This window comes from Oscillatoria sp. FACHB-1406, from assembly GCF_014698145.1.
Taxonomy (GTDB): domain Bacteria; phylum Cyanobacteriota; class Cyanobacteriia; order Cyanobacteriales; family Spirulinaceae; genus FACHB-1406.
The window spans coordinates 1-230,686 of sequence record NZ_JACJSM010000006.1 but is presented as its reverse complement, the minus strand read 5'-3'; the positions used below and the strand labels follow the sequence as shown (position 1 = coordinate 230,686).

The 230,686-nt window shown below is 48.8% G+C and carries 221 protein-coding genes, 2 tRNA genes and 1 pseudogene (1 of these 224 cut by a window edge); 104 read left to right on the top strand and 120 right to left on the bottom strand.

Going from position 1 to position 230,686, the window contains the following annotated elements; genetic code table 11:
- On the top strand, window positions 1-1,178 hold the 3' portion of the coding sequence (locus H6G50_RS09240; RefSeq protein WP_190715430.1) for a CHAT domain-containing protein. 760 nt of this gene lie to the left of the window's left edge; the window shows 1,178 of its 1,938 coding nt (coding positions 761-1,938); the start codon falls outside the window, past its left edge; the stop codon is at window positions 1,176-1,178.
- 100 nt (window positions 1,179-1,278) lie between these two features.
- Window positions 1,279-2,451 carry a glycosyltransferase family 4 protein gene (locus tag H6G50_RS09235; RefSeq protein WP_190715428.1) on the top strand — a complete coding sequence of 391 codons (1,173 nt, stop codon included), beginning with the start codon at window positions 1,279-1,281 and terminating at the stop codon, window positions 2,449-2,451.
- Between the two features lie 207 nt (window positions 2,452-2,658).
- Here H6G50_RS09235 and H6G50_RS09230 read toward each other — a convergent pair whose 3' ends face one another.
- The 3 genes from H6G50_RS09230 to H6G50_RS09220 all read right to left on the bottom strand — a co-directional run bounded on the left by H6G50_RS09230 (window position 2,659) and on the right by H6G50_RS09220 (window position 4,931).
- Window positions 2,659-3,111, bottom strand: a complete 453-nt coding sequence (locus H6G50_RS09230; RefSeq protein ID WP_190715426.1) for an NUDIX domain-containing protein — start codon at window positions 3,109-3,111, stop codon at window positions 2,659-2,661.
- A 154-nt stretch (window positions 3,112-3,265) separates the two neighbouring features.
- The gene (gene argH / locus H6G50_RS09225; protein ID WP_190715425.1) at window positions 3,266-4,657 is read right to left on the bottom strand and encodes an argininosuccinate lyase; all 1,392 of its coding nucleotides are present in this window, start codon (window positions 4,655-4,657) and stop codon (window positions 3,266-3,268) included.
- Between the two features lie 40 nt (window positions 4,658-4,697).
- A complete protein-coding gene (locus H6G50_RS09220; protein ID WP_199302772.1) occupies window positions 4,698-4,931 on the bottom strand; it encodes a hypothetical protein in 234 nt (77 codons plus the stop codon).
- Window positions 4,932-5,138: 207 nt separating this feature from the next.
- On the opposite strand from H6G50_RS09220, the gene H6G50_RS09215 reads away from it, so the two are divergent.
- A complete protein-coding gene (locus tag H6G50_RS09215; protein ID WP_190715423.1) occupies window positions 5,139-5,609 on the top strand; it encodes a TspO/MBR family protein in 471 nt (156 codons plus the stop codon).
- 665 nt (window positions 5,610-6,274) lie between these two features.
- Here H6G50_RS09215 and H6G50_RS09210 read toward each other — a convergent pair.
- Complete coding sequence (locus H6G50_RS09210; RefSeq protein WP_190715510.1) at window positions 6,275-6,925, bottom strand: class I SAM-dependent methyltransferase; 651 nt, start codon at window positions 6,923-6,925, stop codon at window positions 6,275-6,277.
- A gap of 216 nt (window positions 6,926-7,141) precedes the next feature.
- Window positions 7,142-7,214, bottom strand: a tRNA-His gene (locus tag H6G50_RS09205).
- A 44-nt stretch (window positions 7,215-7,258) separates the two neighbouring features.
- Between H6G50_RS09205 and H6G50_RS09200 the strand changes: the two genes are divergently transcribed.
- Window positions 7,259-7,699, top strand: a complete 441-nt coding sequence (locus H6G50_RS09200) for a DUF4359 domain-containing protein (RefSeq protein WP_190715421.1) — start codon at window positions 7,259-7,261, stop codon at window positions 7,697-7,699.
- On the opposite strand, the gene H6G50_RS09195 is transcribed toward H6G50_RS09200, so the two are convergent.
- The 3 genes from H6G50_RS09195 to H6G50_RS09185 form a co-directional block, all read right to left on the bottom strand.
- Entirely contained in the window at window positions 7,678-9,399 is a 1,722-nt protein-coding gene (locus H6G50_RS09195) for an alpha/beta fold hydrolase (RefSeq protein WP_190715419.1), read from the bottom strand. The two genes, H6G50_RS09200 and H6G50_RS09195, sit on opposite strands and share 22 nt — an antisense overlap.
- A gap of 2 nt (window positions 9,400-9,401) precedes the next feature.
- The gene (locus tag H6G50_RS09190; protein WP_190715418.1) at window positions 9,402-10,460 is read right to left on the bottom strand and encodes a mannose-1-phosphate guanylyltransferase; all 1,059 of its coding nucleotides are present in this window, start codon (window positions 10,458-10,460) and stop codon (window positions 9,402-9,404) included.
- 145 nt (window positions 10,461-10,605) lie between these two features.
- Window positions 10,606-11,478, bottom strand: a complete 873-nt coding sequence (locus H6G50_RS09185) for a hypothetical protein (protein WP_190715415.1) — start codon at window positions 11,476-11,478, stop codon at window positions 10,606-10,608.
- A 69-nt stretch (window positions 11,479-11,547) separates the two neighbouring features.
- Between H6G50_RS09185 and rsmD the strand changes: the two genes are divergently transcribed.
- On the top strand, window positions 11,548-12,087 hold the full coding sequence (rsmD, locus tag H6G50_RS09180; RefSeq protein WP_190715413.1) for a 16S rRNA (guanine(966)-N(2))-methyltransferase RsmD: 540 nt from the start codon (window positions 11,548-11,550) through the stop codon (window positions 12,085-12,087).
- Between the two features lie 69 nt (window positions 12,088-12,156).
- Here rsmD and petG read toward each other — a convergent pair whose 3' ends face one another.
- Window positions 12,157-12,270: a cytochrome b6-f complex subunit V gene (gene petG, locus H6G50_RS09175; RefSeq protein WP_190715411.1), complete on the bottom strand. Its 114-nt coding sequence runs from the start codon at window positions 12,268-12,270 to the stop codon at window positions 12,157-12,159.
- A gap of 258 nt (window positions 12,271-12,528) precedes the next feature.
- On the opposite strand from petG, the gene H6G50_RS09170 reads away from it, so the two are divergent.
- Window positions 12,529-12,903, top strand: coding sequence for a c-type cytochrome (locus H6G50_RS09170; protein WP_190715409.1), 375 nt, complete (start codon window positions 12,529-12,531; stop codon window positions 12,901-12,903).
- A gap of 240 nt (window positions 12,904-13,143) precedes the next feature.
- Window positions 13,144-14,601, top strand: coding sequence for a serine/threonine-protein kinase (locus H6G50_RS09165; protein ID WP_190715407.1), 1,458 nt, complete (start codon window positions 13,144-13,146; stop codon window positions 14,599-14,601).
- A 7-nt stretch (window positions 14,602-14,608) separates the two neighbouring features.
- On the opposite strand, the gene H6G50_RS09160 is transcribed toward H6G50_RS09165, so the two are convergent.
- The gene (locus H6G50_RS09160; RefSeq protein WP_190715405.1) at window positions 14,609-15,034 is read right to left on the bottom strand and encodes a YggT family protein; all 426 of its coding nucleotides are present in this window, start codon (window positions 15,032-15,034) and stop codon (window positions 14,609-14,611) included.
- 337 nt (window positions 15,035-15,371) lie between these two features.
- Complete coding sequence (gene hisA, locus H6G50_RS09155) at window positions 15,372-16,148, bottom strand: 1-(5-phosphoribosyl)-5-[(5-phosphoribosylamino)methylideneamino]imidazole-4-carboxamide isomerase (protein WP_190715403.1); 777 nt, start codon at window positions 16,146-16,148, stop codon at window positions 15,372-15,374.
- 404 nt (window positions 16,149-16,552) lie between these two features.
- Here hisA and H6G50_RS09150 point away from each other — a divergent pair, with 404 nt between their 5' ends.
- Window positions 16,553-17,263 (top strand): PHP domain-containing protein, encoded by a 711-nt coding sequence (locus H6G50_RS09150; protein WP_190715401.1) that lies wholly within the window; start codon window positions 16,553-16,555, stop codon window positions 17,261-17,263.
- Between the two features lie 49 nt (window positions 17,264-17,312).
- Window positions 17,313-18,182 carry an ABC transporter permease gene (locus H6G50_RS09145; protein ID WP_199302771.1) on the top strand — a complete coding sequence of 290 codons (870 nt, stop codon included), beginning with the start codon at window positions 17,313-17,315 and terminating at the stop codon, window positions 18,180-18,182.
- Window positions 18,183-18,230: 48 nt separating this feature from the next.
- Here the strand turns inward: H6G50_RS09145 and H6G50_RS09140 are convergent, their stop codons facing one another.
- The 5 genes from H6G50_RS09140 to lpxB form a co-directional block, all read right to left on the bottom strand.
- Complete coding sequence (locus H6G50_RS09140) at window positions 18,231-18,644, bottom strand: hypothetical protein (protein ID WP_190715399.1); 414 nt, start codon at window positions 18,642-18,644, stop codon at window positions 18,231-18,233.
- A gap of 177 nt (window positions 18,645-18,821) precedes the next feature.
- Window positions 18,822-20,495, bottom strand: coding sequence for a CTP synthase (locus H6G50_RS09135; protein WP_190715397.1), 1,674 nt, complete (start codon window positions 20,493-20,495; stop codon window positions 18,822-18,824).
- A 222-nt stretch (window positions 20,496-20,717) separates the two neighbouring features.
- The gene (gene hpsP, locus H6G50_RS09130; protein WP_190715396.1) at window positions 20,718-21,896 is read right to left on the bottom strand and encodes a hormogonium polysaccharide biosynthesis glycosyltransferase HpsP; all 1,179 of its coding nucleotides are present in this window, start codon (window positions 21,894-21,896) and stop codon (window positions 20,718-20,720) included.
- 24 nt (window positions 21,897-21,920) lie between these two features.
- Window positions 21,921-22,451: a DUF2996 domain-containing protein gene (locus H6G50_RS09125; protein WP_190715394.1), complete on the bottom strand. Its 531-nt coding sequence runs from the start codon at window positions 22,449-22,451 to the stop codon at window positions 21,921-21,923.
- A 96-nt stretch (window positions 22,452-22,547) separates the two neighbouring features.
- Window positions 22,548-23,705, bottom strand: a complete 1,158-nt coding sequence (gene lpxB / locus H6G50_RS09120; protein WP_190715392.1) for a lipid-A-disaccharide synthase — start codon at window positions 23,703-23,705, stop codon at window positions 22,548-22,550.
- A gap of 349 nt (window positions 23,706-24,054) precedes the next feature.
- Here lpxB and H6G50_RS09115 point away from each other — a divergent pair, with 349 nt between their 5' ends.
- Window positions 24,055-26,217, top strand: coding sequence for a cation:proton antiporter (locus tag H6G50_RS09115; protein ID WP_190715390.1), 2,163 nt, complete (start codon window positions 24,055-24,057; stop codon window positions 26,215-26,217).
- A 792-nt stretch (window positions 26,218-27,009) separates the two neighbouring features.
- On the top strand, window positions 27,010-27,192 hold the full coding sequence (locus tag H6G50_RS09110) for a hypothetical protein (protein WP_190715388.1): 183 nt from the start codon (window positions 27,010-27,012) through the stop codon (window positions 27,190-27,192).
- On the opposite strand, the gene H6G50_RS09105 is transcribed toward H6G50_RS09110, so the two are convergent.
- Window positions 27,189-27,863 (bottom strand): helix-turn-helix domain-containing protein, encoded by a 675-nt coding sequence (locus H6G50_RS09105; protein ID WP_347239910.1) that lies wholly within the window; start codon window positions 27,861-27,863, stop codon window positions 27,189-27,191. The two genes, H6G50_RS09110 and H6G50_RS09105, sit on opposite strands and share 4 nt — an antisense overlap.
- 231 nt (window positions 27,864-28,094) lie before the next feature.
- Between H6G50_RS09105 and H6G50_RS09100 the strand changes: the two genes are divergently transcribed.
- From H6G50_RS09100 to rpsN, 3 genes are all read left to right on the top strand, one after another.
- Window positions 28,095-29,816, top strand: coding sequence for a response regulator (locus H6G50_RS09100; protein WP_190715387.1), 1,722 nt, complete (start codon window positions 28,095-28,097; stop codon window positions 29,814-29,816).
- 134 nt (window positions 29,817-29,950) lie between these two features.
- Window positions 29,951-30,445 carry a redoxin domain-containing protein gene (locus tag H6G50_RS09095; protein ID WP_190715385.1) on the top strand — a complete coding sequence of 165 codons (495 nt, stop codon included), beginning with the start codon at window positions 29,951-29,953 and terminating at the stop codon, window positions 30,443-30,445.
- Between the two features lie 238 nt (window positions 30,446-30,683).
- Window positions 30,684-30,986, top strand: a complete 303-nt coding sequence (gene rpsN, locus H6G50_RS09090; protein WP_190715383.1) for a 30S ribosomal protein S14 — start codon at window positions 30,684-30,686, stop codon at window positions 30,984-30,986.
- 144 nt (window positions 30,987-31,130) lie between these two features.
- Here the strand turns inward: rpsN and H6G50_RS09085 are convergent, their stop codons facing one another.
- Entirely contained in the window at window positions 31,131-31,469 is a 339-nt protein-coding gene (locus tag H6G50_RS09085) for a hypothetical protein (protein WP_190715381.1), read from the bottom strand.
- Between the two features lie 86 nt (window positions 31,470-31,555).
- On the opposite strand from H6G50_RS09085, the gene aat reads away from it, so the two are divergent.
- On the top strand, window positions 31,556-32,131 hold the full coding sequence (gene aat, locus H6G50_RS09080) for a leucyl/phenylalanyl-tRNA--protein transferase (protein WP_190715379.1): 576 nt from the start codon (window positions 31,556-31,558) through the stop codon (window positions 32,129-32,131).
- 61 nt (window positions 32,132-32,192) lie between these two features.
- On the opposite strand, the gene H6G50_RS09075 is transcribed toward aat, so the two are convergent.
- The 3 genes from H6G50_RS09075 to H6G50_RS09065 all read right to left on the bottom strand — a co-directional run bounded on the left by H6G50_RS09075 (window position 32,193) and on the right by H6G50_RS09065 (window position 35,983).
- Window positions 32,193-33,158: a polysaccharide deacetylase family protein gene (locus tag H6G50_RS09075; RefSeq protein ID WP_199302770.1), complete on the bottom strand. Its 966-nt coding sequence runs from the start codon at window positions 33,156-33,158 to the stop codon at window positions 32,193-32,195.
- Between the two features lie 314 nt (window positions 33,159-33,472).
- Entirely contained in the window at window positions 33,473-35,020 is a 1,548-nt protein-coding gene (locus H6G50_RS09070; RefSeq protein WP_190715377.1) for a bifunctional pantoate--beta-alanine ligase/(d)CMP kinase, read from the bottom strand.
- A gap of 114 nt (window positions 35,021-35,134) precedes the next feature.
- The gene (locus tag H6G50_RS09065; protein WP_190715375.1) at window positions 35,135-35,983 is read right to left on the bottom strand and encodes a septal ring lytic transglycosylase RlpA family protein; all 849 of its coding nucleotides are present in this window, start codon (window positions 35,981-35,983) and stop codon (window positions 35,135-35,137) included.
- Window positions 35,984-36,383: 400 nt separating this feature from the next.
- Here H6G50_RS09065 and purM point away from each other — a divergent pair, with 400 nt between their 5' ends.
- On the top strand, window positions 36,384-37,391 hold the full coding sequence (purM, locus tag H6G50_RS09060; RefSeq protein WP_190715373.1) for a phosphoribosylformylglycinamidine cyclo-ligase: 1,008 nt from the start codon (window positions 36,384-36,386) through the stop codon (window positions 37,389-37,391).
- A gap of 129 nt (window positions 37,392-37,520) precedes the next feature.
- Here purM and H6G50_RS09055 read toward each other — a convergent pair whose 3' ends face one another.
- From H6G50_RS09055 to rpmI, 5 genes are all read right to left on the bottom strand, one after another.
- Window positions 37,521-38,444: a YihY/virulence factor BrkB family protein gene (locus tag H6G50_RS09055; RefSeq protein ID WP_190715370.1), complete on the bottom strand. Its 924-nt coding sequence runs from the start codon at window positions 38,442-38,444 to the stop codon at window positions 37,521-37,523.
- 25 nt (window positions 38,445-38,469) lie between these two features.
- Entirely contained in the window at window positions 38,470-39,000 is a 531-nt protein-coding gene (locus H6G50_RS09050) for a tetratricopeptide repeat protein (RefSeq protein WP_190715369.1), read from the bottom strand.
- A gap of 26 nt (window positions 39,001-39,026) precedes the next feature.
- Entirely contained in the window at window positions 39,027-39,842 is an 816-nt protein-coding gene (locus H6G50_RS09045; RefSeq protein ID WP_242032763.1) for a transporter substrate-binding domain-containing protein, read from the bottom strand.
- An 81-nt stretch (window positions 39,843-39,923) separates the two neighbouring features.
- The gene (gene rplT / locus H6G50_RS09040) at window positions 39,924-40,277 is read right to left on the bottom strand and encodes a 50S ribosomal protein L20 (protein ID WP_190715367.1); all 354 of its coding nucleotides are present in this window, start codon (window positions 40,275-40,277) and stop codon (window positions 39,924-39,926) included.
- Between the two features lie 24 nt (window positions 40,278-40,301).
- Window positions 40,302-40,499: a 50S ribosomal protein L35 gene (gene rpmI, locus H6G50_RS09035; protein WP_190715365.1), complete on the bottom strand. Its 198-nt coding sequence runs from the start codon at window positions 40,497-40,499 to the stop codon at window positions 40,302-40,304.
- A 127-nt stretch (window positions 40,500-40,626) separates the two neighbouring features.
- On the opposite strand from rpmI, the gene H6G50_RS09030 reads away from it, so the two are divergent.
- The gene (locus H6G50_RS09030) at window positions 40,627-41,760 is read left to right on the top strand and encodes a heparan-alpha-glucosaminide N-acetyltransferase domain-containing protein (protein ID WP_190715363.1); all 1,134 of its coding nucleotides are present in this window, start codon (window positions 40,627-40,629) and stop codon (window positions 41,758-41,760) included.
- 105 nt (window positions 41,761-41,865) lie between these two features.
- Here the strand turns inward: H6G50_RS09030 and H6G50_RS09025 are convergent, their stop codons facing one another.
- Complete coding sequence (locus H6G50_RS09025; RefSeq protein ID WP_199302769.1) at window positions 41,866-42,048, bottom strand: hypothetical protein; 183 nt, start codon at window positions 42,046-42,048, stop codon at window positions 41,866-41,868.
- Window positions 42,049-42,448: 400 nt separating this feature from the next.
- Window positions 42,449-45,895 (bottom strand): response regulator, encoded by a 3,447-nt coding sequence (locus tag H6G50_RS09020; RefSeq protein ID WP_190715492.1) that lies wholly within the window; start codon window positions 45,893-45,895, stop codon window positions 42,449-42,451.
- A gap of 384 nt (window positions 45,896-46,279) precedes the next feature.
- Here H6G50_RS09020 and H6G50_RS09015 point away from each other — a divergent pair, with 384 nt between their 5' ends.
- Entirely contained in the window at window positions 46,280-46,936 is a 657-nt protein-coding gene (locus tag H6G50_RS09015; protein WP_190715361.1) for a GNAT family N-acetyltransferase, read from the top strand.
- A 286-nt stretch (window positions 46,937-47,222) separates the two neighbouring features.
- On the opposite strand, the gene H6G50_RS09010 is transcribed toward H6G50_RS09015, so the two are convergent.
- Window positions 47,223-47,978 carry a TIGR01548 family HAD-type hydrolase gene (locus H6G50_RS09010; protein ID WP_190715359.1) on the bottom strand — a complete coding sequence of 252 codons (756 nt, stop codon included), beginning with the start codon at window positions 47,976-47,978 and terminating at the stop codon, window positions 47,223-47,225.
- Window positions 47,979-48,046: 68 nt separating this feature from the next.
- Here H6G50_RS09010 and H6G50_RS09005 point away from each other — a divergent pair, with 68 nt between their 5' ends.
- Complete coding sequence (locus tag H6G50_RS09005) at window positions 48,047-48,346, top strand: 30S ribosomal protein PSRP-3 (RefSeq protein WP_190715357.1); 300 nt, start codon at window positions 48,047-48,049, stop codon at window positions 48,344-48,346.
- A 93-nt stretch (window positions 48,347-48,439) separates the two neighbouring features.
- Here the strand turns inward: H6G50_RS09005 and atpC are convergent, their stop codons facing one another.
- From atpC to modA, 6 genes are all read right to left on the bottom strand, one after another.
- Window positions 48,440-48,856, bottom strand: a complete 417-nt coding sequence (atpC, locus tag H6G50_RS09000; protein ID WP_190715355.1) for an ATP synthase F1 subunit epsilon — start codon at window positions 48,854-48,856, stop codon at window positions 48,440-48,442.
- An 88-nt stretch (window positions 48,857-48,944) separates the two neighbouring features.
- Window positions 48,945-50,396, bottom strand: a complete 1,452-nt coding sequence (gene atpD / locus H6G50_RS08995) for a F0F1 ATP synthase subunit beta (RefSeq protein ID WP_190715490.1) — start codon at window positions 50,394-50,396, stop codon at window positions 48,945-48,947.
- 327 nt (window positions 50,397-50,723) lie between these two features.
- On the bottom strand, window positions 50,724-51,023 hold the full coding sequence (gene fdxB / locus H6G50_RS08990) for a ferredoxin III, nif-specific (RefSeq protein WP_190715353.1): 300 nt from the start codon (window positions 51,021-51,023) through the stop codon (window positions 50,724-50,726).
- 253 nt (window positions 51,024-51,276) lie between these two features.
- Window positions 51,277-53,280, bottom strand: a complete 2,004-nt coding sequence (gene modB / locus H6G50_RS08985) for a molybdate ABC transporter permease subunit (protein ID WP_199302777.1) — start codon at window positions 53,278-53,280, stop codon at window positions 51,277-51,279.
- 32 nt (window positions 53,281-53,312) lie between these two features.
- Window positions 53,313-53,927 (bottom strand): class I SAM-dependent methyltransferase, encoded by a 615-nt coding sequence (locus tag H6G50_RS08980; RefSeq protein ID WP_190715351.1) that lies wholly within the window; start codon window positions 53,925-53,927, stop codon window positions 53,313-53,315.
- The gene (gene modA / locus H6G50_RS08975; RefSeq protein ID WP_242032762.1) at window positions 53,924-54,742 is read right to left on the bottom strand and encodes a molybdate ABC transporter substrate-binding protein; all 819 of its coding nucleotides are present in this window, start codon (window positions 54,740-54,742) and stop codon (window positions 53,924-53,926) included. Before modA ends, H6G50_RS08980 begins: the two co-directional genes overlap by 4 nt.
- Window positions 54,743-54,811: 69 nt before the next feature.
- Here modA and H6G50_RS08970 point away from each other — a divergent pair, with 69 nt between their 5' ends.
- Window positions 54,812-55,018 (top strand): TOBE domain-containing protein, encoded by a 207-nt coding sequence (locus H6G50_RS08970; RefSeq protein ID WP_190715349.1) that lies wholly within the window; start codon window positions 54,812-54,814, stop codon window positions 55,016-55,018.
- A 120-nt stretch (window positions 55,019-55,138) separates the two neighbouring features.
- On the opposite strand, the gene H6G50_RS24075 is transcribed toward H6G50_RS08970, so the two are convergent.
- From H6G50_RS24075 to nifB, 20 genes are all read right to left on the bottom strand, one after another.
- Entirely contained in the window at window positions 55,139-55,312 is a 174-nt protein-coding gene (locus H6G50_RS24075) for a hypothetical protein (protein WP_242032761.1), read from the bottom strand.
- 206 nt (window positions 55,313-55,518) lie between these two features.
- Window positions 55,519-55,848: a hypothetical protein gene (locus H6G50_RS08960; protein ID WP_190715518.1), complete on the bottom strand. Its 330-nt coding sequence runs from the start codon at window positions 55,846-55,848 to the stop codon at window positions 55,519-55,521.
- Window positions 55,849-55,939: 91 nt separating this feature from the next.
- On the bottom strand, window positions 55,940-56,254 hold the full coding sequence (locus tag H6G50_RS08955) for a 2Fe-2S iron-sulfur cluster-binding protein (protein WP_190715347.1): 315 nt from the start codon (window positions 56,252-56,254) through the stop codon (window positions 55,940-55,942).
- Between the two features lie 116 nt (window positions 56,255-56,370).
- Window positions 56,371-56,739: an iron-sulfur cluster assembly accessory protein gene (locus H6G50_RS08950; RefSeq protein ID WP_190715345.1), complete on the bottom strand. Its 369-nt coding sequence runs from the start codon at window positions 56,737-56,739 to the stop codon at window positions 56,371-56,373.
- Between the two features lie 38 nt (window positions 56,740-56,777).
- Window positions 56,778-57,572: a HesA/MoeB/ThiF family protein gene (locus H6G50_RS08945; protein ID WP_190715343.1), complete on the bottom strand. Its 795-nt coding sequence runs from the start codon at window positions 57,570-57,572 to the stop codon at window positions 56,778-56,780.
- Between the two features lie 6 nt (window positions 57,573-57,578).
- A complete protein-coding gene (gene nifW / locus H6G50_RS08940; RefSeq protein ID WP_190715341.1) occupies window positions 57,579-57,920 on the bottom strand; it encodes a nitrogenase-stabilizing/protective protein NifW in 342 nt (113 codons plus the stop codon).
- Window positions 57,917-58,150 (bottom strand): CCE_0567 family metalloprotein, encoded by a 234-nt coding sequence (locus H6G50_RS08935; RefSeq protein ID WP_190715339.1) that lies wholly within the window; start codon window positions 58,148-58,150, stop codon window positions 57,917-57,919. The genes nifW and H6G50_RS08935 overlap by 4 nt, the downstream gene beginning before the upstream one ends.
- Before the next feature lie 118 nt (window positions 58,151-58,268).
- Window positions 58,269-58,742: a NifX-associated nitrogen fixation protein gene (locus tag H6G50_RS08930; RefSeq protein ID WP_190715337.1), complete on the bottom strand. Its 474-nt coding sequence runs from the start codon at window positions 58,740-58,742 to the stop codon at window positions 58,269-58,271.
- Window positions 58,743-58,754: 12 nt separating this feature from the next.
- On the bottom strand, window positions 58,755-59,150 hold the full coding sequence (gene nifX, locus H6G50_RS08925; RefSeq protein WP_190715335.1) for a nitrogen fixation protein NifX: 396 nt from the start codon (window positions 59,148-59,150) through the stop codon (window positions 58,755-58,757).
- A 12-nt stretch (window positions 59,151-59,162) separates the two neighbouring features.
- A complete protein-coding gene (locus H6G50_RS08920) occupies window positions 59,163-59,648 on the bottom strand; it encodes a DUF269 domain-containing protein (RefSeq protein WP_190715332.1) in 486 nt (161 codons plus the stop codon).
- Between the two features lie 62 nt (window positions 59,649-59,710).
- On the bottom strand, window positions 59,711-61,033 hold the full coding sequence (gene nifN / locus H6G50_RS08915) for a nitrogenase iron-molybdenum cofactor biosynthesis protein NifN (protein ID WP_190715331.1): 1,323 nt from the start codon (window positions 61,031-61,033) through the stop codon (window positions 59,711-59,713).
- A 248-nt stretch (window positions 61,034-61,281) separates the two neighbouring features.
- Window positions 61,282-62,646 carry a nitrogenase iron-molybdenum cofactor biosynthesis protein NifE gene (gene nifE / locus H6G50_RS08910; protein WP_190715330.1) on the bottom strand — a complete coding sequence of 455 codons (1,365 nt, stop codon included), beginning with the start codon at window positions 62,644-62,646 and terminating at the stop codon, window positions 61,282-61,284.
- 101 nt (window positions 62,647-62,747) lie between these two features.
- Window positions 62,748-63,014 (bottom strand): nitrogen fixation protein NifZ, encoded by a 267-nt coding sequence (locus tag H6G50_RS08905; protein ID WP_347239909.1) that lies wholly within the window; start codon window positions 63,012-63,014, stop codon window positions 62,748-62,750.
- Window positions 63,015-63,174: 160 nt separating this feature from the next.
- Window positions 63,175-64,755, bottom strand: a complete 1,581-nt coding sequence (gene nifK, locus H6G50_RS08900; RefSeq protein ID WP_190715327.1) for a nitrogenase molybdenum-iron protein subunit beta — start codon at window positions 64,753-64,755, stop codon at window positions 63,175-63,177.
- Between the two features lie 163 nt (window positions 64,756-64,918).
- On the bottom strand, window positions 64,919-66,367 hold the full coding sequence (nifD, locus tag H6G50_RS08895) for a nitrogenase molybdenum-iron protein alpha chain (protein WP_190715325.1): 1,449 nt from the start codon (window positions 66,365-66,367) through the stop codon (window positions 64,919-64,921).
- 202 nt (window positions 66,368-66,569) lie between these two features.
- The gene (nifH, locus tag H6G50_RS08890; protein WP_190715324.1) at window positions 66,570-67,448 is read right to left on the bottom strand and encodes a nitrogenase iron protein; all 879 of its coding nucleotides are present in this window, start codon (window positions 67,446-67,448) and stop codon (window positions 66,570-66,572) included.
- Between the two features lie 345 nt (window positions 67,449-67,793).
- A complete protein-coding gene (gene nifU, locus H6G50_RS08885; RefSeq protein ID WP_190715322.1) occupies window positions 67,794-68,687 on the bottom strand; it encodes a Fe-S cluster assembly protein NifU in 894 nt (297 codons plus the stop codon).
- Window positions 68,688-68,782: 95 nt separating this feature from the next.
- Window positions 68,783-69,988: a cysteine desulfurase NifS gene (nifS, locus tag H6G50_RS08880; RefSeq protein WP_190715320.1), complete on the bottom strand. Its 1,206-nt coding sequence runs from the start codon at window positions 69,986-69,988 to the stop codon at window positions 68,783-68,785.
- Between the two features lie 155 nt (window positions 69,989-70,143).
- Entirely contained in the window at window positions 70,144-70,557 is a 414-nt protein-coding gene (locus tag H6G50_RS08875) for a 4Fe-4S binding protein (protein WP_190715319.1), read from the bottom strand.
- A 17-nt stretch (window positions 70,558-70,574) separates the two neighbouring features.
- Window positions 70,575-72,014 (bottom strand): nitrogenase cofactor biosynthesis protein NifB, encoded by a 1,440-nt coding sequence (gene nifB, locus H6G50_RS08870; protein ID WP_190715316.1) that lies wholly within the window; start codon window positions 72,012-72,014, stop codon window positions 70,575-70,577.
- A 975-nt stretch (window positions 72,015-72,989) separates the two neighbouring features.
- Here nifB and epsC point away from each other — a divergent pair.
- The 9 genes from epsC (at window position 72,990) to H6G50_RS08825 (ending at window position 81,587) form a co-directional block, all read left to right on the top strand.
- Entirely contained in the window at window positions 72,990-73,802 is an 813-nt protein-coding gene (epsC, locus tag H6G50_RS08865) for a serine O-acetyltransferase EpsC (protein ID WP_190715315.1), read from the top strand.
- The gene (gene nifV, locus H6G50_RS08860; protein WP_190715312.1) at window positions 73,799-74,935 is read left to right on the top strand and encodes a homocitrate synthase; all 1,137 of its coding nucleotides are present in this window, start codon (window positions 73,799-73,801) and stop codon (window positions 74,933-74,935) included. The genes epsC and nifV overlap by 4 nt, the downstream gene beginning before the upstream one ends.
- Before the next feature lie 99 nt (window positions 74,936-75,034).
- A complete protein-coding gene (gene nifT, locus H6G50_RS08855; protein ID WP_190715310.1) occupies window positions 75,035-75,241 on the top strand; it encodes a putative nitrogen fixation protein NifT in 207 nt (68 codons plus the stop codon).
- Window positions 75,242-75,290: 49 nt separating this feature from the next.
- A complete protein-coding gene (locus tag H6G50_RS08850; protein ID WP_190715308.1) occupies window positions 75,291-75,800 on the top strand; it encodes a hypothetical protein in 510 nt (169 codons plus the stop codon).
- Window positions 75,801-75,834: 34 nt separating this feature from the next.
- The gene (locus H6G50_RS08845; RefSeq protein WP_190715306.1) at window positions 75,835-76,284 is read left to right on the top strand and encodes an ArsC/Spx/MgsR family protein; all 450 of its coding nucleotides are present in this window, start codon (window positions 75,835-75,837) and stop codon (window positions 76,282-76,284) included.
- A complete protein-coding gene (locus H6G50_RS08840) occupies window positions 76,281-76,652 on the top strand; it encodes a hypothetical protein (RefSeq protein ID WP_190715304.1) in 372 nt (123 codons plus the stop codon). Before H6G50_RS08845 ends, H6G50_RS08840 begins: the two co-directional genes overlap by 4 nt.
- A 96-nt stretch (window positions 76,653-76,748) precedes the next feature.
- A complete protein-coding gene (locus H6G50_RS08835; RefSeq protein ID WP_190715302.1) occupies window positions 76,749-76,904 on the top strand; it encodes a CopG family transcriptional regulator in 156 nt (51 codons plus the stop codon).
- A gap of 233 nt (window positions 76,905-77,137) precedes the next feature.
- Window positions 77,138-78,820 (top strand): helix-turn-helix domain-containing protein, encoded by a 1,683-nt coding sequence (locus H6G50_RS08830; protein ID WP_347239908.1) that lies wholly within the window; start codon window positions 77,138-77,140, stop codon window positions 78,818-78,820.
- Window positions 78,821-78,962: 142 nt separating this feature from the next.
- A complete protein-coding gene (locus H6G50_RS08825) occupies window positions 78,963-81,587 on the top strand; it encodes a chloride channel protein (RefSeq protein WP_190715300.1) in 2,625 nt (874 codons plus the stop codon).
- 59 nt (window positions 81,588-81,646) lie between these two features.
- On the opposite strand, the gene H6G50_RS08820 is transcribed toward H6G50_RS08825, so the two are convergent.
- From H6G50_RS08820 to H6G50_RS08810, 3 genes are all read right to left on the bottom strand, one after another.
- A complete protein-coding gene (locus H6G50_RS08820; RefSeq protein WP_190715298.1) occupies window positions 81,647-83,017 on the bottom strand; it encodes a hypothetical protein in 1,371 nt (456 codons plus the stop codon).
- 414 nt (window positions 83,018-83,431) lie between these two features.
- On the bottom strand, window positions 83,432-84,067 hold the full coding sequence (locus tag H6G50_RS08815) for an adenylate/guanylate cyclase domain-containing protein (RefSeq protein WP_190715295.1): 636 nt from the start codon (window positions 84,065-84,067) through the stop codon (window positions 83,432-83,434).
- A 63-nt stretch (window positions 84,068-84,130) separates the two neighbouring features.
- Window positions 84,131-84,346: a hypothetical protein gene (locus H6G50_RS08810; protein ID WP_190715293.1), complete on the bottom strand. Its 216-nt coding sequence runs from the start codon at window positions 84,344-84,346 to the stop codon at window positions 84,131-84,133.
- Window positions 84,347-84,412: 66 nt separating this feature from the next.
- On the opposite strand from H6G50_RS08810, the gene gloB reads away from it, so the two are divergent.
- Together gloB and H6G50_RS08800 are read left to right on the top strand one after the other, a co-directional pair.
- On the top strand, window positions 84,413-85,186 hold the full coding sequence (gene gloB, locus H6G50_RS08805) for a hydroxyacylglutathione hydrolase (RefSeq protein ID WP_190715291.1): 774 nt from the start codon (window positions 84,413-84,415) through the stop codon (window positions 85,184-85,186).
- A gap of 249 nt (window positions 85,187-85,435) precedes the next feature.
- The gene (locus tag H6G50_RS08800) at window positions 85,436-87,139 is read left to right on the top strand and encodes an iron uptake porin (protein WP_190715289.1); all 1,704 of its coding nucleotides are present in this window, start codon (window positions 85,436-85,438) and stop codon (window positions 87,137-87,139) included.
- 274 nt (window positions 87,140-87,413) lie between these two features.
- Here the strand turns inward: H6G50_RS08800 and asnB are convergent, their stop codons facing one another.
- Window positions 87,414-89,306: an asparagine synthase (glutamine-hydrolyzing) gene (asnB, locus tag H6G50_RS08795; protein ID WP_190715287.1), complete on the bottom strand. Its 1,893-nt coding sequence runs from the start codon at window positions 89,304-89,306 to the stop codon at window positions 87,414-87,416.
- A 326-nt stretch (window positions 89,307-89,632) separates the two neighbouring features.
- On the opposite strand from asnB, the gene H6G50_RS08790 reads away from it, so the two are divergent.
- The 7 genes from H6G50_RS08790 to H6G50_RS08760 all read left to right on the top strand — a co-directional run bounded on the left by H6G50_RS08790 (window position 89,633) and on the right by H6G50_RS08760 (window position 94,915).
- Entirely contained in the window at window positions 89,633-90,601 is a 969-nt protein-coding gene (locus H6G50_RS08790; protein WP_190715284.1) for a site-specific DNA-methyltransferase, read from the top strand.
- 462 nt (window positions 90,602-91,063) lie between these two features.
- On the top strand, window positions 91,064-91,831 hold the full coding sequence (locus tag H6G50_RS08785; RefSeq protein WP_190715282.1) for a histidine kinase: 768 nt from the start codon (window positions 91,064-91,066) through the stop codon (window positions 91,829-91,831).
- 216 nt (window positions 91,832-92,047) lie between these two features.
- The gene (gene bchM, locus H6G50_RS08780) at window positions 92,048-92,731 is read left to right on the top strand and encodes a magnesium protoporphyrin IX methyltransferase (protein ID WP_190715280.1); all 684 of its coding nucleotides are present in this window, start codon (window positions 92,048-92,050) and stop codon (window positions 92,729-92,731) included.
- A gap of 115 nt (window positions 92,732-92,846) precedes the next feature.
- Window positions 92,847-93,467 (top strand): HD domain-containing protein, encoded by a 621-nt coding sequence (locus H6G50_RS08775; RefSeq protein ID WP_190715279.1) that lies wholly within the window; start codon window positions 92,847-92,849, stop codon window positions 93,465-93,467.
- A gap of 33 nt (window positions 93,468-93,500) precedes the next feature.
- Complete coding sequence (locus tag H6G50_RS08770; protein WP_190715278.1) at window positions 93,501-93,626, top strand: PetM family cytochrome b6-f complex subunit 7; 126 nt, start codon at window positions 93,501-93,503, stop codon at window positions 93,624-93,626.
- Between the two features lie 103 nt (window positions 93,627-93,729).
- Window positions 93,730-94,650: a TIGR01777 family oxidoreductase gene (locus H6G50_RS08765; RefSeq protein WP_190715277.1), complete on the top strand. Its 921-nt coding sequence runs from the start codon at window positions 93,730-93,732 to the stop codon at window positions 94,648-94,650.
- Between the two features lie 58 nt (window positions 94,651-94,708).
- Window positions 94,709-94,915 carry a glycogen debranching protein gene (locus H6G50_RS08760; protein WP_190715276.1) on the top strand — a complete coding sequence of 69 codons (207 nt, stop codon included), beginning with the start codon at window positions 94,709-94,711 and terminating at the stop codon, window positions 94,913-94,915.
- A gap of 95 nt (window positions 94,916-95,010) precedes the next feature.
- On the opposite strand, the gene H6G50_RS08755 is transcribed toward H6G50_RS08760, so the two are convergent.
- Window positions 95,011-95,343, bottom strand: a complete 333-nt coding sequence (locus H6G50_RS08755) for a nuclear transport factor 2 family protein (RefSeq protein ID WP_190715275.1) — start codon at window positions 95,341-95,343, stop codon at window positions 95,011-95,013.
- A 317-nt stretch (window positions 95,344-95,660) separates the two neighbouring features.
- Here H6G50_RS08755 and dnaK point away from each other — a divergent pair, with 317 nt between their 5' ends.
- Together dnaK and H6G50_RS08745 are read left to right on the top strand one after the other, a co-directional pair.
- Window positions 95,661-97,580, top strand: a complete 1,920-nt coding sequence (gene dnaK / locus H6G50_RS08750) for a molecular chaperone DnaK (RefSeq protein WP_190715274.1) — start codon at window positions 95,661-95,663, stop codon at window positions 97,578-97,580.
- Window positions 97,581-97,738: 158 nt separating this feature from the next.
- Window positions 97,739-97,978 carry a 2Fe-2S iron-sulfur cluster-binding protein gene (locus tag H6G50_RS08745; RefSeq protein ID WP_190715273.1) on the top strand — a complete coding sequence of 80 codons (240 nt, stop codon included), beginning with the start codon at window positions 97,739-97,741 and terminating at the stop codon, window positions 97,976-97,978.
- A 190-nt stretch (window positions 97,979-98,168) separates the two neighbouring features.
- On the opposite strand, the gene H6G50_RS08740 is transcribed toward H6G50_RS08745, so the two are convergent.
- From H6G50_RS08740 to H6G50_RS08725, 4 genes are all read right to left on the bottom strand, one after another.
- Complete coding sequence (locus H6G50_RS08740; RefSeq protein WP_190715271.1) at window positions 98,169-99,446, bottom strand: WGR domain-containing protein; 1,278 nt, start codon at window positions 99,444-99,446, stop codon at window positions 98,169-98,171.
- 41 nt (window positions 99,447-99,487) lie between these two features.
- On the bottom strand, window positions 99,488-99,637 hold the full coding sequence (locus H6G50_RS08735; RefSeq protein WP_190715269.1) for a hypothetical protein: 150 nt from the start codon (window positions 99,635-99,637) through the stop codon (window positions 99,488-99,490).
- Between the two features lie 74 nt (window positions 99,638-99,711).
- Window positions 99,712-100,602 carry an alpha/beta hydrolase gene (locus H6G50_RS08730; protein ID WP_190715267.1) on the bottom strand — a complete coding sequence of 297 codons (891 nt, stop codon included), beginning with the start codon at window positions 100,600-100,602 and terminating at the stop codon, window positions 99,712-99,714.
- A 131-nt stretch (window positions 100,603-100,733) separates the two neighbouring features.
- On the bottom strand, window positions 100,734-101,087 hold the full coding sequence (locus H6G50_RS08725) for a phage holin family protein (protein WP_190715265.1): 354 nt from the start codon (window positions 101,085-101,087) through the stop codon (window positions 100,734-100,736).
- Between the two features lie 496 nt (window positions 101,088-101,583).
- On the opposite strand from H6G50_RS08725, the gene H6G50_RS08720 reads away from it, so the two are divergent.
- Entirely contained in the window at window positions 101,584-104,739 is a 3,156-nt protein-coding gene (locus tag H6G50_RS08720) for a PAS domain S-box protein (RefSeq protein WP_190715263.1), read from the top strand.
- Between the two features lie 10 nt (window positions 104,740-104,749).
- Here H6G50_RS08720 and H6G50_RS08715 read toward each other — a convergent pair whose 3' ends face one another.
- Window positions 104,750-105,973, bottom strand: a complete 1,224-nt coding sequence (locus H6G50_RS08715) for a hypothetical protein (protein ID WP_190715261.1) — start codon at window positions 105,971-105,973, stop codon at window positions 104,750-104,752.
- 235 nt (window positions 105,974-106,208) lie between these two features.
- On the opposite strand from H6G50_RS08715, the gene H6G50_RS08710 reads away from it, so the two are divergent.
- A tRNA-Lys gene (locus tag H6G50_RS08710) sits at window positions 106,209-106,280 on the top strand.
- A 3-nt stretch (window positions 106,281-106,283) separates the two neighbouring features.
- Here H6G50_RS08710 and H6G50_RS08705 read toward each other — a convergent pair.
- Both H6G50_RS08705 and H6G50_RS08700 read right to left on the bottom strand, forming a co-directional pair.
- Entirely contained in the window at window positions 106,284-107,426 is a 1,143-nt protein-coding gene (locus H6G50_RS08705) for a class I SAM-dependent methyltransferase (protein WP_190715258.1), read from the bottom strand.
- 375 nt (window positions 107,427-107,801) lie between these two features.
- Entirely contained in the window at window positions 107,802-109,469 is a 1,668-nt protein-coding gene (locus H6G50_RS08700) for a DUF697 domain-containing protein (protein WP_347239907.1), read from the bottom strand.
- A 134-nt stretch (window positions 109,470-109,603) separates the two neighbouring features.
- On the opposite strand from H6G50_RS08700, the gene H6G50_RS08695 reads away from it, so the two are divergent.
- From H6G50_RS08695 to H6G50_RS08685, 3 genes are all read left to right on the top strand, one after another.
- Complete coding sequence (locus H6G50_RS08695; RefSeq protein WP_190715256.1) at window positions 109,604-110,461, top strand: TrmJ/YjtD family RNA methyltransferase; 858 nt, start codon at window positions 109,604-109,606, stop codon at window positions 110,459-110,461.
- Window positions 110,462-110,537: 76 nt separating this feature from the next.
- Complete coding sequence (locus tag H6G50_RS08690) at window positions 110,538-111,818, top strand: serine hydrolase (protein ID WP_190715254.1); 1,281 nt, start codon at window positions 110,538-110,540, stop codon at window positions 111,816-111,818.
- Between the two features lie 87 nt (window positions 111,819-111,905).
- The gene (locus H6G50_RS08685) at window positions 111,906-113,219 is read left to right on the top strand and encodes a dihydroorotase (protein WP_190715252.1); all 1,314 of its coding nucleotides are present in this window, start codon (window positions 111,906-111,908) and stop codon (window positions 113,217-113,219) included.
- 252 nt (window positions 113,220-113,471) lie between these two features.
- On the opposite strand, the gene H6G50_RS08680 is transcribed toward H6G50_RS08685, so the two are convergent.
- Both H6G50_RS08680 and H6G50_RS08675 read right to left on the bottom strand, forming a co-directional pair.
- Entirely contained in the window at window positions 113,472-114,521 is a 1,050-nt protein-coding gene (locus H6G50_RS08680; protein WP_190715250.1) for an SGNH/GDSL hydrolase family protein, read from the bottom strand.
- 276 nt (window positions 114,522-114,797) lie between these two features.
- A complete protein-coding gene (locus H6G50_RS08675) occupies window positions 114,798-117,158 on the bottom strand; it encodes a PhoD-like phosphatase (RefSeq protein WP_190715248.1) in 2,361 nt (786 codons plus the stop codon).
- A 170-nt stretch (window positions 117,159-117,328) separates the two neighbouring features.
- Here H6G50_RS08675 and H6G50_RS08670 point away from each other — a divergent pair, with 170 nt between their 5' ends.
- The 9 genes from H6G50_RS08670 (at window position 117,329) to H6G50_RS08630 (ending at window position 127,176) form a co-directional block, all read left to right on the top strand.
- Window positions 117,329-117,793 carry a ubiquinol-cytochrome c reductase iron-sulfur subunit gene (locus H6G50_RS08670; RefSeq protein ID WP_190715246.1) on the top strand — a complete coding sequence of 155 codons (465 nt, stop codon included), beginning with the start codon at window positions 117,329-117,331 and terminating at the stop codon, window positions 117,791-117,793.
- A gap of 216 nt (window positions 117,794-118,009) precedes the next feature.
- Window positions 118,010-118,597, top strand: coding sequence for a DUF99 family protein (locus tag H6G50_RS08665; RefSeq protein ID WP_190715245.1), 588 nt, complete (start codon window positions 118,010-118,012; stop codon window positions 118,595-118,597).
- Between the two features lie 272 nt (window positions 118,598-118,869).
- Window positions 118,870-119,097: a hypothetical protein gene (locus tag H6G50_RS08660; RefSeq protein ID WP_190715243.1), complete on the top strand. Its 228-nt coding sequence runs from the start codon at window positions 118,870-118,872 to the stop codon at window positions 119,095-119,097.
- A gap of 29 nt (window positions 119,098-119,126) precedes the next feature.
- On the top strand, window positions 119,127-120,566 hold the full coding sequence (locus H6G50_RS08655) for a glycoside hydrolase family 13 protein (RefSeq protein ID WP_190715241.1): 1,440 nt from the start codon (window positions 119,127-119,129) through the stop codon (window positions 120,564-120,566).
- Window positions 120,567-120,657: 91 nt separating this feature from the next.
- Entirely contained in the window at window positions 120,658-120,942 is a 285-nt protein-coding gene (locus H6G50_RS08650) for a PqqD family protein (RefSeq protein ID WP_190715239.1), read from the top strand.
- Between the two features lie 221 nt (window positions 120,943-121,163).
- Window positions 121,164-122,966 carry an asparagine synthase-related protein gene (locus H6G50_RS08645; RefSeq protein WP_190715237.1) on the top strand — a complete coding sequence of 601 codons (1,803 nt, stop codon included), beginning with the start codon at window positions 121,164-121,166 and terminating at the stop codon, window positions 122,964-122,966.
- A 101-nt stretch (window positions 122,967-123,067) separates the two neighbouring features.
- A complete protein-coding gene (locus H6G50_RS08640; protein ID WP_190715235.1) occupies window positions 123,068-123,223 on the top strand; it encodes a hypothetical protein in 156 nt (51 codons plus the stop codon).
- Window positions 123,224-123,232: 9 nt separating this feature from the next.
- Entirely contained in the window at window positions 123,233-124,213 is a 981-nt protein-coding gene (locus tag H6G50_RS08635) for a hypothetical protein (protein WP_190715233.1), read from the top strand.
- Between the two features lie 8 nt (window positions 124,214-124,221).
- A complete protein-coding gene (locus H6G50_RS08630) occupies window positions 124,222-127,176 on the top strand; it encodes a DUF1574 domain-containing protein (protein ID WP_190715229.1) in 2,955 nt (984 codons plus the stop codon).
- A gap of 146 nt (window positions 127,177-127,322) precedes the next feature.
- On the opposite strand, the gene H6G50_RS08625 is transcribed toward H6G50_RS08630, so the two are convergent.
- From H6G50_RS08625 to H6G50_RS08615, 3 genes are all read right to left on the bottom strand, one after another.
- Window positions 127,323-128,597 (bottom strand): MFS transporter, encoded by a 1,275-nt coding sequence (locus tag H6G50_RS08625; RefSeq protein WP_190715227.1) that lies wholly within the window; start codon window positions 128,595-128,597, stop codon window positions 127,323-127,325.
- A 210-nt stretch (window positions 128,598-128,807) separates the two neighbouring features.
- Window positions 128,808-130,367: an adenylate/guanylate cyclase domain-containing protein gene (locus H6G50_RS08620; protein ID WP_190715225.1), complete on the bottom strand. Its 1,560-nt coding sequence runs from the start codon at window positions 130,365-130,367 to the stop codon at window positions 128,808-128,810.
- Window positions 130,368-134,051 (bottom strand): PAS domain S-box protein, encoded by a 3,684-nt coding sequence (locus tag H6G50_RS08615; RefSeq protein WP_190715224.1) that lies wholly within the window; start codon window positions 134,049-134,051, stop codon window positions 130,368-130,370.
- A 268-nt stretch (window positions 134,052-134,319) separates the two neighbouring features.
- Here H6G50_RS08615 and H6G50_RS08610 point away from each other — a divergent pair, with 268 nt between their 5' ends.
- A complete protein-coding gene (locus H6G50_RS08610; RefSeq protein WP_190715221.1) occupies window positions 134,320-135,918 on the top strand; it encodes an MBOAT family protein in 1,599 nt (532 codons plus the stop codon).
- A 19-nt stretch (window positions 135,919-135,937) separates the two neighbouring features.
- Here H6G50_RS08610 and H6G50_RS08605 read toward each other — a convergent pair whose 3' ends face one another.
- The gene (locus tag H6G50_RS08605; RefSeq protein WP_242032759.1) at window positions 135,938-137,803 is read right to left on the bottom strand and encodes a peptide ABC transporter substrate-binding protein; all 1,866 of its coding nucleotides are present in this window, start codon (window positions 137,801-137,803) and stop codon (window positions 135,938-135,940) included.
- Between the two features lie 206 nt (window positions 137,804-138,009).
- Between H6G50_RS08605 and H6G50_RS08600 the strand changes: the two genes are divergently transcribed.
- Entirely contained in the window at window positions 138,010-138,603 is a 594-nt protein-coding gene (locus H6G50_RS08600) for a DUF1361 domain-containing protein (RefSeq protein WP_242032758.1), read from the top strand.
- Here H6G50_RS08600 and H6G50_RS08595 read toward each other — a convergent pair.
- The 5 genes from H6G50_RS08595 to H6G50_RS08575 all read right to left on the bottom strand — a co-directional run bounded on the left by H6G50_RS08595 (window position 138,530) and on the right by H6G50_RS08575 (window position 144,446).
- Complete coding sequence (locus H6G50_RS08595; RefSeq protein WP_190715217.1) at window positions 138,530-138,937, bottom strand: hypothetical protein; 408 nt, start codon at window positions 138,935-138,937, stop codon at window positions 138,530-138,532. The two genes, H6G50_RS08600 and H6G50_RS08595, sit on opposite strands and share 74 nt — an antisense overlap.
- 109 nt (window positions 138,938-139,046) lie before the next feature.
- On the bottom strand, window positions 139,047-140,603 hold the full coding sequence (locus tag H6G50_RS08590) for an ABC transporter permease (RefSeq protein ID WP_190715215.1): 1,557 nt from the start codon (window positions 140,601-140,603) through the stop codon (window positions 139,047-139,049).
- Window positions 140,600-142,159 carry a hypothetical protein gene (locus H6G50_RS08585; RefSeq protein ID WP_190715213.1) on the bottom strand — a complete coding sequence of 520 codons (1,560 nt, stop codon included), beginning with the start codon at window positions 142,157-142,159 and terminating at the stop codon, window positions 140,600-140,602. The genes H6G50_RS08590 and H6G50_RS08585 overlap by 4 nt, the downstream gene beginning before the upstream one ends.
- A 179-nt stretch (window positions 142,160-142,338) precedes the next feature.
- Complete coding sequence (locus tag H6G50_RS08580; protein ID WP_190715211.1) at window positions 142,339-143,448, bottom strand: hypothetical protein; 1,110 nt, start codon at window positions 143,446-143,448, stop codon at window positions 142,339-142,341.
- 47 nt (window positions 143,449-143,495) lie between these two features.
- Complete coding sequence (locus tag H6G50_RS08575; protein WP_190715210.1) at window positions 143,496-144,446, bottom strand: ABC transporter ATP-binding protein; 951 nt, start codon at window positions 144,444-144,446, stop codon at window positions 143,496-143,498.
- Window positions 144,447-144,716: 270 nt separating this feature from the next.
- On the opposite strand from H6G50_RS08575, the gene H6G50_RS08570 reads away from it, so the two are divergent.
- Window positions 144,717-146,210, top strand: a complete 1,494-nt coding sequence (locus tag H6G50_RS08570) for an alpha-amylase (RefSeq protein ID WP_190715208.1) — start codon at window positions 144,717-144,719, stop codon at window positions 146,208-146,210.
- A 128-nt stretch (window positions 146,211-146,338) separates the two neighbouring features.
- Here the strand turns inward: H6G50_RS08570 and H6G50_RS08565 are convergent, their stop codons facing one another.
- Entirely contained in the window at window positions 146,339-147,208 is an 870-nt protein-coding gene (locus tag H6G50_RS08565; protein ID WP_190715206.1) for a retropepsin-like aspartic protease, read from the bottom strand.
- A gap of 498 nt (window positions 147,209-147,706) precedes the next feature.
- On the opposite strand from H6G50_RS08565, the gene H6G50_RS08560 reads away from it, so the two are divergent.
- Window positions 147,707-149,353, top strand: a complete 1,647-nt coding sequence (locus H6G50_RS08560; RefSeq protein WP_190715204.1) for a serine/threonine-protein kinase — start codon at window positions 147,707-147,709, stop codon at window positions 149,351-149,353.
- On the opposite strand, the gene H6G50_RS08555 is transcribed toward H6G50_RS08560, so the two are convergent.
- The 4 genes from H6G50_RS08555 to H6G50_RS08540 all read right to left on the bottom strand — a co-directional run bounded on the left by H6G50_RS08555 (window position 149,350) and on the right by H6G50_RS08540 (window position 151,531).
- Window positions 149,350-149,673, bottom strand: a complete 324-nt coding sequence (locus H6G50_RS08555; protein ID WP_190715202.1) for a phasin family protein — start codon at window positions 149,671-149,673, stop codon at window positions 149,350-149,352. The genes H6G50_RS08560 and H6G50_RS08555 overlap by 4 nt on opposite strands.
- Before the next feature lie 28 nt (window positions 149,674-149,701).
- The gene (locus H6G50_RS08550; RefSeq protein ID WP_190715200.1) at window positions 149,702-149,869 is read right to left on the bottom strand and encodes a hypothetical protein; all 168 of its coding nucleotides are present in this window, start codon (window positions 149,867-149,869) and stop codon (window positions 149,702-149,704) included.
- Between the two features lie 492 nt (window positions 149,870-150,361).
- Entirely contained in the window at window positions 150,362-150,652 is a 291-nt protein-coding gene (locus H6G50_RS08545) for a lipopolysaccharide assembly protein LapA domain-containing protein (RefSeq protein WP_190715198.1), read from the bottom strand.
- Window positions 150,653-150,658: 6 nt separating this feature from the next.
- Window positions 150,659-151,531, bottom strand: coding sequence for an MBL fold metallo-hydrolase (locus tag H6G50_RS08540; RefSeq protein WP_190715196.1), 873 nt, complete (start codon window positions 151,529-151,531; stop codon window positions 150,659-150,661).
- 176 nt (window positions 151,532-151,707) lie between these two features.
- On the opposite strand from H6G50_RS08540, the gene minC reads away from it, so the two are divergent.
- The 6 genes from minC to H6G50_RS08510 all read left to right on the top strand — a co-directional run bounded on the left by minC (window position 151,708) and on the right by H6G50_RS08510 (window position 156,061).
- Window positions 151,708-152,529 carry a septum site-determining protein MinC gene (gene minC / locus H6G50_RS08535; protein WP_190715194.1) on the top strand — a complete coding sequence of 274 codons (822 nt, stop codon included), beginning with the start codon at window positions 151,708-151,710 and terminating at the stop codon, window positions 152,527-152,529.
- 133 nt (window positions 152,530-152,662) lie between these two features.
- Window positions 152,663-153,460, top strand: a complete 798-nt coding sequence (gene minD / locus H6G50_RS08530) for a septum site-determining protein MinD (RefSeq protein ID WP_190715192.1) — start codon at window positions 152,663-152,665, stop codon at window positions 153,458-153,460.
- Between the two features lie 80 nt (window positions 153,461-153,540).
- Window positions 153,541-153,909 (top strand): cell division topological specificity factor MinE, encoded by a 369-nt coding sequence (gene minE, locus H6G50_RS08525; RefSeq protein WP_190715190.1) that lies wholly within the window; start codon window positions 153,541-153,543, stop codon window positions 153,907-153,909.
- Window positions 153,910-154,045: 136 nt separating this feature from the next.
- Window positions 154,046-154,906 carry an Npun_R2479 family HD domain-containing metalloprotein gene (locus H6G50_RS08520; protein ID WP_190715188.1) on the top strand — a complete coding sequence of 287 codons (861 nt, stop codon included), beginning with the start codon at window positions 154,046-154,048 and terminating at the stop codon, window positions 154,904-154,906.
- Window positions 154,907-154,969: 63 nt separating this feature from the next.
- A complete protein-coding gene (locus H6G50_RS08515) occupies window positions 154,970-155,737 on the top strand; it encodes a pentapeptide repeat-containing protein (RefSeq protein ID WP_190715186.1) in 768 nt (255 codons plus the stop codon).
- Between the two features lie 171 nt (window positions 155,738-155,908).
- Window positions 155,909-156,061 carry a hypothetical protein gene (locus H6G50_RS08510; RefSeq protein WP_190715185.1) on the top strand — a complete coding sequence of 51 codons (153 nt, stop codon included), beginning with the start codon at window positions 155,909-155,911 and terminating at the stop codon, window positions 156,059-156,061.
- 11 nt (window positions 156,062-156,072) lie between these two features.
- On the opposite strand, the gene H6G50_RS08505 is transcribed toward H6G50_RS08510, so the two are convergent.
- On the bottom strand, window positions 156,073-156,891 hold the full coding sequence (locus tag H6G50_RS08505; protein WP_190715183.1) for a Uma2 family endonuclease: 819 nt from the start codon (window positions 156,889-156,891) through the stop codon (window positions 156,073-156,075).
- Window positions 156,892-157,078: 187 nt separating this feature from the next.
- Window positions 157,079-157,870, bottom strand: coding sequence for a PEP-CTERM sorting domain-containing protein (locus H6G50_RS08500; RefSeq protein WP_190715181.1), 792 nt, complete (start codon window positions 157,868-157,870; stop codon window positions 157,079-157,081).
- A 604-nt stretch (window positions 157,871-158,474) separates the two neighbouring features.
- Here H6G50_RS08500 and H6G50_RS08495 point away from each other — a divergent pair.
- Complete coding sequence (locus H6G50_RS08495) at window positions 158,475-159,371, top strand: alpha/beta fold hydrolase (protein ID WP_190715179.1); 897 nt, start codon at window positions 158,475-158,477, stop codon at window positions 159,369-159,371.
- A gap of 90 nt (window positions 159,372-159,461) precedes the next feature.
- On the opposite strand, the gene H6G50_RS08490 is transcribed toward H6G50_RS08495, so the two are convergent.
- The 4 genes from H6G50_RS08490 to H6G50_RS08475 form a co-directional block, all read right to left on the bottom strand.
- Entirely contained in the window at window positions 159,462-160,301 is an 840-nt protein-coding gene (locus H6G50_RS08490; RefSeq protein ID WP_190715177.1) for a nitrate ABC transporter ATP-binding protein, read from the bottom strand.
- Between the two features lie 141 nt (window positions 160,302-160,442).
- Complete coding sequence (locus H6G50_RS08485; RefSeq protein ID WP_190715175.1) at window positions 160,443-162,446, bottom strand: nitrate ABC transporter ATP-binding protein; 2,004 nt, start codon at window positions 162,444-162,446, stop codon at window positions 160,443-160,445.
- 117 nt (window positions 162,447-162,563) lie between these two features.
- Window positions 162,564-163,400: a nitrate ABC transporter permease gene (gene ntrB / locus H6G50_RS08480; RefSeq protein ID WP_190715173.1), complete on the bottom strand. Its 837-nt coding sequence runs from the start codon at window positions 163,398-163,400 to the stop codon at window positions 162,564-162,566.
- A gap of 98 nt (window positions 163,401-163,498) precedes the next feature.
- Window positions 163,499-164,881: a CmpA/NrtA family ABC transporter substrate-binding protein gene (locus tag H6G50_RS08475; protein WP_190715172.1), complete on the bottom strand. Its 1,383-nt coding sequence runs from the start codon at window positions 164,879-164,881 to the stop codon at window positions 163,499-163,501.
- Between the two features lie 664 nt (window positions 164,882-165,545).
- On the opposite strand from H6G50_RS08475, the gene H6G50_RS08470 reads away from it, so the two are divergent.
- From H6G50_RS08470 to pstB, 8 genes are all read left to right on the top strand, one after another.
- On the top strand, window positions 165,546-165,695 hold the full coding sequence (locus H6G50_RS08470) for a DUF2256 domain-containing protein (protein ID WP_190715171.1): 150 nt from the start codon (window positions 165,546-165,548) through the stop codon (window positions 165,693-165,695).
- Between the two features lie 14 nt (window positions 165,696-165,709).
- On the top strand, window positions 165,710-166,420 hold the full coding sequence (locus H6G50_RS08465) for a glutamine amidotransferase (RefSeq protein ID WP_190715170.1): 711 nt from the start codon (window positions 165,710-165,712) through the stop codon (window positions 166,418-166,420).
- Between the two features lie 266 nt (window positions 166,421-166,686).
- Complete coding sequence (locus tag H6G50_RS08460) at window positions 166,687-167,907, top strand: saccharopine dehydrogenase NADP-binding domain-containing protein (protein ID WP_190715169.1); 1,221 nt, start codon at window positions 166,687-166,689, stop codon at window positions 167,905-167,907.
- A 72-nt stretch (window positions 167,908-167,979) separates the two neighbouring features.
- Window positions 167,980-168,375, top strand: coding sequence for a hypothetical protein (locus H6G50_RS08455; RefSeq protein WP_190715168.1), 396 nt, complete (start codon window positions 167,980-167,982; stop codon window positions 168,373-168,375).
- Window positions 168,376-168,568: 193 nt separating this feature from the next.
- Window positions 168,569-169,294: a 2-phosphosulfolactate phosphatase family protein gene (locus H6G50_RS08450; RefSeq protein WP_190715167.1), complete on the top strand. Its 726-nt coding sequence runs from the start codon at window positions 168,569-168,571 to the stop codon at window positions 169,292-169,294.
- A gap of 231 nt (window positions 169,295-169,525) precedes the next feature.
- Window positions 169,526-170,440 carry a phosphate ABC transporter permease subunit PstC gene (pstC, locus tag H6G50_RS08445; protein ID WP_190715166.1) on the top strand — a complete coding sequence of 305 codons (915 nt, stop codon included), beginning with the start codon at window positions 169,526-169,528 and terminating at the stop codon, window positions 170,438-170,440.
- Between the two features lie 18 nt (window positions 170,441-170,458).
- The gene (gene pstA / locus H6G50_RS08440) at window positions 170,459-171,382 is read left to right on the top strand and encodes a phosphate ABC transporter permease PstA (protein WP_190715164.1); all 924 of its coding nucleotides are present in this window, start codon (window positions 170,459-170,461) and stop codon (window positions 171,380-171,382) included.
- Between the two features lie 43 nt (window positions 171,383-171,425).
- Window positions 171,426-172,232 (top strand): phosphate ABC transporter ATP-binding protein PstB, encoded by an 807-nt coding sequence (gene pstB / locus H6G50_RS08435; RefSeq protein ID WP_190715162.1) that lies wholly within the window; start codon window positions 171,426-171,428, stop codon window positions 172,230-172,232.
- Window positions 172,233-172,396: 164 nt separating this feature from the next.
- On the opposite strand, the gene rsmH is transcribed toward pstB, so the two are convergent.
- On the bottom strand, window positions 172,397-173,275 hold the full coding sequence (gene rsmH, locus H6G50_RS08430) for a 16S rRNA (cytosine(1402)-N(4))-methyltransferase RsmH (protein ID WP_190715160.1): 879 nt from the start codon (window positions 173,273-173,275) through the stop codon (window positions 172,397-172,399).
- A 49-nt stretch (window positions 173,276-173,324) separates the two neighbouring features.
- Between rsmH and H6G50_RS08425 the strand changes: the two genes are divergently transcribed.
- The 5 genes from H6G50_RS08425 to H6G50_RS08405 all read left to right on the top strand — a co-directional run bounded on the left by H6G50_RS08425 (window position 173,325) and on the right by H6G50_RS08405 (window position 178,000).
- On the top strand, window positions 173,325-174,398 hold the full coding sequence (locus tag H6G50_RS08425; protein ID WP_190715158.1) for a hypothetical protein: 1,074 nt from the start codon (window positions 173,325-173,327) through the stop codon (window positions 174,396-174,398).
- A 112-nt stretch (window positions 174,399-174,510) separates the two neighbouring features.
- Entirely contained in the window at window positions 174,511-175,593 is a 1,083-nt protein-coding gene (locus H6G50_RS08420; protein ID WP_190715156.1) for a hypothetical protein, read from the top strand.
- 135 nt (window positions 175,594-175,728) lie between these two features.
- Entirely contained in the window at window positions 175,729-176,448 is a 720-nt protein-coding gene (gene aqpZ, locus H6G50_RS08415) for an aquaporin Z (protein ID WP_190715154.1), read from the top strand.
- Window positions 176,449-176,469: 21 nt separating this feature from the next.
- A complete protein-coding gene (locus tag H6G50_RS08410) occupies window positions 176,470-177,081 on the top strand; it encodes an L-threonylcarbamoyladenylate synthase (RefSeq protein WP_190715152.1) in 612 nt (203 codons plus the stop codon).
- An 88-nt stretch (window positions 177,082-177,169) separates the two neighbouring features.
- On the top strand, window positions 177,170-178,000 hold the full coding sequence (locus H6G50_RS08405; RefSeq protein ID WP_190715150.1) for a HAMP domain-containing sensor histidine kinase: 831 nt from the start codon (window positions 177,170-177,172) through the stop codon (window positions 177,998-178,000).
- On the opposite strand, the gene H6G50_RS08400 is transcribed toward H6G50_RS08405, so the two are convergent.
- The gene (locus H6G50_RS08400; RefSeq protein WP_190715149.1) at window positions 177,930-178,412 is read right to left on the bottom strand and encodes a GNAT family N-acetyltransferase; all 483 of its coding nucleotides are present in this window, start codon (window positions 178,410-178,412) and stop codon (window positions 177,930-177,932) included. The genes H6G50_RS08405 and H6G50_RS08400 overlap by 71 nt on opposite strands.
- A gap of 367 nt (window positions 178,413-178,779) precedes the next feature.
- On the opposite strand from H6G50_RS08400, the gene H6G50_RS08395 reads away from it, so the two are divergent.
- A complete protein-coding gene (locus H6G50_RS08395) occupies window positions 178,780-178,977 on the top strand; it encodes a hypothetical protein (protein ID WP_190715147.1) in 198 nt (65 codons plus the stop codon).
- A gap of 37 nt (window positions 178,978-179,014) precedes the next feature.
- Here H6G50_RS08395 and H6G50_RS08390 read toward each other — a convergent pair whose 3' ends face one another.
- Both H6G50_RS08390 and trpS read right to left on the bottom strand, forming a co-directional pair.
- The gene (locus H6G50_RS08390; RefSeq protein ID WP_190715145.1) at window positions 179,015-179,170 is read right to left on the bottom strand and encodes a hypothetical protein; all 156 of its coding nucleotides are present in this window, start codon (window positions 179,168-179,170) and stop codon (window positions 179,015-179,017) included.
- Window positions 179,171-179,182: 12 nt separating this feature from the next.
- Window positions 179,183-180,193 carry a tryptophan--tRNA ligase gene (trpS, locus tag H6G50_RS08385; protein WP_190715142.1) on the bottom strand — a complete coding sequence of 337 codons (1,011 nt, stop codon included), beginning with the start codon at window positions 180,191-180,193 and terminating at the stop codon, window positions 179,183-179,185.
- A gap of 241 nt (window positions 180,194-180,434) precedes the next feature.
- On the opposite strand from trpS, the gene H6G50_RS08380 reads away from it, so the two are divergent.
- Window positions 180,435-181,151: a pentapeptide repeat-containing protein gene (locus H6G50_RS08380; protein WP_190715140.1), complete on the top strand. Its 717-nt coding sequence runs from the start codon at window positions 180,435-180,437 to the stop codon at window positions 181,149-181,151.
- Between the two features lie 18 nt (window positions 181,152-181,169).
- On the opposite strand, the gene H6G50_RS08375 is transcribed toward H6G50_RS08380, so the two are convergent.
- Window positions 181,170-181,871: a pseudouridine synthase gene (locus H6G50_RS08375; RefSeq protein WP_242032757.1), complete on the bottom strand. Its 702-nt coding sequence runs from the start codon at window positions 181,869-181,871 to the stop codon at window positions 181,170-181,172.
- 306 nt (window positions 181,872-182,177) lie between these two features.
- Here H6G50_RS08375 and H6G50_RS08370 point away from each other — a divergent pair, with 306 nt between their 5' ends.
- Both H6G50_RS08370 and H6G50_RS08365 read left to right on the top strand, forming a co-directional pair.
- Window positions 182,178-183,533, top strand: a complete 1,356-nt coding sequence (locus H6G50_RS08370; RefSeq protein ID WP_190715136.1) for a TIGR03279 family radical SAM protein — start codon at window positions 182,178-182,180, stop codon at window positions 183,531-183,533.
- A complete protein-coding gene (locus H6G50_RS08365; RefSeq protein WP_190715134.1) occupies window positions 183,514-184,323 on the top strand; it encodes a Tab2/Atab2 family RNA-binding protein in 810 nt (269 codons plus the stop codon). Before H6G50_RS08370 ends, H6G50_RS08365 begins: the two co-directional genes overlap by 20 nt.
- A gap of 156 nt (window positions 184,324-184,479) precedes the next feature.
- On the opposite strand, the gene H6G50_RS08360 is transcribed toward H6G50_RS08365, so the two are convergent.
- From H6G50_RS08360 to hflX, 4 genes are all read right to left on the bottom strand, one after another.
- Window positions 184,480-185,826 carry a DNA double-strand break repair nuclease NurA gene (locus H6G50_RS08360; RefSeq protein ID WP_190715132.1) on the bottom strand — a complete coding sequence of 449 codons (1,347 nt, stop codon included), beginning with the start codon at window positions 185,824-185,826 and terminating at the stop codon, window positions 184,480-184,482.
- Between the two features lie 23 nt (window positions 185,827-185,849).
- On the bottom strand, window positions 185,850-187,877 hold the full coding sequence (locus H6G50_RS08355; protein WP_190715130.1) for a DUF87 domain-containing protein: 2,028 nt from the start codon (window positions 187,875-187,877) through the stop codon (window positions 185,850-185,852).
- A gap of 72 nt (window positions 187,878-187,949) precedes the next feature.
- Window positions 187,950-188,390, bottom strand: a complete 441-nt coding sequence (locus H6G50_RS08350) for a hypothetical protein (protein ID WP_190715129.1) — start codon at window positions 188,388-188,390, stop codon at window positions 187,950-187,952.
- Window positions 188,391-188,766: 376 nt separating this feature from the next.
- Entirely contained in the window at window positions 188,767-190,434 is a 1,668-nt protein-coding gene (hflX, locus tag H6G50_RS08345) for a GTPase HflX (protein ID WP_199302767.1), read from the bottom strand.
- A gap of 201 nt (window positions 190,435-190,635) precedes the next feature.
- Between hflX and H6G50_RS08340 the strand changes: the two genes are divergently transcribed.
- Together H6G50_RS08340 and H6G50_RS08335 are read left to right on the top strand one after the other, a co-directional pair.
- On the top strand, window positions 190,636-191,142 hold the full coding sequence (locus H6G50_RS08340) for a hypothetical protein (RefSeq protein ID WP_190715127.1): 507 nt from the start codon (window positions 190,636-190,638) through the stop codon (window positions 191,140-191,142).
- 78 nt (window positions 191,143-191,220) lie between these two features.
- Complete coding sequence (locus tag H6G50_RS08335; protein ID WP_190715125.1) at window positions 191,221-192,087, top strand: fructosamine kinase family protein; 867 nt, start codon at window positions 191,221-191,223, stop codon at window positions 192,085-192,087.
- On the opposite strand, the gene H6G50_RS08330 is transcribed toward H6G50_RS08335, so the two are convergent.
- The 7 genes from H6G50_RS08330 to H6G50_RS08300 all read right to left on the bottom strand — a co-directional run bounded on the left by H6G50_RS08330 (window position 192,084) and on the right by H6G50_RS08300 (window position 196,347).
- A complete protein-coding gene (locus tag H6G50_RS08330; RefSeq protein WP_190715123.1) occupies window positions 192,084-192,476 on the bottom strand; it encodes a hypothetical protein in 393 nt (130 codons plus the stop codon). The genes H6G50_RS08335 and H6G50_RS08330 overlap by 4 nt on opposite strands.
- A 187-nt stretch (window positions 192,477-192,663) precedes the next feature.
- Window positions 192,664-193,830: an LptF/LptG family permease gene (locus H6G50_RS08325; protein WP_190715121.1), complete on the bottom strand. Its 1,167-nt coding sequence runs from the start codon at window positions 193,828-193,830 to the stop codon at window positions 192,664-192,666.
- A gap of 109 nt (window positions 193,831-193,939) precedes the next feature.
- Window positions 193,940-194,668, bottom strand: coding sequence for an LPS export ABC transporter ATP-binding protein (lptB, locus tag H6G50_RS08320; protein ID WP_190715119.1), 729 nt, complete (start codon window positions 194,666-194,668; stop codon window positions 193,940-193,942).
- A 164-nt stretch (window positions 194,669-194,832) separates the two neighbouring features.
- Window positions 194,833-195,354 carry an LptA/OstA family protein gene (locus H6G50_RS08315; protein ID WP_190715118.1) on the bottom strand — a complete coding sequence of 174 codons (522 nt, stop codon included), beginning with the start codon at window positions 195,352-195,354 and terminating at the stop codon, window positions 194,833-194,835.
- 43 nt (window positions 195,355-195,397) lie between these two features.
- A complete protein-coding gene (locus H6G50_RS08310; protein WP_190715117.1) occupies window positions 195,398-195,538 on the bottom strand; it encodes a hypothetical protein in 141 nt (46 codons plus the stop codon).
- A gap of 112 nt (window positions 195,539-195,650) precedes the next feature.
- Window positions 195,651-196,046 (bottom strand): hypothetical protein, encoded by a 396-nt coding sequence (locus H6G50_RS08305; RefSeq protein ID WP_206756562.1) that lies wholly within the window; start codon window positions 196,044-196,046, stop codon window positions 195,651-195,653.
- Window positions 196,047-196,071: 25 nt separating this feature from the next.
- Window positions 196,072-196,347: a hypothetical protein gene (locus H6G50_RS08300; protein WP_199302766.1), complete on the bottom strand. Its 276-nt coding sequence runs from the start codon at window positions 196,345-196,347 to the stop codon at window positions 196,072-196,074.
- Between the two features lie 381 nt (window positions 196,348-196,728).
- Between H6G50_RS08300 and H6G50_RS08295 the strand changes: the two genes are divergently transcribed.
- From H6G50_RS08295 to H6G50_RS08285, 3 genes are all read left to right on the top strand, one after another.
- On the top strand, window positions 196,729-197,073 hold the full coding sequence (locus H6G50_RS08295) for a hypothetical protein (RefSeq protein ID WP_199302765.1): 345 nt from the start codon (window positions 196,729-196,731) through the stop codon (window positions 197,071-197,073).
- A gap of 153 nt (window positions 197,074-197,226) precedes the next feature.
- Entirely contained in the window at window positions 197,227-197,583 is a 357-nt protein-coding gene (locus H6G50_RS08290) for a type II toxin-antitoxin system RelE/ParE family toxin (protein ID WP_199302764.1), read from the top strand.
- 1 nt (window position 197,584) lies between these two features.
- A complete protein-coding gene (locus H6G50_RS08285) occupies window positions 197,585-197,941 on the top strand; it encodes an XRE family transcriptional regulator (protein ID WP_190715114.1) in 357 nt (118 codons plus the stop codon).
- Between the two features lie 154 nt (window positions 197,942-198,095).
- Here the strand turns inward: H6G50_RS08285 and dnaB are convergent, their stop codons facing one another.
- From dnaB to nrtS, 4 genes are all read right to left on the bottom strand, one after another.
- Entirely contained in the window at window positions 198,096-199,418 is a 1,323-nt protein-coding gene (gene dnaB / locus H6G50_RS08280) for a replicative DNA helicase (protein ID WP_190715112.1), read from the bottom strand.
- A gap of 103 nt (window positions 199,419-199,521) precedes the next feature.
- Window positions 199,522-199,980, bottom strand: coding sequence for a 50S ribosomal protein L9 (gene rplI / locus H6G50_RS08275; protein ID WP_190715110.1), 459 nt, complete (start codon window positions 199,978-199,980; stop codon window positions 199,522-199,524).
- Window positions 199,981-200,091: 111 nt separating this feature from the next.
- Window positions 200,092-200,745: a GUN4 domain-containing protein gene (locus tag H6G50_RS08270; RefSeq protein WP_190715108.1), complete on the bottom strand. Its 654-nt coding sequence runs from the start codon at window positions 200,743-200,745 to the stop codon at window positions 200,092-200,094.
- 27 nt (window positions 200,746-200,772) lie between these two features.
- Entirely contained in the window at window positions 200,773-201,039 is a 267-nt protein-coding gene (gene nrtS, locus H6G50_RS08265; RefSeq protein WP_190715106.1) for a nitrate/nitrite transporter NrtS, read from the bottom strand.
- Between the two features lie 240 nt (window positions 201,040-201,279).
- On the opposite strand from nrtS, the gene H6G50_RS08260 reads away from it, so the two are divergent.
- Entirely contained in the window at window positions 201,280-202,812 is a 1,533-nt protein-coding gene (locus H6G50_RS08260) for a mercuric reductase (protein ID WP_190715103.1), read from the top strand.
- Window positions 202,813-202,935: 123 nt separating this feature from the next.
- Here the strand turns inward: H6G50_RS08260 and rd are convergent, their stop codons facing one another.
- Both rd and H6G50_RS08250 read right to left on the bottom strand, forming a co-directional pair.
- Window positions 202,936-203,100 carry a rubredoxin gene (gene rd / locus H6G50_RS08255; RefSeq protein ID WP_277882674.1) on the bottom strand — a complete coding sequence of 55 codons (165 nt, stop codon included), beginning with the start codon at window positions 203,098-203,100 and terminating at the stop codon, window positions 202,936-202,938.
- Window positions 203,101-203,210: 110 nt separating this feature from the next.
- Window positions 203,211-203,405 carry a hypothetical protein gene (locus H6G50_RS08250; RefSeq protein ID WP_190715099.1) on the bottom strand — a complete coding sequence of 65 codons (195 nt, stop codon included), beginning with the start codon at window positions 203,403-203,405 and terminating at the stop codon, window positions 203,211-203,213.
- Between the two features lie 409 nt (window positions 203,406-203,814).
- Here H6G50_RS08250 and bchL point away from each other — a divergent pair, with 409 nt between their 5' ends.
- The 9 genes from bchL (at window position 203,815) to H6G50_RS08205 (ending at window position 210,528) form a co-directional block, all read left to right on the top strand.
- On the top strand, window positions 203,815-204,678 hold the full coding sequence (gene bchL / locus H6G50_RS08245; protein WP_190715470.1) for a ferredoxin:protochlorophyllide reductase (ATP-dependent) iron-sulfur ATP-binding protein: 864 nt from the start codon (window positions 203,815-203,817) through the stop codon (window positions 204,676-204,678).
- Between the two features lie 53 nt (window positions 204,679-204,731).
- Window positions 204,732-205,148, top strand: coding sequence for a DUF5331 domain-containing protein (locus tag H6G50_RS08240; protein WP_190715097.1), 417 nt, complete (start codon window positions 204,732-204,734; stop codon window positions 205,146-205,148).
- 12 nt (window positions 205,149-205,160) lie between these two features.
- Window positions 205,161-205,397 carry a DUF5331 domain-containing protein gene (locus H6G50_RS08235; protein WP_190715095.1) on the top strand — a complete coding sequence of 79 codons (237 nt, stop codon included), beginning with the start codon at window positions 205,161-205,163 and terminating at the stop codon, window positions 205,395-205,397.
- Between the two features lie 24 nt (window positions 205,398-205,421).
- On the top strand, window positions 205,422-205,838 hold the full coding sequence (locus H6G50_RS08230; protein ID WP_190715093.1) for a DUF5331 domain-containing protein: 417 nt from the start codon (window positions 205,422-205,424) through the stop codon (window positions 205,836-205,838).
- A gap of 78 nt (window positions 205,839-205,916) precedes the next feature.
- The gene (locus H6G50_RS08225) at window positions 205,917-206,363 is read left to right on the top strand and encodes a DUF5331 domain-containing protein (protein WP_190715091.1); all 447 of its coding nucleotides are present in this window, start codon (window positions 205,917-205,919) and stop codon (window positions 206,361-206,363) included.
- 127 nt (window positions 206,364-206,490) lie between these two features.
- The gene (locus tag H6G50_RS08220; RefSeq protein ID WP_190715089.1) at window positions 206,491-206,928 is read left to right on the top strand and encodes a DUF5331 domain-containing protein; all 438 of its coding nucleotides are present in this window, start codon (window positions 206,491-206,493) and stop codon (window positions 206,926-206,928) included.
- 69 nt (window positions 206,929-206,997) lie between these two features.
- Window positions 206,998-208,389 carry a ferredoxin:protochlorophyllide reductase (ATP-dependent) subunit N gene (locus H6G50_RS08215; protein WP_190715087.1) on the top strand — a complete coding sequence of 464 codons (1,392 nt, stop codon included), beginning with the start codon at window positions 206,998-207,000 and terminating at the stop codon, window positions 208,387-208,389.
- A gap of 352 nt (window positions 208,390-208,741) precedes the next feature.
- Window positions 208,742-209,527, top strand: coding sequence for a hypothetical protein (locus H6G50_RS08210; protein WP_190715085.1), 786 nt, complete (start codon window positions 208,742-208,744; stop codon window positions 209,525-209,527).
- Window positions 209,524-210,528 carry a DMT family transporter gene (locus tag H6G50_RS08205; protein ID WP_190715084.1) on the top strand — a complete coding sequence of 335 codons (1,005 nt, stop codon included), beginning with the start codon at window positions 209,524-209,526 and terminating at the stop codon, window positions 210,526-210,528. The genes H6G50_RS08210 and H6G50_RS08205 overlap by 4 nt, the downstream gene beginning before the upstream one ends.
- Window positions 210,529-210,650: 122 nt before the next feature.
- On the opposite strand, the gene H6G50_RS08200 is transcribed toward H6G50_RS08205, so the two are convergent.
- Entirely contained in the window at window positions 210,651-212,279 is a 1,629-nt protein-coding gene (locus H6G50_RS08200) for a reverse transcriptase family protein (RefSeq protein WP_190715083.1), read from the bottom strand.
- 122 nt (window positions 212,280-212,401) lie between these two features.
- Window positions 212,402-213,190: a sugar phosphate nucleotidyltransferase gene (locus H6G50_RS08195; RefSeq protein WP_199302763.1), complete on the bottom strand. Its 789-nt coding sequence runs from the start codon at window positions 213,188-213,190 to the stop codon at window positions 212,402-212,404.
- 411 nt (window positions 213,191-213,601) lie between these two features.
- Here H6G50_RS08195 and H6G50_RS08190 point away from each other — a divergent pair, with 411 nt between their 5' ends.
- Together H6G50_RS08190 and H6G50_RS08180 are read left to right on the top strand one after the other, a co-directional pair.
- A complete protein-coding gene (locus H6G50_RS08190) occupies window positions 213,602-214,765 on the top strand; it encodes a DUF4419 domain-containing protein (RefSeq protein WP_190715082.1) in 1,164 nt (387 codons plus the stop codon).
- Window positions 214,766-215,410: 645 nt separating this feature from the next.
- The gene (locus H6G50_RS08180; protein ID WP_190715081.1) at window positions 215,411-216,268 is read left to right on the top strand and encodes a nucleotidyltransferase domain-containing protein; all 858 of its coding nucleotides are present in this window, start codon (window positions 215,411-215,413) and stop codon (window positions 216,266-216,268) included.
- Here H6G50_RS08180 and H6G50_RS08175 read toward each other — a convergent pair.
- Together H6G50_RS08175 and H6G50_RS08170 are read right to left on the bottom strand one after the other, a co-directional pair.
- Entirely contained in the window at window positions 216,261-216,635 is a 375-nt protein-coding gene (locus H6G50_RS08175) for a TMEM175 family protein (protein ID WP_190715080.1), read from the bottom strand. The two genes, H6G50_RS08180 and H6G50_RS08175, sit on opposite strands and share 8 nt — an antisense overlap.
- 65 nt (window positions 216,636-216,700) lie before the next feature.
- Window positions 216,701-216,904 (bottom strand): hypothetical protein, encoded by a 204-nt coding sequence (locus H6G50_RS08170; protein ID WP_242032756.1) that lies wholly within the window; start codon window positions 216,902-216,904, stop codon window positions 216,701-216,703.
- Window positions 216,905-217,201: 297 nt separating this feature from the next.
- Here H6G50_RS08170 and H6G50_RS08165 point away from each other — a divergent pair, with 297 nt between their 5' ends.
- The 3 genes from H6G50_RS08165 (at window position 217,202) to H6G50_RS08155 (ending at window position 220,641) form a co-directional block, all read left to right on the top strand.
- Entirely contained in the window at window positions 217,202-218,026 is an 825-nt protein-coding gene (locus tag H6G50_RS08165; RefSeq protein ID WP_347239911.1) for a creatininase family protein, read from the top strand.
- A 132-nt stretch (window positions 218,027-218,158) separates the two neighbouring features.
- Window positions 218,159-219,370 carry a HEAT repeat domain-containing protein gene (locus tag H6G50_RS08160; protein WP_190715077.1) on the top strand — a complete coding sequence of 404 codons (1,212 nt, stop codon included), beginning with the start codon at window positions 218,159-218,161 and terminating at the stop codon, window positions 219,368-219,370.
- Window positions 219,371-219,591: 221 nt separating this feature from the next.
- Entirely contained in the window at window positions 219,592-220,641 is a 1,050-nt protein-coding gene (locus tag H6G50_RS08155) for an anthranilate phosphoribosyltransferase family protein (protein WP_190715075.1), read from the top strand.
- A 224-nt stretch (window positions 220,642-220,865) separates the two neighbouring features.
- On the opposite strand, the gene H6G50_RS08150 is transcribed toward H6G50_RS08155, so the two are convergent.
- The 5 genes and pseudogenes from H6G50_RS08150 to glgB form a co-directional block, all read right to left on the bottom strand.
- Window positions 220,866-221,270 carry a type II toxin-antitoxin system VapC family toxin gene (locus H6G50_RS08150; RefSeq protein WP_190715073.1) on the bottom strand — a complete coding sequence of 135 codons (405 nt, stop codon included), beginning with the start codon at window positions 221,268-221,270 and terminating at the stop codon, window positions 220,866-220,868.
- On the bottom strand, window positions 221,270-221,494 hold the full coding sequence (locus H6G50_RS08145) for a DUF2281 domain-containing protein (protein WP_190715071.1): 225 nt from the start codon (window positions 221,492-221,494) through the stop codon (window positions 221,270-221,272). Before H6G50_RS08145 ends, H6G50_RS08150 begins: the two co-directional genes overlap by 1 nt.
- 572 nt (window positions 221,495-222,066) lie before the next feature.
- Window positions 222,067-222,786, bottom strand: coding sequence for a GUN4 domain-containing protein (locus H6G50_RS08140; protein ID WP_190715069.1), 720 nt, complete (start codon window positions 222,784-222,786; stop codon window positions 222,067-222,069).
- A 107-nt stretch (window positions 222,787-222,893) separates the two neighbouring features.
- Window positions 222,894-224,459 (bottom strand): annotated as a pseudogene (locus H6G50_RS08135) (NAD(P)H-quinone oxidoreductase subunit 4); the annotation flags it as partial.
- A 343-nt stretch (window positions 224,460-224,802) separates the two neighbouring features.
- Window positions 224,803-227,088, bottom strand: a complete 2,286-nt coding sequence (gene glgB, locus H6G50_RS08130; RefSeq protein WP_190715065.1) for a 1,4-alpha-glucan branching enzyme — start codon at window positions 227,086-227,088, stop codon at window positions 224,803-224,805.
- 785 nt (window positions 227,089-227,873) lie between these two features.
- Here glgB and H6G50_RS08125 point away from each other — a divergent pair.
- Both H6G50_RS08125 and H6G50_RS08120 read left to right on the top strand, forming a co-directional pair.
- Window positions 227,874-228,395 (top strand): NYN domain-containing protein, encoded by a 522-nt coding sequence (locus tag H6G50_RS08125; RefSeq protein ID WP_190715063.1) that lies wholly within the window; start codon window positions 227,874-227,876, stop codon window positions 228,393-228,395.
- Window positions 228,396-228,733: 338 nt separating this feature from the next.
- Window positions 228,734-230,338: a 2-isopropylmalate synthase gene (locus H6G50_RS08120; RefSeq protein WP_190715061.1), complete on the top strand. Its 1,605-nt coding sequence runs from the start codon at window positions 228,734-228,736 to the stop codon at window positions 230,336-230,338.
- Window positions 230,339-230,686: the final 348 nt, after the last annotated feature.

The window sequence follows — 230,686 nt, the reverse complement described above, 5'->3', positions numbered from 1 at the left end:
TAGAACCGCGAGATGAAACGTATCTTTATATCTGGGTGGTTCGCCCGAGTGGTAGAGTCGCCTTCCGTCAAGTCGATTTAAGAGAAAAGGGCGTTGAATCCGTCCGCGCTTTAGTCGAACAAACTCGCTCGAAAAGCTTAGGCTGGGCGGGGCGCGGACGCAGGGGAAACGATGTTAACTCCCCAACTCCCTTGCAACAATTGCACCAACTCCTGATCGCACCGATCGCGGACTTGTTACCCGCAGATCCGGAAGCGCAGATAACCTTCATTCCCCAAGATGCCCTTTTTCTCGTTCCTTTTGCTGCGCTCCAAGCTCGAAGCGGCGAGTATTTCGTTCAACAGCATACCTTACTCGCTGCACCTTCGATTCAACTGCTATCGCTGATGGGAAAAAATACGGCGGTTAGGGGGAATAAGCTGGCAATTGTTGGCAATCCGACCATGCCTTCAATTCCGATTCTCGATAAATTACAACCGTTACCCCCTTTACCGGGTTCGGAGGAAGAAGCCCGCGCGATCGCGGCCCTGTATGATACATCTGTCCTTACTGGCGATGCAGCCACGAAAGCCAACGTCATCGCCGCCATGCGCGATGCAGATATCATCCACTTTGCCACTCACGGTTTGCTCGATTTTGATGCCGATCTCAATGCGTTCGGCGAAGTTATCGAACCCAATGCGCCTACCGCCCGCGAAGGTGGCGTGTTCGTTACGCCGGGAGGAGTTCTCATCGGCGATAACGTTTTTATCAACGGCGTTCCCGCTAATATTGCCCTCGCCCGAGAAAAAGTGGTGCGCGTTGCGATGCCCGGAATGTTAGCCCTCGCCCCAACCGAAGGGGATAACGGGTTTCTTTCGGCTAAGGATATTATCTCGCTTCCGCTTAAGGCGCATCTGGTGGTACTGAGTGCTTGCGATACGGGGCGCGGGCGGATTACTGGAGAAGGCGTGGTGGGGCTGACGAGGGCATTTATGGCAGCGGGGGCAGAAAGCGTGGTGGTTTCTCTGTGGGCGGTTCCCGACGCGCCGACGGCGGAGTTGATGGTCGCGTTTTATCGCAATTTCAAGGAAAAGGGGAATGCGGCGCGATCGCTGCGACAGGCAATGTTAGCGACAATGCAAAAGCACCCAAAACCCATCGATTGGGCGGCTTTTGTGTTGGTTGGCGTTCCTTAAAGGGCTGTTCTGCTTGCATTTTGCGATCGCTTCTAGGCTTGCCGCTCCCGAGGTGGGAGATTAGCATGGAAGTGTTATTCTGCAAGCGAATTGAAACTCGATGACTTTGAACGCCGAACCCAACACTCGTTCTTCTGACCGGAAAAAAATTGCCGTTTGGTATCCTGGTTTTATGGGAGGAGGTGCGGAAGCGGTTGCCCTGTGGATGTTAGAAGCGTTAAAGGACAAGTATGACTTAACTTTATTTACGATCGCGGCGATTGATCTGGAGCGGATGAATGCGATGTACGGCACGCACTTATCTTCGGAATTGATTAAAGTTGAATACTTGACTCCGGAAAGACTCACTTCCGCAGTGCATTTTGCGATCGCCAATTTTCCAGCCGCTAGAAAATTATCATTTCATCTCCTCATTCGTGCTTTCAAAGCTGTAGCCCGAAACTATGACTTAGCAATCTCTGCTTACAACGCCACCGATCTGGGCTGTCCGGGAATACAGTACATTCATTGGATTAATGTGGTTGAAGGAAATCTGTTATATCAACAACTGTCGAAATTTTCGCTCGATCGCCTGAAAAGCAATACATCCCTCTCTAATTCTTGCTATACTGCCGACCGAGTTAAAAAAGAATATGGCATCGATTCAACTGTTGTTTATCCTCCCGTTCTCCTCGAACCGCGTTCTATTCCCTGGGAAGAAAAGGAAGATGCTTTTATTTGCAGCGGACGTTTAACCTCCGCAAAGGAACCGCATCGCGTTATTGAAATTTTAAGTCAAGTCCGCCAACAAGGATTCGATCTCAAATTATACTTAACGGGCGGCGGCGGCGGCGTTTATGCCTCGAAGTACAAGCGCTTTCTGCAAAAATTTATCGAGGAAAATTCAGATTGGGTCACCGTTTACGAAGACCTCAAATATAAGGATTATATCGAGGTGGTTTCTCGCTGTAAGTATGGCATTCATTATAAGAAAGAACCTTTCGGTATTTCAATCGCGGAAATGCTTAAAGCGGGCGCAATTCCCTTTGTGAGAAGCAAGGGCGGTCAAATCGAAATTGTCGGGACTGAAAATTCAGACTTATTATTTGACGATGCTAAGGATGGTGTTAGCAAAATTGTTAACGTCTTAAAAGATTCGGAAAGGCAGCAACAATTAAGGGCGGCTTTACACGAGCGTAAGTCTATTTTTTCAGCCCAACGTTTTATGACTGAAACTCAACGCGCTGTCGCCGAACATTTAGCGGGAAACTTACTCTCACCTCGTAATTCCTAAAACGCACTCTCAGTATCTCAACGTTGTCAATTGTCCATTATCGAAGGCCACTGACTTAAGGCTGGTGGGCGCTGCCCACCCTACGAAATTATCTGTAGAGACGTTGCAAGTCAACGTCTCTACAGGCGATTTTTCAACTCTTATTTCAGTGCCGTTCGTCCATTATCAATTATCCATTATCCATTATCCATTATTTCCCCTTCTCCATTAAGCGATCGCGATCGCGCCGTTCAGGTAATCTTGTAATTGGCGATCGTGATCGTGACTGAGCGTACCGAGGGGTAAAGTTTCGCGCGAAAAAGCACGAACTTCAGTAATTTCGTCGGTATCTTGTACGCCGAGATTGCCATCGGCGAAAACTTCTACCGCGATGCTAATCGAATGCAACCTCGGATCGCGATCGCCCGCCGAATAAACCCCCACAAAACGCCCCATTTTAACAAAATTCAATCCCGTTTCTTCGGTTAATTCGCGCCGAATTGTCGTTGGTAAATCTTCTCCCCAATCGATTAATCCTCCCGGCAAACCCCATTGTCCGGTATCGCGTCGGCGCACTAATACGATGCTACCGTCGGGCAAAATCGGGATAATCGTTGCGCCCGGAACGGGATGGCGAAAGATAACGCCAAGAACTGTAAAAATAAAACGAAAGTACCGCACTTTATTAATGAATAATGAATGATGAATAATTAGTAATAAATGAATAGCACTTTCATCAGGTTTTTAAAATGTCTTGCAGATTAGAATATTGTGATGGAATAGACATTTATTATTTTGCTGAAATTCAGTGCTATTCAACAACGTTTGCTAATAATTATTCAAGGGTTTGAAGGAGCGTTTTCGCTTCGGCGATCGCGTTGCGAACTTGCTCGAATCCCGTACCGCCATAGCTATTACGCGCGGCGACGACTTGGCGAGGGGCGATCGCGTCGTAAATATCTTCAGCAAAAGCTGGATGAATTTCTTGCCACTCCTGCAAGCTTAAATCCTTCAGCAACTTTCCGGCGGCTAAGCTGGTTTTGACGACTTTCCCGACTAAGTTATACGCCTCGCGGAACGGCACGCCGCGCGCGGCTAAATAGTCGGCAACATCCGTCGCATTGGAGAAGTCTTCGTTCACGGCTTCATTCAAGCGATCGCGCCGAAATTCCATCCCCTCTCGCAACAAAATTGTCATCGCTTCGATACAAACTCTGACGGTTTTAACGGTATCGAAAATCGCTTCTTTATCTTCTTGCAAATCCTTGTTATAAGCCAGGGGCAACCCTTTCATTAACACCAACAATCCTTGCAAATGCCCAAAAACACGCCCGCTTTTGCCGCGCACCAGTTCGGAAACGTCGGGGTTTTTCTTTTGGGGCATAATGCTAGAACCCGTGGCACAGCTATCTTTGAGGCTGACGAAACTAAATTCTTGGGAAGCCCAAAGAATCGTTTCTTCGCTCAGTCGGCTGAGGTGAACCATAATTAAACTGGCAGCGCTGGCGAATTCGATCGCAAAGTCGCGATCGCTCACACCGTCTAAACTATTGGCATAAGCGCTATTAAAGTCCAACTGTTGGGCGCTATAGTGGCGATCGATCGGAAAAGTGGTTCCCGCTAGCGCACCGCATCCCAAAGGCGAAATATTGGTACGCTCGCGTACTTGTCCCAGCCGTTCCCAGTCGCGCTGCGCCATCTGGAAGTAGGCGAGAAGATGGTGTGCTAGACTCACGGGTTGCGCCCGTTGCAGGTGCGTGTAGCCGGGAATTAAGGTTTCGACGTTATCGGCGGCGAGATCGAGGAGAACGGTTTGAAATTCTCGCAATTGCTCGCGAATATCGTCGATTTTATCCCGCAGGTAGAGCCGGATATCGGTTCCAACTTGATCGTTGCGCGATCGCGCTGTATGCAGTTTTTTGCCCGTATCCCCAATCAGTTCTGTCAAACGGCGTTCGACGGCAAAGTGAACGTCCTCCGCATCGACTCCGGGATTAAAGTTTCCTTCCTGATATTCGCAGAGAATTTGCGTCAGTCCCGTCACTAATTGTTCGCCCTCTTCAGCAGAAATAATGCCGGTGCGGGCTAGCATTTTCGCATGAGCGATCGAGCCTGCGATATCGTACTCAATCAATTCGATGTCAAAACCGATACTTGCATTGAAGCGTGCGATCGCGGGATGCAAGCTGCCTTCAAAGCGATCGCTCCAAGTTTTGGGCTGAGTCATCTCTCTATTCCGGCTCGTAATTTCAATGCCGAACAGCTTATCACGGCAGCAAGGATTTAAATCCGTAACCGAGAACAAAACCGATAATCAGCGCCCAAATTTGTCCGGATTTCACGAAATTTTCAAAGGCGGTTTGCATTTGTCCCAGCACGTTCGGATCCTTCACGTCTTGGGCGAGCAAAGTCCAAACTAGCCCTAAACTGTGATGTAAGTGGGCGATCCCGTTGCTGCTGGCTTGTAAAGCATCTATACTGCCGGTAACAATCGTTTCCATAATTTTCCTTCCATTTTCTGAGTTCGAGCTATTCGCCCGCGTTGCCCCTTCATCTTATAGCAGAGTTCCCCTCCCAGGAATAGATTTACTCTCGCCACAAAAAATACATTTCCTAGCGCGCGCCCGATATTCTGTCGCAAGAAAGAAAACGCCAGAGCGAGAAATCGATGACAATAAGAGCAGAAATTGAAATGAGGGCGAGAAATAATGCTGAAATCGTGGATGGTTATCGGGGGTGTTGCATTGGTTGTCGCCTTCATCGGCGGTGCGTTAACGCCAAAAAATCGCTGGTTCAATAGCCTGCGTCGCCCTCGCTGGCTAACGTTTGAGGCTGCAATTCCTTTTATTTGGACGTTTATTTTAATTTGCGGCGTTTGGTCGGCTTACAATGTCTGGGAGGCGGATCCGGGGAGCGATCGCAGTTGGTTCTTGATGGGATTTTACCTGGTCGTCGAACTGGCAATTTTAGCCTATACCTTTGTGATGTTCCGCACTCGCAGCTTGAAAGTTGGAGTTGCGATCGGCATTGTCGGTTCGATTCTCGGAGTTATTTTAGCCTTTTTAGTGCTGCCGATTTCGGGTTGGGGCTTCGTGCTGCTTTTGCCCTACTTAATCTGGAATCCCATCGGTACTTATGTGACTTGGGCGATGATTCCCCTCAATCCCGAAGATGCTTAGGGTAAATAACGACTAACAGAAAGAACTCCAAAAACTACGTTTTCTGTTGATGAATGGAGGCTGATACCCATTGAATATGACGTTGCACAGAATTGACTCTTCTCAATTTTTGGCTAAGATAATGGTGCGTTACGCTTCGCTAACGCACCCTACTATTGAATATGACGTTGCACAGAATTGACTCTTCTCAATTTTTGGCTAAGCTAATGGTGCGTTACGCTTCGCTAACGCACCCTACTTTTCTTTTGCCAAGATTGTAAAACTCGTTAAGGAATTTACGGAAAAACCATGTTGATAGAAACTTTAAAGCTCGATTTAATCCAATGGATTTTAGCCTTAAAAGATGTTGAAGTATAGCCATCGCCAAGGCAGTTAGGACGAATTTGGGTAGGGGCGAATGCCATTCGCCCGGTTTTCTACCGATCGGATTGTCCTCATCGATGTGTCTGTTGCTATATTAATTCAAGTTCAAGCCCTTAAAGAAGTGAATTGCGAGCGAACAGACCCTTATCCATTCAGCGAAACATCCGCTCAAAAAGAAACTTCTAGCAATTCTTATGATTTAGTCCAAGCCATTCAGAAGCGATTCTCGAATATCGAAAACTTTGAGTTACCCAATATTCGGAGAGACTCTTTACGAAAGTCTTCTCTGCTATCCCAGTGAGTTAATTCAACCGCTGGGCAACAACTGCATAAAAGGGATCGGCACTCGCCAAACCCAGCATTTGTAATAGATTTAAGCCAGAATCGCCACGTCGCGCGATCGCTTGCGGTTCGCTAAAACCGGGAACGGTACGGAAGTAACCTTTCACCAATTCGACGCGACTTGCTTCGGTGCCATCCCGCCAAGCCGCGATCGCTTTTTGGTAAAACATTCGATTGGAAAAGCTGATAATTACTGTACCACCCGGTTTGAGAACGCGATGAATTTCGTTGAAAACGGCTTCGGGGTATTGCAAGTATTGGACGGAAACGCAGATGAGAACTGCATCAAAATCGCTGTCTTTTAAGGGTAGTTTGGGATTTTCGTTTAAATCTTGGACGAAGTAGGAATTAAGGCGAGGATTTTTCTGTAATTCTTCTTCGTTCATGCCATGTCCCTCGACATGGGCAAATTCCATTTCTTCGGGCAAATGCGACACCCAACTACTCATCAGATCGAGAATGCGCGAGTTGGGTTGGAGTCCTTCTCGATACAGTTCGGTTAACTGTTGGATAAAATTATCGTCAACGTGGGTGACAAAGCGAGGATAAGCGTAAAAATCGACATCGTTGGTGCTGTCGAGTTTGCTGCGTTGGTCGGGTTTGAGAGGCATGAATTGGGCTGAGATTAATAACAGGAGGATTGCGATCGCGCTATTATATAGCATCCCTGACTTCAAAAGCGGTGAAGCTGAAAACAGTTGGTCAAACCAACAGTAGCTTTTAAGCGGGTTTAGTACCCTCGCTGATGAAGAAAACTGGGAATGATTCAAGCCCTAATTCGGGCGAACTTGCTTCTACCCGAGTTAGACTTAGATTTTAATCTAGCAGGCGAACGACGGGACTTGAACCCGCGAATGGTGGAACCACAATCCACTGCCTTAACCACTTGGCTACGCTCGCCATCTCTTTACGCAGTTACCTATTATAGCCCACCTTGAAAAAAAATGAAAGTCGATCGAGAAGCAAATTTAACGCAGCCGGAACTGGAAAATCCGAGAAACGCAGCTAAAATCGTGCTAGCTGCTAGCGCCCTCGCTTTGGGCGGCTTGGGCTTAGCAATGGTCGTTGCGAATCCCAATCCCAGCGACTATCAAAGCTATGCAGGCGAACATTTGACCCAATATCTCAAGGATAATGCTTGCAAAAAAATTCCCCAAGAAGCAGGAGATTTTGGTCAGAAGTTGTGTCAAACCGTTGGGGGCGTGGCGATTGATACGGCGCGCCCGCAATTGCAAGCTTTAATCGGCAAGCAAACCGAACGGCAAAACTTTGGGTTATTTAGCATTTACACCACCAAACTCGCGATCGCGCCCTTCCCTGCCTACCGTTTTGAAACCGTGGGGATTTTGCAGCAATTTTACACCTACAAGTCCGAGGAGTTGTAGAGCGCGCGTTCCCAACGTTGAAAAAACGGCGATCGCGCCATTAATGCGATCGCGCCGAGGGGTAGCATTACAAACAATCCCAGCGATTTCAACACCCACCCACTCTCAACAAACACCTTCCCTAAAAGCCCATCAGAAGCTCGCCGAACCAGGATGAGGGCAAAAATCACCAACAAACCGGCAATTAACGCGATTTTTGACCCAGAAAGCCGACCGACTCCCGCGAACCGAACCGGACGGCGCAAGCGTTCCACCAGCCAAGTGCCGCTGCGTTCCACCGCGCTTAACGTTGCTCCCGGCGCAAACAATTCTACCGCAACCAGACCCCAAAACAGCCAACTGACCGATAAATAGAGGCTGTAGCGGGGAAAAAAGATTAACCGAACCGCCTGCAAATAGTTGTATAAGGTCAGTAAAGGCCATTGCAGGACAAATTGGGGCAAACGCAACAAATCGGCGGGTTGGCGAGCCAATTCCGGGATGCCGCAGAGCAGAGCGGGCAGCAACCAAGCTGCCATGACCAAACTTCCATATAAACTGCCGATGCTAGCGGCGGCTGCAATTTTTTTCGGTTCGCGCAGCGCATAATTTGCGACCAACTGCAACAGATAGGAAAACAACATCATGCGCGCCGCACCGCTACTCGGCGCTGTTCCCGTCGCCCCCATCAATCCCATCAACGCGATAAGAAAAGCGAGTAAACCCGTTACGAAGCGACGATACCAAAGCCGGAGGTTTTGGGGCGTTTCCGCCACCGATCGCCCAGATCGCACCAGGAATGCGACTCCCGACGCGATCGCGCTTGCCGAGAGAACGACCAGCGCGCACAAATAAGCGGAAACCCGGATTGATACAGTCTTTTGCGGTATTGCAAAAGCACTTTGCACCCAACTCACAACTTGCTGCAAGATCGCGGCATCATAAGGAGCAGTAATATGGTCTGCCGTCGCAGAAACAAAGAGTTTGCGGGCATTTGCTGCCGTAAAATCGCCGCAAAAAGCACGATCCGTTTCACGGATCCCTTCGGGCGCGCGGCAATCTTCCCCCGCTTCTGCTAATTGTTCTCGCAATCCGGAAGCGGGATTGATTTGCTCGTAAATGCCCACACCTAGAAATACATTCGAGGGCGAAGTTGCGGTCATACTTCCGCCCATACTCAACAGCACCGTCGCGCGCAAATCGGGATTGAGACGCGCCAACTGCATCGCCGTCTCCCCGCCCAAAGAATGACCGGCAACGCCGAGACGCTGACGATCGAAGCGTTCTGGATGTTGGCGAACGTAGTGGAGGACGGCACTTGCATCTTCAAGCGTCGTCACTTCCAAATCTTCCACCCGTTGCAAGTTGGGAGGGCGAGGAGAAGATTCGCCGTAGCCGCGAAAATCGAAGGTAATCGCAGCAATTCCGCGCCGGGTTAATTCTACGGCAAGCGGCACCATCGAAGACTTGCTGCTATTGATCCCGTGCAAGAGCAGTAGAGTGGGATAAGGCGGCGCGTGCCGCTTCGCGGATCCCTGCGGGATCGCGGCGTTGGGGGTAAAGATGCGCAGGACGAGAGATTGCCCTTCCCCCGGCGCGAGGACGAGGGATTCCGCATCAGTCGTCAGTCCGGGATTTAAAGCGACGCAAAGCGCGATGACTGCCGATAGAACCAACAGACTGACCAGCCAAAATCGCGATCGCAGCCAACGCCGTAGCACCCTTACAACAACTCCTTCAACTGAGGATCGTCTTGCAATAGCTTAAGCAGCAGTTTAATATCCTGGGTGCGATTTTTGGGGACGACGAGGGTAACATTGCGATCGCGCACGACAACCACATCCTCTAACCCAATCGTCGCAACAATCTCATTGTCATCGCTGGAATGAATAATGCAACCCTGCGTTTCCAAGCCGACATGACGCGCTAACTCAACATTTTTCACATCGCCTTGCAATCGTTCCAACGCATTCCAATCGCCCAAATCGTCCCACCCGAAATCGGCGGGAATCACGCAAGCGAGTTGCGTTTTTTCCATTAACGCATAGTCGATGCTCTTTTTCTCCAATTGCGAATAAGCCTCTTTTCCTTTGGCTTGTAACGGTTCGAGAATCCCCGGCGCGTGGACGGCGAGTTCGCTTAAAACCGTGCTGGCGCGAAACACAAAAATCCCACTATTCCAGCTATAACGTCCGGTATCGATGAATTGGCGCGCGGTGGCTTCGTCGGGTTTTTCGGTAAAACGGTTAACCGAGTAAGCCGCTAAACCGCCAAAATCTCCTTTGGCTTCCCCCTGTTCGATATACCCGTAGCCCGTGGACGGGTAAGCAGGAGAAATTCCGAGGGTAACGATCGCGCTTTCTTTCGCAGCAAGTTCGGCGGCGGCAGTCAGGGTTTTGCAAAAGCCCGCTACATCGCCAATCCAAGGATCGGCGGGGAAAAAACCGACAACGGCTTCTTCGCCGTGACGCTTGGCCACTTCCAGCGTCGCCCAAGCGACGGCAGGGGCGGTATCCCGTCCTTCCGGTTCGATGAGTAAATTGCTTTCGGGCAGTTCCGGTAACTGTTCGCGCGCGCCCTCGGCGATGGGGGCAGAAGTAATCACCCAAAGGTTCTCCCAGCCCCCGGCTAAATCGAGGAGGCGATCGGCGGTAGCTTGTAGGAGGCTTCTGCCGCTACCATCAAGACAGAGAAATTGTTTGGGGCGCGATCGCCGAGAAAGGGGCCAAAAGCGTTCTCCTTTACCACCAGCTAAGATTACGGGAACGAGCGATGTATTCATGCAATCACAGAATAGACTTTCTGGGACGATCCTAACCGCGCGAGCCGCAAACTGTAACCCCGCGCGATCGTCTTAGCTGTAAAATGCTGTAGAGGGGGGACGGGGAGAGATTGAGTCTACCCAGTTTAAATACGCTTTAGCTCATCTAATCGTAAAGGAGCGCCATCTCTTCTGGGATTTGTGTTAAGTCCGTACCGCGCAAAAAATCTCTTAAATTCGTTCCCGTACAAGCAGAATCAATATTAGCCGCACCAATTTTGCCGATAACATCATCAAGATGTACGGTGCGAAAGTCAATACTAAACCGCGTTACTCCCGAAGTATTCGGAACAGTTGAGTGCATTTGCGCTGCCGAAAAAATAATAACCCCTCCCACCGCAGTAACGATTCGTAATTGGGAGTCTAAGTCCATTTCTTCTTCCGGTTTGGGTTGTTTTCGGGTATCTGTTTTTATATGTTGTGCGGCATTTTTTCGACTTTCCTGATTCCATTTCTGGTAATTATAATCTTTCGAGCCATTTTGAATCGCTTGACTCCAATAAGGAGGATGAAAAGCCATAATATTATCTGGCTCTACATCGTAGATCGGAAACCACCAGTTTAATTGACAGGGAGGAGCGGAATACCAGGTATCGCGATGGGGATGAAAAGCATAAGCAATGCCGGAGGAGAGATAACCATCGCTGGTAGCCGTTCTCATTCTAGGGACATCAAAATAGGTTTTGCTTAAGTCGCATCCAAGCTCATTCAGTATTCCTTGAATTAACTGTTTTGATTGTGGGTGGTGGATAAAATAGGGTTTTAGTTTTGCTAAAATAGCGACATATTCTTCGACAGGTAAGCTATATTGTGCTGTTCTCGGATCGAGCGGTGTAAACGCTTCTTCAATGAGTTCTCGGGCAAATTGAACCATCGCGATCGCGCTGGGACAAGGTGAATAGACAAAAAGCTGTCCTTGGTAAAGATGTTGCCGTCTCAAATCGTCGCTAAGGGTAGAATCGAAGAAAATTGTATTCATGCCGATATTTCCTCAACTTTTTAACAATTTTATTGGGTTCTTCGCTGCCTCTGATGCTAAATTAGCGCAATGAGAATTTATGGCAATCGTTTATTGAAAACATTACCCGGACAAGCGACTCGTCCGACTTCGGCTCGAGTGCGCGAAGCGGTTTTTAATATCTGGCAGGGCGATATTGAAGGCTGTCGCTGGTTGGATTTGTGTGCGGGTAATGGTTCGATGGGAGCCGAGGCGCTATGTCGCGGGGCCGATCGCGTGGTGGGCATCGAACAATCGGGACGGGCTATTAGCATAATACGGCAAAATTGGCAAGGCATCATCCGCCCCGGACAATCAATGGGCGTGTTGCGTGGGGATGTCCGTCAAAAGCTCAACGATTTAGCGGGGGAACAGTTCGATCGCATTTATTTCGATCCGCCTTACCGCAGCGATTTGTACGAAGCGGTTCCCTGTGCGATCGCGCGTTTGCAATTGCTCTGCGATACGGGAGAACTCGCCATCGAACACGATCCCAAGCTTTGGAAGGCGGTAGAGATTGCCGGACTCGAACGGGTTCGTCACAAAGTCTACGGAAATACCGCGATCGCTTTTTATCAAATTGCTCAATAACAATTCGCCCCTTTCTCCATTGGAAAAGGGGCAGTGTTGAGAGTCAAAGGCAGCGCGATGCTAACTTGCCTACAGTCTCGGTTCTTCGATGCGCTTGTACTGAAGATAAGCCGCAACGAACAGTCCCGCTAAAGTAATGGGGACAAGACCGGCAACAATGCCCAACAATAAAGGTTCGATCATTTCAGCACTCCTTTAAGGCTCTATCTTAAATTTCTGTTTTCTCATCGTACTGTACAAGCGGCTTGAAATCTTATCCGCTTTAGGATCTATCGGCTTGCACCTTGATTCGTATATCTATAAATCTTAAGCTATGTTTATTAAACGAAATACTTTAAAACCTGCCTTCTTCCCGGTTATCCGTCGGGGCCGATGGGCTGGGGCGCGTCAAGGCGATAGCTCTAGCCAGCTTAACTTAAAGAAACATTTTTCTAATCTCTTGTGGATAACCCATCCGTCCATTCAAAAACCAGCATCCAGCGGTCAATCCTCGCGATCGCTGCCATCTGTGCCGCGATCGCGCTGGGTTACGCAGCCCTCCATTGGTATCGCGCCTCGGATCCGTATATCCACAGCGTTCTAACCTCACAAAGCAATCCCGACCGAGGTCGCGCCATCTTTGAGATCAATTGCGCAGCTTGTCACGGACTAGAGGGTAAGGGGTTAGTCGGACCCAGCCTGCACCATGTTGCCCAGCGCCGATCCGAATTAAGCTTAATCCACCAAGTCATTAGCGGTGAAACTCCTCCGATGCCAATGTTTCAACCGAAGCCGCAAGAAATGGCCGATCTGCTTGAATATTTGCGGCAATTGTAAACGGGAAGCCTGCTGAAGCGCCCCATTACCCACTTTTGAATCTCGAGCGCGAGGGACTACCAGGTTTCCTCGGATTGTCCAACCGCGCTATTGAATTTTAATTTTGAATTTTGAATTTTGAATTGAAATCCCCCCTCCCCTGTCTATCCGGATTGGGGTTACGCTACCATGCAAAAAGATGAATTGCTTGGGAGACCAGCAGCGCGAACTGTAAACTTTGAATTCTGCGAAGCGCTAATTATGCTCACTTCGGACACCCTTCTCAACGATCGCTACTACCTCCAACAGCTATTAAACAGCAGTCCCGCGCGACAAACTTGGTTAGCCCGAGATAACACTACACAAATCCAAGTCATTGTCAAGCTCTTGGCGCTGGGTGGAGCGGTACAGTGGGATGAGTTGAAACTCTTCGAGCGAGAAGCGCAAATTCTACAGCAACTCGACCATCCTCGCGTTCCCAAGTATTACGATTATTTTTCCCTCGACGATCGCAGTCTCTGGTTTGCCCTAGTACAGCAATACATCCCCGGACAATCCCTCAAACAAAAATTAGATTGCGGTCAACCGCTTTCCCTCCAACAAGTACAGCGCACCCTTGAAGATGTTTTAGAAATCTTGCAATACCTGCACCGGCTGCATCCGCCCATTTTGCACCGAGATATCAAACCGAGCAATCTCCTCTGGGGTGAGGACAATCGCGTTTATCTCCTGGACTTTGGGGCGGTGCAAGTGCGTCCGCCCGCAGCCGCAGCAACGTTTACGGTGGTGGGAACTTACGGCTATACGCCCTTAGAACAGTACGGCGGTCAATCGGTTCCCGCCTCGGATTTATACTCTTTAGGGGCGACAGCGATTCATTTACTAACGGGGGTTGCACCGTCGGAATTAGCAAAAGATGACTTTCGCCTTCAATTTCGCGATCGCCTCGCAGCGGGAACAGACGAGCGATTCATCGCTTGGTTGGAGAAACTAACCGAACCTTCCCCGCAAAAGCGCTTCAGTAGCGCCAAAGAAGCCTTAGAGAGCTTGCAGCACAAATCGACAGTAACGCCCAGCGTCGCTCAACCCGCACGCGGGCGACTATCTCGCCTATTAAAAACCTCAGAACAGTTAACGATTGAAATTCCCTCTCGCTTCGAGATTGAATGTATCAAACCCTTCCAACGCTCCTTTGGCAGTCTTTTTAGATCGATGGGAGGAGGGTTGCGATCGAAAGAGAAAGTTCAGAAGGCCCTGGGCTGGGGTATTTTGACCGTCGCGGGGATTTGTACGCTGGTATCCTTCACGGGCTTGGCTTCTGCCCTTGTCGGATTGGTGCTACTCCCCTTTTCTTTGCTGCCTTACCTAGCCCTCCTCTGGCTAATTTTGTCATTACGAGGCAGTACCTATTTTCAGCGAACGCAAGTTTCTTTCAATCGCAATGTCTTTGAAATTCGGCACAATGCCCCTGGAGGTCGCGTAGAACGGGGAGAATTAGCGCAGATTGAAGAAGTTTACCTGACTAAATGGCGCGATCGCACCGGTCAACCCCATCACGGTATTTCGATTGCTACCCAAACAAAACGCAAAATCCTCTTTTTTGCCGCTCAACGCGATCGCCAGTTCCTTTTCGGGCAATATCTCAGCGAATACGAACTCCACTGGTTAGCAGGCGAAATTCAAGACTGGTTAAATGCCATCCGCTTTAGTAAACCTTAGTAAAGTTTTAGCTCCAAAAGACCCGTAATAACTTCGCAAACAGCCAAGCTAACACCGCATAGACCACCAGCGCAACAATAAGATTCACATCAAAAACAGGTCTGCCCGCAGCGCATTCTGGATTGCCAAACAAATTGGAAAAGGGAGCATAAAAAGGACTCGATAACTTATACAAAACCAGAGCAACTTGATTATCGGGATTAGCCCCCAAAAGGCATAAACTGAATCGCAGGATCAAGAGAACTTGAAGCGCTCCCACCAAGAAATAAACGCCGCGAATCATTTTTTCGAGAACGAGAAATTTCTGGGTGTCAGCAATACGGCGTTCTTCTTCTTGAAGCCGCAGCATTTCCTCGCGCTTCTGAATCTCGGCAAGAGATTGAGGATCGAGTTCTCGTTGAATTTCTTGTTCTTGGCGCTCGTCGTCGTGCATAAGCTGTCAACATAATTCGTAATTAATAATTCGCGGTCATTGAGCGCTTCTGCATTTCGGCAAGCTCAACGATCGCAATATCCCTTCAGCAAGCTCGGGACATCGCAGTACAGCACCTGTCGAAATGTAGGTTGTAATTATCACCCTACAACTCAAGTCAGGGGCTTGAATATCGTTGCTAGGCATCGAGCTACTTTTTCCTAATTAAAATTAGTGGCTCTGTGACCTGAAATTACGAATTACGAATTACGAATTAATAATTATCTGGTCACGCCTTTAGGGGAGGGAAACGGTTTTACCCAATTTACCTTATCACAGCGGTTTTTCGACTCTTGCCTTAAGCGAAAGTCGAAAAACTGCTATCGCCCGGTGGTACGTCTTGCCAGCGTCCGGAACCGATCGCGCGAACCGCTTCAACCAGCGACACATCGCCGCTGTAGAGTGCTTTACCGACGATAACGCCGGTCACGCCCGCCGGTTCGAGGGCGAGCAAACTCAATAAATCGGTCAGCGAACCGATGCCGCCGGATGCGATAATGGGAATTTCTACCGCTTTTGCCATCTCGCGTAAGGCTTCTAAGTTCGGCCCCGCCAGAGTACCATCGCGGTGAATATCGGTGTAAATAATCGCTGCCGCGCCAATTTCTGCCATTTGCTGTCCGAGTTCGGTGGCGGCGATGTGGGAGGTTTCCAACCAGCCTCGGGTTGCGACTTGTCCGTCGCGCGCGTCGATTCCAACGACAATTTTTTGGGGGAATTCTCGAGTCAGGGTTTGTACGAGTTCTGGCTTTTCTACGGCAATCGTACCGACGATCGCGCGATCGACTCCCAAATCGAGCAGTTTCGATATTCCTTCTCGATCGCGCAATCCGCCCCCGACTTGCACGGGAATTGAGATAGCGCGGACGATAGAGGCGATCGCATCTGTATTGACGGGATGCCCTTGCTTGGCTCCGTCGAGATCGACTAAATGCAAGCGTGTTGCTCCTTCACTTTCCCAGCGCCGCGCCACCTCGGTGGGATTTTCGCTAAACACCTGCGATTGTTGGTAGTCGCCTTGATAGAGTCGCACGCAGCGACCTTCGAGCAAATCGATGGCAGGGATAACTTCCATAAACGGTTGCGTTCGATACAACTTGAAGATGCAATTCTATCGATCGATTGTAACTGATTGACAGAGCGATCGCGTTTTCCGAACATCAGCCGCGCTAAAGCTAGAAATAAAAAATTTTGATGAAATTCTACAAAGCTGGCTCAAAGGGAATCGATTCGTAAAACGCTGCTAAATACACAACAAACCTTCTGAGTTCGTTTTTGTTACACTAACTTAAAGTCAACGCTTAGCAATCTTCAACGTTCTCAGGGATAGTTCAATATACGGCGCAGAGCGGACAACCCGTCAAATTACGTTTACATCCTCTCTGGGGAAGCATCTTGAATTTTGCATTGTGAATTTTATATTCCGCGAGGGAAAAAACTGCTCGCGATCGCTTAACCCCACCTAACCATCAAAGCATTATGGCAATTTCCACGGTTCGCGCTTTAGCGTCTCCCGATCTCGCTGCCCGAGACAAAGATCGCCTCGTTCGAGTTTGGGAAAATATTAAACCGAATAGCTGTCCCTACACCTACAATTTTCATTTACATACGGTTTGTTCGGACGGTCAACTTAAGCCGGAAGCTGTGATGAAACAAGCCCTACAAGTTGGCTTGCAAGGTTTAGCTATTACCGACCATCATACCGTGCGGGGCTATGAAGCGGCGCAATCTTGGCTCGAAGAAATGCGGATGCGCAAGCCCGAATGTCTGTTCCCTCACCTTTGGGTAGGCGTAGAGATTACGGCGCGGCTGCTTGATACGAATGTGCATATTTTAGGGTATGCTTTCGATCCCGAACATCCCGCGATCGCGCCCTATCTCCAAAGAGTGGAATATAAGGATGGAGAAGAAGCGCGGGCCGAACGCATTATCTGTGCGATTCATCAAGCAGGCGGACTTGCGGTACTCGCGCATCCCGAGCGCTATCGCCAGCCCGCAAAGCTTTTGATTCCAACGGCGGTAGGATTGGGCATCGATGGTGTAGAAACCTATTACGCCTACCGCAAAACCAATCCTTGGCAATCGACTCCCGCGCAAACCGAAACGGTCAAAAAATTGAGCGATCGCTATGGGTTGTACAATACTTGCGGTACGGATAGCCACTGTTCTAATATTTTGTTGCGCCTGTGAAGCATGAGGGACGGAATAATGGGTGTCGGGGGAATAGGGAGCAGGAATTTTGAATTTTGAATCTCCCCTCCGGCAGTTCGGACGCGATAAATTAGCGGTTTTCGGCGCAATTATTTTAGGCGCGATCGCACTAGCTGTTATCATCGGTCCTTGGGTTTATACGACACCCCCCGATCGCATCGACTTCGCGCGATCGATGGCTTCCCCCAGTTGGGCGCATCCCTTCGGCACCAACGACCTCGGACAAGACCAACTGGCGCGAATGCTGGTTGGCGGGCGGATTTCCCTGGCGGTGGGCTTAGCGGCGATGGCTGTGGCAATTTCTTTGGGAACCGCGATCGGGGCAATTTCCGGGTATTATGGCGGCTGGCTCGATACGTTACTGATGCGCGCTACCGATCTCTTCCTCTCGCTGCCGCAATTGCCATTACTCTTATTAATGGTCTATTTATTCCGCGATACCGCTCGCGCGATCGCAGGGCCAGAAACCGGACTCTTTTTCCTCATCGTCCTCATCATCGGCGGACTCAACTGGATGTCCGTCGCCCGTCTCGTGCGCGCTAACTTCCTGCAACTCAAACAAATGGAATTCGTCCAAGCTGCCCGTTCCCTCGGCGCGCATCCGCGACGCATCATTTTGGCGCATATCTTACCCAACACTGCCAGCATTATTATTGTCGCTGCAACTTTAGCCGTCGGCACTGCCATTATTACCGAATCTACACTCAGTTTTTTAGGCTTAGGATTTCCTCCCGATGTCCCGACTTGGGGGCAGATGTTATTTAAAGCCAAAGATTACATGACCCAAGCGCCGCATTTAGTGATTTTTCCGGGTTTGGCGATCTTTTTAACGGTGTTGAGCATTAATTATATCGGCGATGGCCTGCGCGATGCGTTGGATCCGAAAATGAAAAAATAGCGTTCTCTGCATCGCTCCAATTACGAATTACGAATTACGAATTACGAATTATATAGACTTTCCAGTTCTCTCGCTAATAAAATGCCGAATTTTTTCGTAAGCTTCCGGTTCTGTTTGTTGGCTTAAAACAATAGGAATAGAACTATCCGGAAGCCAAAACGTTAACTTATGATTTGCATAACAAAAACTCCCAATCGAATTTAAATCGATCAAATATTCTTGACGTTCGTAGAAGAGACGCACCCAACTTCCGCTCAAAGATGAGCTTTTCAGCGTTTTAATATACTCGAGAACCCGATAATAACTGTCCCCATCATTGTAATGACTGAGAATAATCGGAATCGAACTGGCAGGCAGCCAAAAAGTCAAGCGACCGTTAGGAGCGGTGGCGAATACTACAATGCGGTCGAGATCCACAAAGTATTTCTTCCGTTCGTAATTAATTTCGATCCAATGTGCCACAAAACCTCCCGATCGCAAGGCAAATGCTAAAAGACTGCTCCTACATATTCCTGAATCGATCGATCGCATTTTATCGTGCGAGACGATTGCCGACACTTCCCTTTAGTTCGGGTTTGGAGCGACAAGCATTTGTCGTTCCCCACAACTTACGAACTAAATCTCGCGATCGCCTCTCCTTTAGGATACCTCAGCAACTTGTACTAAGGAAGGCAATGACTCGCTCGCCATCGAAGTAGAGGAAGCATCTTCAGCATCATCCCATTCCAGGGCTGCTTTAACAAAGCCGAGAAATAAAGGGTGAGGGCTACTCGGACGAGAGCTAAATTCGGGATGGAACTGAGTGGCAATAAAGAAGGGATGATTTGAATATTCAATCATTTCCACTAAACGCCCGTCGGGAGAAGTTCCACTGATTTGATAGCCGGTTTCTACAAAGAGGTTGCGGTAAGCATTATTAAACTCGTAGCGGTGGCGATGGCGTTCGTAAACCACTTCTTCGCCGTAGAGAGAAGCCGCGAGCGTATCGGGGGCGATGCGACAGGGATACAAGCCCAAGCGCATTGTACCGCCTAAATCCACCACATCTTCTTGTTCGGGCAGTAACGCAATGATAGGGTTGGGAGTATCTTTATCGAACTCTGCACTGTTCGCTTGCTCTAAGCGGGCTATATTTCTCGCCCATTCAATCGCAGCGCACTGCATTCCCAAACATAATCCTAGGAAGGGAATTTTTTCTTGGCGCGCGTATTCAATAGCGATGACTTTGCCATCAACACCGCGAATGCCAAATCCGCCGGGAACGACAACGCCGCTTACGCCCTTGAGATGTTTGGCTGCGCCGTCGATTTCTAAGTCTTCAGCGCTAACCCAGCGCAGTTTGACTTCGCTGTTCGAGGCGATGGCGGCATGGCGTAGCGCTTCGACAACGGAAAGATAAGCATCGCTGAGACGAATGTATTTTCCGACGAGGGCAATTTCGATGTGTCGGCTGGGCGCACTCATGCGTTCGACGAGGGTTTGCCAAGCGCTTAAGTCGGGATGGCGAGCTTCAAGTTCTAGCAGGGCAAGGGTTTGTTTGGCGAGTCCTTCGCGTTCGAGGCGGAGGGGAACTTCGTAGATGCTGCTGACATCTTGGGCGGTGATGACGGATTCGACGGGAACGTCGCAGAATTCGGAGATTTTTTCTTTAATTCCGGGCGGGAGCGGGCGATCGCACCGACAGACTAAAATATTGGGTTGAATGCCTATCGAGCGCAATTCTTTGACGGAATGTTGCGTCGGTTTGGTTTTCAGTTCTCCGGCGGAGGGAATCCACGGCATTAAGGTCACGTGGACGTAGAGTACGTTATTGCGCCCCACTTCTTTGCGAAAGCGGCGAATGGCTTCGAGGAAGGGTTGCGATTCGATGTCGCCAATCGTGCCGCCAATTTCGGTAATGACGACATCGGAATGGGTGTTTTGAGCGACGCGGGCAATGCGCGATTGAATTTCGTTGGTGATGTGGGGGACGACTTGGACGGTACCGCCTTGGTAGTCGCCTCGTCGTTCTTTGTTGAGGACGGCTTGATAGATGGAACCCTGCGTGACGCTGTTGAGGCGCGACATGGAGGTGTCGGTAAAGCGTTCGTAATGTCCCAAGTCTAAGTCGGTTTCTGCGCCGTCTTCGGTAACGAACACTTCGCCGTGCTGAAAGGGACTCATGGTGCCGGGATCGACGTTAATATAGGGGTCGAGTTTGAGGATGGAAACGGAGTAGTTTCGCGATTTGAGCAAGCGCCCCAAACTCGCGGCGACAATTCCTTTTCCGATACTGGAGACTACACCGCCGGTGACGAATACGAATTTAGACATCTTTAATAATGGATAATGGAGAATTGATAATTGACAACGAATTTTAATGGGTTATCCGCCGCGCAATTCACAATTTACGATTCAATAATAACGATTCACTATTCATTATTAACAAGCTTCAAGGGTACGACTGTCGATAATAATTGATGATTGACAACGAATTTCGATTGGTTATGCGTTGCACAATTCACAATTTTACGATTCGCTAATAATAGCGATTCACTATTCATTATTCATTATTAATCGTTTGTAGGCTTCAAGGGTGCGAGCGGCGATCGCGTCCCAACTATAATGCTCTAAGGCATAGTCGCGCGCTTTCTTCCCTCGCTGTTGCCGTTCTGCCTCATTCGTTATTGCAGAACGAAGGTTGTTTGTCAAGCTTTCAATCTGACACGAACCCACCCAACCCGCACCGGCTTGGCGCACGTCTACTTCGAGATCGACGCGATCGGAAATGACAACGGGCAAACCCGCAAGCATGGCTTCAGCAACGGCAATGCCAAAGTTTTCATAATAGCTCGGCAGTACGAAGAGATCGGCATCGCGCAGGAGGGCGAGTTTATCGATGCCGGTCACAAATCCGGCAATGGTAGTGCGAGAATTAAGGGGAGAGGAGGAAAGGCGATCGCGAATTTGCCGTTCGTAATCGGGCGCTTGAGAATTCGATCCGGCTAAAACGAAGTGAAACTCAACCCCTTCCGATTGCAAGGCTTCTAAGGCGGGAAACAGCAAATCGAAGCCTTTTTTGGGGTCGAGGCGCGACATAAATAACAGTAAGGGAATCTCCGGCGCAATTCCCCATTTTTCCCTTGCTTTACCCGCCTGTGGCAGTTCTGATAACTGGACTCCGAGGGGAAGTACGAGATCTCGGGTTTTCGCGCCGAAGCGATGAGAAATTTCGGCTTCGCGATCGCTCGTAAAATGCAACGCCGCCGCCCCTGCAATATTCTTCCTTTCCCACAGTGCTGCATAGATCTGCTTGAGACGCTGCTTTTTCCGTAAGTCGGCCGGATCCAGCGTCCCCAGAGGACGGAGAATATAGGGCAAGCCGCGCGATCGCGCCACCGTCGCCGCTGCGGTACTCACCGGCGAAAATAGCGCGTGAATATGCGCTAAATCGTACTCTCGCGCGTTCTGCCCCAACCAGCGCAACAACTCGACAGAAAACTTATAACGCCGAAAGGGGGAACAGCGAAAATAACGGACTTGATAGCCATCTTCGGCGACAGGGCGATCGAGCGGAACATCTAACGGCGGTTGTCCCGCATCGCCGTTCGAGTCCGTCGTCAGCACCATCACTTCAACTCCTCGCGCTGCTAAAGCTGCGGACAATCCCCTCACCATCTGGCTGGGGCCGCCATAGACTAAGGATATCGAAGGGACGATCTGAAGAATTTTCATTCGGCTACAGATAAACGGTTCGAGCTAATTTCTCGCTAACAGTTTTTCAGCATTCAGGCGTTGTACGGCGTACAACACCATCAGATCCAAACTGACTTTACGTTCGTCAATCATAAACGATTCGAGAATGCTAGGCTTTGCACCGTTAGTCGAAAAAGAAAAGCCTTTTTTGCCTTGAATATCGGCATCGGGGAAATAAATATTGAACTGATAGTTGTCTCTTCCCCAACTGCCGCGTACTTGCCAGCAAGCTTCCGTCGCCGAAGCACCGACAATCGGAACAGCTTCATTGACAAACTTGAGATTCATATCTTTTGCCCCTTCCTTCGCGGCTGCTGTTTGCAAGGCGGGAAGGAAATCTTGTTGCATAAATTCAGTAAAGGGCTTGTCTTCCACTGCCGGGGCTTTGGGCTTTTTCGCTTTTTCGGCGGCGGGAGGCTTCTCTTTAGCGGGCGGTTTCGCTTTTGGTGTATCTGCTGCGTCTTGTGCCTTGGGTTCGGCGGCAGCTTCAACCTGTTCTGACTGCTGTTCTGGGGGATTCGTTTCTTCTGCCATTCGGAGCGCTCCTCAAGATTGTATACAATCCTTAAACATTGACTATTGTACCGAGTTCTGGGATCCTCGCTCATGGAGAAATGAGGCCGTAAATCTTTATTTGCGATACTCTAAGATTTCCCGCGCGGCGCGATCGCACACGCCTGCTTCTCCCAAACAATCGCGCATCCGTTGGTAATCGTGCAGCATTTTATTGCGTCGTTCTCGATTCAACAGCAAATCGATCGCGTTTTGAGCAATATTCTCTGGCGTTGCCTCTTCTTGAAACAACTCCGGCACAATCGGTTCCATCAGCACTAAGTTCGGCGGTGCGAGGAACGGCGAAGGATATTTCAGCACCGTTCGCGCAAACCCCAAGGTAATCGGACTGAGACGATACACCACCAATTGAGGAATACCCATCAGGGCAATTTCCAGGTTTACCGTTCCCGATTTCGCGATCGCCAGATCTGCCGCCGCCATTGCCGTTAAACTGTGTCCTTCCCAAATTATCGCCTTTAACCCGTGCTTATCGATCTGTTCTTGAATCGGCTTGCGATACACCGGCAGCGAGAGGGAAATAATATAACGAACTTGCGGCAATTGCTCCTGAACTTCTCGCGCGGCGGAAAATAAATTCGGGAATAAATATTTCACTTCTTGGCGGCGCGAAACGGGGAATAAAGAGATGGCGAGTTCGTCGGGGGCAATTCCTAATTCCTGTCGCGCTTCCTCACGCTTTGGCGGGTTCTGGAGGCGATCGACAAGGGGATGTCCTACCCATCCCACCGATACGCCTCGCTTTTCAAAAAACCGCGCTTCTTCGGGGAAAATAGCTAGCAAGCGATCGGTGACTGCAATCATCTTTTTGATGTCATTGGGAAATGGTGTCCAAATCCAATACTGCGGTGCGATATAGTAGACGATCGGCACGTTAGGGAGATGCTGGCGTGCGTAGTTGCCGATAACGTTATTTGGCCCTGCGTAGTCGATTAAAACAATAAGATCGGGCGGATTATTTTTCAGATATTGCTTTGCTGCTTTTTGCACTTGCAACGTCGGCAGAATAAAGGGAATCGCTTCTAGCAAACCTACCGAACCGATGCCCTTGGTATTGCCGAGGAGTTCTGCCCCCGCTGCTGCCATGCGATCGCCCCCCAAGGCGACGATCTCTAAAGGGATGCCCGCAGCGGCCGCTTGGCGATACAACGCCTCCACTAACAACCCGCCTTGTAAATCGCCCGAAACTTCCCCGGTACTAATAAATATCCGCATCTGGTATCCCGCTTAATCTGAATGAAGAGCTACAATCTTTGCTCTGCGTTAGGGGTTTTGAGGTATTCTAGCAATTTAGGCTACTTGCAAGGCACGAACGGCGTGACGAGCATCAAGCATGACCGCTTCCGGGCCGACTCTGCTAACGAATTCTTTGTTCCCTTGCTTCACAAAGGAATAACGATCCTTCCTATTATTCAAGATTCGCGGTTCACTTTCAAGAATTTTCTGTAGATTAGTATTTTAATACTAAATTAAGAGAAATTTTTGTTTAACTCGCTTATACGATAGTATCGTCCGAGGTACCCTTGGCTTTCAACTCTTTGCTGTAATTGATGGATTTAAAGTTATGCCTTTACCGGTCCTCGTTCTCGCTCAAGTTCTTATTGTCATCGGGATTTCGCGTCTTGTCGGTTCGGCTTTTCGCTGGATAAAACAGCCTCAAGTTATTGGTGAAATTGTTGCCGGAATTATGTTAGGCCCGTCGCTATTGGGGTTAATTGCTCCCCACTGGTCGGGAGCCTTATTTCCACCAGAAACAATCCCTTTTTTAGAGGTTATTTCAGATGTCGGGCTGATCTTTTTCATGTTTTTGATCGGCTTAGAATTAAACCCAAAATATCTAAAGGGGAACTTAGACATTGCAATCTTAACTTCCCACGTTAGCATTCTGGTTCCTTTTTCATTGGGAAGTATTTTGGCGTTGCTCCTGTACCCGCAAGTCTCGAATAACAGCGTCTCTTTTACTGCTTTTGCGATGTTTTTAGGCGCAGCAATGTCGATTACTGCCTTTCCAGTTCTAGCCAGAATTATTACTGAAAATAACCTACAAAATACGCGATTGGGTACGTTAGCCTTAACTTGTGCGGCGGTGGATGACGTGACAGCGTGGTGTTTGCTCGCCGTCGCGATCGCGGTAACGCGAACCAATAGTATGACGGGTGCTTTACCTACGATTATCGAATCGATAATCTACATCGCTTTGATGTTAACAATCGGACGAAAATTCTTGAAACGGTTGGCAAAATATTACAACCGCAGAGGGCGTTTGACACAATTGACCCTTGCGGGAATTTATATGGCAGTTGTTGCTTCTGCCTTAATTACAGAATTTATTGGAATTCACTTAATTTTTGGAGCATTTCTGTTAGGGGCAGTTATGCCTAAAAATGCAGGATTAACGAGAGAAATTGCCGAAAAAACCGAAGATTTTGTTTTAATTTTCTTGCTACCCGTATTTTTTGCTTATAGCGGTTTGCGAACGCAAATTGGTCTGTTAGATCGCCCGGAACTCTGGGGATTGTGCGCAGCTATTTTAGGGGTTGCCGTCATTGGCAAATACGCGGGAACATACATTGCTGCAAGGGTTTGCGGGATTGAAAATCGAGAAGCTTCGGCTTTAGGCTGGCTGATGAATACGCGCGGACTAACGGAGTTAATCGTTCTTAATATTGGGTTGAGCCTGGGCGTTATTTCGCCGTTACTGTTTGCGATGTTGGTGATTATGGCTTTAGTAACGACGTTCATGACTTCGCCGCTGTTGGAATGGACATTCCCGAAACGCCTGATTCGTTTGGATACGGTGGAGGATGAAACGCAGGAACTCGCACCCAATTATCGCATTCTGGTTCCGGTAGCAAATCCCGATACGCAGCGCGGTTTGTTGCAATTAGCGATCTCGCTTGCAGGGCAAGGACAACCGCCTGCTGTCGTGCATCCCCTGAGTTTGATCCAACTGCAAGAAGATTACGCCTTTGAGAGTACCCCGGTCGAAGCAGAACGATTAATGCAGGAACGGCGCACCACCCTCGAGGGATTAATAAACAGCCTCGAATTGACGGAAGCCAAAAAGCTCATCCAACCCATCATCCGCACGACAAACGATGTGGCGCGCGAAACCATCCAAATCGCCCGCCTCGATCGCGCCGACTTAATCCTCGTCGGTTGGCATCGCCCGACATTCAGCAGCAATCGTTTAGGCGGTAGAGTCGGGCAGATTCTGCGCGGCGCGCCCGTAGATGTGGCGGTATTCGTCGATCGCGGGCGCACTCGCCTCAATACCCTCCTGGTTCCTTACGCTGCCAACGTTCACGACGATTTAGCCCTGGAGTTAGCCTTGCGCCTACTCGTGAACGACGACTCCCGACAGCTGACGATTTTGCGCCCGGAACCCGAAGCCGAACCATCGCAAGCATTAACCCACGAATTGCAACGTTTGCTCGACTCACTCCCCCCCGCTGCGCGATCGCGTCTCGAAATCGTCGCCGTCGGAAATAGTCAACCTTTAGAAGCTGTCATTCAAGCCTCAGCTAACGTCGATCTCACCTTAGCGGGAACGACGCGCGAATGGGGAATCGAACGGCATACCCTGGGCAGTTACACCGACGAACTCGCCGTGCGCTGTCACTCCTCGCTGCTAATTGCGCGCTGCCACTTAACCGCGCGATCGCACCTCAAATCCGTTTTAACTGAGGCTTCCGTTCCCAACCCGCCGCAATCCGAGCCGATCTAAAGCTCGATCGATAATCGTATCCCCTCGCCTCCCTGACTGATTGAAACACGCGATCGCTTTAGTAAAAGGGGGACAACAAAGAGACAAAAGTTGATATTGTTTTTAGATGTGTCGAATTCCGGGTTCCCTAGGGTTTGCTCCCCCTCGAGGTCGCGATGACGCTAGCCCGCCTCCCAGCGCGCAGCAGTCCCCCTCGATAGTGGGTCACAATTAACAAGAAATTCAAATTGCCTCGCGCTTTGAATTTCGTTTTACCGAAAATTTGGGTTTAGAGCTACGTCCTTTAACAAAGCGTAGGACGGCTTTATGTTATAATGGAACCGGTTTGAATTCCCTGAGTGGGCGGTAGTGAATGGCTCATACTGAGTTGAACCCTAGAACTCGAAAGTCTGCACAAGAGACAAAAAGGAGGGTAGCGAAAACCTCGTAAATCATAGCGCAGTAGCCGATAAACAACGGCGAATGAAAACAAGTAAAAGACTTGTCGCAAGACAGATAGGGTAGGGCATACCCGAATCTCCCGGAAACGGGAAAACGCTTGGAGAGTGAACCCTAAAAAGGACACCTAGATAGCAAGTGATATTCTAGTAAGTTCGGTTCAGACATAATCATGTAAGACGTAAGTAAGGGCAACCAGAAAGCGCAGTGATTAGCTCAAGAATCCACTCGCCTTTAAGCAGTGGAGTGTCAATCTCGCGGCACACTCTAGAAAAAGCCCGCTATGCCTCTGGGATGCTTGGGAGTGAATTACAACGCACCAGGGGCCTTTTAATCTGTGTCTATGAGGAAACCATGTCGAAACGTCGCAATCCAAAGAAAGAAAAAGCGCTGCGCAATAAAGCTTACGCGCGCCGGTTCCGGAAATCGCTAAATCGCGGTCGTACCTTCCGGAACAAACGCTATGATAACCGTCCGTCCGGCAGCGATCGCGAGGATGACAACGCAGTAGAAGACTCTTCTGCTGACGCGAACTAAGACACAGGACTCACTTTAGCGCGGAACAGCAGTTGCCCTCGATGGCGATAACCCGCGTAACGCACGCGCACCCGCTCGCCGGGTTGCGCCGTTCCTTCAACCGGCTGATGGAGTTGGGGATCGTACTGGAGTTCTTCTCCTACCGTCGCGATCGCTTCTACCTGCCATTGCTGTAGCAGTTGCTCGAGCGGTTTGACCAAAGGCAATAATCTCGTTGCCGGTAAATCGGGATTTTCTTTTGCCTTGGTCGCCGCCGCCGACCAAGAGACTAACCAAGATTCGATCGCTTGCAAACTACTGCGCTGAAACTCTTGCATCAGCAGTTCGCGCTGGTCTTGCAAGTGCTGTTGCAACTGCAAGTATTCTTGTTGCAAAGCCTTGAAATCCTCAGTCTTTTTCCCTTCCTCTTCCGATCCTGCCTTAAACTCCGCTACACTCCCGGCCGCAGGAGTCGCCGTAAATTGTTCGATTAAACCTTGCAAGGGAATTTGCAGTGTCGAGCTAACCTTCAACGCATCCTCGATCCGCATTTGCAACAATTCTCCTCGACGCAAGCGCAGCAGTTGACGCGCCGACAGTCCCGATTGCTGACAAAATTGTCGAAAACTCGAAATTCCTCGTTCCTGCATCAACTGCTGTAATAATTCCGTGTAAATTTGAAACTCAGACACAGTGAATGATAAATAATGAATGATAAATAATGAATGATGAAGACCGAATAATTAAGGATGAAGGAGCGGGATAAAAACAAGTCATTCCTTCTCTCTATTCTCTCTCGCTCCCTCTCAATTAGTTGGAGTGATTTGCACGCTCCAGGAATTCTTAATTCTTAATTTTGAATTTTGAATAAGGGTCGATAACATCTTAATATTGAGAGTAGGAGAAATGCAAAGGCAACAACGATGGCAGCGAATAAAGTTCTAATTGTTGACGAACTTGCGACTCGGAGGGCGCAGATTAGAGAAATGCTTCCCAGCGGCAACTTCGAGGTTGTCGAGGCGAGCGATGGCGAAGAAGCAATCGTATTGTTAGACAGCGATCGCGTCGGTTTGCGGGTTGTCATCTTTAACTTCGAGCTTGCTATCGTTAGCGGTTGGGAAGTGCTGAAAAAACTCCAAACCGATCCCGAACTGCAAAAAATCGCAGCCATTGTCACTAGCGATCGCACCGCCGACGTTACCGCGATCGTCCCGCAGCCCTACTTAAACTATATCGAAGTCGTTGAAACTTCCTGGGATCGCATCCCCTTCCAAAAAGCCCTCAAATCTGCCCTCAACAAAACCAAGCTCCCGCGTCAATCTCTCCCCACCGAACCCCTCGCTCCGCCAACGCCACAACCTGTCGAGCCCGAACCCGTTCTCGAACCCGTTCCCCCCACCGCTGAATTTCCCCCCCCAGAAACCAACTACCCTCCCTTAACCACTTCCGAAAGTATCGAACTCAACCCGGTAGCGAACGTAACGGAAAATTTTGTCGATCCCTTCGCGAGCAACTCCAATCCCGCCGCCGAGACTGAGGCTGCTACTGCCTTTATCGATCCCTTCGCGCCTGCGGAAAACTCCGATCCTTCTCCCCTTACTGATGCGGGGGCAGCCTTCGCCGATCCTTTTGCAACGGCGACTCCTCCCGATACGACCGTTTCTACTCTCTCTGAAAGCTTTGCCGAGCCGTTTGCGAGCGTCGAAGTACCTCCAGTTGCGCCGACAACCTCAGAATTACAAAACAATTTTTCAGAACCCGATCTAGCACCGCCCGCTACCCCTGTCCCTACAGAAGCGGCAATTGCCCGGGAAACTCGGGGCTGGGAAAGCAATAATGGAGCCGAACTCGCCGAATTCGAGATTGCGCCGACACCTTACGCCTCTTTAGAATGTTATCGAAGCCTGGGCGATCGCGCCGCTCGGAATATCGATTGTCTCGCCATTAGCCCAGACGGACAATATCTCCTCACCGGAAGCGCAGTCCACCCGATCCAAATTTGGGATTTAGCAACCAGTACGCTGGTAGTGCAATGGAGTTTGTTTTCTAAGGAAACTCGCTGTCTGGCCGTGATGCCGGACGGTCATACGGTGATTAGCGGCGCGGAACGAACGAAAGTCAAACGCTGGGACTTTCTGACGGGCGAACTGCTAGGCCCTTTGAACGATGCGGCGGTGGGGGTCAGTGCGATCGCGATTTCCCCCGATGGATTAACGTTAATTAGCGGTGCATTGCACAGTAACGTCAAACTCTGGGATTTACAAACCGGCGAGACAATTTGTCCTTTCAATGACTACTCCTTCGGTACAACTGCCTTAGCTCTTACCTCCGACGGGAGTATTTTGGTTACGGGACACGAAAATAGCAATATTAAACTGTGGGATTTTGCAACCGGCGATTTATTGGGACCGTTAAATATTCAGTCCTCTCATGTGACTTGCTTAACGCTCAGTCCCGATAACCAATTGGCGATTAGCGGTCATCAAGATGGCACGATCGAATTTATTCACCTCGATTCGGGCGAGATACTGCGCCGCATTAAAGCTCACGCGCTCCCCGTGAACGGCATTGCCATCTCGCCTGACGGTCAATATTTAATTAGCGCTTGCCCCGACGAAATTAAATTTTGGGGGGCGAGCCAGTAACGAGTTGACTTGCACGCTTAACGAAGCGAAATCGTCAGCGGAACTTTGAAAAAAGCGTGCCTCACGCTTAGGAAAAACGCTATATACTGTCCAAAAGTTGGATATCTTTTAAAACTGGGGAGTATTTTAATCCTGTGACCGCACAAGCACCTGCATCGATTTATGACCTTTCCGCGATCGCGATTGATGGCAATCCGGTGTCATTAAATACTTATAAAGATAAAGTTTTACTGATTGTCAATACGGCGAGTCAGTGCGGCTTTACGCCTCAATACCAAGGATTGCAGTCTTTATACGAGCGCTTTAGCGATCGAGGGTTGGAAATCTTAGGATTTCCCTGCAATCAATTCGGGCAGCAGGAACCCGGAAATTCGTCGCAAATTCAGTCTTTCTGCGAAACTCGCTTTGGCGTTTCTTTTCCCCTTTTCCAAAAAATTGACGTGAATGGAAGCAACGCTCATCCTTTATATCGGTACTTGACTCAAGCAGCACCCGGTATTTTGGGGACGGAAGGAATTAAATGGAACTTTACTAAGTTTCTGGTCGATCGCAGCGGCAAGGTCGTTAAGTGCTATCCGCCTACGACTAAGCCGGAAGATTTAGCCAAAGATATTCAAGCTTTGTTATAAGCGCTAGAGAGCTAATTGGGAAAAATAGCTTGACAAAATCCTTAAGTCATAGTAGAGAATTTTTGGGTTTCCGGCGTAAGGGGATTGGGAGAACTAGCATCGGGGTGGGCTGGCGTTACTGGGGTTTTTGAGTAACGGCAGGAGGAGAGACAGGAGAGAAAATCTAGATTGGGGATTTTCCGCCTTCAAAATGAGTTAAAATCGAGAATGCTGTCTAAAATCCAGAACTCAGGACTCAATGGCAAAGAAGAGCATGATCGAGCGCGAGAAAAAGCGCCAGAAACTCGTAGATAAGTACGCGGAAAGACGCGCAGAATTGAAAGAAAAGTTTAGAACGACGAGTTCTCAGCTCGAAAAATTAGAAATTCACCGCGAAATTCAACAGTTACCTCGCAGCAGCGCTAAAGTCCGCTTGCGCAACCGTTGCTGGGCGACAGGAAGACCGAGAGGTTACTATCGCGACTTTGGTTTGTCTCGGAACGTCTTCAGAGAGTGGGCGCACGAAGGTTTACTTCCGGGTGTTGTTAAGTCGAGTTGGTAGTTTAATCGTTATCTGTTAACAGTTATCAGTTATCAGTTATCAGGAACTAGCGAGCAGTAATCCCCGAACAGGAAATCGTCTACGAACGAAAATTTTTCCGGTAACTAAACAAATGGGTTACTGCTCTCCGATAACTGAATCGAACTACTGCCCGCAGCAGCGATCGATCCCCAAACTGTCGAGGATTAAGTCGCTAACAGCGTTCGCGATCGCAAATTCGCTATAAAAACTTTTGCTAAAATCAAAAGCCTGCATCTCAGTAACAATGGCAATGACCAAACAACCGAGATCGTTCTCGCCCTCTAAACGCTGGCGGACAAAAATTTGGGAAGCGCGTTCGGCGATCTGTTGATTGACGGTTTCGGGAATAAATTCGCGATCGAGCCAATCCCGTAAAGCTTTTTTTAGCCAGTCCCCTTCTTGCTGGGGATTGCGCATAGGGGGAAGCGTAATCGGCGGTATCGGCGGTATGGGTTGAGTCATTTCTCAAACAAAAATTTACAAGTTAAATCTCAAAAACCTTAAATATTTACTATATTTTCTAACATTTCTAACATTTCTAACATTTAATGGCCTTTGATGTGGCGGAGATCGTGGAAGGATACGCTCGGGGATATTTTCTGATGTCGAACGAAAGGGGCGAACTCGGCTGGTATAGCAGTCGCCAGCGTGCGATAATTCCCCTCGACCATCACTTCCGCTATCCAAAATCCCTTCAACGTATCCTCAATCAAAATCGTTTTAGCGTTGCGATCGATCGCGCCTTTGAAGCCGTATGCGAAGGTTGTGCCAATCGCAAAACAACCTGGATTTCGCCCGAACTCCAACTCATTTATCGAGAACTGCACCGCGCGGGTTTAGCGCACAGTTTTGAAACCTGGCAAGGCGACGAACTCGCTGGCGGTATTTTAGGATTGACTCTTCGTGGAGCTTTCATCGGTGAATCGATGTTTTTCCGCATTCCTGACGGCTCTAAAGTCGCAATGGTGAAATTAGTCGAACATTTAAGAAGTCATAATTTTATTCTCTTCGACGCACAATTGCAAAACCCCCACCTCGAACGCTTCGGCTCGATGATTATCGGCGATCGGGACTATCAAAGCTTGCTACAGCAAGCGTTACTCGCAAATTGCACTTTTGTTTAAAAAACCCGGTCTCATTTTGAAACCGGGCGACTAAATATTAAAAATATTTTCAAAATTGAGGTTACGAACTCGCTTTTTTCGCTGGTTTCTGGGTTCCGGTCTGCGACTTTTGCGCCTCTACTTTGGGTTGTTGCGCTGCCTTCGCCTTCAAATCCAACAACTCGGGAAGCGTAACAAACTCATATCCCTGGTTGCGGAGATTTTCGATAATCGTTGGTAATGCAGCAACCGTCCGGTGACGATCGCCGCCGCCATCGTGCATGAGGACAACGCCACCCTGTCCTGCATCCCGCATGACATTATGAATCTGGGCGGCGCTGGAAGCGCGATAGTCCTGAGAATCGGCAGACCACATAGCGATGACATCGTTTTTCTCCGCCGCATAAGTCGCTAAACCATTTTTAAGGATTCCTCCCGGCGGTCGGAAGAAGGCGCTTTTTACGCCCGTGGTTTTATAGATAATATCGTCGGTGCGATCGATTTGCTGCGCTGCTGCTTCTCGAGTGTGATGACGGTAAGGATGGTTCCAACTGTGATTGGCAATAATGTGACCTTCTTTAACCACTTTTTGCGCGAGTTCCGGAAAACTTTTAACGTTTTGTCCAACCACGAAAAAAGTAGCTTTGATGTCATATTTTTTGAGAATGCTTAAGACCTCATTGGTACTTTTTGGCCACGGTCCATCGTCAAAGGTTAGAGCAATCACTTTGCGCCCTGACGGTACGCTAATATCCTTGATAATTTGTCCCTGAAACTGTTTGGGGACGGCATAGTCATAAATTTGTTTTTGTGCGGCATCTAACCCGCTGACGCGAGTTACTAAGCTATCAATAACTTCCGATTCGCCCAACGCGATAGTCTGAGCTTGAGCCGAGCGCGCCCCGATATTCCACGAAAACGCACCGAGTTTGGACGAGTTGGAAGCTGATTTAAAAGACCACAACAAACCCGCTGCATAGCTTGCTGCTGCAATTGCGATCGCGAAAGCAGCGCGTCGCTGCCAGACCAATGAAGAATGTTCCGCCAATGTCTAAGTCTCCTTAACTCCTCTATAAAGATGACTGGGTATCGAGACCTGCCCCAATCCCAAGAGCAACGCTTTTGATGCTCTTTTTTAATCTCTCGCTCTGCCAGCGAGTCCCCCCGTTCGAGCGAAATTTATCGCGATCTAAATCGCTCTAGTGCTGATGATTATAGTTACTGCTTGTCTGCAATGACAAGACCCCTCAATCCGGAATTTCTGGAAATATTTTTCCTTTCTTAATGTTCCGGTTCATCGCTTCACCCTGTTTACGGTTGTATTATATCTTGAGTCGAATCAATTCTCTGGGTCGCTCTAAATTATTTTGTTCGCTTTGAAAACGCCTCGCGGTAGCAGTTTAGGATAGCTTCGGTGGCTTCTTCAATATTGAGATTGTCGGTCACGATTTCGATCGCGTCGGGAGCTTTGCGAAGGGGAGCAATTTTGCGCGTGCTATCGAGAAAATCTCGCCGTTGAATATCTTTCTCGATTTGTTCGAGGCTGAGGTTGAGTTCGCCCTGCGCCAGTAGGTCATTGCGTCGGCGGCGAGCGCGTTCGCGTTCCGAGGCGGTTAAATAAATTTTTAGCTCGGCATCGGGAAAAACATGAGTTCCGATATCTCGCCCTTCGGCAACAATACCGCCTTTTTTGCCGATCGCTTGCTGCTGGCGAACGAGGGCGCTGCGAACGGCGGGCAGTTTGGAGACGGCGGAAACGCTATCGGTTACGGTAGGGGAAAGAATCGTTTTCGTCACATCTTGCTGGTTAATGGTAATCTGCATTCCGGTGGGGGAGTCCGTGGGGAGAAATTCGATCGCAACTGATTGCAGAAGTTCCGCGATCGCGGGTTCGTCGTCGGTATCGATCCCCGCTTGCAGCACCAACCAAGTAACAGCGCGATACATGGCTCCAGTATTGAGGTGAAAGAAGTCGAGGGCTTCGGCAACGTGGCGCGTTACCGTTGATTTTCCGGCACCAGCGGGCCCGTCAATGGCAATGATGGGCTGGCGATCGCGCAGAATGACATTATCAATGAGGCGGGTCGAACCCAGGTAAGCCGCGATCGCGAGTAACCCTGCCGTTTCGATCCGCTCGATTGGTTGCAACGAAGCCGGATCGACCAATTCTAAGTATTGCACCTGCACTTCCGGAACAGTTGCTAGTTTCTCTGCGGCGATCGCGCTCAGAACCTTACTGTCGCGTTCTCCGGCTCGAAAAGCTTGCCGCGCTGCCTCTAAACTCCAATACAAAATAGTCGCTTGCTCGGTTTGGCTGGCTGATAAATATTGATTGCGAGAACTCAAAGCCAAACCCAATTCGTCCCGAACTGTCGAGCAGGCGCGAATTTCGACCGGAATGTTTAAATCCCGAATTAAACGGCGAATTATCGCCAGTTGTTGCGCGTCCTTTTCCCCAAAATAAGCGCGAGTCGGCTGCACGATATTCAAGAGCTTGGTGACAATCGTCGCCACGCCCGCAAAATGCCCCGGTCGAAAGGGACCGCACAATCCCGTTACCATATCGGCGGGCGGTAGAATCACGGCGAGCGAACGTTCATTTTGACCGGGAAAGATGCCCATCTCTTCTGGGGACGGGGCAAAAACGACATCTACGCCTAAATTTTGGCAAAATTGACAATCGCGATCGAGATTGCGGGGATATTGCTCTAAATCTTCTTGAGGGCTGAATTGAAGGGGATTGACAAAAATTGTGGCTACCGTGCGGTCATTTTCTGCGATCGCGCGTTCGAGCAAACGCTGGTGTCCGGCGTGCAAGGCTCCCATCGTCGGTACTAAGCCAATCTCGCGGCTAACCCGTTCGTCGTTTAGGTAAGCTTGCAAGCCCGCGATCGTTTTTAAGACTCGCATTCCCATTCCCCTCTCTTGATATCCTTATTTTCATGGCTGTAAGGGCATAGCAATGCTATGCCCCTACAAGATTATGCCGCGATCGCGAGCGCTGCGATCGCGTGACCTTTAAACTTAACGACCGAGAACTTCAACTTCGACCGGAGCTACGCCACTGCCGTACATTCCAATCTGTTTGGCAGCACCAACGGAGAGGTCGATAATGCGACCGCGCACGAAAGGTCCGCGATCGTTGATCCGCACGATCGCGGACTGACCGTTATTGCGATTGGTGACGCGCACGCGCGTGCCGAAAGGTAAGGTTCGGTGGGCGGCGGTCATTGCGTTTTGGTTGAACCGTTCGCCGCTAGCACTCAAACGACCGTGGAAACCAGGCCCGTACCAGGAAGCCATACCGCGTTGAACTGAAACCGTTCTTTGTTCTGGCGCTTGAGGGGCGGCGGCGGCTTCAGGACGTAATATTAATTGGTTAGCTTGCAGGGGCGCAGCATTCCCTAACAAACGCCGCAAGCGGTTGGTCGCTTGGATGGCATCTTGGGTGACATTGCGCGTGGTATCGGGCAATATGGTTTGCTTGCCGTCCACTAACGCCAATTCTTGACCGTTGAGGGTCATGAGGTAAGCTTGACGCGCCTCATTCCAGCCTACCGTAATGGCATTGGCATCGTTCGGGTTGAGGGCTTTGAGGCGTTCGGCGACGGCGTTTGCAGCTTGTGCGGGATCGTTTTGAGCGGGTGCGGCAACAAAGGTGAGAAGGGGGATACTGCGAATGTAGAGCGTGGCAGCATTAGAGTCGCCCAATTTGTGGGTCAGAATGCGAGTTGGAGTCGAGGTTGTCGCGATTGTAGCTGAGTTGGCGGCAACGTTTTGAGAGGGAGGTAGCGTTTGCGCGATCGCGGCGGTCGTTCCCAGTGCGGTAAGAACTAAAGAAGCGGTTAGACTACCTAAAAATTTCTGACTCATAAGTTTCTTGGTGTTAGGCTTTCTCGAAATCTTGCAGTTGGTTCAGCAGTATGTCCCGGATTTTCGATCGAGCGGTGTTTAAGAGTAGTGCGTGTAAATGAACTGCAACAGCCTATCATGAAGTTTTGGGTTTCGGGATCGGGGATCGCAAGCTCGCGTATTTTTCTCCGAGCAAGAAGTAAATCAAACATCAGACTCCATCAACCTTCCATTAGTGCCATAAAATTTACTTTTATTTACAAACATTTATGAGCTTCCAGACTTTTTAAAAGATTCACTAATACTTCAGAGGGATTCCATGCACAACTTATGATAAAAAGCAATCCCATCAAGGGGGATTTTGTACGTTTGAGTGATTAAAAATAATGAAACTTACTGAGATTAGTTAGAAGAAGGACTTATGGATTATCGAGACGCAGGAGTTGATATTGTCGCCGGACGTTTATTTGTCGATCGCATTCGCCAAAGCGTCGAAAGTACCTACCGCGACGGCGTATTAGGGGGATTAGGCGGTTTTGGCGGCTGTTTTCAGTTGCCATCGGGTTACAAAGAACCCGTTCTCGTATCGGGAACCGATGGCGTAGGGACGAAGTTAATGCTCGCCCGCGCCCTCAATCGTCACGATACAGTAGGAATAGACTTAGTGGCGATGTGCGTCAACGACGTGCTGACATTGGGCGCAGAACCGCTTTTTTTCCTTGATTATTTAGCGACAGGGAAACTCGAACCCGAACAACTCGCCGAAGTCGTCGCGGGAATTGCCGAGGGTTGTCGGCAGAGTAATTGCGCCTTATTAGGCGGCGAAACCGCAGAAATGCCGGGATTTTATGGAAACGGCGAATACGATTTGGCGGGATTTTGCGTTGGAATTGTCGAGAAGCAGAAAATATTGAATGGTTCGCAAGTTGAAGTGGGTGATGTAGCGATCGGGTTAGCCAGTCAGGGATTGCACAGTAACGGCTTTAGTTTGGCGCGCAAAATTGTTGAAAAGAGTGGTTTGGCGTGGGATGCAACGCCCGAGGAGTTAGGTGGGAGAAGTTTGGGCGAAGTGTTGCTTGCACCAACGCGCCTCTACGTGCAACCAATTTTAGAGGCATTGCGCGACGGAATGGAGATTCACGGGATGGCGCATATCACTGGCGGCGGACTGCCGGAGAACTTACCTCGCTGCTTGGGTGAAGGTAAATCCGTGCGATTGGAGGCTGATAGCTGGGAAATTCCGGGGATTTTCCGCTGGTTGGCGAAAGTAGGTGAAGTTAAGGAAGAAGATATGTTCGATACGTTTAATATGGGAATCGGATTTGTGGCGATCGTGGGACGAGAACGCGCTTCAGAAACGCTGGCGTGGTTCCGCGATCGCGACATTGCCAGTTATTGTATCGGTGAAGTCGTTAATAATGAATTATGAATTATGAATTATGAGTGGTGAATGATGAATGGGGAATGGGGAATTGGGGAATTCTGAGTGATGAGTGATGAGTGATGAATGGGGAATTGGGGAATTACAAATTACGAATTACGAATTACGAATTACAAATTACGAATTATCCCTTCTTCTTCCCTTCTCCCGCTCAAACTTCGCCCGTTCATCCGTCCAAGTGGCGTGTCGTTCGGGAACAATTTGAGAACCAAATCGACGCGCGTAAACTTGGGTAAATTCTGCCCCAAAAAAGAGGATTTGGGCGGAGTAGTAAACCCAAGCCAAAACGATAATTAAAGAACCCGCCGCCCCATAAGTTGAACCGAAACTACCGCCGCCTAAATAAATGCCCAGAATCGATTTTCCAATGCTGAATAGCAAAGCAGTCATTGCCGCACCAATTAAGACATCATTCCATTTTATTTTGACATCCGGCAAATATTTATACATCAACGCAAATAGAAGCGTCACGATGACAAAAGAGAGAACGAAGTCTACAATCTTCCAGATAAAATCTGCTCCCGGCAGTATGCCGTTAAGGTAATTACTTACCGCTGCTAAACCGGCACTTAACACTAAGGAAACGAGGAGTAAGAACCCAATCCCCAACACGGCAGAGAACGATAAAATTCGCTTCCTGATGAAGTTTTTAATGCCTCGTCCCGGTTTAACTTCAATTTCCCAAACCGTATTGAGTGCGTCTTGGAGTTCTGCGAATACGCCCGATGCGCCAAATAGTAGGGCAATGATGCTTAAGAACGATGCTAAACTGCTGGTATCGGGTTTGCTGGCATTTTCGATCGCGGCTTCAATAACTTTCGCTCCTTCTGTGCCAACTAAGCCTTGAATTTGCCCGACAATTTCACCCCGCGCGGCTTCTTCCCCAAAAATTGCCCCCGCAATTGCGATCGCGATAATTAAGAGCGGTGCGAGGGAAAAAACCGTATAGTAAGCTAAAGCCGCCGCCAAACGGGAGGCTTTATCCTTTTGCCATTCTTCCCAGGTTTCTTTAAAGAGTTCGGTAATAACTCGGAATTTCATAACGCTCCACCTTTTCCTATTTCTATTAACTCACCGGAGCGATACGCTTCCGCAAAGATTCAACTCGCTTTTTAGCAACGGCATTTTTGGGATCGTATTTTAAAGTTTCTTCGTAGGCTTCTACGGCTTGAGTGACTAATTTCTTACGTTCGTAAGCCAAGCCCAAATTATTTAAAGCTATTGGATATTCTTTATTATATTTTAGCGCCTCTTTATACTGCCGGATCGCTAGATCGTATTGTTCGTTAGCGAAGTAGGCGTAACCGAGTCCATTATGCACGAGAGCGAGGTTATCTGGGGCGATTTTCTCTTCTGCTTTCAAAGATTTTTCAAATAACTTTGTGGCTTGAACGAACATTTTCTTATCTAGATACATTCCGCCCAACTCATAGTAATCTTTGGCGCTTCCTTTTTCCTTTTTGAGTTTAGCTTCTAGTTTAGAAATTCTTCCTTCTATTCGTCGTACATTAAACAGTTGTACGAAAACGAAAATCGCGGCAAAGCTAAGGATAACAAGCAGGACGATTAAATAAATTGTGGGTAAAGTTTCATTCATTTTGAGTTTATCCAAACACTTTTATGTTATTGATTCTTTATTGTTCGCGAGTTAAGTCCCCAGCGTTCGATCCGTTCCTTCAGCCAGCCGGAAATTTGCCAGTTGGAGAGGAGTTGGTTGATACGCAGGTAGAGGGTGCTGTAGGCTAGTCCTTTAGGCAGGGCAATGCTCAGACTCTCTCCGGGGATGCGATCGCGCAGTAGTTGGTAACGAGGATTTTCTTGTACCCAACCGACGAGAACGGGAAGATCGGCAGCGAATGCGTCCGCTTTGCCACTCTCGAGCAGCGATCGCGCTTCTTGATAGGATTGTACCGGGACGAGCGTTGCTGTGGATAGTTCGTGACGAACCACTGCGATCGTACTCGAGCCTTGCAGCAGGGCAATTTTTTTCGAGGACAAATCGCCGAGTCGTTGGAGGTTGGGGTTGAGGGTTAGGAAGGCGGTACTATTGAGATAGTAGTAACGGCTGAAATTAACAAAGCGATCGCGCGATGCCGTTTGAGAGAGGTTGGCAATGACGACATCGACTCGCCCCTCTGAAAGAGCGTTTAATCGTTCCAAATTGCCGAGCGGACGAAACTCCACCGCCTCCGGACTGCCTAAGATTTCAGCGGCTAACTGACGGGCGATATCGATTTCCAATCCTTGTAAATTCCCGGCTTCATCCCGAAATCCCAGCGGACGTAGGTTATCTTTCACCCCAACGATTAATTTACCGCGATCGACAATCTCAGCCAGACTTGCCGCCCGCAGAGGGCGCGGTGCTAGTGCCGGAGAACCTAGGAGAGCGATCGCCGCTAGCATCGACATTAGCGTTTGTATCGAAGTCCATCGAGCCAAAATCTTTAATTGCTCCTCTTAACGCAAGTAACTCGCAGAAAATCGGCGAGTTACTTGCAATCCCACGACAATCGAATGCAATTATGACGACTTTTTCGCCAATTCCACCACAGCGCTAAACGCATCGGGATCGAGAACGGCGAGTTGCGCCAACATTTTACGATTGATTTCGATATTGACTTTTTTGAGTTGCCCAGTCAGTTGGCTGTAACTGATGCCGTGCATTCTCGCTGCTGCATTAATCCGCGCAATCCAAAGGCGACGAAAATCGCGCTTGCGCCGACGGCGATCGCGATAAGCGCTGCGTAGCGCCTTCATCACCTGCTGATTCGCAGTGCGGAACAACTTCGAGTGGGAACCTCTAAAACCCTTCGCGAGTTTGAGGATTTTTTTACGACGTTTGCGAGCAACGTTCCCGCGTTTTACCCTTGCCATAACAAATGTTCTTGGTTATTTAATCTAGATATAAGGCAGCATCAAGCGCACTTCGCCTTCGTCGCGCTCGTTGACTAACGTTAACTGCGACAGGCGGCGCTTTTGTTTCGAGGTTTTATGCTCTAACATATGATTCTTATAAGCCTTGCGGCGACGAATTTTGCCGCTTCCTGTCAGGCGAAAACGCTTCGCTGCCGATTTTTTCGTTTTCAGTTTAGGCATGAACTCGCCCTAATTCGACACAATTTACTATTCTACTACGAATCTGTCTTTAAAAGCGAGGAAATTTAGAAGATCGGTTTCTGACCGGGATAATTTAAACTGGAGCAAAAAGTATCGTAAAGTCTGAATGTCTGGCTCGACACGATTAGCTAAACGCCTTAAATCTTTGGATGTCTTTCGCGGTATGGCGATCGCGGGAATGATCCTCGTCAATACCCCCGGCAGTTGGGACCATATTTACCCGCCCCTAGAACACGCCGAATGGGACGGTTTTACGCCCACCGACCTAGTATTTCCTGCCTTTCTGTTCATTTCTGGGGTGGCAATGGCTTTTTCGCTTGCCAAATACCTCACCGATAACAATAGACCGACGGGTAACGTTTATGCTCGCATTGCCCGACGCTGCCTGCTGTTATTTGCTTTGGGCTTAATGCTCAACAGCGCTAACCTACTGCTAGGGTTGCAGAAAAATCTACGCATCTTAGGCGTATTGCAGCGGATCGCGATCGCTTACTTTTTTGGCGCGATCGCCGTATTAAACCTGCCGCGACGCGCTCTCTGGCTGGGTTCTGCCTTCCTCCTCCTCTACTATTGGTGGGCAGTGACCTCGATTCCCGTTCCCGGTTTTGGTTCCGGGAACCTTACCCTAGAAGGAAACCTCGTCGGTTACATCGATCGCACCCTCCTGGGACAGCAATTCATGTACAAACAAGCTCCTTTTGACCCAGAAGGCTTATTCAGTACACTTCCGGCCATCGTCACGGTCATCGCGGGCTACTTAACCGGAGATTATCTCCGCCGAGCGCCGATTAAGTCGAGTACGAGCGTTAATTTACTGCTTTTCGGTCTCGGTAGCCTCGTTATTGGCTACCTTTGGGGAAACATTTTCCCCGTTAACAAACAGTTGTGGACAAGTTCTTATGTTTTAGTGAGTGCGGGTTGGTCGTTGTTGCTCCTAGCTGCCTGCTACGAAGCGATTGAGGTGAGAAAAATAGAGAAATGGGGATTTCCGTTTGAGGTGATGGGTGCAAACGCCATTTTCTTGTTTGTGGCATCGGGGCTAGTAACGCGGATGTTTTACGTTCTGAAAGTGGGGGCTGGAGAAAAAGCACCTAGCCTGTATGCGTGGATTTACGAAAATGGATTTGTCCCTTGGGCGGGCGAACTGAACGGCTCCCTATTATTTGCGATCGCAACAGTTGCCCTCTGGTGGCTCGTTCTGTACGGAATGTATCGTAAGGGCTGGTTTTTCAAGGTCTGAATTTCGATCTGGGTTGAAGGTTTCAGCAATTCTTAGCAAAATTTTCCCTTATCCTCTTTACAAAATTCAAGCTTTATCAGTATAATAACTGAAAGCGGAATGCACTTACTCAACGGTCTTTAGCAAGCCATGACGCACTCCGTAAAACACCCTACGAACTAGAATCTGTTCTTGTTCGTTGAGTTCTCCACTTCCTAGCTTGGCAGACATAAAGCTTTGTTGAGAGCGAGAGATGCTCCGAGAAGCAAGGACTTGTGCTGCCATCTCAAGGATATTTGTAGTCATCATAGTAGTACCCTCCCTCTTAGCTCTGGGTTAACTGCGGTGTTCTATCTACATTTAAATATGCCGCAAATTTCCAGCCTATTTTGTGACCATCGGGGTTACTCAATGTGACAAATTGAATTTAAACCTGCGATCTGGGTCACTGCAAATAATAGAATTTTCTTTTTTGAGATAGATATTGAGCGCATCCTCTCAAAACGCGCTTATAGTCAAGGGCGAACTCTAACTATAATTGTTCCCCACAAACCAAGTTTTTCATGTTTTCTTTATCAAATCTTTAAGAATCCAGAGAAGCTAAAAAGTCGATCGAGTAGAAGTATTTCGAGCCGAAAGAATCCGCTCGTTGCTACCCCTTCTCTGGAGTCTCAAACCCAAGAACTTAGCAATCTTTTATCCCGAAAAATTAGCTCCGAACCAGAAACGTTAAAATTTCTTCTTCTAGTCCTTTAAGCTTGAGCGGACCGAGGGCAATAGTTTCATTCTCCCCAAGAAACTCAGCCACAACAGCCGAAATCAGAATCGTATTCGGCTGCGTCACCTCTTGCAAGCGAGAAGCCAAATTAACCGCAGGTCCGATCGCCGTATAATCCGATCGCTGATGGCTGCCAAACATCCCCACCACGACTGGCCCTTGGTGAATACCGCAGCGAAACTGTAATAGCGGCGGCCCCTCGCCGCCCAGCAAACCGCCCTCCTGCCAGCGCTGATTGAGCGCTTCTAGCCTCAAAAGCATCCTGCGAGCCGCCGTTACCGCCCGTCGAACTTGCTCTTGGGGACTCAACTCCTCCGGCGCGCCGAACAAGGCCACAATCGCATCGCCCACAAACTTATCGACCGTTCCTCCTGCCGCAAAAATCTCCTCCGTCATCGCCTCCAAATACTCATTCAACAGCGGTGCGATGCGGTGCGACTGGAGGGTATTGGAAAGCGGCGTAAAACCCACGATATCGCTAAACAACATCGTTACTACGCGCGGTTCCGGCTGTAAATCGAGAGCGAGTTCTCCCGCTGCTGCCCGCTGAACCATTTCTTGGGGCAAAAATCGAGAGAGTACCGATTCAGTCAAATACTCATTCAATTGTTTGATGCGCTGCTCGTTTTCCTTCAGGGATAATAAGTTGCGAACTTCTGCCAACAACTCGCGATCGTTAAACGGCTTAGCCAGATAAGCATCCGCGCCTTTCTCCGTTCCCGCAACGCGGCTTTCGTCATCCGCTTTTGCCGTCAATAGAATAATCGGCGTTCCTTTTAACTCCGGATCCTCCCGCGTTAAGCGAATCAAATCCAGTCCCGATACCTTGGGCATCATCAGATCGGTGACAATCAGTTGAGGGCGGCGTTCTTGCAGAACTTGCCAGCCTTCCTCGCCATTGCGCGCCGTACAAACGCGGTAGTTTTCCCGCACGAGAATCTCGCAAACATAAGCGCGCATATCCGGATTATCTTCCACCACTAACAGTAGCGGTAGAGCGGCAGAAGCCGCCGAAAGGGTAGAGGTTTCCGGCGAGTTACTGGCTGCCATTGCCTCATCCTGTTCGAGATCGAGCAGTTCTGCCTCCAAATCTGCTAATTCCACGGCAGCGCGCGCCGTCTCAACCTCTAGCACTTCTTCAACAACTCGTTCGCTCGCCAGATGAGCTTTCCCGCAGGGCAGCCAAACCGAACAGGTCGTTCCGTGGGGAAGTTCGGAATGGGTTTCGTCTGATTGCACCGACTCAATGCTGACTTTCCCCCCGTGTAAATCGACCATTTCTTTGACCATTGCTAAGCCCAGTCCCGTCCCTTCGTAAGAGCGGGAAATCGAGCCTTCAGCTTGGCGAAAGCGTTGGAAGAGTTGGGGAATTTGTGCCGCAGCGATCCCGATGCCCGTATCCCGAACTTGCAAGCAAACGCCCTCTCCCTGCGGTGCTACGGCGATGGTAATTTTGCCGCCGGGGGGCGTAAATTTCATGGCGTTAGACAGCAAATTGTAGATGACTTTATCGAACTTTTCGAGGTCGAGATAAACCGGCGGGCAACTTTGTAAATCGGTTTGCAGAATTAAGTGCTTTTTCTCGCAGTAGGATTTAAAACTGGCAGTAATTTGCTCGATAAAATGGCCGAGGTTGCAAGGGCGAAAGGTGGCTTGCATTCTGCCAGCATCGAGGCGTTGCAAATCGAGTAATTGGTTGACGAGGCGCAACAGGCGGCGAGAATTGCGCAGGGCGATGAGAGAACTTTCTAAGGATAAGCCTTGAGAACGCGCTACGGCAGATTCGAGCGGGCCGATGGTGAGGGTGAGGGGAGTGCGCAGTTCGTGGGAGATGTTCTGGAAAAATTCTGTTTTCTGGCGGTTGAGTTCCAGGAGGCGTTCGGCTTGCTCGCGAGTGGTTTGGTAGAGGTTGGATTGTTGTACGGCGATCGCAGCCTGGGAAGCGATCGCGCGGGCGAGTTCGATTTCTGAGGTTAGCCACTGCCGAGGGGAACGGCTCTGGCGCAGGGAGATGCTGCCAATAATCTCGCCATCGACGAGTAACGGGACGACGAGGAGCGCGCGTGCTGGCAAGCGTAGGGGCAGGTCTCCGCCCTTCATTTCTGCTGCTGATTCGAGGTCGCTGAGAACGACGGGGTAGCGATCGCGCATTAACTGCTGGAGGACGGGATTGCTCGCGATCGGCACTTGCGATTGAGGCATATCATCGGGCAAAGGCGAATCGCGCTCGTATAAAGCGACGCAGCGCATTAATTCATCTTCTTCAGTCCACAGCGACAGCGTGCAGCCATCGACTTCGAGGCTGCGACCTAACTGCTCTGCGATCGCTGAAAATATCTCTTGCGGTTCCAGGCTAGAACGGATCGCATTGGTAATTGTATTGACTAACGTCTCTCGCTGTGCTAGTGTCTGCACCTGCTCGTAGGCTCGCGCTTGGGAAATCGCTAAGGCCGCTTGGTCGGCAACCATCACCGCCAGTTGAATGTCATCATCTTCCCAAGCTTGGGGACTGCCGCAGTGATGAAGTCCGAGAACGGCTACGAGTTGAGTTTGAAACAACAAGGGAACAATAAGGGTGGAGGCAATATTGGCCTCGGCAAAGGCAACAGCCGCTTTCTCAACAACGCGATCGCTACGGGCTACATCGTCAATGACTTCAATTTGGTGGGTTTCCCAAACCGTATGTTCCCATTTCGGCTCCTTAGCACCTGATTCAGCCTTGCCATCGTTTGCTTGGTTCTGATGGATAAAGACTTCCGGGGTCAACTGTTCCCCATCAAAAGGGCGCAGAATACAACTATCAATTTCTAAGACTTGACCCAAAGAGTCTACGATTGTTTGCAGCACTTCGCGTAACGGCGACTCTCCGGAACTTCCATACTGCGCGTTACGAATCGTATTCATGATGCGATTGAGCAACGATTCGCGGCGCAAACTGCGTCTCAAACCCTCAGTGCGCTTTTTCAGAACGTTATGCGTTTCAATAGCTTGTCGCACGACTTCCTTGAGCGCTTCCGGCTCCCAAGGTTTGGTAACGTACCTAAAAACTTTACCGCTATTGATTGCCTCAACTAAATCTTCGACATCGGTATATCCCGTCAAGATAATCCGCATGATATCGGGATATTGGACGGCCGTTAAACTGAGAAATTCCGTCCCACTCATCATCGGCATTCGTTGGTCGGAAACAATCGCCGCAATGTCGGGTTCGCGAGCAAGAATCTCTAGCGCGTCCGGTCCGCTTTCTGCCTGAAGTACGCGATACTCTCGATAAAAAGTTCGATAAAGCAACTCCAGGTTATCGACCTCATCGTCCACTACCAAGATTTTAGGTTTTCTCGGTCTTGCTCTGACGCTCCGCTCTGGGGTGGCTTGCATTGCTTGGGGAACGGACTGGGAGTCTTCCTCTAGTCCAGTCCGTTTCCGTTGGTTTCGATTGACAACATCTGACATCATGAGTCGGTAAGTACAAATCCATCACGTCGAGCATTCTATTTGAGCGAGAGTTAAGTATTCCCAAACATGAGGCTTGACGAGCAACAGTTAAGGCTGTCCTCTGGGCGAGGCACAAGGCTACTTCAATTCTCAAAGCTCCCGATATAATAATAACTTTCCCAAAGTCGAGCAAAATATAATTTAGGAGCGCGCGGGATTTCTAATTTTCGCTACCCGTGGTGCGATCGCGGTTACACTATCTCAAGGTTGAGTTACGCTCATTTTTCCTACCGTCTCAATACGATCCCAATTATTTTGGAGGGGTTAGTGGATTCTTGTTTTTCTGAGTTCGATATCGATCCTCCAACATCGAACGCTCGCTTAGAGGCAGATTGTCAGAGCGAACTCTCCGCTCGAGAAACCTCCATCACCATCCGCAAAGCGTGCAACCAAGATTTAAACGATTTAGCGGAAGTTTTGGCGCAGAGTTTTCATCCTTCGGTTGGTTTGATGGCTTGGGCTTATCCGATTTTAAAATTAGGAATTCAGGAGGATTTGCGGGGGCGCTTGCAAGAAGGTTCTGCCCAATATGTTTGTTTTGCGGCGGTTCTTTCGCGCCAAGGCACGAAGGATAACCCGACGCTCAGCACTCCTAAAGTTACTGGTACAGTAGAACTAGCTGTGCGTTCTGCAATCTTCCCCGGCAGTTCTCGTTATGCCTATATTTCTAATTTAGCAGTCAGTCCTTTTTATCGGCGGCAGGGAATTGCCCGCAAGTTGCTGGCTAACTGCGAACCGGCGGCTCGCGCTTGGGGATTTCGCGAAATTTATTTGCACGTCCTAGAAAATAACGATCGCGCCCGCAAGCTTTATACCAGCAGCGGCTACCGGCTGCACCGCATCGAGTCGAGTTTGTTCGGGGCTTGGTTGAAGCGTCCCCGCCGCTTGCTGCTGCGCAAATCGTTGTTAATAATTGACAATTGATAATGGATAATTGACAACGTTGAGGAACTCAGAAGTTGAAGGGTTAGCCTTGGGTCATTCCCTCTCTCGAAACCGAGATTTGCGGTTCTGAGTCCGGGTTTTCGGCATTTCCAAATCTCGTTCGGCTCTGAGCAACGAGTAGTGTGATGTTGCGAAAAAAGACTCGGCATCAACAGATCGATTAACGTCTCCGAACGTTATCAATTATCAATTATCCATTGTCCATTGTCCATTATCAATTATCAATTATCCAAGTCGTTATCCATTGTCCATTATCAATTATCAATTATTTAAGTCGTTCTGGTGTAAGTTCCTCTACGTTCTTCAGGACGATTTCAGCCCCGGCTTTTTCCAACTCCCGCGCGTAGCTTTCGGCGCGTTCCCCTTGGATGTGGGGCGGCAAGACTCCCACGCCAATCCAGCGGCGAGTGGGGCGCAATTCCCGCGCTTTATTAACGGTATACATATCGGCGACGGTATCCCCAACGTAAAAAACGGGTTCTTCTGCTGTCGTTTCTAACTGTTCTACGGCGGCGAATAAGCCCGTCGGATCGGGTTTTCCCGGTGCGTCTTCCATTGCAATCAAAACGGGATTATCTAGCCCCAAACGCTTCTTGAGGACGTATTCAGCAGAACCCCGCGTCGCCCCGCTGAAAAATCCCCAGGCAATTCCAGCTTTACTTAAATTTTCCAAATATTCTGCTTGCAATAATAACGGTTCTGTGGTAATGTAGCCATCCCAATTTACGGGATCGGAACCGCGATAGCGAGATTGAAAGTAGGCGATAAGAGTGTTGTAGTCGGGGGTGAAGGTTTCGCGATCGCGTCCTTGACTTTCTCCGTAGCGGGCGACGAGTTCCTGGGATGCTGCCCAGTCGTTATTCCAAATGCCTTCGGATTTCAAGCGATCGATTTCCTCCATTGTCGGGCGGTAGGCGCGATCGCTAAAATGCTCCACGGTATCCGCGATCGCGCGCCGGTAAGACCCCCCCACATCGCGCACCACGCCGTCTATATCGAAAACCAGAATGCTTGCAACCATAATACTCGTGGTACAATGATGTATTGTTGTTTTTTCGGAATTTCCGAACCGATCCGTCGGAGGTTTAATTGTCAAGATTTCTTTTAAAAGTTTGCTGGTTTGATAACAACGTTGCAGTTGCCGTCGATCAAGTCGTCGGAAAAGGAACCAGCCCCCTCACCAAATATTTCTTTTGGCCTCGCGATGATGCTTGGGAACAACTCAAACAAGAGTTAGAAGCCAAACATTGGATTACCGAACTTGAAAGAGTCGAACTCTTAAACCAAGCCACTGAAGTGATTAACTACTGGCAAGAAGAAGGTAAGCGCACGCCAATGTCCGTCGCTCAAGATAAATTTCCTGAAGTGGTCTTTACCGGCAGTAATTAATCCTAGTTATTTCGATTAATTTCGATAAAGATTCGGATAATTTGTTAGTTAAGGGGGCAGATGTTTAAAAATCTGCCCGTTTTTTTGCGATCGCTAAATCTTGACCATGCCGCCCGCAGCTTGAAACAAAGCGCGAGACTTCTTCAAACCCTGTTCGGCTTTAATTTTTTCGGCTTTTTTATCGCTGCTTTGCGATTGATTGAAGCGATTTTGCGCTTTTTCGTAAGCGGCGCGCGCTTTTTCGAGGTCGATTTCGTCCTCGCGTTCGGCACCGTTCACCAAAATCGTTACCGTGTCGTCTTCAACCTCGGCAAATCCGCCAAAAAGCGCGATCGAAACCCACTTTTTATCTTGACGCAGGCGCATCACGCCGGTATCCAACGCCGACAACAGCGGTGCGTGTCCGGTTAAAATCCCCAACTGCCCCGTCGTACTCGGCAAGATCGCTTCTTGGGCGCTATCGTCCCAAACTGTTTTATCAGGCGTAATCACGCGAACCGTTAAAGTCATACCGATTTTAGAAGTTTAATATTTTCCAGTTTTAGAAGCGGAAGTGCGGCAACAAACTCGTTACCTTCGCACTTCCGCATGGGGTTGATTAAGCTTTTTTGAGCTTTTCGCCCTTCGCTTTCACTTCGTCGATATTGCCGACCATGTAGAACGCTTGTTCCGGCAGGTCATCCAACTCGCCCGCAAGGATCATGTTGAAACCCTTAATCGTATCTTCAATGGAGACATACTTTCCGGGAGAACCGGTGAAGACTTCAGCTACGAAGAACGGTTGCGAGAGGAAACGTTCGATTTTGCGCGCGCGGTCTACCGTCAAACGGTCGTCTTCCGATAATTCATCCAGACCCAGAATCGCGATAATATCTTGCAATTCTTTATAACGTTGCAGGGTGGATTGCACCGCGCGAGCCGTTGCATAATGCTCTTCACCGACGATCGTGGGTTGTAACATCGTACTGGTAGAATCTAACGGATCCACCGCCGGATAAATCCCTTTAGAAGCCAAACCGCGAGAAAGCACCGTCGTTCCATCCAAGTGAGCGAAGGTGGTTGCCGGGGCGGGGTCGGTCAAGTCGTCGGCGGGAACGTAAACTGCTTGAATCGAGGTAATCGAACCTTCTTTCGTCGAGGTGATACGCTCTTGTAAGTCGCCCATATCCGTCCCTAGCGTCGGCTGATATCCCACCGCAGAAGGCATCCGACCGAGGAGTGCGGACACTTCCGAACCCGCTTGTACGAAACGGAAGATGTTATCGATAAACAGCAAAACGTCTTGCTTGTTAACATCGCGGAAGTATTCTGCCATCGTCAGCGCCGACAGACCCACGCGCATTCTCGCTCCGGGGGGTTCGTTCATCTGACCGTAGACTAGCGCGATTTTCGACTTGCTGCGATCGTCGGTATTGATAACGCCCGACTCGATCATTTCATTGTAGAGGTCGTTTCCTTCGCGGGTGCGCTCGCCCACGCCGCCGAACACCGACACGCCACCGTGTTGCGTTGCGATGTTGTTGATTAGCTCCATCATAATTACGGTCTTGCCAACCCCAGCACCGCCAAACAGACCGATTTTACCGCCGCGACGGTAAGGCGTTAACAAGTCGATAACTTTAATGCCGGTTTCAAATACTGAAGGTTTTGTTTCCAGTTCCGTGAACTTCGGCGCAGAACGGTGGATGGGGAGCGTGTCATCGCTGCTGACCGGACCCAAGTTGTCTACGGGTTCGCCCAAAACGTTGAAGATTCGACCCAAGGTGGAAGTTCCGACGGGAACGCTAATCGGAGCGCCGGTATCCATTGCGTCCATACCGCGCACGAGACCGTCAGTGCTGCTCATTGCTACGGAGCGCACTTGGTTGTCTCCGAGGAGTTGCTGCACTTCACAAGTGACCGCGACATCTTGCCCTGCTTCGTTCTTGCCTTCGATTCTCAGAGCGTTGTAAATTTGCGGCATCTTGCCGCTCGGGAATTCTACATCGACCACTGGGCCGATGATTTGGGTAATTCTGCCAACGTTAGTTTTTTCTGTTGTGGCTACCATGCTGATGTTAATTTTTCGCTTAGCGATAGTTTTAAAGCGGGGGAGCAGTCTTAAGGAATTATGAAGATTGCCACATAACAGATTACCATCGGATGGAGTGTTTTTCGCAGTCCTTGGAGGGGAGGGCGCAATTGTATTGATTCTGTCAACCGTTAGGGTTCGCAGCCCTTGAAGGGGAGGGTTGAGCGCGATCGCGAATTCGGAAAGCGCGATCGCGCGTTTTACGGTTTTGGCGGGGATGTAATGTAGTGTTATCGGGCAGAGGCTTGCAGGAGACTTCTCCACGCCTTGCTCGAATTTCAGCCTCTCTCTAAGTGGCAGTCGAACTCAAGTCGCTAACGCAAGCGGAGCATGAATGTGGCAGTCTTTCGGACAAATTCTCAAGCAAGCTTGACAGCCGATACAGTATTGCTGGTTCGCAACCGTCATGACTTTGCGCTCGATTTCATCGTCGTCTTCATCCTCTACAAACTCTCCGTCTTCGTTGAGCGCTTTTAAGGTCAAAACATTGCGACCGCAGACCTTAAAACAGCGCCCGCAGCCAAGACATTTAGTAATGTCGATATCTTGAATAAATTGAGGGATCCAATTGAGTCCTCCATGAGTTAAGCCCGTTAATTGTGCCATTTTGATGTTCTCCTAATGGTTGTCGATTGTGCTTAAACAGGGGCGATCGCGTCTAGCTTCTCACCCCACTCGGAATAAACCCAATTTCCGAGCGAAGTTTCTTACCCGCGATCGCGCGATTGCTATGCCCAGACTGACACATCCGAAGACATCGACTTTTAAATACTAATTCTTTTTCCCACTTTGATTTTACTTCATTCGAGGTGTTGAAGTTTGTAAAATATGACACAATTATTTTTAAATTTAAAAAATTTCACAACGCAGAATATTGAACTTCAAAATCCGAATTTTCGACTTCCGATTTCCTTTCCCCTTCTGAAAACAGTAATAAACGTTCTGAGTGCAGTTGAACGAACCAAGGAAAAGGCAAGTTTTGTAACATTGCCCATTTCTCTTTAAAAACTTCCGCCTGTAAATGATAATCGTGGGGACTGGTAGGCGAAGAATTAAGCTTAAGAAAAAGCGTCATTCGATGCGGCGTTTCGCTGGTGGCGGTTAACCAACAGGGGAAAGTATTCTCAGCGCTGGGAATGTCGGTAAAAATGAGTTGATGGGCGCGCAAACCGAGGTGGGAAAAACTTTTGGGGATGGATTCTGCGACTTGGAGCGTGCAGCCCCAATCGATAGCGCTGACTTGGTGGGGCGCAACGGTAACGGCGCGGGAGAAGTTTTTGCAGCCGGTGAGTTGAGCGATGCTGAGGGTACGCGGATGGGTAAAGATGACTTGTTTTGGGGCTTGCTGAACGAGATGTCCGCGCTCGATAACGGCGAGGTTGGGGCAAAGGCGGTAAGCTTCTTCGAGGTTGTGGGTGATGAAGAGGGTTACGCCCCGGTAGTGCGCGAGACGGGCTACGAGGAGTTTTTCGATTTGGTAGCGCAGGTGCGTATCGAGGGCAGAAAGGGGTTCGTCAAACAGGAGGATTTCTGGTTCGCTGGCGAGGGCGCGCGCGAGGGCAACGCGCTGCTGCTGTCCGCCGGAGAGTTGGCAGGGGTAGCGATTCCCCATTCCTTGTAACTGAATAGCGGCGAGTTGCGCTTCGACGCGCTGTTTGATGGCTAAGCGAGACAAACCTTTTGGCAAACCAAAGGCGATATTTTCGGCGGCGGTGAGGTGCGGGAAGAGGGCGTAGTCTTGGAAGAGAACTCCGACGCGGCGATCGCGACTGGGTAGGTTAATCTTAGCTTCAGAGTCGAATAATACTCGTCCGTTGAGGACGATTCTACCGCGATCGGGCGTTTCTAACCCAGCAATACAGCGCAAGAGCGTACTTTTTCCCGCCCCCGAAGCTCCCAGAATTCCTAATGGTTTGCTACCGGTTTCAAAAGAAATATTTAAGTAGAAATTTGGCAGTTTTTTCTGAATTTCAACGGTTAGTTGAATAGCAGACTCTTCTTCTGCAAAAGAAGAATTAAGGAGTTTGGGTGATAGGGAGTTAAAAAGCGATTCCCCTAAATCCCCCTTATTAAGAGGGACTTCCGAACGATAGTCGCTCTCCTGCCTTTTAGGAACAGTGCGAGCGGTAGGGAAAAGACGAAGAAAGCGAGCAAATTTACGCCTTAAAAAGTTTTTCGATCTTCTCCTCAAAAATTTAAACTGAGAATTTCCGGAATCCGTCCAAAAATTCATTGCCAAAATTGCCCCTAAAGAAATTGCCAAAATCGCAAGAACCCAAACTAAAGCTACATCCATCGCCCCGCTTTCGGCGGCGAAATAAATTGCGATTGGGATAGTTTGGGTTTTGCCGGGAATGCTGCCCGCCACCATCAATGTCGCGCCAAATTCGCCCAAAGCGCGAGCAAAGGAAAGTAGGGTTCCGGCAATTAATCCCGGAGTCGCTAAGGGCAGAAGCACGCGCCAGAAAGCGGTTGTTTCGGAAGCGCCCAAAGTCCTGGCACTGGCGAGGAGGTGGGGATCGATTTGCTGGAAAGCAGCGAGGGCGGTTTTGTACATGAGGGGGAAGGCGACGACGGTAGCTGCGATCGCGGTAGCAGACCAACTAAACAGCAGATTTACGCCAAAATGCTCCAAAATTTGCCCGAGGGGGCCGTTTTTGCCCAAAAGCAGCAGTAGAAAAAAACCAACGACGGTCGGCGGTAAGACAAGGGGTGCAGTGAAGAGAGTATCGAGTAACCCTTTGCCTTTACCGCGATAGTCGAACATCCAGCGCGCCGCTGCAATGCCGAGGAAAAACGCGATCGCGCTGGCCGTGAGTGCGGTTTTCAGTGAAATCCAAAGGGGAGAAAGATCGAGGGGCATAGTCATTTCAGTTATCAGTCAACAGTCATCAGTTATTGAGGTTTGCGTGCGACGACATGAAAAATGTGCCAATCTCGTTCTTCTCCGAGGGGAGTTGTACCGGGATGTTCTTCTTCTTCGAGCATTTCTACGGTGAAGAATTGAAGGAGTTGTTCGATTTGCGATCGCGTTTGAGGGTGAATCCAACCCTTCGCCGCCCAAGAGTCTCGTTCCCCGAAGAAATGTCCGCAAAACCGCCCGCCGGGACTTAATGCCGCTACAATTCCAGCCCAAATACGGGGAAATTCTAACGGCGAAGAAAAGGGCAGAGAAAAACTGGCATTAATCAGATCGATGTTGTTGGGAAAGGCGAAGGTTTCAAAGCGCTCGACTTGCGTTTTTAAGCGTGCAGGATCGATGTCGGTACGATCCAGAAGGCGCGCAATTGCCTCGGGTTGCGCGTCAACCGCTAAAACCTCCCAGCCACAGCGCAACAGTTCCACCGTATCGCGCCCGTCGCCGCAGCCCAAATCGAGCGCTAATCCGGGGGTTTTAAAGCCTTTTAGGGCTTTGAGGAGCGTATTACGAGGCGGGCGGTTCGCGATCGCATCGTAGTAAGCTTCCCAATCTTCTGCAAATTTTTCTTTTGAGTCAATCGGAGTTTTCATGCACGTTTAAAGCCATATTTCTCAAACATGGTTTTTGCTTCGGGCGATGAGAGAAATTGTACGAATTGTTTGGCGGCTTCGATGTGCTTGCTAGCTTTGATAACCGCGATCGGATAGACGATGCGAGCGTGGGAATTCGACGGCGCAATTTCAACAATTTTGACGCGATCGGAAGTTTTAGCATCGGTTTCGTACACGATCCCCGCTTCTGTGTTGCCCGTTTCCACATAATTTAAAACTTGGCGCACGTCTTTTGCATAAACAGCTTTTGCTTTTACGGCATCAAACAGCTTGAAAAACGTTAGCGTTTCTTTAGCATATTTTCCAGCCGGAACGCTCTCCGGTTCTCCCAGTGCAATTTTTTTTGCGGCATCGCCAGGTAAATCTTTAAAACCCTTAATCTTGGTATTCTCTTTGGGGACAATTAAAACCAGTTGATTCGTTAACAAATCCTGACGGGTTTCATCGATCAGCAACCCTTTCTTTTGCAAGTTATCCATTTGTTTGGCTGCTGCGGCAACAAACACATCGACGGGCGCGCCCTGCTCGACTTGTTGCTGGAGAGAACCCGACGAACCGAAATTGTACGCGATCGCCGTTTCGGAGTTTTTGGCAAGATAAACTGGCTTTATCGCTTCCATCGCATCCTTTAAACTTGCTGCTGCCGATACCGTTAATTGAACGGTTGGAGGGGTATTGCGAACAACGTTAGGTGTCGTGGTTAAGCGCTCGCAGGCAACTGTTAAGAAAAAAGAAATAGTTGCTATTAATAAGAAAGCCAAAAATCGAGTTTTCTTCATAATTAAAATGTTCATTGTTTGTCCTTTACACAATACAGCAATATGCTAATATAACGTAACTTCAATTTTCAAATGGAGAAAGCAATGGAAATCAGCGCTCGTAATACAATCAATGGAAAAATTACAAAGCTCGTTATGGGGGCAGTTAATGCTGAAGTAACCCTCGAAATCTCCCCTGGTATCGAACTTGTATCGATTATCACAAAAGCTTCTGCTGAGAAACTCGATCTTGCGGAAGGGAAAGAAGCGGTTGCAGTTATCAAATCCTCGGATGTGATGATTGCCGTTTAGCGTTTATTCCTCTATCAGATGCTAAGAGCATTTAATAAAAAGCTCTTAGCATTTAATAAAGCTTTATTTCTATCTAAAATAAAAACATCGCGTACTATGATTGACAAAAATACAATATTGCTATCCTAAAGGGCGATCGCGTGCGGCAATCCAATGTAACTCTAGCCAAAAGCGGAAATCATCTTGCTTTAGCCTTGAGAGTGGGTCGCGAATAATGCGATTCGCATTGAGGAAAATCACCTCAACAAGTCCCATATTCTCTGCAATATCTTTTAACGCATTCTGTTTGGACAAAAGCTCGCTCCTACAGTTTTCAGGATAGTAAATTACTAGGTAGTAGATTCGTTTTTTCTGTAGCTTAAGGTTACAATCAATAATTTTGATATAGCAGCGAGCAAGAATTTCTTCGACTGAAGGGTAATATCGCTCGACCAATTGAATGAATTCATTTTCCAGAGTTTTCCGACTAATCATCATTAGTCCTCCCGTACCAGTCAAAATTAAGGGTCTTTACAGTACCAAGCTTGAATGCAAGGATTTTCCAAATTTTTGCATTTTTGTTGAATCGCACGCCACGCAATGTTATGGGGATTTCGGAGTTGGCAACTTTCTTCTACGAACGGGCAATATTCCTCGATTTTTGTACAAAACTTTGGCTTCACGATGAATATTTCTACGGTTTGGTCGGGGGCGATCGCTGGTTCGATGTGGCTGGGATACAGAAACTCACTGTAATCAGCTAAATTATCGAGTCCGAGCAAGTTTAAGTAGATTTCAGTTGCCAACCAAAATCCAGTTTTTCCGAATAAGATTGTCCAATAGACGCGCATCGGTTTTAACCTTTCTATATGAGCGGAACAAACCCTCGCGATCGCGTCATTATTAGCATTTCGGATACAAAGTTAGCGTTAAACTATTTCTTCAAACGAGATAAGCTTCTTGATGCGTCCGAATCGTACAATCCGAACGGGGATAAGCAACGCAAAGAAGAACGTATCCTTTCTCCATTTGTGCGTCATCTAAAAAACTTTGGTCTTCTTGATCGATTTCGCCTTCTTCGAGTCTGCCGACACAACTCGAACACGCTCCCGCGCGACAGGATGAAGGTAAATCTAGGTCGTTTTCTTCGGCAGCATCGAGGATATATTGGTCTTCTGGGATTTCAAGCGTAACCTCCCATTCTGACGGTTTTTTCTTCTTGCCTTTAATGAGATGAACTTTGTAGGTTGCTGTCATAATTTCCTTCTTAGTGAATAGGGACTGGTGGAACGGCACTGATTTAAGATGGGTAAATGCTGACTACTCTACGAAATATCTACGGTCTTAAACCAGTACCATTGAAGAGTGAAGTGTTAACTACAGGGAACAGCAGACGGAGTACAATCTCCCGCCGAAAAAGACTTGCCGCAGCCGCAAGTATCTGTTGCATTCGGATTGGTAAAGGTAAAACCCGTATTCATTAAACTTTCAACGAAATCGATAACTACACCTTCTAATAACGGCGCGCTTTTCGGATCGATATAAATCGTGACTTTATCTTGCTCGAACTTTAAATCGTCTGGGCTAGGTTGACTGACAACATCGAGAGCGTATTCATAGCCCTGGCAACCGCCGTCAATCGCGGCGACTCGCAGCCCCTTTTCAGTTGATGAAGAATCTCCACTTCCTCTTAAGAAACTCCGCAGACGAAAAGCAGCTTTTTCAGTCAAAATAACGGTCATAATAAACCTCCAAAGAAATACTAATGTTGGCAAAACTTTTATCGCTTCGCGCCCAATTCCAACAATTCGATCGCGCGGTTTCCCTCCGATTTTCTGCGCTTGCCGCATACCGGGCAATCGGGATCCTTGTAGGTGCGAAGTTTGTTAAACTGGGCGCTAGCTAAGTTCATGGTCAAAAGTTGACCGGAGAGGGGTTCCCCAAAATTTGCGATCGCTTTAATACCCTCCAGCGCCGCCAAACAGGCCAGCGTACCGGAAACCGCGCCCAGCACCCCAAATGCCCACTTATCCCAGTCGGGTTTTTCGGGAAACAAACAAGATAAACAAGGCGTTTTACCGGGGATTATTGTCGTCAGATAAGCATCCATTCCATTCATGGCTGCTTCAACCATCGGTTTTCCCCACAAAACACAGGCAGCATTCAACAAATCGCGCTCTTCAAAGCTAAACGCGCAACTCAACACAACATCTGACTTCTTCACCAAATCATCGACATTTTCTGCCGTAATAAATTCGGGAATGGCTTCGATTTGTACGTCGGGATTGATTTGGGTCAGCGTTTCTTTTGCTTTAAAAACTCTCGGTTTGCCCACCCAATCGCGCGTCATTAACACCTGACGATTGAGGTCATCTAAACGCAAGTCGCCACCGCGAACTAAAATCAATTTTCCAATCCCAGCCACGGCGAGATAAAGCGCTACGGTTCCGCCCAAACCGCCAACGCCAGAAACTAAAGCCGTTGAAGATTTTAAGCGTTCTTGTCCTTCTTTTCCGAAGCCGGGAAGTTGCATTTGGCGTTGATAGAGTTCTAGTTCTGTCGGTGTTAACTCCATTACTATTTAATCCTCTCCTGCGGCACGAGCGAGGTCTTCTAACGAGACAAAGTTTTTCGGTTTTTGTTGGAATACCTTAAATAATTTGGTTTCCAAGGGGCTAGCCGTCTCGAACAGTTGGTAAGCTTCCGTGAGAGCTTCGCCGTACTTGCTTAACTTTTCCGTTTCATTGAGGTCGGAAAAAACGCGATCGACTTCTTCAATTAACAGGGAAAACTGTTTTAAAATGTGTAGCCGATTAATGTTGACAAACTCGCCGTTGTAAGGTATGCCAAAAAATCGTAAGTAATCTTCCGCATCTGCTAATTTTTTGAAGTCCGACAACGTTTTAGAAGCGCTAACTGTCATTGTTCTGTCTCCTGAGATTTGAGTTGTTTCTTCAATCGGTCGAGTTCGCGATAGATTTCGTAAGTTTTTGCCGCTTCTTCGGGAAGTTTTTCCCAATCGACTGGCAAACCTTCCGCAAGATCGTGCAAGTCCATTTTCATTTGACCGGCTTTGCTATTGAGGCGCTTGATTTTCGCTTTCAGTTCCTCAATAGACTGGGGAATTACTGTAGATTCTGTTGATGTGGGCATAGATTATTGCGATGGGGCTGGGGAAATAGGAATTGGTAGTTAAGAGCCGGAAATAAGATTAAATCTTACCTTCGCTGCCCCTCTCCCAATTTTGAACTTTGAATTTTGAATTCCCTCCTCACGCATCGGCAGCATCGGGAAAAGCTTTGAGATTTTTCAATCCCGATTGAATTAATTTGTCGCCTTGATCGGCGAGTTGTTCGAGGGAATTAAACCCAAAACGTTGGACATCCCGAAGCGTGCGATTGACTAAAATTAAGCGCCCCGTCCACACAATTGCCCAGCCAAATCCTTCGTGGCTGAGATCGATAACCACTTGGCAAAGTTTGCCGGTTTCCTTTTCAATTGCTGCTGCGACCGCGCGGTAAAAACAGAGAACTCTCAGTTGAGTTGCAGCATCGACATCGCCTTCAACGGATATTTTTCGCTTTTGTTCTTTGCTGACGATAAATTGTTTTAGCACTAATTCATCAGGCCAACTGCGATAAACTCCGTAACGATCTTGGGCGCGAACTTGTAACACGAGAGCTTGCAAAAATTGGCTTTCTGCCAGTTGAGAGGGTTGGATTTCTGGGGAAGCTAGTACGGTCATAGTGTTGAGTCCTTATTCTTCTACAAAATTTGTAACTTTGTCTTGTTGGATAGCTTTACGCAGCCACGGCGGAGGATTGCCTTTGAGGGTTTTAACTAAGTGTTCTAAAACTTGGGTAATTTCATCCTCTTCGCTGCGAGATTTAATGGGGGTGACTCTTTTATTAATGAGTCGTGCCGCCGCGCCGCCGCCGATCGCGGAAACGTAAACGAGAGTACAATCGATTACGGCTTCAACCTTGGGGACTAATTTATCTTCATCGCCATCTTCTTTAAGGTTGCCGTCAAAAGTTACGGTACTCAGGAAGTTATAGCCTTCAGGAGATACATCGTAAACGTCAATATTTTTTGCCCAGCCAAAGTGAGAGTTAATGTGGACGTTATCGCTGGTTGCAAAGGCGACTTTCATGGTCTTTCTCCTTTAGAATTCAAAGTATCGGTAGGTTTTGTTCAAAGCGCTGTTAATCTCGGTTTCGCCGCGATCGCGTAACTGCTCGATCGCGGCAAACTGAAAACAGTTAACATTGCGCAGTAAATCGGACAAAACAAGCAAGCGATCGCAAAAAATCAAAACCGAACCGAGATCGCTCGAATTGAGATTGATAAACAGTTGTTTCTGCTTGCCCGTTATGCGTTCGATTTCTGCCGCTACCGCGCCGTAAAAAGCCGAGATCCGCGATCGCGAATCGAGGGTTTCTCCTTCATTAGTCAGAAACAATTGAAGAATGGCTGAATCGGAGGTGTGCTGGAATAATCCCAAGCGATCTTGATGGCGAACCTGTTGCACGAGCGCTTGTAAAAAGAAGCTGTTGCGGGCGCGGCGCGGCTTTTTTCGAGTCGAAAACGATCGCACCGTCGGTAGCAGGGAAAGTTTCGGTTTGGGGGGGAGTGTTGCAGTTTTACTCATGGTTGACATCCTAACTATTGAGGGAACAAAGGTTTTAGGAAAACCTGCCCGGATCGAGCTTATTAATGATAAAGAGAATGGGCTTCTTCTCGTTCGAGAAAAATATTGCCAAGATCGAACAAAAACTGCATCGTGCCGCGATATCCTACCCAATAGCGCTGTCCGTTGCCCAAGCGATCGAAGATGGGATAACCCATGCGATAGAGGGGAATATCGAGAGTTTTAGCGATCGATTTGGCGTTGGAGTTGGCAATCAGCAAGTCAGAACCGGGCGCTAAATTTTCCAGGTCGTCTAAGTCGCCAACAGTGACAGAATCGACGGGCAAATCTTCTAATAAAGGAGATGCAGTTGTGGTGACTGCCGCTTGAATTTCTGCCCCCATTTCGTGCAATAACCAACTGGTTTGATAGAGAAGATCGGGTTCGAGGGCTAAAGAAATTCGCTTGCGACTAAAGTAGAAGTGGGTATCGAGCATCGCATCCTGCAACTGGCGGCGGGCGCGATCGCAACTGGACGGAATTCTGCCCTGCATTGACGCGATTTGCGCCAGTTTCCAAGCAAAGCGATCTGTCGCTTCCAACCCCATTAAACGCGGGAAAACTTCGTAGGGCGTGCCAAACTTTTGCTCCAGGATTTCCGCCGCCGGACGCAGACTTTCCCCGATCGCCAGCGTAAAGCTAGAATTGCTTAAGTTGCGAAGCTCCTCTAACGTCGTACCGTCCGTCGTCGTCGCGCTGAACTCGTCGGCTAAATGTCCGTCCAGCGAACCGGACAAATCGGGAACCGCGATCGCGTTGAACCCAAAAGAAGCGACAAACTGCTTGATTTCCGCCACATCCCCCGCCCCCAGCAGCGAACCCGCTAGAATCGTCACCTGCGGGGCAGTAGTGCCTTCCTGCGTCGCCTTTCCGTAGTCTCCTGCAACGATTTGCGCTACCGTCGCCGCATAGCCTTCCTGCAACGCGCCCTTATAGTCGGGAGTCGAAACGAAAACAATCGGCAGCGAATCGAGTTCGGGGTGCGCCTGACGCAGCGATCGCAGAATTCCTTTCATATCATCTCCGCGCGTTTCTGTCAACCCTGTTGTCAGCAATCCGATAATTTCCGGCTTTGCCTTCTCCACCAGCGTCAGAATTGCCTGTTCGACGTTATCTTCGCCGCCCAAAATCGTTGAAACCTCCATCATTGCCGTAGTTGAAAGCGGAATCGCTTCGCGGAAATGACGCACTAAAAGCACTTTGGAAAAAGCAGTACACCCCTGGGAACCGTGAAAGAGAGGAATCGTTCCTTTCAGCCCCAAAAAGGCAAGAGATGCACCCAACGGCGAACTTACTTTGAGGGGATTAATCGCAACGGGTTTTCGAGTAGCAAGAATAGCAGTCATGATAATGAATGATGAATAATGAATGATGAAGGGTGAAGGGTGAGGTAAGTAGGGGATAGGGAATAGGGTTTAGTTGAGAGGCGGGAAGGTGAAAGAGGAGTTTAGATTGTGCTTGTCAAAGGCGACAGTTGTGGAGTAACGGTTCATGGCGAAGAAGAATTATTGAAAAGCAATTACTTTTTTTTCCGTACCGAAAACAATCAACTTAATTAACCCTTCACTCCCAACTATTCACTATTCACTATTCACTACTCCCAAGGTGCTGGCTTACGAACTTGCGCCCAAATCGGACTGTGTAACGCTTCGTCGAGTTCTTTTGCCATTTCAACTAATCCCGAATATCCAGCGTAAGGATGGTGGCGTTCTTGGTTGATATCGAGGAAAGGAATTCTTGCTTTTAGCGCTGTGTATTGATTGCGCCCGCCCGCAACTAACATATCGGCTTTAGTTTTCGCGATCGTTTTCAGCAATTCTTGGGCGTTTCCTTGCGCCATCATAATCCCATCTTTGCTCAACAAAGCTTTAATCCGCGCTTTATCTTCTTCGGTACTTTTCTTCGTACTGCTCGCGACAACTTCCATCCCTAAATCGCGCGCAGCCGAAATAATCGACCAACTTTTTACGCCGCCGGTATATAAAACCATGCGTTTTCCTTGCAAGCGGGCGCGGTAGGGCGCGAGGGCAACATCGAGCTTTGCCGTTTCTTCAGCAATCAGGTTTTCGACTCGTTCTTTTAGGGCGCGATCGCCAAATTTTTCGGCAATATTTCGCAAACAGCGATTCATATCTTCCACGCCGTAAAATGACTCTTCCAGATAAGGAATACCGTAGCGTTCCTCCATCTTTTTGCCCATATTAATCAGCGCCTTCGAGCAAATAATAATATTCAGTTTGGCGCGGTGAGCGGTACAAATTTCTCGATAGGTTGCATCGCCGGTAATTTTCGCTAAAACACGAATCCCCAGCTTTTCAAAGAGCGGTAAAACATTCCACAACTCTCCCGCAATATTGTACTCGCCGATAATGTTAATATCGAAGGGAGTTGTATACTCCGGTTCTGCCGTGCCGATCGCGTAATCGAGCAGCGCTTCGCCCCCCAACTTATTGCCTAAATTCTTACTGCCGACAAAACCCGGAGAATGCACCGGAACGACGGGCGTATTAAACGTTTGGGTTGCTTGTTCGCACACCGCCGTTAAGTCATCTCCAATCAACGCCGTGACGCAAGTAGAATAGACAAAAACCGCCGCTGGCGAATAGCGATCGACAATTTCTTTAATCGCTTTATAGAGCCGTTTCTCGCCACCAAAAATAATATCATTTTCCGTTAAATCGGTCGTAAAACCGAGTTTGTAAGTTTTTGCCCCTGACGACAAACTACCGCGACCTCCCCAAGAATTTCCCGAACAACCCAGCGGTCCGTGAACGAGATGGGCGACATCGGTAATCGGAACGAGGGCAATAGAAGCGCCGTCAAAAGCACAACCCCCTTGGGCTGCACCGGGTTTTGCCTGTTGTTTGCAAGACTTATTTTTTCCGGTCTGTTCTTTGTGATGGTGGTGTTCGCAACCCGCACCTTGAAGGAGTTCTGCAACTTTGCTTTTGACGTTCATAATCCTTGTCTCGATCGCGATTGAATTATATCTTTACCTCTGAAAGGACGTTCTCAGTAACGTCCCGCGCTCTCTCAGTTGAGAAATCAGAAAGTCTGTTTTTAAGCTGTTTCTTCAACAGCTTCCAACTCTTTTCTCAAACAACCGACAATAAAGCCAGTTTCAAGGAAATGAACCGAATAAATATAGGACGTTTGTAAGTAAGTGCCGATGCCGACGATGTAGCCGATATCGCCTTTTTTTGCCAGGTGGTAGCCAATATCTTTACCGGGAAAAGTACCATCGTTACGCAGGACTTTTCGGGTTTTTACCTTCTGCTCTAAATCGAAAGCTGGGGGTTGGTCGAGTTCCATTTCATTGAATGACACGATCGCTCTCCTTGAATTCAAAACTTGAAAAAGTCGGGTTTATTTCTGAAGATTCAATGCTCTGACGCTCCCCCTAAATCTCCCTTAACAAGGGGACTTTAACGCTTAGCCCCTTCCCATTCCCCCCTCTGGAGTAAGGGGAGAATGGGGGGATCGTTTCCTAACGAATCAAGTCGAAGGAAATATCCGTCTTCGCGGGGATAATCGTATTGCGGTCAAGCTCATCGAGGATAGTATTAACAACCCAATTGAGCATATTCAACGCGCCTTGATAGCCCAGCGTCGGGTAGCGGTGCAGATGGTGGCGATCGAAAATCGGGTAGCCAATCCGTACCAACGGCGTATTCGTATCCCGCCACAGGTACTTGCCGTAAGAATTGCCGATTAACAAATCGACCGGTTCGGTGAACATCAAACTCCGCAAGTGCCAGAGGTCTTTCTTGCCCCAAACCGTCGCATTCTTGCCGTAAGGACTCGATTCCAGCAAGTTTTTCGCTTCGATCTCGAACTCGTCGTTGCTGTTGGTGACGACAATGTGAACGGGTTCTGCGCCCACTTCCAGCAAGAAGGTTAGCAGCGTCATTACGTGGTCGGGATCGCCGTACAGCGCCACGCGCTTGCCGTGCAACCAAGCCTGCGAATCCGTCAGCGCATCAACCGCGCGCCCGCGTTCGGCCTCCAGTTCCTTGGGAATCGGCTTGCCGGTTATCGCCGAAAGCTTCATCAGGAATTCATCGGTTCCGCGAATGCCAAAAGGACGTAGGTTGTAGGTGGTTTGCCCCCATTCCTTAGCAATGTAGGCTTGAGTTTTGGGCGTGGTGTACTTCTGGAAGAAGAAGGAACCTTCAGCATTAATCGAGTCTGCCGCATCTTCAAGCGTTGTCAGCCCGTTGTACATCTGGAACTCGCCAGTATTGGGCGAATCAAAAGTATCGGAGTTATCCGACAAGATGGTGTAATCAATGCCGAACAGATTGAGAATCCGTTTTAACTCGCGAATGTTGCCGATGTAAGGATCGAAGCCCAGGTTAAAATTGAGCTTGCCGTTCGTCGTTTCCTGCTTCTTGCCCGCTGTCAGACATTCAAGGATGCCTTTAAGCATATTGTCGTAACCCGTGATGTGGGAACCGACAAAGCTGGGCGTATGAGCGTAGGGAACGGGATAATCTTTGGGAATCGACCCTTCATTTCTGGCGTTTTGGATGAATGCGCCCAAGTCGTCGCCAATGACTTCTGCCATGCAGGTGGTGCAAAGGGCGATCATTTTCGGTTTGTAGAGGGTGTAAGCGTTCGCTAACCCGTCAATCATGTTTTTCAAACCGCCGAATACGGCTGCATCTTCCGTCATCGAAGAAGAGACAGCTTGGAAGGGTTCTTTGTAGTTGCGAGTGAGGTGGGTGCGGAAGTAGGCAACGCAACCTTGAGAACCGTGGCTGTAGGGAAGCGTACCTTCAAATCCGGAAGCGACGAAGAGCGAACCTAAAGGCTGACAAGCTTTCGCGGGGTTGATGGTGAGGGCTTCGCGATCGAAGTTTTTCTCGCGATAGTCCCAAGTTTTCGTCCACTCAGCAATGCGGGCCACTTCTTCAGGGCTATGCGCGCCTTCAAACTGGCGTTTGTACTCGAAAAGGTCTTGGTATTCGTCGGTGTGGAATAGGTCGAAATGGTCTTGAATCTTGCCCGCGTTTTCGGTGTTGGGAACGTCGGGCGTGGTGGGCGTGATGTCTGCATTCTCAGTCATGAGATTCTACCTCTGTGGGGAATGGGGGCAGTTCGATTTGTCGTTCGTCGTTCGTAGGTTGGGCGAAGTGCAACGCAACAAAAGCTTGTGGAGGTTCGGTTTCGTGCTTCAAGCCAGGGAACCCAGCAGGCGTAGTGCCTCCCCAACCTACAACAGCAGGGCATTATGCGGCTTGCCAGGGCGTGTTAATTAAGCCCCAAGTCGGGTTATTAATCGCGAGATCCATATCGCGGGCAAACACTGCAAAGCCTTCATAGCCGTGATAAGGCCCGGAGTAATCCCAGGAGTGCATTTGACGGAACGGCAGCGCCATTTTTTGGAAGACGTACTTCTCTTTAATCCCAGCAGCAATCAAATCGGGATTCAGTTTTTTGGCGAATTCCTCGAATTCATGACCGCTGATGTCATCGTAGATGAGGGTTCCGTCTTCAGCGTAATCGGCGGTGCGCTTGTAGTCGTCGCCGTGACCGAATTCGTAGCCCGTGCCGATAACTTTCATGCCCAAGTCTTTGAATGCGGGGATAACGTGGCGGGGGCGCAGTCCGCCGACCATCAGCATGACGGTTTTGCCTTCTAAACGCGGGCGGAAGCGTTCGACGATCGCGTCCATCTGGGCTTGATGTTCGGCAATCACTTGCTCTGCCTTAGCTTGAATGGTTTCGTCGAATTGCGCGGCAATCTTCCGCAAGGATTCGGCGATCTGGGTCGGCCCGAAGAAGTTATACTCCAGCCAGGGAATCCCGTACTTCTCTTCCATGTGGCGGCAGATGTAGTTCATCGACCGATAGCAGTGGATGAGGTTCAGTTTGGCTAGCGGAGTCATGACGACTTCGTTAAACGTGCCGTCGCCGGAGAATTGGCAGATAACGCGCAAGCCAATGGCTTCAAGCAGTCGGCGGCTGGGCCACGCATCGCCACCGATGTTGTAGTCGCCGATAATGTTGACATCGTAGGGGCCGGGTTCGTAACCTTCGGGGGTTTGTCGGTATTCGTCGGCCTTGGGCAGTACCCAATCGCGCACCGTATCGTTAGCAATGTGGTGTCCGAGCGATTGCGAAACGCCTCGGAATCCTTCGCAACGGACGGGAACGACGGGTTTATTATATTCTTTCTGCTTTTTACGCGCGACGGCTTCGATATCGTCCCCGATTAGCCCGATGGGACATTCGGATTCAATCGTCGTGCCTTTGCTGAGGGGGAATAGCACTTCCAGTTCGTCGATGAGTTTGGCGAGTTTCTTATCGCCACCGAAGACGATATCGCGTTCTTGGAAGTCGGAGGTAAACTGCATCGTCCCGAAGGTGTCAACGCCCGTGGTGCCGATGTAGTAGTTGCGACGACCCGACCAGGAGTAGTAGCCGCAGCCGACCGGACCGTGACTGAGGTGAATCATATCTTTCACCGGCCCCCAAACCACCCCTTTCGCTCCGGCATAGGCGCAACCGCGAGTCGTCATTACGCCGGGAACGGATTTGATGTTGGATTTTACGCCGCAATCGGATTTGCCTTCTTCGTAGACATTGAGGTGTTTTCCGCGCCGTTTGGCTGCCTTCTCTGGATAGGCATCCAGTACCTCCTTAATCAGTTCTTTTTTGTCTTCTACAGTAGTCATCGGATTCTCCTTTTTAGCGAGCAGGGAACAGCGAAGCGGGCAGAAAGCAGGGAGGGAATTGCGTTACCAGTGCGAGCATTTCGCTCGTAATGCAAGGATGGATTCGGTCTGGAATCAGCCGATGTCTCGTGAGGACGAGCGTCTCGCTCCGCAGACAAGATGCCTGCACTGGGTTGGCTTTTGCATCCTCCCCCGCCGGAAACTACACGGTAGCCGGGACTTTTTGGTCTTGTGCGATGATCTTTTGATACTCTTCTTCGCCGCCGAGGATGCCGAAGTCAACCAACAGTTCTTCGAGTTCGTCCATCGTGATGGGAGTCGGGATTACGAGGTTCTTGTTGTCTTTGATCTTGGCGGCGAGTTGACGATATTCGTCTGCTTGCGGGTGGTCGGGGCTGTATTCCAGAACGGTCATACGACGCAGTTCGGCTTGTTGCACTTGGTTGTCGCGGGGGACGAAGTGAATCATCTGGGTACCGAGGCGGCGAGCTAGTTCTTCGATGAGTTCGACTTCTTTGTCTACCTTGCGGCTGTTGCAGATTAAGCCACCCAAGCGCACGCCGCCGGAGTGAGCGTATTTAAGAATGCCTCGCGCGATGTTGTTGGCGGCATACATTGCCATCATTTCGCCGGAGGTGACGATGTAGATTTCTTGGGCTTTGCCTTCCCGGATGGGCATGGCGAAACCGCCGCAAACAACGTCACCCAATACGTCGTAAGAAACGAGGTCTAGGTCTTCGTAAGCGCCTTCTTCTTCGAGGAAGTTGATGGCGGTGATGATGCCGCGTCCCGCGCAGCCGACTCCGGGTTCCGGACCGCCGGATTCAACGCATTTGACACCGAGATAGCCTTCGAGCAGCACTTCTTCGAGTTCGAGGTCTTCTACTGCACCCCGTTCTGCGGCTAAGCTGAGAATGGTGGTTTGGGCTTTGGTGTGTAGCATCAAGCGGGTGGAGTCTGCTTTGGGGTCGCATCCTACGATCATGATCCGTTGACCCATTGCTGCTAGTGCGGCGATCGTGTTTTGGGAGGTTGTGGATTTACCGATACCGCCTTTTCCGTAAAATGCTATTTGACGCATAATGAATCTCTACTTTTTGTGTGAGTTGAGTGGGTTTGGGTTTGAAAAAAAGGGGAGTTGAGGAGCGGCGCGTTTGACAGAACAATCGGGGTTAAGAATTAGCAAGCGATGCAACAGTCTGGGAGTGAGATTAGGGGAGAAAAGATTGTTCGCGATCGCGCCGTTCGCTGACTCCTTCAGAAGGGTTTAGAAGGGGAGAGCAATGCAGTGGGTGGCGATCGCTCTCGGCAATCTGAGGCCGTCATGAGTGAAGGGTGAATGGGGAATAGTTTGTAGGAGCGGGTTTTAAAGCATTAATCTTCTTTCGGGAGCGAAGGTTTTGGGTAAACCCGCTTCTACGCTGGGCTATACTGCTTCGACAACCAGGGAAGGAAGGACGCGATCGCGTAGGGTTGCTTGGATCGCAATCTCTAAGGTGGCGCTGGAAGAAGAACAGCCGACGCAGGCTCCTTTAAGTAGGACTTTTACGGTATCGCCTTCAACATCGAACAGTTCGACATCGCCGCCGTCTTCCATTAAAATCGGTCGAACTTCTTGTTCTAAAACTTGCTGAATTCTAGAAATCTTTTGCAGGTTAGTGAGTTGAGGAATAACCGTGTAGGCTGGCGATTTTATCGCTCTCAATTCAGTTGCAAGTTCAATATCTTGTTGTTTTTCTAAGGCAACTTCTGCGAGAATATCGTCAATACTTGTCAGGCAGGTTCCACAGCCTCCGCCCGCTTTCACGTAGTTGGTAACTTGTTCGGCTTCTGTAAGATTATTATCCACGATAATCCGTTTTATTTTGGTATCTGTTATACCAAAACAAGAACAAATTAAATTTCCTTCGTCTTCATCGTGGTTGTATAAAGGAATCCCTTTATAAGTATGAATTGCGGCTTCTAATGCTTCTTGTCCCATGACAGAACAGTGCATTTTTTCTTCCGGCAATCCGCCTAAAAAATCAGCAATTTCTCGATTGGTTAATCGGGCAGCATCTTCAAGATTTTTGCCTTTCAATAGTTCGGTTAAGGCAGAAGAAGAGGCGATCGCGCTGGCGCAACCAAAAGTTTGAAAGCGAGCATCTTTAATCGTTTGCGTGGCTTCGTCAATTTTGAGGTGGAGGCGCAACGCATCGCCGCAAGCAATACTGCCGACTTCGCCCGTCACAATTTTTTCTCCGGTTTCGCACTCCGCGATCGCTCCCTGGTTGCGGGGATGATGGAAGTGTTCCATTACTTTTTCTGTATAGTCCCACATAATTTTTTTTAGTGAATAGTGAATAGTGAATAGTTAGAAAATAGGGGATAGGGAAGGGTGAATGATGAATCGTTATATTCCCCTTATCCCATCTCCTAAACGCTGGCGACTAAAACCTTTTCTTGGTCTTGCAACCAGCCTGCTTCGTCGCTGTCGAAGGGCGAAAGGGCGCGCAGGCGATCGATAATTCCAGGAAGAACCTCGAGGACGCGATCGATCTCGGTATCGGTGGTGTAACGCGAGAGGGAAAAGCGAATCGAACCGTGCAGGACGCTGTAAGGCAATCCCAGGGCGCGCAGGACGTGCGAGGGTTCCAGCGAACCGGAAGTGCAAGCAGAACCAGAAGAAGCGCAGATTCCGTATTGGTTCAAGGACAGCAGGATGGCTTCGCCTTCGATATACTTAAAACCGATATTGGTGGTATTCGGCAGGCGATCGCTGGGATGTCCGTTAAGGACAGTATTGGGAATGGTCGTGAGGATAGTACGTTCGAGGCGATCGCGCAATTGTCGTTCGCGATCGACATCGCCCAAATGCTGCTGCGCCAACTCCGCCGCCTTACCCAGCGCCACAATACCCGGGACATTCTCCGTACCGCCGCGACGACCGCGTTCTTGGTGTCCGCCGACGAGGAAAGGACGAAAGCGAGTCCCGCGCCGCACGTACAGCGCGCCAATCCCTTTGGGGGCGTGAAGTTTGTGACCGGAGATCGCGAGCAGATCGATAGTGCTATTCTTCAGGTTCAAGGGAATTTTCCCCGCAACCTGTACCGCGTCCACGTGGAAGGTAGCACCGTAAGCCTTGGCAATCTCGCCGATGCGATCGATGGGGAAGACTACGCCCGTTTCGTTGTTGGCATACATAACTGAAACCAGCGCCGTATCGCCCGTCATCGCGGCTTCGAGTTCGTCCAAATCGAGTTGTCCCTGACCGTTAACAGATAGATAAGTGACTTTATAACCTTGCTTTTCCAGCAGCTTGCAAACATTCAAGACGGCGGGATGTTCGACTTGCGTCGTGACGATATGCCGCTTATTCGGTTGCGCTTTCAACGCCGCCCAAATTGCTGCATTATCGCTTTCCGTACCGCAACTGGTAAACACAATTTCTGAAGTTTCCGCACCCAAAAGAGCGGCGATTTGTTCTCTAGCTTGTTGCACCGCACCCTTCACTTGACCGCCGAAGGTGTGCATACTGGAAGGATTGCCGTAATAGCGGGTGAGATAGGGCATCATTGCCGCTGCGACTTCCTCATCAACTTGGGTTGTGGCGTTGTTGTCCAGATAAATGCAGTCGTTCATAGTTATTAGTGAATAGGGAATAGTGAAGAGGGAGCAGCGAATAGCAAGCAGCGATCGGTAGGGACGTTGTATGAAACGTCCGTACAATCTCGATCGTCGAAGGGATAGAGGGAGAGACGGGGGGGGAGTTTTGATTTCCGTCTCCCACGTAAGCGTTATGCACTGGCAGGAGATCGTATCGATCGCAACGTTTGCGAGTAAGCTGTAAACCACTGATGCCAATAGCTGTTTTGGCTCTGTTCGAGTTGCGATCGCAAGCGGCGGTGAGTTTCGTACCAAGATTGCCAGTAACCGAGATGGGCGCGGGGAGTGCCTTTTAGCTGGGAGATGGTGCGATCGTAAGTCTCAAACCAAGCGTGCCAATACAGGCTCGAACTCGAAACTTCAATGCAACCATAGTTGGTGGGACAAACGGCAGCGCATTGGGGGACGCTGTAATGACCGACACAACCGTTACACAGATGGGGCGCGATCGCCATTTTTCCGTTTGTGCTAGTAATCGCTCCCGTGGGGCATACCGGCAAACAGCGCTGGCAGCCAGTACAGTCAGAAGTAATGGTGTAAGTCATAGCTCGACTCCACTAACCTAACGAGGGTTGTTTTGCAAATATTGTTCGTAGAAACTCAATGCAGCTTTATCGATAGTGTCGTAGGTCTCAATGGGTTCGATTCCCGCATCGCGTAACTGCTGTTGAGGACAAGACCCGATTTTGGAGGCGAGAACGCCCTGACAATCGGCGATCGCTTGAATAATATTGTCGAGCGTCGCTTCTTCGCCGTACCCGCTTTGGCAGTAATGGTCTACCTTACGATGTCCGACAAATTTAGCCTCTACGCCGTCCACTTCAAAAATTTGAAACTCTTTGGCGTGACCGAAATGCTGGTTGACGATACCGCTACCTTTTGTCGCCACCGCAACGAGGATTTTAGGACCTCGTTTTTGCTTTTGGGTAGCCGTTTTTTCCTTAGCCGCTTTCAGTTCTGCTTTAAACTTTTCAATTCCGGCATGAACTTCTTGGCGCTGCTCGAGGTCGTATTCCGGAGCCATTTCTAAGAACTTATCCTTAGTAAACTCTTGGGAACGGTCTTCGCCTAACAAACCGACAGCATCAGCGCGACATTGACGGCAGTGGCGCATCATTTTCATGTTGCCAGAACAGTTATCTTGCAGCGCTTTGAGTTCTTTAGGGGTTGGGCCGCGCTGTCCGGTCAGTCCGAAGTGCGTGCCGTGTTCCGGGGCGGAAATCAGGGGCATAATATTGTGAATGAAAGCCCCTTTAGACCGGATAACGCGATTGACTTCCTCGAGATGATGGTCGTTAATCCCCGGAATCATCACCGAGTTAACTTTGCAGAGAATATCCGCCTCGGTAAGAGCTTGCAAACCTTCCATCTGACGTTCGTGGAGGATGCGCGCGCCTTCGATACCCCGGTAGCGACGGCGGCGATAGTGAACCCAAGGGTAAATTTTCGCACCGATTTCGGGATCGACCATATTGATGGTAATCGTTACGTGGTCGATGTTGAGTTGCTTGATGCGATCCACGTAATCGGGAAGCATCAGTCCGTTAGTCGAAAGGCAAAGCTTAATATCGGGAGCTTGCTGGGCAATGAGTTCAAAGGTGCGGAAGGTTTTTTCGGGGTTGGCGAGGGGATCGCCAGGGCCGGCAATACCGAGGACGGTCATTTGCGGGATTTTTCCAGCAATAACTAAGACCTTGTGCGCTGCTTCTTCTGGGGTCAGCAGTTCGCTGACGACTCCCGGACGACTTTCGTTGGCACAGTCATACTTGCGATTGCAATAGTTGCATTGAATGTTGCAGGCAGGGGCAACAGCAACGTGCATCCGTGCGTAGTGGTGATGCGCCTCTTCGCTGTAACAAGGGTGTTTGGCAATGCGGGCGAGAACGCTTTCTTCAGTAACAGGGGCGGAAGAGGAGGAACTGCAACCGCAGTTTCCAGTCGCTTTGGGCTGGGTAGGCGCAGTTGAGGAAGCAACGGCGAGAGAACTGGTTGGAGGTGACATGGAATGAATTTCGCGAGCAGAATTAAGAGAGCGGCTGGAATTTGAAATTTAAATTAAAAATTCAAAGTCCGATGCGATGGGAATGTTATAGCACTAGCTCATTGAGGCTCTCCCGAGTTAGAGTGCGGTTAGATTTATTGGAATGATTAAGCTTGTACTCAACGCTGAAACCCCGTTCCCGTCAGCCTCAAAAAATTTTTTAGGGATGGGGGAGCGAGTATTTTTGGGATGAGGGTCTGGTATTTTTACGGAGGGGTGCGGGAGGGGGTGTACTCGCGTTCCTCGCGATCGATGCGTTGGTTTGAAGCGATTTTGGGAGCAATTTTTAGGTTGAGTGATTTGCACTCAAGAGTGAGGAGAGAGGGGGGGACGGCGCTTCGACTTCGCTCAGCGCACCGGGGGACGGGGGGACGGGGGGAGGGGGGGAATTTGGTCTGTAACGTTCTGGGGACTGGAAAAGTTTGACTGTTTGAGAAATGAAGCCTGGAGTTGCACGCTCTGGCATCCTCCAGTGCTTCGCGAAATTCATTTCGGTATCTAATTTAACATTTTGCGAGAAAAGGGAAGCTCGATCGCATCGGACAGCCCCAAAAACGAAATCTGGAGGGACAGAAATGCTTGCTGAGTCTGGGTTAGAGCTAAAAGCACTCTCGCGGGGCAGCGAGTACAAATTTTATCGGGTTCTGCACGGGCTTTAATACCCCTCAATTCCGCTTTGAGTCTGCGATCGAGGGCGAGTACGCGAATACTTACACCTCCTGCCAGAAATGCTCGTCCCCCCCATCAAAAATACTCGTCCCCCGCTCCCCAAAAAATTTCGACAGGATATTCAACCGTATAAAGCGCGCAATGTTCGGATTTTGAGTAGATTCTTAATCATTATTAATCAACCTAACCGCGATCGCTCAATAGCCTCAGCAAAGAAGCAACTGATATAAGCAATTATTCGCAACCGCTCCGAGTCGCGCCCTATCCATGTTCGAGCTATTTCTCTATTTCCCCACACCAACGCGGGTATTGAGCCATCCCTCAAAGGTTAACGCTCGCTCTTCCCTCTTATCCCTGCTCCAGCAGGATTTTGCCACTCTTTATCAGAGCGTTCCCACCGCCAGCCAGCGCCTAGAAATCTTCTTCTGCCATCCGGGGCTGCACGCTCTCACCCTGCATCGCCTCGCGCATTGGCTCCATCAGCGCGGGGTTACTTTTTTTCCTCGCTTACTCTCCCACCTGGGGCGATGTTTCACCGGCATTGAAATTCATCCCGGCGCAACCATCGGCAGCGGCTTGGTTATCGAAAGCGGAATGGGAGTTGTTATCGGCGAAACCACCATCATTGGCGACAATTGCTGGATTGAGTCGGAAGTCACCTTGGGCGGAACGGGAAAAGAAAGCGGTAAGCGCCATCCCACGCTCGGAAACGGCGTTGTTGTGGGGACGGGAGCGAAGGTATTAGGCAATATTCGCCTTGGCGATCGCGCCTATATTACTGCCGGAGCGATCGTTTTGCGAGATGTTCCTAGCGATTGCACTGTAGCGGGCATTCCCGGACGCATTGTTGCCGATAAAAATGGCCGACGTTGCGATGCAGAAGGCAATCTTCAGCCTTTGCTGGCACGGATCGAGCAATTGGAACGACGGATACGAACCCTCAAGCAACATCAAACGCAATCAGACGCACAATCGGAGGTACAGTTTGTCGCCCAGCCTTCCCAATTTGCGGATGAGTTGGAACTTTGCCGGATGGACTCAAAACCCCATACCCGATCTACTTTTCAAGGATTGTCATGAATAAGATCGACATCAATATTAACGATACGACCTTAAGAGATGGAGAACAAGCCGCTGGGGTTGCCTTTAACTGTCAGGAAAAGGTTGCGATCGCAACTTTACTCGCATCCATCGGCGCAAACGAACTCGAAGTTGGCATCCCCGCGATGGGAACCGAGGAAACAAAAGCTATCTCTGCCATTACCGCCCTTGGATTGCCCGCCCGACTCATCGGTTGGAACCGCGCCCTGCGTTCCGATCTCGAAGCGTCCATCGCCTGCGGATTAAAACGAGTTCACGTTTCAATCCCTGTCTCCGAAATTCAAATCGCTGCTAAATTTCAAGGCAACTGTCGTCTCGTTTTCGATCGCCTGCGCGATGCTATCCATTTTGCCCGCGATCGCGATCTCTTTGTTGCTGTCGGCGGCGAAGATGCCTCGAGAGCCGATGAAAACTTTCTCCTTGAAGTCGCCCTCAGCGCCGAAAATTGGGGCGCATCCCGCTTCCGCTTCTGCGATACTGTCGGCATCCTCGATCCGGCGACGACAACGCGGAAAGTCAGCGCTTTGGTTAACGCCCTTTCTATCCCCATCGAAATGCACGCCCATAATGACTTTGGGCTAGCGACGGCGAATACTCTCGCTGCCCTGCAAGCGGGGGCAACGTCGGTGAATACGACGGTGAACGGTTTGGGAGAACGCGCGGGGAATGCAGCCCTCGAGGAAGTCGTTATGGCCCTCAAGCGCCTCTACAACCTCGATTTAGGCATCGATACTTCCCGCTTGCGCCAAATCTCGGAATACGTCGCCCGTGCTTCCGGTTGCGGCGTTCCACCTTGGAAGGCGATTGTCGGCGAAAATGCCTTCGCTCACGAAGCTGGAATCCACGTTCGCGGCGTGCTGCAAAACCCGCACACCTACGAACCCTTCAGCCCGGAAGAAGTGGGCTGGAAGCGTCGCCTCGCGATCGGCAAGCATTCCGGACGGCACAGCGTCTCGAATTTGCTCGGGGAGTACGGCATTCTTCTAACGCCGGAAGAGGCGCAAGTCGTTTTAGATGGCGCGCGACAATTATCGGTGGAAGTCAAACGCGGTTTAACCCCTCAAGAATTGATTCAGTTGTCAGTGAATCGTAAATCGCGATCGGCTCTGTAAGTGGGGTAATACTAATCCCTCAACAAAGCAACAATTGGCAATCATTCAGCAGGGGACTGAAACCCTGAATTACAAACTCCTAATTACGAACTACGAACTATGAAAGTCATGCTACGTCACAATCACGCCGGACACCTCTCTGCCTATATTCCTAAAAAAGATTTAGAAGAAGAAGTTGTCAATCGGGAATTAACCGACGACGGTTTAGTTTTAACCCTTGCTAACGGTTGGGAACTTGCTTTTGCTCCGGCAGATTTAAGCGAACCGTACCAACTGCCTCAAACTTTGCAAGCCCGAAAACTCTAGAGGCGATCGCATTTATTCTCATTTGTCCCCTTATCAAGGCTCGACTACCATGTACTCTGGAAATCTGCACAAATTTCAATCAATTCTGTCTGGGAAACAACGCCTTCATCCCCAAGCTGCCCCCAGTTTTCCGACTCGGCGACAGTCGCCTCAATCGAACGGAATTCTTCAAGGGGCGATCGAGGAAATTCGCCGCCGGTTGCCCGTCGAATCTTGCCAGTTTTTATGGCATCATCCCGATCGCCGTCTGTCTGTCTTCGATCCCGGTTGTCAAAGCTGCTCGTTTGAGCGTATTTGCTCGGGCTGCATTACCCCGAAAACCGTCAGTGGCGAGCGGTTTGGTCAAATTTTTGTAAGTCAGTGGTCACGCGCAACAGATAGCGGGCGCGATGGGCTGCTGTCTGTGGCGCTGAAGACGCGATCGGGAGAAAGAGGCGTTTTTGTCTGCGGACGCGGGCAGCACCAACCGATGTGGGGCCATGAGGAAGTCGCTTTGCTGCGCGTTATGGCTCACCGTTTGATGCTTGCGATGGAGCGCATTTGCCAAGCCGCACCTTGAAATGATTTCCCAATCGACAATCTCTCATTTAACGATGGTTTCTGTTATTTTTTACGAAAAACCGGGCTGCATTAATAATACTAAGCAAAAAGCTTTGCTAGTAGCAGCCGGACATGAAGTTATTGCTTTTAGCCTGCTCGATCGCGATTGGCATCCGGAGGAGTTACGTCCGTTTTTCGGCTCGTTACCCGTGAGGGAATGGTTTAATCCGACGGCTTTTGCGATTAAGTCTGGCGCGATCGCTCCGGCACAATTGGACGAGGAAACTGCTCTAGCATTAATGAGGGCAGAGCCGTTATTAATTCGTCGTCCTCTGATTCAGGTTGGAGAACAGTATCGAGTCGGTTTCGATCCGGTTGCGATCGATCGCTGGCTCGGTTTGAGTCCCGTTCGCCCTCCAGCAGGCGATTGGGAAACCTGTCCGCGTTCTAACCAAACAACGCCCAAACTGCCCGACTTAACTTCCAGTTTAGAACCCCGATGAACCCTTCATCCCTTCCCCCGGAAGATTTGCCCCCGACTGAGGCAACGCGCTCGGACAGGCTGTTAAGCCGAGAACTCGATCGCCGCCTCAGTCAATTTTTTGAAGAGGCTTGTCAGCGAGACGGCACGCTTCAAGCGGTTTTATCGCAGTGCCGGTGGTTAACCGCCGCCCAGCCCTATCCATCCACTTTGATTATTTACTGTCCGAGTCTTGCGATCGGTTGGCAGGTTCTCCAGCATCTCGGCGGAATTGGCCGTTTACTCGAGGCTACCGCGATCGCTCGCATTCGCATCTGTCCCCCTCCCACAGAAGGAACGCCTTTAGATATCCGCGTTGACGAGCTTTCTCTCTACGACGACTCCTATTGAGGCGATAGTCTCCGAATCTCTGAAGGTCGCTCGCTACTCGCGAATAACTAATAACTAATACCTGCCAAGACGCTATTTTAATGTCTATTTGATGCCATGAAACGATTTAGCTTGCGGATGACAAAAGAGGAATACGAGAAGGTGAAAGGGTACTGCGATCGGATTGAAGTTTCCATGAATGATGTCATCCGACAACTCATTCGCGATTGGCAACCAGACCGCCCCCCTTCACCCAAACAAAACACGGAGTAAGCGTTTCGGCTCTAGGATTTAATATTTTTGCTGGCTTTTATCTTCGTTTTTTTATTTTGTTTCTGCATAAATTTATGTGAAAAATACATATTACTAATTTAGTATATAACACTATTAAGAAAATATTAAAATGCTATTGCCGAACAACTGTAAAAAATAAATCATGAGAAGTTAAACACTCATATAGCTCAATTTAGCTCTGCTGCAAGGTTCTCCATCCTCCTTAAAGGGGAATGCTAGGATTTAGACTCAAACAGGAGTTGAAGCACAAGCGAACGTTTGATTTGAGCGATCCGTTTAACAAAAGTGTTATGGCTTATACAATTTCCGAGAGTTGCTCTGGATGTGGAACCTGTCAGCCTCAATGCCCAACAGGAGCAATTCAGATTGAGGAAAGCGGTCAATATTGGATCGAACTCGGACGGTGCAATAACTGTGAGGGATATTATGACGAGCCGCAGTGTATTGTTAGTTGCCCGCTCTCGAGTCTCTTACCCGCCCAAGCTAAAAAAGGAAGATATAAAATCACACCGCGAGCGGCGACTAGCCCAGAACTGTTTGCAACGAGTAAAAACCATCCGTTCGCCTCCTCAATGGCAGTTTGGGAAGCTTGCAATATGTTATCGAGTGCGAGTATTTTACCTTGGAAAACCGATGAAACGGGTCGGCTTTACCTGGAGCGTCCGGTCAAACAGGGACGAGGTGGGATTATCCTGCAACTCAGCGGCAGGAGTGAGGCGAATCGGTCTCCTGCTGAGAATTCTGAAGCAACGCGGGCAGCGCTAGCCAATATTGATATTCGTTCGGCTAGCCTGCACTTAATTTATGCGGCTTATGCTACGACCTTAGAGCGCCCCTGGGAACAAGAATTTGTCATTAACGACCAGCAAATCGAAAAATATTTAGGTTTAGATAAACGTAAAGATCTGAGCAAAGCAACTAAGCTGAGTTTAATCAAAACCCTTGCCCAACAACCTTGTCAAGTCGAAATTGCGGTCGATTGGCCGCAACAAGGAAAAGTCAAAGGATTTCAGGTCGAAAACGATAGTTTATGGCATTTGTTGGAGATTCAACATCATTTTCAAGAAGACGATCTCGGTTGCAAGTATTTAATTGGTTTAACATTTCGGCTGCGCGCTGGTCTATGGGCAAAATACTTTTTAAATCAACCGGGTTACAAACAACATATTGCTTTTTATCAGTACGGAACGCTGCCGCAATTTCTCCTGCAAGCAGTTATGAGTATTTGGCAGCAACACGAAGGAGCCGCTCGGATGATGTTGTGGCTGCTATTTAAGCTGAAAATGGGTCAAGAACAGCGCATTACCGTACCGACTTTGATGCAGCTAGCTTACGGAGCGGAAAAGTTCAGTCTGGCTACGCGCGATCGCAAAGAACGCAAGCGCTTGCTGCGGGCCTTTGAAAGCGACTTAGAAGTTATCGATCGCTACGGGTTCCAACCCCTATTCGATCCCGTTACTTATCCTCTCGATATTCAACCCCTGTGGGCAAAACTCGCCGATTTGCCCGACGATGCGGAAGCAGCCCTCGATTTCTGGATTGAGGACGGAAGTAGCGATCGCCGTTTGACAGATTCCGGGCAGAAAGGTAAATGGAATCTGCTGATGAAAGCGCGCATTTTAGGCTTCAAGCTTCCCCCAGATTGGGAACGCCAACTCAACAAACTGACTCAAAAAAAGCAGCGGCGCAACCACAAGCGCAAAAAGTTAAAGGAACGCTCCGAACTCTCCAGCGAGCAGATTCTCGCCGCCCGCAAGCGCAAAGGAATGAGCCAGCGCGTTCTGGCTCAACTCACCGGCAAAAGTCAAAGTTGGATTCGCGATCTCGAGAACGGGCGTTTCTCCCCCAAACCAGAAGACCAATTATTGCTAAAAAATGTGCTGGGATTAAGTTAGCCTTACGGATTCGAGCATTTGGGCGATCGCTGCTGAAGTGAGGGCGGCGCTAATTTTTAAGTGGCTTTCGTTTCGAGCGCGCGGCAGCGTATCCTGAATAAGGCAGACCTGCGATCGCCGACTACTCGACAGGGAACACCTGATGACCCCCTTAAAACGCCTGTTAACCTGGCTTCATAACCGACATTTTAGCAAGCGCTCCACTGAAATTTACTATGCCCTCGCTCAAGCTTGTTTAATCGGTTGCGTGTCTGCCCTCGCCGCCCTTCTGCTCCGCCAAGGCATTGGCTTGCTCGGTACGACGCGCCTCCACTTAGCCAGCCAGTACGGGCCGATCGCGCTTCCCCTCTTCGGTCTAAGCTTGGGTTTAGTCGCCGGTTGGTTCATCGAGCAATTCTCCCCCGCCGCCGCCGGGAGCGGTATCCCTCAAGTTAAAGCCGTTCTCGCTCAATTTCCCATTTCTCTATCATTAAGGGTTGCTTTTGTCAAGCTTGTCGGCACAATTTTAGTCTTAGCCGCCGGACTCGCCCTCGGTCGTCGCGGCCCAACCGTGCATATTGGTGCGGCCTTAGCCGCGCAACTCAGCCAGTGGGTTCCCACTTCGCCCCAACACCGCCGCCAAATGATTGCTGCGGGGGCAGCCGCAGGACTTGCGGCAGGCTTTAACACCCCTATTGCCGGAGTCTTATTCGTTATTGAAGAACTATCGCGGGATATCTCGAGCTTAACGCTAGAAACGACGATTATCGCCTCTTTTACCGGGGCAGTAGTGTCGCGCTTAGTGGGAGCCGCAGATTTCAATATTCCCCCAGAAATCCTCATGGCTTCGGCAAAAAACGAATTCAATCCCGATGAAATCCCGTTTTACCTGATCTTAGGCGTGCTGGCTGGATTGCTGGGAACGTTGTTTCAACGGTGCATCTTGGGTGGCTTGCAATTTTATCGCCGTCTTAATTGGCCGATGGCATGGCGCGTAGGATTTGCCGGTTTGATTTCCGGCGCGGTGGTGGCGATGACTTCACCGATGCTGCGCAATAATGCTGAGTTAAGAGAGTTTTTCCTATCCGGGGAAATTGGCTGGCTAAACACGGCCTTAGCACTGCCGGTGTATTTTGGCTTAATTGTCTTAGCTTACGGTTCTGGCGCGCCGGGAGGATTATTTTCGCCTGCGTTGGTGTTAGGTTCGGCGTTGGGGTATTTGGTGGGAACTGGGGCGGCATTTATGGAAAGCACAGCATCGCCTTCAACGTTTGCGTTGGTGGGGATGGCGGCTTTTTTCTCGTCGGTGGCACGGGTTCCGGTGACGGCGATTGTCATTGTTTTTGAAATTACGGCGGCTTTTAATTTAATTCTGCCGTCGATGATTGCGTCGGTGCTGGCCTATTTTATTGCTTCGACGCTGACGCGCGGTTCGCTCTACCAACAGTTGTTAGAGTCGAGCGGCATTTATTTAAGCGAGGAAACGCAGCCCTATGATATTCTTTCGGGTTTGAAGGCGGGAGATGTCATGCAGCGACAGGTGGAAACGATCGCGTTTGATGCAACTTTAGATGAAGCATTTAAAGTTTTCTCCGACAGCAAACACGAAGGTTTTCCTGCGATTGCTGACGGACGTTTGAAGGGTACGCTCATGGTGGCGCAGGCGAATGAGGCGAAGCGGCGGGGTTTGCCAGGAAATACCCCGATCGCAGAAATTATGACTCTCAACCCGATCGCGATTAAAACCAATGCGCCTTTGAGCGATGTTCTTTACTTGATGGAACACTACCACCTCACCCATCTCCCCGTTACCGAAGGGTATAAACTCCTGGGAATCATTACCCGTACCGATGTCATCCGCGCTGAAGCGCATCGCCTCACGCCCGTAGCGAATCCTGCGCGCCGAGTTCCCTCTTATGTCGTTTACCAAACCCGCGATCCGACGGTGGGGCGAGGGCGAATCTTGTTGCCCTTGGCGAATCCCGATACCGCTTCTAGTTTAATCCGGTTGGCTGCTGCGATCGCCCACGAACAAGACTGGGAACTCGAGTGTCTCTGCGTTATCCTCGTCCCCAAACATAGCGCCCCGGAACGCACGCCAGTCGAGTGCGAAAGTAGCCGCAAACTACTCGATCGCGCCGAAGCTTTAGCCCGCTTTTGGCAAGTTCCCTTTCACAGTCAAATTCGCGCCGCTCAATCCGTTTCCCAAGCTATTATCGAAACCGTTCAAGAGCGAAATATTAATCTTTTATTGATGGGATGGAAGGGAAAAACTTCAACGCCGGGGCGTATTTTTGGCGATACGGCAGACCGTTTAATTCGTAAAACTCGTTGCGAAGTGGTGTTGGTGAAAATCGGGCAATCGCCCACGGCTTATCCCAATAACAATTTTGCCTCAACGCGCTGGCTTATACCGATGGCAGGAGGGCCGAATACCGAGCGCGCCATTCAATTATTACCCGCCTTCAAACATTTAACGATCTCGCCCCAAATTTGGCTCTGTCGCGTGTATTCCCCCGAAATGCCTCCGCCCGATGTTTCGGATATCGATCGCGCTGCTGCCTTTCTCCGAACTCGCGCGGCGATAGAGACTACGCCGATTTCCCTCTGCGCGCCGTCTGTCGTTGAAGCGACGATCGATCTCAGCGCAACGGAAGGATTCGATGTGGTGATGTTGGGTGCAAGTCGCGAAGGGTTATTAAAGCAAGCGGTATGGGGTAATATTCCCGAAGGAATCGCGACGGGGGTTAACTGTACCGTCATTTTAATTCGCTCGGCTTTGGATTGAACGCCATAGCGCACGCTTTAAAATATTGCTGCAATCGGTTACTCTACGTTTAGCGTCATTTAAGATTCGACCGAACTGCAAATGGCTTGCTTGCGACTCTCGAGAAGTTTAACAATTCCATTGACGACCACTTCAAGAACGGTCGGATCGCAGGCTTTAATAAAGGCTTCGCTATCTAATTGTCCGGCAAAAAAATCTTTAGCGAGGGGAAGTTGGTGTAAAATGCGATCGAATCCCATTGCTTTAACCATGAAGGTTGCTAGCGGTGAGTTTTTAAGGTCGTAACTCAAATCCTCGGTTCGCCCCACTTCTAACAATTTCATCACTTCTTCTTCGATCTCTGTTTGCGGTGGAAAAGCGTAGGGAATATCGGGAATAAAGTTTTCCCAATGCGAAGCTAGGGAATTTTGGTAGGGGAGTTCTCCCATCAGCGTTGAGAGCGGAATGTCGATTCCAATGCGTAAAGACAGGGCTTCGATAACCGCGATCGCAAATAATTTAGTTCCTAAATATAACTTAGCAATCTCCAGATTTCGACTCGCTTTCTCGATCGTAATCTGATAAATTTCTTCCTCCGGTTCTCCTTTATATTGACGGAAAATTAGCTCCGGTTTCAGAGAACGCATAAAGCCTTCCATTTTTTGAACCGCTAGCCGATACTCGCGCACGCGGTAAGAACTCGAACTATCAACCAAATTATGATTAGTCTCGGGCAATAAATTCCAAGTATTGGAAAGGAAGTCCGGCGTTGGGTAAGTAAAACTAATCGTATCTCGGTTAGCAACCCGAACCGCTCGTTTTACCGTTTCCTCGAGTTCTGACGCGGGAATTTGTAGCTGAAAGCGTCGATTGGTTTGTTCGAGACGTTCGTAGAGGCAATCGCTGACGCTTTTCCCCTCTTCCGTTGGCCCACGAAAAGGAATAGTCGCTTCTATACAAGCGGTAATTTTGAATAAATGTTCGGGCGTGAGGATGGTTTCTAAAGCTTTAACAGCGACGAGGGCGCTGAGAAACTCATTTTGTCCGGCGAAGGGGTTGAGAATAGTCTCGGGCGCAAAACCGAAAATTGAAGCCGTCATATCGAAGAGGATATCGAACGGTAAGTCTTCCGCCGCACGAATTTGAAGGCGATTATTTTCTTCTTTGATATAAGGTGCGATATAGTAGCTAATCCCAAAATTAATGCTCCAATCAACTTGGACGTATACCAAATCGTGGAAAAGCGATGCTAAAACTTCGATCGCGTCTTGCGATCCCCCCACTTCAAAGATATGTTGGGGTGTATGAAAATAGCGCCAAGGCCCAGTCATCGGCTGGACGATTAACTTAGCCACCTCATCGAGCCTTGTGGTTTCTACTTCAACTTGTAGCTGCTGAGTCGCCCAAACTAATTTATCGAGGCATTCTTTATACTCGCGTTCAAATTTCATTCACTTTCATCAGTCTTGTTGAAGAGTGTGGAGGCTAGGCTTGCTCGGAAAGCGATTGTTATAGTCTATCCCCGTCCGCACCTCACTGCTATTTTAAGAGTTTTTAGCCGTCTTGTCTGTCTTTGACCGAAGGTAAAAAATGGAACATGAAGCCTTGACAACTCCGAACTCATCGGACTAGCTGAATTACCTTTTATTACGCGCGTTAGGGACAAAATCCTCAGTTCGCTCGTTGGGGGTGCGGCGGCTGACACCCGTGGGTCATACCCCCTCACATCAATAACTACCCAGTAGGCGTTTGTCATTAAATAGAATGCGGAGAGGGCGGGTTTTGATTTCTAGATCGCTCTCATAACAACAGTTTCAGCTAAACCCGCCCCTACAGGTCTTGTTAACTTTTTTATGCCCCCCTACTTATCGCTCATAAATTAATTGATAAGCGGCTTTTGCTCCTGGCGGAATAAAATCAATCTTTTGCAGCGCTACATTTTCTCTTCCCCGAATATATTCAGCGAGCGACTCGGTAACAAGAATCTCCCACGCTTTCGCTGTATCTTCACCTAACTTACTAGCTGCGTTGACCTCCGCCCCAAAAACGTCCTGTTCCCCAATCGACAAAATTTTACCATAACCCAGACCTACGCATAATAAAATTTGCTCGACCTCAATTTTATCTCGATTGTATTCCTTAGCGGCCCGCTGCATATCGATCGCGCATTCCACCGCCTTCAAGGGCTGGCGAAATAAAACCAGCATACTATCCCCTTCCATTTTAATGGTAACGCCATCGTAGTCGTCAATACAACGACTGAACAATCGTTGCGATTCGTAGATGGTTTGGAGAAAGTGGATAATCCCAAATTCTGCTGCTAAGCGAGAAAATCCGGATAAATCGGTGAACATAATTGCCCATTCTTCGCCGAATAAATCCCAGATGCGCCGATCGATGCAATTCTTGTCCGCTCCGGGTTCCAAGCGTTGGTCGAGCAACTTCATCAGTCGATCTAAATAGCCGCTGGGGTAAAGTCTTTGGAAATTTTGAATAAACATGGTAGTTTGCTCTCCCGGTTAAAAAATGATGCTTCGCTCTTTCGAGGTCGATTTAAATGGTTTTCAGTCTCCCCATTGAATTTGACTGTTTTGCAAGCGATCGAAGACAATATTAAGCAGACGACGTTCCTCTTCTGTCACGCTCAGATCGGATAAAAAAAGCGTCACCAGTTGAAAATACTCTCGACGATTAATACGCGCTTCTTCGAGAATGCCCTCGACTCGTTGCTGAATATTGGGGGTGGGTCGATTTTGCGAATTATGTGAATTAACAGCCATAGCTTCTAAAATTGTTGAATATAGACTCCGCAGGCAACCTCAACACGGACAACGACCAGATTAAAGATGGATATTATTCGGCTTCCAGCACTGTCTGATAATTATATTTTCCTGTTGCACGATCGCTCGCAAAATGTTGCAGCAGTTGTGGATCCCGCCGATGCACGGCCGGTATTACAACAATTGGAAGCGTTGGGGGCAACCTTAATCGCGATCTTCAATACGCACCACCATTCCGATCATGTCGGCGGCAATCAAGCGCTGCTGCGCCATTTTCCGGATGCTTGCGTTTACGGGGGCGAAGTCGATCGCGGGCGTATCCCCGGACAGCAAGTTTTCTTAAAAGAAGGCGATCGCGTTGAATTTGTCAACCGTATTGGCGAAGTTTTCTTTGTTCCCGGACATACCCGCGCCCACATCGCCTATTACTTCCAGCCGACAGACTCCGGAGAACCGGGCGAACTGTTCTGCGGCGATACGCTGTTTGCAGGCGGCTGCGGGCGACTATTTGAAGGCACGCCCGCGCAAATGGTCGATTCTTTGAGCAAGTTTCGCAACCTTCCCGAAAATACGCGGGTTTGGTGCGCCCACGAGTATACGCTCAGTAATTTGAAGTTTGCGCTGACGGTGGATGCAGATAATACAGATTTACAAGCGCGCTACGACGAAGTAGAAAAAGCGCGATCGCAGCGTCAAGCCACGATTCCGACTTTCATCGGCGTAGAAAAGCGTACTAACCCTTTCCTGCGCTGGGATACGCCCGCTATTCAAACCGCAATGGGAACCGGCGATCCGGTGCAAAGTTTCGCTCGTTTGCGGGGTAAAAAAGACTCTTTTTAAGGGGTGAAGAGTCGAACTCAGCAGTCGGGTGCGTTAGGTGCGAGTTAGATTTCGCCACAAAAAATGGATTTTTCAGCGCGCCGTAACGCACCATCTCAAGTTAATAGTACCGGTCAAAATAAGGGTGTGTTACGCTCGGCTAACGCACCCTTATTTTTATGCAAATTCAGATCGATCCGATCTTAACCGTAACCGTCAACTATAAACGGTTTGCTATTAACTTGCTATCAACTATTGAGGAGTGAAAGAATGCAATGGGTCTGGAAACTTTCGCTAGCCTTCGCGATCGCGGGAAGTTTGGGAGGATTAGGAGAAAGCGCGATCGCGCAATCCCTGGAAGAATTCACCCCAGATAGCGATGCACAAATGGGTCACATCCCGTCCGTTTCGCGCCTTTCCGACGTGCGGCCGACGGATTGGGCTTACGCTGCCCTACAAGACCTGATTCAGCGCTACGATTGTCTTACAGGCTACCCAGACGGAACCTTTCGCGGCGATCGCGCCCTCACCCGCTACGAATTTGCCGCCGCACTCAATGCTTGTCTCGATCGCGTCCAAACCCTTATCCTTGGCGGCAACTTAGCTTCCCGCGACGATCGCGAAACCTTAAAACACCTGCAAAGCGAATTTGAAACCGAATTGACGCAACTGCGCGATCGCGTCGATACCCTTGAAGCTAGTACCGCCGTTCTCGAAGACCATCAATTTTCCACCACAACTAAACTGCGAGGTAACGTCTGGCTTAATTTTACCGGAGCTTACCCTACGGGCAATATCTGGGCGGAACGCAACCTCAACGCGCCGGAAAATCCCTATCTTCCCCCCGAACGCGATGCCAACAATCGCCCCACCCGCGTTCAACTCTCTGAGTCCCAAGAAACCTTCAGCTACAGCAGCGATTTTACCCTCACGACTTCCTTTACCGGCAAAGACTCGCTGGTTGTCGAACTCACTGCCGGTAACGGCAACTCTCCGGCGAATCAACTCGTTTCCGCCGGTTTTTACAACTCCTGGGGAACGCCCTTTCTCGATCGCACCGATGCTGCAACTCCCAACCAAGTCGTCCTGCGACACATTGCCTATACCTTTCCCGTCGGCGATAACTTGCGCGTTGCGGTCGGCCCCAGCTTAAACTACTACCGATACTTCGACAACAACCCCTACAACTTTTTTCCCATCGGCACGACGAGCTTTAACTCGAATGGTAGCACCCTTTTAAGCGCGATCGATCGCGGTCCGGGAGCCGTTATTACTTGGCAAATCGCGCCCCCCCTCGCTTTCACCATTGGCTATCTCGCCGAAAAAAACGAATATTTACCCTCGCCGCCTTTCCAAAGCGCCACGACTGACGGCTTTTTTAAAAGTTCCAATATCCTCTCAGCGGAACTCGATTACGCCCCCACCGACAACCTCAATCTACGCTTCATTTATGCCCGTTCTTCCCTCAAACCTTACAACGGTTATATTGGTGATGCTGTTGGCGAACCACTCCCTTATGGATTCGCCGATGATGGTTTCGGTGGCACAATTCGGAATTCCGGCGCGAATACCTTCGTCTTTAATTTCGATTGGTTAATGAGCGAAGGAATCGCCCTATTCGGACGCTATTCTTACGGAAATTTAGCTATTAATCCCATCAATCCTATCCGGACTGATGGCGAGATTCGCGTGCAATCTTTTCAAATCGGATTGGGTCTCCCCGATCTCGGCAAGCAGGGCGCATTGGGCGTTATTTCTTTTCTCGTTCCCCACCATTATTTAGAAGGTCGCGAGTTCCTTCTATCCGGCGGTGGCGATGGCGGTACGCAGTACGAATTGGAAGCTTCTTACTTCTATCCCATCAGCCAAAATATGGCAATTGTTCCGGCTTTATATACAATTTGGAATGCCAATAATTTTAGTAGCAATCCGGCTGTGTTTGTCGGGAATCTTCGCGCTCAATTTCATTTTTAGAACGGTGTTGTAGCGCTACGCAACTCGATGAGGACATTCGGTAGATTGGGCAGCGTTCGCCAGCCAATACTTTTGTGTGTTTAGAGATGAACTATTTGACCTTATTATATTAATTGAATATGAGGTTACACAGAATCGACTTCGCTCAACTTTAGTTGAGTTAATGGTGCGTTACGCTTTGCTAACGCACCCTACTTTTGATTCTGAATAAAACTTGTAGAGACGTTGTATGCAACGTCTCTACAGTCCGGCAATAGGGTAGATTTAATTAATCTTAGTTTCCCCAATGTTCGTACCACAATTCAAACACCAACAACGTCCATAATAACTTTCGATGGTCTTTACGACCGCTCAGATGTTCCTGCAATAATTGCTGCACGTAATTGGGGTTAAAAAATCCCTCTCGTTGCAAGCGTTCTGCCGATAGCATTTCTTCTAATAACGGACGCAATGGGCCGGAAAACCACTTCGCGACGGGCATATTAAAGCCTTTTTTACCCCTTTGAATAATCTCTTTCGGTAAGTAAGGACGCATGGCGCGACGCAGGATATATTTTGTTGTCAAGCCGTGCAATTTCATGTTGTGGGGCAGTTTGGCGACGTATTCTACTAAGGTATGGTTGAGTAGGGGGACTCGCACTTCGAGGGAGTTTGCCATACTCGCGCGATCGACTTTCGGTAAAATGTCGCCTTCTAAATACAATTTCAAATCGCAATATAACAACTGATTGAGGGCTTCTTGGGCTTGAGAATTACGCTGGTGTTGGAAGGCAATTTGATAGGTATCTCGTTCTTGTAATTGCGTCCAGGGTTGCAATAATTTTTGCTTTTGGGCGACAGTAAAGGAACCTAACCATTGATGGTGGCGCATAACAATGGGGATACCGCGTCCGCCGATAAAGCGACGAATTTTGAAGTCTAGGCTGATGTTATCAAAAGAGACGGGCAGGCGATCGACTAGCCAAGGGACGACGCGATGGCGCACAAATCCCGGCAATAACATTTCGTAGTATTCTACTAAGCGATGGGCTTGCAGCGTCGAATAGCCGCCAAATAACTCGTCGCCGCCATCGCCACCGAGGGCTACTTTAACGTGGCGGCGGGTGAATTGCGACAGGAGAAAGGTGGGAATGATGGAGGAGTCGCCGAGGGGTTCGTCGAGGACTTTGGCGAGTTGGGGGACGAGTTCGAGGACGAGTTTGGGGGTGAGGGTGAGTTCGTGATGTTCGGTTTGGAGGTGGCGGGCGGCGAGGCGGGCGTAGTAGGATTCATCGAAGGAAGGATCGTCAAACCGGATTGAGAAGCTTTTGACGTTACCGGGTGCTGCTTCTGCCATCAGTGCGGCGACGGTGGTGGAGTCGAGTCCGCCGCTGAGGAGTACGCCGACGGGGACATCGCTTACCATTTCTTTGCGGATGCTGCTGCGGAGGATTTCGAGGAGTTCGAGTTCGTATTCTTGGGCGGGTTTGGGTTGCAGGTTTTCGCTGCGGGCGAGGTTAACATCCCAATATTGCCAAATTTTTAAGTCGCCTTGGCTGTAGCTGAGGGCGTGTCCGGGGGGAAGTTTGGCGATGTTTTGAAAGATGGTGCGGGGGGTGGGGATGTATTCAAAGCTGAGGTATTCGTTGAGGGCGAATAAATCGACGTTGCGGGAGGTTCCGGGGTAGGCGAGGAGGGTTTTGAGTTCGGAACCGAAGAGGAAGGCGTTGTCGTGGAGGGTGTAGTAGAGGGGTTTGATGCCGAGGCGATCGCGCGCTACAATGAGGCGTTTGTTGCGATCGTCCCAGAGGGCAAAGGCATACATCCCGTTGAGGTATTCAAGGAAGTCGTCGCCAAATTCTTCGTAGGCGTGGACGAGGACTTCGGTATCGCTGGCGGTGTAGAATTTGTGACCGAGGCGAGTGAGGGAATGGGTAAGTTCGCGGTAGTTGTAAAGTTCGCCGTTGAAAACGACCCAAATGGTTTTATCTTCGTTATGGATGGGTTGTTGGCCGCTGCCGAGATCGATGATGGAGAGGCGACGCATTCCTAAGCCGACATTTTCTTTAGCGTAGATGCCTTTTTCGTCGGGGCCGCGATGGGTTATCGTAGCAGTCATGATTTCTACGATTTCGGGATGGACGGCGCGATCGCGATCTGCGTAGACAAACCCACAAATTCCACACATCGTTAAATAACTCTCTCAGATTGAGCAATGATTATACGCTGTTCGCTCTCGAATGTGTCGGCGCGATCGAGAAACGGAATTTTTAGCGCAGCTTTCTATAAAAAAAGCTAAAATTCTCCAGGAGAAAGAACGTAGGGTGTGGAGTGCGAAGCGTAAGGCACCATTATTTTGACTCAGATCGAGCAAGAGGGATACTCAACAAAAAGCTGAAAGCCAGTAGGGTGTGGAGTGCGAAGCGTAACGTACGATTATTTTGATTCGGATCGACCAAGAGCGACACTCAACTATCAATTATATAAGACGTTATCCATTATCCATTCTTACTGATGATAGAACAAGGAAAATTATGGGATAACCAAATTCCCGAAGACATTGCCCCAACTTTTAATGAGAATGCCCGCGTTGTTTTAGCACTCGGCGATGCGAAAGAAATTCTGTCTGCGGCCCCTACAGGATTTGCTAAGCTAATCGTTACGTCGCCTCCTTACAATCTGGGGAAGGCTTACGAAGTTTCGACCGCGATCGAGGAATATTTAGAGTCTCTTAACCCAATTGTAGATGAGTTAATTCGCGTTTTAGCGCCGGATGGGTCTTTATGCTGGCAAGTCGGAAATTATGTCAGCAAGGGGGAAGTGTTTCCACTCGATATTCTCTATTATCCCTTTTTTAAGCGCCACGGATTAAAACTCAGAAATCGCATTGTCTGGCATTTCGAGCATGGTTTGCACGCAAAAAAACGATTGAGTGGACGCTACGAAACTTTACTCTGGTTTACCAAGGGAGACGAATATACGTTCAATTTAGATGCGATTCGCGTGCCTTCTAAATATCCCGGTAAGCGCCATTTTAAAGGTGCAAAACGCGGTCAACCTTCGGGTAATCCTTTGGGCAAAAATCCCGGCGATATTTGGCGGATTGTCGAACAGGATTGGGAGGCGGAAGTCTGGAATATTCCTAATGTTAAAGCGAATCATCCGGAAAAAACGATTCATCCCTGTCAATTTCCGATTGAGTTGGTGGAACGGTGCGTATTAGCGCTGACGGAACCGGATGATTGGGTTTTAGATCCTTTTGCGGGCGTGGGTTCTAGCATTATTGCAGCTTTAGGCAGCGATCGCCGCGCAATGGGTTGTGAAAAGGAGGAGGATTATCTAGAAATTGCTCGGCAAAGAATCGCCGATTTAAAGGCAGGAACATTGGGTTATCGTCCTTTGGGTAAACCAATTCACGCTCCGAGCGATCGCGATAAGGTGGCGCAAATTCCAATTGAATGGAAAGGGGCGGAAACTCTATAATTCTTACCTCTTTAATCTTTCTAAATAAGGTAGCGGGGAGGAATAGAACTTCGCTGTTTTACCAAGTCTCATCGCGTTCTCTGTAGAGACGTTGTATACAACGTCTCTACAGACTTAATAAAAAGTTAAGACATTCTACCAATTTTCATTGATTTTGCACGATTCCTGAAGAGGGCATAACAATGTTATGTCCCTACGACGAAAAATTTATTGCATCGTAACTGAGAATTGGTATTATAAGCGCGTTGACTGAAAGATTCGATCGCACTGAAGGAAAGATAAACCAACAACTTGCGAAGTAATCCAAAGGAAGTAGAGTACGGATAGTACGCCCCTTGCGATCGCGTCTGATTTCAAAGCTAGGGAGGCTTCAAGTACGGTCTTTCCCCCTTCAGGTGGAATCCATCGTTTGGAGAATCCGCCAGAATAGTTATAAAAGAATTTTCGGTAGGATATCCCCATATGAGTAACTTAAATAAAGAGAAAATCGCAGAAGATTTAGGAAAAGTGAAGGAAGAAGGCAAACTTCGCCTAGAACGGATTCGCGATATTTTGAAAACAGCGGTCGCCCAAGCAACTTCGGAATTAAAGGATGGTTCGACCGAAATTCGCGGCGTGGTAAAAGAAGCCGTTTCAACCGCAGTGGAAGCGTTCCAAGAAAAAGGCGGGGAACTTAAAGAAGATGTCACTGCTTCAATTGAAGGCGCGATCGCAGGATTAAGCAGTACCCGACAAAATTCCCTCGCCAAAAAGCAAGTCGAAGTGAAAGAACTACAAAACCAACTCGACCTGGCTGAAACCGAAATGGCGACCGAAATCGATCGCACCCTAGACGAAATTCATACCGCTGGGGAAGGCAAATCCGAGCAAGTCAAAGAAGCGATCGAAGCGGCGATTGGAACGCTCAAAGATAGCGAAGAAGTCGCGCTGTTACAGAAGCGCTACGCTCAACTCAAGGCACAACTCGCGATCGTTCAAGCCAATCTAGCCAACCGTTACGGCGAACGCTACGATGATGTCAAACATTATTTCGACGATGCCAAAGCTTGGTACGATCGCGCCAAAACCGATCCCGATTCCACCGTTACGCTGGTTGAAGAAAAGCGCCAAGAGTTTGAACGCAAAATGGGAGAAACTGGCAGCGCGATTGCCAAGAAAGAGTATGAAATTAAACGCCAATTGCGCGAGCTTTGGAAATCCATGAGCGAAGTTTTTCAGGGTAAACACTAAGGCATCGAAAATTAAACCAGAATTAAGTTTTAACCCTCCAAGGGTTATCATCGCTGAAAGTTGCTTGAATTCGGATTTTCAAGTTTAACTTTCAGCTTTTTTTACGCTGAAACCCGGTCGAGTGCGCGTCGGGCTGCTTTTAAGGCTTTTCTCGAGGCAACAAGACTGATACAGTGTTAAGCGTCCCCTTAATGCTGGCGAAGAATTCAAAATTTCATGAGCGCACTTGACGATAAAACCGTAGTTAAAGATTATTTTAACGCCACAGGATTCGACCGCTGGCGCAGAATTTATGGCGATGGCGAAGTTAATAAAGTTCAACTCGACATTCGCAACGGACACCAAAGAACCATCGATACGGTTATCGGCTGGCTGGAAGCAGACGGCAATGTGTCAGAACTTTCTATCTGCGATGCGGGCTGCGGTGTGGGCAGTTTAAGCATTCCCTTAGCGGAAGCGGGGGCGACGGTGTTCGGTAGCGATATTTCCGAAAAAATGGTGGAAGAAGCGCGAGAACGGGCGCAGCAAGCGTTAAAAGACCCCAGTAAACTCACCTTGGCAGTGCAAGATTTAGAGTCGCTTTCGGGAAAATATCACACGGTTATTTGCCTCGATGTTCTCATCCACTACCCCCAAGAAAAGGCAGCAGAAATGATCGCACATTTGGCTTCTTTAGCCCAATCGCGAATTATTATCAGTTTTGCGCCCAAAACTTTGTGTTTAACTATTCTCAAAAAAATCGGCGAACTCTTCCCCGGACCAAGCAAAACGACGCGCGCCTATCAGCACCGAGAAGCAGATATTATCGCCCTTTTGGAGAAAGAAGGGTTTTCGATTCAACGCACGAGTATGACGAGTACGCGCTTTTATTTTTCCCGCATTCTAGAAGCAACGAGATAAATTATGAATTATGAGTGATGAGTGATTAATTGGGAATTACGAATTACGAATTACGAATTACGAATTACGAATTACGAATTACGAATTACGAATTACGAATTACGAATTACAAAATATGCTCCTTTCCGAACGATTTACCGAGGCTTTAACCTTCGCCACTCGACTCCACGCCCAGCAAGTCCGTAAAGGTTCGGGCGTGCCGTATGTGGCGCATTTGTTGGGCGTGGCGAGTATCGCGCTGGAGTACGGTGCAAGTGAGGATGAAGCGATCGCAGCCCTCCTCCATGATGCCATAGAAGACCAAGGCGGAATCCCAACGCGGGAGGAGATTCGCCGTCGGTTTGGGGATGCGGTAACGGCGATTGTGGAAGGCTGTAGCGACTCGCAAACGCTGCCTAAACCCCCGTGGCGCGATCGCAAGGAACGCTATCTGGCGCACCTAAAAACGGCTTCTGCGAGCGTTTTACTCGTAACCTCAGCCGATAAACTGTACAATGCGCGATCGCTCCTCAAAGATTATCACCTCGTCGGCGAAGACTTGTGGCAGCGCTTTGCGGGCGGCAAAGACGGGACGCTGTGGTACTATGGCGCATTAGTCAAAGCCTTGAGAGAGGCGGGTTCGAGTGCGTTAGTTGAAGAATTCGCCGCCGTTGTCGGGCAACTGCAATCCTGCGTCTTCGCCGCCGCGCGAGCCGAGGATGTACCCCCGATAGCGTACAATAAGGAGAAATATTGACGAGATCGCGAACGACATAAGGAGTTTTGTTTAATGAATGCCGATCAAATTCTGTTTAATTCTGCTATTCTTTCTTCGACCCTCATTCTCGTTGGCTTGGGATTAGGATTTTTGATTTTAAAAATTGCCAAGAGCAAGTCAGAAGAAGCGCAGAAATAAACGATTGTTTAAGAAGTTTGAAAAGCAAGAGAGAGGGAGCATTTTGCTCCCTTACCTTTTCTAGATAATTGATTAAGAAAAGCAGTTTAATCGAGGAAATTTTATGAAAGTCGCGATAACGGGTGCAACGGGATTTGTCGGCAGTCGGTTAGTGGAAAAATTGGAGCAAAATGGCGATCGCGTTCTTGTCTTCACCCGCAACCCAGAAGGGGCGCGATCGCAATTTCCTGCTAGCGAGTTTCCCAACGTCGAGATCGTCGAATATACTCCCACAGAATCGGGCGAATGGCAAAGCGCGATCGCCGGATGCGACGGTGTTGTTAACTTAGCCGGAGAACCCATCGCCGAAAAGCGCTGGACTCCCCCCGTCGAACAAAGCATCCTGCAAAGTCGCCGCCTGGGAACCCAAAAAATTGTCGAAGCCATCGCCAACGCCAACCCCAAACCGCAAGTCCTCGTCAACGCCTCCGCCATTGGTTACTACGGCACTAGCGAAACGGAAACCTTCGATGAAAAAAGCCCTGCGGGAAACGATTTTCTCGCCAGCGTTTGTAAAGCGTGGGAAACAGAAGCCGAAAAAGTGAAAGCCGCTGGAGTCCGCTTGGTTATCTTACGCTTGGGGATTATCGTTGGTAAAGGCGGCGCGATCGCGAAAATGTTAACCCCTTTCCAAATGTTCGTCGGCGGGCCGATTGGAACCGGCAATCAGTGGTTTTCCTGGATTCACCGCGAAGATGTCGTCAATCTGATTCTCGAAGCCCTCAAGCGCCCCGACATGGCGGGAACTTTCAACGCCACCGCCCCCAATCCAGTACGGATGAACCAGCTTTCTCAAAGCTTGGGTGAAGTCCTCAAACGTCCGTCTTGGTTGCCCGTTCCCAGTTTTGCCCTCGAACTCCTGCTGGGCGACGGCGCGAAAGTCGTCCTAGAAGGGCAGCAAGTGCTTCCCAAAGCCACGCAAGCGATCGGATTTAACTATCAATATCCGACGATTAAACCGGCGCTAGAATCGATTGTTTCTTAAGTCATTAAATTGAACTTGGGGAAAAATCTCAACCGTTCATCGATAACGATAACTGAAAATGGCTATTTGGGTAAACGAACAACTCGATCCGTCCGGTCTAGTCTATGCCTGTATTGCAACTCGCAATGAAAAACTAGCACGAGATTGCCATCAATCTTTCCAAAATAACCTCAGCGACGAACAAAAATCTAGCGGCTGGAAAGCACAAATGCGAACGGTTGAATCCTGGGATGACGTGCCGGTGAATTCGTTGAAATTAAGTTAATAGTAGATTTAAATCGCTCGTCTTAAAATTCTGGGGAGGGTGACAAGCCCCTACTCTCAGGTCTGGAGCAAGAATTACGAACTACGAATTACGAATTATCGGCGATATTCTCGCCAAGCTGCAATCGCCCCAGAACGAAAATCGATCGCGATCGCATTCTCAGTAAGCGTCCCCTCCTGCCAAGACCACTCAACCACCGCGCTGTTTCCTTCCACCACAATATGGTGAATCGCGATCGCAATCTCGCCGCAACGCTCAAAATAAGCCGCCGTTACCCGAGCGATTTCTGCCCGTCCGACGAGGCAAGCGCCATTCGACAGCACCACCTCAGCATCAGGCAGAAAAAGCCGCGAAAACGCGATCGCGTCTTTTTCCCGACAAGCTTGCGCCGCTTGGCGAATGCAGTCTCTCATCTCTTCCGCCGTCATTCTTTGGTTCCTTGGGGCAAATCAGAATTGTCTATTATCGAATGGCACTCACTTAAGGCTGGTGGGCGCTGCCCACCCTACGAAATATCAATGCTTTGAGCTATTTCAGTGCCATTGTCCATTGTCCATTATCAATTATCAATTATTCATTATCCCCAAACCGCCCCGCGAGGTTCGGGAACCTACACTTACTCCAACTCCCCCTTCCCAGGCACTATATAGGAGTACGAAGAACGCAAGCAAGAGTAGAACGCTATTATAGATTCAGTTCCTTGCTTTCTACGAACTGTAGTAACACTGGAGCAAGACTTTAGATTATGGGAAAAGTTGTTGGCATTGACTTAGGGACGACGAACTCCTGCGTAGCTGTTGTAGAAGGGGGCAAACCGACTGTAATCGCTAACGCAGAAGGATTTAGAACCACACCTTCCGTTGTCGCCTATGCTAAAAATGGCGATCGCCTCGTCGGTCAGATTGCTAAACGCCAAGCGGTAATGAACCCTGGCAATACTTTTTATTCGGTAAAACGCTTCATCGGTCGTCGCTTTGAAGAAGTCACCAACGAAGCCACCGAAGTTGCATACAAAATCCTCCGCGATAGCAGCGGTAACGTCAAACTCGACTGTCCCGCCGCTGGCAAGCAATTCGCGCCCGAAGAAATCTCCGCTCAAGTTCTCCGCAAACTGGTTGACGACGCAAGCAAATACCTCGGCGAAACCGTCAAAGAAGCAGTAATCACCGTTCCCGCTTACTTTAACGACTCGCAACGCCAAGCCACCAAGGATGCAGGCAAAATTGCCGGTATCGAAGTCAAACGGATTATCAACGAACCGACCGCTGCATCGCTTGCTTACGGTTTGGATAAAAAGAGTAACGAAACCATCCTCGTTTTTGACTTAGGCGGCGGTACGTTCGACGTATCCATCCTAGAAGTCGGCGACGGCGTATTTGAAGTCTTAGCAACCTCCGGCGATACTCACCTCGGCGGCGACGACTTCGACAAAAAGATCGTAGATTTCCTCGCCGACCAATTCAAAGCAACCGAAGGCATCGACTTGCGCCAAGACAAACAAGCGCTGCAACGTCTCACCGAAGCAGCAGAAAAGGCCAAGATCGAACTATCGAGCGTCACTCAAGCAGAAATCAACCTGCCCTTTATCACCGCGACGCAAGATGGTCCCAAGCACCTCGATACGACGCTGACTCGCCAGAAATTTGAAGAACTCGCGGCAGACTTAATCGAACGTTCGCGCATTCCGGTAGAAAACGCCATCCGCGATGCCAAAGTCGATAAAAGTGCCATTGATGAAGTCGTTCTCGTCGGCGGTTCGACTCGCATTCCCGCCGTTCAAGAATTAGTCAAGCGCGTTCTGGGCAAAGAACCGAACCAAACGGTAAACCCGGATGAAGTCGTTGCGGTCGGCGCGGCAATCCAAGGTGGCGTTCTGGCAGGCGAAGTTAAAGATATTCTCTTGTTAGACGTAACGCCGCTGTCCTTGGGCGTTGAAACCCTCGGCGGTGTCATGACCAAGATTATCGCGCGCAACACCACGATCCCGACCAAGAAATCGGAAGTCTTCTCGACGGCAGTAGACGGTCAAACCAACGTAGAAATTCACGTTCTCCAAGGGGAACGGGAAATGTCGAAAGACAACAAGAGTTTGGGAACCTTCCGCTTAGATGGTATTCCTCCGGCGCAACGCGGCGTACCCCAAATCGAAGTTACCTTTGACATCGATGCGAACGGTATCCTCAACGTCACGGCGAAGGATAAGGGTACGGGTAAAGAACAATCGATCAGCATTACCGGCGCTTCGACGCTGCCCGATACGGAAGTCGATCGCATGGTGAAGGAAGCTGAAGCCAACGCCAGCGCCGATAAGGAACGCCGCGAGAAAATCGATCGCAAGAACCAAGCCGATTCCTTAGTCTATCAAGCTGAGAAGCAGCTTAGCGAACTGGGCGATAAGGTTTCGGATGCCGATAAGAGCAAGGCTGAAGAGTTAATTAAGAGCCTGAAGGAAGCGATCGCGCAAGAAGATGATGATAAAATTCAATCTCTTCTGCCCGAATTGCAACAAACCCTCTACAGCATCGGCAGCAGCGTTTATCAACAAGCCGGTGGAGGCGTACCCACCGATGATATGGGCGACGGTGCTGGCCCCTCTGACAGCACGGGCGGCAGTTCCGGCGGCGGCGACGATGTAATCGATGCTGAATTCTCCGAAACCAAGTAAACAACCTGTCTTGATTTAAGTCCCCCTAAGTCATCAGTTTATTGAGGCAAAGAACGTAACGGTTCTATTGCCTCTTTTTCTATCCCAATTCTTGGCAACTTCGTATTAAACTTGTATGAGTTGAAAAGAAGCATCGAGCCACTCAAACCCCTCAAAAGATGAGCGTTAAAATTCACTTTTTACCCGATGATGTGACGGTAGAAGCTCGTGTGGGAGAACCGATGCTGTCAGTAGCGGCACGCGCGGGCGTTATTATCCCCACGGGATGCCTGATGGGATCCTGCCATGCTTGCGAGGTAGAATACGACGATGGAACTCCTTTCTGCGCTTGTATTACGGCTGTTCCTGCGGGGTTTGAAGAATTGACCATTCATTTATACTCCGATCCGCTTTGGTAAGATCTCGATTTTTAAGTATAAGTAGGTTGACGAAAATAACCTTAACTTGAAGAGGGCGGGTTTTGCACTCCTGAATTCACATCATAGCAAGGGTTTTAGCTAAACCCGCCCCTACAAAAGGGACGTTCAATTGAACGTCCCTACTGTTACAACGGGTTAAAGAATTGATTGTATGCAACGTTCCTACATTTCAATCAACGAATTCACACAGATATTTAATATTCACCTGAGCGGCATCGTAGACAATACTTTCCTGATTAATGACATTAGCCATCCCCGGACGCACATAAGTGCTATCGAATCCCGGAAGAGGATAACTGCGCTTGGGTTTTTGGAGGTGGAAGGTTTTGCCCATCGCAAACTCGCACAAAAGCATGAAGGCGCGTTGGTTCCCACTGCCAGAAGCATTCCAATAGTTAGTCGCATAATTCAGGGCTTTAGTCGATTGTTCGGAACCATAAATGCCGTTACCGAACATCCGTCCCGTACATTGAATGGCGCTGCTAGGGGGAATCACTAAGCCGCCCTTGAAGATGCTGAGTAAGTTACTGGCTTTTGTTCCGTGCCAGTGGAGTTTGACGTTGCCAATAGCGCTAGATTTTTGGGCGAAGGCGCGCTGCATGGACGGAATTTCGATTTCGTAGATGCGCCGCAGTTTGTAATTAGCAGTTAAATGGTGGGGGTTGAGGGTGGATTCGTAAAGTTCCCGCAATTGGTGGAAAGTGGATCGCCCTTCGGGGGTACTACCGGGAACGCGACGCAGGCTACAGTCGAAAATTTTCGGGTTCGGTTCGGTTTGCATTAAGGCAGTATCGAGCGCTTCTAGCAGTTCTTTTTGGCGTTGTAGTTCGGCTTTGGTGCGAAATATCGATGCGTCTAAGCGGATGCCGACTTTTTGGGGGATGAGGCGCAGGTATTGGCTGACGAGGTGGCGCAGGAGGCGATCGCTTTTTCGGGGCGGTGCGGCCATTTGTTCGAGGTACAATCGAGCTTGGGCGATCGCGTCGCGGGTAACAAGCCCGAGCGGCGTTCTAAAGTTTCCCGTCGCCGCGTTGTAAGCAATGTTGGTTTGAGAAACGATTTCGTGAATGTTGACTTCTGTTAAGTAGCGGATTAATTGCTGGGCGCGCGCATCTTCACCATAGCGAATTTGGGAAGCCGCGATCGCTTCTAAATCCTGCTGCGTCGGCTGGTTATCGATACCGTCGTCGGCGAGAACTTGCGCTTCGGTATAGCCCTTATTGAGCTTTTGCTGCTTCATTTGTTCGAGCTTATCGAGCGCCAGCTTCGCGGAATGGTAAGATTTTTGCTGCGACTGCAACTGAGCGCCGACTCTGCCCCATTCGGCAATAAAAGTTCCATCGTTGTAAGCGCTGCCCTTCCAAACTTTATTGGAATTTTCCGCCACTTCAACGTAAATTAGGGTGCAGCACTCCAAGAGCGCGCGCGATACGACTGCGGTACTCATCGGTTTTAGGTTTTCGTTTTTAGTAAGTTTGCGTTGCCTTTTCAGTGCGGTGCAATTACAATTCGAGCCGATGCGAAATTCGTTTCGCCTCGAACTAAACCGCGCTCTTGTATTGGTGCGATGCCTTGGGAGGGCGATCGCTCGCGCCACCCCGACTCAATTCTGTATAGCTGAATTCGATCTGAATCCATACTAACAAACGTTGATTAAAAAGTCAATATACAGAACTAACGGCTTGACTTGCTCTTGAGCTACGAATTATTGCTCACTCCACTGCAATCCAATCTAAAATGGCTTTTGCAGTCTCTTGGGGTTTTTCTAAGTGAGGAACGTGACCGCAGCGATCGATCCAAACTAATGTACTATTGGGTATTTTTTGCTGAAAAGTTTGGGCGGCTTTCGTCCCTAAAATTTGGTCGTTTTGACCCCAAATAATCAAAGTTGGCGTTTGCAGGGTTGAGAGTCGAGCGGCGAAGGAACCGTAACCGCCACTTTTAGTGAAAGCTGCGATCGCGCGATTCCATTGCGGTAATTCTAAATGGAGGGCGGCGCAGAGTTGCGCGTCGGTACTAGCGAGACTTTTATCGTAGTAGGCGGCGCGACTAATTTGTTGTCGGACTCTTGGGCTGCGGAGAAATTCTGTCGCGAAGGAATCCAACGGCGAGAACATGAACCTACTGCTTAAAGGCGGATTTGTCAACCCCGCACTATCGATTAAAATTAAAGCAGATACGGCTTCGGGGTAAGTCAGTGCAAAATCAATCGCGGTTGCTCCTCCCATCGAAGCCCCGACTAAAATAACAGGCTGTTGAATTAATGCTTCCCAAAAAGCGTAGAGATGAGTTTTAATTGCCTGCGTTCCGAAGGAAATGCCGACGGCGCGATCGGTAAAGCCAAATCCGAGTAAATCCACCGCTCGAGTTTCATTTTCTGCGGCTAATAAGGGCAACAAACGACGAAATTCAATAGCAGAACTATCGAATCCGTGTAGGAGGAGAATGGGCGTACCGCCGTTTCCTTGACTGACGTAAGTGGTCGGGATGGGGCTTGTCGATAAGGGCGTTGCGATGGCTTCGCACTGCATTTGTTGCAAGAAAGCGATCGATGTTTCCTCGCTCAATCGTTCTGCTGCCGCTGGAATAAAAGTCGGAAACATTAAATTAATGTAAATGGTTAGGGATGAATTCTCAATAATAAGTTAGCAATGAATGATAAATTGACAATTTTTATGATTTATACTCAATTTCCTAACGTTTAGGGGCAACCCGAAGCGCGCGATGAAAAATTTTAACGTTCCTTGCGAACGAAAAAAAGATGTAGCAAGCTCGAAACGAGGGACAGCAAGATCGAACCGATGAATGCAGCGCCAACATCATCCACTCTAAACCCCGAAGGCGTAAAATAACTAGCTAGGGCAAAACAAATGGCATTTACCACTAGCAAGAATAAACCCAGAGTCACGAGGGTCAGAGGCAAGGTGAATGCAATCAGGAGCGGTCTAACAATCGCATTAACCAAACCAAAAACCGCCGAGCCGGTTAAGGCAGCAGAAAGACTGTCAATTTCTATCCCCGGTACGACTCGAGCGGTGATGAGGAGCGAGATCGCCGTAACGATCCAAGTGGCAATGAAGTGGGTCATGGGATCGAACGAAGCGCAAAACAGTCTCCTCATTGTAGGGGAAAAGAGTTGAGAAAATCGATCCGGAGAAAGGTGCTTAGAATGTGTTTATTAAAGTAGTAGTGGATTGCAATTGTCCTTACTTTCAGAAAGCTCCAAATCTTTCCGACAACGAGAAAAGGAGGAGCAAGCGCGGTATTTCCAGGGAAAATGACAGGTTTACTGCCCGTTAAGGGGACTAGCTCCAAAATTTTCAATTTTTCAAGATCGGAGTGCGGCGATCGAGATTATGTCACTTTTCGTTTAATCTCCTATCCTGAATCCAGAGTGAGCGATCAAATATTTTTTCCCATATTGTGAATGATTCGCATCTGCGCCCGCAACTCTCAATGTCCCAACCGAGGTTCTTTCGACTGTAGCCTCCTACAATTGACGATTGAAGCTTGTCCCCCCCTACTGGCTGGCATTTTTATCGATTGTCAGTGGATTTCAGGGAATTTTAGGAGGGAGGTTTTCAATGTCGCTTGAAAAGAAAGATTTGTCGGTCTCGTCCGCTGAACCAGAGATGGAATCAGAAGCTAAATTAACGGGCAGCGATTTTCGGGTGCGGGAAACCAAGCGCTCAAAAGGCAAGCCGTTCAGCTTCCGCTCCGATGTCGTGTTGATGACTGACGCAAAAGAGAGGTTCGTGCTGATTTCCCCCAATGTCGAGCGTTTCTTTGGCTACACGGTGGGCGAAGTGAAAGCATTTGGGACTATCGAAAAGTTGTTTGGGCAGGGGTTACAGGAGATTGAGGGACAGATGGCGGGTCAAGAAAAGGGGAGGCTCGATCGAGCGCTCCGGGATAAGATGGGACGAGAGCGCTGGTTTGAGATTGAGGTTAAACTGCTATCGGCTCCGGAGGGCGGAAAATTGTACCTCTGTCGCGATATCAGCGATCGCAAAAAGCTCGAATCGGAGCGCGATCGACTCGCGAATCTCCTGCGGGCAAAAAATGCCGAACTCGCTCGCTTAAAACAAAAGCTGCATCAAGAAAAGCATCATCGCAAGCGTGCGGAGAGTCAGGCTAAACGGAAATCGCAATTGTTTGATGCGGTTATCGAGAATATCCCTTATGCCATCTTTGTTAAAGAAGTACAGAATTTAAAATTTGTCTACTCCAATCCCGCCGCCGAAAAACTCCTCGGTTGTTCGGAGCAAGAACTGCTCGACAAAACCGATCGCGACCTTTTCTCACCAGAAATCGCCGATCGCATCATCGCTGAAGATCGCGCTTTTTTAGCCAGCGGTGCGACTCATCAAACGGTTGAAGAAACGCTACCCACGAGCGCGCCCTCCCACGATAGTTTGCGCGATCGCCAGCAAACGCGCTTGCAAACTCAAAAAATTCTGATTTCCAACCCGCGAGGAGTTCCTGAATATTTACTCAAAATTAGCTTCGATCTGACGGCGATCGCTGAGTCCGAACAAGCCCTACAAAGAAGCGAGGCGACCAATCGCGCGCTGTTAAGCGCGATTCCGGACTTAATGTTTCGCGTCAGCCGGGATGGAACCTATCTCGATTGTCAAGAAACAAAAGCCCTTCATGCCGTTCTGCCTTCCCACGAACTGATCGGCAAAACCTTTAGAGAGGTCTTACCCCCCAAGAACGCGGAGTTGGGGATGGAGAATATCGAGCAAGCGTTGAAGGGGGAGAAGGTAGAAACTTGCGAGTATCAGTTAAGCGACAATGACGGCAAGATGCTGGATTACGAGTCGCGCACGGTTGCCTGCGGCGAAGATGAGGTATTAGTTTTAGTGCGCGATATTAGCGATCGCAAATCCGCCGAACAAGCCCTCAAGGCGAGCGAAAATCGTTTCCGGGCAATTTTTGAACAGGCGGCGATGGGAATTATTTTGTTTGGCAGCGACGGTTCTTTTTGCCGCGCCAATCAGAAGTTTTGTGAAATTGTGGGCTATAGCAGCGAGGAGTTGCGATCGCTCAACGAGATCGAGTTAACGGAGGGCGAAGATCGGGCGCTTTATCAAAGCAGGCTTCAAAAGTTGTCGAGCGGAGAATGCTTTAGCTGTTCGATGGAAAAGCGCTACCGGCACAAAAACGGGGAATCGATCTGGGTCAATTTTACCGCTTCCCTGCTGCGCGAAGGCTCCGACTCCCAGCAGTATCTCGTCGCCGTGATTCAAGATATCCGAGATCGAATTTTTGCCGAAACCAGCTTGCAGGAAGTTTGCACGAACTTGCAGGCACGAGAAGCGCAGTACAAAATCCTGACCGATCGCGTCCCCGTTGGTATTTTTCAAACCAATAGCTCACAAGATATCGTTTTTGTCAACCCCTTTTGGTGTAAGTTAACGGGGATGACTCCGACGGAGGCTTACGGTAAAGGTTGGATGCAAGCGCTCCATCCCGAAGATCGCGATCGCGTCTTAAGCGAATGGGCGAAAGAACCCGAACGGCGCGATCGCAACTCCTTATTTCGCTTTCAACGGCAAACCGACGGTCAAGTCTTTTGGGTTCTTGGGAATAGCACGTCCCTGCGCGATGCGGAAGGGCGCTACCAAGGCGAGATCGGAACAGTCCTCGAAGTCACCCAACACAAACAAGCCGAAGACCATTTAAAGCGGCAAGCAGAGCGAGAACGTTCCATCGGAGCGATGCAAGAGCGCGTCCGCCGCTCGCTGGAACTGGATACGATCCTCACGACAACCGTTGAGGAAGTGCGCCAATTTCTTCAAAACGATCGCGTATTAATTTATCGGTTTAACCCCGATTGGAGCGGAGCGGTTGTTGCCGAATCGGTACGAGAACCTTGGATACCCGTACTCGGTCAGACCGTGCGAGATCCTTGTTTTCGTGATGAGTTGGTTCAAGCGTATAAAAACGGCAGAATTCAGGTTTTAAATGACCTCCAATCGGCAAACCTAACCCCCTGTCACTATCGCTTGCTCGAACACTTTCAAATCAGCGCGAATTTAGTCGTTCCCATTTTCCAAGGCGATAATCTCTGGGGCTTGCTCGTCGCCCATCACTGCGAAGCCCCTCACCTCTGGCAACAAGCAGAAATCGATTTCCTCAAACAACTGGCGACTCAAGTGGGGATTGCGACTCAACAATCGCAACTGTATCAGAAGTTGAAGGAGGCCAATCAAAAACTTCATCACCTCGCTACGGTGGATAGTTTGACGCAAGTGGCGAACCGTCGTTGTTTTGATGCTTACCTGCAAGCAGAATGGCGGCGGATGACGCGAGAAAAAAGTTCGTTGTCTTTGATTTTGTGCGATATCGACTACTTTAAGCTCTATAACGATACTTACGGCCATCCGGCAGGCGATCGCTGTTTGCGTCGGGTGGCAACAGCTTTGCGCCGCACGCTGAAGCGCCCTGCCGATTTAGTCGCGCGCTACGGCGGCGAGGAGTTTGCGATTGTTCTACCGCATACGGACGAACAGGGAATGCGGTGGATTGCAGAATTGTTGCGACAGGCTGTGAAGCGGTTGAATATCGAACATTCGGCTTCACCGGTTTGCGATCGCGTGACGCTGAGTTTGGGGGGAGTGGCCCTCGTTCCGACGCGGCTGAACAGTTGGCAAGCCTTGATAGATGGGGCAGATCGCGCCCTCTATCAGGCAAAGAAGGGCGGCCGCGATCGCGTTGCTGTTTATAAAGATTAACAATAAAAAATTAAGATTTATTAATCGATTGCAGTCTGGCTTTGGCAAATTTTAGGAGTTCTTGCGCTTTAGCGTAAGCCATCGTGCCGTTATCGACTTTTTCGAGTTCGCGGATAATTTCTTGTAACTGGGCGGCGGTTCCCGTCCAATTAACCTGAGTAGAATCGTTCGGCGTACTGGCTAACAAGCTTTCGATTTTCCTCTGGGCGCTTTCGAGTGCTTCGGAGGAAGCTTCTTCGGCAAGGCGACGAATTTTAACTTGTTCGAGGTTGGCGGTATATTGGGCGATTAAGTCTTGGGTTTCAACGTAACCGCTTCCTTCGTCCGGAGTAATAGGCTTGAGTTGGTCGATCGCTTCTTGCCAGAAGGTTTCGACTTGCTGCCATTGAGCGACGTTATGGGGCGGGTTTTGGCTGGCACTAGCGGCTTGCCATGCGTACTTTTTGGCGGCAGCAACGGCGGTGGTCACGCGATCGCTGCGCGAAGCACTCGCCATGATATCTTCAAACTCGCGGGAGTAAGTGGCGAATTTTTTGCGGGCAGTTTCGCCTGCATTAGTCTGACCGGAAATTTGTTCCAAATGGTCGATCGCGGCTTTCCAGGACGCGATCGCGGCTTGTTTGGCTTCCGGAGTCGTCGCTTGCGCGTAACGCTGTTTGGCGGCGTTAATTCCTCCTTCAATCCCTGATAAGGAGGTTTGGGCGTTGCCTTCTTGGAAGGCGATCGCTTCGAGTTGTCCGATCTGGGCGCGGTACTGATTGAAGGCAAAGCGATCGAAGCGCGATCGATACCACCAATAATCGTAGTCCGACCAATCTTCCACAAACCAGAGCGGAATCGCATCGAAATTTTGCTTCGCCGCTGCTAACTTTTCTTTCCCTAAAGCAATATCAGCCGCACTCGTTGTATTTTGCAACAACTGTTCTGCGGTTTCGAGATTGATGATTCCTTCGCGATAATTGCGATCGATGCTGGCGTAACTCGGCAGCAGCAGCAGGGGGGCTTTTTGGGCGACGGGACGGCGAATAACCGGGTAAGGGAGATTGGCAACCCAAATCAGTCCGACAGGCAACCCTAACAATACTGCTACTCCAATCAGTTTGCCGAAAAAGTTGCTTTTTTTGGGTTTCGGCGCAGGCTGAACCGGGCGCGTTTGAATGAATTGGGCTTCAGCTTCGAGTTCTCGTTCTAAGTCCGCAAGAGTTTTATTTTTCTGCGATTGAATAGAACTCACTGAAGGGGAAACAGGAGGAGCTTGCGAACTTTTCGGGCGGGAAGATTTGAAAAAGGGAAAACGGAAGCCTGACATAAAACTTAAAGTTTAAAGTTCAAAAGTCACAATTAGGCTAAAACGTCCGAAGCAGACTGTTAGGGGGCGATCGCGCTTGAAATCAAGACTCGAATGCACGAATTCTCTAACAGATTAGTGTAGAATAGCTTACAGATATCATTAAGAATACCTCGATTTAGGGTGACTAGCTCAATGGTAGAGCATCGGACTCTTAATCCGCTGGTTCGGGGTTCGAGCCCCCGGTCACCCATTTTTATTTGACTGCGCAAAACGCAACCCAATTCGCTTGCTGCTGCCCCGCTCGCGCTGCTGCATTGCTCGGTACATAACGAATTTGAAAGCTATCGGGAGAGAATCCCGCCTTTAAAGCATAAACTCCAAAGTCTTCAAACTTTGAAGAAGCCAGATAAGGTTCTGAATTTGCCCACACTTCCGTATCCCGAAAATACCGCGCTACCCAAGTTGGAGGTTGCAGGAATAAAATGCTCTCTAGATGCACCATTAGCCCGCCCGGTTTCAACAGTCGGTAACTTTCAGTAAAAACGCGCTGCCGTGCGCTGGCTGGAATTTCATGCAGCAAAATATGACTGACGACTAAATCGAAACTGCGATCGTCGAAGTCTGTTTTTTCGGCATTTTGTTGGGCAAAATAAACCTCACTCTCCAAAATTCTCGCCCGCGCGATCGCAAATCTCAACAACGAAGCACCTAAATCGATTCCCCAAACTTTCGCTGTTGGGTAAGCAGCGGTATACGGTAACGTACTGTGGCCGACCGCACAGCCCAAATCTAAAATAGTTTGGGGAGAAAAATCGGGATAATAAGGCGCTATAACTTGGTTAATTAGAGTATGACCGAGTTCGTCATTGAGCGGGCCAAACCATCCCAATCCGTACAAAAAAGTTCCAGCATCGTAGAGCGCTCCCACTTCAAAGGGTTCGGCTTCGTTCCCATCGAGATAACCTCCCGGCATTCGATGAATATTGGTTTTCAATTGATGCAGAGGCAGCTTGAGATTTGAATTGAGTTCGAGCGCTCCTTTCCCTTGCCAATGACTTTGATAAACGCTTTCAAGGCGCTGCCGCTCTGCTTGAATTTGAGTTGAAACGCTCGCCCACATTTTGTCTTGAAGAATACCTCGGTATTCGTGAGCTTGCTGCACTTCTGCACAATTGTCGAGAACTTTACGAATTTGAAGGTAAAGACGATTGGGATCGATTTCTGGCTCGGATTCAGCGATCGCCGCATCAATTTTAGTTTGAAAAAGTTTAAATAGGGAAACTCGAAACTCTTTGACTTCGCGAGCGAATTCTAAATCGGCAGCACTAACAGAACCTTGAGGAAGCAAGTCATGCTGGTATTGAGAGCAGCGAAAAACGGGTTCGGGAGCGCTCATTGTTTTAATGATTATAGGGATTAATAGACGTTAATTTTAACTCAAATAAAATATGAGTTCGATAAAAAAACGAGCCAAATTAGGGCAGAGCATTGCTCATGGGTGTCAACTTAAGCTTAACCCCCCGCTCACCTAGCCCGCCTTGGGTTCAAACCCAAGGCTAATAACTCAAGTCATCTAAAGATGACTCGGAAATTCAGTCCATTTTAATGGACTTGAGCTATTAGCCAAGAACTTGAGTTCTTGGCGGGCTAAGTGTTTCACCTTAAGTTGACACGAATGTCCTACAGATAAAATCTAGCGATCGCGATAAAGAAACGTAGGTGCAAATGACTCTTCGCACCTACGCTCTCAAAATTTATCTATCGGCAAGAATTAGCTCGAAACGGCTTCAGCAGTTTTCGATTCCGGAGCAAGACGCGCTAAGGAACTCTTGACAAAATCCTGTAAAAATGCAGTACGTTGATTTTGTTGGAAGATGGCTTGCAGGATTTTGCTAAAGCGATCGCGGTTGAACTCTTCTCCCGTAGCAGCGCTTAATTCCACTTCTTGGAAATATTCGATCGCGCTTAAACCAGCAAGGCGGGTTAAATACGCTGCACTCACCCCCTGCACCGCACCCCCAGCAACATAAGTCATCGCGTTACTCTTAAGAATCGAGCCAATGGCTTGGGTAGAGAGTTCGACAATCCCCAACTTCACCATCAATTGTCCGATCGTACTGGAAACGGTTTGCGCTTGGGCGAGGGAGAATTTTTGGGGGTAAATGGCGCTGAGATCTACAAGCATTTGTCCGCTAATGGCAGCAGCGGCAAGCAAATCCAGCGCGGCGACGGGATTAGCGAAGGCAGCAGCGGCGGCAATCCATTGATACTGCTCGATAATAGGCATAGCGCGATCGCGTCGGGCTGCATTTAAAATGGCTTTGGCTTCAGCTTTCAGTTGCATCGCTTCCCGCCACGCCGTCGCCCAAACTAATTGTTCGCGTTCCGCTGTTAAAATAGCTGAAAGGCGATCGCGCAGCGCCGAAATCTCCGGTTCTTGGGCTTCCATCCATTCCTGCTGCGAACCATCCGCTTGATGCTGGCGAACTTTCATCTCGGAAGGGGCGGCAGCAATCGCGATGACATCATCCGCCGGAATTAAGCCAAAAACGCGCTGGCGCAATTGTTGCAGGATTTCAACTCGTTCTTCAGGCAGGAAGCGATCTTGCTTGTTAAATGCGAGCAAAAGGCGTTGATTTTCCCCGCGCAACTGTTTTAAGATTTTCAGTTCTGAATCGGTTAAATCGCCCGCAACCACGAAGATTGCTAAATCGGAGGTTAAAGCCGTTACTTTTGCCGCTGCATCCGTCGCTTCGGTGCTGACGAGGAACGGTTCGGTTTCAATCCAAGTTTCCTCGCTTTCAGGCGCGCTGAGTAACTGCGTTAACGCCGTTTTGCCCGTATTTTTTCCACCCGTCACCGCTAATTGCAGCGCTTTGCGGTTGAGACGTTCGGGGAGATTTGCGAGGGTTTGTTGCAGTTGGGTTAAATCTCGTTCGGGAACTTCAGTTTGCACCGCCGCTAAAACTGTTTTCGCTTGTGCGATCGCGCCCTCAACCCGTTCCTTCGTCATCGGTGCGATCGCAGCTTCCCAAGGCAGTTTAGCAGGCGATCGCGACTTCAACAACCAGAAGCCACCGCCCAACACCATCGTCGCCAACAAACCATACTCGCCAACCTGAAAAACCGACTCTTTAACATTCAACAGCAGCCACAATCCGAAAGAGGCTCCCAAACCTCCCATTAAAATGGGTTTGTTGAGTTTCACCGCCATCTTCTTCCCTCCCATCAATTCCTCTGAATCTTCTTCTACTCTAACTCGAGTCCGAGCGAATATTGAATAGTGCGTAATTCGTAATTCGCGGTCATTGAGCATTTCGGCAGGATCGGTGTGGCACACTTCGGTAAGAGTTTGGCGAGGCTCGCTCGAACCGCTCAGTCGAACGTTTGCCGAAATGTATAGCGCTACTGACTTGTAAATATACGTTTCTAAACGCACCCTAGTCTTCGCTGGTGGGCGCTGCCCACCCTACTACTCATCACTCACCCTTCATCATTCATAATTTATAATTATCATTTACTATTCATTATTCATTATTCACCATTCATTATTCACCATTCATTCTCCAAAACATGGCTGCTTCCTCCCTAAAAAACATCCGCATTATCCTCGTCGAACCGGCGGGGGCGTTAAACGTCGGTTCCGTCGCGCGCGCGATGAAAAATATGGGCTTAGAGCAACTCATTTTAGTTTCGCCCCATTGCGATCGCAATAGCGAAGAGGCGCGGCAGATGGCAGTTCATGCAGGCGATATCTTAGCGGGGGCGCGGATTGTGGAGAGTTTGAGCGAAGCATTGCAAGGCTGTCACCGCGCGATCGCAACGACAGCACGCAACCGCAAGCGCCCATTACCCCTCGAAAGCCCAAAAACCGTTTTACCCTGGCTTCTAGAGGATAAAACCCTCACTTCCGCCCTCATTTTTGGCCCCGAAGATCGCGGCTTAAATAACCAAGAACTCAGCCTCGCGCAACGCTACCTCGAAATTCCCGCCAACCCCGAATATTCCTCCCTCAATCTCGCCCAAGCAGTCGTTGTCTGCGCCTACGAACTCTATCAATTAACCCTCTCTCCCCCCTCACCCTCTCTCCCCATCACCCCCTCACCCCATCACCCCCTCACCCCCTCACCCTCTCTCCCCATCACCCCCTCACCCCATCACCCCCTCACCCCCTCACCCTCTCACCCCCTCACCCCCTCACCCCCTCACTCCCTCCCCGCCACCCTCGATTCCTTAGAAAACTATTACCAACATCTCGAGCGAGTGTTGCTGGCGATCGGCTATCTTTATCCTCATACTGCTACCGCCCGTATGGAAAAATTCCGCCATCTCTTCCATCGCGCCGCCCTCAGCAGCGAAGAAGTTGCTTTGTTGCGCGGGATATTGCGGCAAATGGAATGGGCGATGGAATCGGGTTCGCAGAAGCGGTAGAATTTTGAGATTGCGCGCCCGAAGGGATCCGTGCAGCGGATCGCGCTTAGTCGAGAAATGCAAAGGGAGGTGGAGAATGCGGCGTTTGAACAAAATCGGGTCGAATCAAAAACAACCGCTGAAGTCAGCATCGCGCCCAGTGCAGCGCGCTAAAACTGCCCCGAAATCACCCACGCTGGCTACCTTACCCCCAAAGCGCCGCCCTTCATCCGCCGTAGCGCGCTTTCAACAACGCCGTTCGCAATCTTCGCGCCCCCGCCTCCCAAAGATTGATACCGTTGTCCCCAAATCTTCCTCTCCTGCTGCTAGCAAACCCAACTTAGCCAAACTTCCGCTTTATCTCGTCCGCCTGCTTATCGTCGGAATCGGGGTGGGGGCAATTTCCGGAACGTTGATATCAGCAACCAACAAGTCTTATCTATCCCAATCGGCGAACGCCAAAGCCGAAAAAGTTGCCGCAGCGCCCGTTCGTCCCCCCGCCTTACTGCTAAAACAAGAAAGTCCCGAACTCAAGTCGCAAATTCAAACGCTGCTGGCAAAATCGCCGGACTTTCACGCTGGGGTATTGTTAGCAGATCTGGATACGGGAGTTTATTTGAATCTTGACGGCGGGACAACTTTTGCTGCGGCGAGTACGATTAAATTGCCGATTTTGGTTGCATTTTTTCAAGATGTCGATGCGGGGAAAGTCTCGTTAGAAGAAAAGTTAACGATGACGGAAGCAACGATCGCGGGCGAAGCCGGTAATATGCAGTATAAAGAACCGGGAACTCAGTTTTCGGCGTTGGAAACCGTAACGCAGATGATTACGGTAAGCGATAATACCGCAACGAATATGATTATCGAACGCCTCGGCGGTGCGGAAGTTTTAAATCAGCGCTTTCGGGCGTGGGGTTTATCGTCAACGGCAATTCAAAATTATCTGCCCGATGTCGAGGGTACAAATACTACCAGTCCCGTGGATTTAGCGAAGGTTTTAGCGAAGTTGGAGCGCGGCGAACTGGTTTCAGCGGCATCGCGCGATCGCATTTTAGAAATGATGCGTAATGTCATTACGAGAGATCTCCTGCCTCGAGGCTTGGACGAAGGCGCTACAATTGCCCATAAAACTGGTAATATTGGCTCTCTCGTCGCTGATGCGGGTGCGATCGAAACTCCCACTGGCAAGCGCTATCTCGCCGTTGTTATGGTTCAACGTCCCCACAACGATATTAAAGCCAAACAACTAATCCGCGACATTTCTCGCAGCGCCTATCAATACTTCAATCGCTCCATTGCTACCCCCGTCTCAACTCCCACGCCCAATATTACTGAAACTCCGGCTAAAAGTTCGGAAGAGATGGCGGCTGAAGAGTGAATTTTGAATTAAAAATTAAAAGTTAAAAATTAAAAATCGAACTGGAATCGGCTTTAAGTTAGTACCATTATCAATTATCCATTATCAATGACTTTATCCGACCTCCTCATCCGCAACGCTCGCATCCTTTTACCTGAAGGAGAATTCACCCAAGGCGACGTTCTCATTCAACAGGGAAAAATTAGCGAAATTGCCTCCACAATTGAGGCAGAAGCCGCAGAAATTGACGCAACTAATCTTACCCTTCTTCCCGGCGTTATCGACCCACAAGTACACTTTCGCGAACCCGGACTCGAATATAAAGAAGACCTATTTACGGCAAGTTGTGCTTGTGCGAGAGGGGGAGTTACCTCTTTCTTGGAAATGCCCAACACGCGCCCGTTAACGACAACACAAGCAACTTTAGACGATAAATTGCAGCGCGCCGCCCAAAAATGTTTGGTTAATTACGGCTTTTTTATCGGCGCAACGGCGGAAAATTCACCCGATTTGCTCGAAGCCAATCCAACCTGCGGGATTAAGGTTTTTATGGGTTCGATGCACGGGGCGTTATTAGTGAGTACGGAGGCAGAATTAGAGCCAATTTTCGCTAAAGGGACTCGGTTGATTGCCGTCCACGCGGAAGATAGGGCTAGAATTGAGGAACGGCGATCGCAATTTTCCGGGCAAACTAACCCCGCAGTTCACTCACAAATCCAAGATAATCAAGCTGCTTTAAATGCAACCCAACTTGCCTTAAAATTATCAAAAAAATATCAACGTCGCTTGCATATTTTACATTTATCAACCGCAGAAGAAGCAGAATTACTTCGAGTTGACAAACCGAGTTGGGTAACAGCAGAAGTTACGCCCCAGCATTTGCTTTTAAACGTTGCAGCTTATGAAACAATCGGAACGTTAGCGCAAATGAACCCGCCGCTACGAACGGAACGAGATAATGAGGTTTTGTGGCAAGCCTTGTTAGATGGTGTAATTGATTTTATTGCGACGGATCACGCGCCGCATACGCTAGAAGAAAAGGGAAAAGACTATCCGAATACGCCGTCGGGAATGCCGGGAGTAGAAACATCTTTGCCGTTAATGTTGACGCAAGCAATGCAAGGACAGTGTACGGTAGTGCAAGTTTCTAACTGGATGTCCGCAGCCGTTGCAAAAGCGTATAAAATTCCTAATAAGGGCTTAATTAAACCGGGCTACGATGCCGATTTAATCTTAGTAGATTTAGAAAATTATCGTCCTGTATTGCGGGAAGAATTGCAAACAAAATGCGGTTGGAGTCCGTTTGAAGGTTGGAGTTTAACGGGGTGGCCGCAGTATACGATTGTTGGCGGACAAGTTGCATGGGAAAAAGGTCGCCTTCATTCTGAGGTGCGGGGAAAAGCATTAAGTTTTGAGGCGTGATGGTAAATCCGGATAAGAGGAATTCTTGCTGAATTTTTTTTTCGCAGGGCTTCAAAATTCAGGATTTTATCGAATTCGTGTTGATATCAAATCCGCAAAATTGCCCATCGTAAAAGCATCTCCTCCTCACCTCGCCCCCGGTGCGCTGAGTCTCGACTTCGCTCGACTGCCGCGAAGTCGAAGCGCCGTCCCCCCGTCAGGTTATTGGTGCGTTACGCTTCGCTAACGCACCCTACTGCTGGGAGAACCGAATTAATTTTGGGTGCGAAAGCGTGCGGTTGCGATCGCTAGAAAACCAAGCGCGACTAACCCAACTGTAGCACTGGGTTCGGGAATACTTTCCTGTTCTCTGAGGGCGGTTAGCGCTCCTTGGGCGATTATCTCATGAGCCTTCGTTGTCGGATGAATGCCATCCCAGAATACATATTGCTGCTGCGTTTGTCCGGTTGGGTCGAAAACGCAAGCGGCGACAAACAAACAGGAATCGGTCTTGTTGGTGAAACCAAAGCTACTAGGGTTGGATAGGACACTATCGAACAGACTGTTGACATCGTAAGTCATGAGATTGATGTCTGGAGCCAAACTCTTGCGCAATCCTGTTAGCGCGCTCGACAACTGGGTATTGTGGGCATTAACTAATGCTGTCAGTTCGCCGGGAGTGGGGTCGTCGGGCGATAAGGGAAAGGTAAGATCGCGCCCTAAAACGCGGGGGGTACTGCCTAAATCGGGCAGGTTGACCGTTAAGATATTTTTAGCGCCGACGCTAGCGAGGGCAGAGATCGCGTCCGTAATATTGGCGATCGCGGGTTCGGCTTGCTTTATCGGGGTAAAGGTCAAACTGTCGGTCGGAAGGTAATCGTTGCCGCCCGCCCAGAGGATATAAAGGGCATTAGGGTCTGCTAATTGATTCCCAGCCTGTAAAGGTGCGACAAAAGCTCCAATTTGCTGCTGCAATCCGGGGAAAAAAGGGACATCAAGGACATTAGCAAAGCCGGTGGTTGCCCCCGTAAAGGCAAAGTTAAACCCATCATTCGCCGGAAGTCCGCTAAAAAATGGAGTCGGGCTGGATAGTCCCAAACCTTGGGAGAGATAGTCTAACCAGTTATATCCGTTGGAAATGCGACCTGGAAAGTAAGGGGGGGGCGGCTGTCCGATCGCGCTAAAAAGATTCCCCGTATCGGTTAAGCTGTCACCAAAGGCATAAATTCCCGTAATTTCATTGAGAAAATTTGCTGCTCGCACCGGCAGAGGAACCAAAAGTGAAACCAGAGCAATTCCTACCGAGACCAGTTTTTTTTGCACCCTAATCTGTCCTTTGAAAAATCCTATCGTTGTGGCGCTACGCATTGAGGTTCGGACATTTCAATCGCTCTCAGTTGGGACAGGTGGCAAAAAAATATCCTAATGTTGCTAGGCAGCGCTATATTTTTAAATTTTAGACGCTTCATTCTGAGGCTTCAGTTTATTTAAGATTCATAAAGGAAAAAGTATTTCTACTGAGAGCGATCGCTCGCATTCAAATTTAAAAACAGAATTACTTCAGTAATTCCGGCTTTTCAGTTCTACTAGCGTGATACGTTATTTAACTGTACCTCCGGGTTCCTCAAACTCCATCCGCACGTCGTATCGACTTTTAACGAGGTAATTCGGTTTCCAGGGGGGACACCAGTAAGTTTCTTGCACGACAGTCTGCTGGCGTTGCTGCGGAGAACCTTCAAAAAAGACGATGCTAAAGTTACTGCGTCCGACGACTTCGGGCCCTTCTTGAAACCAGCGATTGCGCCACAACCAAGCGAAAATGCGATCGAAGAGTTTACGCCAGAACCCAGCTTTCGCCTCGAGGTCAGAACGGTGTTGACTCCAAGGTAGTAACTGCGAGGGTTGGCGTTTTATCCACTCAGTACGATACAGCCAATCGGGAGCGTCACCGAAGGGGGGTTCGGGAGAATGAAGTTGCTTCAAGGCTTTACGGCGCGGCAGTTCGACTTGTTGCGGGGGATCGCTCCAACCGAGCCAATATTTGGTGCGTTCGGGAAATAGGCATTTAATTTTGGTGTGAATGGCGTAGGTTTTCCATTCGGCGTTGCGGGTGGCGCTGGAGGTGAGTTGGGCGATGATGGCGGCTTGTAGGGGTTGGTGCGTGCCGTTGGTTTGACGGGAATGCGACCAGTAGGTGAGGCGGACGGCGCAACTGTAGTGGATGTCGCCAGAGAGGATGATAGCGCGATCTCGTTTTTCGGTTATCGTTTCGAGCAGGCGAATAAACGCCCCGGCGTGAATATTCCAAGAGTCGCCGACATCGTTCCCGAAGGTATTGCCTTTTTTCAGTTCCCACTCGTGCATGAAGTCGATCGCGCCCAAACTGACCATGTTGGTGGGTAGGACGATAAAGGTGGCTTGGATTTCGGCGAGGTTGCCTTCTTGGAGGGGTTGATGCAGTTGTTGCTCGAAGGCGGTGGGAGAAAGCAGCATCGGCGGCGCGTAGGTGACATCGTTGGCGGGATAGCCGCGCCAGGTGCGGGTGTCGGTGACGATGACTTCGTGGATGGGGCTGCGCACGGTGTAGTGCCATTGTAAGGCGCGTGCCGCTACGCGGATCCCTTCGGGATCGCTGCGATCGAGGATAAGGGTATCATCGCCATCGGCGCGATACTTCGGTTTGCCGGTTTGACTGTCGAGATCGGGAATGCCTAAAAAATGTTGAATCTCTTGCCAAGCAGCGCGATCGGTGCATTGGGATTGCGACCAGCGTTCGGTGGCTTTTAGGAGTTGTTCGCCGTTGGTTCCGGGATCGAACTGTTCGGGCGTGTTGCCCCAGGCTTGGAAGAGGGCGTAGGCAAGCAAGCCATTTTGGACGGTTTGGCGGCCGAGGGGCTTACTGAGGACGCGATCGCACCATTCTCGGTTTAGATACCAATCATCGCTGATATCGTGGTCGTCGCAAATGGTGTAAGTCGGGATATTCGCCAAAATACGTCGAATTTCATCTTGGGTGCTGGCAAACAGCAACGAAGACTTCGCTTCTCCCATCCAGTCGCGCGCGCGTTTGCCTTTTCGCCCCATACTTTCCCCACTAGGAAAGGTTCTCGGCCAAAGAATGGGCGACCAAATCAATAAGTACATTGCCAAGTATTCGCCCCAAGCGAAGAGGTGGCTTTTAGCATTTTGGGGTTTCTTGGGAAGCATCGCCGTCAAACCGGCGTAAGTTTCAGCAATGTGGGTACGTTCTCCGGGGGGAATATTGCTTGGTTTTTTCCTCTCATTCCCCAGCCACAAGGTTTCTTCCCAGCCTAATAAACTGCGAGCGATACCCTGCACCGCCCACAGGAGCGGATCGGCTACGTCGTCGCCGTAGATTTGATCGCCGGTGAGGAAAAGTTGGTGGGGGCGCGCTTGCGGGTTGGCGGCGGTTTCGGCTAACAGGTTATCTAATAAAAAGAAAACTTCCTGCCCGCCGCCGTGGGGTTTGTTGCAGGAGGTGTGGACGAGTTGGAAGTTGCTGAGGGAACTCGGAGGTAGGGCAAAAGTTGGCAGTTGATGCGGGAAGTAACTGACGGTGGCAAAGGGGTAAGCGTCGGCGTTAAGGGCTTGAGTAAGGGTCAAATCCGAGTCGTTGAAGCTTAAATCGTAGGCATAGAGGCGATCGCTCTCTAAATAAGAATTGTTAACTGGCGTTGCGGTAACGGCGAGAATATGTAGATGATTGCCGAGTTGAAGGGTAGTGCCGGTTCCCGCGAGCAAGACGCGATCGCGCTGCACCTCTGCGCCTTTCTCCTCAGTGGGGTATACCCTCAAAGTGACTTGCTGCGAGCTTTTGAGGGCTAGCCAAACGGTAACGCGATCGCTTTCCGTGCGGCGCAACATCGGACCCACTAGAATGAGGGGCAAGCGATCGGGTGCAATTGTGTAATTCCAGTTAGTCGTTAGCTCGGTTTCCATCGTGTCACTTGCTCGCAAAGTTGTTCGGGAAAGCGAGTTTTTCTGCTAACTCGCACCGCCTCTCGTAAAATTGAAGAGAGTTACCCGGTTTCTAGGTTTAACACATAGCGTGAAAAGCGCAGTAAAAACCGAGCGAACTGTATTGATTTGTAAAGAGGAAAGGTAAAGATATGGATCGCCGTCAATTTCTGAGTTGGGTGGGAGTCGGTGCGTTAGCGAATTCTTTGCCCGTCGTTCTCGTCGCCTGCAACCCGACGACGAAGGAGGAACCCAAAGCCGAATCGCCTGCCAGTCCTAGCCCTAGCACAACGGCTTCAACCGCTGGCGGTTTTGCCGCGATCGCAACGACTGCCGCCCTCGATAAAGACGGTTATGTGTTAGATAAGAGCAAGGCAGAGCAACCTATTTTGGTATTGCGCGATCGCGATACTAAAACCATTACTGCGGTTGATGCCAAATGCACCCACAAAGGTTGTATTGTTAACGCCAATATGTCCAAAAAAGTTCTCGTTTGTCCTTGCCATAACTCCGAATTTGCCTTCGATGGGAAAGTTTTAAAAGGCCCTGCCGACAGTCCCTTACCTACTTTTGAAACCAAACAAGAAAAAGACACAATTTTAGTTAAAACCGCTTGACTTTTTGAAAAAATTGTGTCTGCTGAAACTCCCAACTTTGCGGCAATAAGCGAGCTTATTATAGATTGATATAAAACTGCCTCGCTCCAATTTGGAATTGTGCGCTTCATAATTGTGGATGAATTAATTATTAATTTTGTCTGTAATTACGAATTACGAATTACGAATTACGAATTATTAAGTCATCTTCAATTGGTATTAGTCATCAATAAGGCGATGCCCGATTTAGCCGAATTGCTCAAAAATAACCGTACAATTCGCGTTATTGGCTTTGATGATGCCCCCTTTTTGCGCCACACCCGAGAAAGCGCTGCAATTGCTGGGGTTGTTTGTGCTGGGACGCGCTTTGAAGGGATGGTTTGGGGTAAGATAACGCCCGATGGTTGGGATGCTAATGCTGCAATTCTCGATCTATTATTAGGTGGAAAGTTTTTACCGCAACTGCACATTTTATTGCTCGACGGGATCGGTTTCGGCGGCTTAAATTTAGTCGATTTACCGCAGCTAGCCGAACAACTAAAAATTCCTTGTATTGCTGTCATGCGGCGCGAACCCAAACTTGCGGCAATGGAAACCGCGATCGCGCGCCTTCCCCACCCAGAACGACGCTTAGAACTTTTAAAACGCGCCGGAACGATTCATTTTTCCGCACCTTTTGTATTTCAAGTTTGCGGAACAACACCTGAATTAGCTGCTGCGGTGCTGCAACGTTTAACCGATTGCGGCAAAGTCCCAGAAGCCCTCCGTTTAGCACATTTAATCGGCGCGGCGGTAATGAAGGGAGAAAGCGGAAATTCAGCGTGATACCAATTCTCAATAGCGATTCACTAAATTTTTTGCTGTAGGGGCATAACATTGTTATGCCCTCTTCGGGAATCGTGCAAAATCAATGAGAATTGGTATGAGAAGACTTACAAACTACTCAAAGAGTAATACGATAGGGTTACGGAGCGTAACACGACATCATTTTAACAAACACTTTGTTAGTAAATACCTTTTTATGATTTATTTCGAGCGAGAGAGTCTCTAAAAGATGACTTTAGTCTATGATGTTCAATGATGATTTTAACTCGCTCATGAAACTCTCTCAAGCTGAAGTAAGACAACTGTTTAACCGCCTAATATTTGAAGAAGGCGATCCTAAAGATTGGGTGCAAGATGTTTGGGATTTAAACCCAATTTTGGGAGATAATGCTGCCCGATTGCTGGAAGTTTTTGAAGCTTTAATGGAATGCTGCCCGTCAGATAAGTTAGAAAACTTACTCAACCAATATTTGAACAACCAGGTTCCCGACCAAAATTAGAAAGCATCGACATTGGAGTTTAGAAAATCATGCAAATTACTACCCCAGATTGGGTTAAAAATTCGGTTTTTTATCAAATCTTTCCCGATCGCTTTGCTATTGGACAGCAGCGCCCGAGCGATTATACCGTTCCCTTAGAAGGGTGGGACGAGATGCCGACGCTTCAAGGTTATAAAGGCGGCAATCTGTGGGGCGTTGTCGAACGGCTGGATTATCTGCAAGATTTAGGGATTAATGCCATCTATTTTACCCCCATTTTTCAATCGGCGTGCAATCACCGCTATCACACCCACGATTATTATCAAGTCGATCCGCTATTGGGAGGAAACGAAGCGTTATTTGCGCTGATTAAAGCGGCGCACGATCGCGAAATAAAAATCGTTCTCGATGGCGTTTTCAATCATTGCAGCCGGGGCTTTTTCTTCTTTAACGATATTCTCGAAAATGGCCCGCATTCGCCCTGGTTGGATTGGTTTACGGTAACAGATTGGCCGCTTTCGGCTTACGATGGCAGTAAGCCAGCAAACTATCAAGGTTGGGAAGGAAATCGCGCGCTGCCGGAGTTCAATCATTACAACCCACAAGTGCGCGAATATATCATGAAAATCGCCGAATATTGGCTGCATCAAGGGATTGATGGTTGGCGATTGGACGTACCATTCGATATTCAAGCCCCCGGGTTTTGGCAAGAATTTCGCGATCGCGTCAAGGGCGTTAACCCCGATGCTTATATTGTTGGGGAAGTGTGGCGAGATTCTCGCTATTGGTTGGATGGAACGCAGTTCGACGGCGTAATGAATTATTTATTTACCGGCCCGACGATTGCCTTTTGTGCGGGCGATCGCGTTATTCCTAAATTAGTCGCAGGGCCGGATTACGATGCCTATCCGCCCCTCAAAGCAGCTTCTTACGCCTCCAAAATCGAGCATTTGCTGCAACTCTATCCTTGGGAAATTCAACTAACGCAATTGAATTTGCTTGACAGTCACGATACAGCGCGGCTAATTAGTATTGCCAGTGAAGATAAAGCATCGGTAGAATTAGCAACGCTGCTATTGATGACCTTTCCCGGCGCGCCCAGCGTTTATTACGGCGATGAAGTTGGGTTGAGGGGCAAAATCGATCCCGACAGTCGCCGCGCTTTCCCCCCAGAATCGGCTTGGGAACGCGATGTCCTCGATTATCATAAGCGTTTGATTGCGCTGCGACATCAATATCCGGCGCTGCGAACTGGAACCTACCGCATTTTAGATGCAGAAGGAATGGGCTATGCGTTTGCTCGCATTTTGGATGATAGCGCCCTAATCATAGCAGTTAATGCTGGGAAGAATGCGGCGACAGTACGAGTCAATCTCGCCGATTTACCCGCGCAAGAACGAGAGATTTTGTATGGGAAAGTGGAGATTGCCGGAGATGAAGGAAGTTTGAGTTTGAAGTTGCCGCCGCGATCGGGTTGCATTTTAGGCTAAATTTAGGGTAAGAGAAACTGGGGGAGATGCGATCGCGTTTTCCCTCTCTTTCTCTGCCATTGTTTAAAGATTAGTTATTATTAATAACCTTATGTCGCAAATTGAGTTCGCGCAACGAGTCATTCCGATTGAGGATGTTCTCATTCAACACCTTGAAGATGAAGCTGTTTTGTTAAATCTAGATAACGAAGCTTACTACGGTTTGGATGATGTCGGAACTCGTTTTTTTGCAGTTCTTCAAGAAGCGAACTCAATTGAAAGTGCGTATCAGCAATTGTTGGAAGAATACGAAGTAGAACCCGATACTTTAAAAAAGGACTTGCTTATTTTTATCGAAAAACTTCTCGCACAAGGTTTAATTCGATTGAGTGAGTAAGATAACATTTAGTGCATCAGGATTGGAAATTGGTATATCAGTTTTCACATGGATGAGGTATATCTAGCGGGCGAATACCATTCGCCCCTACGGAGCGGCGTTTAATTTCGAGGCGACCTCGAAATCCGCGCCCCTACCGATTTAATTTTTGGAACTGTACCTTACGCAAACGAAAAACGCGATATTCGTTATCCATTATCCATTATCAATTATCAATTAAAATGAGCGGTATTTGCGGTATTTTGAATCTCGATGGAGAGCCGGTCGATCGCGTTTTATTGGAAAAAATGACCGCTTCCCTCGATTTTCGCGGCCCAGATACCCGAGAAATTTGGGTGCAAGGTGCGATCGGGTTCGGACATACGCTGCTGCGAACGACAGATGAATCGGCAACCGAACGCCAACCTTATAGCCTCGATGGGGAAGTTTATATTACGGCGGATGGGCGCATCGACGGGCGCGAGGAACTTCTGGAAAAATTGAGCGATCGCCACACTTCACAAAATCATCCAGATGTCAAGCTAATTTTAGCGGCTTATCGCGATTGGGGGGAAAACTGTCTCGAACATTTGCTAGGGGATTTTGCCTTTGCAATTTGGGATAATCGCAAGCAGCAACTTTTTTGCGCGCGAGATCCGGTAGGGGCAAAACTGTTTTATTACGCGCGAGTAGGCAATAGCTTCATTTTCAGCAATACGTTAAATTGCCTGCGCTTGCACCCGAAATGCTCCGATCGCCTCAACGATAGCGCGATCGCGGACTTCTTACTCTTCGGGACGAATACCGCTGGCGAAACCACCGCCTTTAGTGACATTCATTGCTTGCCGGGAAGCTGCCAACTCGTCATTAAAAATGGTACTGTACGACAGCAGACATACTGGACGCTAACCCTACCGCCGCAAATTCGTTACCGACGCAGCGAAGATTATATCGCCCGCTTCCAAGAAATTATAGATCGAGCCGTGGGCGATCGCCTGCGAACTAAAAATGCGAGTATTTTCCTCAGCGGCGGCTTAGATTCCACCAATATTGCCGTTGCTGCCCTTGAAAGAGCAAAAAAGCGCGATTTTCCGCTTAATTTGCAAGCCTTTACGGGTGTCTACGATCGCTTAATTCCCGATCGCGAACGACACTTCGCCGGACTCGCCGCGCGATCGCTCGGTATCCCCATCCATTTTCTCCCTGCCGACGACTACCAACTGTATCAAAACTGGGACAAGCCCGAACTTCACCTTCCCGAACCCATTCATGCGCCCCTCGTCCTGATGCACCTCGAACAAATGCGCGATTGCAGCACTCACAGTCGCGTTCTTCTCCACGGACAGGGCGGCGACGAAGCCCTAAGAATTGCCACCGTGCGAGAAATGCTGCAAGGAATGCCCCTGCATCACGTCGCGATCGATCTAGCGCGCTGCCTATTCCAATATCGCCTCAAACCGCCTTTAGGAACGGGATTCCTCGCAGCAGTCAGCCCAGCATTTCCCCCCGAGATTCCCCTTCCGGCGTGGTTTGCACCCGACTTCGCCCGATCGCAAAACTTGCAAGAACGCTGGCAGTCATTTTGGCAAAAAACGCTACCGCTCGATCGCCCGCCTCGTTCTCTGGCTTACCACGGTTTGCCCCCGCAACCCATGTGGAATTTTATGTTTGCTTTAAACGATGCCAGCATTTTTCGCGCCGAAGTAGAAGTGCGATTTCCCTTCGTCGATTTGCGCCTGCTAGAGTATCTTCTCGCCTTGCCGCCCCTGCCGTGGTGCGCGGGCAAAACCTTGCTAAGAGAGACCTTGCGCGGTAAGCTACCCGATAGCATTCGCCAGCGTCCCAAATCTCCCCTCGTCGGCGATCCCGTAAAGTTACTGCTCGAGGCTGCCGATATTAAAGTATTTGAAGGGTGTATCAGCGATCGCCTCGAAGAGTATGTCGATCGCCGCCAGTGGCAAGAGGAGATCGCGACTTCCGCCGGACGAGAGAAGCGACAAATCCTGCATCCCGTTACTGTTGGGTACTGGTTGCAGCGTTTATAGGCAATCGGCTCTAACGATATAATGCGAGGGCAGCGATCGCAACTTTCAGCGTTTTGTTTATAAACAATAGTAAAATGTCGCCTGCAATGGAGAAAAAAATCATGTCCGTCCCATCAATCCCCCTCAAAAAACCATACCACTCCCCCCAACTTAAAACCTACGGGGATATCAAAACGCTAACCCTGGCGCTCAGCGATGGCAACATTAACCGCGATAGCGTTGCTGGCAGTCCCGCCCCGTTCAACAAAACTTTCTAAACGGCGTTTATGCCGCAGTATCTCGTTTACGGATTGAACCTCAAATCCAAGCTAGCGGTGCCGGGATTGAAAGCGCGCGTTCCTTCCAAGCAACCCATACCTGACGTTTGCTTGTTTTGGCAGCAACCGCCGAGTTTCTCGCCGCCCGGTGAGAGTGACTGGCAGAATTGGTATGTCAGTCCGAACTGCAATGCCGACGGAGAACCCAACTTAAAAGCGTGGCGGCGGGCAGATGGCGAATACTTCTGGCTGCGCTACAGCGATCGCACCGAATTCGCGATCGACCGTTTGGGGCGGCACGTTTGGGCGCTGTGGCAGGAACCCCTAACCTTAGAAGATACGGCAACCTACCTACTCGGCCCGGTTTTAGGCTTCGTTCTGCGCTTGCGCGGTACGACTTGCTTGCACGCTAGCGCTGCCGTCGTTGGGGAACGCGCGATCGCCTTCCTCGGCCCTCCCGGTGCGGGGAAATCCACCCTTGCCGCAGCCTTCGCCCAACGAGGTTACAAAGTTCTCACCGACGATGTAGCTGCCTTAGACGCGACAGAAACCGGATTTGGCCTGCGTCCGGGGTATTCCTACATCCGTCTGTGGTCGGATTCCGCGATCGCGCTGTTTGGGCGTGCCGACGCACTGCCGCGCCTCGTCCCCACCCATCCCACCTGGGATAAACGCTACCTCGACCTCAACCACCAGCGCGACAGCTTTCAAGCTGCCAGCGTTCCTCTCGCCCGCATCTACTTCCTCGCTCGACGCGAAAATTCTCCCCAGCGGCCGCAGATTGAGAAGATCGCGCCGCAAGCTGCTATGATGGCAGCGATCGCTAATACCTATACTCCCTATCTCTTAGATAAACCAATGCGGGCTGCGGAATTTAAAGTTTTAAGCGAACTAATACGAGCGATTTCCCCGCACCAAATCCTTCCCCACGCCGACCCAACGCAGCTTAACCGACTGGTCGATCGGATCTTGCAGGATATTGAAACTTAAGGACTGTAATGTGGGACGTGAATTCGCGCCAAAAAACTAGCCCCCAACCTTCCCTGTCTCAATGGCTTTATCAAGCGATCGCCGATCCCGACGTGCGCTTAAGAATTCGATTGCGCGGCAACATTTTGCACATTCTCTGCGAAGGCGCACGAGCGCCCCAGCAAAAGGTGTTAATGGCTCGACTTCTACGAGCTTTCGACGAGCAGCACGAGAGAACGCAATGGCTCCTGAAGCGCGCTAAAGAGCCAATCTATAAAATTATCGTCTACGGTCGCGCCGTCGGCAAACAAAAAGCAGCTTGGATCGAACCGATCGCGCTAGAACGTCTGGGGTTAAACTCCCCGGCTTCCGCCTCAGAAGCTGAAAGCGAGTCCGGCAGCGTACCGCTCGCTTCCAATGAAAGCCTCGCGCGCATGGGTTCCACCGAAGCGATCGCGCGTTACCTCAGCGATTCCTTCTCCCAACTCGGGATCGGCATTAAAACCCTCGTCCAAAAACTCCCCGCACCGCCGCGCCAAAACGAACCGCCCGCCAATAAGCGCCTTTGGGTGGTTTGCAACTGCGACTACAGCCCCGATGCTTCCCTCCTGGCCGAACCCATCGCCCAGAAACTCCGCAGCCTGGAGTTGACCGGCTTTCGCGACGCGGCGATCCGCGCTCAAGTCAGCGGCGAAACAACGCCCGAATGGATACTCCAAGTCGATCTCACCCATCCGGAAATCATGTTGCGCGATTGGGCGCGCTGGGGCGATGCCGAAGCGATCGCGCGCCTACTCGATCGCCGCCTGGAACTGCGCGGCATCCAAGCTTCTGCCATCCTCAAAGATTCAACCCTGCACGTTTTTTGCAGCTTATTACCCTCCCAACCCAAAGAAGCCCTCGACGCGATCGCCGTTAAAAGCGAAGTCGCCCCCCTCCTCGAAAGCCTCGCCCCCCAAGGCATCACCGCCGCCGCCCTCTACGGCGTAGAAGGCCCGAAATTTTCCCTCGATCTCCCCGAACAACCGATTTGGGTCGATTGGCTGACGCTACCCGCAGCCAGCAACCCCCAACTCGCTGCCACGCCCCGAGACTTAGCCCGACAGAACCGCCTCGACGCACTCACCTTTCTGTTGCAGCGCTTGCTCGATCCCGATCTCGAAACTCGCCTCGCAACCGGCGGCTTACGCGTCAAACTCTGCATTAAAGACAGCCTTCTGCATATCCTCGCCGAAGGACTCATCTGTCCGAGCCGATCGCAAATCTTACCCCCCCTCGAAGAAATTTTGCATGAATTGCGGCTGCCAGGAATCGCTGGCGCTCGCATCTACGGGCGGCGAGCGGGTCAATCTTTACCGTTGTGGAGTGCTAAGTTCGGCTCTTTGAGCGACAATTTAGCGATTTCTTCAACGTCTCACACCGAATCCGCCTCGAGTGCCTTTGCTCCTCCGGCTGAAAATCCCTTACTGAATGATGGGGAAACTGCCGTTGGGGAAAGTCCCGACGCTCCCAGCCAGACGGCAGAACCCCCGCCCTGGGAAACGCTGCGCCGAGATACTGCGCGCTGGCTGCTCTCGAGCAAGTTGCTGATAGCAGTCGAACCGACCGATTCGCTCTCTACTGCCCTCCATCGCGAAGAGACGGGTTACGCTCAAAGTCGCTATAAAGGGTTCAAAACTCTTGCGATTTGGGGCGCTGTCGGCTTGCTACTCGTCGCTCAAACCGATTGGCTGCTCGGTCGCCTGCTTAGAAGTTATGCGATCGATGCGCCCCTCGATTCCTCAATACTCGCGAGTTCCAGCGATCCGTCGCTGCCGGAGTTGCCTTTGCAGCGCGCCGGTTCCGAACAAGCGAAAGGCTTCAATCGCGAACAATTTACGCGGACTGACAAAAAGGCTGCTGCTGCCGCGATTTTAGCCGCCGCCCGCGCTTCCAATCCCTCGTTTAATAATCCCCTTTTAGATGAAAAGCTGGCGTTGTATCAAGAGCGCGTTCGGACTCAAGGCGTACCGGATGTACTGGTAGTCGGCAGTTCCCGAGCCATGCGCGGGATCGACCCGGCGAAGTTGCAGAAAACCCTCGGCAAGCGCGGCGATCGCACGTTGGATGTGTTTAATTTTGGCATTAACGGCGCGACGGCGCGAGTTGTGGATTTATTGCTGCGTCAGGTGCTAACGCCCGAGCAGTTGCCGAAATTAATTATCTGGGCGGATGGGGCGCGGGCATTTAATAGCGGGCGCAGCGATCGCACCTACGAAGCGATCGCGTCATCAGCGGGCTACCAGCGCCTCCAAGCTGGAAAATTCCCCAATACCGCCAGCAGCGGCATCCAAACAACCGAAGGGCTATCGTTGGGAGGGATTACTCAAGCGCTCAAAAATGGCTATCAAAACCTCGATCGCTGCCTCAACAATACCCTTGCCAGCGTTTCTTCCACTTATCCCCAACGCGAGAAATTATACGATTGGCTGCGATCGCAACCTTTAAGTTTGCTGCCCGGAATAGAAAGTGCCTCCCAATCCGCTCAACTGCCCGATGAATCGCTCAACCTGCGCGAAGCGATCGACATCGACGGTTTTTTACCCCTCGCAACGCGCTTCGATCCCGTTACCTATTACGCCCAGCATCCCAAAGTTGCTGGCGCTTACGATGGCGATTACGACTCTTTTAATGTCGAAGGCGAACAATACGAAGCCTTGCAAAACTTAACCCAATATCTCGCCAAACATCGCATTGATTTAGTCTTTGTAAATTTGCCGCTAACAAATATTTATTTAGATTCCGTTCGCGGTAAATACGAGACTGAATTCACCGCACAAATGCAACAAGCTGCTGCTGGCTCGAATTTGATTTTTCTCGATTTAGGACAACGTTGGCCCCAGGAATACGGTTTATTTTCCGATCCCAGTCACCTGAATCGGTATGGAGCCGATCGCGTTTCAATAGATTTAGCTAAAAATCCAAAAATTCCTTGGCAGTTTTAAAGAATTTTTTATCCCAATCCCCAGTCCCGATGCACTAAATTTTATCCGTAGGGGCGAATGGTATTCGCCCGCTGCGCGTACCTCATCCATGTGAAAACTGCTATATTACTCGAAAAATGCGGTTGGCGAGTGACGTTCTCCCCCATTTAGCCCGAGAGTTCGGGATGAGCGGCTCTAACCAGAGCGCGCAGTGCGGGGAGCTTTCGGGAGAACGCGACGGAGAGTAAGATACAGATGCCGCCGCTGAGGGCAACCTCAGCCGGAATGCCGATCGCTTCAATTAAACTGCCCGTTAGCAGGTTCCCAAAGGAAGCCATTCCTAAAAAGGCCATTAAGTAAAAGCTCATTACCCGCCCTCGCTTGTCGGGTTCGACTAAATTTTGGATTAGAGTATTGCTGCTGGCAAATTGCAGTACGTTGCCAAAGCCGATCAGGAATAGGCAAAAGGCAGAAAACCATAAGCTTTTGGAGAAGGCAAACGCGATCGCGATCGCGCCGCTTCCACTGCTAGCAATGGCAATTAATCGCCCCAAGCCGCGAATTCCTTGCCTCTGGCTTAAAAAAACTGCCCCAGCGAGCGCGCCAACCCCCGAAGCTGCCATCAGCCCGCCCAAAGTGTGGGCGCTACCGTGCAAAGTCTGGCTGACGAAGACGGGCAGCACGACATTGGGGCTTAAACCCATGAAACTGAGACCGGCGACTAACAACAAGAGTGTACGGATCGGCGGATCCGTGAAGGCATAGATTGCCCCTTGTTTTAGGTTCTGCCAGACGAGAGAAAATCGTAAAGGCGTATTGTCACCTGTTGGAACGATTTTCTGCGTCCATCGCATGGCGAGCAACCCGATAATAACAGCCAGATAACTGAAGGCATCGATCAAAAAGCAATATCCCGCCCCCGCAACGGCAATAATCAGCCCGCCCACTGCCGGCCCGACTAATTTAGCTGCCGTTACCATTGAAGAGTTAAGCGCGATCGCGTTGGTCAAATTTTCGGGTTTCTCGGCAATTTTGGGTATGAGAACCTGTCGAGTGGGGGAATCTACGGCATTAATTAACCCTTGTACCGCGCTCAAGACGAGGATATGCCAGAATTGGATAATACCAGTCAGGGCTAACGCAGCTAAGGCTAGCGATTGCAGCATCGATAGGGTTTGAGTAATCAGCAAGGTGCGACGAGAATCCCAGCGATCGACGAGAACCCCCCCAAAGGACACTAGCAAAAAATTCGGCAATTGGTTGGCAAAACTGACCAGTCCTAGAAGTAGGGGAGATTGAGTCAAACGATAGGAAAGCCAAACCGTTGCGACCATCGTCACCCAAGTTCCCATTAAAGATATCCCTTGCCCTAAGAAATACAAGCGGTAGTTTCTCGCTTGCAACGCAGGCAAGCGTGGGGTGGGAAGAGCCAACTTTTTCATTGAAAAATTGTTTTTTGGGTGCGAGTTTGATGGAGAATGAATTGCTGAGGCATCGATAAGGAAATACTTTCGGTCAAGGTTGGGGCGGCATTTGATGCGACATTTCTCGAGTCTAAAAGAGATAAAAAAGCTTTGAATGCCCTTAAGAGAGTGAATTGTGTTGCGAAAGATAGCACCGATTGAGTCGATCGCTCATCGATTCCCAATTCCCTATTTTTTATCCACTAACCAATAGGTTAGTAAATTTCCTTTTCCTTTGACAAAAATCTCACCACGTTCCTCAAAGTGAAACTGCTCCGATAACATATCGCGCACGGCTTTTGTTACTTGAATTTGACCCGGTTCGCCCGTCGATTCCATACGCGAGGCAACATTCACTGTATCGCCCCACAGATCGTAAATTGGTTTACTGGTTCCAATCGTCCCGGCGACAACCGGACCTGTATTAATACCGATGCGAAGTTGAAAGTTTTGCGAATTCTTGAAGTTATAGTTATCGAGACAAGTTAGTAAATCGAGCGCGATTTGTGCGATCGCGTTGAGGCTATCAGGATGAGGAAGGGGCAAGCCGCCAACCACCATATAATTATCGCCGAGGGTTTTGATTTTCTCTAAACCATAGGCATGAGTAAGGGCATCAAATTCGGAAAAAATCTCGTTCAGGACGGCAACAATTTTACGGGGTGGGCGCTGGGCTGCAAATTCGGTAAAACCCACGATATCGGCAAACAAAACGCTAGCATTTTCAAAAGAATCGGCGATCGTCGTTTCGCCATTTTGCAAGCGCTCGGCAATCGGTTGGGGCAAAATATTGAGCAACAATTCTTCGGTTTTGGCTTGTTGCCGTTGCAGGGCTTCTTCTGCCTGTTTTCGTCCCAAAAAAGCAGTAAGCTGAGCCATAACCGTATTAACAATCCCGATCGCGCGCTTGGGATCGAAACTGTCCGAACTCAGATAAAATGCAAACACCGCGATCGGCTCGTTGTTGACCAGCGCCGGAACGCCATACCCCACCCTTAAACCCGTTCCGCGCGTAATTTCTCCGTCTTCGTCGCCCTTTATCCATTCCGACTGTTGGTTTTCCCAAATCCTTCCCGGTAAGCCTTCTCCCGGCGCAAGGCTCAAAGACTGACGCTGCTGTTGAAAAGCTTCCAACCGCTTCCCTTCAGAAGAATCATAACTGGCGACCAAATGCAAGTGAGTGCTAGCCGAGTTCGGCATCCAAACCTCAGCATACTCCCAATAAACAAGGCGACAGAGCGATTCCAAAATCGATATAATAGCGCAATGCAAATCCGGCGCTTCATTCAAAGCTTTCGACGCTTCAAATAAAACTCGACTTTCCTGTTCCGAACGCCGTAAGGCCAACTGAAGCCAGCGCAACTTCAACTGATTTTCGACTCGCGCCAACACTTCCACTAACTCAAACGGCTTGGTTACATAGTCGGCTCCTCCAACGCGAAACGCTTTGACTTTATCGGATGTAGCGTCCAAGGCCGAAAGAAACAGCATCGGGATATCTTGGGTACGCCTATCTTCTTTGAGCCGCTGACAAACCTCGTAACCGTCCATCTGCGGCATCTGAATATCCAGTAAAATCAAGTCGGGAGGTTCGGCAAAAGCAGCATTCAATCCAATCGCGCCACTCGGAGCAACGCGAACGTCATACCCCTGCTGCGACAGCATTTGCGTCAACAATTTTAAATTAGCAGGGGTGTCATCAATAACCAGAATTCTCGGTCGGTAATGAACGAATTTGGAGGCGAGCATTTAGTTAGCTTGCGGTTCGATAAGAGAATATAACTGCTGGAACTCACATTGTTCGACGAGCGACAGCAGAGCGCCGCCCAAAGATTTGTGTTCGGGGGGAAGTTCTTCGAGGAGCGCTCGCATTGCCTCAATTTTCCCCAGCAATAAAGCATTGCGGAACTGAGCCATCCATTGGCTTGGCAAAACCGATAAATCTGCCTGCTCGACATCAGAAGCCGACAAAGCCTTGTCGTTAAAGCTTGTTTCATCCTCATAGCGGTAACGAACTCCCAGATATTGTCCGAGGGCTTGGAGAATCTCGACTTCTTGAAACGGTTTGCGAATAAAATCATTACACCCTGCGCTCAAAACTTTCTGGCGGTCTTCTTCAAAAGCAGATGCGGTAATTGCAACAATCGGTGCGGGTTTCAATGAACCCCGAGCCGGTGCAATAGAATTGCTTTCTTTACAATTACAACGCTCTCCGGAAACTGAACGCTGGCTTCGTTCCATCTCGCGAATTTGTCGCGTCGCTTCGTAGCCATCCATCTCCGGCATCTCGATATCCATAAAAATCAAATCGGGCTGCCAATGTTTCCACAAAGCTAGCACTTCCCTGCCGTTGCTGGCTTCTTCCAACTCAAAATCAAACTGTCGAAGAAGCTGCACCAACAATTCTCGATTGGTTGCTCGGTCGTCTGCCACTAATATTTTATAGCGCGGTTGACCGGGTTCGAGCGCGATCGCGCGCTGGGATGGTTCTGACTCCACCTCTCCCATTTCGCTCGCTGTCACCACCTGAAGGGGAAGTTTAAAACTAAAAGTTGTTCCCTGTCCCAGTTGAGAGCGAACGTCAATCGTACCGCCAAGTAACTCGACCAAGCGCCGACTGAGCGCTAGTCCCAAGCCCGTTCCTTCTTGATAGCGCCCCTCCGTCCCTGCTTGGAAGAACGCTTCAAAAAGTCTTCCGATTTCACTCTCGTCAATGCCGATTCCCGTATCGCTAACCGCAAAATTCAGGACAACCGTTGCTGCTTTCTGCTCCACGCACGTCACTTCTAACGTAACACTACCTGCTGGCGTAAACTTGAGGGCATTACCAATCAAATTCACTAAAATCTGACGCAACTTACCCGCATCCGTGTTGACGAACTGAGGAACGTTATCAGCCCGCCGGATCGACCAATCTAAGCTACTCCGTTGCGCTCGCAGGGCAAAAAGCGTATGAATGTCGTTCAGGAAGCCGTAGAGATCGAAATCAAAGTCATGACGGGTCATGCGTCCCGCTTCGATTTTTGAGAGATCGAGAATGTGATTGATTAACTCGAGAAGGTGTTCGCCGCTGCGGTTGATGGTGGCGAGATTCGCTTGCTGCTGGAGCGTGAGATTGGTGTCGTGGGCGAGGAGTTCCGAGAAGCCTAGAATAGCGTTTAAGGGCGTGCGCAACTCGTGACTCATATTGGCGAGGAAGGTACTTTTCGCTTGGTTGGCTACCCGCGCTTGATGGTAGAGTTGGGACTGTTGGAGCGCGATCGCGAGTTGTTCGGATAGCTGACGCAGTAACTCCACCTCCTGAGTCTGCCACTGCCGTGGGGAAATGCAATGGTGAGCGATGAGCAATCCCCATAGTTCGTCTTGTTGCAGGATCGGCACGACCAAATTAGCTTTCACCTGAAGGCTAACGAGCAAGTCGCGGTGGCAAGGACGAATTAAACCCGCATCGACATCTTCAATGGTGGAGATGCGTCCCCGTTGATATTCTGTATGCCAGCGGCCGGTAAAACAGGGATCGTTAATGGTGCGCTGGAGGATGGACATTGCTTCGTCGCTGACCGATTCAGCAACAACGCGACCGCTCTTATCGGCATCGAAGCGATAGAGGAGGACGCGATCTGTTTTCAGGTAAGCGCGTACCTCTTCAACGCTCGTCCGCAAGATTTCCTGAAGATTTAAACTTCGGCGAATGCGCTGGCTCATTTTCAGGAAAAGTTGCTGGCGTTGCGCTTGCTGCTGCAAGTCTTGCTCTGCTTGTTTGCGATCGCTAATATCGATGCTCGTTCCGATGATGCGATAAATGCGTCCGTTCTCGTCTTTTAAGGGCGCGAGCGCCGTTAACCACCAGTTGTTTCTGCCTTTGAGGGACAAACATTCTTCATAGCTAATGCGTTTTCCCGCTTCGAGGCAGGTGCGGTAACGCTCGCTCACGGCTCGCGCTACCGCAGGCGACAGACATTCTTCCGGACTTTTTCCCTCCAAATCCACGGATTTGAGACCCGTCAGTCGTTCGTGAGTCGCATTGAGTCCTCTAAAACAAAAACTGCCCTCTCCTTTTACATCGATAATGAAAATACCGACCTCGGCTCCTTGATAAATGCTGTTGAGAAATACTTCGCGTTCCCGCAATTTCGTCTCTGCTTTCTTACGAGCGGTGATATCTTGAATTTGCGAGAGCGTGTAGCAGGGTTTGCCGTTGCTATCGCGAATCACCGAACGGCTGAGCAAGCCCCAAATAATACTTCCGTCTTTATGGATGTAACGTTTTTCGAGGGAATAGTGAGAGATTGTTCCGAATAATAATTTATCGAACAGAGAACGACCGGCAGCGAAATCGTCGGTATGACAAAGTTCGGAAAAGCTCATCCGGATGAGTTCGTCTTCGGCGTAACCAAAAGTGCGACTCATGGCGGCATTAACTTGCAGCAGTCTGCCTTGCGGATCTGCCAAACACATGGCTACGGCAGCGAGGTCGAAGGAACTGCGGAAGCGCGCTTCGCTTTGTCGCAAAAATAACTGCGCCCGTTCCAGTTTGCGCAAGGTTTGTTGGCGTTCTACCCCTTCGATTTGCAGCTTTTTGGTCGTCGTTTGCAGTTCTTCGGTGCGTTCGGTAACTTGTCTTTCGAGAGTTTGATTGTACTCGGCTAAGATTTCTTCTGCCTGCTTGCGATCGCGAACCGATTCGCAAAACCAGATCGAGCCGCCAATCTCGCCGGAGTAATCGTGCCAAGGACAGATTTCGTAACGCAACCAGTCCTCCTGGCCATTTTCCCACACGACGTTTTCTTCTTTAACTTTCAACGTTTCCCCCTGTAACACCTTTTGGTGTTCGAGGTGCCAGCGCTCGACTGGGCCGATTTTGTCGAAGGGATAATCGCGCTGCCAGCGTTGGCTGTGGGCAATGTAGTGCATTTCGCGATCGAGCATGGCTACCGCCATCGGAACGCGATCGATAAATAAGCGAAACTTCGATTCGCTCTCGCGCAGCGCTATTTCAGCCTGTTTGCGCTCTTCGATTTGTGCTTGCAGTTCTAGGTTGAGCGCTTCGAGTTCGGCGGGGGAACGCAGGGCTAAAAATTGGGGCAGCAAGCCTGCCATTTCTACTGCTGTGTAGCAGGAGACAAAGGCGGTGAGGGCTTGTTCGATGCCCGATAGCCAGTAAGCGGGATGCCATAGCGTCCAAACCTCTAGCGTATGCCCTACGCCGCAGAGAATAATAAAAGCTGCAAATAGGACAAAAATGCGCGAAAATTCAATTTGTTTTTGGCGCACAAAATAGAGGAGCATCGCCGGGATGGAAAAATACGCGATCGCGATGAGGATATCGCTAGCCAGATGCAGTCCTACCAAAGGAGTCTGCCATAAATAGCAGTTCCCATGCGGCATATACTGTCTGGGAGAAAAAATTGTCTCGAAGAAATTCAACATCATGGCTATCACTACATCGTTGACCAGTTATTACTACTTGTCTGCTATCAAGTAGTTAGGAATACTGAGGAATTTAATTCTATCTAGAGGGGCAATGAAGCTTCTTTATAAGACACGGCATTAACTGCTATTTTAGACCCAATCAATTTGAGAAATCCCGCTCGAACAGCACCGAGAAAATTAAATCAGGTCGGCAATCGCATTGAGAGTCAATCCGTTCTGCTTCAATAAGCAATTATTCCTATTGACCATAGTACCAATACATTAAGTAATGACTTTTGTTCAACTACCCTACGGTATATTTTTACCACTCGCGATCGCACTTTACTGGTTCCTCGGCAAACGCCCATTAGCAACCCCCCATACTTCTTCCTCCCGCAAAGTTGGAGAGACGGCTGCCGCCGTTTCGCGCGCGCGATTGTGGGTATTATTACTTACCAGTCTCGGCTTTTACTTTTTCGCCTTAATCGGCCAGCCCGAACAAAAACTAACGCTTTCCCTGGTTATCTTCCATCTTGTGCTGTTGCTATTAATGGCGACCATGAACTATCGGATCGCGATCGCAATGGAACAGCGCAGCAAAGGCAGCGCCAAACTTCAGTACGCTCGCCTCGACAATCGCGATTGGGATATCCTGCAAAGCATTTGGAACCAGCGCGCGACCCAACTTCTCATTTCAGGGATTATCGCGAACGTCTTGCTCTTAGTCGGCTTTAAATATATTCCCTTTCTCCTCAATTCGATCGGACTGCGCGAGAGTGCCAATTGGGTCAGCGATCGCTTAATTCCCCCCCTCGGTCTTTCCTTCTTTACCTTCGAGTGCATCGCCTATCTCGTCGATGTTCATCGCGGTGCGCCCCCCATCCGCGATTGGCTGCAATTTTCCAGCTACAAACTCTTTTTCCCCAAACTCATCGCCGGCCCCATTACTCGCGCTCACGCTTTCATCGCCCAATGGCCGCAACAGCAATTTCCCACCCCCCATCGTCTGGCGGAAGCCTTATGGCTAATTGCTTGCGGTGCAGCCAAAAAAGCCTTAATTGCCGATAATCTAGGGATTTTCGTGGATTTATGCTTCGGCAATCTCGAACGCGCCGGTAGCGGCGACCTCTGGCTGGCAACCTTTGCCTACGGCTTACAACTCTACCTCGATTTCTCCGGCTACGTCGATATGGCTCGCGGAAGCGCGATTTTGCTCGGCTTTAGCCTCCCTGAAAACTTCAACGCGCCCTACTTCAGTACCAGCATTGCCGATTTTTGGCGGCGCTGGCACATGACGCTAGGCGATTGGTTGCGCAACTATCTTTACTTTCCCCTCGGCGGTTCTCGTCAAGGATTAGCGCGCACCTGTCTCAACCTCTTCCTGATTATGCTCATTGCCGGGATTTGGCACGGTGCGGCCTGGGGTTACGTGGTTTGGGGTATTCTTCACGGTTTGGCTTTAGTCGTTCACCGGCTGAGCGAAGCTTGGAGCCGCAAGGATGCTAGCATTGCTGCTTTTTGGAGTAGTATTCCCGGTATACTGCTGGCTTGGCTGTTGACGCAAGCAATGGTCTTTTTATCTTGGATTTTCTTCCGTCTCCCCAGTCTCGATCGCGCCCTTCTCGTTTGGCAGCGTTTTTGGAACGCTTCTGGCGACGCGCAGTTTGCCTATAAAGTCTATGAGGAAACTTTACACCTCCAGCGCGCTCAATTCGCTTGGCTTGTCGCTGCGATCGCCCTGTTAATGACCGCAATCTACACTCTACGTCGCGGGCTGGGGTTACAATTGAGTTGGAACGTTAAGATTGTCCTCGTTCCTCTGTGTTTGTTCTGCGTTTGGCTGTTCGCACCGGAAGGCGGCTTGCAGTATATCTATTTCGACTTTTAAGTTAAAGCTGGGTTTAACGTTACTGCCGTCGCCAATTTTTGATATCCCAAGTATTAGCATCCCACGGCGTAGGGTTTAATCCTTGTAAGCGAACGCTGACCCCATTCGTATTGGCTCGATTGACAATCGGAATGACTGCTGCATCTTTTGAGAGTAACTCGTCCATTTGTTTAAAGAGTGCAGTCCGTTTTTTAGGGTCGAGTTCCTGACGCGATCGCTGCCAGAGCTTATCGTATTCCGGGTTGCAATAACGCGCATAATTAGGCTTTTGCCAATTATTTTCCTTCTGGGCTGCTTCGTCGCACGTCCACCATTTCATATAGAGACCTGGATCGGGATTCTCATTCCCGGATGTTAACATTTCTAAATCTGCATAAAAGCTATTTACCGTTTCTGTATTAGCCGGATCGCCCGAAAAGAAAATCTCCGGATCGACGGTTTTTAATTGAACGCCTACTCCTATTTTTTGGAGCGATTTTTTAACGATTTCTTGTGTCTTTTGACGAACTGGATTGGCAGAAGTTTGAAACAAAACCTTAAGTTCTATTCCATTCTTCTCCCGAACATTATCATTATTTGTATCTTTCCAGCCTCCCTCATCTAACACTTTATTTGCTTTGGTTAAATTGTATTCATAAGCAATCTTATCGGATTTAAAAGTAGCAGGCTCGACCAAAAGTTGTCCGACTTTCTGACCCGCCGTTCCGTAAAGCTGAGTTGCGATCGTTCCTCGGTCGATCGCGAGTTTAAACGCCTGACGAACGGGCAAATCTACGAAAAAAGGGTGGGGAAATTCTACGCTCGATTTTTCACCGCTATTAGCAATTTTATTCGGATCGGTAAAGTTAAAAAGAATGCGCTCGATCTGAGACCCAAAAATAGTCATGACTTTTCCTTTTCCCGCCGCTTCCAAGTCTTTTAAAATCAACGCTTCTACTTGGAGATTGTAAGCAAAATCGACATCCCCAAATTGCAACACCGCTCTTGCCGCCGCTCGCGCATCGCCACCCCCTTTTAATTCAACTCGCTTAAACAAATTGTTAGTTCCTTCTCGAAAAAAAGGGTTCGGCTCGAATACAATAATATCTCCTGCCTTAAAACTAATAACCCGATAAGGTCCCGTTCCCACCGGCTCGAAGTTTGCAGGCGCTTCTCGTGCAGTTTTACCCTGATAAGCTTTAAAAATATGTTTGGGTAGGATCGCCCCACTCTGTCCGGTAAAAGGAATCGCCCAACTCGGCGTTACTTCTTTGAATTTGATTCTAATGACGTACTCATCTAGCGCTTCAACCGTTTGAATATTAGCGTAATTCTCGCTCGATGAAGCAGCAACATTGGGATTAGAAATATACTGGTAAGTAAAGACGACATCCGCCGCCATAAAAGGTTCTCCATCCGACCATTTAATATCTTTCCTCAGCTTCCAAATGACAGACTTTCCATCTTTAGCAATTCCGCCATTTTCTACGGTGGGAATTTCAGCCGCTAGGAAAGGAATTAACTGACCGTCTTTATCGTAGCTGGCGAGAGGTTCGTAAGAGAGTCGCGCGCCTTCGTAGTCCTTAAAACCGGAAGCGAGGTGCGGGTTGAGAATGGTGGGGGCTTGCCAGTAGAGTAGCCTTAAGATACCGTCGTCAGCAGGCGTTGGGGAAGCGATGGGTGGCGGCGGGGTGGGAGTTTGTGGAGTACAAGCCGCAACGGAGGAGATGAAGAGGAACGAGAGAACGGCAAGGAAAAGATAGAAGCGCCCGATTTTGCGCTTTAAAAGTCGCAGGAGGGAAAATTTGCGCGATATTAGCCCGTCAAAGAGGGGGTTGAGAGAGGGGATAGCGCTGGCGAAGCGATGCTGTGGTGTGGCGCTAAAACCAAAAAGGGGAGCGGTCAAGGTTTTCCTCCTCAAAGGACGTGCATCGCCCTATTTTACCGTGCAATTCGACGTTAGCCCCAGCGTCTAGCCCGTGGAAGACGAGGGAGAAATGTTATAACCGGATACAGATAAACTAAACTTTGATTTAACTGGCTATGAAAGTTAGATTGCCTGCACATTGGTTAGCAATAGCGTTTCCTGCTTTCAAACGGAGTTTATCTTTCATGCTCTGGAATTCGTTTTTAGCCTATATTCCTCTCGCACTGAGTATTTGGCTATTTCGATTGCGCCAACCTCGTTCTGTGTTGTGGTGGTTGGGATTCGTGGTTTTTGTGGCGTTTTTGCCGAATGCACCTTACGTGCTGACGGATATCATTCACTTAGTTGATATCATTCGCGATGGTTATCCGTTATGGGTGGTAACGTTGGTGTTAATTCCGCAATATATTTTGTTTATTGGGGCGGGGTTTGAAGCTTATGTCCTTTCGATTATTAATTTGGGCTACTATTTGCACCGACACAAACTGGGGCAATGGACTTTGCTGGTTGAATTGAGTTTGCACGCTCTGTCTGCGCTCGGAATTTATTTGGGACGATTTAAGCGGTTTAATAGTTGGGATATTGTTACGAAACCCAAGGTTTTGGCTAAAACAACAATCGAGCATTTAGCGGATAAAGAACCTTTACTGGTGATGTTTCTAACCTTTATCATCCTCACGATTTTGTATTGGATAATGAAACAAATTACTTTAAGCTTGATTTTTCGCTGGCGCTACCGAAAAACATTGCAAGCCCAGATGGCAGAAGAGTTGGTTTAGTTCGGGTGGGGGAGAATGGAGTTCTCAAAAGATTTTGAAGCTGCCAACGTTTGGGGAGGAAGGGTGCTAAAAGGTTTAAAAGGTTCAACAGTTGTGCGAGTTGTTGCCATTGGCGCTGAAGTTGTTGAGAGCGTTCTTTAAGCTGGCGACTTTTGTGTTGGTACTGCAAAATAAATTCTGGGGCGCGGACGAGAAAGGGACGGGCATTGTTTTCAGCACAAGTGAGGATATCTGCCAAACAAGCGATCGCGCGCCGCCATTTTTGCAGTTTCCAAGCGATATAAAAATTGAACAATGCGAGGATGAGATTCGCGATCGCTACTAAGACTAGCATTGCCCCTCAACTTGGCCCACAAACAAAACGCTCGAAACGGCGAACAAAAGAGCATTCTACCATTTTTCTCAAATTCAGGGGTCGAGCCTGACTCTTTCGGGAATTAACGTTATCCCTGCTGCAATATTCTTTTAAACTCCGATTCGCCAGCTTCTTGCAACTGGGATTGGAACCGGCGCAATAGAAAATATAAGAGGGCGAGTTGAGCGAGGGAAATTGCTAAGAGGAGGGGGGTAGGAGTGAAGAAAGCCCCGATGAAGGGAAGGGGCGAAAATAGCCAGAGAACGGCACTGCCTTCAATGCCAAGTCCAAATAGAGTAATTAAGGGCAAGGGAGTTAGTCCGAGCGAGATCGCTAGCAACAGTTTACTGGCGTTCTGCATGGGATTTCGCGACTGAAAAATAATACTTTGAATCAGGGTTGCATAGATGGAAAAGACGATCGCGGTGATGAAGAAAGTCAGCGCCAGATGCAACGGAGTTAAGGGTTGCTGGTTGGGGCTACTGGCGTTTTCAACAGCGGGAGAATGGAGGAAAAAAACGCACCACGGCAGCCAAATTGCCGCCATCAAGAGTATATGAACCGCGATCGCACCCAGAGCGGGACTTTTCTCCTCTAGGAACAAATCTCGCCACAATTCCCGTTTTTCTGGTTCCCGAACGTGACGGTAACGCGCCCAATCGATTAAGGTTTTTCGGGAAGGAGAAAGCGCGGCTGCCATTACCAAAAGCGTCATCGGTACGATCGCAATTAAAGCCAATAAAGAAAAGAAACTTTCAATTCTCCCCCCAGCATTATTCACTAACACATCCGGTAGCGCAAACCCCAGCAACCAGAAGTGCGTACCGCCGACAATCCAATAACTTTGAGCCTTGCTAATCAAAGTCGGGTTGGGATGGCGGAAACTGCGATTGGCGATTTGCCAACTCCAGAGATTGAGGGCAAATAGCGTTCCAAGCAGCCAGGGATAGGCGAAGCGTTCGGGAAGAAAAAACCAATTCCAGCCCGTACTCTCGAAAGCGGGGTAGAACATCCAATCCGGACGCAGAAGAACGGCGGTTGCCATTGATGCCGTTATTAAAGCTAGCAAACTGCTAGCAGCGGGTAGAAGCTTGATATCTTTAAGGTTTCCCTCTGAACCTAACAAGGCGAACAACATCGCTACGATGTAATAAATGCCGCTCAGACCCACCCAAACGGGATATACCCCAAAAAGTGCAAAAAATGCTCTCCCGGCTGGCAAACCCGCGATTAAGCTCGCTGCTGCGAGGAAATGCAACGGCAAGATGAGGGCGATACCGAGGTAAAGAAGGATGGGAACGCCGAGGAGTTTGCCTAGTAAAATGCTTTCGCTCGGTTGCGGGGAAAGGCGGACAAAGTTGAGGGTTCCGCGCAGTTGTTCCCGACAGAGATCGCTCGAGAGCAGATAAACGCCGATCGCGATCGCGAAGATAGGCAATACCCAGTTTAAACTCCGGTAAAGCGATACCCATTCAACGCTCCAAATCCCAGAGCGATCGGAGCTATTCTTTAAAATCAGCAGGGCTTGAAAGAGGAGAGAGATAAGAACGGTGACAAGGACATTGCGCCTTGTCAGTTTGCCTTTAATCTCCCGATAGAATTGCGGGTTCGATTCGCCAATGTACTCTAGCAGTGTGAGACTCATGATTGCGATCGCTCTTCAACAACGAAAAACTGTTTTTTCGACTCCGATTCGCCCGCCCGTTGCAGTTGACGTTGGAACTGGCGAACCAGTAACGCCAGAATTGTCAGTTGCCCGAAGAAAACAGCGAATAGGCTGAAAGCAGAGCAATAGACTGCACCGATAAAGGGAACCGGAGAAAATAGCCACAAAACGGGGAATTGGGCGGGAGAAATTTGGAACAGACTCACAATCATGGAAGGAACAATCATCGCGCCGTACCAACCGAGCAGAATACTTCCCTCGTGTTTCCTATTTTTGGCGTGAAAGCGGATTTCTTGGCAGAGGGTGGCATAGATAAAAAATACGGTTGCAGTGATACACAAGCTGAGAATGAAGCGTAAAGCCGTCGGTGGGAGAGCATCTATTTGCTCGAGCGGGCTAGATAAGGAAGGAGAATGAATGAATCGAACGAGCCAGGGCAGCCAGATAACGGCGATAATGGCAAGATGGAGGGCGATCGCGCCGAGGGACGGGCTTTTTTCCCCGAGGAGTAAATCGCGCAGCAGCGTGCGTTTATGGGCGGTTTCCCAATGACGGTAGCGCGCCCAGTCGAGTAAGGTTTGACGAGTTGGCGATAAGAGTGCTGCCATTAACAGAATCGTAATTGGCGCGATCGCGAACAGAGATAAGGTTCCCATCGAACCCGCAGAACCGCTTTCTACGCCAATATCGGGCAATGCGAATCCTAATAGCCAGACGTTGGTGCAGCCGACAATCCAATAACTTTGAGCCTTACTCACTGAAGTCTGATTGGGATTGCTAAAACGGCGATTGATAATCTGCCACATCCAGAGGTTGAGGGCGAACAGCGTACCGAGTATCCAGGGATAAGCGAAACTTTCCGGGAGGAAAAACCAATTCCAACTCATTCCTCCCGAATTGTCGTAGTACATCCAATAGAAACGCGCGCTCGCCCCCATCGCCACCGGTGCGGTTATCAGGGCTATTAGACTGCTGGCGGCGGGGATAAATTTTTGCTCTCCGGTTTGATTCACCAACATCAATAACGCGGCTAAGCTGTAATAAAGACTGCTCAGACCCACCCAAATGGGATAAATGCCAAAAAGCACAAAAAATGCTTTACCGACGGGCAAATCCGCGATTAAGCTCGCTCCGGCTCGGAGATGTAGCGGTAGGATGAGGGCGATACCGAGGTAAAGGAGAATCGGAACGCCGAGGAATTTTCCGAGTAAAATTGTTTCGCTCGGTTGAGGGGAAAGGCGAACAAAGTTAAGCGTGCCGCGCGCTTGTTCCCGATTGAGATCGCTCGAGAGCAGGTAAACGCCGATCGCGATCGCGAAGATGGGCAGCACCCAATTTAAAACCTGGAAAATCGCTTCCCATTGCACCTCTCGAACGCCGTTGCGATTGGAGAGATTGGGCAGAATCAGAAGGGATTGAAATAAGCAGGACAGGATAACGGTCAAAATAATGTTACGCTGTGTCAGTTTTCCTTTGAGTTCTCGATAAAGTTGTGGGTTCCAATCGCCAATCCGGTCGAGTTTTTCTACATTCATTGTTCGTTTACCTTGAAATTAAGATAGCTAAGGCTTGCTGAATAATTGACAATTGATAACGTTCGTACAAATTCATTGCATTATCGGTAATTTTTTGCGTTCCGTAACGTACAGTCTTCGCCAAACGCCCGAGCTTCCGTGGAGTGGGAGCGCCTACCTCGCTTAAGTTCAGTGTTATTTTAGCTTAAATAACTGAAGATCGTTAGCCAAGGCATCCAGAGGACTAAAACAATAATTATATTAAACTTAAGCGCTAAAAGATCGAGTCCGCCCGTTTGTAATTCTTGTCGAGCAGCGATAAAATCTTTCAGATCTGCGCCCTCTCCTTCAACCTGTTCTGTAGGAACTAACAACACATAAAGAAAAGCAAGGTGAACAATAGGAATTGCTAGCAGGTAAATTGCCCAAGCTAGTCTGCCGCCGTAAGGCGAGTTTTGCAGGAGTTCTGGAAACGCAAACCCCAAGAACCAAAGGTGCGTACAGCCAACAATCTGGTAATGCTGAAGCTCTGTAATTAAGCTCGTGTTAGGATTGCAGAAACCGCGATTCGTCGCCTTCCAAATTAAAAAGTTAATCGCGAATAGCGTTGCCAAGAGCCAGGGGTAGGCAAAGCTTTCAGGTAGAAAAAACCAATTCCAAACACCGCCAGGAGAAGCAGAGTAGAACTGCGGGAAGAAGTTCGCAATTAGTAAGAGTGCGATCGGCGTTGCGATTAACGCACCTCCACTGCTGAAGAAGGGGAGTGCTTTGAAGGGTTGTTTGCGATCGGGTGTCAAAGCTATCAATAATGCTAGATTATACAAAATGCTGACAATCCCGACCCAAACCAGATAAACTTTCGCCAAGGAAAGTAAGATTTCTCCAATTGATAAATCCTCGATCGCGATTAAGGCTGCTTTGCAATGGAGGGGAAAAGCAAGCGCGATCGCGAAATACAGGAGGAGAGGAACGCCGATAAATTTTCCCAGCAAAATACTTTCGCTAGGTTGGGGTGAAAGGCGCAAAAAGTTGAGAGTACCGCGATATTTTTCTCGGCAGAGATCGCGCGATAGCTGATAAACGCCGATCGCGCTTGCGCCCATCGGCAGCCACCAGTTTAAACCGTAAAAAACCTCCCGCCACTCCACTTCAATTCCATCAAGAGTGTGGGTTTTAGCCCAAACTAGCCACGCTTGGAATAAAAAGGCAAGGCTCACCGTAGCGATATTTCTTAATTTTAGTTTCCCTTTTATTTCCCGATAAAGCTGCGGGTTCCAGTCGCCAACCCGATCTAAAAGTTCGGTTTTCATTCATTGTGCCTCTATCGCTAAAAATTAACCGACTCAAGGATTCATGATTAAGAAGCTTGTTTGTGTCCCAATTTTAAGAAAATACTTTCTAAATCTTCTTGAGTGCTGTGGAATTCAGCGACGGGAATTCCTGCGGTAACGAGGGATCTAAGGAGTTCGGCGCTATCTTCAGTCGTGCCGGAAAAGTTAACTCGATAGCCGTGTTTTTCGGGTACGGTTTCCCAATCTTGCACGAAGGGACAGTTCTTTAATTCTGACTGTAATGCCTCCATCGAGCCTAACGTTGAAATTAAGATTTGTTGCCGTGCGAGGCGGGCATATAATTCTTTGAGGGAGGTACTTTCCACTAAAAAGCCCATTTCCATGATGCCGACAGAACTGCACAGTTCGGCTAAGTCGCTGAGGACATGGGAGGAGATTAAAATCGTCATTCCCGCTTCTTGGAGGACTTTGATAATTTCTCGGAATTGCATCCGCGCGATCGGATCCAAACCGGAAACGGGTTCATCGAGTAGGAGTAAAATCGGTTCGTGGATAATCGTGCGCGCCAAACTAAGCCGCTGTTTCATCCCCCGCGAAAGGGTAGAAATGAGGCTATTGCGCTTGTTGGTGAGTTGCACCAATTCGAGAACGTCGTAGATACGCTGGCGGCGTTTGGGTTGTCGGAGGCGGTACAAGCGGGCGAAGTAGTCGAGGTAATCCCAAACGTTCAAGTCGTCGTAGAGGGGATAATCGTCGGGGAGATAACCGAGACGTTGCTTGAGTCTGGGGTTGCTGTCGTCGCGCAGGAGGCGATCGCCGTTAATATAGATTTCACCAACAGTGGGTTCTTCTGCGGCGGCTAACATCCGAATCAGGGTCGTTTTACCCGCGCCATTCGGCCCAATTAAACCATAGACTTCGCCGCACTCGATTTGTAGATCGATTTCGTTAACCGCAACATGGCGCTCGAATTGCTTGGTGAGTCCGCGCGTGAGAATTGCTAATTCTTTATTCATCGGAAATACTTCTTAATGAAACAGTAAAGGCGCAATGCTTGTGCTTTCAACCGATCGCAAGGCGCAATAACCGAACGATTATCGCTAGCTTAACCTTTATCTTCAGGCGCTCGTTGGGCGATTACCGAAATTGAAACGAAAAATTTTAATCTCACTATTCACCATTCCCCATTCATAATTCATCACTCATAATTCATAATTCACCCCACAGCAATCGGCTATTCTATTGAAGATCGGCTCAATCTAGTCGTCGAGGGGACGCGATCGCTTATGGTTATCAACGGCACGATGATGCAATACTTCCATTGGTACAGTCCTAGCGATGGCAGCTTGTGGTCGGAATTAGCCCAAAACGCGCAATATTTAGCTAAAAAGGGTATTACCGCCCTGTGGTTGCCGCCCGCCTATAAAGGCAGCAGCGGCGGTTACGATGTTGGTTATAGCAGCTACGATTTGTTCGATCTTGGCGAATTTAACCAAAAAGATTCGGTTCGCACCAAATACGGTACAAAAGAAGAATACTTGGCCGCGATCGCGGCAGCAAAGAACGCCGGTATTAATATCTACGCCGATATCGTTCTCAACCATAAAAACGGCGGCGACGCAACCGAAGACGTTGAAGCAACGCCCGTGGCGTGGGATAACCGCAACTACGAACTCGGTAACGCCAAGACCATTCGCATTTACAGCAACTATACCTTTCCCGGACGCGGCGATCGCTACTCTAGCTTTAAATGGCATTGGTATCACTTCGATTCCGTCAACCACAACGCCTACGACTGGAACGATAAAAATATCTATCGCCTAAAAGATAAACACTTTGAAAACGATGTCAATCCCGAACACGGAAATTATGACTTTCTCATGGCTTGCGACTTAGATATGAGCAACGCCGAAACGCGCCAAGAGGTCGCAGAATGGGGAAAATGGTATCTTGACACTACCCATATCGACGGTTTTCGCCTCGATGCCGTCAAACATATTAGTTCCCTATTCTACTGCGGTTGGCTTGATGCTATGCGCCAGCACGCCCAGCGCGAGCTTTTTGCAGTGGGCGAATATTGGGAAGACGATATCGAAACACTGCACCGTTACATCAGTGTCACGGGCGGGCGGATGTCCTTATTCGATGTTCCCCTGCACTACAACTTCCATCGTGCCAGTCGTATGGGGGGCTACTACGATCTGCGAACCATCCTCGACGGCACGCTCATGCAGCAGCAACCCGCCCTCGCCGTCACTTTTGTCGAAAATCACGATACGCAGCCCTTGCAGGCGCTAGAATCGGTCGTAGAATCGTGGTTTAAACCCTTAGCTTATGCCTTAATTTTGCTGCGACGAGAGGGTTATCCTTGCGTATTCTACCCGGATTACTACGGGGCGCGCTACAGCGATCGCGGCTACGAAATTCGGATGGATTCCCATCGTTCCTCGATCGATATCTTCTTGCACGCGCGCCAGCATTACGCCTACGGCGATCAAAATGACTATTTCGATAATAGAGATCTGATCGGCTGGACGCGACTCGGCGATCGCGAACATCCCCAAGGTTTAGCCGTACTTATGAGCGATAGTTCCGGTGGCAGGAAGTGGATGAAAACCGACAAACCCAATACCGTGTTTTACGATCTGACCGAGAACATCAAAGAACCCGTCATTACCAACGATGTCGGCTGGGGCGAGTTTCGCTGCGAAGGCGGTTCGGTTTCCATTTGGGTACAAGGTGAGAAATTTACCCCTTTTGTCGCCCTCTTAGGCGTGTAAATAATTGATAATGGACAATTGATAATTGATAATCGAGCGTGAAGAGAATTATATTAAAGTAGCGTAATAGATTTGGACAGGGCAGTAGGGTGCGGAGCGCGAAGCGTAACGCACCAATACTCTATTCACTACTGACGGTGAAACTCGATCGCGTTTTGTTTGATCGTAAAATCGTAGCCTTCAAAAAAGTCTTGACCCAACAAGCCGAACGGCATATTCGGCGCGACAGCCGCAGAAACTTTGTGCATAACTCGACCGTTAATTTCTACCGAATTGAGAACGACAATAGGGAGTTCGACGACCGAACCATCAGCAATACCCACCTGAGTCGAACTAACGGGCTTAAGATTGAGCGTCCCTGCAATCTCTCCACTCACTAAAGTTTTACTCGCTCCCGTATCGAAAAGCATATCAAACTCTCGACCGTTAAACTTCACCTTAATCAGGGGAATTCCAGCAATTCGCTCCTCAATCGGGACCAGGAAAAACTTAGGATTGATATCGCCCCCCGCATCCGCCTTTACTTGCTCGGACGGCTTGGCTTTCAATTGCGCTTCAGAAAGAAAACGTTGATATTGCGGCAACTTACTTTTCGCTTCTTTATACTTGCCGTGGGATTGCGGAACGGCTTGTAAATAGTTCACCGCTTGTTGCCAACGACTGGCAATCATCACCCAATCTTCCGTCACCATCGCCGTTTTGCTGAAGTTAATCGCGCTCGAGGCGAGTTCGACTGCCTCATTATAGGGATCGCGTCCTGAAAGCAACAAACTGCTGTCGGGCGTTGGCACGGGAGATGCTTTGATGGCTTTGGGGGCAGTTGGAGACGCTGTTACGGCTTTGGAGGCAGCCGGAGACGCTTTTACGGTTTGGGGCGCGGGAGTGGGGGAAGGTGGGGCGCTGCTTTCCGCATCGCCTTGCTGACAGGCAAGATTACTCGTAACTAAAGCAGTCGAAAAAAGGACGAGAGTAGAGCGACGCAAGAATTGTGAGAGCATTAGCTTGTTATAGGGAGCAGAGTCGATCGCACGCGAGCTTAAAATCTGTCAAGCTCGATTTTATCCGTTCTGGAGAGGGAAGTGAGGGAGTAAGATTAATAGTCCGCACATCCAACTGCTTCAATTTTGGCAGACCCCTAGCAAGAGTGGAAATAGATGCTATTACTTTGTAATAAAACAATTACACGGTCGTCCCGCTGGGGGAAATTCGCGTTCTAAAAATGCGATCGCAAGATTGGTACTCAGGGAAGGCTGGACTGGAGGCGTGCGGGATTTCTATTCGCATCTGCTAGGATGGCGATCGCAAGATTTGTCAACATTTGTAGAAAATGCTCGATTTTCGTCGGAAAATTCGCAACATAGAAACAGACAAAACCGATCGAGATTGAAGCGAAGCTCGGGCGCAACAAAATCTCAAAACCCAGTTTCTTTTGTTGCAGCGCCCTCTCACTTCAATTTTGAATTTGAAATCTTAAATTTTGAATTCCCTGCACCATTATGGGGGCTACATCAGCCATTGCTACCGATACGTTAATCGATCGCCGTTACTGCGTCCAGCGTCTTTTAGGCGAAGGGGGAATGGGACGCACCTATCTCGTCGCCGACGAACGCTGTTTTAACGATCTTTGCGTCGTTAAGGAGTTTTTGCCGCCCGCAGGAGATACAGCAGTATTGGCAAAATCGCGCGAATTGTTTCTACGCGAGGCGCGAGTGCTACACCGGCTCTCTCACCCCCAAATTCCCCGCTTTCTGGCTTGTTTTGAAGCAGAGGAGCGATTGTTTCTTGTCGAAGAATATATCGACGGCAAAAATTATCACGTTTTGCTCGAAGAACGTCTCGCCCGCCAACAACAAGGATTTTCCGAGGCAGAAATTCTGCAATGGTTAGCAGATATCTTGCCCGTGCTGGACTATATCCATCGCGCAGGAGTCATTCATCGCGATCTTTCGCCGGATAATATCATGCTGCCGCGATCGGAGGCAGAAACGCCCGAAACCGCCCACCCAAAACCGATGCTCATTGATTTTGGAGCCGTCAAACAGGCAATGACGGAGGTTGCTGTTGGGGTAAAATCCCCGAAAACAGAAACTCGCACCGCATTTGTGGGGAAAGTCGGGTACGCGCCGCCAGAACAGGTACGGATGGGACAATGCTACCCGAATAGCGATCTCTACGCGATCGCGGTGACGGCGTTGGTGTTGCTGACGGGGAAACCGCCGAGCGAGTTGTACGATAGTTACGGAATGGAGTGGCAATGGCGAGATAGCGCGCGCGTTAGCGATGCTTTAGCGGGAATCTTCGCTAAAATGCTCGCAGAACGCCCCCAAGAACGCTATGCTTCGGCAGCGGAAGTGTTAGCAGCGCTTGCTTCGGTGCGACAGATGCACCAATCCCTCGCCGTTGTACCTCGCTCGAAAACTCCCGCCCTCGCCAAAATAACGACGGTGCAGAACGCAGAAACCGCGCCGATGAGATGGACGGCGATTTCGAGTTTATTTGCCCTCAGTCGCGAGCCAAATCCCAGCAAAATGAGTACCTATAGCGGTTTGGCGCTTTCCTTGACGGGGTTGGTGGCGATTGTGGCGACGAGTATTGTGATTGGGATGCGATCGCCTTATATTCCCTTTTTATGCAAACCTCTCAAGTCTTGCGCCCGCGAGAATGAATTCCAGCAACTTTACGCTCGCATCCTCCAACAAGATACCACCGCTCGTTTGTTGAGCAGTCCGCCGCAAAACCTGGATGATTTACAAAAACAGCGCGCTCGTATTGCTGAAACCCTCGCCCAATTGCGCGGCATTCCCGAAGATGTCAGCGCGTACACCGAGGCACAACCGCTACTGGCGTATTATCGCAACGAACTGCGCCAAATCGACGCGCGCCTTGCCAGCGAAACGGCTGTTGCAGACCGGTTAGCGGCGGCAGAAAAGCAGGCACAAAAAGCAGAACGGGCGGCGAACTTAGCCACAACCCCAGATGGTGTAGCGGAAGCGCGAGGGGAGTGGGAAAAAGCGATCGCGCAATTGGATGATATCGCGAACGAGAGCTTATTGAGCGATCGCGTCAAAACGCTTCGCAGCGAGTACCGCGCGAAATTAAGCCGCCTAGAGGAACAGAATCGTTCCGCCGTTCGCCAACCTTAACGCCAGCTTTTGTTTTCTAAATCTCGGATCTGTCTTTCCAAGCGATCGATGCGTCCGCGCAACTCATCGACTTCCGACTGGCGCGGCACGCCCAAATCCTGAAGCATATTGCGCAACTGGCGCTGCATTCCTTCTTCAATGTTACCGCGATCGCTATCCAGCTTCGACATCACATCGTCAACCATTACCTTAGCTTGATCCGGGTTCATCTTACCTTCTCGAACCCATTGATCTCCCGCCTCGCGCAACTTCTCAGCGACGAGGGAAGTCGTTCCCACGCCTAATACTAAAAGCTGTTGAATCCAATTATTGTTGTCCATAACCCGATTATCTGCCTTTCGTCGTGCGTCAGTCCTGTGTCAGTTTCAATGCTAAGCCAACTTCTTCAATCATGGCACAATTAGAGAAGTCCCCCACGTAGGGAAAACCGCCCTTCTGGGGGATGGGGGGACGGGGAGAGGGGGTGATGGGGTAAGCGAGAATACTCAATTTTTCAGATCGGTCTTTGTATTGCACTTACAATCCTATTGATGCACCGTTGAAGGAGATGCCAGAGCGTTACATTTTCGTTGCTTCTTGCGGATTTCGAGGTTTTAGGGGCGCGGATTTCGAGGTCTCCTCGAAATTAAACGCCGCCCCGTAGGGGCGAATGGTATTCGCCCGCTAGGTGTACCTCATCCATGTGAAAACTGCTATACCTCTTCTAACAAGAGTTTTTGAAAAGATTTTATCCAATTCAATTTATCAACTAATAATAAATTAAAGTTTTCATGGTTGTATCGTTTTTCGAGCAACCGGAAAAACCTTATTTGTAGATTTACCAGGATTTTCTTCAATATAGCTGTTGGGCGATTGGTTGCTTGCAGTCATTACTTCTGTCCCAAAAAAAATCGAACTATTGAACTCGCTAGCCGAACATCGCTACCGCTTCATCGACAGCGCGAGATCGCTCCGAGCATTGGATTAGTATACTTTCACTCAAATCCCTATAATTTTGGAAAGTCCTACTCAAGACCAATCTTCTAAAGGATCGCTTTCCTCAAGATAATCATTACGCTCTCTGCCTCGCATCGATCGCGCGGATCTTCTCGGTTTCCCCAACAATAACGGAAACAGCGCGCCCAAAATCAACCCGCCCCCAAAACAGAAAGTTAACAGAACGCCGAAGGGGAACGGAATTGAGGTAAAAGTGAGGAATTTAAGGGAAATAAATGAGTAGTTTTGTACCGAAAGAACCGCGATCGCGACGGCCCACGCTGCGATAATCAAAGACGAAAGTAAATTAGTCAGCTTGCTCATCTCTTCCTAATGCGCTTCCATCCAAGTAATACATTGCGCGAGTTCCTGTTGCATCGTCGCGCGATCGCTATGATAGCGCCGTCCGTGACCGGGAAGAATCCACTCAAACGTATAATTTTGGAGCTTGCGCATCGATTCGATTTGTTGCGGCCAAGAATACCAGCAATAAGCGCGGAATGCCGTTAAATGCTGCCCAGAACTCCCTCGCGCTAAATGATCGCCGGTAAACAAAAATTTATCGCGATACAAAAGCACAGTATGCCCTTTCGTATGTCCGGGAACCGGAATAATCGTGATATCCGCCGCTAAAGTCACGGGTTCTTCTCCCGTTAACTGCATCTCCACGTCTCGCGTCTTCTCGGAAACATCATCAGCGTGCAAAATCGCCGTACAGCCGAAATGCTCGCGAAACTTGCGCCAATCCGCTACATCGTCCCGATGCGTCAAATACAGCCAGCGCACGCCGCCCAGCGCTTCCAACCGTTTGACCAAAGGCGAAGCAAACCGGGGCGAATCGACTAAAATATTACCGTCGGGATGTTGAATAAAATAACTCGCCGCCGCGTAAGAAAGTTCCGAATGATAGCCGCAATGGTAAACATTGTCTTCAATGGGAATCGGAAACGTTTCTTGAACGGCTTTAATATCTTTGGCTTTTTCTGTCGTCCCAATAGAAGCGGTAGGACAAGAAAGTAAAGCTTGCAGTGCTGTTAAACGTTCCTCGGGCGTGGTGGGTTGATGGTAAACCGCCGACTGTTCCTCGGTTCGATGAAAGGTTTCCGGCGACATCCAACGACAAGTATCGCAGTCGATGCAGGTAGAATCGACATAGAAATCACCTTCGCTATTTTGCGATCGCCGTTTTGCTACAGTTGCCATTGTTCTTACCCCCTTTCCTCTATAATGCCAGCTTTTTAAAATCTTCGGGCGATCGCTTTGCTGCCCGTTAACGCTAAAATCCTATATCGCATTTATTTAAACCGATCGACCGAGCGCCTGCCCGCTCAATCAATCATAACGATACGATTCACTAATAACCGATTAACTCTTCCCCGATGACTGACTCTGCCGAACCCGCTTCCTTACCCGATATTCCAATCGCGCTATTAACCGATGCAGACGCGCAAGTGCGCTTAACTGCGAACAACGAGCAGTTACAATTGCTCTTGCCGAATTCTGAGAGCAAAGCAGTAGGGGATTGGTTAGAAATATTGGATCGACTCAAACAGCGATTGAATTCTGGAGAACGATTTTGGCAGCCCGGAGCGAGTGTAACCTTAATAGCACGCGATCGCCTTCTGGATGCTCGCCAACTGCAATCCCTCGCCCAAGCCCTCACCGAAGTCGAACTGAAAATCGATTGCGTCCAAACCAATCGCCGACAAACCGCTGTCGCCGCCGCCACCGCCGGTTATTCCGTCGAACAGCAGCCCCCCGATACACCGCTGCTAACCCCCGGAACATCCTCCAACAAGGATTTATCCGAACCGCCGCTCTACCTTCAATCTACCCTACGTTCCGGCGTTGAAATTCGCCACCCCGGCACAGTCGTTATTTTTGGCGATGTCAATCCGGGTTGCATCATCATCGCTTCGGGCGATATCTTTGTTTGGGGGCGGTTGCTGGGGATTGCCCATGCCGGAGCCGAAGGACAACGCGATCGCCGCATTATCGCCCTGCAAATGGAAGCCACCCAACTTCGGATTGCCGATATCCTCGCCCGCGTTCCCGAACAATCGCCAGAACATTTTTATCCCGAAGTTGCCTATATCACCGCCGACGGGATTCGCCTCACTAAAGCCGTGAACTTCGCCAAGTCCTATATCTTTGATTCGGTAGCAGGCGTTTGGATTGACGCGATCGCCAACTCCCGATAAAGTTCAAATCGTTATCCACTTCCCTACAACGAGGGAATCTCATTTTTTAATTTCCTCCCTAAAAAAATTAAAGACCGGGGTCTCGAACCGTTACTCCTACAGTCCTTTAACTCATCCAGACATTTTATAAATTATGAGTCGCATTATTGTTATCACCTCCGGTAAAGGTGGAGTCGGCAAAAGCACCGTCACGGCAAACCTCGGAACTGTCCTCGCCCAGCGCGGGCATAAAGTCGCCGTCGTTGATGCCGATTTTGGATTGAGAAACCTCGACTTACTCCTCGGACTCGAAAATCGCGTCGTTTACACCGCCATTGAAGTCATCGCCGGAGACTGCCGTCTCGAACAAGCCCTCGTCAAAGACAAACGCCAACCCGGATTAGTCCTGCTTCCCGCCGCCCAAACCCGCAACAAAGAAGCGATCGCTCCCGAACAAATGAAGCAGCTAATCGACCAGTTGAGCAAAACCCAAGACTACATCCTCATCGACTGTCCGGCGGGGATAGAACTCGGATTTCGTAATGCGATCGTCGCCGCCACCGAAGCCATCATCGTCACTACCCCAGAAGTCACCGCCGTGCGCGATGCCGATCGCGTCATCGGACTGCTCGAAGCCAACGGTGTAAAAACCATTCGCCTCCTCATCAACCGCCTCAAACCGCAAATGGTAAAAGCCAACGACATGATGAGTGTCGAAGATGTCCTCGAAATCCTCGCCATTCCCCCCATTGGCATCATGCCCGACGACGAACGCATCATCGTCGCCAGCAACCGAGGCGAACCCCTCGTCCTCGATGATAAAGCCTCCCTTCCCGGACTCGCCTTTAACAACATCGCCCGACGCTTAGAAGGAGAAAGCGTCCCCTTCCTCGATTTCATGTCCGCCAATGAAGGATTCTTCTCCCGCCTCCTGCGTCTCTTCCGCAGCTAATCCCCCTCCCCCCTTCATCATTCACCCCTTATCATTTATCACTCATAATTCATAATTCATAATTCATAATTCCTCCCCATATGCTCAGCGAACTCCTCGAACAACTCTTCCGTTGGAATCGCGCCGCCAACAGCCGTACCGATGCGAAACAGCGCTTAAAACTGGTGATTGCCCAAGATCGAACCGGCATCGATCCTGACGATTTAGAAGCGATGCGCCAAGAAATTTTAGATGTTGTCGCGCGTTATGTAGAAATCGATCCCCAAGAATCAGAAGTTAGCCTCGAAAGCGATAATCGCGTTACTGCTTTAATTGCGAATTTACCCATCAAGCGCGTTAAAGTTGAAAAAGGTTTAAAACCTGCCGAACTGGCTAAACCGGAAGAACCGATAGAATCTGGGGAATCTGTCAACTCTGCCGAAACGAGCGAACCTGCTGAAGAAGCCTAAGCCGCGATGCTGGCAGCAGCTTACAGGATCGGGCGATCGAGCCTCAAAGCATTTCAGTTCGGTCAGCCTTCTTAACTTGGGTCGAAGCAATCTCGTAGGGATTCGTAGAGTGGCACGATAGAAATCGAGGTTGAGGATGTTATTTAACGCAACAGAAATCCTGATAGATGAATTTGTTCGACGACTGCGAGACAGTTATCGTCGAACCTATGGCGGACTCAAGCAAGACTACGCCGAAATTATCACTTGGGCCGGAAGCATGGCAATGGAAAATATTGCCAACAGCGATGCACTCTACCACAATGTCGAACACTCTATTTTAGTAACCCTAGTCGGGCAAGAAGTTCTGCGCGGCAAACATATTCGCGATGGCGGCGTTTCCTGCGAAGATTGGTTGCACTTCACCATTTCGCTACTCTGTCACGATATCGGTTACGTTAAAAGCGTGTGCCGTCAAGATCGAGAACAAGAGAGGCTCTATGCGACGGGCAAAGGCGAGACGATGGTTCACCTTCCTCCCGGCTGTTCCGATGCCTCCCTCACGCCTTATCATGTAGACCGAGGGAAACTCTTTATTGACGAACGCTTCGGCAACCACAAACTTATCGATGCGGGATGGATTAAGCAAAGCATCGAATTGACTCGTTTTCCGGTTCCCAATTCTAGCGACCATCAAAATACCTCCGGTTATGCGGGTTTAGTCCGCGCTTCAGATTTAATCGGGCAATTGAGCGATCCGCGTTATTTGAAAAAAATTAGCGCTCTGTTTTATGAGTTTGAAGAAACAGGCGCAAATAAGGTTATGGGTTTTAGCAATCCGGGCGATTTGCGGCGCAATTACGCGAAGTTTTATTGGAAGGCGGTTTATCCTTATGTGAAAGATGCTCTAGAGTATCTGTCTTTGACCCAGGAAGGTCAGCAAATTATGGCGAACCTCTACGCGAATGTTTTTGCGATCGAACACGCTCGGGAGATTCAAAAAGTAGTGGGAGTTTAAATCAGCGATCGCTAAGGACGTTTTATGAAAGTTCCGTATATCAGTTATCAGTAACACCGAACTATGAAATTTAACTTTTCTTTTGCCGCGATTGTTTTTGCCGTATCGAGCGTTGCGCTTCCCGTTCGTGCGGATAATATCCAGCACACAAGCCAACTACTCGCGACGAAACAATGTCCGAGTTGCGATTTACGGAATGCTGGTTTTGTGCTGAGCGATTTAAAGGGCGCAGATTTGCAGGGCGCGGATCTGAGTTATGCCAATCTCAGTCGGGCGGATTTGACGGGAGCGAATTTGATGGGGGCTAATCTTACGGGAACATCGCTGAATGGGGCGAACTTAATGGGAGCAATTTTGGTGGGCGCGAATTTAACGGGAACGGATTTGCGCGGGGCGTATTTGGTGAATGCAAATTTGGCGGGAACGGATTTGCGCATGGCTTATGTTGAGGGAACTTACGGGATTCCGGATTATGCCGGAACGCCGGAGAATTTCCATGCTTGGGGGGCGATTGAGGCGCAGAATGGTAATTATCGAGCCGCGATCGATCGCTATAATACGGCGATTACTCTCAATCCTCAGTTCGCTCCAGCTTATTTGGGGCGAGGATTGGCACTATTCCGATTGGGGAATTATGGGGCGGCGGAACGGGATGCAAAAGTAGCATCGGCCTTGTTTGAGGTTCAAAAGAATCCGTCGGGCGTGGAAGCCGCGAAAAATTTCGCCGAAGTGATTGAGGTGGCTCGCCAACCGATGAATCAAGGGGGAGGTAGCAATATTGGGAACGTCATTACGGGCATCGGTTCCCTACTGTTACGTTTTCTATTTTAAAGGAACGTTGTCGGTTGTGACCGCGATCGCTGTCTACCATGACCAATATTAGCGTCTCGCGCGGTATGGGGTCATGCCTCTTTCTACCTTTAGACTGACACAATAGAGATACAAGCGTTCGAGGGTTAATTATGGAGCGGCCCTAGGACAGAGAAAGGGAGGTAGGCTGTTATGTTAGAACGATTTTTATTAGCCGGCGCGATCGCAGTCTCGCTCTCTTGGTTTGCTCAACTCAACCCTCAGTCCAACGTTCTGCCCGTTGGGGAAGCGCCCACTCCGCAATCTTCCTTCAATATGGCAGCTAACTATAGCAATCCGATGTAATCGCGATAAAGTTATAAATCGTCGGGATTAATACCCTGTTGGCGCAGATAGGCAGCAAGTTTTTCTGCACGCTGGCGTTCTTCTTCAGCACGCAAACTTTCCGCATCCGCACGCTGGCGTTCTTCTTCGGCGCGCAAACTTTCGGCATCCGCGCGCTGGCGTTCTTGTTGCAGCAATTCCACTCCCCACAACAACAGATTCCCCGCTTCATCCCACCAGCGCAACCAATATACCGTTCGCCCTTCCTTTTCCCCCCGCCACGTTCCCAAAAACAACCCCATTTCCGCTATCCAATGTTTTCCTTCCTCATTAGGTTGTTCGAGTTCGTAACGTCCGTTTTCTGGCAATCGATACACTTCCAACAATCCCCCATCCGGTTCAAAGATGGCATAGGTGGGGATTTTCAAGATTTGTTCGTAGTAATACCATTTCCCCGGAGGGTAGCTGCGTTTGACAGAATATTCACTTCCATCCTTGTCGGAGAGGAATTCGATGACGATGCTGGGAACTGCGCCTTCTAAGTGGGGCGTATAGCTTTTGCGGCAAGCTGTTGCCGTCCATTCTTGCACTGGGCTGGCATAAAACCAATCGGGTGCTTTAATGTTTAATTGTTCGTCTATGGTGGCGCAAATTCCTAAGTCCGCTCCCACTAGCATGGTGGGTTTGAGATAGCCCGCGAGTTCTAAGCTTTCGCTTAATGCGCCCGCAAGCAAAGTTTGGTCGATGTTATCCACAGGTTCTTCGTCAAGCTGAAAGCCGGGTGGGAGGGGTTCCCAAGTGATTTTGGGGGAGACTACGAGTTTGTGGGGGGTTTCTCGAGCTAAAGTCATGGCTGTTAGATAAGAACAGTTGTTCTGAATTATAGGCGATCGCTCGAATCCAGAGCGAGTTTGGCAGCAACTTCTTGCAATTTTAAACCCGGTTTCTGCGGGGAGAAACCGGGTTTAGTTGTTTAATTAAGGATTCATTAATGGCGGGAAATCGAGGTTCTGCAATTGCTCCATTTCCCATCCATTGTTACTTAGCGGCTTGGCGGCGGCGAGAAGCAATGTAGCCACCTGCGATACCCACAAGGGCGAGGGTAACACCCGGTTCGGGAACGGTTGCGGGCGGGGGAGTTGTGCCGCGAGTTACGCCGCGAATGGCGAAGAATGCGTCGTTGAAGTCGCGATCGGAGGTTCCCCAAGGGTTATTCGGATCTTTAGCGCCAGCAATATCTTCAAACCCGAGCAGCGTCCAGCTATCTTTTCCGTCGAAGTAGTCGTAGGCAACGAGATGTTGCAAGCCATCGGTATTAGCCCCGGCTGCACCTTCAGCACCGAACAGATTTTTGAGATTGTAGTCGCTGCCGTCGCCTTTCCACCACTGGAAGGATTTGAGGAAGAAGTCGAGGACGTTACCTTTTTGAGTTTGGTAGGTGAGTCCTTCGCCGAGTTCGCGATGGCCGTTGTAGCTATTGTAGCTGCTGTTAAAACTTGCCAGGGCGGTGTCGTTGGAAGCGATATTATCCATTCCGAGTTTGAGCGCGCCGCCATTTTCCGAATAGAACAAGTCGTTAATGTAGGTTGCACCTTCAGTCATGAAGACGATATCAAAGCTGTCACCCGTTGCAACTAAGCTGCCAGCATCTAACTTATGTTGAGCGGCATCTGTTAACTCATTGCGCTCGCCATTGACATAGCTGTAAAAGGTATTGTAAAGATTGGGGTTGCTTTGCTTGAGGTTGAACGCATAGGAAGCGTTTGCCGTAAATACGCTAGCGACGGTAGCGGTGGCAGCAAGCAGACCAGTCAACACTTGAGATTTCATGCTCTTTGGCTCCTAATAAAATTTGCACGTTTTGGTTTCCAGGTTGAATAGTTGCGTTCGGACTTACTTTTGCTTGCTACACGAGTTTTTGTCCGAACTGTTCGTTAATCGAACCTGACAAAGTTTTTCTTTCCACAATCCCTTTATAAGAAACTGTGCTTTGAGTTGTCTACAGTTTTTCTACGGGTTCATCAAATCTTCAATAGGATTGGAGCGTGCATCGGTGCATTAAAACCGGACACCGAGGTAGCAGTTACGCTTAACTTGGGTCTAAGTTGATTCAGCAGACATCCGTATATTTTTGCGATCGCGATCGCACCCCAAAGCGATCGCTGTCCGTCAACAACCTTTATTACATCGGTTTTACGATATCCTAGGCTCTTTCCAACAAAGTTAGGCGGCTCAATCTTGAGAGGTAAAGGTTTCCATGAATTTACAGAAGCCTGCTTTCAATCCCCCGTATTTGCACAATATGAGTATAAAAAAAATCTTTTAATACTGAATTTCTTCCGGCGCTCCCAGTTTATATAACCTTTACAAACTGCGGAATACGGAGCGCGATCGGACTATCCTAAACTAGAATTTACACTGAATTCGCATCCCCATGACAATTTCTTCCCCATCGCGCGCCGAGCCATGCAATTCTTATCGCTGGAACTGGCAAGGACAAGAGTTTTCCATCGTTTACCAAACCCTCGGACAGGGCAACCCAATACTATTGCTTCCCGCCTTCAGTACCGTATCGAGTCGGACGGAGATGCTGAAAATTGCTGAGATTTTAGCGCCTCAGTATCGCGTTACCGTTCTCGACTGGCTCGGTTTCGGGCAATCCGCTCGCCCGCCCTTACCCTACAATCCGGAACTCTATCGCCAAATGCTGCGAGATTTCGTCGCTGCTTCCTTTGACAGTCCGGTTATCATTGCAGCGGCGGGACACGCGGCGGGATACGCCCTAGACGTTGCCGCAGAACTACCGCAGCACGTCTCTAAGCTGGTGCTAGTCGCCCCGACGTGGCAGGGACCGTTGAGGGTGATGGGCGCGCCTGCGGGGATGAGAAAGGCGGTAGAGGGAATGGTGCGATCGCCCCTTCTGGGACAGTTTTTGTATTATCTCAATACGCGACCCGGTTTTTTACGCTGGATGTACGGGCGGCACGTTTTTTGCGATCGCGATCGCTTAACGCCAGAATTTATGAATACCAAATATCAAAGCACTCAACAACCGGGTGCGCGTTTTGCCCCCGCTGCCTTTGTCACCGGCGGGTTAGATCCCGTCCAAAGTCGCGCTGAATTTCTCGCCTTAATTCAACGAGTTTCGCTGCCCATTCTCGCCATTATTGCCGAACAAGCACCACCCACTTCCAAGGCAGGAATGGAAGCAATAGCTGAAGCTTCGGGAGTGCAAATCGCGCGCTTGCCCGGAACTTTAGGAATGCACGAAGAATATCCCTCCGAAGTTGCTGCCGCAATTTTAAACTTTGCTCATCGGGACATTCTCTAAAATAGTAGGGTGCGTTAGCGCAGCGTAACGCACCAATCTAAGACTGCATTAACAGTAATATCAGATAAAAACAGCGCCTTTAATTCCTACTTAACCTACATCGTCGTGAGCAAAACGGTTGTAGAGGAAATCAAGAGCATGGTTGCGCAGTTTGTAGTAGGTCGGATCTTCCATAATCAAATCGCGATCGCGCGGTCTTGCAAACGGAATCTCCATCACCTCCCCAATATTCGCTGCCGGTCCATTAGTCATCATCACTAATTTATCGGCTAAGAACAATGCCTCGTCGATATCGTGGGTAATCATCAACACCGTACAGCGATTTTCATTCCAAATATCGAGTAATTCCTGCTGTAACTCTTCCTTCGTAATTGCATCCAACGCGCCGAAAGGTTCATCTAAAATCAGCACTTGCGGGCGAATGGCCAAGGCGCGCGCAATGGAAACCCGCTGTTTCATACCCCCAGAAATTTGCGGCGGTTTTTTATCCGCTGCTTCGCTCAATCCAACCATTGCTAAATGATCGCGTACAATCGCGCGTTTTTCCTGCTGCGACTTATTCGGATAGACCGCATGAACTGCAATATAAACGTTCTCAAATACCGTCCGCCAGGGCAGAAGTGCGTAGTTTTGGAAGACTACCATGCGATCGGGACCCGGATCGCCAACGGGTTTTCCATCCAGAAGAACGCTCCCGATAGAAGGCTTCTGGAAGCCAGAAACTAAGCTTAACAGCGTCGATTTTCCGCAGCCGGAATGCCCGATAACGCAGATAAATTCACCCTGGTTAATCGTCAGGTTCACATTGTCGAGAACGACAAACTTACCTTTTGGAGTAGGATAAATTTTAGAAACGCCGTCAAAAACCAAAAAAGGCGTATTGGTTCGCGTATCGCGGAGTTGTTCTTTAGCAGTTAGGGGTGAGATCATGGCGGTGTTTGAAGGTAAGAGGAAAAAGAGAGATTGTAAAAGAAACTGGCTCGAAAGCAATCGCTAGGAAATGCTCTATTAACATTGAGTTCTAACCTAAACCGGGCTTCTATTAAGTTAAAAGAAACCCGGTTTCTCGATTTAAGCCGCGATTAAGGGGCGTGAGTCGAGAACGACCTCAGCAATGCTGATATCGCGCTTAATCTTGAGATTATTAAGATAGCCGATGGGATCTTCCGCATCAAACTTCGTGCCGTCGAACAGTTCGATCGCGCCCTTATGATATTTCGTATCGAGAATGCCCAACTCCCGCGCCGCCGTACTGAATGCCGTCACGCGACAGACGCGCTCGAGAATCTCTAGCCAATTGCGGGGGAACGGCGTATGTTCCCAGCGCGCCAATTCCACCATATGCCACAACTGTTCGGTACGGCTGGGGCGATTGACACCTGCCCCATAAAAGAGGTGGTGGGCGTAAGTTTTCTTCGGCCCTTGTAAATCGCAAACCAACGAATTCGGGTCTACTAATTGAATATATTCTGGCTTCGTATTCAAATATTCTCGACGGCAGAGAATTTGCCGAATTTCAGCTTCGTTGGCTTCGTCCGCGCAATATTGACAAGCTTCGAGCAGTGCTTTAATTAAGGCGATATGCGTATTGGGGTAAGCATTCGCCCAATCTTCCCGCACGCCCAAAACTTTACCAGGATGCCCGTTCCACACTTCCAAATCCGTCGCCACGATAAAGCCGACATCTTCCATCGCCGCGCGCAAGTTCCAGGGTTCGCCGACGCAGAAGCCATCGATGCTATCTTTTTGTAAATCCACCACCATTTGTGCGGGCGGAATATTTTGTAAGATAACATCGCGATCGGGATCGATACCGCCAGAAGCCAACCAGTAGCGTAGCAGCAGGTTGTGCATGGAAGAAGGATGAACGACTCCCAAGCGGTGCTTGAGATGGCGGGTTCTGAGAATGTAGTTTCTGAAGTCGGCGAGGGTATAAACGCCTTCGTTATAAAAGTGTTTGCCGAGGGTGATGGCGTTACCGTTGCGCGTCATCGTCAGGGCGGTAACGCAGGGAAGAGTGCGATTGTCGCGCCCGCCAAGGGTAAGCCAGAGGGGCATTCCCGAAGGCATTTGGGCGGCATCGAGGTAGCCGTTCGCGATGCCGTCGGCGATACCGCGCCAACTGGTTTCCCGCGCTAAACTAACTTCATCCAAACCGTGTTTTTGGAAGATACCTTTTTCTTTGGCAACGGCGAGAGGGGCGCAGGCGGTGAGGGGAACGAAACCGAGTTCGAGGTTGACTTTTTCGAGTCCGTGACGCGCCACCACTGCAACTTTGCGCGCTCGCATTTTTTTGACGCGCTTTTGTTGGTTGAGGAAGTAGATAATTTCGGAGCGCAAGCTATAGTAGCTGGGATGTTCTACGACTTCCATCCGCTTGCGAGGGCGCGGGATATCGACGTTGAGGATTTGTCCGATTTGGGATCCCGGCCCGTTGGTGAGCATGACGATGCGATCGCTCAATAATACCGCTTCATCGACATCGTGCGTCACCATCACCGATGTGACTTGGTTTTCCTCGCAAATCTTCATCAATTGTTCTTGGAGGTTGCCGCGCGTCAGCGCATCTAGTGCGCCGAAGGGTTCGTCGAGTAACAGGAGTTTGGGGCGCAGGGCAAGGGCGCGGGCAATCGCAACCCGCTGTTTTTGTCCCCCCGACAACCGGGCGGGAACTTTATCGACGTGGGGACGCAATCCGACGAGATCGATATGTTCTTCGATAATCCCGCGACGTTCTCCCTCCGGTAAGTCTTTCATCACCGCATCCACTGCCAGCGCAATGTTATCGCGCACCGTGCGCCAAGGCAGTAAAGAATAGTTTTGGAACACCACCATCTTATCGGGGCCGGGTTCTTTAATGCGCTGTCCTTCTAGGGTGACTAAGCCGTCGGTGGGCAAGGCTAAGCCAGCAATCAGGTTTAATAATGTCGATTTACCGCAGCCGGAGTGACCGATTAAGGAGATAAATTCGCCTTTTTTAATTTCTAGGTCGATGCCTTTCAATGCCACATATTCTCCCCCATTTGTCAAGGGAAAAACTTGTTCTATATTCTCAACAGTAACAATAGCACTCATTTTTTTACCACCAGAGATAATGGACAATTGATAATGGATAATGGACAATTGATAATCGCTCGATCGCTTTGAGAGCCTTATGCTCGTTTTCGTCCACTATCCATGACTTCCTCGAACTTATTCGCCTCGAACAATTAAGGTTTGAATCCAAGCCACTAAACGGTCGAGAATCAAGCCAACTGCACCAATATAAACGGTTGCTAAGATTACGTCGCTGACGTAGTTCTGTTGGTAAGCATCCCAGATAAAGAAGCCGATGCCGACGACACCGCCCATCACGATTTCTGCGGCGATAATTGCCAGCCAAGCTAAACCGATCGCGATTCTCAAGCCGGTGAAGATGTAAGGTAACGCAGAAGGGAACAGAATATTTAAGTAATATTCTTTCTTGGTTAATTGCAATACCTTCGCGACGTTGTTGTAATCTTCGGGAATACGCTTTACGCCTTCAGTGGTGTTGAGCAGGATGGGCCAAACCGAGGTGATAAAAATAACGAAGATTGCAGAAGGTTGGGGGCTTTGGAGAGCGATTAAGGCGATGGGAACCCACGCCAAAGGTGCAATCATGCGTAAAAACTGGAATAAGGGGTCTAGTGCTTTATCAATGATGGGTTGAGTCCCCATGATAATGCCGACGATGATGCCGACAATGGCGGCTAAGCTATAACCGAGAGCAACGCGCTTCAAACTCTCGAATGTTTGCCAAAATAATCCCTTATCCAAACCGCCGCGATCGAAGAAAGGATACATTAATAAATCGCGAGTGCGGACTTCTGTCACCAAACTTAACGGCCCTGGCAAGCGTGTCAACCCGGAACTGGAAAAGAACTGCCAAATAATTAAAAAAGCGAGAAATCCCAAGATTGCCGGGACAATACTACCCGATTGCTTTTGCCAAAATTTGGCAAGCGGATTAGAACTTTGAGTTCTGCGAACGCTAACATTAGCTGTCATGTCAAACTTTTCCTCACTACTAAAAAGTTATGGGTTGGAAGTCAAGCGGAGTTTGAGAGAAACAAAATATCCTGTTGAGTGCATCAAGAGAATTCTCATTAAGCCTTCTTGATCTTCAGACTGTCGAGATACGCTTGCGGTTTTTCGGGGTCAAACTCAACTCCATCGAAGAACTTTTCTACCCCTCGAGAATCACTCGTCGGGATATCAGCAGCAGCGATTCCTGCTTCCTTCGCTGCTTCAACCCACAAATCGCCACGATTGACTTTATCGATGAGTTTCTTCGCCGTATCGAAATCTTTAAAATAACCGTTATGGAAATTCCAGCGCATTGTCTCGGTTAAAAACCATAAGTCATGACTCTTGTAAGGATAGGAAACGCTGCCGAGGTCGTCTTTCCAATACAACGGTCCCATTTTAAAGTCATCAACAGCCGGTTGTCCGTCGCCCATTTCGTACTTCCCTTCGTAGGGCGGCGTTAAAATCGTGGGGTTAATGTTGAAATAGTTGCGACCGGAAACAATCTGAATCAGTTCGGGACGATTTTCCGGCTTGTCACACCATTGCTGTGCTTCCATCAAGCCTTTCAGGATAGCCTTGGTGGCTTTCGGATTTTTATCGACCCAATCGGCGCGAATTGCTAGATATTCTTCGGGGTGGCATTTCCAGATTTGCGCGGTGAGGGCAGCCATGTAGCCGATTTTATCGCTGACGATGCGGTAGGGCCAAGGGTCGCCGGTACTAAACGCATCAATCGTACCCGTCCGCATCCCTTGCACGGTTTCTGGCGGAGGAACTGCAAGCAGGTCGATGTCCGTATCGGGGTCGATACCACCTGCACCAAACCAGTAACGAATCCAGAAATCTTGGTTGACGTTGGGGAAGGTATGGGCGGCTTTAAATTTGCGGCCGTTGGCTGAAGCAAATCCTTTAATATAATCGACGGCTTTGCTGTCGAGCTTTAAATTAACGCCTTGACCTTGATTTTTTCCGGAAATGGCAATCCCGTTTGCTTGAGTGACGAGTTGCGCGAGGACGTACATCGGGACTTTCTGCCCGTTGGTAATAATTCCTTCGGTGATGAGGTGCGGCATCGGCATCTGCCACTGCCCGCCATCGATGCCGCCTTTTTCCGAACCGATGACGACGTTATCTCGTGCTGATGCCCAGTTGGATTGTTTGGCAACTTCAATATCGGGCATCCCATACTTGGCAAAAAAGCCTTTTTCTTTGGCAATAATTAAGGGGGCCGATTCAAAAATCGGAATGAATCCTAATTTAACTTTGGTGACTTCAGGTTTTTGTTCGGGACTGAGTTCGACGGGGGTAGCCGCAGGACTAGAGGCGGGGCTGCTGGCTGTGGTTCCGCCCCCACTCCGGTCTGGGGGATTGCCCAGACAGCCTTTGAGTAAAATTGCTCCCGTGGAAGCACCCGCAGTGTATAAAAATTTGCGACGTGAAAGTCTAGAAAATTGAGTCATGAGTTCTCCTTCTTTCAGTTCCCTACGCTGAAACTGAATTGCGTGCATTATTAAAGGGTTTTGAAATTAGTCGTTCCTGGCTGATTTCCCCATGCGGAAGCACAGGCACACCCATCTAAGCGCTAACGTTTTGCTAGGCTACAGCGGATTGCCGTAATTGTGAATTTCGTTACCTTGCAGTTAAGTCTACTGCCTTTTGGTTGAAAAAGATAGCGATTCTTGCGAGTCTAAGGAACAAAGATAAAATAATATTAATAAGTTTTTAATATGCTATGCTTGATGAGAGCGATCTTTGCCCAAACTCCTGTGGGGACAGGTTCTTCGCCGCTCTCTTCAGGGCAACCCCTTATTTAATTAAGGCTTTGTGGGGACAAAATACCTAAAATAGAATCTAATAAACTAAATAAATAGTAGCCATAGATTAAAAGCAATAATAGATGATTGATTATTGCTACCATAGAATAATAGCTATGTCTGCAACTGAGAGTTTTAATTCTGGCAGTCTATTGTCAGTCGGGGAAACAAATGGCTGGGTTTCGGATTCTCGAGGGTAAAGGGTCAGTCCACTACTACCGGCATCAACTTGATAGGATAGTAAGAGAAGGATGGCTCTTTGACCCAAAAGCCTAAAATCCCGCACTTCGATAATCGTTAAGTATTTAAGATGGCTCGCCAGCGTCAAAAATCTGATTTTCCGAGTAAGGTTTGCCCGGTTTGCGGTCGTCCCTTTGTTTGGCGAAAAAAGTGGGCGGATTGCTGGGATGAGGTTAAATACTGTTCCGAGCGCTGTCGCCGCCGCAAAACCGCTCTCTAATTCACTTACAATTTATGTCTGTTTTGCCTTCCCGAAAGATTCTAGCTGTCGTCCATCAAGCGATTTCTGAAACCGGAGAAATTGGTAATGCGTTATGCGCCCTCGGCTATCGGGCAGAACTTTGCTGTCCGGCGATGGGTGCAGAACTGCCTTCTGGTTTAGAAGCTTACGCGGGTGCGGTTATCTTTGGCGGACCGATGAGTGCGAATGACGACCATCTTCCTTTTATCCGCCGCGAACTGGATTGGATTGAAACGGTTCTGAGTAGCGGGTTGCCGTTTTTGGGAATTTGTTTGGGGGCGCAAATGCTGGCGCGCGTTTTGGGGGCTAATGTGGCGGCGCATCCGGAGGGAATTAACGAAATTGGTTATTTCCCGGTTCAGTTCCTCGATCGCTTCGCGATCGCGACGGAAATTCGCCCCCCACAATATGTCTATCACTGGCACCAAGAAGGGTTTGAGTTGCCCGCCGGTACGGAGAAGCTAGCGCAGGGCGAGACTTTTGTTAATCAAGCTTTTCGCTACGGCGATCGCAATTACGGCTTGCAATTTCATCCGGAAATTACGAGTTCGATGCTGGAACGTTGGACGCAACTGGGTGCAGCGCATCTATCGCGCCCCGGCGCTCAATCTCCTGAAGAGCAGAAACAAAAGCACGCTCTTTATAGCGAAGAGGTTCGGTATTGGCTGCCAACTTTTCTGAATGCTTGGTTGGAGTTGAGATAAGTATATCTTGACATACTCCCCAGCCGGTCGGCGAGGGGATTCTTGGTTGACCGAGCCGACAAACCTTCGCATCCGTTACCGAATTATCGCAGTGGTCGTTCTCTCCCCAAGCTTTAAATCCCGTGTGTCCCACGGTATTTAATCCTTTTCTCACCGATATTAACCGCAACCTTGTGTCCTACATTGCGGTCTTTTCAAGCGCTTCTGGGCCTTACGAAGATGGCATAGAATTTATTTCTATCCCCTATTGATTAGATGAAACTCCCATGTCCGAGCGTCCCTATCACATCATCCTCTACGGTGCTAGTGGCTTTGTGGGTCGGCAGACCGTGCATTACTTAGCCCGCCAAACTTCTCCCGAACGAGTCACCTTTGCGATCGCCGGACGCAACCGCCAGAAATTAGAAGCCGTTCGCGATGAAGTCGGTGCAACCGTAGATATCCTAGTCGCTGACTGCCAAGATCGACAGGCGATCGATCATCTTGTCTCTCAAACCCAGGTGCTTCTCAACACAGCCGGTCCCTTTGCCCTCTATGGCAATGCCCTTGTCGATGCCTGCGTTCGCTTCAAAACCCATTATGTAGACATTACCGGCGAAACGCCTTGGGTCAGAACCTTAATCGAGCGCTACCATTCCCAAGCCGCTGCCGATGGCACTCGCATCATTCCCGGTTGTGGTTTTGATTCCGTGCCGTCCGATCTGGGGACTTACCTGCTGGTTCGTCACCTGCAACAGGAAGCAGGAGTCCCCTGTCAGTCGGTGAAGGCTTATTTCCAAGCTTACGGCGGCTTCAACGGCGGAACCCTAGCCTCGGCCTTGAATTTGTACGATTCGCAAGCCGAGGCACAGTTTAACGATCCTTTCCTGCTTAACCCCTCTATGCACTATAGCGAAGCCGAAAGAGAGCGAAACCGCGATCCAATAACTCCGTTTTTTGACTCAGAGGTGAATACTTGGGTGGGTCCGTTTTTTATGGGGCCGGTTAATACCCGCGTTGTGCGCCGCAGTTGCGCTTTATACGAGCAGTGGCAGGAACCTTACGGACGCGATTTTACTTATCAGGAGTATTTCAAGTTCGATCCCCCGCTAGCGGGACTTCAAGCAATCGGAATAACGACGGGGTTAGGTCTTTTCATGGGGCTTCTGCAACAGCCTCAACTGCGATCGCTTCTGCGTTCGGTGCTGCCCCAACCCGGTAGCGGGCCTTCCGAACAAACGATGGATGAAGGCTGGTTTTCTTGCGAGTTGGTGGGGACTGCGATGGATGGACGCAAAGGACGGTTTTTAATTGGCGATCGCGGCGATCCCGGCAATCGAGCTACTGTTAAATTTGTCTGCGAATCGGCTTTAAGTTTGGTATTACACGGCGATCGATTACCGGGGGGGCAACAGCGAGGAGGCATTTTGACCCCAGCAACGGGGTTGGGGGAAGTGTTAGCAGAACGGTTGCGTCGGGCGGGGATGACTGTGCAGGTGGGGAGTTGAACGGTTCTATCCTATACCGTACCTCCAACTCCAGACGACGCGAACATTGATAGCGATCCCGACCGCAATCTTTTGTTTAGCGGACACGCTTATTGGGCTGCTTATGATGGAATGCCGCATATTAATGCAGTAATCGAAGCCAATTTACCGCTTGTTTTTGGTGAAATCGCCAACAAGCAAGATGAATCGATCGCGGGGGAAACCGCATACTGCTACTACGATCTTGATGGGATTAAAGAAAATCATCCTCCCCAGAATGATTTGACCTATCAAGCACTTTTGACGGTGCTAAAAGAGCAGGAAATTGGTTGGTTGGCTTGGTGTTGGTGGAAGGATGGTTGCGATCGCCGGGAAATGACTCGGGACGGGAATTTCTCAGGTCTTACGCCCTACGGCGACGATTTGGTAAACAATCCTATCTACGGCTTGAAGGCAACTGCCCAGCGAGCGACCGCTTTTGGGGCTTGACACTCCCCGTGCTGAAGCGATGGGGATTCCTACCAGTCTTCTTAGCGATCGCAAAATATAAAGCTTAGATAGCCGCGAACGGAAAATTCTTCTCCGGTCAAAGTTGAACTCTTCCCTCATCCCCTACTTTGCTAACTCTAGAGGTGTAGAATTAACATCGGCATCGATCTAAACCTTTTAAAACCAAGAAAACGTGAAGTTTTTCGTCTATCACACTCCCGAACTCGTTCCCACTGAGTCTAGTCCCGATTGTGCGATTGTTATCGACGTACTGCGTGCTACGACGACGATAGCTGCCGCGTTAGACTGTGGAGCGGAAGCCGTCCAAGCTTTTGGCAGTATCGAGCAATTGCTGCAACAAAGCGAAGAATGGCCGATAGAAAAGCGCCTGCGAGCCGGAGAAAGAGGTGGAAAACAAGTCGAAGGGTGCGATTTAGGGAACTCTCCCCTCGACTGCACGCCAGAACGGATGGGCGGAAAGCGTTTGTTTATCAGTACCACTAACGGCACGCGGGCGCTGCAACGGGTGGAAAATGCCCCGACGGTAATCACCTCGGCGCTGACGAATCGAAAAGCCGTGGTGCAATATTTGCAACAAAAGCAGCCCGAAACGGTTTGGCTGGTGGGTTCGGGATGGGAAGGCGAATTCTCGCTCGAGGATACTGTTTGTGCGGGCGCGATCGCACTCCCTTTTTGGCAAGAATTAGGCGATGAAATTATCGGTAACGATGAAGTTGTCGCCGCGATCGCGCTTTATACTCAGTGGCAAGATAAACTGCTGGAATTATTTCACCGAGCTAGTCACGGGCAAAGACTGTTAAGATTGAACAACCTCGAAGACCTAAAATACTGCGCTCGAGTCGATTTGTTGGACGTACTGCCCATTCAGCGTGAAAAAGGGGTGCTGGTCAAATATTAAAAGCCGTCTCGAACCTCAATGGTTAATTGTCTGCGAATAATCTCGTTTCTGTCGAGAAACCGCTCACAATTTACATTCGGTGCGAGTTGGCAATTATTAATTGTCAATTATTCTTTACCTTTTCTTAAATTAGACTGGATAGGATTGTAAAGAAGGACTCTAAGCAATATGGGAACGGCTACAGAAAGTAACCGGCAGCGGAGTTCATGAAGCAAACAGCAGAGGTATATCTTGAGTTTTGAGACGAACAATTCCTCCACAGCCTTGGGTCCGCGTTCTGCCGGAGAGCGCAACCTCGATCGCACATTCAAATTCCTGGCTCGGGCGGGCGCATTTCTGATTGCCTTTATTTTAGGCGCGATCGCCGTCCTTGTTTTGGTGCGCTCCTGGCCCGCCATCACCGCCTACGGACCGCAATTCATCCTTAAGAGCGTCTGGAAACCCAACAGCGAACCGCCGGACTTTGGCGTTTGGCCTGCGGTGTACGGTACGATTATCAGTTCTCTCCTCGCCTTGGCAATTTCCGTTCCCATTGGCTTGGGAATTGCTATTTTCCTATCCGAAGATTACCTACCGCCCCCAATTCAGCGAATTTTTGTGTTCTTAGTCGAACTGTTGGCAGCCGTTCCCAGCGTCGTCTACGGACTCTGGGGCATCTTCGTCCTCATTCCCTTTTTAGGCAATATTTCGCCCGTCAAAGGGCCAGCAATGCTACCGGCGGCGTTAGTGCTAGCCATTATGACCCTTCCGATTATCGCCGCTCTCTCCCGCGACGCGATCGGTAACGTCCCCATTGACTTGCGCCAAGCTTCCATCGGTTTGGGAGCAACGCGTTGGGAAACCATCTTGCAAGTCATCCTTCCCGCCGCCTCATCAGGAATCATCGGGGCAGTAATGTTAGCTCTAGGACGCGCGCTGGGCGAGACGATGGCCGTCACCATGCTGATTGGCAACAACAACAGCAAAGCATCTCTATCTATCTTTGAACCCTCCAATACTATCGCCTCGCTGCTAGCCAACCAATTTGCTGAAGCGAGTGGCTTGCAAGTTTCAGCGCTCATGTATGCCGGTTTCATTTTATTCGTTCTGACTCTCAGCGTTAATGTCTTAGCCGAACTGCTTGTCAAGCATTTACAAAAAATTTAATCTTTTGAACATTCATTTATGAGATCGGAATCCTTTCAACAGCCTGGGAGAGCCAACTTCGATCCCCAAACGCTGAAACGAAATCCAGCCGCCCCTCGCACGTTATTCGGCTTAATCATGACCGGAATTTCTGCGGCTTGTATGGTATTAGCAGTCATTCCGCTGGGTTTAGTTTTGTACTACATTCTCAGCAAAGGACTGAGCAGCCTCAGTCCCGATATTTTTACCCAACTGCCACCGCCGCCAATGCTTCCAGGTGGCGGTTTTGGTAATGCGCTACTCGGAACGCTGGTTATGGTGGGAATTGCAACGGCAATTAGCGTTCCCATCGGAGTTATGGCTGCAATTTACCTCGCAGAGTTTAGTCGCGGCAGCAAAATTGCCGAATGGATTCGTTTTGCAGCTAACGTCTTAAGCGGCGTTCCTTCTATTATCATTGGGGTTTTTGTCTACGGGATTATCGTGCTTAACCCGATTCCCGGTTTGTATCGCGGTTATTCGGCGTGGGCGGGCGGAATTGCGCTGGCGCTGCTGATGCTGCCGACGATTATTCGCGCTACAGAGGAAGCACTGAAGTTAGTGCCGCAAGAAGTCCGACAAGCATCGGTGGGGATTGGTGCAAACGATTATCAAACGGTGTTGCGCGTCGTTCTCCCGGCGGCGATTCCGGCGATTGTAACGGGGGTAACGCTGGGAATTGCGCGGGCGGCTGGGGAAACTGCGCCGTTGCTGTTTACGGCGTTGAATACCCAGTTTTGGCCGAACTGGCAAAAGGGACTGCTCGAACCGACTGCATCGCTCTCAGTTTTAGTGTACGATTTTGCTCGCGTGCCGTTCGCCAATCAGAATAAAATTGCTTTTGCAGCGGCCTTTGTCTTAGTGCTGTTTGTTTTGATAACCAGTGCTGTGGCTCGCTTTGCTACTTCTCGCAGCCGATTCTAAGGTTCTATTGTTTCATACAAAAATTATAAGGAATAAATCAATTATGATTAGCGATCGCATAGCCCCGACTCAAACGGAAGAAGCCGTTTTACAAACGGAAAATTGGAATGTATATTACGGCGATTTTTTGGCACTGAAAGGGATCTATTTGAATATCCCTAAAAATAAGGTTACGGCGTTTATCGGGCCGTCAGGCTGCGGTAAAAGTACGCTGTTGCGCTGTTATAACCGTCTCAACGATTTAATTCCCATCTTCCGCGCTGAAGGGGTAATGACCTATCACGGTTTAAATCTTTACGGCAAAGAGATCGATCCGGTACAGGTTCGTCGCCGCATCGGGATGGTGTTTCAAAAGCCGAATCCTTTCCCAAAATCGATTTACGATAATATTGCTTACGGCGCGAGAATTAACGGCTTTAAGGGCGATATGGATGAGTTGGTGGAACGTTCGCTCAAACAGGCGGCGCTTTGGGATGAGGTGAAAGATAAACTCAAACAAAGCGGGATGGCAATTTCGGGCGGACAACAGCAGCGCCTTTGTATTGCCCGCGCGATCGCGGTACAGCCGGATGTGGTATTAATGGACGAACCTTGTGCTTCTCTCGACCCGATTTCGACACTGAAAGTCGAGGAGTTAATTCACCAATTGAAGGAAAATTATACGATTGTTATCGTCACTCACAATATGCAACAAGCATCGCGAGTGGCTGATTATACTGCATTTTTTAACGTGCGGGTTGTCGATGGAAAACGGCAGGGATATTTAGCGGAAGTCGATGCAACAGAAGTGATTTTCCAAAATCCGAAAGAAGAGGCGACTCAGCAGTATGTTAGCGGACGCTTTGGTTAATTAATAATGGATAATTAATAATGGATAATGGAGAGTAAGCTGTAAGGGCATAGCAGTGCTATGCCCTTGCCGTGTGAAATTATGTAATCTCAATAAGAATTGGGATAAATTCAGAATTCATAATTTTATCCCCCATTCTGAATTCATAATTCATAACTCATAATTTAATCAATTCGTTCGGCAAATCTTAATTTAGCCGATCGCGCCCGGGGATTGTTGGCAATTTCTTCGGGTTGGGCGACGATCGGTTTTTTGGTGATAACTTGCAGCAGGGAAGAATTGCGAAAAGTTTGTTTGACGATGCGATCTTCGAGGCTGTGAAAGCTGATAATGCCAATGCGTCCGCCCGCCTTCAACCAAGTTGGCGCGATCGCCAAAAAGCGCTCTAATGACTCCAACTCAGCATTCACCGCGATGCGCAACGCCTGAAACGTTCTCGTGGCAGGATGAATGCGTCCGTAGCGATAAGAACGAGGAACAGCGGATGAAATTGCTTGAGCTAATTGCACGGTAGTCTGTAAAGGACGCATTCCGACAATACGCTTGGCGATACGCCGAGACAAGCGTTCCTCCCCATACTGGTAAATCAGATCGGCCAAAGCTCGTTCGTCCCAATGATTGACGATTTCGGCTGCTGTCAAACTCTGAGAACGATCCATGCGCATATCTAAGGGGGCTTCTTGCTGGAAACTGAACCCGCGTTCTGCGCGATCGAACTGTGGCGAACTGACCCCTAAATCGGCAATAATACCCTCAAACTCAACGCCTTGGGGCTGATAATCGGCAAAATTGCCTTGCCAGAAGCTAATATTATCTCCTAAGCGTTCTTGCGCAGCAGCAAGGGCATCGCCGTCGCGATCGATCGCGGTTAAACTGACCTCGGGTACGGCTGCTAAAATCAAACTACTATGCCCTCCCGCCCCCACGGTAGCATCAAGATAGTGTCCTCCCGGAATAATCTGCAACCCCGCGATCGCTTCTTGGCTCAAAACCGGCAGGTGAAGGAATTCCGAAGCGAGATTGCCATTTACTGCTTGACCCATTCAAAATTTCCAATTGTTTGACTTTTCTCTCAGGTTAACGTCAATTGCCATGTTTATAGATCGAGATCGATTTCAGCATCCAACCGACGAACTTGAAGAACGCTGTATCGAGGGAATGGGCGAGCAACAATTACAGAAATGGGCTAAAAAAAATAAAATTGCTGAAGCTTATCGTTTCATTTATATTCCGAGTTTCGATCCCCCAGAAATCCTGCGCGTTTCCAGCGCCCCCAGTCGCGATCCCGCTCTTGAAGCCGTTTTCAAACTTGGCAGCCGCGAAGGGAAAGGCGATACTCCTACGCCAGTGGAACGCCACGTCAGTTGGGAACCCGAATCGCAGGACTGGACAAAACTCCTGACTTCCCTCGAACAAAACTTCTGGAAACCTGGGACTTGGAAGCAAGAGGGTTCGGGAGGCTCGGAATGGCTATTTGAGGGATATCGCGCTGGGGAGTACAAGCGGTTGCGAAGCTGGTACGGTCGCAATCCCCTCGCTTGTACTTTAGGGCGCTCTTTTCGTCATTTTATTCCGGAAGCACTCTCGCAGCAGTTTGTGTATTTTCGCAGTTTGGTGGGCGATCGCTTCGGCGAAATTATCTACGAATATCTCGAAGCCGGTCAGCCCCTCCAAGCGTTAAAACTCGCCCAAAGTCATAAAGCGGACTATATCAAAACTTGGCTGTTTGAGGGGGGCAAAGTATTCGATACTTGGTCCGATCTCGATTTGCCCGCTAAGCTTTTGCTCTTAGCTGAAGCTGTTGCTACCGCTCAAACCATCGATAATCGCTTGAGTAAAGCGCCAATTTTAAGAGATATTGCGCTGAAGTATATTGCGATCGGGCAATTAAACCGCGCGCTCTACCTCACTCGTAACATCGTGGTTCCCTATTATCGGATTGTTACCCTCGATTATCTGTGCGATTGTTTTGCTGCTGCCGAACGCACCGAAGATGCCGCGCAAATTCGCATGGAAATCTTGTTAACCGAGCGTTCCATCCAAGGCGATCCTGAAGTTCAACACCTGACTAAAATTCTCCTCAAACACCGTCAAATCGAACGGTTCGATCGCAAGTTGTCGCGCTGGTTTCAATTTTGGCGCTTACCACCGAAATCTTCGAGTTAATTTCCATCGCTTCTCTCGAGATGCAATGCCTTTATTTTTCTGAAGGCAAGCTTTTCATCCAGTTGAGAAGAATTCGCGCTATCCTATTGGTCGTAGGATTGGTTCGCACTGAATGAGAAATCGACTTTTTGCGGAGCAAGACCTAGGGACTTTCGAGGGTGCAGATGGCGAAAGCTATCTCAAATTTTTAGAAGAACAGCCCTTTGAGCGCTGGGCCAAACGGAATAAACTTACCGAAGCTTACCGTTTTACCTTCATTCCCACTCTCGATTCGCCTCAAGTTCTGAAGCTCTGGGAATCTTCTAAAGCATCGCCGCCCTATCACGCCCTCTACAAGCTCGGCAGAACGCAAGAGCATCAGCAGGAGGGCGGAATCGAACATTTGGCGAGTTGGGAACTGTCCGAGCATCAATGGACGGAATTAAAGGCGGCGATGGAACAAAATTTTTGGATTCCTCCTTCTTGGAAGCCCGAAGATAAGAAAGAAGGAGCGCTGTGGATTTTTGAAGGATACCGCGATCGCCAATATAAGTATTTGGTGAGTTGGTCCGGTCGCAATCCTCGCGCTTGCACCCTCGGACGTACTTTCCGCGAGTTGATTCCGGAGTATCTCGGCGATGAACTCCTTTGCTTTCGCAGTTTAGTGGGCGACGAACTTGGTGCGATTGTTTACGAACATATTGCAGCCGGACGTTATATTCAAGCACTGAAAATTGCCCAAAGTCATAAGTCAGACTATATCAAGATTCTCGCCCTAGAAAGCAGTCGGATCTATGAATCTTGGGGGGAACTTTCTCTAGAAGCAAAATTGCTTTTACTCGTTCAAGGGGTTGAAACTGCTTATACCATAGAAAACCCTCAAAGTCAATCCCCAATTTTACGAGAATTAGCCTTGAAGTACGCAGCCTTGGGGCAGTTGAATCGATCGCGGCAAGTTGCCCAACAGATTCCAATTGCGTATTACAAGGTCATTGTCCTCGATTATTTGTGCGATCGCTATACGGTGGCAGGACGACTCGAGGAAGTTGCGTCCATTCGCATGGAACTTCTGCTTGCCGCCCAAACGATCAAAGGAGATCCTCGAATCAGGCAGCTAGCGCCTATCATCATCAAGCACGCTCGGCAAGAACGCCTCAATTCTAAAGTCGGGCGAATGCTAAAATCTTTGCTGGCGCGCCAAAAAGAGAATGGCTGAGGCGATGCTAAGCTGGGTTAAGGAACAAGCGTTAAAAACCGTTACAACTTTTTTAAATTTGACAGAGAAAAATCCGATAAAATGGTATATTTGCGCAAATTTCTCTGACAAAAGGTTTTTAACCTTAATGATGTGATGACCCGAAATACCCGAATTTTATTAGCGGAATTGTTTGGAACTTTTGTGCTGGTTATCGGCGGCTGCGGTAGTGCCGTCTTAGCAGGCGAAAAGATCGGTTTTTTAGGCGTGTCGATCGCGTTCGGTCTTTCGCTCCTGGTGATGGCCTATACTATCGGCGATATCTCCGGCTGCCATATTAACCCGGCAGTCAGCATTGCTCTGTGGGTTGCCAAGAAAACTCCGACTGGCGAGCTTCCTTTTTATCTTATCGGTCAAATTCTCGGCGCAATTGTCGGGGGAGGCGTACTCTACCTGATTGCCTCGGGCAATCCGGCTTTTGATATTAGCAAAGGCTTTGCAACGAATGGGTTTGGGGAACATTCTCCCGGCGGCTACAGTTTGTTTGCTTGCGCGATCGCGGAAATCGTTCTCACCTTTTTCCTATTGTTTGCGATTATGGGAACCACTTACCCGAAGTTCCCCACAGGATTTGCAGGAATTCCCATCGGTTTAGTGTTAATTCTCATTCACCTCGTCGGTATTCCCGTAACCAATACCTCGGTTAACCCAGCCAGAAGTATTGGCGTTGCCGTATATCAAGGCGGCTGGGCGATCGAGCAACTTTGGCTGTTTATTTTCGCCCCGATAATCGGCGCAATTTTGGGAGTATACGCTTATAAACTCTTTCTCCCCAATCGCCCCTCGCGAGTCGAATCTAATCTAGAAGCGAGTTAAAAAGAAGGACTGCCAATCGTTATGGTTCGAGTTTCGCAAGCTGCTTTAGTTGAAGGCGCGATCGCGGGGAAAGCAATTAGTTTTCCGACCGACACCGTTCCCGCCCTCGCTGCACTCCCGGAGCGCGCGGCGCTATTATTCGATCTCAAACAACGTCCCTCGAACAAACCCACAATTTTAATGGGGGCATCCTGGGAAAGTTTGCGCCCTTACGTGACGGGCGAATCCGACGAGGTTGCACGCTGGGAACAAACCGTCCGCAAATTGTGGCCGGGAGCGCTAACTTTAGTCTTACCCGCCTCCGATTTAGTCCCTCCAGCGATGAGAGCGAGCGAAGCCAAAACCATCGGCGTGCGCGTTCCGGATCTCGCTCTCGCACGACAAATCCTCGCGGCAACTGGCCCTTTGGCAACCACGAGTGCCAACCGTTCTGGAGAAGCGCCCCTGACAACAATGGCTGCGATTGACGCAGCGTTTCCTGAAGTATTAGCGCTGGGCGACGGGGATATAACCCGAATCTGGGGCAACAATCTGCCGTCAACGGTGGCGAGGTGGCAGGGGAAAGATTGGGAAATTCTGCGTCGGGGCAGTATAACTGAAGAAGCTCTACTCGCAGCGAGTGGAGCTTTCTGACGAGCGGCCTTCAATTAAAAGTTCAATAAATCTTCAATCCCTCCATCTCCGCTCCCTGCAACCCTATTCCCCTGTTACAATCCAGCCAATGAACGAGACTGAAGCCCTAAAAAACGAGATCGAAACTCTAAGAGAACAGTTGAAACAAACGCAACTTGCTTATGAAATGGCAGTGCAAGTCAGTCAGTTTAAAGCTGGATTTTTAGCGCGGACTTCCCACGAGTTGCGATCGCCCCTCAATAGCCTCATCGGCCTTCACCAACTGATTATCTCCGATCTCTGTGACAGTCCCGAGGAAGAACGCGAGTTCGTTCGTCAAGCCCATCAGTCTTCTTTAAAACTCGTTCAACTGATGGATACAATTATTGATGTCTCGAAGGCGGAATACGGCTCGAATCAACTCGAATTTGCGCCGGTGGGAGCGGGACGACTGCTCGAGGAACTGCAATACTTGACGCAATTACAAGCGGCGAATCGCGGCTTTAAGGTGAACTGTCAGCTTCCCGAGGGGGAACTTTACCTGCTCGGGGACGGACGGCGCTTGCTGCAAGCGTTAATGGCGATTGTCGATACTTCGCTGGCTTATATGGAAGAAGGGGAAATTGAAATTTCCGCTCGGCCGGAGGGCGATCGCGGTATTATCGCGATCGAAATTCGCTCTCCCCTGATGATTTGGAGCGAAGCCGCAGATTTAATCGAGCAGGTTGCGCCTCCTACCCCCGAAAGTGTAAAAAAAGAGTTGATTCAAGCCCCGAAAGCGCCATCCCCTGGCATGAATTTGCTCCTCGCTCAAACACTGCTGGAAGTCTTGCAAGGCGAATTGCAAATTGTTGCTCTCGAACCGGAGGTTACGCGGTTGCAGTGTGTCTTACCGCTTGCTGATGCTGAGGCGATCGCTCGGGCGTTACCAAGCGACTAGCGCTATTGTAAAGCACCATTGTGGTGGTGGAGTTGCATTCAAAGCCAATGCGTTCGTAGAAATGTTGTTGGTGCGTCGTCATTAAATAGACGCGCTCGACGCGATTGACGCTGGGATGGGCGATAACGGTTTCGACGAGTTTGCTGCCCAAACCAGCACCGCGATAGTCTGGATGCACGACGACATCCCAAATTGTCGCGCGGTAAATGCCGTCGGAGGTAGCCCGCGCGAAACCGATCAGGCGATCGCTATCCCAGAGCGTAATCGCTGGATTGCTGTTGGCGATCGCAATTTCTAAGTCCTCAAGGCGACGATCTTTTGCCCAAAATGCAGTAAGGCGAAACAACGAAAGCAGTTGATCGCAGTCAATTTTAGTCTTCTCGGCACAAAAACGAATTTTGCGGCAGTCCATAGGTGGAACGTCCTATTGAGAATTCAAGTTAGCATTTTAGCGAGAACTTCTGAAAAAGCGACGGTTTTTCGCGCTTTTGTCAACAAATGCCGATAGAACTGTTGCGAAGTGACAAAATACTAGATCGGTTGCAGTTCGGGTTTCCGATCGAGAAGCGGGTCAGGTGAGGCGTTACACTAGAGAACTCTACCTAGATATAGTAGCAAGTGGACTTAAAATAGCTCGCTAGACGCTACTGATGGCGGTAGGTAGAACATCGCGCCGACTGGCGATTCCTCAAGGATATGCAGAGCCGTGCGCGTCTCGAAAAAATTTAGTACAATTGTATGGAGATGGTTCAAAAATACTATAGCGGGATCGTGAAAGCATGATGACTTATCCCTCTAATCGGCAACGCAGAGCGTCTACTGCGAGCAAAGCGCGACAATCCTTAAAGCAACAACTCCGCCAAAAAGCCAGTCAACTCGGACTGCCAAAGACGAAAAGTATCTTTCCGGAAGGAAAACTGAGTCCGAACTACGGCGATCCCACAGCGGTTGACGATCGCCCGTTCGTGCGGGTTTAATTGCACTCAAGACGCGGGGCAAAAAAATTTTGCCCCTTTACCAAATTAAGGAACCGAGAACGCTCAATCCGTAAAGCGCGATCGCGAACCTCAAGAGCAAACCCAACAGCGACTTCTTCGATTTCGGAGGGTTCAATCGCTGCGGTACAACGGACGGAGGGGCAGCAAGACGCTTATCGGGACTAGGTTTCATGGGTTGAGATGTTTAAAGGGCATGAGAAAATCCTAACGCATCTTTGACTCGGCTTAGAATGCGATTGGCGCTCTCTTCCGCCTTTTCTTTGCCTTCTTTGAGGACGGATTCGAGGTAGCCTTTGTCGCTAGCAATCTCCTTATATTTTGCTTGGATAGGCGCGATCGCACCTGTAACTGTTTCGGTTAGCAACGGTTTAAACTGCCCCCAGCCCATCTCTTGGCATTCAGTTGCAACTTCCTCTTTACTTTTTTGAGCAAGTATGGTGTAGAGGTTCAGTAAGTTGTGACATTCCGGACGTTCGGGATTGTCGAACTCGAGCCCTTTAACGGTATCGGTTTTGCAGCGCTTAATTTTTTTGGCGATCGCTTCTGGCGGATCCAGCAACTCAATGCGACTCATTTCCGACGGATCTGACTTCGACATTTTTTTCGTTCCATCCGTCAAACTCATCACCCGCGCCCCCTCTTTACGAATCAGCGGTTTGGGAAGCTTGAGAACGGGATCATCTTTACGACCGAAGCGATCGTTAATGCGAATCGCGATATCGCGCGTCAGTTCGATATGCTGCTTTTGATCTTCTCCGACAGGAACCAAATCGGCATCGTACAGTAGAATATCTGCCGCCATCAACACCGGATAATCCAACAAACCGACGCTGACATTTTCGCCCTGCTTGATCGCCTTTTCCTTAAACTGAATCATACGCTCGAGCCAGTTGAGGGGCGTGATGCAATTGAGCAACCAAGCGAGTTCGCTGTGGGCGCTAACGTGGGATTGTACGAAAATCGTCGAATAACTCAAATCGATACCGCAGGCGAGATAAAGCGCCGCGATTGCGTAAGTATCAGCGGCGAGGGTTGCCGGGTTATGCGGTACGGTAATCGCGTGCAGATCCACTACGCAAAAATAATTATCGTACTGCTGTTGCGCTTCAACCCAGTTGCGAATTGCACCGAGATAATTGCCAAGGTGTAGATTTCCAGTTGGTTGAACGCCAGAGAGAATTCGCTGCTTGCTCATTCTTATGTATGTGTATTTCGCCAGGGTTATATGCGGTTTTAGTTAGTTAATACTCTAACTCTTTCGGCCATCGGATAACTCGCAGACTCAACGATAACAGCACGTGCCTATTGGATAATCGCTAGCGAGCAATATGATAGAGGTTTGCTGACACAGTTGCGATCGCCTCTTGGCTTTGAGAAACACCTGTTGTACTTTTATGCAAAATATCTTAACATTTTCTTTAGATTTATTAAGATTTATGACAGACCCCAATTATTTAGCGTTGCTCGAACGAGGCGTACCGCATTGGAACAAATGGAGGCAGGAGAACGCCAGCCATAAGCCAGAACTGACGCGCGCGCAACTCGACGAACGCAATCTCAATCAGGTGAATTTCAGCCAAGCAGAATTAATTGAGGCAAATTTTACGCGATCGCAGTTGATCGGGGCTAACTTGTCCCTATGCGATTTAATTCGGGCGCAATTCACCGGGGCAAATCTGCGCCATGCTTCCCTGGAGCGCGCTAATCTCAGCCGTTCCTGCTTTGCCGATGCCGACTTGACTCGAAGCTCGTTGCAGCACGCAGAACTGACACGCATTAACTTTCAGCGTGCCAACCTCCAAGGAGCCAACCTCAGCCAGACAATTTTAATTGGAGCCGATTTCCGCAATGCGAACCTAACCTGGGCGGATTTCGGGAAAGCGAACTTAATCGGTGCAGACTTACGCAATGCCAACTTAAGCGGCGCGAATTTCGATGAGGCAGACTTAACAGGAGTTGATTTAGTCGGTGCTAATCTCAGCGGTGCGAACTTAGGAAAGGCAAATTTAACCAAAGCCGACTTGACTCACGCCAATCTCAACAGCGCTAACTTAAAAGGAGCCAATCTTACGGGTGCAGACCTAAGTCAAGCCGATTTAAATGGAACGAATTTAATCGAAGCAGATTTAGACGGGATTATTTTACGCAACTAACGGGGGGTTGCCCTCCTATTAGGAACTTCTGCGCTTAGAATTTTTCAAGCGAATTCCCTGAGAAAATTCAGTCATTGCTTGCGGTTTGGGATTCGCTATCAACTGTTTCAACCCTTGTCGTTCGCGCTCGGAAAGTTCCCGCCATTCGCCCGGACTTAACGCATCTAACGTCAAAATTGGATGGGGATTAGTTGGGAAATGCGGCGAATCCTGTTGCGGTTTGGGGTAAGATGCGATCGCGACTCGCACTAAACGCAACGTCGGATAGCTAACTGCCGCCGTCATCCGCCGAACTTGGCGATTGCGCCCCTCACTCAGACTGATTTCTAGCCAACTCGTCGGAATATGCTTGCGTTCGCGAATCGGAGGGATGCGATCGGGAAGCGAAGGGGTTTCCAGTAAAAGCTCCACGCGCGCGCGACGAGTCCAGCCATCTTTGAGTTTAACGCCAGAACGCAACGACGCGATCGCCTCCTGCGACGGAATTCCTTCCACCTGCACCCAATACGTCCGCAAATGCCCGTACTTCGGCTCGCACAGATAATGCTGCAACTTACCATCATCACTCAGCAACAGCAAGCCCTCGCTATCTCGGTCTAATCGCCCCACGGGATATACTGAAGGAATGGAAATATAAGATTTAAGCGTCGGATGGTTCGTATCTTCGCTGCTAAATTGACAGAGAACGCCGTAAGGTTTGTAAAAGATTAAGTAACGCAACTTTAGTAATTGATAATTGATAATGGACAATGGATAACGAAATGCAGCACGCGGCACTTTTAACAATATCAGCGCTAGACTAGCGATTAAGGTTCTAATACCAGATTGATATGAAACTGCATAAAATCTAAAAGTAGGGTGTGTTAGCGAAGCATAACGCACCATTATCCTAACCCAAAATTGAGAGGAGTCGATTCTGTGGAACATCATATTCAATGGGTCTAAGTAGGATATCTATATCCATTGTTCATTATCCATTAACCTCTCTTCGTTATCAATTATCCATTATCAATTATCAATTAAACTATGTCGCTTCGTCCCGCCCGCATTACTAAAGTTTTACCCGATTCTATCGGAGCCGAAATTGGCTTTGAACCCGGAGATGCAATTGTTTCCATCAACGGCGAACAACCTCGCGATCTCATCGATTATCAATTCCTCTGTGCGGACGAAATTCTCAATCTTGAAGTTCTCGACGCGAAAGGAAAGAAACATCGCCTCGAAATTGAAAAAGAATTCGACGACGATCTCGGACTCGAATTTGAGACGGCTTTATTCGACGGCTTAATTCAGTGTAACAATCATTGCCCCTTTTGCTTCATCGACCAACAACCGCCGGGAAAAAGAGAAACGCTTTATCTTAAAGATGACGACTACCGCCTCAGTTTTCTCTACGGCAGTTATTTAACCCTTACCAATTTATCCCAAAAAGAATGGGAACGCATTGAAAAAATGCGTCTGTCCCCGCTCTATGTTTCCGTTCACGCTACCGAACCGGAAGTGCGCCAGCGCTTATTAAAAAATCCCCGCGCCGGACAAATCTTAGAACAGTTAAAATGGTTTCAAGAAGGGCGCTTGCAGGTTCACGCACAAGTTGTTGTTTGTCCTGGAATTAACGACGGCATCCATTTAGAAAGAACGCTGCTCGATTTAGCGGCATTTCATCGCGGCGATATTCCCACAGTGGCTTCAATTGCCGTCGTTCCCGTCGGGTTGACTCGCTTTCGTCCGAACTTAACCGAATTAACGCCTGTCAGTGCAGAAAAAGCGCAAGAAGTTATCGCTCTGGTTCAAAAATTACAGCAACAGTTTAGCGAAAAAATGGGTAGCGTTGTGGCTTGGTTAGCCGATGAATGGTTCTTAATCGCCGGACAAGATTTACCGCCAGAATCGCACTACGAAGATTACCCGCAAATTGGCAATGGCGTAGGTTCAATTCGCCAATTTATTAAAAATTTTGAGAGTGCGGCGGACGAAATTTTACCCCAAAAAATCGAGCAGGAGAAACGTTTTACTTGGGTGGTAGGTAAGGCAGTCGATCGCGCCTTTCAACCTTTAGTGAAACGATTGAACGAAGTGGAAGGATTAACCGTTCGCATGGTAGCACTGCCGAGCCTGTATTGGGGCATTGAGATTGCCGTGACGGGATTGTTAACCGGGCAAGATTTGTTAGCGGGATTGCAGGGGAAAGTGTTGGGCGAGGCGGTTTTGTTGCCGTCGGTAATGTTAAAGGCAGGGGAACGAGTATTTTTAGATGATATGACGGTAGAAGAACTCGAAAAAAGTTTGGGCGTTCCGATAATTGCGATCGCGGGAATTGAAGAATTGCTGGAAATGTGCGTTTTAGAAGGAGAAAATTCCGTTGAATATTTGGCAGGCTGATTTTTACAAACGTTCCCAGAGTGAGGCGAGTGGCGAAATCCTCTGGGAATTGCTGGCGTGCGATCGCGCCGGAAACTTATGCTGTATCGCTTCCTGCCCCCAAAAACAGGCGAATTCCGACTGGTTGGCTTCGCAACTCAAAAATGCTGCCGGAGACATCTTGCCGGACGAAATTCAAGTGTTTCGTCCCCAATCGCTGAGCCTCTTAACCGCTGCTGGGGAAAAATTAGGGATTCCCGTGACAGCAACTCGCCGCACGGAAGCCTTGAAACGAATTTTACAGGAGCGTTGGGGACAAAACGCGATCGCGCTCGACCGACTGCCACCGCAGGCACTTCCCGATACCCTCTGGGGCGAACAATGGCGCTTTGCGAGTTTACCCGCCGGAGAGATTGTGGAGGTATTTCGCGATCGCCCGATTCCCATCCTCGAACTGCCCGAATCCTTGCATCCCTTGAGCTTGGGGATTGCTGCCCCCACACCGATTCCCGGTATCATTATCGATGGCGGCAGGCGATCGATGCAACTGGCGCGCTGGTTGCAAGAAGTCAATCCCGCTGCGGTGAATTATATTCCGACTACCATCGGCGAATCGGGCGGGTTAATTTTAGAAGCGGGGTTAGTCGAGCGCTGGGTTTTAATTACCTTTGAAGATGAAGAAGTGGCGCGATCTGCCGAAGCTTATAACCAGCGGAAGCAAGGCAGTAAAGGGCTGCATTTCTTGTTGGTGCGCCCCGATGATTCGGGGGTGACTTATAGCGGTCTTTGGTTGTTGCGATCGGAGGATTAAAAAGGTAGGCTTTAATTGTAGAGAAAATATTACTTTGCTTTGAGCTTTTTCATATAGCAACCCCAAACAGTTTATGGTTATTTAAAAATCAAGAATTTTTACTAGGAGTGTGTTGTAGTCTCGCCTCTTATTGATATCAAAATGGAATTGCTCTACCTAATAGCTTCTAGCAAATTTCGATAAAATTCTTTGACTTGGATGGGCTGAAAGGCTTACAAGCTTATTGACAAGCGCTACTGGGAATAATGCTGAATCATACATATCACAGTGTAGAGATTCGACATTAGCTAAAATCATCTGCAAATTTGGCAAATTTTCTGATATCGGTTGCTTGTGAAGTGACCGAGTAGGAACTGAGACAACATACATTTGCCCAGAGCGAGACTTAAAGATTACTTTATGTCCGTAATTGACCTTATGTCCATAGCAAAGATTTAAATCGGCAGTTCCAGGTAAGATGTAGCGATAAATATAATCATCATTCAAAATTAATACCTTACCTGGATCTAATATTTTCTCTATTTCTTGAGCATGATCTACGAATGCTCCACTCTTTTCTAAACCTGCTAAAAGAAAATTATGTTTATCCCAAAGCCAATTGATAAGATCTAGCATAGGTTCCCTAAGTCTAGCAGTGTGACCAAAGAATCCTGTTGAACCATCCTTTATAAAAAAAATTTTTTTCAAAAGTTCTGGTCGCTTATTATATAAATGTCTGATAATATGAATAATAATTAAATGTTCAATTGCATTAACAAGATAAGGCAATATACCAGTTGCTCCTAACTCTTCATCGATGATTTTATGCAATTGAAAAATATCTGTAAGATAAATTGCTTTTCCCGTTTCTGGACAAGTAAAAGTGTAATCTTTACCCATTTTTTGCTCTTCTAACACAATCGAGTTGTTTTCAATACTTAAAGGGTTGCTAGACAAGTACCATTTTTTATCATCAGCACATTTATTTCTATATTTATATTTACGGAAAATAAACCATGACAAAGTATCTATCAAACTATTCTCTTCTTCAAGATTATTGTTTAAGCAGAATTCATAAATAGCTTTTAGTACACTTCCCTGAAATGTTGTTTCATCCTTTAACTGAATATTTTTAGTTGGTAAGGCTAATTTCAATCGACTAATATTTTTCAGTTTAGCCATATCTTCTGGAGCGATAAAATCAGTGGAATTTAATCGCTCCAGATCTTCTTGTTTAAACAAAAGTGTACCGAATTGTAAGAAATGTATTGTACTAGATGGAAAACCTTTATCCACAAGAACCTCAGTATAACCTCCATCTACAGCAATGATGGCTTCGACTTGATTACTATCGGGCGGTTCAAACTCTACTGTTATCTCCGTTAAAGAAATATCTTGAGCATGAGGCGGCTTGTGAATACGCTTCATCAATTCTTGAACTTCAGAAGCGTTAATAATATGATGATGGGATGCTTTACTAGCACCCTCAAATGGACGACGATTTTTCTTTGATGAATAGCCCATTCTTATCAAAATTGAGTGGTAATCTAGTTTTCAGGAGGAAAGCGATCTATCTGAACAGGGATGACAAAGGGATTACTGTAGGTTTTCATTCTAACAAATCCTTTGTCTGTATCTTGACTAAAGCGAATTAAACTTTCAGTAAAATCACTGAAGTCATAGTATTTCCTAAGCTCTTTGATTTCATCTTCATTATTAAGGTGAGAAATAAACCAATTCTGTGTCGCTTTCAAAATATTACTGCTAATTGAACTAACTTCCTGAGTTGCATAAATCAATCCCAGATTTAATTTTGCTCCTTCTTTAGCTAATCTATTATAAATTTGAGATAAATTGCTACCTTCTTTTTTTGGAAAAAGGTTATGTGCTTCCTCAAAGTAAAACTGAATAAAATTATTAGGTTGAGTGCTTGTGAAGCGTTCGAGAGCATCCTCAAAGATACGCTTGCAAATTCGTTCGCTAAACATGGCTTGAAGTAAAGGATTGCCTAAAGATAAGTCAATAATTACGATTTTTCCTTCTCTCAACCTATCTAGAATATCTCTATCGTAAGGTTTTTGAATTGTATTGGTATGTTGCTCTTTAACAGGATTAAGAATACGAAATCCAGAACAATCAGCCCTACCCCCAGACCTACTTTTGCGAGTCAGCATCACCAGCAGTGCTTTTAAGTCTTCATCAGCCCACTCATGTCCCTTTTCTTCTCTGTAGTTCTGAAATACAGAATTTTGTGCGTAAATTTCCCAAAAACTCTCCCACCAATTTGCTGCATCTTCGAGACTCATTCCTTTACTAGGATTTACTCCTTGACGTACAGCATCACGAACATCTTGACTCGCGGTGAATGAAACTCTGAAATCTGCTGGAGGTATAAAACCGGCTCTATATAAAACGCAGGAATAAACTGCAATTTGTCTGTTATGTCGTGTAGCTAACGAATAATTAGAATGATAATCTTCTGGTTTCCTTAAATCTATTGACCTAAAATTCACTACAAATCGAGTATTATCATTAGAAATTTCTTGATGTGTTCTTATAATATCTAACCCACTTTCAATTTCCGTAAAAAAATTGACTTTCATTTCTAAAAAACCATTTTTAGGAACCGTTGAATATCTAACTGTTTTTTGTTGATACAAATCAAAGATCGCCGTACCGCGATCTTGTAAATTAGAATTTGCATACTCACCGTTAATATCAAAAATAATTTGACCTATCGGATATTTAGGATTATTATTTTCGGTGAATGGATTGAGAACTTCTTCTGGGCTTTCAGTATCTTCGTCTAATTGAAGTTCTGCCTGCTCGCTCATATCAACGCAAGCTTGAATTATTTTCTTAACTGTATTCGATTTACCAGTTCTTGTCATGCCAAACAAGGCTGTTCGTTTCCCGGCAAAGTCGGGAGCCTGAACAGAAACAGGTACATCTTCTTCTGTTTGTTGAAAACGACGGCTAGAACTATAACGAACTTTCCCAAGTCTAATATTTCCTACTTCTTTTTGCGACTCATTTTCTCGATAGTTAACAATTTTTCTTAAAATTTCAGTGGACGGTTTGATAACAGAATAGTTATGTGCACTGTAAAAGTTTTCTAAATCTGCCCCAAAGCGAGTTACACCTCGATTGTCAATGTAAAAAGAACCTAAAACAGAGCATTCTAAACCACTAAAAGAAAATTCGTATCGCGTATATGAGTCTAATTGCGAGCGTTCGTTATTTCCAGTGCGAATATTATCTTTGTAATATTCTATCATACTACTAATGACTTCCCCATCAGTGGGAAGCGTAGTAGGTCGGAGCACCCGTAAAAGAATAGCTTCAACTTCTTCAGAACCGTCAAATTTGTTGTCATAGTACGCAAGAAGAAAACATCCTTGCGGAAGCCCACTAGCCTTCTTCTTCCAAAAGTCAGAAACTAAGATATCAGCTTTACTATAAGCTAACCGAAATGGACGACCAACAAAAATACCTGTGTCCCATTGAATATTTTCACCTTTCTGATTCCGTTTGAAGATGTCAATCTGTGTCAGTTGGCTGCTAATGCTGCTCATTGAGTTTTTTGTTTTTTTGGTTAGATTATAGCGGATTCATAAGGTGGATCGAGGCACGAAACGCAACATAACCTAGCTTAATGCTAGATGTTCGATGCACTCGGGATCGAGCAAAACCTCATCATCTGGATCTGTCTCTAAATTTTCGGGTTCTAAAGCCTCAAAACTTTCACGAATCGGCAGTTCTGGGAGTTTTCCTAATAAAGAGACGTTGGCTAGTAAAAGATCGATACTTTCGCGGTCGGGATGTTTTTGAACGACACGAACCGCTTGATAGACGCAATTAAGTCCTCCACGCAAACGCTCTACATCGCGCGCTAAACCCACTAATCTTTGAAAGTCGCGCTCTTCAAGAATCCGATATTGACCTGTTTTCGTTTGCAAGGTTCCTACTTTGCCTTCATTAATGGAAGCGAGAGCTTTCGCGCCGCTAGTGCGGAATTGCTCGAAAGAATTCCAGCAAGCGCCCGGTTGCAGGTTTACCGTACTCGAATTTTCTGCGGGAACTGACATGACTGTTTACCTCCACGCCCATTCTAACGTAAAACCAACGAAATCCCAATGTTGTTTCTATTGTACAGCGAGTAGTTCATAACTGAATGGCACTTTATTAAAGCAATGGTGCTAATTAGGAGGAGAGAATAAAGAGAATAAAAGACATTGGGTAGGGTGGGCAGCGCCCACCAGCTAAGACTTTTGTGCGTTTATAAACGTACATTCACGTTTCAATTAGCGCTCTACAGTAGCAACGTTATGTTTTTGGTTAATGACTAATCATTGATACCAAATTAAGATGACACTGCACAGATTATATTCTCCTCAATTCCCTATTAGATAATGGTGCGTTACGCTCCGCTAACGCACCCTACTTTTTATGACTAATAACTCATCACTCATAAGTCATCATTCTATTATCCGTAGCATGAAGAACTAACTGGGAGAGTTTTTGTCGCAATGTATCCAAACCTAAGCGCTGGCTGGCTGAGATAAAGACGGCTAAGGGATATTCTTCTGTTGCTTTTTCGATCGCTTCGGTGCTGGCGCGATCGATTTTGTTGAAGGCGAGTAAAACTGGCCCCGGCGCGATCGGCATTTGACCGAGAATTTTTGTTACCGAACGGATATGGGCGTGCCACGCGGGATGGGATAAATCGACGAGATGCAAAAGCGCATCGGCTTCGGTGACTTCCTCGAGGGTGGCACGGAAGGCATCGACTAGAGGCGGCGGTAATTCTTGGATGAAACCGACGGTATCGGTAAGCAGTAGGGTTAGGGGTTTGCCGGTGACGGCGTGGGGAACGGTGAGGCGGCGGGTTGTGGGGTCGAGGGTGGCAAAGAGTTTATCCTCTACATAAACATCCGCATTTGTCAAGGTATTAATCGTTGTCGATTTGCCCGCATTGGTATAACCGACGATCGCGATGCTAGGGACTTCCTGTTGTTGCCGCTGGTGACGCAGGCGCGAACGATGATCTTGCAAGCGATCGATTTCTTGTTGCAGGCGGCTAATACGGCGCTGAATGCTGCGGCGTTCTGTTTCTAGCTTCGTTTCCCCCGGCCCGCGCGTCCCGATGCCGCCGCCGAGACGGGACATCGCTTGACCGCGCCCGACGAGACGAGGTAGGAGATATTCGAGTTGGGCGAGTTCGACTTGGAGTTTTCCGGCGCTGGATTGGGCGCGCTGGGCGAAGATATCGAGGATGACTTCGGTGCGATCGACAACGCGAGTTCCGATTTGTGCTTCGAGGTTGCGCGATTGGGCGGGGGAGAGGCTGCGATCGAAAACGACTAGCGTCGCGCCGGAAGTTTGGGCAGCGAGGGCGATTTCCTCAACTTTCCCCGCACCGACGACGGTTTGAGAATCGGGGCGAGATCGCTTCTGTCGCACAACTTGCAGCACTTCGCCGCCTGCGGTATCGACTAACCGCACTAATTCGGCTAAACCTTCCTCAAATTCTTCGCGCGTGGCGCGATCGGTGTGCAGACCGACTGCAAGAACGCGATCGCGTCCCTCATCGACGTTTTGGGCGACGTATTCCCGCTGGAATTCCGCTTCTAACTCTTCCACCCAGCCCAGGAAATCCCGTTGCGCTAACGCCTCCAAACTCATCGGCGACGAGATATTCCAACAGGGGTAATTCTCTCCTTCTGGATGGGTTTGCGGCATTAAATGGGCGAGATACGTCTCTCCGGCATAGCCCGTCGCACCGCCCCCCCGACGCTGAAAGCCTGCCCCCGTTAGGGTGACAACCACCAACGCATCGAGGCGCTGCACCGCCATCGCCGTCAAACTCGATTGTTCGGGCGGTTCTGACTGCAATTTCGTGGCGATACAACGGATGCCGCACAGTCGTTCCGCCCCGTAGCGTGGCAGTTCTACGGGAGGGATTTGCGTCGCGCGCGGCCCTCCTACACCAACGCGAATCACCTGACCGCGACGGTTAATATAAGTACAAACGGGTTCGCCCAGTTCTGTACTAATCGCCGCGACGCGCTGGGCAAATTCAACTGTGGTCAAGCAGTCTCCCGGAAGGCGTTCGCGGTACAATCGTTGCAACTGTTTGAGTTGACTGGATTTTAATCCTTGAAGTTGACCGTAGATAGTTTCGATAAGTGTTTTGGCTCCGATCGCGAAATTTTCAATCCTGATGATTTCATCGGTTTAAGATTTCATTGTAGCGCATTTGTGTTACGAGCAGCACGAGCCAGCCCCATAAAAATCCATCCTTCCAGGGCCAGCATTAAGCAAATAAAAGCAATGAATGTTGTATCCAAGCCATCTCAACGCCGCAGTCCGAAGCGTCGCCAAATGCCGCCTTCTCGTCGTCCCAAACCGCCAGCAACTTTCTTGATTGTTGCTTTGGTTTTGGGTTACTCGGGATTAATTGCCCATTGCCTCCTGAGTGGGAGTATTGCTTTTTTAGGAATTCAGCAAATTCTATCGGGCGGCTTGAGTGGCTGGTTACTCGGTTTACTGGCGATCGCCGTCTCCCTTGTCAGTACGATAACCGCGATCGGCGTTATTTTTATTCCCTATCGCGCCTCCCTTGCCTTTCGACTGATGATTATTGCGGGTTTCAGTTCTCTCGCCCTCGGTTTAATTCTGTTGGCAACCGGTAGTCCTTTACTCCCATTGGCGGGAATTGCAACCGCCTGCTTCTGGATCGGGGCAGTCGCGATCGCAAATCTCCCCCGCCAACGTCCGCGCCGCAAGCGAAATCGTGCTGCTTCCCCAGTACGTTCTCTTCCCAAACGCCGAGCCTAAAAAGATTAAGAAATTGATAATATTTCGTATCAAAACCGTTATTAATTGTCAAAAATTGGCAATCTATTAATAATAAAAATGTGGTTAGAAATTGCAGAGCAAATCACCAAAGTTACCGGCAAATCTTTTGAAGTTCAACAGCACCGTTCAGTCGGCGGCGGATGTATCAATCAAGGATACTCGATTACCGATGGCGCTCGGACTTACTTTGTCAAACTCAACCAAGCATCCCAACTCGAAATGTTCGAGGCGGAAGCATTGGGTTTGCAACAAATGTACGATACCCAAAGTATTCGCGTTCCTCAGCCCTTATGCTGCGGAATGAGCGATCGCAACAGCTATATCGTCATGGAATGGCTCGAATTCGGGCGCGCCGATAATGCGGCTTGGGAAGAAATGGGGCGAAAACTGGCGCAAATGCACGCTTACCCCTCTCCTAACGGCAAATTTGGCTGGGAGCGCAATAATACCATCGGTTCCACGCCCCAAGTCAACGCCTGGATGGACAATTGGAGCGAATTTTTTGCCGAACAGCGCATCGGCTATCAAATTCGCCTTGCCAAACGGCGCGGCGGTTCCTTTCCCGATACCAACGCAACCATCGCCGCCATTCAAGAAGTCCTCGCCGACTGGCAGCCCTCACCCTCCCTCGTTCATGGCGATCTTTGGTCGGGAAATGCCGCTTGTACGGCGGCAGGAGAACCGGCGATTTTGGATCCGGCAACCTATTGGGGCGATCGCGAGGTAGACTTAGCCATGACCGAACTTTTCGGTGGTTTTCCCGCAGCCTTCTATCGCGGTTACAACGCCGTTTTTCCCCTCAATGAAGGCTACCAACGCCGGAAAACCCTTTACAACCTCTACCATATCCTCAATCACTTTAACCTCTTCGGCGGCGGCTACGAATCCCAAGCGCGGCGAATGCTTGACGACGTTTTGCGTTAGCGATCGCGCTCCCGAACTGCCACAAACTCGCGCAAGCGATATAAACTTAAAGAATGCCCCAGATTGAGCGGTAGCAGCGAAATTCCCTCCAAGCGCGATTGCACCCAACCATTGCCCCAATACCACTCGTGATAGCCGTCAATCCCCTTGCTTAGTAACAAGCGCAAGCAATGGTCGTTTGCGATTTGTACTTGATGATAGACTGCCACCGGCCCCAACCAGGTACTAAATGTTACGCCTTCTTGCAACCGTTCTGGAAGCGCGGAGTCGAGATTTTGAGGAAACAGCCACTTACGGAGTTCCCTCGGTAGCAGTAGACTATCGCCGATGGCTCGAGCGGAAGCATCGACTTCAATGCGTAATTGAGTTTGTTGAAAGGTTCCGAACATGAGACTAGCGCTGAGTTTTAAGATTGACTGCTTATAGTCTAACGCTCAATTCGTAGTTCGTAGTTCGTAGTTCGTAGTTCGTAGTTCGTAGTTCGTAATTCGTAATTCGTAATTCGTAGTTCGTAATTCGTAGTTCGTAATTCGTAATTCCCTCATTCCTCACTTATCACTCATCATTCATCATTCATTATCTAGCGGATTGAAATAGCAGCCAGCTTCCGACGGCAAAACCGAATAAATTCGCGCTCCAACCGGCAATAAAAGGCGGAAAAGCACCGACCGAACCCATTGCGATCGACACGAAGTTCATCACATAGTAAATAAACACGATCGCGACGGCAATCCCGAAACTGGTGGCGCGGTTGGTATGTTGCGGGCGCGTCCCAATTGCAGCCCCCAGCAAGCAGAAAACGACGCACACAAAGGGAAAAGCGATCCGCTGTTGAATGCGGACTAGGGTTTGTCTAATTTTCTTTTCGTCGTTGGCGAGTCTTAAATTTTCCAAGTTTTGTATCGATTGGAAAATATTCATTTCGCTCATATCGCGATCGCGTTTGGCGATATCTAACGGCGCGCGCGGAAACTGATAAGAAAGCCGTTCAAATCCGGCAGAAGTTACCGAAGAACCATCGAGATTGCTTTGATAACTGGTTCCGTTAAATAATTTCCAGCGATTTTCTGGGATATTCCAGGAGGCAGATTGCGCGAGAATAAAAATATTGAGGTTATCTTGGGAGCGATCGACGACCGTTACGCCTTTCATCGTTTCGCCGTCTAATTGTTCCGCATAAAAAAGGCGTTTGAGAACCTTGCGAGTTTTACCATTTTCTGCTGGAACTTGTTTGTATTCGGGATAAAAAATATTATCGGCTTTCAGTGCAGGTTGTTCTTTACCGAGGGCTTGTTCGAGCATTGTTGCCGCTTTGTAGTTTGCTGACGGGACAATGTATTCGTTGAAGGCAAAAGAAAGTCCGGCGACGAACAAGCTAAAAAGAATGGCGGGAACGACGATGCGGTATAAGCTTAAACCGACGCTACGCAGGGCTATCAGTTCGCTTTGTCCGGAAAGGCGACTGTAACCCATCAAGGTGGCGAGGAGAACGGAAACCGGAAAAGCATAGGCGACGAACTGCGGCATCTTCAGCAAAATGTATTTGATAGCAACGCTGATGAGGAGTCCGTATTCGGTGATTTGCCGCACGATATCGAAAATCGTTCCCCCCGCTACGCCAAGGGAGGAGACTAAGCCGACGATAAATAAAAAGGGTAAAAAGATTTCGGCGGCAATGTAGCGATCGACCAGCGATAATCCGAAGCGTCCCGTTCTAAATCCTTTTGATTTACCGGCAAGCATGGGTTTGGATGAATTTTTGTGGATAGTTAAGAGTTATTGATGCAACGTTATCAAATCGCTATTCAGAGTTCAAGGTGAATGGGTTAACAGCGACCGGCTAATCTCCTTATTATCGTTGAAAGTCGTCACCGAGATAATACTGCCGCACGAGGGGATTGTTGTAAAGTTCGTCGGCGGTGCCGGAGGCGAGAATTTGTCCGTCGCGCATGATGTAGGCGCGATCGACGATCGCGAGAGTTTCGCGGACGTTATGATCGGTGATCAATACGCCCATGTCGCGATCGCGCAGTTGTGCCACCATTTTCTGAATTTCCGAAACCGCGATCGGATCTACCCCCGCAAACGGTTCGTCGAGTAACAAAAATTGCGGCCCGTCCAGCCCTACCGCTAGCGCCCTCGCGAGTTCCGTGCGCCGCCGTTCTCCCCCAGAAACCTGCCCTCCTTTGGTCTTTGCCACCTTTTGCAAGCGAAACTCATCGAGCAAGGTTTGCAAGCGCTGAGGCTGTTGGCGCGCGGGAATACCGCTTTGTTCGAGTACCAAGCGAATATTATCGCGCACGGTTAAACTGCGAAAAATGCTCGCTTGTTGGGGTAGATAGCCAATTCCCAAGTGCGCGCGCTCGTTGATAGGAAGCTTGGTGATTTCCTGGTTATTGAACCAAACCGTTCCATCGTTTGGGCGCACTAAACCCGTTGCGATGTAAAAGGTGGTGGTTTTTCCCGCTCCGTTGGGGCCAAGCAACCCTACGATTTCTTTGCGAGATACGCTCAGATTAACGCGATTGACGATCGCGCGTTTGCCGTAGGATTTATGTATATTTTTTAACGTTAAAGTCAAGTCGCTTCGCTCCAATTCGTAATTGCTAATTCGCGGTCATTGAGCTTGGGGTCATTGAGCTTGGGGTCATTAATGCCGAAATGCCGAAATGTAATTCGTAATTACGAATTACGAACTACGAATTACGAATTATTGGGTCAAGGGGTTTGTCCGTGCTGGTTCGCTTAGTTACTAACCGGCGTTTTAAACGCGGGCTTGGGGTTGTAAGCGGGTGCTGCGGGCGCGACGGGTGGTTGAGTCGGCGCTTCAGGATCGGAGATGATGTAAGTCGATTCCACCTGTCTGTTGCCTTGAGGTTCGGCAATAAAGCGCTGTTCGTCGATGAGGTAAGTCACGGTTTCAGCGCGAATGCTATCGCCGCCGCCGCGTTGAACGTAAACGTTCCCCATCAGGACGATGCGATTTTCTTGGCTGAAGTATTGCGCTTGGGCGGAAGTGGCGTTGATTTGGCGCGCGGGGTAGTTAATTTGGACGTTCCCCACTGCTGTTACTACGCCGGTGACTTGATTGGCTTCTTGGCGATCGGAACGCACGACAATCGGTCGTCCGCCGCCGGAGGTTTGCGCCCTCGCGTCGGGGAGTTGGGGCAGGAATGCGATCGCGCCAGCAGCGGCTAAGGGGAGTGCCATTCCCATTCCCCAGCGATTTTTCAGAACATTTAACCCGTAAATAGAGAGTTTCTTCATAGCTTTAAATCACACAATGACTATCGACCGATTACTCCTAACATCATAATAGGCGGAATTCCGGATCGGAAAGTGGGAGAGCGGCGAGCGGTTCGAGGCTGAGCAACGGTAATTTACCGTCACCGCGATCGAGGACGTTCGGGAGTTGTAGTCGATTGTTGCAGCAAAATTGTTTCGATCTCAACCATTATTCACGATTTCTCAGCGAGCCAGTCCCCTAACAGGATTCCCAGAAACGATGCGATCGCGTCCAATCAACTGAAAGTCCGTTGCGGGGAGGTGATACCAATTAAAAATTAAAAATGAAGAAACCTAGATATATTAGGGGTTTCAGCCTCAAGATGTGTCGTCCGAACTCGGAGAATTGGTATGAGTTGCGCGAGTTCTGCGCCCAGCCAGAAGAGGGCAAACAGTAACGGCCATAAGGGAAGCGCCCAGCCAAATCCTTTGACTTTAAAGCGCTTCAGAACTCGATGTCCGAGATAGTTAGCAAGACTGTAGAGGACAACATGACCGATTTTGTCGTAGCTTGGAATTTTTTGGATAAATTCGGGAATGTTGCCGGTGTAAGCGAGAATGAGGATGACGATAAAGGTTGACGCATAGGTGAGGGCGAGTAAGAGCCAGCCCCAATTGGCAAATATTTTCGCCACAGAGAGTTTTAATCCATGTACTGCAAGTGCGGATCGCAAATCCTCTCGAGTTGCAGAACTTCAACTAATGTTGGTAGCGGTAGTGGTTGTAGATTTGGAATAAGCCGCCCACGAAAGCACAGGTTAAGCCGATCGCGAATAAGCCGCTTAGCGGACAGCCGCTACCGAAAGTGGCGAGGAATTGCACGATCGCATCGATTCCTACCGTCGCGAGTCCCTCAGCCACCGGAATATAACCTAGCAGCACTAAACTCGCCATCATTGCTCCAATTAGCATAATCGGGCTGATAAAGCTGATGAAGACGGTCAGAATCAGGAATAGTAAAGCGTTAGAAGGCATTCTCATACTTCAAGAAATGTAATACCCCAACAAGATGGCGCAAACCCTACTTGTCTTGATTCAACACTAAAGGCAAGAATTTTTTTTGGGGCAAAAATGTCGCAAATCTTAAATATTGATTAAAAATCTTGGTAAAGCTTCGTTAATCTGCATTCAGAAAACAGGATTTCTCAAGCGAAATTGGGAAGGAGAAGGCGCGATCGCAGAGGAGATGAGTTGAGCTTTCTTGCTTGGATTGGCCTCGCGATCGAGCTTAGGTCGCGCGATCGCGAGCCTTTTTAATCATGCGGGAAAGTACGGTTTTTGGAAGTTAAAATTTATGATAACGATAAATACAACTTTCTTCATGCTTGAGGGAGCAGCGCGATCGCACTCTTTACAATGCAGCCCCCAAATTTCCAGTTAATCCTCGTCGATCCGATTCCCGAACATCCCTTCCTTGCCCATACGCCCACGATGCGCGTCCCGATGGCAATTTCTCAAACCGATAACGTTTATCGGGCGATGTGGGCGATGTTACTGGCGGTGTGGCAGCACAATCAAACCCAAGCGCAGAAAATCTCGATTGTCGCTTGTCCGGGATTGGGAACGGCGACGGGGCGAGTTCCTTACGCGCGGGCGGCGAAACAGATGGCGCTTGCTTATCAATACTTTTTAAATCCGCCAGAATTCATCAGTTGGCCCTTGGCAACAACCCGACAAAACGCGATCGCTTGCCAGCGATAGGTTTCTGGGGCATTCGAGGGCGGTTTAGGTATACAAAAGGGGGGGACAGTACACCGGGTATATTTGCCGCGTTCGCCCTCGCCCTCGCTCTCGCCCTAGGTAGCATCGCGCTATAATTACCGATTCGAGCCAGTGTACCAATTTTGGTGCATAATGTTAGGTATGGATGACAAACGCATACCTGCTAGTTTCTATCAAACTGAAACAGGTAATGAGCCAGTCCGTGATTGGCTCAAGGGACTTACTCTCGAAGAACGCAAAATCGTTGGTACTGATATTAAAACAGTTGAATACGGTTGGCCTATAGGGATGCCCACTTGTCGTCCCCTAGGGCAAGGACTCTATGAAGTCAGATCCAATCTCCCTAACCGTCGTATTGCTCGCGTATTTTTTTGTCTTCATAAAGAGCGAATGTTTTTGCTACATGGATTTATTAAAAAAACGCAGAAAACCCCAAAAGGTGAATTAGATTTGGCATTAGACCGTAAAAGTAAACTGGAGGCACAATAAAATGGCAAATCAAACCTCTCATATAGGTTCTTCGTTTGATAATTTTCTTGAAGAAGAAGGATTATTAAGCGAGGTGAATACTAAAGCTTTGAAGCGAGTCCTGGCTTGGCAGATCGCTCAAGAAATGGCTGCTCAAAAGCTAACTAAAAAAGCAATGGCACTAGCTATGAACACTAGCCGTTCTGCTCTAGATAGACTTCTAGACCCAGAAAACACATCTGTAACTTTACAGACAATGGAACGAGCAGCAGCCATCGTAGGAAAACGACTAGATATAAAATTAGTTGACTTAGTTGACAAGACCGAATTTTCTTCCGTCCCTATTGAAAGCATCCCATTGCCATCGAAATCGGGCTAGCCTTTGGCGAGAAAAGCGATCTAAAATCCCTTCGCACAAGCATAATTTTTACGGTGAGGGGTTGCGGCTCGGTTCGCTCTTTGTTCTCTTTCAGAATTGCTATAGTGATTATTTAAAAGGTATTGACAAAATACCTTTTTCTCCAGTTTAATAATTAGTAATTCTGCGGCTGCGCTAAGTTTTCAAACTTAGTTAATTCGGGTTGAAAGAGCAGTTTAATCGTTCCGGTGGGGCCGTTGCGATGTTTGGCAATGATAACTTCGGCAATGTTGCGGTCTGGCGAGTCGGGATTGTAGTAAGAATCGCGATAAAGCATAATTGCGATGTCCGCGTCTTGTTCGATCGATCCGCTTTCTCTCAAATCTGACATCATCGGGCGCTTATTGTTGCGCGCTTCTACACCGCGACTGAGTTGAGAAAGTGCAATCACGGGGGCGTTTACTTCCCGCGCCATTGCTTTGAGAGAACGGGTGATTTTGGAGAGTTCTTGAACGCGGTTGTCGCCGCCGCCTTCCATCAGTTGCAGGTAGTCGAGCAAAACTAAGCCCAATTGCCCGCCTTGTTCGGCTTGCAGGCGGCGGACTTGCGATCGCATCTCCATCACCGTTAGCATGGCGCTATCATCAATGAAAATCGGCCATTCCGATAGCGTGCCAATCGCTTCCCCCAAGGGTTCAAGCTCGTTTTGGCTCAAGCGCCCAGAACGCAGGCGATTGCTTTCGATTCCCGCTTCCGAGGCCAGCAATCGTTGCGCTAGCTGTTCTTGCGACATTTCCAAGCTAAAAATGGCGACGGGAAGGTTGTGAATTTTGGCGATATTGGCAGCAATACAGAGTCCGAAGGCGGTTTTTCCCATTGAGGGACGACCGGCAATGATAATTAAGTCGGAGCGCTGAAATCCGCCCGTCATCGCGTCGAGGTCGTAGAAGTCGCAGTTTAAGCCGGGAAGGACGTTGTTTTGCTGGCGGTTCTCGATTTCGTCAAAAGCGGTAATCAGGGTCTCTGAGAGGCGAACTAAGCCCTGTTGGGGACGTTTTTGGGTGAGTCCGAAGATTTTTTGTTCGGATTGGTCGAGGACGTTTTCGAGTTCGAGGGCGGTTTCGTAGCCGAGATCGACGATTTCGTGACCGGCGGTAATCAGTTGGCGGCGCAGGTATTTGTCGGTGACGAGGGCGGCGTAACGGTCGATGTTGACGGCGGAAACGGTGCGGTCGAGGAGTTGGGCGAGTTTACTGGTTCCGCCAATTTTATCGAGCAAGCCGCGATCGCTCAACCAACTGGTCACGGTCATTAAATCCGTGGGTTTTCCCTGGCGGTGCAATTCGCGAGCGGCTTCGTAAATTTCTTGATGGGCGCTGATATAAAATGCTTCGGGAATCATTAAATCTGCCACTCGTCCCATTGCATTCGGATCGAGCAAGATTCCGCCTAAAATTGACTCTTCGGCTTCAATATTTTGGGGAGGAAAAGAGTCCATTTATAATTGATAACTGACAATTGATGATTGACAGAAATCTGCGATCGGCGCTCTGTTATTTTCGACGCACTGATAACCGATCGCTGATAACTGAATAACTGACCTACAGCGGCATCACTTCAAATTCAACTTCTGCGGTTACTTCGGGATGCAGTTTGATTTCGGCTTTGTAAACGCCGAGTTGACCGATTTCGGGAATATCGATACCGCGTTTATCGACTTCGTACTTCGTGTTTTCTTGAATGACATCGGCAATATCTTGCGCGGTGACGGTTCCGAAAATAGCATTGTTTTCGCCCGCTTGCTTGCGAATTCTCAGGCGACCGATGGTCGATAATGCTGTTTTGCGCGCTTCTGCTTCTTGTTTAATCGCTGCGAGGCGCTCGCGTTCTTTTTCTTTTCTATGGGCAACTTGTTTGAGAAGTCCCGGAGTTGCGGGGGAGGCAATTCCTTGAGGAATGAGGTAATTGCGAGCGTAACCGGGCGCAACTTCTAAGACATCTCCGGATCTGCCTAATTTACTGGAATCTTTGTTTAATACAACTTGTACGCGCTTTGCCATAGTCTCTCCTATTGGTGGGTTGTGCGATCGCGGGTTAGGCGTTGAGTCAAAACACTCAACTTTATCACAACCGAGGGTGCGATCGCAACGCGACAGAGCCGCACCGGGTCTTTAAGGAACGCCTTCTTGCCATTGCTCGAAAAGAGGATAAAACTTTTCGAGCAGTTCGTAACCGACAAAGGAATCGCGACTCCACTCATAGTACCAGCGATCGCCCCCATAAAATCCCATTGTTGATTCCGTATCTCGCGGTTCGTATTCATGACTCGAATTGCCGCCACCTAACGCATAAGTGCTAGGAAGATTGCCGAGGGGAGCATTAAGATCGTAAGGAATCTTTTCATTCCGCTGAAATTCGTATTTATTATCACTACTCCAGCGGCCTTCGTATTCCTGAAACTGCCAGCCCATAACCTTTGCGAACTTATTGCCCCAAGTCCAACTTTTACAAGTTCCCCATCCATAGTCTCTCAGATACCTTTCACCATATTTTTCTAGGATTCTGGCTATCTCAGTACGTTTATATTCCTCTTGCTCGGCCTTCCAAATTTGAGCTTGAATTGAAAATCCAAAACGATCGCGGCTGTAATTTCGCCATAAGCGATCGATTATAATCATGTCGGCGGCGGGTAGAAGGAGAAGATCGTTTTTTCTGAGCCAATAACCTTGGCGATCGACCCTTGCTAAAATTGTAGAACCAGTCAGTTCGTCAGCCTCTTTCCATCGTTTTGCAGCCAAGTGTTGTTCCAAGGTTTCGTGATTCATTAGCTATACTAGATGAATTCGATCGATTTACAGAGAATCTCTATCAGATTTTGCTAAATCAGAAGAACCAGAATAAGCTTTAATTCGCGCTTGGCTAATCGATTGTCCGTGAATGCTGACGATATAGGGAACGCAATAGGTGAAAGCCGCAGATATCCAACGTTCTCTGTTCATGGTTCCGTCTAGAAAGGCACGACCGTGATTAATCACAAACAAGATAGTCCCGACTAACAAAGCAACTCGAATTGCCGTCCAAGAAAAGCGAACATCAAAAAGATTGTGCCAAAGAACCATAATCAATAAGACTATAGATAAATAAAAAATCGTTAAGTTCAGCTAAAATAAAAGGTTCTTTCTCTAATCTTTTTACGAGAGATAAGGATATCAAAAGAGCCAAAAGCTGGGTAAAAGCTCGCGAGCCAAACGCAACCTAATTTCTTGAAGTTTTTACATAGAGTTAATTTAAAAATTGCATTCTCTGTCGAACTTGCGATCGTATCTCACTACTTTAACCTATATTTTTACCTTGAATTTATGTTCATCGAAAAAGAACCTGCCCTACAACCGCTCAACGAATACAATCAAACCCTAATGTCCCGCGTTCATCCCCCCAATTGGACGAACCCAAAACCGGCAGATTGCTACGATTTAATCGTGCTGGGTGCGGGAACGGCGGGACTTGTCGTAGCAGCAGGAACGGCGGGCTTGGGATTAGGTTTAAAAGTGGCGCTAATTGAAAAAGGTTTGATGGGCGGCGATTGCCTTAATGTTGGTTGCGTTCCTTCTAAATGTTTGATTCGTTCGGGGCGCGCTGCTGCTGAGGTGCGAGATGCAGAAGTTTTTGGGGTACGGGCGCAATCTACTGAAGTCGATTTTACTGCCGTTATGCAGCGAATGCGAAAAATTCGAGCAGAAATTAGCGAGAATGATTCTGCCGAGCGTTTTCGCAATTTAGGCGTTGATGTGTTCTTAGGAACCGCTCAATTTACGAGTAAGGAAACGGTTAGCGTTAGCGGGCAGGAATTACGATTTAAAAAAGCAGTTATTGCGACAGGCGCGCGTGCAAGTCGTCCGAACTTACCAGGATTGGCAGAAGCGGGATATTTAACCAATGAAACGGTTTTTTCGCTAACAGAATGTCCGAAACGTTTAGCGGTTATTGGTGGCGGGCCGATTGGTTGCGAATTGGCGCAGGCTTTTGGGCGTTTGGGAAGCGAGGTAATATTGCTGCACAAACACGGACATTTACTCGATCGCGAAGATCCCGATGCGGCTAAGATTCTTCAACAACAATTACAGCAAGAAAATCTTCATCTTATCCTCGATTGCAAGTTAGAACGGGTAGAAGTTACGCCCGAAGGTAAAGCGATTTATTACCGACAGAATGGCACAACTCAAAGCATTATTGTCGATGAAATCTTAGTCGGGGCAGGGCGCGCGCCCAATGTGGAAGGCTTGAATTTAGAAGCGGTCGGCGTTGATTGCGATTCACAACGCGGCGTTTTTGTCAACGATTATTTACAAACCAGTAATCCTCGCATTTACGCAGCAGGGGATATTTGTATGGATTGGAAATTCACTCATGCTGCCGATGCTGCGGCGCGGATTGTTATTAAGAATTTATTCTTTTCTCCGTTTGGATTGGGGCGGAGTAAATTGAGCGATTTAATAATGCCTTGGGTGACGTATACCGATCCTGAAATTGCGCGGGTGGGTTTGGATGAAAAACAAGCAAAGGATAAGGGTTTGAAGGTAGACGCGATCGCGATTCCGCTTGAAAAAGTCGATCGCGCCCTCGCCGATGGAGAAACGGAAGGTTTTGTTAAAATTATCCACGAACGAGGGCGTATTATTGGGGCAACAATTGTAGCACGCCATGCGGGAGAAATGCTCAATGAAATCACTCTCGCGATCGCGACTAAACAAGGACTGAGCGCAATTGCAGGTATTATTCATCCCTACCCTACCCAAGCCGAAGCCATTAAAAAAGCAGCCGATGCTTATCGCCGCACCTTATTAACGCCGCGCGCTCAATTCTTTTTAAAACTTTTGAGCAAGTTAAGCTGAGAAAAAAACAGCGGTTTTGTCTTTTATCCTAAACCGCTTGACTAAATAATTATTAATTCGTAATTCGTAATTTCAGGTCACAAGCCTCTCATTTTTTAGCTCAATTTTTCCGAATTATCGAGCTTAATCATCCAGTGGTTCAAAATCTTCCTTCCCCGCCCCGCAAACGGGACAAACCCAGTCATCGGGTATATCCTCAAAGGCAGTACCGGGTGCGATACCACCATCCGGATCTCCCTCTTCGGGATTGTAGATATAATTGCAGACCGTACAAACATATTTCATCAGGACTTCTGCCTCCCTTTAAAGGTTAGAAATTGCTTAAAAAACACCTATTTTTCTGAAAAATATTGGCGTTTAAGCATTCAACACTGACACAAATCTTAACTTCCCGGCCGCTAAAATCGCCGCATCTTCTCGGTTAAATACAACAACCCCGAAGCTAACGACAGCAGCATTAAAATCCAGATTACGCCGCCCGGAATGAACGTTAAAACCCCGAAACCGCGCAATAGATAGACCAAAATTGTCAGTCCCAGCACCATCAAAAATAGGTAGCCGAGGGTTGAAGTCGGAGAACGTCGGGAAGTCATAAGGTTCGCTTCGGAATGAACAATACTTTTTTACGGTGTCGGAACTGGTACTGCCAAGTGTATCGTGACGCGATCGCCGCGATCGCGCCCAAAAATTAATGATTCTTTGCAAAATCGCCCTCTTCACTCTCGACGAGGTACAAGCGGCTTATCCTCAGCGCTAAAGCACCCTTCTCAGCCTTTTTTGTTTATTGTAACTGTTTACCATAAATAAAAACATAAAAACGGTATTAAAAGCTTTTTAAGCTTTATAGTCGATTCTGAATCGCTAAGCAGCTTTATAAATTTAGAATAAAAGCTCGCCTTGAAATATCGCGCTTTTTCATTTTTCTCCCCCCTTCCCAACACCGGGCAGTTCGCTGATAATGCGATCGATAGCAGTCAACCCGGTGAAGAAGGAGACAACCCCATGAAACTCTCAGTCTATGGAAAAGGCGGAATCGGCAAATCGACCACAAGCTGCAACATTTCTGTTGCCCTCGCCAAACGCGGTAAAAAAGTCTTACAAATTGGCTGCGACCCCAAACACGACAGCACCTTCACCCTCACCGGCTTCCTCATCCCCACCATCATCGACACCCTCCAAGAAAAAGACTTCCACTACGAAGACATCTGGCCCGAAGATGTCATCTACAAAGGCTATGGCGGTGTAGACTGCGTAGAAGCAGGCGGACCTCCTGCCGGTGCTGGATGCGGCGGTTACGTCGTCGGCGAAACCGTTAAGCTTCTCAAAGAACTCAACGCCTTTGACGAATACGATGTCATCCTCTTCGACGTTCTCGGCGATGTCGTCTGCGGCGGATTTGCCGCCCCCCTCAACTACTCCGACTACTGCATGATAGTCACCGACAACGGCTTCGATGCCCTGTTCGCCGCCAACCGCATCGCCGCCTCCGTCCGCGAAAAAGCCCGCACCCATCCCCTCCGCCTCGCCGGACTCATCGGCAACCGCACCTCTAAGCGCGACCTCATCGAAAAATACATCGAAGCCGTCCCGATGCCGATTCTCGAAGTCCTGCCCTTAATTGAAGATATCCGCGTCTCTCGCGTTAAAGGCAAAACCTTGTTTGAAATGGCAGAAACCGACCCTTCCCTCGAATATGTCTGCGATTACTACCTCAACATCGCCGACCAAGTTCTGGCCCTGCCCGAAGGAGTCGTTCCCAATGATGCCCAAGACCGCGAATTATTCTCCTTACTCTCCGACTTCTACCTCAATCCGCAACAGCCGCCTAAGACTGAAGAAGAAGAATTAGACTTAATGATGGTTTAATAGAATTCATCAGAGAAAAATCCTGATTATCATGTCGCATCAGGGTAAGGAACATGATGGAATTTCTAGAATCTTTTGAACATCTTAAGACAGACCTCAAAGATAAATGGCTGGATTACTACGAAGTCAATCGTCATTGGATTGAACAATTTGGGGTATCTCAAGCACTGCATAGCTCGGAAATCGAGCGTGCCAACAATTATTACTTTGTCTTGGGGGTCTTAAGTTCGCTAGAGCCAAGTCTCACGGAAGTCCTACATATTTTTGGACAAATGACCTCGGATTCAAAACAAATCTTAAAAGTCCTCCAAATCTTGGACTTAGATGTGGAAAAAGAACTCGCCGAACGAGCAAAAGTTAAAGCTCAACAGGCTAACCTAATTCCTTTACTTCTTGAATCTGTACCTTCGTTCCCGAATGATAATGGTAGCGAACATTTCGATCGCAGTCGCGAAGAAATCGATCGCTAGTTAGTGAGAAAGATGGATGGTAAGGTGGGCATTGCCCACCCTACTGGATTACTAGAACCAAAGCTAGAAAACTTAATGATTCCTTTCTATAAACTCAACGGCGATGCTGATAAATTAGTTGAGGTTTTAGGACTGCATTTTGACCCAGATATAGAGCTTGCGAAGCGTTCCGAGGAAACCGCACAAAATCGGGCTAATGCCAGCAAGATCGAAGTAATTGGACTTTTACCAGATGATGAAGATGAGTAGTGTCAAGCTCTATCTAATTTTCTTATGGATTTTGTAGAAGCTTTTAAAGAACTCAAAAGCGAACTAAAAGAAGAATGGCTCGACTTCTACGAAGAAAATTATGATTGGATTGAAACCCTCGGCGTTTATAGGGATGTAACTTGGAGCGCCAATAGTAGAGATCAAAGTCACTACTTCTTGCTGGGTGTTTTAAGTGCGCTAAATCCCAAATTTTCAGGTTTATTGAAAGTTTTTAAAAAGCTAACCTCGGATCCCCAAAAAATAACAAAAACGATCGATATATTCGATCTCGACTTAGCGAAAGAACTTGAAAAACGAGCAGCCTCAAAAATGCAAAACGCAGAACTTATTTCTTTACCGCCAGAGTCAGAAGCTAAAAAATCAAATACCGACCCCGATCTCGAATATCTCGATCGCATTAGACAGGATATAAATCAATAGAATGTGAAGACGATCGGGAGTAAATAGGTGACTTAGCTTAACCTCTCCGCTCAATATTGATTCCCAAGTATTTACTTTATGAGTACAAGTGATGAGATCGATGAGTTTCTTGAAGAAATTGAAAGCGAGCTTGAAAGAAAATGGCTAGAGTATTACGAAGCAAATCGAGTCTGGATTGTTGCTTCAGGTCTCTATAAAGTAGATTCCTATAGTGATAAAAAATTTAGCATATCTAGGGAATTTATTCTGGGTGTCATTACGGCTCTCGAACCAAGACTCACAAAACTATTACCCTATTTAGTGAAAGTCAATGCAGATAGAGACACTTTAATTAGTAAGTTAGGATTAAATCTCGATCCAGAATCGATGTTAGTACAACGAGAATTAGAAATTCTCAGGAGTAAACAAGCTGAAGTCGTTCCTTTACTCCCAGAATCAACAGAACAGAACTCTAACTCAGACCCCGATACAGAATACCTCAACCAAATTCGACAAGATATGAATTCGCAACATCCACCGTCATGAAATCGCAAGCAATGAGCAATGCTATGCCCCTACGAAATGAGTGCTAAACTTAGCTCCTTTAAGACTTTGATATTAAATATATTAATCAAATCTTATAATATAGGAATCAATAAAATCGCTCAGTCTTATGGAATTTCAACAGTCTTTTGAAAAGTTTAAATTGGAATTAAGAGATAAGTGGCTCGATTATTATGAGATCAACTTAGACTGGATTCACAAACTTATGGATTCTACGAATCGATGGTATAAACTTTCAGAAGGGTCTCGTCCCGATTCAATGTTTGTGTTAGGTGCAGTTAGTGCTTTGGATGAAAATGCTAGAGTATTACTGAATTCTTTCTTAGAACTTAGCAGTGACTATAACAAGTTAGTGAAAGCATTAGGCTTAGATTTCGATCCAGATATTGAATTAGATATACGAGATAAAATGCGTATACAGGAAGCAAAATCTATCCCTTTACTTGGGGAAGCAGAATCAAAAGAGCAAAACTCTAACTCAGACCCCGATACAGATTACCTCAACCAAATTCGACAAGATATGAATCCGCAACACCCACCGCCATAAAATCGCAAGCAATGCGCCTCTACTCTAACTTTACTTTACGGTTCCCAAAATAATAACAGGAGATAAATTATGACCGTCGCTCAAGAACCTTCCGCTCTTAACTTCGACTGCGAAACCGGCAATTACCATACTTTCTGCCCCATCAGTTGCGTTGCTTGGTTGTATCAAAAAATTGAAGATAGTTTCTTCCTCGTCATCGGCACAAAAACTTGCGGTTACTTCCTGCAAAATGCGATGGGCGTGATGATTTTCGCCGAACCGCGCTATGCAATGGCGGAACTCGAAGAAGGCGATATTTCTGCCCAACTGAACGATTACGAAGAACTGAAAAGATTGTGCTTGCAAATTAAGCGCGATCGCAACCCCAGCGTTATCGTGTGGATCGGCACTTGTACCACCGAAATCATTAAAATGGATTTGGAAGGTCTCGCCCCCAAACTCGAAGCCGAAATCGGCATTCCTATCGTCACCGCGCGCGCTAACGGTCTCGATTATGCCTTCACTCAAGGCGAAGATACCGTGCTTGCTTCTATGGCAAATAAATGCCCGAGCAAAGTCGTTGAATCAGAAAAAGAAGAACGCAACGCAATTAAAAAACTGCTCAACTTCGGTCGCAAGAAAGAAGATATCGCACAAGATGCTGAAGATGTCAATCATCATCCTTTAGTTCTCTTCGGTTCGCTCCCCGATCCCGTCGTCACCAACTTAACCTTAGAACTGAAGAAACAAGGCATTAATGTCTCCGGTTGGTTGCCCGCAAAACGTTACACGGAACTGCCAACTTTAGAAGAAGGTTACTATGTTTGTGGGGTGAATCCTTTCCTCTCGCGCACGGCGACAACGTTGATGCGCCGTCGCAAGTGCAAACTCATCGGCGCACCCTTCCCGATTGGCCCGGATGGGACTCGCGCTTGGATTGAAAAGATTTGTTCGGTGTTCGGAATTGAACCCCAAGGATTGGAAGAACGCGAAGCGCAAATTTGGGAAAATCTGGAAGATTATATCCAATTAATTCGCGGTAAGTCGGTCTTCTTTATGGGCGATAATTTGCTGGAAATTTCTTTGGCGCGTTTCTTGATTCGTTGCGGCATGACTTGCCAAGAAATCGGCATTCCTTATATGGATAAGCGCTACCAAGCAGCAGAATTAGCGTTACTGGAAAAAACTTGTAACGACATGGGCGTACCAATTCCGAAGATTATCGAAAAGCCGGATAATTACAATCAAATTCAGCGCATTTACGAGCAGAAACCGGATTTAGTAATTACGGGAATGGCGCACGCAAATCCGTTGGAAGCGCGGGGAATTAATACCAAGTGGTCGGTCGAGTTTACCTTCGCACAAATCCACGGTTTCACGAACGCGCGCGATATTTTAGAGCTTGCAACTCGCCCCCTACGTCGCAATAATAACTTGAAAGATTTGGGCTGGGAGAAGTTGGTGAAAGAAGCCAAAGTTTAAGGCTAAAATTTGTGTTTTTTGAAGCAGCGGGACGGGTTAATATTCGTCCTGCTGTTTTTTATTGCATATTAATCATTAATACCTAATAAAAATGCGCTCGTCTCTCGGTGCATGGCTCAATCCTAAAATAGATGTTATACCAGATTGATATGAAGCTGCATAGAATGAAAAGTAGGGTGTGGAGCGCGAAGCGTAACGCACCGTTATCCTGAGAATTTAGGAGAGTTGATTTTAGGCAACGCAATCTTAAATTGGTATTAATTTTATAAGTGGGTTCCGAGTCGCCCGCTAAAATTCATTGAGAGCGTACCGGATTAATTCGGATTTATCTGCTCTAGCCCCAGAGGAAAATATGAATTCATTTCTACTCGTTTTTGCGGCAACTTTCAGCCTAGAAGTTGCCATTATCTTAATGCTCGCCTTGCTGCCTCGGCTCGGCGGATTAGGTAAGGATCTGCTCGAGTCTTTTACGAAAGCGCCTTGGCTCGATGTTATCTTATCCGTTATGCTGTGGGTTCCCTGGCTTATAAGCGGGCTAATCGACGGTGCGAGCGGTATTTTTGCAGCGTTAGTCGCGCAAATCACAGCCCTGCAATTGTGGTGCGCGCTGCACGAGTTGGCACATCGTCAGACGACAGCCGGATGTGGCATCGCCCGTTTCCACAATCAACGTTTGGGATGGTGGCGAAATAATCTCGCGTTGTGGGTGACATCGGTTGTTGTTCCTGTCTTTTTTCTCATTCGTTTTGCCGAAATTTTTGTTTATCCCTGGCTAACTTGGCTGTTGGGTTTTCCGAAATACAATCACAGCGAGTGGGTAAATGTCAGTCGCCAAAAATTTCAAGGTTTAATCGGTAAAGATTTGATTTGGTGTCTGTACTGCGACTGGATGACGGGAGTGTATTCGCTCGGTGCAGAAATGCTGCGGAATGTGGAATCTTTCTGGTGTCCGATTCGCTTTTACGACGGGAAGAAATGCGAGAATTGCAAGATTGATTTTCCCGATATTGAAGGGGGTTGGATTGCGGCAGAGGGTAGTATGAACGATGTGGAACAAGTGTTAGTCCAAAAGTATAGCGATCGCGAACAGTCCTGGTTTGGACATCCCGAACGGCAAGCTAAGTCGGGCAAACAATGAGATTGCGCAATCTTCCCAGTTCGGTTTATTTGTGGCTAGCAATTTTTATTTTTGCTGCCTCGAGTTCTGTGACGCGAAGACTGATAAATCTTGGCGAACAGCATCTCCTAAACGATCGCAACCCGATTTCGTCCTGCAATGTATTGTTTGTGGGCAATCTTTGCGCTTTGTTGGTGCTGCTTCCCCTATTTATTCGACATTGGAATCGTAATAATTTGGCGCGATTGAAGAGGGGAGATTGGTTGGCGATGGCTGTTACAGCAGTGCTTGCAAGCGCGATCGCGCCCGGTCTTTTTTTCATGGCGCTTGAAAAAACAATGGTGACAAACGTCGTGTTGATAAGTCGTTTGGAAACACCCCTGACTTTAATCTTAAGTGTTATCTTTTTGGGCGAGCGCGTCAATGTTTGGACGGCAATGGGTTCGCTGGTATCGTTCTGTGGAGTGGTGGTGACGGCAGTTTTAACCAATTCAACGGCAACGATGAAAATGGGGGGTTCTGGACTTATTATCGGTCAAGGAGAGTTAATGGCTGCGATCGCGGCAATTTTTCTTTCCATTTCGACTCTTATCAGTCAATCGCGCCTCCAACAGATTCCTTTGGGAATTTTTACGATTTTTCGCACGACTTTAGGCACAATTTTCTTTTTTACTCTGGCGATAAAGTTATTTGGGATGGCGCATTTTGCTGAAGCTTTTTCGCCGTTTCTGTGGCAATGGATGTTGCTTTATGGCGGTTTAATTGTCGTTGGCGGTCAACTGTGTTGGTTTACTGCGCTAAAAGGTGCGACTTCAGCCGAGATTGCGATCGCGAGTTCCTTTAATCCCATCGCTGCCATTGCGATCGCATTTTTACTACTTGGAGAAGTCCCAACTCAGTCTCAGTTGTTAGGCGGCAGTCTCATTGTTTTAGGAATTGCGATCGGTTTAGTCAGTCGCCTCCGTCAAAGAAGTAGTAGAGAGACACCCGTCGATACAGTCAATTCTTTTAAAGGAGTTTAAAAGCTCGTTATAGCGCTATTTCAGCCTTCATAATTCATCATTTAAATGAGTCTTGGCTTACTGTTTGATGGTGCGTTACGCTCCGCTAACGCACCCTACTTTCAACATTCATAATTCATCACTCATAACTCAGAATTCATACGCTCTATTTTCCCCCCCGCTCGATAAAATCCACCTCGAACATCTTCTTGCAACTCTTCCACAATAAAACGCGCTCCCTCCTCCCGCAAATTGCGAGGAAATTGCACGTTCCAATCGGAATTATATCCCGGCGAAACAACGCGAACTTTTAACTGGCTGCCCTTTTTGTAGCATTCAACAATGATTCCAGTAGGAGTAACGCTTTGCGGCTGAATTTGGGCTTTGATGCGCTGGATTTGCGCTTGAAATTCGCGCCCTTTTTCGGGATTAACCATCGCAACAAAACTCGCAAAGCCTTGAATTGCTGCTAGGACGTTGTTAGAATTGCCCCAATGTTTGCCTTCAATGCCATCGCGTTCGATGTGAAATAGAGTCGCGCGGAAGCGTTTGAGGGTGGCGCGATCGCAATTCGGAAATTCATTAACGACTACGCCCGTCACTTCCATCTGACTCGATTTGCGGCGCAAAATCCTCGTTTTCTCCGGGTTAATCGCAAATCCTTCATGGGTGACAATCGCTTCGGTTCGCCGCATAATATTGCACAGATGCCGCAAACTTTCCCCCGAAGCAGAAAACGTGAGATCGTCGGCGTAGCGAGTGTAAGTAAACCCGCATTCAGCAGCCATCGCACTCAAACGCTTATCCAGACGGCGACAGAGAACATTGCTGAGGGCGGGAGAGGCAGGAGAACCTTGGGGGAGGTGGCGATCGCCCGTGGCAACATAGTAGGTTGTACCGTCGAGTTCCACGGCTACGGTATCCGCTTCCGTACACAAAAGCGCAAAGATCGTTGCTGCCGCCTCCGAATAGCCGATCGCGCGAAACAACCCTTTGACGCGCTTGTAGGAAATAGAAGGAAAGAAATCCTTCAGGTCAAAATTAATAATAACCTCTGCACCGACGTGAGGCTGCGCGTTAGTGACAATCGAGCGATCGCGCAAAAACCCGTGTGCCGCCTCCCCCACTTCCACCCGTTCCAAAATATTGACAAAAACCCAATGTTGTGCTGCCTTTAGCTTCGGCATCGGGGCCGAAATCCGACGCACCCCGCCCGTCTTTTTAGGAATATTGAAGCAAACATAGTGAGAAATCTTCGACGTTTTGCGATTAAACGCCAAAAATCGCAACTGTCCCACTGAAATCCCCATTGCCTCGGCAATTTGCGCCGCATTCTTCAAAATCGGCAAACCGCGCGCCTGTAAACGTTCCTCACGGCAATCCCTCTCATTCAGCCCCGCCGATACGCCCTCACCCAAATAGCCGATATCCTGCTGCTGTCGTTCCCGCCAAGCTGCCGCCCGTTCCTGGCGTTCTCGTTCCCGCCGTTCCTTGGTTTCCTGCCGCTTGCGCCGCGACTCTGCCAGTCTTTCCTGCAATAATCGCTTGCGCGCCGCCGCTTCATCCTGTAACGAGCGGTTTTGCTGGCGCAACTGCGTTAGTTCTTGCTGAATCTGCGCTTTACGCCGAATTTCATCCGCCGGGTCTTCGGGCATTTCCCCTTCAGCAGGCCAAAATCCGAAGCGAATCATCTCCTCAAGGATAAACTGCTCCTTACCCATAGCACGGACGCGATCGTAGAGTTCTTGGCGAGTACGCGGTTGGTCGGACATACAGTATTAAGATGACAGGCCTGTCCGAGATTATAGTCGATCGCACCTGAATCGAAAATATATGAGTGATGAAGGGTGAAGGATGAATTACGAATTACGAATTACGAACTACGAATTACGAACTATTCAGTCAAAATTTGATTGCGAACTGACAGTAACATTTGATTGGCTTCATTTAACGATTCAAACGTGCCTGCATCCGCCCAACGACCGCGCACAAAGCTAAATTCTAACTGTTGTCGCTGGCGATAAACATCATTAACGCTCGTAATTTCATATTCACCGCGCCCAGAAGGTTGAAGCGTGCGGATAATATCAAAAACTTGTTCGTCATACATATAACAACCGACAACCGCATAATTCGTTTTAGGATTTGCCGGTTTTTCCTCGATTTCAAGAATGCGTTGTTCGTCCAAAGCAGCAACAGCAAATCGTTCCGGATCGCCCACTTCCTTCAGTAAAATTCTCGCGCCTTTTTCCTGCTGTAAAAAGCTTTCTAAATGGGGACGAATTGAATACTCAAAAATATTATCTCCTAGCAAAACTACAATTTTTTTACCGCTAGCAAAAGTTTCTGCTAAAGAAAGTGCGTCGGCAATTCCTTGAGGCTGTTCTTGGACTCGGTAAGTAAATTCGCAGCCCATCCGCCGCCCAGAACCGAGCGAGTTCACGACATCGCCCATATGGTTGGTAGAAGTGACGACCAAAATATCGCGCACCCCAGCACTCACCAACTGTTTGACGGGATGCCAAATCATCGGTTCGCGTCCGACGGGTAACAAATGTTTGTTGGTGACTTCGGTGAGGGGTTCGAGGCGGGAACCTTGACCGCCTGCAAGGATAATTCCTTTAATTTCCGTCAGGGGTCGTCTGTTTTGCTCGCCTGAAGCCGACAATTGTTGAATTTCCATGTTGCAATAACCTATCCGGCGATCTACGCTATCTTAGCTTGAGAATCTTTGCGCTCTCGAAGATAACCCGATTTTTCCAATGGCTTATAAAACCTTGTGAGACTTGCAAAAGCTTCTGGATAACATTCCTTACAAGGGGATTATACGGAAACTTTCTGCTTTTTGTCCCATAGGGGTTAATTATCCAGAACAAGTCGGTACAATAAGTAGTTAGACAGACTAAGCTATTTGTGGGGAGGTAGTTGGAAGGCTATTTGTAAGAAGCGATAGCTGAAGAAAGCTTAACGTCTTGGTTGAGGAGTGTGGTAAAACCAAGAGGTTTTCAATCTTTAATAAATCTCGATCGAGATTAGCTAGATCTAGTTCATCAAGGTTAATCTATAAGTAGGCTACTCCTTATTTGCCTCAATCATGTCTGACACAACATTTAACGTCTCACCTGAGGTAACGAAGAAACGCGATCGCGAGATTGTGGACTACGTTGGTGAACTTCGCACTGCGCTCCGGCGGCCCATTGAGCAACACTGGCTACCGCGCAATCCGGTGGTTTCGTGCGACGACGATCACGCCCTTATCAAAGCGCTAACCTACTCGTTTTACGACCATGTCCCCCTTCGTCTCACGCCAGACGCATTGTGGATTACTCTCGCACGTGGGTTCGCACTTCATGTAAACGAGAACGCTGAAGAACTCCGTCACAGATTCGTTAGCCATTCTGGCAAAAAAAAACTGACGGTTACCCGAATGGATTTCTCACTCGGGAGGGAGAATCCATGGCCGGAAGTGTTTGCGGCGTTTGCGGATCAAATTGACGAACATACGGGTGGCCTCGGCAAAATCGTCCGCGCTGATTTTTCCACAACCGGCCCGACGGAGGTTGCTGCGTCAAACCTGATGGCAATGGACACATTCAAATCGTACTTCAAGTACGATTTTTTTGGCGGATGCGGCATTCCTCGGATCACACTTGCGGGGACGGAACAGGATTGGAATAAACTCCGGCGACTCGCTCAACAATTCGCTGAATTTGGACTTGAAGATTGGATCAATGCGCTCGACCCGATTCTTGAGCAGTTCTGTAATGCTAAACGCGGAAAGGTGGACGACGAGTTTTGGAAATCAATGTTTCGGTACAACAGCGGTTCAGGGCGTGCCGTCATGACTGGCTGGGCAAATGTCTTGTTCCCATACTTCAAAAACGACCGCGAACAACTTTACTTCAACCCGTTTCTCAATGATTGGAAGCAGCGACTGGAGATTGATGACAAACAACATCGGCAAGAGCGTTGGGAGGATCCGCAGGGGATTGGTATTGGTGCAATTCCGAATTGCATGACTTCCGTGCCACTTACCGTGCATTGGGGCACACAGGAAACCGAAATGCGATTGGTTGGCGGTCTCCTCGCCGTTACACAGGATGAGGCAACAAATACCTTGGAACCCGAATGTGGGTGGGTTATCATTTATGAATATGAATCGCCCGTCGATGAATTGTTCGCTCACTACTATAAATGGCTTGAACAACGAGCGGAAAAACAAATTGCCAAACCCAGTCACGATATCTTTAACCCGTAACTGTAAACATTCCGTTTGACGTAATCCTGTCCCATAAAGCAATTTAACGATTAATTGATGAACTCCCGATAAATGATTAATAATGGCTAGAACTTCCCCTTTTGTCAGAACGGTTGGTACATAACGACTTTTTTTTGCCCGGACTGCATCAACCTGTAAATCTAATTCCTGTTTAAGAACTTCTTTATAGAGAAATAAAACAGCACTTAAAGCCTGATTTTGAGTAGAAGCTGCCACATTTTCTTCAACAGCCAGATAAGTTAAAAATTCTTCAATTTCTTTTCCACCTATTTCTCGTGGGTGGCGTTTATTATGGAAGAGAATATAGCGTTTAATCCAATTAATTTAACTTTTTTCAGTTTTGTAAGAGTAATGCTTCACACGAATGACATCACAGACTTGTTCAAGGAGTTTTTTAGGGGGTTTTTCCATTGGGGGATATTCAGAATGTTTCTGGATAACATTCCCTACAAGGGGATTATACGGAAACTTTCTGCTTTTTGTCCCATAGGGGTTGATTATCCAGAAAAAGTCGGTACAATAAGTAGTTGTGCGGCTTAGATATCGGTGGGGGTGTTACTTGAAGCTTGTCTGTTAGCATCGAATGTGAGATGGTTTTGAACTGATGGCGAAAACGGAGCCAACATGAATCAGCAATTGCCTCAGTTTATCCACTCTGTTGTCGATCGTTTGCAGTCAGTTCAGGGAATTGCAGCGATCGCTCTAGGTGGTTCAAGGGCACGAGGCAACCCTACACAGAAGTCAGATGTAGATCTGGGAATTTACTACAAGCCAGAGAATCCACTTGATTTAGTTGCGCTCAATCGCCTTGCCTCTGAAATTGACGACACTCATCGCCAAAATTTAATCACCCCAATTGGAGGATGGGGAAAATGGATTAATGGCGGTGGTTGGCTACAGGTAGAAGGTGTCCCAGTAGACTTTCTCTATCGTGATGTGGCTCAGGTTAGCCGTGTCATTGATGATTGCCATGCTGGGCAAATTACAATTGATTATCAGCCTGGTCATCCCCACGGCTTTGTATCCTCTATTTATATGGGTGAAGTGGCAATTGGTTTGCCGCTTTATGATCCGCATGGCGTTCTAGACGCTTTAAAGACTAGGACAACTCTCTATCCAAGTCAGCTTAAACAAGCAACAATCAACACGTTTGCCTGGGAAATTAGTTTTTCACTGTTCATTGCGGGAAAGGCTGTTGCACGCGGTGACGTTGCCTATGCCGCAGGGTGTTGTTTCCGCAGCGTGGCTTGTATAAATCAGGCATTATTTGCACTCAATGAAGAGTACTTATTGAACGAGAAAGGCGCGGTGGCAGTTGCCAACAGTTTTGCGCTGTGTCCACAAGACTATCAACAACGGGTTGAGTCAGTGTTTGCTTTGTTAACAGCTGATGCAAAGTCAATTATGGATGCGATCGCCATTCTGGATGAAATTGAACAGGATTTGAGTCAATGGTATGGCGATCGCCGGTTGGTCATGTAAAGTCTACAGGGGTTGGCAATGCCGCACAACAACGCCCATGCACACCGACCGCCGAGAGTTGATCGGTTATGATGCAGAGGTTATCTACGGCGGGTGATGGGCAACGTTCTACCGGCGCTTGCAGTAGAGAGATACTTTCTTGCTTGCTGAGGGTATTACTACAGCCATAGTTCAGCCCCATGCAGCCCAGCGCGATCGCACCGATCGCCAGGAAGCTCACGACGTAGGCAAGATAGGACGGCCAAAGCTGGAGGAGTGCTGCTCCGAGGGCTGTACTGGGAGGCGGAACTTTGATTTCGAGTACCAGCAGGGTAATCGCGATCGCGAAAACACCGTCGCTGAATGCCTCCAAGCGGTTCGTTTCCAAGCTTGCCTCCTCTACCCGTAGTTGTTAAAAGATCGAGTTTGGGTTGCTACGCGATCGCTCTTCGGTTACTCAGATTTCAGCGATGCCATATCGATCGCAAAGCGGTACTTCACATCGGACTTCAGTAATCGCTCGTAGGCTTCATTAACCTTCTGAATGGGAATCACTTCCACATCGGCAGTGATATTGTGTTCGCCGCAAAAATCGAGCATTTCCTGGGTTTCGGCAATACCGCCAATGTTAGAGCCAGAAAGACTGCGGCGACCCATAATCAGGTTAAAAGCAGCAACATCATGGGGATTTGGGGAAGCGCCGACTAAGGTGAGGTTGCCATCGACGCGAAGAAGGTTGAGATAGGCATTCTTAGATGCGCTGGGAACTGTGTTAGCGCAGCCCCAAAATCTGCAAGCGAAAAATTTAAAGATTTCTTTATTAGAAGATTTATCGCGGGTGGAAGCGGCGAGCGATTCGGAGTATGTTAGGAAACAAAGCGTTTAGCTCCATACGATTGTACTGACGCTGATAAATCTCACATCCGCTCGTTCAAAATTGTTTTTTTTCTGATGATTCACGGTTTTATTCCTCCAGAACGCTATTATCCTTACCTAACGCAGACGGATATTGAAGCAATTCCAGATCGCGCCAATACAGTGATTCTCCAGCCGATTGGCGCGATCGAACAGCACGGCCCTCATTTACCCTTAGCGGTGGATGCTGCGATCGCATCGGGCATTCTCGGCGCTGCTTTAGAGGTGTTAGACTCAGATATCCCCGCCTACGCGCTACCGACGCTATACTACGGCAAATCGAACGAGCATTGGCACTTTCCCGGTACGATTTCGCTCTCAGCAACGACGTTACTCGCGATCTTGATGGATCTCGCTGATAGCTTGTACCGCGCTGGTTTTCGTAAATTAGCCTTTGTTAACGCTCACGGCGGACAACCGGAGGTTCTGGCGATCGCAGCGCGGGATATTCACCTCAAGTACGGCGATTTTTGCGTTTTTCCGCTCTTTTTGTGGAATGTTCCCCAAGTCGCGGAAGTCGCGGAGGCGTTATTCGATCGCAAAGAAATCGAATGGGGAATCCATGCAGGCGGCATTGAAACTAGCTTAATGCTCTCTTTATTGCCCGATTGGGTGAAAATGGAGCGCGCCGTCTTTGAATTTCCCCAAAATCTGCCTCAAAATAGCCTCTTGAGCATGGAAGGACGTTTGCCCTTCGCTTGGGCGACGCAGGATTTAAGCAAAAGTGGCGTTTTGGGCGATGCAACGATCGCAACCCGGGAAAAAGGCGATCGGCTCAAAGCTGCTTTGGTCGCTGGCTGGGTACAAGCGATCGGCGATCTTCATCAGTTCGAGCAACCGCACCCCCTCGGCACAATGCAATAAAAGAATCAATCTATTTCTTAAAGTGCATGATTTAAAAAATTCTGTATGGAAGATTACTAAAGTTCTACGGTGCAAGTGATTAAGATGCTGACATTGTAATAAAACGCAATCTTTAAAGGTTAACCTCCTAGCATGAATCCTCCCCACAAACAAGATATTAAAGGCGGAGCGCAAGAGCGTCTTACTTTCGTCGAGCAGTGCTTGCAGCAATTAATTCTCTGCACGAACGACAGTTGCAGCAAGGAAACCCAAGAAACGCTCTTAGAACTTGGCTTGACTGTTTTGGAACGGGGTGACTTTAAGGAACGGTGGGAAGTCGCTAAAATTATTCCCAAATTAGGGACAATGGCGATCGCGCCGCTAGCAGAGATTATTCAAGATGAAAGCGCTGATTTAGAGGAGCGCTGGTTTGCCGCTCGCATTTTAGCCGGATTCGATCGCGACGATGCCATTCTCGCATTAGCGCAAGTGCTAGCGACGACAGAAGATAGCGATTTAATCGAGATTGCCGCCAACGCTTTAGCAAATTTCGGTGCGGCTGCCGTTCGCGTTCTCGCGCCGCTACTGGAGTGTTCCCCCCTGCAACGAGTCGCAGCGCGCGCGTTAGCGCAAATTCACTCTCCCGAAGCGATCGCACCCTTATTAACGATAGCGCGCGCCCCCGATGCAACCCTGCGGGCAACCGCAATTGAAGCCTTAGCGAACTTCCGCGATCCTCGCATTATTTCAGTCTTAATTGAAGCATTAGGCGACTTAGAAGCGCCCATTCGTAAAGAAGCCGCGATCGGGCTGGGATTTCGGGCAGATTCAGCCGCAGAATATAACTTATTGGCGCATTTACGGCCGCTGCTTTACGATTTTCATCTCGAAGTTTGCCAGCAAGCCGCGATCGCGATCGGGAAAATGCCGGGGGAGGAAGCCGAATGCTACTTATCCGAAACGCTCCAATCTCCGCTTACCCCAGTCCCCCTACAACTAACGCTGATTCAAGCCCTAGCATGGCGAGAAACTGCCAGCAGTTTAGCTTATTTACAGCAAGCATTACCTTTCCTGTCCGAGCAAGGAATTCTCGCCCTCCTTCGCGCCCTCGGTAGAATTCGCTCTGAAGCGCTCAAAGGACAAGCAGCAAGGATTTTGCTCGATTTTTATGAAAGTCAACATCCCCAACTCGTTAAAATGCAGATCGAGCAAGCCCTAGCCCACAGTCTCGGACAATTGCAAGATAAAAAAGGGATATCCGTTTTGCAACTCCTGGCCAACTCTCCTAAAAATAGCGTAAAATTGCACGCGATCGCAGCACTCAAACGCTTTCCTAACTCGCCTAACGACGCGATCGCATCCTAGCTTCAAAGGAAAACTATCAAAACCGGACAGCGCTTGCCGACCTTTTGTGCTAAAACAATTAACACTGGGCGGCATTTATAGCGCTTGTTCGCAGTTTTTATCCTAAGCTTTAACTAATCCTTTAATTCACCATTCCCAATTCATCCCTCATAACTCATAACTCATAATTCATAATTCATAACTCACCATTTATAATTCATAACTCATAATTCATAATTCCTATGAGCAACCAATTTAGAGAACTCTTAAAAAAAGTCGGGAGCGGTCAACATACTAAAAAAGATTTAACCCGAAGCGAAGCCGCGATCGCCGCCGGGATGATGTTAACCCAAGAAGCCACCCCCGCTCAAATTGGTGCATTCCTCATCGCCCATCGCATCAAACGTCCCACCGGTATCGAACTCGCCGGGATGTTAGATAGCTACGACGAATTGAGCCACAAACTGCAACCGCTCCCTCCCTCTCTTTACCCCGTTGTCGTTTTTGGCATTCCCTACGACGGGCGCAGTCGCACCGCCCCCTTAACCCCAATTACCGCCTTACTCCTCGCAGCAACGGGCGTAAACGTCATCCTCCACGGCGGCGATATCATGCCCACCAAATACGGTATTCCCCTCGTCGCTATTTGGCGCGGACTCGGATTGGAGTTCGCACACCGCAACGCCTCTCAACTACAAACCTTGCTCGAGCAAACTGGATTTACCTTCGTTCATATATCCGAACAATTCCCCCTCGCCGCCGCCCTCGTTCCCTACCGCGACCAAATCGGCAAACGCCCGCCCCTCGCCACATTAGAACTCATGTGGTCGCCTTATGCCGGTTCGCACCATCTGATTGCCGGTTACGTTCATCCGCCCACCGAAGCGATGATGAAAGTTGCCTTCGCCGAACGCGGACAGAGAGACTATACCTTAGTGAAAGGGTTAGAGGGGAGTTGCGATTTGCGCCTGTCGCAAACAACCATCGTTGTTGCCAGTCAGCCCGATAGCGAAGCAGGATTTAAGTATCTCAAGCTCAATCCCCACGATTATGGTTTTGCCGGAAAAGATGTAGCGTTAGAGTCGGAGCAAGAATTGTTCGCACAACTCGAAACGGTACTGGCGGGGAAACCTTCAGAATTGTTCCGCGCGATTGTTTGGAATAGCGGCTTCTACCTCTGGCGCTGTGGCGTTTGCGACGATTTTGCAGTGGGATTGCAACGGGCGGAGGAATTGTTAGTGGGGGGTGCAGTGGCAGCGAAACGGGACGAGATTCGCGCGGCTATCCGTTGAAGTCAAACACGCTCTATCGTAGGGTGGGCATTGCCGTTTCTGGGATTGAACCTAAAAAAAAGGCATAAAGTCGGCAATGCCCACCCGCGTAATTTTGCCCGCGATCGAGTAGTTGACCGGCTCTCTAGGTGTAGAGCCACTACCAATTTTTATACATTATTTCTTGAATCTCTGCCATAGTCTCTACCACCCGCCGATCCTTCTGCAAAATATCCGCTACATCTTCACCAAATCGTATGAATGTTAGTTAACCCCTGAATTTTCAGATCGCGAGTAACAAGAGGAAAACCTAAAGACAAAGCTGTAGCAGCAATAATCCTATCTGGCATATCCGGAACTATTACACGGTCAATTTGTCGAATCGTTGCCGACACATTACGTTCTAGAGGTGCTAGGGTAATACCAACGTTGGGGTCGTCCAAAGCATTTAAAATACGGGTCAGGACTTCTTCTTCTAAGCGTCCCTTCTCAACCAAATAAGCAATTTCTACGATTGAGATAGCTGATACATAAATAGGATTTCCTGCATTAACTGCTTGTTCTAATGCGGTTAATGCGGCTTCTGATAATCTTGGTAAATCAAAAATATACCAAATTAAAGTATGTGTATCCGCTACAACTGATGTCATTAGATGATATCCCTTGGAAAATTACCCCACATTTCTTTTCGCGCTTTAGCAATCTCTTTCTCAGTAATATCTACCTTCAAATCGGCACATAATCCCCTAACACTCCTTAAAGAAGACTTATTTGTTATTTTTTGGTATAAAAATTCAGCAAAATCCAGTAACTCCTGCTGTTTATCTAGAGGCAACTGCCGTAATTTTTCTAATACTGTTTGCTCGATGCTCATTTCAATTAGTTCTCCAAAATTCCTTGAATCTCTGCCATAATCTCATACCAATTCTCATTGATTTTGCATGATTCCCGAAGAGGGCATAACAATGTTATGCCCCTACGACGAAAAATTTAGTGCATCGTAACTGAGAATTGGTATCAGCTACCCGCCAAGCCTTATCCTTTCCCTCAGCATCCCTGGCTACATCCCAATGGGGTTGTGCTATCGAACGGGTCAGCGTCCGGTTGGTTCGTTGCCTCCTTCGAGTTTTCAAAGTTTATCCCCGTTCTGCTAACAAATCAATAATTTGCGATCGCTGTTCGGGATCAGCCCAACGTTGCAGAACCCTTTTCATCGGTCAAACACGCTCTATCGTAGGGTGGGCATTGCCGTTTCTGGGATTGAACCTAAAAAAAAGGGCATCAAGGCGGCAATGCCCACCAGCGCAATTTTGCCCATGACTGAGTAGGTTGACCGGCTCTCTAGGGTAGAACGGTAGAGGGTGCGGACTTATTCTCGGGTGTAGTCAAGAATAACTTAGATTCTACATACTTGCGGCAAGTATTGGCTTCATTGCTCATCAATCTTCAACCCGATTTTAAATAACAACTTTTCGTGCGTTCTGAAAACTCTTGCATCATTTCAGGAGCCGTACTTAAAGGAGATCGACATAGAAAACATAGCGTTCCCGCAACAAATTCCCGGCAGCAGCGATGAACTTTTAACTGGAGATAATACCGGGGGAGGTGTCCGGGTTTTCCTGCGGGATTGAGCGGTAATTCGTCTTTCGGTTCGAGGTACGGTCGATTGGCGCGTTTCCATTCTACCCGTTCGGCAAAGCGATCGAAGGAATCGGAATTAAGATAAGGATTGCGCGGCGATTGTTGCTGCAATTCGTTATGAATTGAGGCGTAGAGTTGCTGTTGAACGGTGAAGCCAAATTTCCCTTGGCTGTGGTGGAGCCAAAGATTATTGAGGGTGCGTAAATCTTGACAGGGGAAGTTTTTAATATCTTTTGATTCTAGCATCCCAAACTTCTGTTTATTGACAGCTTGGAGGATTTTTTCAGCGGTTTCGCGATCGGCTTTTTTGAAGTTTTTATGGGAGAGAAAAAGAGATAATTGGGAATAATTTAAACCGACTTCTGAGGCTGCCGATCCCGAGAGGGGAAGACTGGGAGAAGAATAGGAAGCGAAGGGACACCAATCGAGCCAGCATCCCGATTTGGCTAAGGGCAGTCCGAATCGCGCCAGAGCGAAAATCAGGAAGCCCGCGATCGCAATTTTAAGCCATTTCCATTTCTTCATCGTGAGAAAAACCGGGCTTCTCAATTAACAATAACCGCTGGCTTATTGTAACGAGAAACCCGGTTTTAACCTCAGTGCGATCGCGCCTTTTAACGAATTTCTGGCGCGCGCAAAACGGCAAGAGATTGAGACTGCCCCGTCATAGCATTCGAGGCTGCTAAAGTCGGAACGGAGGCGCGCAACCGTTGCGTTAAAGCTGTCGTAGTTGAATCGTAAATCTGCGTTGCAATTTTCGGGTAAAATCCAATCCCAATAATGGGAACGAGTAAGCAAGCAATAATAAACACTTCGCGCGGTTCTGCGTCGATAAGCGATTCGTCGGCAAGCTCTGGATTTTCTTTACCGTAGAAGATTTCTCGCAGCATCGAGAGCAGGTAAACCGGCGTGAGAATTACGCCTACCGCTGCTAAGAGAACGACAATCACTCGGAAGGGGAGGCTATAGGCATCGCTGGTGGCGAAACCGACAAATACCATCAATTCGGCGACAAAACCGCTCATTCCCGGCAACGCGAGAGAAGCCAAAGAACAAGCCGTCCACATCGCGAAGACTTTCTTCATTTTCTGCCCTACGCCGCCCATTTCATCTAACATCAGCGTATGGGTGCGATCGTAGGTACAGCCGACCATAAAGAATAAGCTCGCCCCAATTAAGCCGTGGGAAATCATTTGCAGCACTGCGCCGCTGATTCCCAAGGGCGTAAAAGATGCCATCCCAATCAGCACGAATCCCATGTGGGAGATGGAAGAATAGGCAATTTTGCGCTTGAGATTGCGTTGAGCAAAAGAGGTAAGCGCGGCGTAGATAATATTCACCACCCCCAGAATAACGAGGACGGGGGCGAAGGTCGCGTGAGCGTCGGGTAGCATTCCCGCGTTCATGCGAAGCAGGGCATATCCGCCCATTTTTAAGAGGATGCCCGCCAGTAACATATGGGCGGGGGCAGTGGCTTCGCCGTGCGCGTCCGGCAGCCAGGTATGAAGGGGGAAGATGGGCAGTTTTACACCGTAAGCGATGAGAAAACCGCCGTAGAGGAGAAGTTGTAGTTTAATGGGGAAATCCTTGGCTGCGATCGCGCTCATATCGAAAGTCGTCGTATCGCCGTAAAACGCCATCGTTAGCGCTGCAATCAGGATAAATAGCGATCCCCCCGCCGTGTAGAGAATAAATTTAGTCGCGGCGTAGAGGCGCTTTTTCCCGCCCCAAATCGCTAAAATCAAGTACACCGGCACCAACTCCAACTCCCATACCAGGAAAAAGAGCAGCAGATCCTGAACGGCGAAAACGGCAATCTGTCCGCCGTACATTGCGAGCATCAAGAAGTAGAAGAGTTTCGGCTTGAGCGTGACGGGCCAAGCGGCCATCGTTGCTAAGGTGGTAATAAAGCCGGTGAGCAAAATTAAAGGCATGGAGAGGCCATCGGCTCCAACCGACCATTTCAAGTCGAGTTCCGGCAGCCAGGTGTAACTTTCTACCAGTTGCAGGTTGGGGTTGGAGAAGTCATACCCAGTACAGAATGCGTAAACGATAAAGGCAAAGTCGATTAACCCGATAACCAAAGCGTACCATCGCACGGTTTTGCCGTCTTTATCCGGAATAATCGGAATCAGCATTGCGGCAGCAATGGGAAACAGGATAATCGTGGTTAGCCAGGGAAAATTTTCTAGATTCATGGCTAAGGTTACTAAGAACTGGATCGGTTCGGTTTGGGGTTATGGGTTAGGATGTGGCGTGCGGGGGAAGGGGCAGAGGGGGCAAATAGCTTACTCTGATTGAATTCACCCGCGATCGCGCTCTATACACCTTAAACCAAGTTGGAGCGTCCGGCGCTCGAATTTCAGCCTACTTTAACCTTCGGTAAGATTAGGTCAATTTTTTAAAGCAAGAGGGCGAAGTTGTTGCGATCGCAGAATGCTCTACCGTCTCTCATCGAAAATTTTCTTCTAAATTTGACCTCCCGCGCCAACTGAGTCAATGAAGCTTCGCCCTGCTGGCGCGAGAATTGCCAAATTTTAGTTAAGCATCGACCTCTTCTTTAGGTTCCCACTTAAACATCAAAACGCCCAAAGGTGGCAAACACAAATCAAGAGAATAGGGATGCTCGTGGAACGACCACTCCTCCGTCCACTTTCCGCCTAAATTCCCCATATTGCTTCCACCAAAAGGTTTGGCATCGCTGTTGAAAATTTCCGCATAAAAGCCAGCCTCTGGTACGCCAATTCGGTAGTGACTGTAAGGTTGGGGCGTAAAATTGCAAACGACAACAATAAACTCATCGCTTTCTTTCGCGCGACGCATAAAAGAGACGACGCTATGACGATTATCGCTACAATCGATCCACTCAAACCCTTCTTGCTCGAAATCTCGGCTGTACAAAGCTGGCTCGGTTTTATACAACAAATTCAGCGCGCAGAAGAACTGTTTTAATTGTTGGTGCGGTTCGTACTGCAAAAGCTCCCAGTCCAAGTCGCTCCACACATTCCACTCACCCCATTGTCCCAATTCCATGCTCATAAACATGGTTTTCTTACCGGGATGGGCGTACATATACGAAAACAAGCAGCGAACGTTCGCCAACTTTTGCCACGTATCCCCGGGCATTTTGCCAATCATGGAACTTTTCCCGTGAACCACTTCATCGTGGGAAAGCGCCAACATATAATTCTCGCTGTGGTTGTACCACATACTAAACGTAATGTTGTTTTGGTGGAACTGTCGGAACCACGGATCCATGTGGAAATAATCCAACATATCGTGCATCCAGCCCATATTCCACTTCAAATTGAAGCCTAATCCCCCTGCGTAAGTCGGCCAAGATACCATCGGCCAAGAAGTCGATTCTTCAGCAACAGAAATTACGCCGGGAAAATAACTAAATAAAACCGAGTTCACCTGACGCAAGAAATCTGCTGCTTCTAGATTTTCCCGACCGCCATATTCATTCGTGACCCACTCGCCCGGATTTCGACAGTAATCGAGATAAAGCATGGAAGCAACCGCATCCACGCGAATGCCATCAATGTGGTATTTATCGAACCAAAAAAGAGCATTGGCAACTAAGAAGTTGCGGACTTCGTTGCGAGAGTAATTAAAAACTAGCGTTCCCCACTCTTTATGTTCGCCCTTGCGAGGATCGCCATGTTCGTAAAGGTGAGTTCCATCAAAAAATGCTAAACCGTGTCCGTCTTTGGGGAAATGTCCGGGAACCCAGTCTACAATTACGCCAATATCGTTTTTGTGACATTGGTCTACAAAATACATGAAATCTTCTGGAGTGCCAAAACGCGAGGTTGGCGCGTAATACCCCGTAACTTGATACCCCCAAGAGCCATCGAAGGGATGTTCGGCAATGGGTAAGAGTTCGATGTGGGTGTAACCCAGTTCTTTGACGTAGGGGATTAATTTTTCAGCCAGTTCGTAGTAGGTTAGATAGCGCGCGCCGTATTTATATTCGTTAACGGCTATCGATTGACCTTCGCCGTGGAGGTGGCGGGGCGGGTTGTCGTAAGATTCGTGCAACCAAGAACCGATGTGAACTTCATAGACCGAGACGGGTTGCGTGAGAGGTTCGGTATGGCGGCGCTTTTCTAGCCAATCGCTGTCATTCCATTGGTAGTTATCGAGGTTAGCGACGATAGAGGCGGTTTTGGGGCGAACTTCTTGCTGAAAACCATAGGGGTCGGATTTTTCGTAGATGTGACCTTCTTGGTTTTTAATTTCGTATTTATAGGAAGTGCCGACACCGAGTTCGGGAATGAAGAGTTCCCAGGTTCCATTTCCCTTTTTGCGCATTTGATGCTGTCGTCCGTCCCACTGGTTGAAGTCGCCCAGAACTGAAACGTTGCGAGCGCTAGGGGCCCAAACTGCGAAGTAAACGCCTGTGATACCGTCGATTTCAGTGGGGTGAGCGCCGAGTTTTTCGTAAATGCGGTGATGGTTGCCTTCGGTGAAGAGGTGGAGGTCAAACTCGGTGAGTTTGGGGGAGCGGAAGGCATAGGGGTCGTAGGTGACGCGCTCGTGTTCTCCTTCTTGGATGCGGAGTTGGTAGTTAGCGAGTTCTTCTGTTGCGATCGCGCATTCAAAAAAGTTGGGATGATGGACGGATTGCATGGAATACTCTTTGCGCTCGTCCGGACAGATGACCCAAGCGGCAGATGCTTTGGGGAGATAGGCGCGAACGACCCACTGATTGGGACTGTCCCCATTTTGCTCGACCGGATGGGGACCGAGGATTTGAAAGGGGTCGTGGTGTTGGTTATAAACAATGAGATCGACTTGTTCGCGGGGAGTGGTTGTATGCATTTATGTATGATTGAGAGCGATCGAGCGAAGAATTTAGGGTAGAAAAAAAGGTTGTGACCAGTTTAGTCCAGTTTGGATACAGATGGGTTGGCTCGATTTTCCGCGTCTGAGGGTCGTCTTGAATCTCGAGGGGAAATGTACGCAATTTATTAATTTTGTCAAGCCTTGTTCTGAGATTGGCTCCCTGACTTAACTCCGATGCCGAGCGCCTTAAAAAGCCCAAAATCCTGCTACGATCCGTAGTGAACCATTTAGAGCGACCTCACCTGCAATGTCTGGCGTTTTGGCGCTGGGGATTGTCAGGAGCGGTTCGTGTATAGTATTTCTTAATTTAATCTTAAATTAGTTCCGTCACGCGACTCCCACCGGAGCGGCTCTCAAATGTTAATACCCCCCTCGAGGCTTGTCACTCTTTCTAGGTCGAGCCTCAGCCTAAGTTGACTTCCTACAGCTAATGAAAAATTTATGCTTATCCGGCTTTGGCTATCTCGAGAATAGTTTCGAGGTCAAGCCTTTCGATATTTTTTTGCCATTACCTCGCTCTCAATAATATTTTCCTACAGCTATCTGTTCGATCGCGATCGCGAATCGTCTTTAACTCTCCTTCTGCACTCCTCTGTCGCGAGGAAATCCTCGGACTGGTAACAAAATTGTCTTTTGCTTGAAGGCTGTCGCTAGGCAGAAAAACAGGTAGCGCAAAAATTGGGACTTTTTGGAATGGAAAGTTGCTAAAATATTAGGTTGCAACAAAGTTGCTTATTTTCTAATCTCAGGTATTCCTATTTATGCATTTTATTAAGGATCGTCTTTCTGTCTTTGTGGACGGAAACAATATGTTCTATGCTCAACAAAAAAATGGTTGGTTTTTCGATCCCCGTCGCGTTCTCGAGTATTTCAAAAGCGAACCCTATGTAACTTTAGTCAATGCGTTTTGGTACACCGGACTAAAAGACCCCCAAGATCAGCGCGGTTTTCGGGATGCTTTAATCAGTTTGGGGTATACGGTACGGACGAAGATTCTTAAAGAATATTACGACGATAATTCTGGGCGTTATTCCCAAAAAGCCAATCTCGATATTGAAATTGTGGTCGATATGTTTAATACCTGCGAACAGTATAATCGAGTCGTGCTTTTTAGTGGGGATGGGGACTTTGAACGCGCGATCGAATTGTTGCGATCGAAAAATACCCATATTACGGTCGTCTCAACCGAAGGAATGATCGCTAGAGAATTACGCAATGCTGCCGATTGTTACATCGATCTCAACGATATTCGCAACGCCATTGAGAAAAACGATTGTTTGTAGCTTCCTTTAACAATTGACAATCGATCGGGGAAAATTGACAGCATTGAGGCAGTAAAACTCTTAAGGTGCGTTAGGCGCGATTTAAATGAATTTATCTTCGCGCCGTGACGCATCTGCCCATCAATCGAGAGGTGCGTTACGCTGCGCACTCCGATACCTGACTACCGACCTTGCTAACCGACTTAAAGCTAGGCATTAGCTGGGTTTGCGGGTGGTAAAACCTCTCGAATGGTTTTGAGCGCTGGGCTTTAAAATTTGTATCGAGGCGGCTAGCTCAGTTCTGGAAAATTGGTTTAGAGTAGAGAGTGTTAAACCACTCAAAAAATTGGAATGAAATAATGAACGTCCAGAGCGATCGCATTATCATCTTCGATACGACTCTCCGCGATGGCGAACAATCGCCCGGTGCTAGCCTGAACCTGGATGAAAAACTGTCGATCGCGAAGTCCCTAGCAAGACTGGGCGTTGACATTATTGAAGCCGGTTTTCCCTACACTAGCCCCGGCGATTTTGAGGCGGTACAAAGAATTGCTGAAGTGGTAGGAATCGAAGGCGGGCCGACGATTTGCGGTTTGGCGCGAGCGCGTACTGAAGATATCGCCCGCGCGGGCGAAGCGCTCAAACCCGCCCACAAATCCCGAATTCACACCTTTATCGCCACCTCCGACATTCACCTCAAGTATAAATTGAAGCGATCGCGCTCTGAAGTTCTCGCGATCGCGCCGGAAATGGTCGCCTACGCCAAAACCTTTACGGATGATGTCGAATTCTCCCCGGAAGATGCCGGACGCAGCGATCCGGAATTCCTCTATCAAGTCCTGGAAGCCGCCATTGATGCGGGCGCAACCACCGTTAATATCCCCGATACGGTTGGGTACTTGACACCGGGAGAGTTTGGTGCATTGATCGGCGGCATTAAAAAGAACGTGCCGAATATCGATCGCGCCATCATCTCCGTCCACGGACACAACGACCTCGGACTCGCCGTTGCTAACTTCCTCGAAGCCATTAAAAACGGCGCGCGCCAACTCGAATGCACGATTAACGGGATCGGCGAACGCGCCGGAAACGCCGCCCTCGAAGAACTGGTGATGGCGCTTTACGTCCGCCGCCAATACTTCAACCCCTTCCTCGGTCGTCCGGCAGAATCCGAGGAACCCCTCACCAACATCGATACGCGACAAATTGCCAAAACCTCCCGTTTGGTGTCTAACCTCACCGGGATGACGGTACAACCCAATAAAGCGATCGTCGGTGCAAATGCCTTCGCCCACGAATCCGGAATTCATCAAGATGGCGTGCTGAAAAACCGCCTTACTTACGAGATTATGGATGCCGAATCCATCGGATTGACTAATAATCTCATCGTTTTAGGCAAACTTTCCGGCCGCCACGCCTTCAGTACCCGCTTGAAGGAATTGGGCTACGAACTGTCAGAAACGGAGTTAAATAAAGCCTTTGTGCGCTTTAAAGAAGTTGCCGACAAAAAGAAGGAAATTACCGACTGGGATTTAGAAGCGATCGTTAACGACGAAACGCAGCAACCGGCTGAATTGTTCCGCTTGGAGTTCGTGCAAGTTTCTTGCGGCGATCGCGCCTGCCCGACGGCAACGGTAACAATTCGCACTCCCGAAGGCGAAGAACGCACGGATGCCGCGATCGGAACTGGGCCGGTCGATGCTGTCTATAAAGCAATCAACCGCGTCACCAATATTCCCAACGAACTGATCGAATTTTCGGTTAAATCTGTTACCGAAGGGATCGATGCAATGGGAGAAGTGACCATTCGCCTGCGCCATCAAGGGCGAACTTACTCCGGTCATGCTGCGAATACCGATATTATCGTCGCTTCGGCTCGCGCTTATATTAGCGCGTTGAACCGCTTGTGCGGTGCGTTGCAGCGGCAACAAAGCGATGCAACTCAAGCGATCGCGACAATCTAAGCTCGCTCCCTTGGAATTCACGCTATTCAACAGCGCGAGCGGACTAACCCGATAAGCTTCGGAGTCCCTCGCGCTCGAGATTCAAAATTGCTTCCCCTAGCCGCCCAGAAAATCCGGAGAGTTGCCAACGAGTCCGGGAATTCAATGAATATATTTTGGATTGCCATCGCGTGGAGTCTACTATCCCCCTAAAAATTATCGCAGTCGGCAACGCTAAGAGTTGTTTTTATTAGGAAAGGAATAGAGATTGACACTCCCCGTACTAAAGTAACGGGGATTCCTGATTCAGCGAGACAACTTGCCAACTAGATTTGCGTCTAGTTGACAGAGGTCGAACTCTCCCCAGGC

Bases quoted from the DNA above. Each gene is read 5' to 3' on its own strand.
- rpsN (WP_190715383.1), top strand. From the start codon at position 30,684: ATGGCAAAGAAGAGCATGATCGAGCGCGAGAAAAAGCGCCAGAAACTC.
- H6G50_RS09200 (WP_190715421.1), top strand. From the start codon at position 7,259: ATGAAAGTCGATCGAGAAGCAAATTTAACGCAGCCGGAACTGGAAAAT.
- H6G50_RS08615 (WP_190715224.1), bottom strand. From the start codon at position 134,051: ATGATGTTGAATTTCTTCGAGACAATTTTTTCTCCCAGACAGTATATG.
- pstB (WP_190715162.1), top strand. From the start codon at position 171,426: ATGATTAGCGATCGCATAGCCCCGACTCAAACGGAAGAAGCCGTTTTA.
- H6G50_RS09070 (WP_190715377.1), bottom strand. From the start codon at position 35,020: ATGCGAGTCTTAAAAACGATCGCGGGCTTGCAAGCTTACCTAAACGAC.
- asnB (WP_190715287.1), bottom strand. From the start codon at position 89,306: ATGTGTGGAATTTGTGGGTTTGTCTACGCAGATCGCGATCGCGCCGTC.
- H6G50_RS09220 (WP_199302772.1), bottom strand. From the start codon at position 4,931: ATGGAAACGATTGTTACCGGCAGTATAGATGCTTTACAAGCCAGCAGC.
- H6G50_RS08690 (WP_190715254.1), top strand. From the start codon at position 110,538: ATGCGGCGTTTGAACAAAATCGGGTCGAATCAAAAACAACCGCTGAAG.
- H6G50_RS08970 (WP_190715349.1), top strand. From the start codon at position 54,812: ATGGAAATCAGCGCTCGTAATACAATCAATGGAAAAATTACAAAGCTC.
- H6G50_RS08850 (WP_190715308.1), top strand. From the start codon at position 75,291: ATGTACTCTGGAAATCTGCACAAATTTCAATCAATTCTGTCTGGGAAA.
- hisA (WP_190715403.1), bottom strand. From the start codon at position 16,148: ATGGAAGTTATCCCTGCCATCGATTTGCTCGAAGGTCGCTGCGTGCGA.
- H6G50_RS08195 (WP_199302763.1), bottom strand. From the start codon at position 213,190: ATGGAAATTCAACAATTGTCGGCTTCAGGCGAGCAAAACAGACGACCC.
- nifN (WP_190715331.1), bottom strand. From the start codon at position 61,033: ATGACTGCTATTCTTGCTACTCGAAAACCCGTTGCGATTAATCCCCTC.
- H6G50_RS08755 (WP_190715275.1), bottom strand. From the start codon at position 95,343: ATGACGGCGGAAGAGATGAGAGACTGCATTCGCCAAGCGGCGCAAGCT.
- nifK (WP_190715327.1), bottom strand. From the start codon at position 64,755: ATGACTGAGAATGCAGACATCACGCCCACCACGCCCGACGTTCCCAAC.
- atpD (WP_190715490.1), bottom strand. From the start codon at position 50,396: ATGGTAGCCACAACAGAAAAAACTAACGTTGGCAGAATTACCCAAATC.
- nifT (WP_190715310.1), top strand. From the start codon at position 75,035: ATGAAAGTCATGCTACGTCACAATCACGCCGGACACCTCTCTGCCTAT.
- H6G50_RS08425 (WP_190715158.1), top strand. From the start codon at position 173,325: ATGTTTATAGATCGAGATCGATTTCAGCATCCAACCGACGAACTTGAA.
- H6G50_RS08545 (WP_190715198.1), bottom strand. From the start codon at position 150,652: ATGAGCAAGCTGACTAATTTACTTTCGTCTTTGATTATCGCAGCGTGG.
- nifW (WP_190715341.1), bottom strand. From the start codon at position 57,920: ATGACAGTTAGCGCTTCTAAAACGTTGTCGGACTTCAAAAAATTAGCA.
- aqpZ (WP_190715154.1), top strand. From the start codon at position 175,729: ATGACCCGAAATACCCGAATTTTATTAGCGGAATTGTTTGGAACTTTT.
- H6G50_RS08475 (WP_190715172.1), bottom strand. From the start codon at position 164,881: ATGACTCAATTTTCTAGACTTTCACGTCGCAAATTTTTATACACTGCG.
- H6G50_RS08330 (WP_190715123.1), bottom strand. From the start codon at position 192,476: ATGTTCGGAACCTTTCAACAAACTCAATTACGCATTGAAGTCGATGCT.
- H6G50_RS09165 (WP_190715407.1), top strand. From the start codon at position 13,144: ATGCTCACTTCGGACACCCTTCTCAACGATCGCTACTACCTCCAACAG.
- H6G50_RS08920 (WP_190715332.1), bottom strand. From the start codon at position 59,648: ATGAGTAAAACTGCAACACTCCCCCCCAAACCGAAACTTTCCCTGCTA.
- H6G50_RS08210 (WP_190715085.1), top strand. From the start codon at position 208,742: ATGAATTCATTTCTACTCGTTTTTGCGGCAACTTTCAGCCTAGAAGTT.
- H6G50_RS08250 (WP_190715099.1), bottom strand. From the start codon at position 203,405: ATGACTTCCCGACGTTCTCCGACTTCAACCCTCGGCTACCTATTTTTG.
- H6G50_RS08775 (WP_190715279.1), top strand. From the start codon at position 92,847: ATGCTCCTTTCCGAACGATTTACCGAGGCTTTAACCTTCGCCACTCGA.
- H6G50_RS08395 (WP_190715147.1), top strand. From the start codon at position 178,780: ATGATGACTTATCCCTCTAATCGGCAACGCAGAGCGTCTACTGCGAGC.
- H6G50_RS08285 (WP_190715114.1), top strand. From the start codon at position 197,585: ATGGCAAATCAAACCTCTCATATAGGTTCTTCGTTTGATAATTTTCTT.
- H6G50_RS08620 (WP_190715225.1), bottom strand. From the start codon at position 130,367: ATGCTCGCCTCCAAATTCGTTCATTACCGACCGAGAATTCTGGTTATT.
- H6G50_RS08120 (WP_190715061.1), top strand. From the start codon at position 228,734: ATGAACGTCCAGAGCGATCGCATTATCATCTTCGATACGACTCTCCGC.
- H6G50_RS08570 (WP_190715208.1), top strand. From the start codon at position 144,717: ATGGTTATCAACGGCACGATGATGCAATACTTCCATTGGTACAGTCCT.
- H6G50_RS09055 (WP_190715370.1), bottom strand. From the start codon at position 38,444: ATGAAATTCCGAGTTATTACCGAACTCTTTAAAGAAACCTGGGAAGAA.
- H6G50_RS08490 (WP_190715177.1), bottom strand. From the start codon at position 160,301: ATGATCTCACCCCTAACTGCTAAAGAACAACTCCGCGATACGCGAACC.
- H6G50_RS08420 (WP_190715156.1), top strand. From the start codon at position 174,511: ATGAGAAATCGACTTTTTGCGGAGCAAGACCTAGGGACTTTCGAGGGT.
- H6G50_RS08630 (WP_190715229.1), top strand. From the start codon at position 124,222: ATGTGGGACGTGAATTCGCGCCAAAAAACTAGCCCCCAACCTTCCCTG.
- H6G50_RS08230 (WP_190715093.1), top strand. From the start codon at position 205,422: ATGGATTTTGTAGAAGCTTTTAAAGAACTCAAAAGCGAACTAAAAGAA.
- atpC (WP_190715355.1), bottom strand. From the start codon at position 48,856: ATGACTTTAACGGTTCGCGTGATTACGCCTGATAAAACAGTTTGGGAC.
- H6G50_RS08650 (WP_190715239.1), top strand. From the start codon at position 120,658: ATGTCGCAAATTGAGTTCGCGCAACGAGTCATTCCGATTGAGGATGTT.
- petG (WP_190715411.1), bottom strand. From the start codon at position 12,270: ATGATCGAACCTTTATTGTTGGGCATTGTTGCCGGTCTTGTCCCCATT.
- H6G50_RS09025 (WP_199302769.1), bottom strand. From the start codon at position 42,048: ATGATGACTACAAATATCCTTGAGATGGCAGCACAAGTCCTTGCTTCT.
- gloB (WP_190715291.1), top strand. From the start codon at position 84,413: ATGGATATTATTCGGCTTCCAGCACTGTCTGATAATTATATTTTCCTG.
- trpS (WP_190715142.1), bottom strand. From the start codon at position 180,193: ATGAGCAAGCAGCGAATTCTCTCTGGCGTTCAACCAACTGGAAATCTA.
- H6G50_RS08820 (WP_190715298.1), bottom strand. From the start codon at position 83,017: ATGAAATTTGAACGCGAGTATAAAGAATGCCTCGATAAATTAGTTTGG.
- H6G50_RS09190 (WP_190715418.1), bottom strand. From the start codon at position 10,460: ATGAATACATCGCTCGTTCCCGTAATCTTAGCTGGTGGTAAAGGAGAA.
- H6G50_RS08505 (WP_190715183.1), bottom strand. From the start codon at position 156,891: ATGACTTTAGCTCGAGAAACCCCCCACAAACTCGTAGTCTCCCCCAAA.
- H6G50_RS08705 (WP_190715258.1), bottom strand. From the start codon at position 107,426: ATGAGCGCTCCCGAACCCGTTTTTCGCTGCTCTCAATACCAGCATGAC.
- rplT (WP_190715367.1), bottom strand. From the start codon at position 40,277: ATGGCAAGGGTAAAACGCGGGAACGTTGCTCGCAAACGTCGTAAAAAA.
- H6G50_RS08150 (WP_190715073.1), bottom strand. From the start codon at position 221,270: ATGACATCAGTTGTAGCGGATACACATACTTTAATTTGGTATATTTTT.
- H6G50_RS08585 (WP_190715213.1), bottom strand. From the start codon at position 142,159: ATGAATGTAGAAAAACTCGACCGGATTGGCGATTGGAACCCACAACTT.
- H6G50_RS08645 (WP_190715237.1), top strand. From the start codon at position 121,164: ATGAGCGGTATTTGCGGTATTTTGAATCTCGATGGAGAGCCGGTCGAT.
- ntrB (WP_190715173.1), bottom strand. From the start codon at position 163,400: ATGACAGCTAATGTTAGCGTTCGCAGAACTCAAAGTTCTAATCCGCTT.
- H6G50_RS09125 (WP_190715394.1), bottom strand. From the start codon at position 22,451: ATGGCAGAAGAAACGAATCCCCCAGAACAGCAGTCAGAACAGGTTGAA.
- H6G50_RS08635 (WP_190715233.1), top strand. From the start codon at position 123,233: ATGCCGCAGTATCTCGTTTACGGATTGAACCTCAAATCCAAGCTAGCG.
- nifH (WP_190715324.1), bottom strand. From the start codon at position 67,448: ATGCGTCAAATAGCATTTTACGGAAAAGGCGGTATCGGTAAATCCACA.
- H6G50_RS09235 (WP_190715428.1), top strand. From the start codon at position 1,279: ATGACTTTGAACGCCGAACCCAACACTCGTTCTTCTGACCGGAAAAAA.
- H6G50_RS08160 (WP_190715077.1), top strand. From the start codon at position 218,159: ATGAATCCTCCCCACAAACAAGATATTAAAGGCGGAGCGCAAGAGCGT.
- dnaK (WP_190715274.1), top strand. From the start codon at position 95,661: ATGGGAAAAGTTGTTGGCATTGACTTAGGGACGACGAACTCCTGCGTA.
- nifD (WP_190715325.1), bottom strand. From the start codon at position 66,367: ATGACTACTGTAGAAGACAAAAAAGAACTGATTAAGGAGGTACTGGAT.
- H6G50_RS08510 (WP_190715185.1), top strand. From the start codon at position 155,909: ATGTTAGAACGATTTTTATTAGCCGGCGCGATCGCAGTCTCGCTCTCT.
- nrtS (WP_190715106.1), bottom strand. From the start codon at position 201,039: ATGGTTCTTTGGCACAATCTTTTTGATGTTCGCTTTTCTTGGACGGCA.
- H6G50_RS08200 (WP_190715083.1), bottom strand. From the start codon at position 212,279: ATGTCCGACCAACCGCGTACTCGCCAAGAACTCTACGATCGCGTCCGT.
- H6G50_RS08730 (WP_190715267.1), bottom strand. From the start codon at position 100,602: ATGTTTCCGACTTTTATTCCAGCGGCAGCAGAACGATTGAGCGAGGAA.
- H6G50_RS09010 (WP_190715359.1), bottom strand. From the start codon at position 47,978: ATGGTTGCAAGCATTCTGGTTTTCGATATAGACGGCGTGGTGCGCGAT.
- H6G50_RS09135 (WP_190715397.1), bottom strand. From the start codon at position 20,495: ATGTCTAAATTCGTATTCGTCACCGGCGGTGTAGTCTCCAGTATCGGA.
- H6G50_RS08810 (WP_190715293.1), bottom strand. From the start codon at position 84,346: ATGGCTGTTAATTCACATAATTCGCAAAATCGACCCACCCCCAATATT.
- H6G50_RS08935 (WP_190715339.1), bottom strand. From the start codon at position 58,150: ATGCCCACATCAACAGAATCTACAGTAATTCCCCAGTCTATTGAGGAA.
- H6G50_RS08380 (WP_190715140.1), top strand. From the start codon at position 180,435: ATGACAGACCCCAATTATTTAGCGTTGCTCGAACGAGGCGTACCGCAT.
- H6G50_RS08515 (WP_190715186.1), top strand. From the start codon at position 154,970: ATGAAATTTAACTTTTCTTTTGCCGCGATTGTTTTTGCCGTATCGAGC.
- nifS (WP_190715320.1), bottom strand. From the start codon at position 69,988: ATGAACGACTGCATTTATCTGGACAACAACGCCACAACCCAAGTTGAT.
- H6G50_RS09030 (WP_190715363.1), top strand. From the start codon at position 40,627: ATGTCTGGCTCGACACGATTAGCTAAACGCCTTAAATCTTTGGATGTC.
- H6G50_RS08235 (WP_190715095.1), top strand. From the start codon at position 205,161: ATGGATGGTAAGGTGGGCATTGCCCACCCTACTGGATTACTAGAACCA.
- rpmI (WP_190715365.1), bottom strand. From the start codon at position 40,499: ATGCCTAAACTGAAAACGAAAAAATCGGCAGCGAAGCGTTTTCGCCTG.
- H6G50_RS08400 (WP_190715149.1), bottom strand. From the start codon at position 178,412: ATGGACTGCCGCAAAATTCGTTTTTGTGCCGAGAAGACTAAAATTGAC.
- H6G50_RS08155 (WP_190715075.1), top strand. From the start codon at position 219,592: ATGAGCAACCAATTTAGAGAACTCTTAAAAAAAGTCGGGAGCGGTCAA.
- H6G50_RS08465 (WP_190715170.1), top strand. From the start codon at position 165,710: ATGTCTGTTTTGCCTTCCCGAAAGATTCTAGCTGTCGTCCATCAAGCG.
- H6G50_RS09110 (WP_190715388.1), top strand. From the start codon at position 27,010: ATGTCGAAACGTCGCAATCCAAAGAAAGAAAAAGCGCTGCGCAATAAA.
- aat (WP_190715379.1), top strand. From the start codon at position 31,556: ATGGCCTTTGATGTGGCGGAGATCGTGGAAGGATACGCTCGGGGATAT.
- H6G50_RS08785 (WP_190715282.1), top strand. From the start codon at position 91,064: ATGAGTAACTTAAATAAAGAGAAAATCGCAGAAGATTTAGGAAAAGTG.
- H6G50_RS08405 (WP_190715150.1), top strand. From the start codon at position 177,170: ATGAACGAGACTGAAGCCCTAAAAAACGAGATCGAAACTCTAAGAGAA.
- H6G50_RS08390 (WP_190715145.1), bottom strand. From the start codon at position 179,170: ATGAAACCTAGTCCCGATAAGCGTCTTGCTGCCCCTCCGTCCGTTGTA.
- H6G50_RS08350 (WP_190715129.1), bottom strand. From the start codon at position 188,390: ATGTCAGTTCCCGCAGAAAATTCGAGTACGGTAAACCTGCAACCGGGC.
- nifV (WP_190715312.1), top strand. From the start codon at position 73,799: ATGAATAAGATCGACATCAATATTAACGATACGACCTTAAGAGATGGA.
- H6G50_RS08640 (WP_190715235.1), top strand. From the start codon at position 123,068: ATGTCCGTCCCATCAATCCCCCTCAAAAAACCATACCACTCCCCCCAA.
- argH (WP_190715425.1), bottom strand. From the start codon at position 4,657: ATGACTCAGCCCAAAACTTGGAGCGATCGCTTTGAAGGCAGCTTGCAT.
- H6G50_RS08145 (WP_190715071.1), bottom strand. From the start codon at position 221,494: ATGAGCATCGAGCAAACAGTATTAGAAAAATTACGGCAGTTGCCTCTA.
- H6G50_RS08745 (WP_190715273.1), top strand. From the start codon at position 97,739: ATGAGCGTTAAAATTCACTTTTTACCCGATGATGTGACGGTAGAAGCT.
- nifB (WP_190715316.1), bottom strand. From the start codon at position 72,014: ATGTCACCTCCAACCAGTTCTCTCGCCGTTGCTTCCTCAACTGCGCCT.
- H6G50_RS08520 (WP_190715188.1), top strand. From the start codon at position 154,046: ATGTTATTTAACGCAACAGAAATCCTGATAGATGAATTTGTTCGACGA.
- H6G50_RS08335 (WP_190715125.1), top strand. From the start codon at position 191,221: ATGTGGTTAGAAATTGCAGAGCAAATCACCAAAGTTACCGGCAAATCT.
- H6G50_RS08190 (WP_190715082.1), top strand. From the start codon at position 213,602: ATGTCTGACACAACATTTAACGTCTCACCTGAGGTAACGAAGAAACGC.
- H6G50_RS08695 (WP_190715256.1), top strand. From the start codon at position 109,604: ATGGCTGCTTCCTCCCTAAAAAACATCCGCATTATCCTCGTCGAACCG.
- H6G50_RS08735 (WP_190715269.1), bottom strand. From the start codon at position 99,637: ATGGATTCAGATCGAATTCAGCTATACAGAATTGAGTCGGGGTGGCGC.
- H6G50_RS08295 (WP_199302765.1), top strand. From the start codon at position 196,729: ATGCAGCCCCCAAATTTCCAGTTAATCCTCGTCGATCCGATTCCCGAA.
- H6G50_RS09215 (WP_190715423.1), top strand. From the start codon at position 5,139: ATGCTGAAATCGTGGATGGTTATCGGGGGTGTTGCATTGGTTGTCGCC.
- H6G50_RS08565 (WP_190715206.1), bottom strand. From the start codon at position 147,208: ATGCTCTCACAATTCTTGCGTCGCTCTACTCTCGTCCTTTTTTCGACT.
- H6G50_RS08370 (WP_190715136.1), top strand. From the start codon at position 182,178: ATGTCGCTTCGTCCCGCCCGCATTACTAAAGTTTTACCCGATTCTATC.
- purM (WP_190715373.1), top strand. From the start codon at position 36,384: ATGGATTATCGAGACGCAGGAGTTGATATTGTCGCCGGACGTTTATTT.
- H6G50_RS08140 (WP_190715069.1), bottom strand. From the start codon at position 222,786: ATGAAGAAATGGAAATGGCTTAAAATTGCGATCGCGGGCTTCCTGATT.
- H6G50_RS08485 (WP_190715175.1), bottom strand. From the start codon at position 162,446: ATGAGTGCTATTGTTACTGTTGAGAATATAGAACAAGTTTTTCCCTTG.
- glgB (WP_190715065.1), bottom strand. From the start codon at position 227,088: ATGCATACAACCACTCCCCGCGAACAAGTCGATCTCATTGTTTATAAC.
- H6G50_RS08725 (WP_190715265.1), bottom strand. From the start codon at position 101,087: ATGACCCACTTCATTGCCACTTGGATCGTTACGGCGATCTCGCTCCTC.
- H6G50_RS09160 (WP_190715405.1), bottom strand. From the start codon at position 15,034: ATGCACGACGACGAGCGCCAAGAACAAGAAATTCAACGAGAACTCGAT.
- H6G50_RS08765 (WP_190715277.1), top strand. From the start codon at position 93,730: ATGAAAGTCGCGATAACGGGTGCAACGGGATTTGTCGGCAGTCGGTTA.
- minE (WP_190715190.1), top strand. From the start codon at position 153,541: ATGCTCAGCGAACTCCTCGAACAACTCTTCCGTTGGAATCGCGCCGCC.
- H6G50_RS08945 (WP_190715343.1), bottom strand. From the start codon at position 57,572: ATGGAGTTAACACCGACAGAACTAGAACTCTATCAACGCCAAATGCAA.
- H6G50_RS08675 (WP_190715248.1), bottom strand. From the start codon at position 117,158: ATGGAAACCGAGCTAACGACTAACTGGAATTACACAATTGCACCCGAT.
- H6G50_RS08575 (WP_190715210.1), bottom strand. From the start codon at position 144,446: ATGAATAAAGAATTAGCAATTCTCACGCGCGGACTCACCAAGCAATTC.
- nifE (WP_190715330.1), bottom strand. From the start codon at position 62,646: ATGAACGTCAAAAGCAAAGTTGCAGAACTCCTTCAAGGTGCGGGTTGC.
- H6G50_RS08590 (WP_190715215.1), bottom strand. From the start codon at position 140,603: ATGAGTCTCACACTGCTAGAGTACATTGGCGAATCGAACCCGCAATTC.
- hpsP (WP_190715396.1), bottom strand. From the start codon at position 21,896: ATGAAAATTCTTCAGATCGTCCCTTCGATATCCTTAGTCTATGGCGGC.
- H6G50_RS08660 (WP_190715243.1), top strand. From the start codon at position 118,870: ATGAAACTCTCTCAAGCTGAAGTAAGACAACTGTTTAACCGCCTAATA.
- H6G50_RS08825 (WP_190715300.1), top strand. From the start codon at position 78,963: ATGACCCCCTTAAAACGCCTGTTAACCTGGCTTCATAACCGACATTTT.
- dnaB (WP_190715112.1), bottom strand. From the start codon at position 199,418: ATGGACTCTTTTCCTCCCCAAAATATTGAAGCCGAAGAGTCAATTTTA.
- H6G50_RS08240 (WP_190715097.1), top strand. From the start codon at position 204,732: ATGATGGAATTTCTAGAATCTTTTGAACATCTTAAGACAGACCTCAAA.
- H6G50_RS08260 (WP_190715103.1), top strand. From the start codon at position 201,280: ATGTTCATCGAAAAAGAACCTGCCCTACAACCGCTCAACGAATACAAT.
- H6G50_RS08600 (WP_242032758.1), top strand. From the start codon at position 138,010: ATGCTCTGGAATTCGTTTTTAGCCTATATTCCTCTCGCACTGAGTATT.
- H6G50_RS08950 (WP_190715345.1), bottom strand. From the start codon at position 56,739: ATGACCGTTATTTTGACTGAAAAAGCTGCTTTTCGTCTGCGGAGTTTC.
- rplI (WP_190715110.1), bottom strand. From the start codon at position 199,980: ATGGCAAAGCGCGTACAAGTTGTATTAAACAAAGATTCCAGTAAATTA.
- minD (WP_190715192.1), top strand. From the start codon at position 152,663: ATGAGTCGCATTATTGTTATCACCTCCGGTAAAGGTGGAGTCGGCAAA.
- H6G50_RS08830 (WP_347239908.1), top strand. From the start codon at position 77,138: ATGCTAGGATTTAGACTCAAACAGGAGTTGAAGCACAAGCGAACGTTT.
- H6G50_RS08720 (WP_190715263.1), top strand. From the start codon at position 101,584: ATGTCGCTTGAAAAGAAAGATTTGTCGGTCTCGTCCGCTGAACCAGAG.
- H6G50_RS08770 (WP_190715278.1), top strand. From the start codon at position 93,501: ATGAATGCCGATCAAATTCTGTTTAATTCTGCTATTCTTTCTTCGACC.
- modA (WP_242032762.1), bottom strand. From the start codon at position 54,742: ATGAACATTTTAATTATGAAGAAAACTCGATTTTTGGCTTTCTTATTA.
- bchL (WP_190715470.1), top strand. From the start codon at position 203,815: ATGAAACTCTCAGTCTATGGAAAAGGCGGAATCGGCAAATCGACCACA.
- H6G50_RS08340 (WP_190715127.1), top strand. From the start codon at position 190,636: ATGAATGTTGTATCCAAGCCATCTCAACGCCGCAGTCCGAAGCGTCGC.
- H6G50_RS08410 (WP_190715152.1), top strand. From the start codon at position 176,470: ATGGTTCGAGTTTCGCAAGCTGCTTTAGTTGAAGGCGCGATCGCGGGG.
- H6G50_RS08840 (WP_190715304.1), top strand. From the start codon at position 76,281: ATGAACCCTTCATCCCTTCCCCCGGAAGATTTGCCCCCGACTGAGGCA.
- H6G50_RS08495 (WP_190715179.1), top strand. From the start codon at position 158,475: ATGACAATTTCTTCCCCATCGCGCGCCGAGCCATGCAATTCTTATCGC.
- H6G50_RS08595 (WP_190715217.1), bottom strand. From the start codon at position 138,937: ATGCTAGTCTTAGTAGCGATCGCGAATCTCATCCTCGCATTGTTCAAT.
- H6G50_RS08560 (WP_190715204.1), top strand. From the start codon at position 147,707: ATGGGGGCTACATCAGCCATTGCTACCGATACGTTAATCGATCGCCGT.
- H6G50_RS08125 (WP_190715063.1), top strand. From the start codon at position 227,874: ATGCATTTTATTAAGGATCGTCTTTCTGTCTTTGTGGACGGAAACAAT.
- H6G50_RS08325 (WP_190715121.1), bottom strand. From the start codon at position 193,830: ATGCTTGCCGGTAAATCAAAAGGATTTAGAACGGGACGCTTCGGATTA.
- H6G50_RS08205 (WP_190715084.1), top strand. From the start codon at position 209,524: ATGAGATTGCGCAATCTTCCCAGTTCGGTTTATTTGTGGCTAGCAATT.
- lpxB (WP_190715392.1), bottom strand. From the start codon at position 23,705: ATGCGGATATTTATTAGTACCGGGGAAGTTTCGGGCGATTTACAAGGC.
- fdxB (WP_190715353.1), bottom strand. From the start codon at position 51,023: ATGGCACAATTAACGGGCTTAACTCATGGAGGACTCAATTGGATCCCT.
- bchM (WP_190715280.1), top strand. From the start codon at position 92,048: ATGAGCGCACTTGACGATAAAACCGTAGTTAAAGATTATTTTAACGCC.
- H6G50_RS09185 (WP_190715415.1), bottom strand. From the start codon at position 11,478: ATGAATACAATTTTCTTCGATTCTACCCTTAGCGACGATTTGAGACGG.
- H6G50_RS08540 (WP_190715196.1), bottom strand. From the start codon at position 151,531: ATGGCAACTGTAGCAAAACGGCGATCGCAAAATAGCGAAGGTGATTTC.
- H6G50_RS08760 (WP_190715276.1), top strand. From the start codon at position 94,709: ATGGCTATTTGGGTAAACGAACAACTCGATCCGTCCGGTCTAGTCTAT.
- H6G50_RS08460 (WP_190715169.1), top strand. From the start codon at position 166,687: ATGTCCGAGCGTCCCTATCACATCATCCTCTACGGTGCTAGTGGCTTT.
- rsmH (WP_190715160.1), bottom strand. From the start codon at position 173,275: ATGGGTCAAGCAGTAAATGGCAATCTCGCTTCGGAATTCCTTCACCTG.
- nifX (WP_190715335.1), bottom strand. From the start codon at position 59,150: ATGAAAGTCGCCTTTGCAACCAGCGATAACGTCCACATTAACTCTCAC.
- pstA (WP_190715164.1), top strand. From the start codon at position 170,459: ATGAGATCGGAATCCTTTCAACAGCCTGGGAGAGCCAACTTCGATCCC.
- H6G50_RS08930 (WP_190715337.1), bottom strand. From the start codon at position 58,742: ATGACCGTACTAGCTTCCCCAGAAATCCAACCCTCTCAACTGGCAGAA.
- H6G50_RS08670 (WP_190715246.1), top strand. From the start codon at position 117,329: ATGGATCGCCGTCAATTTCTGAGTTGGGTGGGAGTCGGTGCGTTAGCG.
- H6G50_RS08625 (WP_190715227.1), bottom strand. From the start codon at position 128,597: ATGAAAAAGTTGGCTCTTCCCACCCCACGCTTGCCTGCGTTGCAAGCG.
- H6G50_RS08170 (WP_242032756.1), bottom strand. From the start codon at position 216,904: ATGGGTCGCCGCAGTCTTTCTGGCTCTAACATTGGCGGTATTGCCGAA.
- H6G50_RS08315 (WP_190715118.1), bottom strand. From the start codon at position 195,354: ATGAAGAAACTCTCTATTTACGGGTTAAATGTTCTGAAAAATCGCTGG.
- H6G50_RS08655 (WP_190715241.1), top strand. From the start codon at position 119,127: ATGCAAATTACTACCCCAGATTGGGTTAAAAATTCGGTTTTTTATCAA.
- H6G50_RS08300 (WP_199302766.1), bottom strand. From the start codon at position 196,347: ATGCCTTCTAACGCTTTACTATTCCTGATTCTGACCGTCTTCATCAGC.
- H6G50_RS08790 (WP_190715284.1), top strand. From the start codon at position 89,633: ATGATAGAACAAGGAAAATTATGGGATAACCAAATTCCCGAAGACATT.
- H6G50_RS09115 (WP_190715390.1), top strand. From the start codon at position 24,055: ATGCCTTTACCGGTCCTCGTTCTCGCTCAAGTTCTTATTGTCATCGGG.
- nifU (WP_190715322.1), bottom strand. From the start codon at position 68,687: ATGTGGGACTATACAGAAAAAGTAATGGAACACTTCCATCATCCCCGC.
- modB (WP_199302777.1), bottom strand. From the start codon at position 53,280: ATGCCCCTCGATCTTTCTCCCCTTTGGATTTCACTGAAAACCGCACTC.
- H6G50_RS08360 (WP_190715132.1), bottom strand. From the start codon at position 185,826: ATGGGCTATTCATCAAAGAAAAATCGTCGTCCATTTGAGGGTGCTAGT.
- H6G50_RS09085 (WP_190715381.1), bottom strand. From the start codon at position 31,469: ATGACTCAACCCATACCGCCGATACCGCCGATTACGCTTCCCCCTATG.
- H6G50_RS08835 (WP_190715302.1), top strand. From the start codon at position 76,749: ATGAAACGATTTAGCTTGCGGATGACAAAAGAGGAATACGAGAAGGTG.
- H6G50_RS08225 (WP_190715091.1), top strand. From the start codon at position 205,917: ATGAGTACAAGTGATGAGATCGATGAGTTTCTTGAAGAAATTGAAAGC.
- epsC (WP_190715315.1), top strand. From the start codon at position 72,990: ATGTTCGAGCTATTTCTCTATTTCCCCACACCAACGCGGGTATTGAGC.
- H6G50_RS08875 (WP_190715319.1), bottom strand. From the start codon at position 70,557: ATGACTTACACCATTACTTCTGACTGTACTGGCTGCCAGCGCTGTTTG.
- H6G50_RS08355 (WP_190715130.1), bottom strand. From the start codon at position 187,877: ATGAGCAGCATTAGCAGCCAACTGACACAGATTGACATCTTCAAACGG.
- H6G50_RS08980 (WP_190715351.1), bottom strand. From the start codon at position 53,927: ATGAAAACTCCGATTGACTCAAAAGAAAAATTTGCAGAAGATTGGGAA.
- H6G50_RS09050 (WP_190715369.1), bottom strand. From the start codon at position 39,000: ATGAATGAAACTTTACCCACAATTTATTTAATCGTCCTGCTTGTTATC.
- H6G50_RS09020 (WP_190715492.1), bottom strand. From the start codon at position 45,895: ATGCAAGCCACCCCAGAGCGGAGCGTCAGAGCAAGACCGAGAAAACCT.
- minC (WP_190715194.1), top strand. From the start codon at position 151,708: ATGACTGACTCTGCCGAACCCGCTTCCTTACCCGATATTCCAATCGCG.
- H6G50_RS08800 (WP_190715289.1), top strand. From the start codon at position 85,436: ATGCAATGGGTCTGGAAACTTTCGCTAGCCTTCGCGATCGCGGGAAGT.
- H6G50_RS09210 (WP_190715510.1), bottom strand. From the start codon at position 6,925: ATGCCTCTCAAACCCGACCAACGCAGCAAACTCGACAGCACCAACGAT.
- H6G50_RS08610 (WP_190715221.1), top strand. From the start codon at position 134,320: ATGACTTTTGTTCAACTACCCTACGGTATATTTTTACCACTCGCGATC.
- H6G50_RS08955 (WP_190715347.1), bottom strand. From the start codon at position 56,254: ATGACAGCAACCTACAAAGTTCATCTCATTAAAGGCAAGAAGAAAAAA.
- H6G50_RS08740 (WP_190715271.1), bottom strand. From the start codon at position 99,446: ATGAGTACCGCAGTCGTATCGCGCGCGCTCTTGGAGTGCTGCACCCTA.
- H6G50_RS08815 (WP_190715295.1), bottom strand. From the start codon at position 84,067: ATGTTTATTCAAAATTTCCAAAGACTTTACCCCAGCGGCTATTTAGAT.
- H6G50_RS08580 (WP_190715211.1), bottom strand. From the start codon at position 143,448: ATGAAAACCGAACTTTTAGATCGGGTTGGCGACTGGAACCCGCAGCTT.
- H6G50_RS08220 (WP_190715089.1), top strand. From the start codon at position 206,491: ATGGAATTTCAACAGTCTTTTGAAAAGTTTAAATTGGAATTAAGAGAT.
- H6G50_RS09150 (WP_190715401.1), top strand. From the start codon at position 16,553: ATGGCAATTTCCACGGTTCGCGCTTTAGCGTCTCCCGATCTCGCTGCC.
- H6G50_RS08500 (WP_190715181.1), bottom strand. From the start codon at position 157,870: ATGAAATCTCAAGTGTTGACTGGTCTGCTTGCTGCCACCGCTACCGTC.
- H6G50_RS08845 (WP_190715306.1), top strand. From the start codon at position 75,835: ATGGTTTCTGTTATTTTTTACGAAAAACCGGGCTGCATTAATAATACT.
- H6G50_RS08270 (WP_190715108.1), bottom strand. From the start codon at position 200,745: ATGAATCACGAAACCTTGGAACAACACTTGGCTGCAAAACGATGGAAA.
- H6G50_RS08180 (WP_190715081.1), top strand. From the start codon at position 215,411: ATGAATCAGCAATTGCCTCAGTTTATCCACTCTGTTGTCGATCGTTTG.
- H6G50_RS08290 (WP_199302764.1), top strand. From the start codon at position 197,227: ATGTTAGGTATGGATGACAAACGCATACCTGCTAGTTTCTATCAAACT.
- H6G50_RS09100 (WP_190715387.1), top strand. From the start codon at position 28,095: ATGGCAGCGAATAAAGTTCTAATTGTTGACGAACTTGCGACTCGGAGG.
- rsmD (WP_190715413.1), top strand. From the start codon at position 11,548: ATGAGAATTTATGGCAATCGTTTATTGAAAACATTACCCGGACAAGCG.
- H6G50_RS08215 (WP_190715087.1), top strand. From the start codon at position 206,998: ATGACCGTCGCTCAAGAACCTTCCGCTCTTAACTTCGACTGCGAAACC.
- H6G50_RS09065 (WP_190715375.1), bottom strand. From the start codon at position 35,983: ATGAGTCAGAAATTTTTAGGTAGTCTAACCGCTTCTTTAGTTCTTACC.
- H6G50_RS08470 (WP_190715171.1), top strand. From the start codon at position 165,546: ATGGCTCGCCAGCGTCAAAAATCTGATTTTCCGAGTAAGGTTTGCCCG.
- H6G50_RS08555 (WP_190715202.1), bottom strand. From the start codon at position 149,673: ATGGACAACAATAATTGGATTCAACAGCTTTTAGTATTAGGCGTGGGA.
- H6G50_RS08960 (WP_190715518.1), bottom strand. From the start codon at position 55,848: ATGCGCGTCTATTGGACAATCTTATTCGGAAAAACTGGATTTTGGTTG.
- H6G50_RS08685 (WP_190715252.1), top strand. From the start codon at position 111,906: ATGACTTTATCCGACCTCCTCATCCGCAACGCTCGCATCCTTTTACCT.
- H6G50_RS08665 (WP_190715245.1), top strand. From the start codon at position 118,010: ATGCCCGATTTAGCCGAATTGCTCAAAAATAACCGTACAATTCGCGTT.